The organism is Streptomyces sp. ISL-100, assembly GCF_018614615.1.
Classification (GTDB): Bacteria; Actinomycetota; Actinomycetes; order Streptomycetales; family Streptomycetaceae; genus Streptomyces.
Map to the genome: position 1 here is coordinate 1 of NZ_JAGGOK010000029.1, position 218,637 is coordinate 218,637.

181 protein-coding genes, 7 pseudogenes and 1 riboswitch are annotated in these 218,637 nt (G+C 69.9%); of the genes and pseudogenes, 118 read left to right on the forward strand and 70 right to left on the reverse strand.

The annotated features are described in order from the left end of the window. Positions 1-158: 158 nt before the first annotated feature. The 6 genes from J7E89_RS42350 to J7E89_RS12675 all read right to left on the reverse strand — a co-directional run bounded on the left by J7E89_RS42350 (position 159) and on the right by J7E89_RS12675 (position 5,617). Positions 159-266 (reverse strand): putative leader peptide, encoded by a 108-nt coding sequence (locus J7E89_RS42350; protein ID WP_374196812.1) that lies wholly within the window; start codon positions 264-266, stop codon positions 159-161. An 11-nt stretch (positions 267-277) separates the two neighbouring features. Then, the gene (locus J7E89_RS12655; protein ID WP_214972831.1) at positions 278-2,008 is read right to left on the reverse strand and encodes an FAD-dependent monooxygenase; all 1,731 of its coding nucleotides are present in this window, start codon (positions 2,006-2,008) and stop codon (positions 278-280) included. Positions 2,009-2,151: 143 nt separating this feature from the next. Beyond that, positions 2,152-3,126 carry an amino acid ABC transporter permease gene (locus J7E89_RS12660; RefSeq protein WP_214972832.1) on the reverse strand — a complete coding sequence of 325 codons (975 nt, stop codon included), beginning with the start codon at positions 3,124-3,126 and terminating at the stop codon, positions 2,152-2,154. Then, on the reverse strand, positions 3,123-3,770 hold the full coding sequence (locus J7E89_RS12665) for an amino acid ABC transporter permease (protein ID WP_093798687.1): 648 nt from the start codon (positions 3,768-3,770) through the stop codon (positions 3,123-3,125). Before J7E89_RS12665 ends, J7E89_RS12660 begins: the two co-directional genes overlap by 4 nt. Before the next feature lie 109 nt (positions 3,771-3,879). Beyond that, on the reverse strand, positions 3,880-4,794 hold the full coding sequence (locus J7E89_RS12670; protein ID WP_214973135.1) for a glutamate ABC transporter substrate-binding protein: 915 nt from the start codon (positions 4,792-4,794) through the stop codon (positions 3,880-3,882). 37 nt (positions 4,795-4,831) lie between these two features. After that, positions 4,832-5,617, reverse strand: a complete 786-nt coding sequence (locus tag J7E89_RS12675) for an amino acid ABC transporter ATP-binding protein (RefSeq protein ID WP_285439232.1) — start codon at positions 5,615-5,617, stop codon at positions 4,832-4,834. 271 nt (positions 5,618-5,888) lie between these two features. Here J7E89_RS12675 and J7E89_RS12680 point away from each other — a divergent pair, with 271 nt between their 5' ends. Next, positions 5,889-6,596, forward strand: a complete 708-nt coding sequence (locus tag J7E89_RS12680; RefSeq protein WP_214972833.1) for a response regulator transcription factor — start codon at positions 5,889-5,891, stop codon at positions 6,594-6,596. Between the two features lie 6 nt (positions 6,597-6,602). Next, positions 6,603-8,000 carry a HAMP domain-containing sensor histidine kinase gene (locus tag J7E89_RS12685; protein ID WP_214972834.1) on the forward strand — a complete coding sequence of 466 codons (1,398 nt, stop codon included), beginning with the start codon at positions 6,603-6,605 and terminating at the stop codon, positions 7,998-8,000. Here J7E89_RS12685 and J7E89_RS12690 read toward each other — a convergent pair. Beyond that, complete coding sequence (locus J7E89_RS12690) at positions 7,990-8,985, reverse strand: TAXI family TRAP transporter solute-binding subunit (RefSeq protein ID WP_214972835.1); 996 nt, start codon at positions 8,983-8,985, stop codon at positions 7,990-7,992. The genes J7E89_RS12685 and J7E89_RS12690 overlap by 11 nt on opposite strands. A 70-nt stretch (positions 8,986-9,055) precedes the next feature. On the opposite strand from J7E89_RS12690, the gene miaB reads away from it, so the two are divergent. Together miaB and J7E89_RS12700 are read left to right on the forward strand one after the other, a co-directional pair. Continuing rightward, positions 9,056-10,540, forward strand: a complete 1,485-nt coding sequence (gene miaB, locus J7E89_RS12695; RefSeq protein ID WP_214972837.1) for a tRNA (N6-isopentenyl adenosine(37)-C2)-methylthiotransferase MiaB — start codon at positions 9,056-9,058, stop codon at positions 10,538-10,540. Positions 10,541-10,609: 69 nt separating this feature from the next. After that, positions 10,610-11,344 carry a class III extradiol dioxygenase subunit B-like domain-containing protein gene (locus J7E89_RS12700; RefSeq protein ID WP_214972839.1) on the forward strand — a complete coding sequence of 245 codons (735 nt, stop codon included), beginning with the start codon at positions 10,610-10,612 and terminating at the stop codon, positions 11,342-11,344. A gap of 91 nt (positions 11,345-11,435) precedes the next feature. Here J7E89_RS12700 and J7E89_RS12705 read toward each other — a convergent pair whose 3' ends face one another. Together J7E89_RS12705 and J7E89_RS12710 are read right to left on the reverse strand one after the other, a co-directional pair. Continuing rightward, positions 11,436-11,717, reverse strand: a complete 282-nt coding sequence (locus J7E89_RS12705) for an antitoxin (protein WP_214972841.1) — start codon at positions 11,715-11,717, stop codon at positions 11,436-11,438. A gap of 24 nt (positions 11,718-11,741) precedes the next feature. Beyond that, positions 11,742-11,987: a hypothetical protein gene (locus tag J7E89_RS12710; RefSeq protein ID WP_214972843.1), complete on the reverse strand. Its 246-nt coding sequence runs from the start codon at positions 11,985-11,987 to the stop codon at positions 11,742-11,744. 183 nt (positions 11,988-12,170) lie between these two features. On the opposite strand from J7E89_RS12710, the gene miaA reads away from it, so the two are divergent. From miaA to hflX, 6 genes are all read left to right on the forward strand, one after another. Next, positions 12,171-13,109: a tRNA (adenosine(37)-N6)-dimethylallyltransferase MiaA gene (miaA, locus tag J7E89_RS12715; RefSeq protein WP_214972846.1), complete on the forward strand. Its 939-nt coding sequence runs from the start codon at positions 12,171-12,173 to the stop codon at positions 13,107-13,109. A gap of 106 nt (positions 13,110-13,215) precedes the next feature. Then, a complete protein-coding gene (locus J7E89_RS12720; protein ID WP_214973139.1) occupies positions 13,216-13,653 on the forward strand; it encodes a hypothetical protein in 438 nt (145 codons plus the stop codon). Positions 13,654-13,687: 34 nt separating this feature from the next. After that, the gene (gene dapF / locus J7E89_RS12725) at positions 13,688-14,584 is read left to right on the forward strand and encodes a diaminopimelate epimerase (RefSeq protein WP_214972850.1); all 897 of its coding nucleotides are present in this window, start codon (positions 13,688-13,690) and stop codon (positions 14,582-14,584) included. Positions 14,585-14,773: 189 nt separating this feature from the next. Then, positions 14,774-16,894: a bifunctional (p)ppGpp synthetase/guanosine-3',5'-bis(diphosphate) 3'-pyrophosphohydrolase gene (locus tag J7E89_RS12730; protein WP_214972857.1), complete on the forward strand. Its 2,121-nt coding sequence runs from the start codon at positions 14,774-14,776 to the stop codon at positions 16,892-16,894. Positions 16,895-17,019: 125 nt separating this feature from the next. Then, positions 17,020-18,516 (forward strand): M1 family metallopeptidase, encoded by a 1,497-nt coding sequence (locus J7E89_RS12735; RefSeq protein WP_214972859.1) that lies wholly within the window; start codon positions 17,020-17,022, stop codon positions 18,514-18,516. 172 nt (positions 18,517-18,688) lie between these two features. Beyond that, complete coding sequence (gene hflX, locus J7E89_RS12740; protein WP_214972862.1) at positions 18,689-20,188, forward strand: GTPase HflX; 1,500 nt, start codon at positions 18,689-18,691, stop codon at positions 20,186-20,188. 258 nt (positions 20,189-20,446) lie between these two features. Here hflX and J7E89_RS12745 read toward each other — a convergent pair whose 3' ends face one another. Together J7E89_RS12745 and J7E89_RS12750 are read right to left on the reverse strand one after the other, a co-directional pair. Further along, on the reverse strand, positions 20,447-21,625 hold the full coding sequence (locus J7E89_RS12745; protein WP_214972864.1) for a serine protease: 1,179 nt from the start codon (positions 21,623-21,625) through the stop codon (positions 20,447-20,449). An 86-nt stretch (positions 21,626-21,711) separates the two neighbouring features. Further along, on the reverse strand, positions 21,712-22,944 hold the full coding sequence (locus J7E89_RS12750; RefSeq protein WP_214972866.1) for a serine protease: 1,233 nt from the start codon (positions 22,942-22,944) through the stop codon (positions 21,712-21,714). 320 nt (positions 22,945-23,264) lie between these two features. Here J7E89_RS12750 and J7E89_RS12755 point away from each other — a divergent pair, with 320 nt between their 5' ends. The 5 genes from J7E89_RS12755 to J7E89_RS12775 all read left to right on the forward strand — a co-directional run bounded on the left by J7E89_RS12755 (position 23,265) and on the right by J7E89_RS12775 (position 31,312). Next, positions 23,265-24,656 carry a diaminobutyrate--2-oxoglutarate transaminase gene (locus J7E89_RS12755; protein ID WP_214972868.1) on the forward strand — a complete coding sequence of 464 codons (1,392 nt, stop codon included), beginning with the start codon at positions 23,265-23,267 and terminating at the stop codon, positions 24,654-24,656. Between the two features lie 29 nt (positions 24,657-24,685). Further along, a complete protein-coding gene (locus J7E89_RS12760) occupies positions 24,686-26,593 on the forward strand; it encodes an IucA/IucC family siderophore biosynthesis protein (RefSeq protein WP_214972870.1) in 1,908 nt (635 codons plus the stop codon). Between the two features lie 40 nt (positions 26,594-26,633). Next, positions 26,634-27,359 (forward strand): GNAT family N-acetyltransferase, encoded by a 726-nt coding sequence (locus tag J7E89_RS12765; RefSeq protein WP_214972872.1) that lies wholly within the window; start codon positions 26,634-26,636, stop codon positions 27,357-27,359. Between the two features lie 171 nt (positions 27,360-27,530). After that, positions 27,531-29,285 carry an IucA/IucC family siderophore biosynthesis protein gene (locus tag J7E89_RS12770; RefSeq protein ID WP_214973141.1) on the forward strand — a complete coding sequence of 585 codons (1,755 nt, stop codon included), beginning with the start codon at positions 27,531-27,533 and terminating at the stop codon, positions 29,283-29,285. Between the two features lie 56 nt (positions 29,286-29,341). After that, positions 29,342-31,312: an ATP-dependent DNA helicase gene (locus J7E89_RS12775; RefSeq protein ID WP_214972874.1), complete on the forward strand. Its 1,971-nt coding sequence runs from the start codon at positions 29,342-29,344 to the stop codon at positions 31,310-31,312. An 89-nt stretch (positions 31,313-31,401) separates the two neighbouring features. Here the strand turns inward: J7E89_RS12775 and lexA are convergent, their stop codons facing one another. Further along, positions 31,402-32,187 carry a transcriptional repressor LexA gene (gene lexA, locus J7E89_RS12780; RefSeq protein WP_214972876.1) on the reverse strand — a complete coding sequence of 262 codons (786 nt, stop codon included), beginning with the start codon at positions 32,185-32,187 and terminating at the stop codon, positions 31,402-31,404. A gap of 425 nt (positions 32,188-32,612) precedes the next feature. Between lexA and nrdR the strand changes: the two genes are divergently transcribed. Together nrdR and J7E89_RS12790 are read left to right on the forward strand one after the other, a co-directional pair. Then, a complete protein-coding gene (gene nrdR, locus J7E89_RS12785; protein ID WP_028814185.1) occupies positions 32,613-33,131 on the forward strand; it encodes a transcriptional regulator NrdR in 519 nt (172 codons plus the stop codon). Between the two features lie 124 nt (positions 33,132-33,255). Further along, on the forward strand, positions 33,256-36,147 hold the full coding sequence (locus J7E89_RS12790; RefSeq protein WP_214972878.1) for a vitamin B12-dependent ribonucleotide reductase: 2,892 nt from the start codon (positions 33,256-33,258) through the stop codon (positions 36,145-36,147). A gap of 226 nt (positions 36,148-36,373) precedes the next feature. Here the strand turns inward: J7E89_RS12790 and J7E89_RS12795 are convergent, their stop codons facing one another. Then, entirely contained in the window at positions 36,374-36,904 is a 531-nt protein-coding gene (locus tag J7E89_RS12795) for a TerD family protein (protein WP_214972885.1), read from the reverse strand. Positions 36,905-37,145: 241 nt separating this feature from the next. Between J7E89_RS12795 and J7E89_RS12800 the strand changes: the two genes are divergently transcribed. The 5 genes from J7E89_RS12800 (at position 37,146) to J7E89_RS12820 (ending at position 42,435) form a co-directional block, all read left to right on the forward strand. Next, positions 37,146-37,967 (forward strand): arylamine N-acetyltransferase, encoded by an 822-nt coding sequence (locus J7E89_RS12800; protein ID WP_214972886.1) that lies wholly within the window; start codon positions 37,146-37,148, stop codon positions 37,965-37,967. Positions 37,968-38,035: 68 nt separating this feature from the next. Next, on the forward strand, positions 38,036-38,641 hold the full coding sequence (locus J7E89_RS12805; RefSeq protein WP_214972887.1) for a YdbC family protein: 606 nt from the start codon (positions 38,036-38,038) through the stop codon (positions 38,639-38,641). A 164-nt stretch (positions 38,642-38,805) separates the two neighbouring features. After that, positions 38,806-39,480, forward strand: coding sequence for a histidine phosphatase family protein (locus tag J7E89_RS12810; RefSeq protein ID WP_214972888.1), 675 nt, complete (start codon positions 38,806-38,808; stop codon positions 39,478-39,480). Continuing rightward, positions 39,477-40,391 carry an ADP-ribosylglycohydrolase family protein gene (locus J7E89_RS12815; protein ID WP_214972889.1) on the forward strand — a complete coding sequence of 305 codons (915 nt, stop codon included), beginning with the start codon at positions 39,477-39,479 and terminating at the stop codon, positions 40,389-40,391. Before J7E89_RS12810 ends, J7E89_RS12815 begins: the two co-directional genes overlap by 4 nt. A 316-nt stretch (positions 40,392-40,707) precedes the next feature. After that, positions 40,708-42,435, forward strand: coding sequence for a DUF4153 domain-containing protein (locus J7E89_RS12820; RefSeq protein ID WP_214972891.1), 1,728 nt, complete (start codon positions 40,708-40,710; stop codon positions 42,433-42,435). Between the two features lie 86 nt (positions 42,436-42,521). Here J7E89_RS12820 and J7E89_RS12825 read toward each other — a convergent pair. Next, a pseudogene (locus J7E89_RS12825) lies at positions 42,522-44,073 on the reverse strand (MFS transporter). Between the two features lie 121 nt (positions 44,074-44,194). Between J7E89_RS12825 and J7E89_RS12830 the strand changes: the two are divergent. The 3 genes from J7E89_RS12830 to J7E89_RS12840 all read left to right on the forward strand — a co-directional run bounded on the left by J7E89_RS12830 (position 44,195) and on the right by J7E89_RS12840 (position 46,295). Next, positions 44,195-44,824: a TetR/AcrR family transcriptional regulator gene (locus J7E89_RS12830; protein ID WP_214972893.1), complete on the forward strand. Its 630-nt coding sequence runs from the start codon at positions 44,195-44,197 to the stop codon at positions 44,822-44,824. A 61-nt stretch (positions 44,825-44,885) separates the two neighbouring features. Next, positions 44,886-45,596: a ribonuclease HII gene (locus tag J7E89_RS12835; RefSeq protein WP_214972895.1), complete on the forward strand. Its 711-nt coding sequence runs from the start codon at positions 44,886-44,888 to the stop codon at positions 45,594-45,596. A 60-nt stretch (positions 45,597-45,656) separates the two neighbouring features. Further along, positions 45,657-46,295: a hypothetical protein gene (locus J7E89_RS12840; RefSeq protein ID WP_214972897.1), complete on the forward strand. Its 639-nt coding sequence runs from the start codon at positions 45,657-45,659 to the stop codon at positions 46,293-46,295. A gap of 103 nt (positions 46,296-46,398) precedes the next feature. Here the strand turns inward: J7E89_RS12840 and J7E89_RS12845 are convergent, their stop codons facing one another. Both J7E89_RS12845 and J7E89_RS12850 read right to left on the reverse strand, forming a co-directional pair. Further along, the gene (locus tag J7E89_RS12845; protein WP_214972899.1) at positions 46,399-47,028 is read right to left on the reverse strand and encodes a hypothetical protein; all 630 of its coding nucleotides are present in this window, start codon (positions 47,026-47,028) and stop codon (positions 46,399-46,401) included. A gap of 282 nt (positions 47,029-47,310) precedes the next feature. Further along, positions 47,311-49,473, reverse strand: a complete 2,163-nt coding sequence (locus J7E89_RS12850) for a RecQ family ATP-dependent DNA helicase (protein WP_214972901.1) — start codon at positions 49,471-49,473, stop codon at positions 47,311-47,313. 111 nt (positions 49,474-49,584) lie between these two features. Between J7E89_RS12850 and J7E89_RS12855 the strand changes: the two genes are divergently transcribed. The 7 genes from J7E89_RS12855 (at position 49,585) to J7E89_RS12885 (ending at position 59,707) form a co-directional block, all read left to right on the forward strand. Next, complete coding sequence (locus tag J7E89_RS12855; RefSeq protein ID WP_214972903.1) at positions 49,585-50,895, forward strand: DUF4192 domain-containing protein; 1,311 nt, start codon at positions 49,585-49,587, stop codon at positions 50,893-50,895. 108 nt (positions 50,896-51,003) lie between these two features. Then, positions 51,004-53,010 carry a glycogen debranching N-terminal domain-containing protein gene (locus J7E89_RS12860; RefSeq protein ID WP_214972905.1) on the forward strand — a complete coding sequence of 669 codons (2,007 nt, stop codon included), beginning with the start codon at positions 51,004-51,006 and terminating at the stop codon, positions 53,008-53,010. Between the two features lie 99 nt (positions 53,011-53,109). Next, positions 53,110-53,874 carry an NUDIX domain-containing protein gene (locus tag J7E89_RS12865; protein WP_214973143.1) on the forward strand — a complete coding sequence of 255 codons (765 nt, stop codon included), beginning with the start codon at positions 53,110-53,112 and terminating at the stop codon, positions 53,872-53,874. Positions 53,875-53,980: 106 nt separating this feature from the next. Continuing rightward, positions 53,981-55,753, forward strand: a complete 1,773-nt coding sequence (locus J7E89_RS12870; protein ID WP_214972908.1) for an ATP-binding cassette domain-containing protein — start codon at positions 53,981-53,983, stop codon at positions 55,751-55,753. A gap of 160 nt (positions 55,754-55,913) precedes the next feature. Next, positions 55,914-56,801 carry a FadR/GntR family transcriptional regulator gene (locus J7E89_RS12875; RefSeq protein ID WP_214972910.1) on the forward strand — a complete coding sequence of 296 codons (888 nt, stop codon included), beginning with the start codon at positions 55,914-55,916 and terminating at the stop codon, positions 56,799-56,801. 364 nt (positions 56,802-57,165) lie between these two features. Continuing rightward, entirely contained in the window at positions 57,166-58,743 is a 1,578-nt protein-coding gene (locus J7E89_RS12880; protein WP_214972912.1) for an RNA polymerase sigma factor, read from the forward strand. A gap of 133 nt (positions 58,744-58,876) precedes the next feature. Continuing rightward, positions 58,877-59,707, forward strand: a complete 831-nt coding sequence (locus tag J7E89_RS12885) for a serine protease (RefSeq protein WP_214972915.1) — start codon at positions 58,877-58,879, stop codon at positions 59,705-59,707. 116 nt (positions 59,708-59,823) lie between these two features. Here the strand turns inward: J7E89_RS12885 and J7E89_RS12890 are convergent, their stop codons facing one another. After that, entirely contained in the window at positions 59,824-60,054 is a 231-nt protein-coding gene (locus J7E89_RS12890; RefSeq protein ID WP_214972917.1) for a hypothetical protein, read from the reverse strand. A 432-nt stretch (positions 60,055-60,486) separates the two neighbouring features. On the opposite strand from J7E89_RS12890, the gene J7E89_RS12895 reads away from it, so the two are divergent. The 5 genes from J7E89_RS12895 to J7E89_RS12915 all read left to right on the forward strand — a co-directional run bounded on the left by J7E89_RS12895 (position 60,487) and on the right by J7E89_RS12915 (position 66,715). Then, positions 60,487-62,607 carry a type IIA DNA topoisomerase subunit B gene (locus J7E89_RS12895; RefSeq protein ID WP_214972918.1) on the forward strand — a complete coding sequence of 707 codons (2,121 nt, stop codon included), beginning with the start codon at positions 60,487-60,489 and terminating at the stop codon, positions 62,605-62,607. Positions 62,608-62,701: 94 nt separating this feature from the next. After that, entirely contained in the window at positions 62,702-63,871 is a 1,170-nt protein-coding gene (locus tag J7E89_RS12900) for a sensor histidine kinase (protein WP_214972920.1), read from the forward strand. After that, positions 63,868-64,533, forward strand: coding sequence for a response regulator transcription factor (locus tag J7E89_RS12905; RefSeq protein WP_214972922.1), 666 nt, complete (start codon positions 63,868-63,870; stop codon positions 64,531-64,533). Before J7E89_RS12900 ends, J7E89_RS12905 begins: the two co-directional genes overlap by 4 nt. A 113-nt stretch (positions 64,534-64,646) precedes the next feature. Next, positions 64,647-65,126 (forward strand): DUF485 domain-containing protein, encoded by a 480-nt coding sequence (locus J7E89_RS12910; RefSeq protein ID WP_214972924.1) that lies wholly within the window; start codon positions 64,647-64,649, stop codon positions 65,124-65,126. Further along, a complete protein-coding gene (locus J7E89_RS12915) occupies positions 65,123-66,715 on the forward strand; it encodes a cation acetate symporter (protein ID WP_214972925.1) in 1,593 nt (530 codons plus the stop codon). The genes J7E89_RS12910 and J7E89_RS12915 overlap by 4 nt, the downstream gene beginning before the upstream one ends. A 39-nt stretch (positions 66,716-66,754) precedes the next feature. Here J7E89_RS12915 and J7E89_RS12920 read toward each other — a convergent pair whose 3' ends face one another. Further along, positions 66,755-67,435, reverse strand: coding sequence for a response regulator (locus J7E89_RS12920; protein ID WP_214972926.1), 681 nt, complete (start codon positions 67,433-67,435; stop codon positions 66,755-66,757). Next, positions 67,432-69,126 (reverse strand): sensor histidine kinase, encoded by a 1,695-nt coding sequence (locus tag J7E89_RS12925; protein WP_214972927.1) that lies wholly within the window; start codon positions 69,124-69,126, stop codon positions 67,432-67,434. Before J7E89_RS12925 ends, J7E89_RS12920 begins: the two co-directional genes overlap by 4 nt. A gap of 133 nt (positions 69,127-69,259) precedes the next feature. On the opposite strand from J7E89_RS12925, the gene J7E89_RS12930 reads away from it, so the two are divergent. Next, positions 69,260-70,318, forward strand: coding sequence for a GTP-binding protein (locus J7E89_RS12930; protein WP_214972928.1), 1,059 nt, complete (start codon positions 69,260-69,262; stop codon positions 70,316-70,318). A 221-nt stretch (positions 70,319-70,539) separates the two neighbouring features. Here J7E89_RS12930 and J7E89_RS12935 read toward each other — a convergent pair whose 3' ends face one another. Next, positions 70,540-72,993, reverse strand: a complete 2,454-nt coding sequence (locus tag J7E89_RS12935; RefSeq protein ID WP_214972929.1) for a DNA topoisomerase (ATP-hydrolyzing) subunit A — start codon at positions 72,991-72,993, stop codon at positions 70,540-70,542. A gap of 237 nt (positions 72,994-73,230) precedes the next feature. Here J7E89_RS12935 and J7E89_RS12940 point away from each other — a divergent pair, with 237 nt between their 5' ends. The 4 genes from J7E89_RS12940 (at position 73,231) to J7E89_RS12955 (ending at position 78,174) form a co-directional block, all read left to right on the forward strand. After that, positions 73,231-74,619 carry a pitrilysin family protein gene (locus J7E89_RS12940; RefSeq protein WP_214972930.1) on the forward strand — a complete coding sequence of 463 codons (1,389 nt, stop codon included), beginning with the start codon at positions 73,231-73,233 and terminating at the stop codon, positions 74,617-74,619. A gap of 20 nt (positions 74,620-74,639) precedes the next feature. Further along, positions 74,640-76,007, forward strand: coding sequence for a pitrilysin family protein (locus J7E89_RS12945; protein ID WP_214973145.1), 1,368 nt, complete (start codon positions 74,640-74,642; stop codon positions 76,005-76,007). A 225-nt stretch (positions 76,008-76,232) separates the two neighbouring features. Next, a riboswitch (cyclic di-AMP (ydaO/yuaA leader) is annotated at positions 76,233-76,400 on the forward strand. 12 nt (positions 76,401-76,412) lie between these two features. Further along, positions 76,413-77,276: a cell envelope integrity protein TolA gene (tolA, locus tag J7E89_RS12950; RefSeq protein ID WP_214972937.1), complete on the forward strand. Its 864-nt coding sequence runs from the start codon at positions 76,413-76,415 to the stop codon at positions 77,274-77,276. Between the two features lie 178 nt (positions 77,277-77,454). Beyond that, positions 77,455-78,174 (forward strand): GntR family transcriptional regulator, encoded by a 720-nt coding sequence (locus J7E89_RS12955; protein ID WP_214972939.1) that lies wholly within the window; start codon positions 77,455-77,457, stop codon positions 78,172-78,174. A 153-nt stretch (positions 78,175-78,327) separates the two neighbouring features. On the opposite strand, the gene J7E89_RS12960 is transcribed toward J7E89_RS12955, so the two are convergent. Next, positions 78,328-78,609 (reverse strand): HPr family phosphocarrier protein, encoded by a 282-nt coding sequence (locus tag J7E89_RS12960; RefSeq protein WP_069930388.1) that lies wholly within the window; start codon positions 78,607-78,609, stop codon positions 78,328-78,330. Positions 78,610-78,766: 157 nt separating this feature from the next. Between J7E89_RS12960 and J7E89_RS12965 the strand changes: the two genes are divergently transcribed. From J7E89_RS12965 to J7E89_RS12980, 4 genes are read left to right on the forward strand one after another with little or no spacing between them, the layout of a single operon-like run. Next, complete coding sequence (locus J7E89_RS12965) at positions 78,767-81,667, forward strand: bifunctional GNAT family N-acetyltransferase/acetate--CoA ligase family protein (RefSeq protein WP_214972942.1); 2,901 nt, start codon at positions 78,767-78,769, stop codon at positions 81,665-81,667. 60 nt (positions 81,668-81,727) lie between these two features. After that, complete coding sequence (locus tag J7E89_RS12970) at positions 81,728-82,315, forward strand: DUF5998 family protein (protein WP_214972944.1); 588 nt, start codon at positions 81,728-81,730, stop codon at positions 82,313-82,315. Continuing rightward, positions 82,315-83,502: an alkaline phosphatase family protein gene (locus tag J7E89_RS12975; RefSeq protein WP_214972947.1), complete on the forward strand. Its 1,188-nt coding sequence runs from the start codon at positions 82,315-82,317 to the stop codon at positions 83,500-83,502. Before J7E89_RS12970 ends, J7E89_RS12975 begins: the two co-directional genes overlap by 1 nt. Before the next feature lie 55 nt (positions 83,503-83,557). After that, positions 83,558-84,244 (forward strand): thymidine kinase, encoded by a 687-nt coding sequence (locus tag J7E89_RS12980; protein ID WP_214972949.1) that lies wholly within the window; start codon positions 83,558-83,560, stop codon positions 84,242-84,244. Here the strand turns inward: J7E89_RS12980 and J7E89_RS12985 are convergent. Beyond that, a complete protein-coding gene (locus tag J7E89_RS12985) occupies positions 84,222-85,034 on the reverse strand; it encodes a VOC family protein (protein ID WP_214972951.1) in 813 nt (270 codons plus the stop codon). The genes J7E89_RS12980 and J7E89_RS12985 overlap by 23 nt on opposite strands. A 265-nt stretch (positions 85,035-85,299) precedes the next feature. On the opposite strand from J7E89_RS12985, the gene J7E89_RS12990 reads away from it, so the two are divergent. Further along, the gene (locus J7E89_RS12990; protein ID WP_214972953.1) at positions 85,300-86,127 is read left to right on the forward strand and encodes a sulfurtransferase; all 828 of its coding nucleotides are present in this window, start codon (positions 85,300-85,302) and stop codon (positions 86,125-86,127) included. A gap of 119 nt (positions 86,128-86,246) precedes the next feature. On the opposite strand, the gene sepH is transcribed toward J7E89_RS12990, so the two are convergent. The 3 genes from sepH to J7E89_RS13005 all read right to left on the reverse strand — a co-directional run bounded on the left by sepH (position 86,247) and on the right by J7E89_RS13005 (position 90,288). Further along, on the reverse strand, positions 86,247-87,302 hold the full coding sequence (gene sepH, locus J7E89_RS12995; protein WP_214972955.1) for a septation protein SepH: 1,056 nt from the start codon (positions 87,300-87,302) through the stop codon (positions 86,247-86,249). A 441-nt stretch (positions 87,303-87,743) separates the two neighbouring features. Next, positions 87,744-89,081 carry a D-arabinono-1,4-lactone oxidase gene (locus J7E89_RS13000; RefSeq protein ID WP_214972956.1) on the reverse strand — a complete coding sequence of 446 codons (1,338 nt, stop codon included), beginning with the start codon at positions 89,079-89,081 and terminating at the stop codon, positions 87,744-87,746. Further along, positions 89,032-90,288, reverse strand: coding sequence for an MFS transporter (locus tag J7E89_RS13005; RefSeq protein WP_214972957.1), 1,257 nt, complete (start codon positions 90,286-90,288; stop codon positions 89,032-89,034). Before J7E89_RS13005 ends, J7E89_RS13000 begins: the two co-directional genes overlap by 50 nt. A 108-nt stretch (positions 90,289-90,396) precedes the next feature. Between J7E89_RS13005 and J7E89_RS13010 the strand changes: the two genes are divergently transcribed. Both J7E89_RS13010 and J7E89_RS13015 read left to right on the forward strand, forming a co-directional pair. Beyond that, positions 90,397-91,527, forward strand: a complete 1,131-nt coding sequence (locus J7E89_RS13010; RefSeq protein WP_214972958.1) for a ferrochelatase — start codon at positions 90,397-90,399, stop codon at positions 91,525-91,527. Between the two features lie 24 nt (positions 91,528-91,551). Next, positions 91,552-92,352 carry an inositol monophosphatase family protein gene (locus tag J7E89_RS13015; RefSeq protein ID WP_214972963.1) on the forward strand — a complete coding sequence of 267 codons (801 nt, stop codon included), beginning with the start codon at positions 91,552-91,554 and terminating at the stop codon, positions 92,350-92,352. Positions 92,353-92,526: 174 nt separating this feature from the next. On the opposite strand, the gene J7E89_RS13020 is transcribed toward J7E89_RS13015, so the two are convergent. After that, the gene (locus J7E89_RS13020) at positions 92,527-92,700 is read right to left on the reverse strand and encodes a hypothetical protein (RefSeq protein ID WP_214972965.1); all 174 of its coding nucleotides are present in this window, start codon (positions 92,698-92,700) and stop codon (positions 92,527-92,529) included. Between the two features lie 301 nt (positions 92,701-93,001). Here J7E89_RS13020 and J7E89_RS13025 point away from each other — a divergent pair, with 301 nt between their 5' ends. From J7E89_RS13025 to J7E89_RS13040, 4 genes are all read left to right on the forward strand, one after another. Further along, positions 93,002-93,655, forward strand: coding sequence for a response regulator transcription factor (locus J7E89_RS13025; protein WP_028814147.1), 654 nt, complete (start codon positions 93,002-93,004; stop codon positions 93,653-93,655). 6 nt (positions 93,656-93,661) lie between these two features. Further along, a complete protein-coding gene (locus tag J7E89_RS13030; RefSeq protein ID WP_214972967.1) occupies positions 93,662-94,891 on the forward strand; it encodes a HAMP domain-containing sensor histidine kinase in 1,230 nt (409 codons plus the stop codon). Between the two features lie 393 nt (positions 94,892-95,284). Continuing rightward, entirely contained in the window at positions 95,285-95,581 is a 297-nt protein-coding gene (locus J7E89_RS13035) for a DUF4193 domain-containing protein (protein WP_028814145.1), read from the forward strand. 12 nt (positions 95,582-95,593) lie between these two features. Beyond that, the gene (locus J7E89_RS13040; RefSeq protein WP_214972969.1) at positions 95,594-96,466 is read left to right on the forward strand and encodes a hypothetical protein; all 873 of its coding nucleotides are present in this window, start codon (positions 95,594-95,596) and stop codon (positions 96,464-96,466) included. Here J7E89_RS13040 and J7E89_RS13045 read toward each other — a convergent pair. After that, a complete protein-coding gene (locus tag J7E89_RS13045) occupies positions 96,463-96,921 on the reverse strand; it encodes a DUF3093 domain-containing protein (RefSeq protein ID WP_214972971.1) in 459 nt (152 codons plus the stop codon). The genes J7E89_RS13040 and J7E89_RS13045 overlap by 4 nt on opposite strands. A 124-nt stretch (positions 96,922-97,045) precedes the next feature. Here J7E89_RS13045 and J7E89_RS13050 point away from each other — a divergent pair, with 124 nt between their 5' ends. From J7E89_RS13050 to J7E89_RS13085, 8 genes are all read left to right on the forward strand, one after another. Beyond that, positions 97,046-97,588: a PaaI family thioesterase gene (locus tag J7E89_RS13050; RefSeq protein ID WP_214973147.1), complete on the forward strand. Its 543-nt coding sequence runs from the start codon at positions 97,046-97,048 to the stop codon at positions 97,586-97,588. Further along, complete coding sequence (dut, locus tag J7E89_RS13055) at positions 97,585-98,100, forward strand: dUTP diphosphatase (protein ID WP_214972973.1); 516 nt, start codon at positions 97,585-97,587, stop codon at positions 98,098-98,100. Before J7E89_RS13050 ends, dut begins: the two co-directional genes overlap by 4 nt. 1 nt (position 98,101) lies before the next feature. Continuing rightward, complete coding sequence (locus J7E89_RS13060; protein ID WP_214972975.1) at positions 98,102-98,875, forward strand: DUF3710 domain-containing protein; 774 nt, start codon at positions 98,102-98,104, stop codon at positions 98,873-98,875. A gap of 201 nt (positions 98,876-99,076) precedes the next feature. Further along, positions 99,077-99,811, forward strand: coding sequence for an ABC transporter ATP-binding protein (locus tag J7E89_RS13065; RefSeq protein ID WP_214972977.1), 735 nt, complete (start codon positions 99,077-99,079; stop codon positions 99,809-99,811). A 103-nt stretch (positions 99,812-99,914) separates the two neighbouring features. Next, a complete protein-coding gene (locus tag J7E89_RS13070; protein ID WP_214972979.1) occupies positions 99,915-102,470 on the forward strand; it encodes a sensor histidine kinase KdpD in 2,556 nt (851 codons plus the stop codon). A gap of 49 nt (positions 102,471-102,519) precedes the next feature. After that, positions 102,520-103,206 carry a response regulator gene (locus J7E89_RS13075; protein ID WP_214972981.1) on the forward strand — a complete coding sequence of 229 codons (687 nt, stop codon included), beginning with the start codon at positions 102,520-102,522 and terminating at the stop codon, positions 103,204-103,206. A gap of 73 nt (positions 103,207-103,279) precedes the next feature. Then, complete coding sequence (locus J7E89_RS13080) at positions 103,280-103,678, forward strand: OB-fold nucleic acid binding domain-containing protein (RefSeq protein WP_214972983.1); 399 nt, start codon at positions 103,280-103,282, stop codon at positions 103,676-103,678. Positions 103,679-103,681: 3 nt separating this feature from the next. Beyond that, positions 103,682-104,470 (forward strand): DUF3159 domain-containing protein, encoded by a 789-nt coding sequence (locus J7E89_RS13085; RefSeq protein ID WP_374196813.1) that lies wholly within the window; start codon positions 103,682-103,684, stop codon positions 104,468-104,470. A 76-nt stretch (positions 104,471-104,546) separates the two neighbouring features. On the opposite strand, the gene J7E89_RS13090 is transcribed toward J7E89_RS13085, so the two are convergent. Then, positions 104,547-105,224, reverse strand: coding sequence for a TrkA family potassium uptake protein (locus tag J7E89_RS13090; RefSeq protein ID WP_214972985.1), 678 nt, complete (start codon positions 105,222-105,224; stop codon positions 104,547-104,549). Continuing rightward, positions 105,221-105,892, reverse strand: a complete 672-nt coding sequence (locus J7E89_RS13095) for a TrkA family potassium uptake protein (protein WP_214972987.1) — start codon at positions 105,890-105,892, stop codon at positions 105,221-105,223. Before J7E89_RS13095 ends, J7E89_RS13090 begins: the two co-directional genes overlap by 4 nt. A 311-nt stretch (positions 105,893-106,203) precedes the next feature. On the opposite strand from J7E89_RS13095, the gene J7E89_RS13100 reads away from it, so the two are divergent. The 3 genes from J7E89_RS13100 to J7E89_RS13110 all read left to right on the forward strand — a co-directional run bounded on the left by J7E89_RS13100 (position 106,204) and on the right by J7E89_RS13110 (position 110,580). Further along, positions 106,204-108,255 carry an APC family permease gene (locus J7E89_RS13100; RefSeq protein ID WP_214972989.1) on the forward strand — a complete coding sequence of 684 codons (2,052 nt, stop codon included), beginning with the start codon at positions 106,204-106,206 and terminating at the stop codon, positions 108,253-108,255. A gap of 102 nt (positions 108,256-108,357) precedes the next feature. Further along, positions 108,358-109,698: a class I SAM-dependent RNA methyltransferase gene (locus J7E89_RS13105; RefSeq protein ID WP_214972991.1), complete on the forward strand. Its 1,341-nt coding sequence runs from the start codon at positions 108,358-108,360 to the stop codon at positions 109,696-109,698. Positions 109,699-109,899: 201 nt separating this feature from the next. Beyond that, positions 109,900-110,580: a hypothetical protein gene (locus J7E89_RS13110; RefSeq protein ID WP_214972992.1), complete on the forward strand. Its 681-nt coding sequence runs from the start codon at positions 109,900-109,902 to the stop codon at positions 110,578-110,580. On the opposite strand, the gene J7E89_RS13115 is transcribed toward J7E89_RS13110, so the two are convergent. Genes J7E89_RS13115 through J7E89_RS13130 form a run of 4 tightly spaced genes read right to left on the reverse strand, consistent with a single transcriptional unit; the run spans position 110,577 to position 115,333 of the window. Next, positions 110,577-112,136 carry an FAD-dependent oxidoreductase gene (locus J7E89_RS13115; RefSeq protein WP_214972993.1) on the reverse strand — a complete coding sequence of 520 codons (1,560 nt, stop codon included), beginning with the start codon at positions 112,134-112,136 and terminating at the stop codon, positions 110,577-110,579. The genes J7E89_RS13110 and J7E89_RS13115 overlap by 4 nt on opposite strands. After that, positions 112,126-112,386 (reverse strand): acyl carrier protein, encoded by a 261-nt coding sequence (locus tag J7E89_RS13120; protein ID WP_214972994.1) that lies wholly within the window; start codon positions 112,384-112,386, stop codon positions 112,126-112,128. The genes J7E89_RS13115 and J7E89_RS13120 overlap by 11 nt, the downstream gene beginning before the upstream one ends. Further along, entirely contained in the window at positions 112,383-114,266 is a 1,884-nt protein-coding gene (locus J7E89_RS13125; RefSeq protein ID WP_214972995.1) for an HAD family hydrolase, read from the reverse strand. The genes J7E89_RS13120 and J7E89_RS13125 overlap by 4 nt, the downstream gene beginning before the upstream one ends. After that, entirely contained in the window at positions 114,263-115,333 is a 1,071-nt protein-coding gene (locus J7E89_RS13130) for a 3-oxoacyl-ACP synthase III family protein (RefSeq protein WP_214972998.1), read from the reverse strand. Before J7E89_RS13130 ends, J7E89_RS13125 begins: the two co-directional genes overlap by 4 nt. A 282-nt stretch (positions 115,334-115,615) precedes the next feature. Here J7E89_RS13130 and J7E89_RS13135 point away from each other — a divergent pair, with 282 nt between their 5' ends. The 11 genes and pseudogenes from J7E89_RS13135 (at position 115,616) to J7E89_RS13180 (ending at position 127,545) form a co-directional block, all read left to right on the forward strand. Further along, entirely contained in the window at positions 115,616-116,995 is a 1,380-nt protein-coding gene (locus J7E89_RS13135; protein ID WP_214973000.1) for a hypothetical protein, read from the forward strand. Beyond that, complete coding sequence (locus J7E89_RS40805; protein ID WP_251060473.1) at positions 116,995-118,803, forward strand: SidA/IucD/PvdA family monooxygenase; 1,809 nt, start codon at positions 116,995-116,997, stop codon at positions 118,801-118,803. Before J7E89_RS13135 ends, J7E89_RS40805 begins: the two co-directional genes overlap by 1 nt. Before the next feature lie 20 nt (positions 118,804-118,823). Beyond that, positions 118,824-118,988, forward strand: a complete 165-nt coding sequence (locus tag J7E89_RS42050) for a hypothetical protein (RefSeq protein WP_308315453.1) — start codon at positions 118,824-118,826, stop codon at positions 118,986-118,988. Beyond that, on the forward strand, positions 118,948-119,241 hold the full coding sequence (locus tag J7E89_RS13145) for a cupin domain-containing protein (protein WP_308315454.1): 294 nt from the start codon (positions 118,948-118,950) through the stop codon (positions 119,239-119,241). The genes J7E89_RS42050 and J7E89_RS13145 overlap by 41 nt, the downstream gene beginning before the upstream one ends. After that, complete coding sequence (locus tag J7E89_RS13150) at positions 119,238-120,836, forward strand: class I tRNA ligase family protein (RefSeq protein ID WP_214973002.1); 1,599 nt, start codon at positions 119,238-119,240, stop codon at positions 120,834-120,836. Before J7E89_RS13145 ends, J7E89_RS13150 begins: the two co-directional genes overlap by 4 nt. A gap of 38 nt (positions 120,837-120,874) precedes the next feature. After that, positions 120,875-122,191, forward strand: coding sequence for an MFS transporter (locus J7E89_RS13155; RefSeq protein ID WP_214973004.1), 1,317 nt, complete (start codon positions 120,875-120,877; stop codon positions 122,189-122,191). 86 nt (positions 122,192-122,277) lie between these two features. Further along, positions 122,278-123,009, forward strand: a pseudogene (locus J7E89_RS40810) (acetyl-CoA carboxylase biotin carboxylase subunit family protein); the annotation flags it as partial. Positions 123,010-123,552: 543 nt separating this feature from the next. Next, positions 123,553-124,413: a dimethylargininase gene (ddaH, locus tag J7E89_RS13165; RefSeq protein WP_214973006.1), complete on the forward strand. Its 861-nt coding sequence runs from the start codon at positions 123,553-123,555 to the stop codon at positions 124,411-124,413. Positions 124,414-124,417: 4 nt separating this feature from the next. Continuing rightward, positions 124,418-124,792, forward strand: a complete 375-nt coding sequence (locus J7E89_RS13170) for a hypothetical protein (protein ID WP_308315455.1) — start codon at positions 124,418-124,420, stop codon at positions 124,790-124,792. A 112-nt stretch (positions 124,793-124,904) separates the two neighbouring features. Then, the gene (locus J7E89_RS13175) at positions 124,905-126,605 is read left to right on the forward strand and encodes an ABC transporter substrate-binding protein (RefSeq protein WP_308315456.1); all 1,701 of its coding nucleotides are present in this window, start codon (positions 124,905-124,907) and stop codon (positions 126,603-126,605) included. Positions 126,606-126,813: 208 nt separating this feature from the next. Continuing rightward, positions 126,814-127,545: a DUF2470 domain-containing protein gene (locus J7E89_RS13180; protein WP_214973007.1), complete on the forward strand. Its 732-nt coding sequence runs from the start codon at positions 126,814-126,816 to the stop codon at positions 127,543-127,545. A 117-nt stretch (positions 127,546-127,662) separates the two neighbouring features. Here the strand turns inward: J7E89_RS13180 and J7E89_RS13185 are convergent, their stop codons facing one another. Further along, entirely contained in the window at positions 127,663-128,316 is a 654-nt protein-coding gene (locus tag J7E89_RS13185; protein ID WP_214973008.1) for a hypothetical protein, read from the reverse strand. Between the two features lie 225 nt (positions 128,317-128,541). Continuing rightward, a complete protein-coding gene (locus J7E89_RS13190; protein WP_214973009.1) occupies positions 128,542-129,489 on the reverse strand; it encodes a methionyl-tRNA formyltransferase in 948 nt (315 codons plus the stop codon). Between the two features lie 247 nt (positions 129,490-129,736). Here J7E89_RS13190 and J7E89_RS13195 point away from each other — a divergent pair, with 247 nt between their 5' ends. The 4 genes from J7E89_RS13195 to J7E89_RS13210 all read left to right on the forward strand — a co-directional run bounded on the left by J7E89_RS13195 (position 129,737) and on the right by J7E89_RS13210 (position 148,099). Then, positions 129,737-131,089, forward strand: a complete 1,353-nt coding sequence (locus J7E89_RS13195) for a lysine N(6)-hydroxylase/L-ornithine N(5)-oxygenase family protein (RefSeq protein WP_214973010.1) — start codon at positions 129,737-129,739, stop codon at positions 131,087-131,089. 110 nt (positions 131,090-131,199) lie between these two features. Beyond that, positions 131,200-132,237 carry an iron-siderophore ABC transporter substrate-binding protein gene (locus tag J7E89_RS13200; protein ID WP_214973012.1) on the forward strand — a complete coding sequence of 346 codons (1,038 nt, stop codon included), beginning with the start codon at positions 131,200-131,202 and terminating at the stop codon, positions 132,235-132,237. A gap of 113 nt (positions 132,238-132,350) precedes the next feature. Continuing rightward, positions 132,351-147,893, forward strand: coding sequence for a non-ribosomal peptide synthetase (locus J7E89_RS13205; protein WP_214973016.1), 15,543 nt, complete (start codon positions 132,351-132,353; stop codon positions 147,891-147,893). Further along, positions 147,890-148,099, forward strand: coding sequence for an MbtH family protein (locus tag J7E89_RS13210; protein WP_214973018.1), 210 nt, complete (start codon positions 147,890-147,892; stop codon positions 148,097-148,099). Before J7E89_RS13205 ends, J7E89_RS13210 begins: the two co-directional genes overlap by 4 nt. A 439-nt stretch (positions 148,100-148,538) precedes the next feature. On the opposite strand, the gene J7E89_RS13215 is transcribed toward J7E89_RS13210, so the two are convergent. Together J7E89_RS13215 and J7E89_RS13220 are read right to left on the reverse strand one after the other, a co-directional pair. After that, positions 148,539-150,347 (reverse strand): ABC transporter ATP-binding protein, encoded by a 1,809-nt coding sequence (locus tag J7E89_RS13215; RefSeq protein WP_214973020.1) that lies wholly within the window; start codon positions 150,345-150,347, stop codon positions 148,539-148,541. 56 nt (positions 150,348-150,403) lie between these two features. Next, positions 150,404-152,101, reverse strand: a complete 1,698-nt coding sequence (locus J7E89_RS13220; protein WP_214973026.1) for an ABC transporter ATP-binding protein — start codon at positions 152,099-152,101, stop codon at positions 150,404-150,406. Between the two features lie 274 nt (positions 152,102-152,375). Here J7E89_RS13220 and J7E89_RS13225 point away from each other — a divergent pair, with 274 nt between their 5' ends. The 6 genes from J7E89_RS13225 (at position 152,376) to J7E89_RS13250 (ending at position 158,163) form a co-directional block, all read left to right on the forward strand. After that, the gene (locus J7E89_RS13225; RefSeq protein WP_308315457.1) at positions 152,376-153,395 is read left to right on the forward strand and encodes an iron chelate uptake ABC transporter family permease subunit; all 1,020 of its coding nucleotides are present in this window, start codon (positions 152,376-152,378) and stop codon (positions 153,393-153,395) included. Beyond that, a complete protein-coding gene (locus J7E89_RS13230; RefSeq protein WP_214973028.1) occupies positions 153,392-154,513 on the forward strand; it encodes an iron chelate uptake ABC transporter family permease subunit in 1,122 nt (373 codons plus the stop codon). Before J7E89_RS13225 ends, J7E89_RS13230 begins: the two co-directional genes overlap by 4 nt. After that, positions 154,510-155,355, forward strand: a complete 846-nt coding sequence (locus tag J7E89_RS13235) for an ABC transporter ATP-binding protein (protein ID WP_214973030.1) — start codon at positions 154,510-154,512, stop codon at positions 155,353-155,355. Before J7E89_RS13230 ends, J7E89_RS13235 begins: the two co-directional genes overlap by 4 nt. A 14-nt stretch (positions 155,356-155,369) precedes the next feature. Further along, positions 155,370-156,947 (forward strand): amidohydrolase, encoded by a 1,578-nt coding sequence (locus tag J7E89_RS13240; RefSeq protein WP_214973032.1) that lies wholly within the window; start codon positions 155,370-155,372, stop codon positions 156,945-156,947. Next, on the forward strand, positions 156,944-157,177 hold the full coding sequence (locus J7E89_RS13245; protein ID WP_214973034.1) for a hypothetical protein: 234 nt from the start codon (positions 156,944-156,946) through the stop codon (positions 157,175-157,177). The genes J7E89_RS13240 and J7E89_RS13245 overlap by 4 nt, the downstream gene beginning before the upstream one ends. A 461-nt stretch (positions 157,178-157,638) precedes the next feature. After that, the gene (locus J7E89_RS13250) at positions 157,639-158,163 is read left to right on the forward strand and encodes a GNAT family N-acetyltransferase (protein ID WP_214973036.1); all 525 of its coding nucleotides are present in this window, start codon (positions 157,639-157,641) and stop codon (positions 158,161-158,163) included. Positions 158,164-158,261: 98 nt separating this feature from the next. Here J7E89_RS13250 and J7E89_RS13255 read toward each other — a convergent pair whose 3' ends face one another. The 7 genes and pseudogenes from J7E89_RS13255 to J7E89_RS13280 form a co-directional block, all read right to left on the reverse strand. Continuing rightward, positions 158,262-159,446, reverse strand: a complete 1,185-nt coding sequence (locus tag J7E89_RS13255; protein ID WP_214973038.1) for an acetylornithine transaminase — start codon at positions 159,444-159,446, stop codon at positions 158,262-158,264. Then, positions 159,443-160,297: an acetylglutamate kinase gene (gene argB, locus J7E89_RS13260; RefSeq protein WP_214973041.1), complete on the reverse strand. Its 855-nt coding sequence runs from the start codon at positions 160,295-160,297 to the stop codon at positions 159,443-159,445. The genes J7E89_RS13255 and argB overlap by 4 nt, the downstream gene beginning before the upstream one ends. Then, positions 160,294-161,448, reverse strand: coding sequence for a bifunctional glutamate N-acetyltransferase/amino-acid acetyltransferase ArgJ (gene argJ / locus J7E89_RS13265; RefSeq protein WP_214973043.1), 1,155 nt, complete (start codon positions 161,446-161,448; stop codon positions 160,294-160,296). Before argJ ends, argB begins: the two co-directional genes overlap by 4 nt. Continuing rightward, positions 161,445-162,479: an N-acetyl-gamma-glutamyl-phosphate reductase gene (gene argC / locus J7E89_RS13270; protein WP_214973045.1), complete on the reverse strand. Its 1,035-nt coding sequence runs from the start codon at positions 162,477-162,479 to the stop codon at positions 161,445-161,447. The genes argJ and argC overlap by 4 nt, the downstream gene beginning before the upstream one ends. A 34-nt stretch (positions 162,480-162,513) precedes the next feature. Next, complete coding sequence (locus J7E89_RS13275; RefSeq protein ID WP_214973047.1) at positions 162,514-163,170, reverse strand: isochorismatase family protein; 657 nt, start codon at positions 163,168-163,170, stop codon at positions 162,514-162,516. Between the two features lie 216 nt (positions 163,171-163,386). Further along, positions 163,387-163,631, reverse strand: a pseudogene (locus J7E89_RS40815) (siderophore-interacting protein); the annotation flags it as partial. A 71-nt stretch (positions 163,632-163,702) separates the two neighbouring features. Beyond that, the gene (locus J7E89_RS13280) at positions 163,703-164,110 is read right to left on the reverse strand and encodes a cold-shock protein (RefSeq protein ID WP_214973049.1); all 408 of its coding nucleotides are present in this window, start codon (positions 164,108-164,110) and stop codon (positions 163,703-163,705) included. Between the two features lie 195 nt (positions 164,111-164,305). On the opposite strand from J7E89_RS13280, the gene J7E89_RS13285 reads away from it, so the two are divergent. Continuing rightward, positions 164,306-164,581 carry a DUF1269 domain-containing protein gene (locus tag J7E89_RS13285; protein ID WP_308315458.1) on the forward strand — a complete coding sequence of 92 codons (276 nt, stop codon included), beginning with the start codon at positions 164,306-164,308 and terminating at the stop codon, positions 164,579-164,581. A 32-nt stretch (positions 164,582-164,613) separates the two neighbouring features. Here the strand turns inward: J7E89_RS13285 and J7E89_RS13290 are convergent, their stop codons facing one another. From J7E89_RS13290 to J7E89_RS13310, 5 genes and pseudogenes are all read right to left on the reverse strand, one after another. Continuing rightward, positions 164,614-164,814: a 4-oxalocrotonate tautomerase family protein gene (locus tag J7E89_RS13290; protein WP_214973052.1), complete on the reverse strand. Its 201-nt coding sequence runs from the start codon at positions 164,812-164,814 to the stop codon at positions 164,614-164,616. A gap of 18 nt (positions 164,815-164,832) precedes the next feature. After that, positions 164,833-165,378, reverse strand: a complete 546-nt coding sequence (locus J7E89_RS13295; RefSeq protein ID WP_374196814.1) for a hypothetical protein — start codon at positions 165,376-165,378, stop codon at positions 164,833-164,835. Positions 165,379-165,535: 157 nt separating this feature from the next. After that, positions 165,536-165,997, reverse strand: a pseudogene (locus J7E89_RS13300) (3-phenylpropionate dioxygenase); the annotation flags it as partial. Beyond that, positions 165,975-166,487, reverse strand: coding sequence for a flavin reductase family protein (locus J7E89_RS13305; RefSeq protein ID WP_374196815.1), 513 nt, complete (start codon positions 166,485-166,487; stop codon positions 165,975-165,977). The gene J7E89_RS13305 and the pseudogene J7E89_RS13300, both read right to left, overlap by 23 nt. A 187-nt stretch (positions 166,488-166,674) precedes the next feature. Then, entirely contained in the window at positions 166,675-167,532 is an 858-nt protein-coding gene (locus J7E89_RS13310) for a metallophosphoesterase (protein WP_308315459.1), read from the reverse strand. A gap of 248 nt (positions 167,533-167,780) precedes the next feature. Here J7E89_RS13310 and J7E89_RS13315 point away from each other — a divergent pair, with 248 nt between their 5' ends. The 4 genes from J7E89_RS13315 to J7E89_RS13330 all read left to right on the forward strand — a co-directional run bounded on the left by J7E89_RS13315 (position 167,781) and on the right by J7E89_RS13330 (position 170,401). Further along, complete coding sequence (locus J7E89_RS13315) at positions 167,781-168,167, forward strand: cell division protein SepF (RefSeq protein ID WP_214973053.1); 387 nt, start codon at positions 167,781-167,783, stop codon at positions 168,165-168,167. A gap of 55 nt (positions 168,168-168,222) precedes the next feature. Next, a complete protein-coding gene (locus tag J7E89_RS13320; RefSeq protein WP_214973054.1) occupies positions 168,223-169,392 on the forward strand; it encodes an AAA family ATPase in 1,170 nt (389 codons plus the stop codon). Further along, on the forward strand, positions 169,385-169,735 hold the full coding sequence (locus J7E89_RS13325; protein ID WP_214973055.1) for a nucleotide pyrophosphohydrolase: 351 nt from the start codon (positions 169,385-169,387) through the stop codon (positions 169,733-169,735). The genes J7E89_RS13320 and J7E89_RS13325 overlap by 8 nt, the downstream gene beginning before the upstream one ends. A 138-nt stretch (positions 169,736-169,873) precedes the next feature. Then, positions 169,874-170,401, forward strand: a complete 528-nt coding sequence (locus tag J7E89_RS13330; protein WP_214973060.1) for a DUF6099 family protein — start codon at positions 169,874-169,876, stop codon at positions 170,399-170,401. 5 nt (positions 170,402-170,406) lie between these two features. Here the strand turns inward: J7E89_RS13330 and J7E89_RS13335 are convergent, their stop codons facing one another. Continuing rightward, a complete protein-coding gene (locus J7E89_RS13335) occupies positions 170,407-170,634 on the reverse strand; it encodes a hypothetical protein (RefSeq protein ID WP_214973062.1) in 228 nt (75 codons plus the stop codon). Positions 170,635-170,882: 248 nt separating this feature from the next. On the opposite strand from J7E89_RS13335, the gene J7E89_RS13340 reads away from it, so the two are divergent. The 3 genes and pseudogenes from J7E89_RS13340 to J7E89_RS40820 form a co-directional block, all read left to right on the forward strand. Further along, positions 170,883-171,806 carry an LLM class F420-dependent oxidoreductase gene (locus tag J7E89_RS13340; protein ID WP_214973064.1) on the forward strand — a complete coding sequence of 308 codons (924 nt, stop codon included), beginning with the start codon at positions 170,883-170,885 and terminating at the stop codon, positions 171,804-171,806. A 50-nt stretch (positions 171,807-171,856) separates the two neighbouring features. Then, positions 171,857-172,774 (forward strand): homocysteine S-methyltransferase, encoded by a 918-nt coding sequence (gene mmuM / locus J7E89_RS13345; protein WP_214973066.1) that lies wholly within the window; start codon positions 171,857-171,859, stop codon positions 172,772-172,774. Between the two features lie 660 nt (positions 172,775-173,434). Further along, a pseudogene (locus J7E89_RS40820) lies at positions 173,435-173,530 on the forward strand (site-specific integrase); the annotation flags it as partial. A gap of 58 nt (positions 173,531-173,588) precedes the next feature. Here J7E89_RS40820 and J7E89_RS13350 read toward each other — a convergent pair. The 3 genes from J7E89_RS13350 to J7E89_RS13360 all read right to left on the reverse strand — a co-directional run bounded on the left by J7E89_RS13350 (position 173,589) and on the right by J7E89_RS13360 (position 174,912). Further along, positions 173,589-173,903, reverse strand: coding sequence for a DUF427 domain-containing protein (locus J7E89_RS13350; RefSeq protein ID WP_214973068.1), 315 nt, complete (start codon positions 173,901-173,903; stop codon positions 173,589-173,591). Between the two features lie 320 nt (positions 173,904-174,223). Then, complete coding sequence (locus tag J7E89_RS13355) at positions 174,224-174,523, reverse strand: hypothetical protein (protein ID WP_214973069.1); 300 nt, start codon at positions 174,521-174,523, stop codon at positions 174,224-174,226. Beyond that, positions 174,523-174,912 (reverse strand): helix-turn-helix transcriptional regulator, encoded by a 390-nt coding sequence (locus tag J7E89_RS13360; protein ID WP_214973071.1) that lies wholly within the window; start codon positions 174,910-174,912, stop codon positions 174,523-174,525. Before J7E89_RS13360 ends, J7E89_RS13355 begins: the two co-directional genes overlap by 1 nt. A gap of 122 nt (positions 174,913-175,034) precedes the next feature. Here J7E89_RS13360 and merA point away from each other — a divergent pair, with 122 nt between their 5' ends. The 4 genes from merA (at position 175,035) to J7E89_RS13380 (ending at position 178,305) form a co-directional block, all read left to right on the forward strand. Continuing rightward, positions 175,035-176,459: a mercury(II) reductase gene (merA, locus tag J7E89_RS13365; RefSeq protein WP_214973073.1), complete on the forward strand. Its 1,425-nt coding sequence runs from the start codon at positions 175,035-175,037 to the stop codon at positions 176,457-176,459. Between the two features lie 24 nt (positions 176,460-176,483). Further along, a complete protein-coding gene (locus tag J7E89_RS13370; protein WP_251060475.1) occupies positions 176,484-176,927 on the forward strand; it encodes a MerR family transcriptional regulator in 444 nt (147 codons plus the stop codon). 69 nt (positions 176,928-176,996) lie between these two features. Beyond that, positions 176,997-177,638 (forward strand): organomercurial lyase MerB, encoded by a 642-nt coding sequence (gene merB / locus J7E89_RS13375; RefSeq protein ID WP_214973075.1) that lies wholly within the window; start codon positions 176,997-176,999, stop codon positions 177,636-177,638. 382 nt (positions 177,639-178,020) lie between these two features. Further along, positions 178,021-178,305: a hypothetical protein gene (locus J7E89_RS13380; RefSeq protein WP_214973077.1), complete on the forward strand. Its 285-nt coding sequence runs from the start codon at positions 178,021-178,023 to the stop codon at positions 178,303-178,305. 121 nt (positions 178,306-178,426) lie between these two features. Here the strand turns inward: J7E89_RS13380 and J7E89_RS13385 are convergent, their stop codons facing one another. The 10 genes from J7E89_RS13385 to J7E89_RS13430 form a co-directional block, all read right to left on the reverse strand. Next, complete coding sequence (locus tag J7E89_RS13385; RefSeq protein ID WP_308315460.1) at positions 178,427-179,224, reverse strand: Crp/Fnr family transcriptional regulator; 798 nt, start codon at positions 179,222-179,224, stop codon at positions 178,427-178,429. A gap of 107 nt (positions 179,225-179,331) precedes the next feature. After that, the gene (locus J7E89_RS13390) at positions 179,332-179,799 is read right to left on the reverse strand and encodes a hypothetical protein (RefSeq protein WP_214973081.1); all 468 of its coding nucleotides are present in this window, start codon (positions 179,797-179,799) and stop codon (positions 179,332-179,334) included. Positions 179,800-180,213: 414 nt separating this feature from the next. Beyond that, the gene (locus J7E89_RS13395) at positions 180,214-181,383 is read right to left on the reverse strand and encodes an FAD-dependent oxidoreductase (RefSeq protein ID WP_214973084.1); all 1,170 of its coding nucleotides are present in this window, start codon (positions 181,381-181,383) and stop codon (positions 180,214-180,216) included. A 34-nt stretch (positions 181,384-181,417) separates the two neighbouring features. Further along, positions 181,418-183,094: a radical SAM protein gene (locus tag J7E89_RS13400; RefSeq protein ID WP_214973088.1), complete on the reverse strand. Its 1,677-nt coding sequence runs from the start codon at positions 183,092-183,094 to the stop codon at positions 181,418-181,420. Between the two features lie 29 nt (positions 183,095-183,123). Beyond that, a complete protein-coding gene (locus J7E89_RS13405) occupies positions 183,124-183,846 on the reverse strand; it encodes a TIGR04283 family arsenosugar biosynthesis glycosyltransferase (RefSeq protein WP_214973089.1) in 723 nt (240 codons plus the stop codon). After that, positions 183,843-184,508, reverse strand: coding sequence for a TIGR04282 family arsenosugar biosynthesis glycosyltransferase (locus J7E89_RS13410; RefSeq protein WP_214973090.1), 666 nt, complete (start codon positions 184,506-184,508; stop codon positions 183,843-183,845). Before J7E89_RS13410 ends, J7E89_RS13405 begins: the two co-directional genes overlap by 4 nt. Beyond that, on the reverse strand, positions 184,505-185,293 hold the full coding sequence (locus J7E89_RS13415) for an MTAP family purine nucleoside phosphorylase (protein WP_214973092.1): 789 nt from the start codon (positions 185,291-185,293) through the stop codon (positions 184,505-184,507). The genes J7E89_RS13410 and J7E89_RS13415 overlap by 4 nt, the downstream gene beginning before the upstream one ends. A 3-nt stretch (positions 185,294-185,296) precedes the next feature. Further along, positions 185,297-186,721, reverse strand: a complete 1,425-nt coding sequence (locus J7E89_RS13420) for a radical SAM domain-containing protein (protein ID WP_214973094.1) — start codon at positions 186,719-186,721, stop codon at positions 185,297-185,299. A gap of 35 nt (positions 186,722-186,756) precedes the next feature. Continuing rightward, positions 186,757-187,215, reverse strand: a complete 459-nt coding sequence (locus J7E89_RS13425) for a MauE/DoxX family redox-associated membrane protein (protein WP_214973096.1) — start codon at positions 187,213-187,215, stop codon at positions 186,757-186,759. Then, on the reverse strand, positions 187,212-188,630 hold the full coding sequence (locus J7E89_RS13430; protein ID WP_251060476.1) for an NAD(P)/FAD-dependent oxidoreductase: 1,419 nt from the start codon (positions 188,628-188,630) through the stop codon (positions 187,212-187,214). The genes J7E89_RS13425 and J7E89_RS13430 overlap by 4 nt, the downstream gene beginning before the upstream one ends. Before the next feature lie 230 nt (positions 188,631-188,860). Here J7E89_RS13430 and J7E89_RS13435 point away from each other — a divergent pair, with 230 nt between their 5' ends. Then, positions 188,861-189,919 (forward strand): methyltransferase domain-containing protein, encoded by a 1,059-nt coding sequence (locus J7E89_RS13435; protein ID WP_214973099.1) that lies wholly within the window; start codon positions 188,861-188,863, stop codon positions 189,917-189,919. Positions 189,920-190,208: 289 nt separating this feature from the next. Here J7E89_RS13435 and J7E89_RS13440 read toward each other — a convergent pair whose 3' ends face one another. Continuing rightward, complete coding sequence (locus tag J7E89_RS13440) at positions 190,209-190,454, reverse strand: hypothetical protein (RefSeq protein WP_214973101.1); 246 nt, start codon at positions 190,452-190,454, stop codon at positions 190,209-190,211. 193 nt (positions 190,455-190,647) lie between these two features. Here J7E89_RS13440 and J7E89_RS13445 point away from each other — a divergent pair, with 193 nt between their 5' ends. Further along, complete coding sequence (locus J7E89_RS13445; RefSeq protein ID WP_251060508.1) at positions 190,648-192,675, forward strand: transposase; 2,028 nt, start codon at positions 190,648-190,650, stop codon at positions 192,673-192,675. Positions 192,676-192,781: 106 nt separating this feature from the next. On the opposite strand, the gene J7E89_RS13450 is transcribed toward J7E89_RS13445, so the two are convergent. Then, the gene (locus J7E89_RS13450; RefSeq protein ID WP_214973103.1) at positions 192,782-193,084 is read right to left on the reverse strand and encodes an anti-sigma factor; all 303 of its coding nucleotides are present in this window, start codon (positions 193,082-193,084) and stop codon (positions 192,782-192,784) included. Positions 193,085-193,187: 103 nt separating this feature from the next. On the opposite strand from J7E89_RS13450, the gene J7E89_RS13455 reads away from it, so the two are divergent. From J7E89_RS13455 to J7E89_RS13475, 5 genes are all read left to right on the forward strand, one after another. After that, on the forward strand, positions 193,188-193,949 hold the full coding sequence (locus J7E89_RS13455; RefSeq protein WP_214973105.1) for a class I SAM-dependent methyltransferase: 762 nt from the start codon (positions 193,188-193,190) through the stop codon (positions 193,947-193,949). Between the two features lie 178 nt (positions 193,950-194,127). Then, positions 194,128-194,685 (forward strand): RNA polymerase sigma factor, encoded by a 558-nt coding sequence (locus J7E89_RS13460; protein WP_214900706.1) that lies wholly within the window; start codon positions 194,128-194,130, stop codon positions 194,683-194,685. A 50-nt stretch (positions 194,686-194,735) separates the two neighbouring features. Continuing rightward, on the forward strand, positions 194,736-195,005 hold the full coding sequence (locus tag J7E89_RS13465) for an anti-sigma factor (protein WP_251060477.1): 270 nt from the start codon (positions 194,736-194,738) through the stop codon (positions 195,003-195,005). 729 nt (positions 195,006-195,734) lie between these two features. After that, complete coding sequence (locus tag J7E89_RS40830; protein ID WP_308315461.1) at positions 195,735-195,947, forward strand: hypothetical protein; 213 nt, start codon at positions 195,735-195,737, stop codon at positions 195,945-195,947. Between the two features lie 586 nt (positions 195,948-196,533). Further along, positions 196,534-197,736, forward strand: a complete 1,203-nt coding sequence (locus J7E89_RS13475) for an acyltransferase family protein (protein WP_214973171.1) — start codon at positions 196,534-196,536, stop codon at positions 197,734-197,736. A gap of 408 nt (positions 197,737-198,144) precedes the next feature. Here J7E89_RS13475 and J7E89_RS13480 read toward each other — a convergent pair whose 3' ends face one another. Beyond that, entirely contained in the window at positions 198,145-198,546 is a 402-nt protein-coding gene (locus J7E89_RS13480) for a MerR family transcriptional regulator (RefSeq protein ID WP_214973108.1), read from the reverse strand. A gap of 400 nt (positions 198,547-198,946) precedes the next feature. Here J7E89_RS13480 and J7E89_RS13485 point away from each other — a divergent pair, with 400 nt between their 5' ends. Then, entirely contained in the window at positions 198,947-200,449 is a 1,503-nt protein-coding gene (locus tag J7E89_RS13485; protein ID WP_214973110.1) for a SulP family inorganic anion transporter, read from the forward strand. 220 nt (positions 200,450-200,669) lie between these two features. Here J7E89_RS13485 and J7E89_RS13490 read toward each other — a convergent pair whose 3' ends face one another. Then, positions 200,670-202,712, reverse strand: coding sequence for a glycosyltransferase family 2 protein (locus J7E89_RS13490; protein WP_214973112.1), 2,043 nt, complete (start codon positions 202,710-202,712; stop codon positions 200,670-200,672). Between the two features lie 689 nt (positions 202,713-203,401). Between J7E89_RS13490 and J7E89_RS13495 the strand changes: the two genes are divergently transcribed. Beyond that, positions 203,402-203,974 (forward strand): haloacid dehalogenase type II, encoded by a 573-nt coding sequence (locus tag J7E89_RS13495; protein ID WP_251060478.1) that lies wholly within the window; start codon positions 203,402-203,404, stop codon positions 203,972-203,974. 50 nt (positions 203,975-204,024) lie between these two features. Here J7E89_RS13495 and J7E89_RS42355 read toward each other — a convergent pair. Continuing rightward, positions 204,025-206,551 (reverse strand): annotated as a pseudogene (locus J7E89_RS42355) (heavy metal translocating P-type ATPase). Between the two features lie 461 nt (positions 206,552-207,012). On the opposite strand from J7E89_RS42355, the gene J7E89_RS13505 reads away from it, so the two are divergent. From J7E89_RS13505 to J7E89_RS13515, 3 genes are read left to right on the forward strand one after another with little or no spacing between them, the layout of a single operon-like run. Continuing rightward, positions 207,013-207,492, forward strand: coding sequence for a DUF6789 family protein (locus J7E89_RS13505; RefSeq protein WP_214900710.1), 480 nt, complete (start codon positions 207,013-207,015; stop codon positions 207,490-207,492). Between the two features lie 42 nt (positions 207,493-207,534). Continuing rightward, positions 207,535-208,353 (forward strand): glucose 1-dehydrogenase, encoded by an 819-nt coding sequence (locus J7E89_RS13510; RefSeq protein WP_214973114.1) that lies wholly within the window; start codon positions 207,535-207,537, stop codon positions 208,351-208,353. Between the two features lie 2 nt (positions 208,354-208,355). After that, positions 208,356-210,206, forward strand: a complete 1,851-nt coding sequence (locus J7E89_RS13515) for a glycoside hydrolase family 15 protein (protein WP_214973115.1) — start codon at positions 208,356-208,358, stop codon at positions 210,204-210,206. Positions 210,207-210,241: 35 nt separating this feature from the next. On the opposite strand, the gene J7E89_RS13520 is transcribed toward J7E89_RS13515, so the two are convergent. Continuing rightward, positions 210,242-210,784: a hypothetical protein gene (locus tag J7E89_RS13520; protein WP_214973118.1), complete on the reverse strand. Its 543-nt coding sequence runs from the start codon at positions 210,782-210,784 to the stop codon at positions 210,242-210,244. 397 nt (positions 210,785-211,181) lie between these two features. Here J7E89_RS13520 and J7E89_RS13525 point away from each other — a divergent pair, with 397 nt between their 5' ends. Together J7E89_RS13525 and J7E89_RS13530 are read left to right on the forward strand one after the other, a co-directional pair. Then, positions 211,182-212,207 carry a DUF3179 domain-containing protein gene (locus J7E89_RS13525; RefSeq protein WP_214973119.1) on the forward strand — a complete coding sequence of 342 codons (1,026 nt, stop codon included), beginning with the start codon at positions 211,182-211,184 and terminating at the stop codon, positions 212,205-212,207. After that, positions 212,204-212,959: a hypothetical protein gene (locus J7E89_RS13530; protein ID WP_214973172.1), complete on the forward strand. Its 756-nt coding sequence runs from the start codon at positions 212,204-212,206 to the stop codon at positions 212,957-212,959. The genes J7E89_RS13525 and J7E89_RS13530 overlap by 4 nt, the downstream gene beginning before the upstream one ends. Before the next feature lie 147 nt (positions 212,960-213,106). Here J7E89_RS13530 and J7E89_RS42360 read toward each other — a convergent pair. Beyond that, positions 213,107-213,259 (reverse strand): annotated as a pseudogene (locus J7E89_RS42360) (DUF1707 domain-containing protein); the annotation flags it as partial. A 188-nt stretch (positions 213,260-213,447) separates the two neighbouring features. Between J7E89_RS42360 and J7E89_RS13540 the strand changes: the two are divergent. The 7 genes from J7E89_RS13540 to J7E89_RS13570 all read left to right on the forward strand — a co-directional run bounded on the left by J7E89_RS13540 (position 213,448) and on the right by J7E89_RS13570 (position 218,484). Next, positions 213,448-214,812, forward strand: coding sequence for an NAD(P)/FAD-dependent oxidoreductase (locus tag J7E89_RS13540; protein ID WP_214973121.1), 1,365 nt, complete (start codon positions 213,448-213,450; stop codon positions 214,810-214,812). A 439-nt stretch (positions 214,813-215,251) separates the two neighbouring features. Next, positions 215,252-215,893, forward strand: a complete 642-nt coding sequence (locus tag J7E89_RS13545) for a hypothetical protein (protein ID WP_214973123.1) — start codon at positions 215,252-215,254, stop codon at positions 215,891-215,893. Positions 215,894-216,008: 115 nt separating this feature from the next. Continuing rightward, positions 216,009-216,731 carry a deiodinase-like protein gene (locus J7E89_RS13550; protein WP_214973125.1) on the forward strand — a complete coding sequence of 241 codons (723 nt, stop codon included), beginning with the start codon at positions 216,009-216,011 and terminating at the stop codon, positions 216,729-216,731. Between the two features lie 79 nt (positions 216,732-216,810). Continuing rightward, entirely contained in the window at positions 216,811-217,038 is a 228-nt protein-coding gene (locus J7E89_RS13555) for a hypothetical protein (protein WP_214973127.1), read from the forward strand. Positions 217,039-217,175: 137 nt separating this feature from the next. Next, complete coding sequence (locus tag J7E89_RS13560) at positions 217,176-217,532, forward strand: DsrE family protein (protein WP_214973129.1); 357 nt, start codon at positions 217,176-217,178, stop codon at positions 217,530-217,532. A 172-nt stretch (positions 217,533-217,704) separates the two neighbouring features. Beyond that, complete coding sequence (locus tag J7E89_RS13565) at positions 217,705-217,923, forward strand: hypothetical protein (RefSeq protein WP_214973131.1); 219 nt, start codon at positions 217,705-217,707, stop codon at positions 217,921-217,923. A 252-nt stretch (positions 217,924-218,175) separates the two neighbouring features. Then, positions 218,176-218,484, forward strand: coding sequence for a cupin domain-containing protein (locus J7E89_RS13570; protein ID WP_214973133.1), 309 nt, complete (start codon positions 218,176-218,178; stop codon positions 218,482-218,484). Positions 218,485-218,637 lie beyond the last annotated feature (153 nt).

The window sequence follows — 218,637 nt, forward strand, 5'->3', positions numbered from 1 at the left end:
GGGAGAGGGAGAGGGAGAGGGCACAGCGTTCCCGGGAACGCTTTCGGGCGCGCCGGAGGAACGTACGGAAAGAGGCACAGGGGACCGTCCTGGAGAAGTTCGCGAGAACGCGCGGCCGGAAACACAGCACGGCACAGCGCGAGGAGAAGAAGGGCGAATCAGCAGGACGGGCGACACACGCAGCCCGCATAGCGGACGAGGTCCATATGGACCCTCCGCCACAGGCGCACGTTGGTGTCGGTCACGCTCCGGAGTACACCACGCACGCCCGCGGCGGTCAATTGATGTCCGCTGTCCGGTCAGTACGGTCCGTACGGTCGGTCTCGTCCTTCTGGTCGGTCCCCGCGGAACGCGCGGACTTTTCCGTACGGTCGTCTTCCCCGGAACGCTGCGGACCCGGCCCGGCCTGCGCCGACTCCGGCGGGCCCCCGCGCGCCGCGTCCGCGGCCGCGTACAGCTCGGCGGGACGCACCCCGTGGAACGCCGCGACCAGATGCCCGTCGGGCCGCACCAGCAGCACGGTGTGCGCCGACGCCCCCGGGTAGCCCTCCGTAACCAGCAGCTCGGCGCGCACCGGCAGCGCCGTGACGGCCGCGGCCAGCCGCGGCATCACCCCCGCCGTCATCCAGTGCCGCCGGTCCCACACGCCCGTACCCGGCGCGACCAGCATCACCAGCTGCCGTCCGCGCCCCAGCCGGTCCCGCAGCCGCACCGTCGTGCCGTCGGGCGCCGTCGCCCGCACGTCCGCAACCGGCGCACCCAGGGGCGTACCGACCAGCGTCTGCGCCTCGGCGGGCTCCGGCGCGAGCGGAGAGCGGGTGTACTCGGGCGGCGCCCCCAGCGCCCCGCGCCCCAGATGCCCGTCGGTGAGCAGCGTGTCGTGCCCGCGCGTGGTCCCGGGCAGGTACGTCCGCAGTCCGCTGCCCCGCAGTATCGGCAGCGCCTGGTCGGCGGCGCGCAGCCGCGAGGCCACCGCCGTACGCCGCTCGGCCTGGTAGCTGTCCAGCAGCGTCTCCGACGCCCCCAGGTGCCAGGCCTGCGCCAGCTTCCAGGCCAGGTTGTCGATGTCCCGCAGGCCTTCGTCGAGGCCCTGCGTCCCGAGCGCCCCGAGCAGGTGGGCGGCGTCCCCGGCGAGGAACGCCCGTCCCACCCGCCACTTGCGGGCCAGCCGGTGGTGGAGTGTGTACACGCCGGTGTCGATCAGCTCGTACGGAGGTGTCTCACCGCACCAGCCGGCCAGCGTGTCCCGCACGCGCGCCACCAGCGCGTCGGGCGTGACGAGTTCGCCGCGCGGCGGCAGCAGCCAGTCGAGCCGCCACGCACCGTCCCGCAGCGGCCGCGCGGTCACTTCCTGCCCGCCCGTCCGCCACGGCGGCATGCGGTGCAGCAACGCTTCGCCGTCCCACGGCAGTTCCGTACGCAGCGCGGCGACGGCATGCCTTTCGACCGCCGTACGCCCAGGGAAGCGGACGTCGAGGAGCTTGCGCACCGTCGACCTCGCCCCGTCGCAGCCGACCAGGAAGCTGCCGCGCCACCAGGTGGCCCCGGGCTCGCGCGTGTGCGCGGTGACGCCGGTGCCGTCCTGCTCGATGGTGTCGAGACGCCCGTGCGGCACGGTCCGCACGAGTTCGTGCGCCGCGGCGGCGTCCCGCAGCCCGCGCGTCAGCTCGTGCTGCGGCAGATGCACAGGAGACAGCGAGGGCAGGCCGGGAAGCTCGGGCAGCTCGGGAAGGTCGCCTTCGTCGCCGAATTCGATCTGCCTGACGTCCTGATTGCGCCGCATCAAACGCCATCCGGACCAACGCGTTCCGTGGTCACGGACAGTGGCGCAGCCCAGCCGCTCGACCAGCTCGGCGGTATCCGGCCGCAGGACGGCCGTACGGGCCGTGCGGGGCTCGTCCTTGCCCGGCCCCTCATCGAGTACGACAGAGGGCACTCCCTGGCCCGCGAGAGCCAGGGAAAGGGCAAGTCCGACCGGACCGGCCCCAACGACGATCACCGGGTCCACGGCGCGTCCCCTCCAGTCCGTACGGACATGTGGGAAGTGGCAGGTGGAACCCGGTGCACGATCACAGAACGTATGCAACCCACTGCGGGTGCTTGCGTCAAGTGACAGCGGCAGCGGCGTGGTGGCCGCTGCCTCACATTTCGTCAGTTCTTCTTGGCAGCAGGCCCGTCGGTTCCGTCGGTCCCTTCGGTCCCGCCTTCCACGTGCGGTCCGAGCGGTCCGCCGCCCGCGTCGAGCACTCCGGGAGCCTCCAGCGGTTCGGCGGCCGCGGCCGGCACGATGCCGGTCTTGGCCCGGCGGCCGCGCTTCTCGATCCAGGTGGCCAGCGACGAGAGCGCCAGACACATGGTGACGTAGATGGCACCGACGACGATGACGACGGGGACATACGGATTGTCGTCATTGACGATGATGTTGTTGGCCATCGTCCGGGCCGCGTACAGCAGCTCCGCGTACGTGATGATGTAGCCGAGCGAGGTGTCCTTGAGGGTCACGACCAGCTGGCTGATGATCGTCGGCAGCATGGAGCGGACGGCCTGCGGGAGCAGCAGCATCGTCATGACCTGCGACTTGCGCAGACCCAGCGCGTACGCCGCTTCCACCTGCCCCTTGGGCACGGCGTTGACACCCGCCCTGAGCACCTCAGCCTGGACGCACGCGTTGTAGACGGTCAGTCCGATGACCAGTGCCCAGTACGCCGAGCTCTCGCCGATGAAGCCGAGGTTCTCCTTGTACGAGAGGAACAGGACCCACATGGCGTAGATCGTGATCAGCAGCGGTACGGCCCGGAACAGCTCGATGAACCCCGCGGCCAGCGCGCTCACCGGACGGTGCTCGGAGAGCCGTGCCACGGCCAGCACCACACCCAGGACCAGCGACAGCACTGCCGCCACCACGAAGACCTGGAGGGTGGACAGGATGCCGTCGCGGATGCTCGCACGGACGCCGGCGTTGTTGAAGATGTTCCACATCTCGGGCGCGAAGTAACCGCGGTCCGCGAGCCGGTAGACCGAGAAACCGATCAGACCGAGGACCAGCAGTGAACCGACCACGCTGTAGATGCGGTTGCGTACCCGGGCGTTGGGACCCGGGGCGTCGTACAGGACGCTCGAACTCATCGTGCGACCTCCAGGCGCCGCTCGAGCAGCCGGAAGAGACCGCTGATGGTGAAGGTGATGACCAGGTAGGCGAGAGCCACCCAGAGGAAGATCGGTGCGATCGCGAAGCCCTTGTCGCTCAGCAGCTTCTGCACGCCGAAGAGCTCGGTGACACTGAACGCTCCCGCGATCGCCGAGTTCTTGGTGAGCGCGATGAAGATGCTGCTCAGCGGCGGGATCACGGTGCGGGTGGCCTGGGGAAGGACGATCATGCGGAGCGTCTGCGAGAAGGTCATGCCCAGCGAGCGGGCGGCCTCGGCCTGGCCGAGCGGCACCGTACTGACACCGGATCTGACGGCCTCACAGACGAACGCGGACGTGTAGAAGCCGAGCGCCAGCAGGGCCTTCGTCCACGGGTTCATGCCGGTGCCGAAGACGGCGGGCACCACGAACCAGGCGACGAGGAACAGCAGCGTCAGCGGTGTGTTGCGGAAGAGTGTGACCCAGGCGGTGCCGAAGAACCGCAGGGGCGGTACGGGAGAGACACGGAAACCGGCCATTACGACGCCCAGCACCATCGCGAGCAGCGCACTGGCGGCGGTCAGCAGCACGGTTCCTATGAAACCGTCACGGAACTCCGGCAAGTGGTCGAGCAATACATTCACGGGGAAGTCCTCGTGGGCGGCAGCAGCGGACGGGCAGGGGACACCGCGCCCCGTACGCTCCCCTCAAGCGCGTACGGGGCCCGGAAAGTCACCACCGAATACGGCGGTATCAGTAGCGCTCGAGCGCCGGCGGCTCGGTGAACGCGGAGCCGGACAGGCCGAGCGTCGCGTCGTACGCCTTCTTGTAGTCGCCGTTCTTGATGTGCGCCTCGAGGGCCTTGGTGACCGCCTCGCGCAGCACCTTGTCGTCCTTGCTCATGCCGATGCCGTACGGCTCCTTGGTGAACGGCTTGCCGACCACCTTGAGCTTCGTCGGACGCTGGGCGGCGTAGCCCTTGAGGATCGCGTCGTCGGTCGTGACCGCGTCGACCTCGTTGTTGATGAGCTGCTGCACGCACTCGGAGTACTTCGAGAGCTCGACGGTCTTCGCGCCGTACTTCGGCTTCTTGATCTCCTGCAGCGGCGTGGAGCCGACGATCGAGCACACCTTCTTGCCCTTGAGGGAGTCGGGCCCGGTGATAGCGCTCTCGTCCTTGCGGACCAGGAGGTCGGCGCCCGCCTCGAAGTAGGGACCGGCGAAGCCGACCTGCTTCTTGCGCTCGTCGTTCATCGTGTACGTACCGACGTAGAGGTCGACGTCACCCTTCGAGATGGTCGTCTCACGGACACCCGAGTCGACCGTCTTGAAGGTGATCTGGTCGGCCGAGAAGCCGAGGTCGGCGGCGACCATCTTGGCGATCTCGATGTCGAAGCCGGAGCGCTTGCCGTCGGTGTCCTCGAAGCCGAGGTACGGCTGGTCGTTCTTGGCGCCGAAGACGATCTTGCCCGCCTGCTGGGCCCTCTTCAGGGTCGGCGAGTCGAGCTTGACGTCCTTCGCGACCGTGTACGTCGGAAGCTTGGGGGCTTCCTTGCCACCGGTCGGGTCCTTCGGCTTGTCACCCGCGGTACCGGACTCGCCGCCACAGGCGGTCGCGGTCAGGGCGAGCACAGCAATGGCAACGGCGGCCGTCTTGCGGAGCTTCATCGTGAACATCCCTTATGTCGTAGGTCGTCGTTGGTCGTCAGTGGTGAAGGATCTTCGACAGGAAGTCCTTGGCCCGGTCGCTGCGCGGGTTGCTGAAGAACTGGTCGGGCGTGGCCTCTTCGACGATCTTGCCGTCCGCCATGAAGACGACGCGATTGGCGGCCGAGCGCGCGAAGCCCATCTCGTGGGTGACGACCACCATCGTCATGCCGTCGCGCGCCAGCTGCTGCATGGCTTCCAGCACCTCGTTGATCATCTCGGGGTCGAGCGCCGAAGTGGGCTCGTCGAAGAGCATGACCTTGGGGTCCATCGCCAACGCACGCGCGATCGCGACACGTTGCTGCTGGCCACCGGAGAGCTGTGCCGGGTACTTGTCCGCCTGCGAGCCGACGCCCACCCGGTCGAGCAGCTCCCGCGCCTTCTTCTCGGCCGCGGCCTTGTCCGCCTTGCGGACCTTGATCTGGCCCAGCGTGACGTTCTCCAGCACCGTCTTGTGTGCGAAGAGGTTGAACGACTGGAAGACCATGCCGACGTCGGCACGCAGCCGCGCGAGCTCCTTGCCCTCCTGGGGCAGCGGCTTGCCGTCGATGGCTATCGCGCCGGAGTCGATCGTCTCCAGGCGGTTGATGGTGCGGCACAGCGTGGACTTTCCGGACCCGGAGGGTCCGATGACGACCACGACCTCGCCACGGGCGATGGTCAGATCGATGTCCTGGAGCACATGCAGCGCGCCGAAGTGCTTGTTGACGTTGCTCAGCACGACCAGGTCGTCGGCTGCGGGGGCAGCGTCATCGGCGGCCTTGGTCACTGAAACTCCGCTCATCGGCTTCTTGCTCCGTCCTCCTCGGTTGGGGAGGACCCTAGTCAGCCGCTACGACCAGCGTCATCACATCTGAGCGGAAATTGAGCATAACGATCCGGCTGCAACCGGACACACCGCGTGAACAGGACCCTGCCCGAGGATACCGGCTCCATAACGGAACATGCCCGTAACGGGAAGGGTCTTGACTGGAACGTGACGCATCGGCCTTTATGCCATGAGGCATATTGCGCGAGACCTGTTCACGAACATTTCACCGGTGGGGGAGGGTGCCATGAGACTGCTGCTCGTCGAGGACGACGATCACGTCGCGGCGGCCCTCTCCGCCATCCTCGTCCGCCACGGCTTCCAGGTCGTCCACGCCCGCAGCGGCGAGGAGGCGATCCAGGCGCTCCTGCCGGCCGGCAAAGAGCCCTTCGGCTGCGTGCTGCTCGACCTCGGGCTGCCCGACCAGGACGGCTACGAGGTGTGCGGCAAGATCCGCAAGCGCAGCGACACCCCGGTGATCATGGTGACGGCGCGGGCCGACGTCCGCTCGCGCATTCACGGCCTCAACCTCGGCGCCGACGACTACGTGGTCAAGCCGTACGACACCGGTGAACTGCTCGCCCGTATCCACGCAGTCAGCCGGCGCAAGGGCGCGGGCGATGCTCCGGCGCCCGGCGACGACACCGCGCTGCGCCTCGGCGGCGTACGCATCGAACTGCCCACGCGCCGCGTCAGCGTCGCCGGCAGCGAAGTGCAGCTCACCCGCAAGGAGTTCGACCTGCTCGCACTCCTCGCGCAGCGACCCGGAGTCGTCTTCCGCCGGGAACAGATCATCAGCGAGGTCTGGCGTACGAGCTGGGAGGGCACTGGCCGCACTCTGGAAGTACATGTGGCCTCCCTGCGCTCCAAGCTGCGGATGCCCGCGCTCATCGAGACCGTGCGCGGCGTCGGCTACCGGCTCGTCGCCCCGGCCGCGTCAGTACAGGGCCCGTAACCCCACGTGCGCACCCGCCTCCTCCCGCTGCTCATCGTCCTGCTCGCGGGCATCCTGCTCGCGCTGGGCCTGCCCCTCGCGTTGAGCGTGGCCGCCGCGCAGCAGCAGCGCGTGGTCGTCGACCGGATCGACGACACGGCGCGCTTCGCGGCGCTCGCCCAGTTCGTCACCGAACGCATGGAGAGCGGCCAGGACGAGCGCCGCCGCACACTGGAGACCGAACTCGCGAGCTACAGCGAGGTGTACGGGATCAAGGCGGGTGTCTTCTACCGCGACAAGTTCCCCATGGCGAGCGCACCCGAGAACTGGGCCGTTCCCGAGAGCGGCGAGGGACGGGACGCCTTCGTGGAAGCGCTCGGCAAGCGCCGCAGCCACGATCCCGCTCAGGTGTGGCCCTGGCAGGAAGGGCGTCTTGTCGTCGCCTCACCGGTCGTGCGGGACGGAGACGTCGTCGCGGTCGTGGTCACCGATTCGCCGACCGGGCAGATGCGTTCGCGGATCCTGCACGGCTGGCTGCTGATCGCGGCGGGTGAGGTCGCGGCGATGCTGGTGGCGGTGGGCGCCGCGTTCCGGCTGACCGGGTGGGTGCTCAGGCCCGTACGCATCCTGGACGCGGCCACCCACGACATAGCTACGGGGCTGATGAACTCGCGGGTCGCGGTGGCCGGCGGCCCACCCGAACTCAGGCGTCTCGCCCGCTCCTTCAACGAGATGGCGGACAACGTCGAGGAAGTGCTGGAGCAGCAGCGCGCCTTCGTCGCCGACGCCTCCCACCAGCTGCGCAACCCCCTGGCCGCCCTTCTCCTGCGGATCGAACTCCTTTCCCTCGAACTGCCCGAGGGCAACGAGGAGATCGCCTCCGTCCGCACGGAGGGCAAGCGTCTCGCCCAGGTCCTGGACAGCCTCCTGGGACTGGCGCTCGCCGAGCAGGCCCCCGCCCACCTCCAGATCGTCGACATCGGCGAGCTGGTCACCGAGCGGGTCGCCGCCTGGCGCCCCCTGGCGGACGACAAGGGCGTACACCTCACCCGCGAAGGCCCGGCGGCCGTCACCGCCTGGGGAGACCCTGTGACGCTCTCCAGCGCCCTGGACGCGGTGATCGACAACGCTCTGAAGTTCACACCGGGCGGTGAGGACGTCGCGGTCACGGTCGAACCGAACGGCGAGTCCTGCACCATCACCGTCGCCGACGGCGGCCCCGGCCTGACCGACGACGAACTGGACCGCGTCGGCGACCGCTTCTGGCGCAGCAACCGCCACCAGAACGTCACCGGCTCGGGCCTCGGCCTGTCCATCTCGCGGGCCCTGCTGCTCGCGGGCGGCGGGACCCTCTCGTACGCCCGCAACGAACCCCACGGGCTGCGCGTGACCGTGAAGGTCCCGCGCACATCGCCTACGGCTTGACCGACCGGTAGTAGCGCTGGGCGCCTTCGTGCAGCTCCAGCGGATCCGTGTAGATGGCGGTCCGCAGATCCACCAGCTGGGCCGCGTGCACCTCTCTGCCGATGCTGTCCCGGCTCCCTATGACCGTACGGGTGAGCCCCTCGGTCAGCCGCGCGTCCGCGGCGTCCGTGGTCACCAGCAGGTTGGCGACCGCCACCGTCGAAACCGCCTCCCCGTTCTGCGCCTGCGGGTACGCGTCGGCCGGCATCACGGCGGACCGGTAGTGGCGGGCGGGGCCGGCCTCCGCGTGCAGCTCGTCGACCAGATCACCCAGGGGTACGAGCCGGATGTCGAAGCGCTCCGACAGATTCCTGACCGCGGTGGTCGGCAGGCCACCGGACCAGAAGAAGGCATCGATCGTGCCCTTCTTCAGACGCCCCGGCATGGTGTCGATGCCGATGGACACCGGAGTGATGTCCAGCTCGGGATCCAGCCCCGCGGCCTTGAGTAGCCGGTTCGAGATCAGCCGTACGCCGGAGCCGTCCTGCCCCACGGCGACCCGCTTGTTCCGCAGATCGGCCGCGGAGCGCACCTTGGAACGCTTCGGAACGACGAGCTGCACATAGTCGTCGTAAAGCCGCGCACAGGCGCGCAGCCGGTTCATTCCCGGGAGGCCGTCCTGCCGGTACTGCGCCACGGCGTCCGCGGTGGCGATGGTGAAATCCGCCTGCCCGTTCACCAGCCGCGCGAGGTTCTGCCGCGAGCCCTCACTGGTCCGCAGCTCCATGCCCACGTCCGGGAGGTCGCGGGCGACCTCCTTGTCCAGGAGCTCGCCGTAGCGCTGGTAGACGCCGGTCGTCACGCCTGTACTGAAGGTGATCTTTCCGCGCGGTGCGGACTCCCCGATCGGCAGGAGCCACCACGTCAGCAGTCCGGACACCACGAGTGCGGCGACGGACCCCAGGAGGGCGCGGCGGCGGCTGATGCGGGGGAGGGCGTTGAGCATGCGCGCGATCCTGCCAGTTCACTCCCCTCGACGACCAGGGGGTGCCCGGCCCCGTACTCTGGTGTACGAGATGAGCGAGAAGACATACGAGGTGCGCACTTACGGGTGCCAGATGAACGTCCACGACTCCGAGCGGCTTTCGGGCCTCCTGGAGGGCGCGGGATACGTGCGGGCGCCGGAGGGTGCCGACGGTGACGCCGATGTCGTCGTCTTCAACACCTGCGCGGTGCGGGAGAACGCCGACAACAAGCTGTACGGCAACCTGGGCAGGCTCGCCCCGATGAAGACGAAGCGGCCCGGGATGCAGATCGCCGTGGGCGGCTGCCTCGCGCAGAAGGACCGCGACACCATCGTCAAGAAGGCCCCCTGGGTCGACGTGGTCTTCGGTACGCACAACATCGGCAAGCTGCCCGTGCTGCTGGAGCGCGCCCGCGTCCAGGAAGAGGCGCAGGTAGAGATCGCCGAGTCGCTGGAGGCGTTCCCCTCCACACTGCCGACGCGTCGCGAGAGCGCGTACGCCGCCTGGGTGTCCATCTCCGTCGGGTGCAACAACACCTGCACGTTCTGCATCGTCCCGGCCCTGCGCGGCAAGGAGAAGGACCGCAGGACCGGCGACATCCTCGCCGAGATCGAGGCCCTGGTCGCCGAGGGCGTCTCCGAGATCACCCTGCTCGGCCAGAACGTCAACGCGTACGGCTCGGACATCGGTGACCGCGAGGCGTTCTCCAAGCTGCTGCGCGCCTGCGGGAAGATCGAGGGCCTGGAGCGCGTCCGGTTCACCTCGCCGCACCCGCGCGACTTCACGGACGACGTGATCGCCGCGATGGCCGAGACGCCGAACGTCATGCCGCAGCTGCACATGCCGCTCCAGTCCGGCTCGGACACGGTGCTCAAGGCGATGCGCCGCTCGTACCGGCAGGACCGCTTCCTCGGCATCATCGAGAAGGTGCGAGCCGCCATGCCGCACGCCGCCATCTCCACCGACATCATCGTGGGCTTCCCCGGCGAGACCGAGGAAGACTTCCTGCAGACCATGCACACGGTCCGCGAGGCGCGCTTCGCGCAGGCCTTCACCTTCCAGTACTCCAAGCGTCCCGGGACGCCGGCCGCCACTATGGAGGACCAGATCCCCAAGGAGGTCGTCCAGGAGCGCTACATGCGCCTGGTCGCCCTTCAGGAGGAGATCTCCTGGGAGGAGAACAAGAAGCAGGTGGGCAGGACCGTGGAGGTCATGGTCGCCGAGGGCGAGGGCCGCAAGGACGGCGCCACGCACCGCCTCTCCGGGCGCGCCCCCGACAACCGCCTCGTCCACTTCTCGAAGCCGGACGAGGACGTACGCCCCGGGGACGTGGTGACGGTTGAGATCACCTACGCAGCGCCGCACCACCTGCTGGCCGAGGGGCCCGCGAAGGCGGTACGCCGCACGCGCGCGGGCGACGCCTGGGAGAGGCGCACGGCCGAGCCGCAGCAGGGCGCGGGCGTTCTGCTGGGGCTGCCGAAGGTCGGCGTACCGGAGCCGCTGCCGGCGGCCACCGGCGGCTGCTCCGTCCAGTAGCCGCAGTCCAGTAACCGCAGCCCAGTAACCGCAGCGACCGGATTCCGCCGTCGTACTAGGCTGCCGGGCATGCTTGTCGCCGCTGCCGTATGCCCCTGTCCGCCCCTGCTGGTCCCCGAGGTCGCCTCCGGTGCCGCACCGGAACTCGACGCCGCACGGACGGCTTGTGCGGACGCTCTGGGGGTGCTCGCCGCGTCCCGCCCCGACCTGCTCGTCGTGGTCGGCCCCGCGGGACAGGACGGCACCGAAACGCACCCCCAGGGGGCCACCGGAAGCTTCAAGGGCTTCGGAGTGGATTTCGGAGTGTTCCTTGGAACGACGGAAACGGCGAACGAGAGCTTCCCGGGAAGCGCCGCAGACCGTCAGCTTCCGCCGTCGCTCGCCGTGGGCGCCTGGCTGCTCTCCCGCACGCAGTGGGCCGACGCCCCGGTGGAGGGGCTCGGAGTCGGGGAACGGCTGGCCGGCGCTGTGTGCGTACAGGAGGGCCGGAAACTCGCCGCACGGGCGGAGCGCGTCGCCCTCCTCGTGCTCGGCGACGGCAGCGCCTGCCGGACGCTCAAGGCGCCCGGCTATCTGGACGAACGGGCCGAGGGATTCGACGCGGCGGCGGCGCGTGCGCTGGGAGCGGCCGACACGGCCGCTCTGACGGCCCTGGACGATCACCTGGCGCACGAACTCAAGGCGGCGGGCCGGGCGCCCTGGCAGGTCCTGGCGGGCGCCGCGGAGGGCGCCGGTCTCGCCGGACAGCTGCTGTACGAGGATGCCCCCTACGGCGTCGGATACTTCGTCGCCGTCTGGTCCTGAGGGGCACCGGAAAGCACGGGGACGGCCGTGGAGCGATGTCTGCTCCACGGCCGTCCACCGTTGCTCTTGCTGTCGTTCAGGAGGCCACTTGTCAGCCGGCCGGAGGGGGAGGAGGCGGCGGCGTGGTGCCAGTGCCGGGGCCCCCGGTTCCGCCCGTCCCGTCGTCCTTGTGCGCGATGCGGTCCAGGGCGTGCTTGGCCTTGCCCGTGCCCGACTCGATCTGACTGCTGTACTTGCCCTTGGTCTTGCTGTCGACCGCCTTGGCGGCCTTGCTCAGACCTTGCTCGATCTTGCCCTCGTGCTGCTGGGCGAGCTCCGAGACCTTGTCCTTCGCGGGAGCAAGCTTGGCCTTCAACGAATCCAGGAAGCCCATGGATCACCTTCGCTCTTCAGGGGACTACTTACGGGCGTTCTCTCCAGCCTCACTGTCCGCTGCTTCGTCCGCGGACTGCTGCTTGGGGATCTCTACGTTGTCCCCCGCGTCGGCCTCGGAAACCTCGGCGCCCTTTTCGGCCCCGGCTTCCTCGGCTTCCGTCACGGCTGCCTCCGGAGAGTCGGCCTTCGGAGTGGCGGCCTGTGCCTCCTCGGTTGACGCCTCAACGGCATCCTTGGACTTGCGGCGAAACCATGCAAAAACGCCCATATCTGCTCCATACCTTACTCGTGTGGGCGAAATCCCGCGCCCGACCGGAGCGTCTCATTGCGTCGCCCGGGGGCACCGGTCCGTAAACCGGCGGTCGGAACCTCGCAACAGGCAACGAACCCGGGCGCGTGCCGTCACGTAACTCGTTCGGGGAGGGGGCGTGGGGTTTGCGAGACTGTGCGAGTGAGAACTGCAGCTCCCGCACCGCGGGTCATCGCCGTTGTCGGCCCCACGGCAGCCGGAAAGTCCGATCTGGGCGTCGCCCTCGCCCAGCATTTCGGCGGGGAAGTCGTCAACGCCGACTCCATGCAGCTCTACCGGGGGATGGACATCGGCACCGCCAAACTGACGCCCGCGGAACGCGTGGGCATCCCGCACCACCTCCTCGACATATGGGACGTCACCGAGGCGGCGAGCGTCGCCGAGTACCAGAAGCTCGCCCGCGCGGAGATCGACCGGCTGCTCGCCGACGGCCGCACGCCCGTCCTCGTCGGCGGCTCCGGACTGTACGTACGGGGCGCCATCGACGCCCTCGAATTCCCCGGCACCGACCCGGCGGTACGGGCACGCCTGGAGGAGGAGCTGGAGCTGCGCGGCCCGGGTGTGCTCCACGCGCGGCTCGCCGCCGCCGACCCCGACGCGGGGCGCGCGATCCTGCCGAGCAACGGCCGGCGCATCGTCCGGGCGCTCGAAGTGATTGAAATCACCGGGAAGCCTTTCACGGCCAACCTGCCCGGCCCCGACTCGATCTACGACACGGTCCAGATCGGCGTCGACGTGGCCCGCCCCGAGCTCGACGAGCGCATCGCCCTGCGCGTCGACCGCATGTGGGAAGCGGGCCTCGTGGACGAGGTACGCACCCTGGAAGCGCAGGGTCTGCGGGAGGGGCGTACGGCGGCGCGCGCTCTGGGCTACCAGCAGGTACTGGCCGCGCTGGCGGGGGAATGCGCCGAGGAAGAGGCGCGCGCCGAGACCGTACGCGCCACCAAGCGTTTCGCCCGCCGCCAGGACTCCTGGTTCCGCCGGGACCCCAGGGTCCACTGGCTGAGCGGCGCGGCGCAGGACCGCGCGGAACTCCCGCATCGAGCGCTGGCGTTGGTCGAACGAGCGGTTACAGCCTGATCACGTGATGGCATCGGGACGCTCCGCCCGTCATCCGGGTGCCCGGGCCCGTGCCATCATCAAGCTTCGATCGACCAGTGAGTCCAAGTTGGGAGGGCGCGTGGCGATGGAAGCCGGCCCTCGCGACACAGCACAGGACGAACCGGACCGTTTGAGCCCTGACGGGCCCGACGACCAGGACGGGGCGCCCGGGACCGGGACGGGCCCCGAGGTCGAGGTCGAGCTGCGCCCGCAGCGGCGCCTGCGGATCTGGCAGCTCGCGCCGATCGTGGGACTCGCCGCCATGGGGTCCCTGATGTTCGCCTTCCCCCTCGCCTTCGAGTTCGGCGACGGCGGAGCGGTCGTCGCCATGCTGGGACTGCTCATCAGCTGCTGCGCCGCGGGCTGGGGCATGATGGCCGCCCGCCGTGTGGGGCACACCTGGCCGGGCCTGCCGTCCAGGGAGTCGGGCAAGCGTCCGGACTGGCGGCTGATCGCGCTGTACGTCGTCGTGGGCAGTGGCCTTGTCGCGCTGGCGGTCTGGCGCGTGGCCCGCCTCCGCTGACCGGGTGTCGTACCCGACCCGTACGATTGACGCCGTGAGCACCGCGCCGATCGCCTTCCTCAAGGGCCACGGGACCGAGAACGACTTCGTGATCGTCCCGGACCCGGGCAACACCATCGACCTGCCCTCTTCCCTCGTCGCGAAACTGTGCGACCGCAGGGCCGGAATCGGCGGCGACGGTCTGCTGCATGTCGTACGGTCCGCCGAGCACCCCGACGCCCGGCCGATGGCGGAGGCGGCCGAGTGGTTCATGGACTACCGCAACGCCGACGGCTCGATCGCCGAGATGTGCGGCAACGGCGTCCGCGTCTTCGCCCGCTACCTCCAGCGCGCGGGCCTGGTCGGCGAGGGTGACCTGGCCGTTGCCACCCGCGGCGGCGTCAAGCAGGTGCACATCGCCAAGGCGCAGGCCGGCGGTGAGTTCGGTGGGCTCGGCGACATCACCGTCTCGATGGGCCGTGCGGTCCTCCCCGATGGCGACGTCACGGTCTCTGTCGGGGCCCGCGAATGGCCGGCCCGCAATGTGAACATGGGCAACCCGCACGCCGTCGCCTTCGTCGACGACCTGGACCACGCCGGCGATCTGTTCACCGCCCCGCCCTTCAGCCCCGCCTCCGCCTACCCGCAGGGTGTCAACGTCGAATTCGTCGTCGACCGCGGCCCGCGCCACGTCGAGATGCGCGTGCACGAGCGCGGCTCGGGCGAGACCCGCTCCTGCGGTACGGGCGCGTGCGCCGTGGCCGTCGCCGCAGCCCGCAGGGACGGCGCCGATCCCGCCGTCACCGGTGAGCCCGTGACGTACACCGTGGACCTCCCCGGCGGGCGCCTGGTGATCACCGAGCAGCCCGACGGGGCCGTCGAAATGACCGGGCCCGCCGTGATCGTCGCCGAGGGCACCATCGATCCGGAGTGGATCACTCCGGCCGAGTAGCGCTGCTCTCCCGCGGCCCCCACGACCAGCAGGAAACGGGCATCGCATAGAGCTTCGCTCGAATGGGTGATCCGGTTCACGCTGAGCGGGAGCGTGACTGCGGGGCGTGGTGGGCTCGGTAGCATCAAGCACCGGCCGGGGACGTGGGTCCACCCGTCCACCGCCGGTCGACGCTGCCGGAGGTGCCCCATGAGTGCAGAGGCCGCCAACCCAGGTGCCACCAGTCGCAGGCGTGGCCGCACCAGGCTGGATCTCCGCAGAATCGGCCGTGTCGCACTGCTCGGCCCCACCTCGCGCGACCGGCTGCCCGACGCGATCGGCCACGTCGCGGACGCCCACCGCGCCCACCATCCCGACGCGGACCTCACCATCCTGCGCCGGGCGTACGTACTGGCCGAGTCGTCGCACCGCGGGCAGATGCGCAAGAGCGGCGAGCCGTACATCACGCACCCGCTGGCCGTGACGCTGATCCTCGCCGAACTCGGCGCCGAGACCACCACGTTGACCGCGGCCCTCCTGCACGACACCGTCGAGGACACCGATGTGACGCTCGACCAGGTGCGCTCGGAGTTCGGCGAGGAGGTGTGCTTCCTCGTCGACGGTGTGACGAAACTGGAGAAGGTCGACTACGGCGCCGCGGCCGAGCCCGAGACCTTCCGCAAGATGCTCGTCGCCACCGGCAACGACGTCCGGGTCATGTCGATCAAACTCGCCGACCGGCTGCACAACATGCGCACCCTCACCGTGATGCGCCCCGAGAAGCAGGCCCGGATCGCCAGGGTCACCCGCGACGTCCTGATCCCGCTCGCCGAACGGCTCGGCGTACAGGCCCTCAAGAGCGAGCTGGAGGACCTGGTCTTCGCGATCCTCCACCCGCAGGAGTACGAGCACACGCGCGCCCTCATCGCGGCGGACGCGACGGCGGGCGACCCGCTGAACGTCATCGCGGAGGAGGTCAGGAAGGTGCTGCGGGAAGCCGGTCTGGCCGCCGAAGTACTCGTCAGGCCCCGGCACTTCGTCTCCGTACACCGGGTCAGGCTGAAACGCGGCGAGCTGCGCGGCACGGACTTCGGACGGCTTCTGGTACTGGTCGCGGAGGACGCCGACTGCTACGGCGTACTGGGCGAACTGCACACCTGCTTCACGCCGGTGATCTCCGAGTTCAAGGACTTCATCGCGGCGCCCAAATTCAACCTGTACCAGTCACTGCACACCGCCGTCGCGAGCCCGGACGGTGAGGTGGCCGAAATCCTCATCCGTACGCACCGGATGCACAAGGTGGCGGAGGCGGGAGTCGTCGCACTCGGCAACCCGTACACGCCGACCGACGGGACGGAACCCGCCGTCGAGGGAGAGCGCGCCGACCCCACGAGGCCGGGCTGGCTCTCCCGGCTGCTGGAGTGGCAGGAGGCCACGCCCGACCCGGACACCTTCTGGACGTCGCTGCGCGCGGACCTCGCGGAGGACCGCGAGATCACCGTGTTCCGCTCGGACGGCGCCGTGCTGGGGCTGCCGGCCGGTGCGAGCTGCGTGGACGCGGCGTACGCGCAGTACGGCGAGGCGGCGCACCGCTGCATCGGCGCGCGGGTCAACGGCCGGCTGGCGACGCTCAGCACGGTGCTCAGCGACGGCGACACGGTGCAACTGCTTCTCGCCCACGACATCGGCTCGGGGCCCTCGCCCGAGTGGCTCGACCACGCCCGTACGCCCGCCGCACGGATCGCCATCAGCGGCTGGCTCTCCGCCCATCCGCAGGACGAGGCAGCCGCCCAGGGAGGAGCCGGCCGGCCGCCGGAGCCCAGGCCCGGGGGAGGGGCAGCCGCTCCGGCACCCGGCATCGACCCGCTGGTGCGCCGGGTCGCCGAGAACGCCGTCGTGGATCTGCCGGACGCGACCGTACGATTCGCGGGCTGCTGTACGCCCGTACCGCCCGACGCCGTCACGGGCTTCGCGGTGCGCGGCGGCGTCGTCACCGTGCACCGCGAGGAGTGCCCGGCGGTGGGCCGGATGCAGGCGCGCGGGCGGGAGCCCGTGGGCGTGCGCTGGCTGGCCACGGGCGACTGCCGGGTCACCCTCGTCGCCGAGTCCTTCGGCCGCCCGCGACTCCTCGCCGACCTCACCGAGGCCATCGCCACCGCGGGCGCGGCGGTCGTCTCGGCCACCGTGGAACCGCCGAGCGAGCAGCGCGTGCGGCACACGTACACGCTCCAGCTCCCCGACGCCGCGCTGCTTCCCGCGCTGATGCGCGCGATGCGCGAGGTGCCGGGTGTGTACGACGTGAGCCGCGCCCAGCATCCCGCCGGGGCCTGAGCGAGCCGGCGACCGGCCGAACCACCGCCTGACCGAACCACCGCTTGATCGAACGCAGCGCTCTTTCGAGTGGGAGCGTCGCGTGCCGTCACGGCGGCCGCGGCGGGCGCTGATAGCGGTAGATCATGCTGCTCACCTCCCGGCGCCTGAGTGCCGCCCTGCTGGCCGCCGCATCGGCCACCCTCGTCGCCGCGACCTTGCCCGCCCCCGCACCACCCGTGGCGCTCGGCATCGGCGATCCGCTCTTCCCGCACCTGGGTAACCCTGGATACGACGTTCGCGCGTACGACATCTCCTTCACGTACGGCGGAAGCAACAGCAAGCCCCTGGACGCCGTCACGAAGATCGACGCGGTGGCCACGGAGCAGCTCGACCGGGTCAACCTCGACTTCTCGCACGGCACCGTCGCGTCGGTCGAGGTGAACGGCGAGCGGGCGGCGTTCGCGACGGCGGGGGAGGACCTGATCGTCACGCCCGAGGAGCCGGTCTACGAGGGATGGCCGCTGCGGATCACCGTCTGGCACAAGAGCCATCCCAGCCCCAAGGAGGGCGCGGACGGCGGCTGGGTGCGTACGCGCGACGGTCTCGCCATGGCCAACCAGGCCGACGCGGCGCACCGGGTGTTCCCGTGCAACGACCATCCCGCGGACAAGGCGTTCTTCACGTTCCGTGTCACCGCTCCGAAGGGCATGACGGCAGTCACCAACGGCCTGCCCGTGGGAAAGGCCGAAAGGGTGGCGGGCGGTGCCACCTGGACGTACCGGACCAGCCATCCCATGGCGACCGAACTCGCGCAGGTCTCTGTCGGCCGGTCGACCGTCGTGCACAGGAGCGGGCCGAACGGTCTTCCCGTACGCGATGTCGTGCCCACCGCCTACCGCGCGCAGCTCGAACCGTGGCTGAAGAAGACACCGGGGCAGCTCGAGTGGATGGAGCGGCAGGTCGGCCGCTATCCCCTGGAGACGTACGGGCTGCTCGTCGCCGACGTGGACACGGGCTTCGAGCTGGAGACGCAGACGCTGTCGCTCTTCGAACGGTCGCTGTTCAGCCGCTCCGACCTGCCTGCCTGGTACGTCGAATCGATCATGGTGCACGAACTGGCGCACCAGTGGTTCGGCGACAGCGTCTCGCCGCGCTCCTGGTCCGACCTGTGGCTCAACGAAGGGCACGCCACCTGGTACGAGGCGCGGTACGCCGAGGACCACGCGAAGCAGCCGCTGGTGGACAGGATGCGCCGGGCATACGCACAGTCGGACACGTGGCGGGCGCAGGGCGGACCGCCCGCCGCTCCCCGGGGCCCCGCCCCGGGGAAGAAGATCAGCCTCTTCAGGCCGGTCGTCTACGACGGCAGCGGACTGGTGCTGTACGCGCTGCGCAAGGAGATCGGGAAGGACGCGTTCGAGCGGCTGCAGCGGCGGTGGGTCAGCGACCACCGGGACTCCACGGCGACGACCGGCGACTTCACGCGGCTCGCGTCGGAGATCTCGGGCCGGGATCTGTCCGGCTTCTTCAAGGAGTGGCTGTACGGGAAGAAGACGCCGGCCATGCCGGGGCACCCGGACTGGCGGAGTAAGGCGGCCGGTAAGCCGGAAGGCAAGGCTGCGGCCAAGGGCGCCAGGTAGAGGCGCCAGGAAGCGGGCATAAACCGGAGTGACGGCCCGGGGCGCACCGTGCCACTATCAACGGGTCGGCGGCGCTGCCGGGACGGGGGACCTCCGGACACTTCGGGAATCTTCCGGTCACGTCACGCGTTGTGACTGACGTAACCGACTTTTCTATCGACGTAAGGATCCAATGACCTCCTCTTCTTCCGCTTCCAAGGACGCACAGAGCTTCACGGAGAACGTGACCGAGAGCCTTCGGGCCGATGCCCTGATGGAAGAGGACGTCGCCTGGAGCTACGAAGTCGACGGGGAGCGGGACGGCGACCAGTTCGAGCGCTCCGACCGTGCGGCGCTGCGACGCGTGGCCGGCCTCTCCACCGAGCTCGAAGACGTAACCGAAGTCGAGTACCGGCAGCTGCGCCTGGAGCGTGTGGTGCTGGTCGGTGTCTGGACCTCCGGCACCGTGCTCGACGCGGAGAACTCGCTGGCGGAGCTGGCGGCACTCGCGGAGACCGCGGGCGCCCTCGTGCTCGACGGCGTCATCCAGCGTCGCGACAAGCCGGACCCGGCCACGTACATCGGCTCGGGCAAGGCGATCGAGCTCCGCGACATCGTGCTCGAGACCGGGGCCGACACCGTCGTCTGCGACGGTGAGCTCAGCCCCGGCCAGCTCATCCACCTCGAAGACGTCGTCAAGGTCAAGGTGGTAGACCGCACCGCCCTGATCCTGGACATCTTCGCCCAGCACGCCAAGTCCCGTGAGGGCAAGGCCCAGGTCGCGCTCGCGCAGATGCAGTACATGTTGCCGCGACTGCGCGGCTGGGGTCAGTCGCTGTCCCGGCAGATGGGTGGCGCCGGTTCCGGTGGGGGCGGCGGTATGGCTACCCGTGGTCCCGGTGAGACCAAGATCGAGACCGACCGGCGTCGGATCCGCGAGAAGATGGCGAAGATGCGCCGGGAGATCGCGGAGATGAAGACCGGCCGCGACATCAAGCGCCAGGAGCGCAAGCGCAACCAGGTGCCTTCGGTCGCGATCGCCGGATACACCAACGCCGGTAAGTCCTCGCTGCTCAATCGCCTCACCGGCGCGGGCGTGCTGGTGGAGAACGCACTGTTCGCCACCCTCGACCCGACCGTGCGCCGCGCGGAGACGCCGAGCGGACGGGTCTACACGCTCGCCGACACTGTCGGATTCGTCCGGCACCTGCCGCACCACCTCGTCGAGGCGTTCCGCTCCACGATGGAGGAGGTCGGCGAGTCCGACCTGATCCTGCACGTGGTGGACGGTTCGCACCCGGCGCCGGAGGAGCAGCTGGCGGCCGTACGCGAAGTGATCCGCGACGTCGGCGCGCTGAACGTGCGCGAGATCGTGGTGATCAACAAGGCGGACGCGGCAGACCCGGTCGTACTGCAGCGGCTGCTGCGGATCGAGCGCCACGCGATCGCCGTGTCGGCCCGTACGGGCGCGGGCATGGCGGAGCTGCTGGCGCTCATCGACGCGGAGCTGCCCCGGCCCGCGGTCGAGATCGAGGCTCTCGTGCCGTACACGCACGGCGGGCTGGTCTCGCGGGCACACGCCGAGGGCGAGGTTGTCTCCGAGGAGCACACCGGGGAAGGCACGCTGATCAAGGTGCGGGTGCACGAGGAGCTGGCGTCGGACCTGGCGCCGTACGTCCCGGCGACTCGCTAGTACGGAAGCAATACCGAAAGGCCCGCCCCCTCACGACTTCCGTTCTAGTGGTCGTCGCAACACCCCTGCCCAGGGGATGCGATGGACTTCAAGATCCGGGAGATCCGGACGGCTCAGGGGCCGAAGAAGCTGCTGCGTGAGCGGGAGACATACTTCCGGCTCATGCAGCAGGGCTTCAGCAACAACCAGGCGTGCCGGATCGTCGCGATGAGGGGGCGGGCCTTCGGGCTGTGCGGCGCCGTGTGGGCTGTGCGCCGGCTACTTGCTGCCGTACTTCTCGCTCATCGTCGTGAAGATCTGCTGAGCGCCCTGGTCCAGGCGCGGGCCCGCCAGCCAGCCCGAAGTCACCGGCCCGATCGAGGTGTTGGAGACGAGCGCCAACTTGCCGTCCGGCTGCGTGGCGAACCAGCCGCCGCCGGAGGAACCGCCGGTCATGGTGCAGCCGATGCGGTGCATCGTGGGCGTACCGGGGCTGATCGACAGGCGCGTCGGACGGTCCACGCACTTGTGCATGATCAGGCCGTTGTACGGGGGCGCGGCCGGGTAGCCCCAGGCGCCCATCGCGCCGATGTTCTCGTTCTCGGAGGCGTCGAAGCTGATCGGCAGGGCGTTGCCCACGGTCTCCTCGAGCGACTTGCCGCCGTTCTCGGGCTTCACGTGCATGATGGCGTAGTCGTACGGAGCTCCCGCGCCGCCCGTCGGGCCGCCGTCCCGGATCCACTCGCCCGAGGTCGAGACCCAGTCGGCCCAGTAGACGCCGTACGGAGAGATCTCCCGCTGCTGTGCGTTGTCCAGCGCGGCTGCCGACTTGCCCAGGTCGTTGTAGGCGGGAACGAAGGCGATGTTGCGGTACCAGCCGCCGGCCTGACCCGCGTGCACACAATGGCCGTCGGTCCACACCAGGTTGGACTTGCCGGGGTTCCGCGGGTCCTTGACGACGGTTGCCGAGCAGACCATCGAGCCTTCGGGGGAGTCGAAGAAGACCTTGCCGACGGGGGCCGCGTGGTCGTGGTACGGGGTCTTTTCCCGCTCGGCCTCGACCGGACGCGGCTCAGGGTCGGACACGCCCTGACCACCGGATGTGCCGGCAGTGGCCATCGTCTTGGCCGGGGCCTTCGCCGCCTTCATCCGTTCGGGCTTCCACAGGCCCTCGATGACCGGATTGACGTAGTCCTCGGCCTCGCGCAGCCAGTCCTTCCTGTCCCAGTTCTTCCAGCCGCCGTCCTTCCACTTGCCGATGTCGACTCCGTGCTCCTTGAGCTTGTCGGCGAGGTCGGCGGGAAGGGCGGCTTCCGCGCCGCCGGCGGGTGCGGACGCGCTGGGCCCGTCGGCCGCCTTGCCGGCGGCTTCTTCCTCGCCGGGGCCGCACGCGGTGGCCGTCAGAGCGAGAGCCGCCGCGATCGTGGTGGCGGCGAGCAACGGACGTATGGAGCGCATGGAAACGATTCCCCCTGTAGTTCAGGCCAAGGGCCCCCGGCACACCTGCCGAGGGCCCCTGAACAGCATTCACATATCGACTGGACCTACTGGTTGGCGAACTTTCCGCTCACCGAGTCGAAGATTCCCTTGGCTTCCGTGCCCAGGCGCGGACCGGCCAGCCAGCCGGCCGTCACCGGGCCGATCGAGGTGTTGGAGACCAGCGCGGGCTTGCCGTCCTGGCCGAGGGCCGTCCAGCCGCCACCGGAGGAACCACCCGTCATGGTGCAGCCGATGCGGTACATCGTCGGGTCACCGGCCTTGATGGACAGGCGTCCCGGCTTGTCGGCGCACTGGTACTGCTTCTGGCCGTCGAAGGGCGGGGCGGCCGGGTAGCCGGTCGCCGTCATGCTCGGGATCTCGGGTGCGGCCGGTGCGTTGAACTCCACCGGAAGGGCCGAACCGACCGTCTCCTCAAGAGACTTGCCGTTGCCCTTGCCCTTCTCCGGGGTGACGTGCAGCACCGCGTAGTCGTACGGAGCGCCTTCGCCGCCGGTCGGGCCGCCCTGGGCGATCCACTGCTCGGACGTCTGCGCCCAGTCGCCCCACCACACGCCGTGCGGCATGATTTCCTTCTCGTTCTTCGGCGCGCCGTCGAGCTCCTTGGCCGACTTGCCGGTGTCGTTGTACGACGGGACGAAGGCGATGTTGCGGTACCAGCCGCCCTTCTTGCCGGCGTGCACACAGTGGCCGGCCGTCCACACCATGTTGGACTTGCCGGAGTGCGCCGGGTCCTTGATGACGGTCGCGGAGCAGACCATCGAACCCTGGGGCCCGTCGAAGAAGAGCTTCCCGGCTTCGGGAGTGCTCGTCGTGTACGGGGTCTTCACGGGCTGTGCCTGGACGGGAGCGGGCGTCGGGTCGGTGACACCCTCGTCACCGGAAATGTCGTTGTCCACCGGCTTGTCGGGCTGCTCCGCGTCCCGCATCCGGTCCGGGTCCCAGAGGTCCTCGATGATCGGGTTGATGTAGTCCTCGGCCTCGCGGAGCCAGTCGTCCCTGCTCCAGTCCTTCCAGGCGCCGTCCTTCCACTTGTCCAGATCGACGCCGTGCTCCTTGAGCCGGTCCTTCAGGTCTTCGGGGATGACGATCTTGCCGTCGGCGGCCTGGCTGGTGGTGGCACTCGGCTCGCCGCCCGCGTTGTCCTCCTCGCTCGGACCGCAGCCTGTCGCGGTCAGGGCGAGGACGGCGGCAAGGCCGACAGCGGCGAATACAGGGGAGGTTCGGCGACGCGCGCTCCTCCCGCCACGTGTTGCGATGGTCGGGCGAATGGGTCGCATGCTTGATCCCCCTGGGACTTCGACATCTTCTTCAGCGAACTCTGCGAACTCCGCGAACTCTTGTGAACGATGCGCACATCGCGCACCCCGACGGCGGAGCTCCGGGCCGGAGTGCGGTCCCCACTATGCCGGTGCGGATGGGGACGGCGCGCGGCAGGGCCTCGGTTCCCCGAACGTAAGGATCTTCTTATTGCCCGTGATCCTCCGGCGCCACCGTCGTTGGTACGTACGGGGGACGCAGGGTCGGCGTTCAGCCCTAATGGGCACGCACTTGGAGACAACTGCGCGACGGAAGCTTCACTGCGGGAGGACCAACAGACGTGGCCGTGACCGAACCTGCCGCTGCGGTGCTGACCGCCGCGCACGAAGGGATCCTGCGGCGCCAGTCGCTGCGCGAGTCTTCCGCCCGAACGTACGCGCGGTCGCTGCCCATCGTTCCCGTACGCGCGCGGGGGCTGACGATCGAGGGAGCCGACGGGCGCCGCTACCTCGACTGCCTCTCGGGGGCGGGGACCCTGGCTCTCGGACACAACCACCCCGTGGTCCTGGAGGCCATCAAGAAGGTTCTCGACTCCGGCGCCCCGCTCCATGTGCTGGACCTCGCGACGCCCGTGAAGGACGCGTTCATCACCGAGCTCTTCGCTACGCTGCCACGCGGGCTCGCCGACAACGCGCGGGTGCAGTTCTGCGGTCCGGCGGGTACGGACGCGGTCGAGGCCGCGCTCAAGCTCGTACGCACGGCCACCGGGCGCAGCGGACTGCTGTCCTTCACCGGGGCGTACCACGGCATGACGGCGGGCGCCCTCGACGCATCGGGCGGTGCGCAGGACGTACGGGTGACGCGCCTGCCCTATCCGTACGACTACCGCTGCCCCTTCGGAGTGGGCGGCGAACGCGGCGCCGAACTCTCCGCCCGCTGGACCGAGAACCTCCTCGACGACCCCAAGAGCGGGGTGGCGGTCCCGGCCGGGATGATCCTCGAACCCGTGCAGGGGGAGGGTGGCGTCATCCCCGCGCCGGACGACTGGATGCGGCGGATGCGCCGGATCACGGCGGACCGCTCCATCCCGCTCATCGCGGACGAGGTGCAGACCGGAGTCGGCAGGACCGGCACCTTCTGGGCGGTCGAGCACAGTGGCGTCGTGCCCGATGTGATGGTCCTGTCCAAGGCCATCGGCGGCAGCCTCCCGCTCGCCGTCGTGGTCTACCGGGCGGACCTCGACGCCTGGGAGCCGGGCGCCCACGCCGGTACGTTCCGCGGCAACCAGCTCGCCATGGCGGCGGGCGCGGCCACCCTGGCGTACGTACGCGAGAACCGGCTCGCCGAGCGTGCCGGCGTGCTCGGCGCACGCATGATGGGCCAGTTGCAGGGACTGGCCGCCGACCACCCCTGCATCGGGAACGTACGCGGCCGGGGGCTGATGATCGGCGTCGAGCTCGTCGACCCCGATGCCGATCCGGACGGGCACGGCCGTACGTCCACGGGCGCTCCCCCGGCGGCGCGCGCTCTGGCCGCCGCCGTCCAGCAGGAGTGTCTGGAGCGCGGACTCATCGTCGAGCTCGGCGGGCGTCACTCCGGCGTCGTACGTCTGCTGCCTCCTCTCACCCTCACCGATGAACAGGCCTCGGCGGTCCTCGACCGTCTGGCCGACGCCCTGTCGGCCGCCGAGCGCTCTTCGTACCACCAGCCACAGACCGGGCTGTCGAACTGACCCCGGACCTCGTCCCAAGGAAGACCCCCGTGAACTCCACTCCCGCACCCGATGCGTCCGAGGCCGAAGACCGTCCCGCCGTCCACGAGCGACGACAGGGCGGTACGCACGGCCGTCTCGTGGTCGACGAGGCCAAGGTGCCCCGGCAGAAGGGCAGCGCCCACGGGGAGCCGCGCACGCCGGGGCCAGGCGCACGCCCGCAGGCATCGGGCACGGCCGCGGACCTTCTCGACCACCCCGACCCGCATACTGCGGCGGAGGCAGCAGCCGTCGAAAACCTGCTGCGCTGCTGGGTCCGGGAGAACGACCTCACCCGTCCCCTGGGCCCCACCCTGCGCATCCCGCTCGACGCCAGCGGCACCGCGCTGCTCGTCCCCGTCCGCTACTGGTCATCCACCGGATGGCACCGCTTCGGCATGCCGGCGCTGGAAGGCGGACCGCAGGGCGCCCCTTCCGCCGACGCCGTCACAGTCGCCGCCCTCCTCGGCCGCGAGGCCGGGCAGCGCGAAGGCGCGGACCTGGTCGGCCGGGTCGCCGACTCGGTGCGGCGCACCGCCGCGTTCATCGCCGAGCGGCGCCGGCACCCCGGCCCCGCGGCAGAGGCGGACCTGTTCCTCAGCGCGGAACAGTCCCTTCTCCTCGGGCATCCCCTGCACCCCACGCCCAAGAGCCGAGAGGGTCTCTCCGAGGCCGAAGCGCACCTGTACTCACCCGAGTTGCACGGCTCCTTTCCGCTGCAGTGGATGGCTGTAGACCGGTCCGTACTGGCCGAGGACTCGGCCTGGACCGAACGCGGCCGCGCCGTCTCCGTCGAGCAGCTCGTCGTCCGGCTGGCCGACGGCCTCCCGGTGCCCGACCACACGGTGCCCTTGCCCCTCCACCCGTGGCAGGCCCGCGAGCTGACGCACCGGCCTGCCGTCGCTGCGCTCCTGGAGCAAGGTCTCCTCCACGACCTCGGCCCGCACGGCGCCCCGTGGCACCCCACCTCCTCCGTCCGCACCGTGCACCGCCCCGGTTCGCCCGCCATGCTCAAGCTCTCGCTCGGCGTACGCATCACCAACTCCCGTCGTGAAAACCTCCGCAAGGAACTCCACCGCGGCGTCGAAGTCCACCGGCTGCTGCGCGGCGGGCTGGCCGAGGAGTGGCAGTCCGCCCACCCCGGCTTCGACGTCATCCGCGACCCGGCGTGGCTCGCCGTCGACACGACCGACGGCGAACCGATCCCCGGCCTCGACGCCCTGCTGCGCCACAACCCGTTCGGTCCCGGCGACGACGCCGTCTGCATCGCGGGACTCACCGCCCCGCGCCCCTGGCCGGGCCGCACCGGCATGCACTCCCGAATCGCCGAAGTCGTCGCCCGGCTCGCCGCCCGGACCGGCCGGCCCACCGGAGCCGTCGCCGCCGAGTGGTTCCTGCGCTACCTCGACCACGTCGTACGCCCGGTGCTCTGGCTGGACGGCACGGCAGGGGTCGCGCTGGAGGCCCATCAGCAGAACACCCTGGTCCTCCTCGACCCCGACGGCTGGCCCGTCGGCGGCCGCTACCGCGACAACCAGGGCTACTACTTCCGCGAATCCCACCGCGCCGAACTCGAACGCCGCCTTCCCGGCATCGGCGCCACCAGCGACACTTTCGTTCCCGACGACGTCACCGACGAACGCTTCGCCTACTACCTCGGCATCAACAACGTCTTCGGCCTGATCGGGGCGTTCGGTGCCCAGCGGCTGGCCGACGAGCGTGTCCTGATCGCCGCCTTCCGCCAGTTCCTCGCGAAGAACAGCGCCCTCGGCTCTTCGCTCCCCACCCAGCTCCTGGAGAGCCGCAGCCTCCGCTGCAAGGCCAACCTGCTCACCCGGCTGCACGGCCTCGACGAGCTCGAAGGCCCGGTCGACACCCAGTCCGTCTACGTCACCATCGCCAACCCCCTTCGCACCTGAAGGAACATGTCCCACCCGAACTGCTGAGAGGAGCGTCGCCGTGCCTCCCGCCGATGCGAGCACCGACGCAGGAACCAACTCCGCTCCCCGCGCCGGATCCAGCACCGAGGACACCCTCGACCTGCGGCTCACTGAAGAGCTCATCGCGCTCTTCGGCGACGACGGCCCGGTGACCGGCCCCCGGGCCGCCGGCGACGACCTCCTCGACACCCCCGCCGACTGGGGTCCCGTCACCACCTCCGGCGGCGTCTTCCAGCTCGTTCCCGTACGCATCGAGCGGGACCTGCCGCTCATCAGCAGGTGGATGAACGATCCGGCTGTCGCCGCCTTCTGGGAACTGGCGGGTCCGCAAGAGGTCACTGCCGCCCACCTGCGCACCCAGGTCGACGGCGACGGCCGCAGCGCACCCTGCCTCGGCGTACTGGCCGGCGTACCCATGAGCTACTGGGAGATCTACCGCGCCGACCTCGACCCACTGGCCCGCCACTACCCGGCCCGCCCTCACGACACCGGCATCCACCTCCTCGTCGGCGGCGTGGCCGACCGCGGCCGCGGCCTCGGCACCACCCTCCTGCGAGCCGTCGCCGACCTCGTACTCGACAGGCGTCCCCTTTGCGCACGCGTCGTCGCCGAACCGGACCTGCGCAACACCCCCTCCGTCTCGGCCTTCCTCCGGGCCGGCTTCCGCTTCTCTGCCGAACTCGACCTCCCCGACAAGCGAGCCGCGCTCATGGTCCGCGACCGCGCCCTGCGAAACCTGCTGTGAACAACCCGCTACTTCTCATACACCGCTCGACCCGAATGGGTTCCACCCCGAGGAGTCCCCGTGCCGAAGCCCGCCGTCGCCCATGACTTCGAGGACCCGCTCCCGTTGCCGGTTCCGCCCGGACTGAAACCGGGCACCTGGGAGCCGGCAGCCCGCCGCCTCCTCGCCAAGATGCTCGGCGAGTTCGCGTACGAGGAGATCATCGAGCCCGTCCCGCCGCCCGCCGGCGACCGTCACACCCTCCCGCTCGACGACGGCGGCACACTCTCCTTCCGGGCGGTTCGCGGCGCCTACGGCAGCTGGCGCGTGAACCCGGAAACGATCGAACTGCACGAGCGCGACTCCCAAGCCGACGCGGACGCCGGCGCCGGTGACGACGCCCCGGCCGAAGGCCGCCCCTTCGGCGACCCCCTCCGGTTCCTGGTCCTCGCCCGCCGCCTCCTCGCCCTCGACGGCGCCACCCTCGGCCACCTCATCCGCGAGCTGAGCGCCACCCTGGCCGCCGACGCCCGCCTCGACCACACCGCCGTGTCCGCGGCGCACCTCGCCGACCTCGGGTACGCGGAGCTCGAAGGGCACCAGACCGGCCACCCCTGGCTCGTCCTCAACAAGGGCCGCCTCGGCTTCTCCGCCACCGACACCGCCCGCTGGGCCCCCGAAGCCCGTACACCGGCCAGGCTTCCCTGGATCGCGGTCAGCACCGAGCTCGCGGGCTACCGCGGAGTCTCCTTACTGGCCACGCCCGATCGCCTCTACGCACGCGAACTCGATGTCGCCACCCGCGAGTCGTTCGCCGCCGCACTCCTCGCCCGCGGTCTGGACCCCGAGCGTTACCTCTATCTGCCCGTGCACCCCTGGCAGTGGAATGAAGTGGTTCTGCCGCTCTTCGCCCCCGCCGTCGCCCAGGGCGCCATCGTGCCGCTCCCCACCGACGGCGACGTACGGCTGCCGCAGCAGTCCATCCGTACGTTCCTCAATACGAGCCGTCCCGACCGGCACACGGTGAAGCTGCCGCTCGCCGTCCTGAACACGCTCGTATGGCGAGGACTACCCACCGAGCGCACCCTGGCGGCGCCCGCCGTCACCGCCTGGGTGCACGGACTGCGGGACGCCGACCCCTTCCTGCGTGACGAGTGCGGGGTGATCCTCCTCGGCGAGGTCGCGTCCGTCGCGGTCGAACACCCCCTTTACGACGGCCTCCCGGAGGTCCCGTACCAGTACAGAGAGCTCCTGGGGGCCATCTGGCGCGAGCCGCTCACGGGCAGGCTGGCCCCCGGAGAGCGCGCCCGCACGCTGGCATCCCTCCTGCACACGGACTCCGAAGGACGGGCCTTCACAGCGGAACTCGTCGCCCGCTCCGGCCTCGCGCCCGCCGTATGGCTGCGACGGCTCTTCACCGCGCTGCTGCCTCCGCTGCTGCACTTCCTGTACCGCTTCGGCACCGTCTTCTCCCCGCACGGCGAGAACGCCATCGTTGTCTTCGACGACCACGACATCCCGGTCCGTCTCGCGATCAAGGACTTCGTCGACGACGTGAACGTGAGCGCACAGAGGCTCCCCGAGCACGACTCCATGCCCGACGACGTGCGCGAGGTCCTGCTGACCGAGCCTCCAGCCTTTCTCACGCAGTTCATCCATTCCGGCCTGTTCGTCGGTGTGTTCCGCTATCTGGCGCCCCTTTGCGAAGATCAACTGGGCGTCCCCGAGAATGAGTTCTGGTCACTCGTACGGGCTGAAATCCTGCGGCACCAGGCCCGCTTCCCGGAGCTCAAGGACCGGTACGAGATCTTCGACCTGCTCACCCCGCGGATCGAGCGCCTGTGCCTGAACCGCAATCGTCTGCACCTCGACGGCTATCGCGACCGCCCCAGCCGCCCGCACGCCGCGGTGCACGGCACCGTCCCCAACCCTCTCCACCTGTCCTGATGCGCTCGCCTGGTGTGACCCGGGTTGTCAGTGGTGCCCCGTAGGCTGGACGGGCTATGACGAAGCCCTCACTCCCCGAGCTCCTCCATGCCGCCGTCACCGCCGTCGGCGGCACGGAGCGGCCCGGCCAGGTCGCCATGACCGAGGCCGTGGCCGGAGCCATCGACGACAATGCCCACCTGCTCGTCCAGGCCGGCACCGGCACCGGAAAGTCACTCGGCTATCTGGTGCCGGCCCTGGCCCACGGCGAGCGCGTCGTCGTGGCGACGGCGACCCTGGCCCTGCAGCGCCAGCTCGTGGAGCGTGATCTTCCGCGTACGGTCGAGGCGCTGCATCCGCTGCTGCGCCGGCGCCCCGAGTTCGCCATGCTCAAGGGGCGGTCGAACTATCTCTGCCTGCACCGGCTCCACGAGGGCGTACCGCAGGAAGAGGAGGACGGCCTTTTTGACCAGTTCGAGGCTGCCGCTCCGACCAGCAAGCTCGGCAAGGATCTGCTGCGCATGCGCGACTGGGCGGACGAGACGGAGACGGGCGACCGCGACGATCTCACCCCCGGTGTCTCCGACCGCGCCTGGGGCCAGGTCTCCGTCTCCTCGCGCGAGTGTCTGGGCGCGTCGAAGTGCGCGTACGGAGCGGAGTGCTTCGCCGAGGCGGCCCGCGAGCGGGCGAAGCTCGCCGATGTCGTCGTGACCAACCACGCCCTCCTCGCCATCGACGCCATCGAGGGCGCCCCCGTGCTCCCGCAGCACGAGGTCCTGATCGTCGACGAGGCCCATGAGCTGGTCTCACGGGTGACCGGTGTCGCGACCGGTGAGCTCAGCCCCGGGCAGGTGAACCGGGCCGTCCGCCGGGCAGCCAAGCTGGTCAACGAGAAGGTTGCCGACGCTCTCCAGACAGCCGCGGAGTCCTTCGAGCGGCTGATGGAGCTCGCACTTCCCGGGCGGCTCGAAGAGATCCCGGAGGATCTCGGGTACGCCATCATGGCGCTGCGTGACGCCGCCCGTAACGTCATCTCGGCCATCGGCTCGACCCGCGACAAGTCCGTCCAGGACGAGGATGCGGTGCGCAAGCAGGCACTCGCGGCGGTCGAAAGCATCCACGGTGTCGCGGAGCGGATCGCCAACGGTTCCGAGTACGACGTCGTCTGGTGCGAGCGGCACGACCGTTACGGGGCCTCCCTGCGCGTCGCCCCGCTCTCCGTATCGGGGCTGCTGCGCGAGAAGCTGTTCAGCGAGCGTTCCGTCGTCCTGACGTCTGCCACGCTCAAGCTGGGCGGGGACTTCAACGGCGTGGGGTCCTCGCTCGGGCTGTCGCCGGAGGGCACGACGGGGGACGACGTCCCCGTCTGGAAGGGCCTGGACGTCGGCTCGCCCTTCGACTACCCGAAGCAGGGAATTCTGTACGTCGCCCGGCAGCTCGCCACGCCGGGCCGCCAGGGTTCGCGCGGCGACATGATGGACGAACTCGCCGAACTGGTCGAGGCTGCCGGAGGCCGCACGCTGGGGCTTTTCTCCTCCATGCGGGCGGCGAAAGAGGCGGCCGAGGAACTGCGCGGCAGGCTCGACATGCCGATCCTGCTCCAGGGCGAGGAAACGCTTGGTGAGCTGATCAAGTCATTCGCGGCGGACCCGAAGACGTGTCTCTTCGGCACGCTCTCGCTCTGGCAGGGCGTCGATGTGCCCGGGCCGAGCTGCCAGCTCGTCGTCATGGACCGGATTCCCTTCCCCCGGCCCGACGACCCGCTGATGAGCGCCCGGCAGAAGGCGGTCGAGGAGGCCGGCGGCAACGGCTTCATGGCCGTCGCAGCCACGCATGCGGCGCTCTTGATGGCTCAGGGCGCGGGACGGCTCGTACGGGCCATGGGGGACCGCGGTGTCGTCGCCGTACTCGACCCGAGGCTGGCCAATGCCCGCTACGGCAGCTACCTGCGGGCGTCCCTGCCGGACTTCTGGTACACCACGGACCGTAATCAGGTACGCCGCTCCCTCGCCGCGATCAATGCCAAGGCGGAGGCCGACGGAGAGTAGGGCCGCTCAGCCGCGAGAAGCAGCGAGCCCCTGGAACCGGCGCAGTGGGTTCCAGGGGCTCGGTCTTTGGCTGGCGGGCCCGACGGGGGTCACACCCGCCGCAGCACCGCCACGACCTTGCCGAGGATCGTCGCCTCGTCGCCGGGGATCGGCTGGTAGGCGGCGTTGTGCGGGAGCAGCCATACGTGGCCGTCCTCGCGCTTGAACCGCTTCACCGTGGCCTCACCGTCGAGCATCGCGGCCACGATGTCGCCGTTCTCGGCGACCGGCTGGCGGCGTACCGTCACCCAGTCGCCGTCACAGATCGCCGCCTCGATCATCGAGTCACCGACGACCTTGAGGACGAAGAGCTCGCCATCGCCCACGAGCTGCCGGGGGAGCGGAAAGACGTCCTCGACCGACTCCTCGGCGAGGATGGGTCCGCCGGCCGCGATCCGGCCGACGAGCGGGACGTACGACGCGGCAGGCTTGCCGGCCGTGTCGGTGGGCTGGCTGCTCGGCTGGTCCGAGCCCCGCACCTCGTACGCCCGGGGACGGTGCGGGTCACGGCGCAGGAAGCCCTTGCGCTCGAGGGCCATCAGCTGATGGGCCACGGAAGAGGTGCTGGAGAGGCCCACCGCCTGACCGATCTCGCGCATGGACGGCGGGTATCCTCGCCGTTGCACCGAGTCCCTGATGACCTCGATGACTCGTCGCTGCCGATCAGTGAGGCCGGAACTGTCCGCCCGGATTCCTGGAGGTCGGCCGGGCAGCGAACGCGAGGGCTTGGGGCCCTCAGGATTTGTGGCTGCTTCATTCATGGCATGCACCGGCTCGAGTCGGCTCTGGGATCGGTCCTGGGCAGTGATAGTTGCACTGTCAGCGGTGGTGGTCACGTCGGCCCCTCTCGAGATTGTCTCTCTCCCTGGCTGGACAACGGTAGTTGCTTTCGAAAGGTTGCGCCAAACACACGTTCGAGTGAAAAACCGCAGAATGCCTTTCTCGAACGCGCAGTGAGGTGTATGAGGGGCCGTTTTGAGCCGAATGGCAATTCGGGCCATTACGGTAACCTTCGCGGCTGAGCCGAGGGGTGGCGGGGGTGTCGTCAGCGTGTCGCCGCACGGCCGGCGCCGCGACACGCGCGGAGAGTTAAAAGCGCCCAGACCCAAGATCTAGTGGTCACATGGCCGCGGCCACCCACATGTGGGTCCCCAGTGCCATCAGGAGCCCCACGATCCCCTATGCTTGGGGCTGCTTCGGAGGGCCCCAGGTGGGGTCGGCCGAGGCTATTCAGTCGTGCTGTGAGGGAGGGTTGGGATCCATGCACTGCCCCTTCTGCAGGCACCCCGACAGTCGCGTCGTCGACAGTCGCACCACCGACGACGGAACGTCGATCCGCAGGCGCCGTCAGTGCCCCGACTGCTCCCGCCGTTTCACCACGGTGGAGACCGCCTCACTGATGGTGATCAAGCGCAGCGGAGTCACCGAGCCCTTCAGCCGTACCAAGGTCATCTCCGGCGTGCGCAAGGCATGCCAGGGGCGACCGGTCACCGAGGACGCCCTCGCCAAGCTCGGCCAGCGGGTCGAAGAGGCGCTGCGCTCCACCGGAAGCGCCGAGCTGACCACCCACGACGTGGGGCTGGCCATACTCGGCCCGTTGCGGGAACTCGATCTTGTCGCGTACCTGCGCTTCGCATCCGTGTACCGGGCGTTCGATTCGCTCGAAGACTTTGAGGCCGCCATCGCGGAGCTCCGCGAAGAGCGGCCGCCCGCAAGTGATTGTGGCTGCGGTCCCGGCGTGACCCCTGAGGTCCCTGCGCCCGCCGCTGCCGCCGACTGACCGACCGGCGGAAAAGCAGACCTGCTCCGGCCGCTTTTTGCGGCGTCCGGAACATCAGACACACAGCGTGCCCCGGGAAGAACTGGGCACGTCAGAGCGTTTTTGTACGTATATGGGAGGCGGCATGACAGAGACGGCGAGCGGCCCGGCACGAGGTTCCCGTACCAAGGGATCCAAGACCGGCAAGGGCCTGCGCATCGAGCGCATCCACACCACGCCCGGCGTGCATCCGTACGACGAGGTGGTCTGGGAGCGTCGTGACGTCGTCATGACCAACTGGCGCGACGGCTCGGTGAATTTCGAGCAGCGTGGCGTCGAGTTCCCCGACTTCTGGTCGGTGAACGCGGTCAACATCGTCACCAGCAAGTACTTCCGGGGGGCCGTCGGCACACCTCAGCGCGAGACCGGTCTGCGCCAGCTGATCGACCGGATCGTGAAGACGTACCGGAAGGCCGGCGAGGACTACAACTACTTCGCCTCTCCCGCTGACGCCGAGATCTTCGAGCACGAGCTGGCGTACGCCCTCCTGCACCAGATCTTCAGCTTCAACTCGCCGGTCTGGTTCAACGTCGGCACGCCCCAGCCTCAGCAGGTCTCCGCCTGCTTCATCCTGGCCGTCGACGACTCCATGGAGTCGATCCTCGACTGGTACAAGGAAGAGGGCATGATCTTCAAGGGCGGCTCCGGCGCCGGCCTGAACCTCTCCCGTATCCGCTCCTCCAAGGAGCTCCTCTCCTCCGGCGGCAACGCCTCCGGTCCGGTCTCCTTCATGCGCGGCGCCGACGCCTCCGCAGGAACGATCAAGTCGGGCGGCGCCACGCGCCGCGCGGCCAAGATGGTCGTTCTCGACGTCGATCACCCCGACATCGAGGACTTCATCGAGACCAAGGTCAAGGAAGAGGAGAAGATCCGCGCGCTGCGTGACGCGGGCTTCGACATGGACCTGGGCGGCGACGACATCGCTTCCGTCCAGTACCAGAACGCCAACAACTCGGTCCGCGTGAACGACGAGTTCATGAAGGCGGTCGAAACCGGCGGCAAGTTCGGCCTACGCGCCCGTATGACGGGTGAGGTCATCGAGGAGGTCGACGCCAAGTCGCTCTTCCGCAAGATGGCCGAGGCCGCCTGGGCCTGCGCCGACCCCGGCATTCAGTACGACGACACCATCAACAACTGGCACACCTGCCCCGAGTCCGGCCGGATCACCGCGTCGAACCCGTGCAGCGAGTACATGCACCTGGACAACACCTCGTGCAACCTGGCCTCGCTGAACCTGATGAAGTTCCTCAAGGACGACGGCAAGGGCAACCAGTCGTTCGAGTCCGAGCGCTTCGCCAAGGTCGTCGAGCTGGTCATCACCGCGATGGACATCTCCATCTGCTTCGCGGACTTCCCGACGCAGAAGATCGGTGAGAACACCCGCGCCTTCCGCCAGCTGGGCATCGGTTACGCCAACCTCGGCGCCCTGCTCATGGCGACCGGTCACGCGTACGACAGCGAGGGCGGCCGCTCGCTGGCCGGCGCCATCACCTCGCTGATGACGGGTACGTCGTACAAGCACTCGGCCGAGCTGGCCGCGGTCGTCGGTCCGTACGACGGCTACGCCCGCAACGCCGAGCCGCACAAGCGCGTCATGAAGCAGCACTCCGACGCCAACGCCACCGCCCCGCGCGTGGACGACCTGGATTCGCCGATCTGGGCGGCTGCCACGGAGTCCTGGCAGGACGTGCTCCGCCTCGGCGAGAAGAACGGCTTCCGCAACGCGCAGGCCTCGGTCATCGCGCCCACCGGCACCATCGGTCTCGCGATGTCCTGCGACACGACCGGCCTTGAGCCCGACCTCGCGCTGGTCAAGTTCAAGAAGCTCGTCGGCGGCGGCTCGATGCAGATCGTCAATGGCACGGTGCCGCAGGCGCTGCGTCGTATGGGCTACCAGGAGGAGCAGATCGAGGCGATCGTCGCCCACATCGCCGACCACGGCAATGTGATCGACGCCCCCGGTCTGAAGCAGGAGCACTACGAGGTCTTCGACTGCGCGATGGGCGAGCGTTCCATCTCCGCGATGGGCCACGTCCGCATGATGGCGGCCATCCAGCCGTGGATCTCCGGCGCGCTGTCCAAGACGGTGAACCTGCCGGAGACGGCCACCGTCGAGGACGTCGAAGAGGTCTACTTCGAGGCGTGGAAGATGGGCGTCAAGGCGCTCGCGATCTACCGCGACAACTGCAAGGTCGGCCAGCCTCTCTCTGCCAAGAAGAAGGACGTCAAGGCCCAGGTCACGGCGAAGACCGAGGAAACGATCCGCGCCGCGGTCGAGAAGGTCGTCGAGTACCGCCCGGTGCGCAAGCGCCTTCCCAAGGGCCGCCCGGGGATCACCACCTCCTTCACGGTGGGTGGGGCCGAGGGGTACATGACCGCCAATTCCTACCCGGACGACGGTCTCGGTGAGGTCTTCCTGAAGATGTCCAAGCAGGGCTCGACCCTCGCGGGCATGATGGACGCCTTCTCGATCGCCGTTTCGGTCGGTCTGCAGTACGGCGTTCCGCTGGAGACGTACGTTTCGAAGTTCACGAACATGCGCTTCGAGCCGGCCGGCATGACGGACGACCCGGACGTGCGGATGGCGCAGTCGATCGTCGACTACATCTTCCGCCGCCTGGCGCTGGACTTCCTGCCCTTCGAGACCCGTTCGGCGCTGGGTATCCACTCCGCCGAGGAGCGTCAGCGTCACCTGGAGACCGGTTCGTACGAGCCGTCGATGGATGACGACGACGTCGACGTCGAGGGCCTGGCCCAGTCCGCTCCGCGCCAGATGGAGACGCTGAAGCCGGTCCCCGCCCCCAAGGTGGAATCCGTGCCGGAGCAGAAGCAGGTGCACACCTCGGCGGAGCTCGTCGAGATGCAGCTGGGCATCAGCGCGGATGCGCCGCTGTGCTTCTCCTGCGGTACGAAGATGCAGCGTGCGGGCAGCTGCTACATCTGCGAGGGCTGCGGCTCGACCAGCGGTTGCAGCTGATACCGGGCGGAACTGCGTTGGACGCGACATCCGACGTAGCCCGCACAGGTAGCTGACCAGCAGCTCACGAAGGGGACCGGCCGAAGGCCGGTCCCCTTCGTCGTGCCCGTACACGGGCCGAAACAATGCCCGCATAGCCGGATTCAGCGAGGTGACCTGGGTCCCGCTGCAGGTGTCCGACGCCGGCGTGCTCGCTGCCCTCGGCGTTCCGGGGCGGGCACGGCGGTCAGGTCAGGTTGCTTCCCATCGATCCGGCGAAGGAATTCGGGTCGGTGTCGAATCCCCGGACCACGGCGCGGAATTGCCAGCCTCCCGAGCCGTCTCGCGTGAACTCCGCGATGGTGGCGGCGGTCGAGGCGGATACGCCGGCGAAGTCGTTCTCCGCGAGCACGGTGTAGCCCTCACGGATACGGAAGCCCGTATTCACTATTTCGCCGAACGTTGTCCTTCCATCGCGCTGCTGGATGGCTACACCCACCACCACCCGGGCGTACGCGGGTGCCAGCCGGTTGAGCTCCAGGGTCATGACCTCGTCGAAGCCGAAGCCCTGGCCGTCTCGGCTGTCCCTGTTGAGGGTGATGGTGCCGTCCGGCGAGCGGCTGTCGAAGTGCACGACGTACGCCGGGCTGCCGTACGGGGCGTCGGCGGCGTACGTCGCGGCGATGATGTCGAGGTCATGGGCCGGTTTGCCCAGGGGGCTGGGGTCCCACCTGAGCGTCACTTCGACCTTGCCCACCCCTTTGTTGAGACTGCCCACCGGTCTTCCCCTCCCTTGGAACCCGGCCGGCTGTCGCCGGCGCGAGCTGTGCGAATCTGCACCTGGACCCAGGCTAGCCCCGACCACTGACAACTCGGGTGTCACTCAGCCCTGTTCGCCCCTGTTCCCCTGTGCACGCCGGTGAAAGGCGATTGATGTGCGGCGCGGTCACGCTGATCATTGTGAGGGGCAGGGGTCCATCGGGGCCGCTGAATTCCTGACGGGGCGGGGGCGCGGCATCATGACGTGGAGCGGCGAAGAGGTCGATCTCGACGCGTACTTGGTACGCATTGGGTACGAGGGGGATGTGTCGCCGACCATCGGCACACTGCGGGCGCTGCACCGGGCGCATGTGGCGTCGATTCCGTTCGAGAATCTGGACGTCGCGCTCGGCCGGCCGGTGCGGCTGGATCCCAAGAGCGTCCAGGCGAAGCTGGCCGGGCCGCCGCGCGGGGGCTACTGCTACGAACAGAACTCGCTGTTCGCCGCCGTGCTGGAACGCCTGGGCTTTCGGGTGGCGGGGCGCGGGGCCAGGAACCGCACGCGAGGCGCGGCGCTGCCTCCGGTCACGCACGCCATGCTGGTCGTGGAAGTGGACGGCGAACAGTGGCTGGCGGACACGGGGTTCGGTGATCAGGGCCCCCTGGAACCCGTGCCGCTGCGGGACGGCGCTGTCGTCGAGCAGGGCGGCTGGACGTTCGGGATATGCGTCGAGGACGAGGGGGTGCACGTACTGCGGTCACTCCGGCCGGAAGGCTGGGTGGATCTCTACGCTTTCGCGCCGCAGACACTCTTTCCGTCCGACTTCACTGTCATGAACCACTACAGCTCGTCCCATCCGCTGTCGAAGTTCGTCGAGCAGGTCGTCGTGCAGCGCACCGGACCGGGGGAGCGGCACGCGCTCGTACGGGACGAGCTGACGACCGTGCGCACGGACGGTTCGACCAGCCGGCGGCGAGTGGCCACGGAGCATCTCGGGCTTGTGCTGGCAGAGCTGTTCGGCATTGAACCGGGCGCCGATGATGTTGCACAACTGGGCGCCCTGACAGGGGAATCGCTCTGAGCCGCATCGTTGGGGTGAAGCGCGCCCGAGCGTAACCGGGTGCACGTTCGTGGCCGTACGATGGCGCGGTGCTGGTCAAGTGGATTCGCTGCACAGTGATCGACCGTCGGGGTTTCGAGCGGGGGCAGCGGAAGTGGGCGGGGCTGCTGGGGGAACCGGGTTTCCGGGGGCAGGGCGGCGGCTGGAGCCGCGAGCGGCCGGGGGTGGCGCACATCTTCTCCTTCTGGGAGAGCCGCGCCTTCTACGACTCGTTCATGGCGCGCTCGCACGACCGGCTCGCGGCCGGCCAGTCGGGTACGTACAAGAACATCCAAGTCGGGCTCTTCGACTACCGGTTCGACGTCAAGACAGGCTTCGAACCGCGGTTCACCGACGCCGATGTGGTGCGTGTCGCGCACTGCAAGGTGCATGAGGGCCGGGTCGAGCATTTCTCGCTGATGCAGGAGAAGGTCTGGAATCCGGCGATGGCCGGGTCGCCGGGGATGCTGCGGGGCCTGTTCGGTGAGGCGCCCGGCAATGAGTTCCTGGTGCTGTCGATGTGGCATTCCGCCGCCGAGCACGGCAAGTACCGCGCCGAGCGGGTGGAGCGTCTGTCGCTGCGCGCGCAGACCGATGCCGATGTGGCGGAACTGGCGGGCGCGGTCGTTCAGCTGGACCCCTCCTGGACGGTGTGATCCGGCCGTACGCGCGGTCCTGTACGCACGGGTCCCGGCTGCGGCGGCGTACGCGGCCGGGCGGCCGCTCGCTGCGCCGGCGTTTCGCCGGCCGGATACGCTGGATGGAGGCTGGGCGGCCGCCCGGCTGAGCCGCATCCGATCTCACGTTCTAGGGTTTCGGCATGGCACGACCGCGGCGCATCGTCCTCGTTCGGCACGGGGAGTCGGAGGGCAATGTCAACGACTCGGTGTACGAACGTGAGCCCGACCACGCGCTCAGGCTCACCGAAGCCGGTCTGCGGCAGGCCCGGGAAACAGGCGCGCGGCTGCGCGAGCTCTTCGGCGACGAGCGGGTCAGCGCCTACGTCTCGCCGTACCGCCGCACGCACGAGACATTCGAGGCGTTCGGGCTCGATCCGGAGCGGGTACGGGTGCGGGAGGAGCCACGGCTGCGCGAGCAGGACTGGGGAAACTGGCAGGACAGGGACGACGTACGGCTGCAGAAGGCGTACCGGGACGCGTACGGGCACTTTTTCTATCGCTTCGCGCAGGGCGAGTCCGGGGCCGATGTGTACGACCGGGTCGGGGCCTTCCTGGAGAGCCTGTACCGGAGCTTCGAGGCGCCCGACCACCCGCCGAACGTACTGCTCGTCACTCACGGTCTGACCATGCGGCTGTTCTGCATGCGCTGGTTTCACTGGACGGTGGCGGATTTCGAGTCGCTCTGCAATCCGGGCAACGGTGAAACGCGGTCGCTGCTGCTGGGGAAAGACGGGCGCTACACCCTTGACCTGCCGTTCGAACGCCGACGGACTCCCGGGCCGTACGGCTGTCCGGATAGAGTGGCGGAGCGATGACCGCTGACTCCTCCACCGTCCGGCGCTTCGAACGCGCCCTGGCCAGCCTGCGTGGGCTGTCCCTGGGAGACGCCCTGGGCTCCCAGTTCTTTGTGCCCGTGAACTATCCGCTGCTCAAAAGGCGCGAGCTGCCGCCCGCTCCCTGGCAGTGGACCGACGACACCGAGATGGCCTGCTCGGTCCTGGCAGTGCTCGCCGAGCACGGCCGTATCGACCAGGACGCGCTCGCCCGTTCCTTCTCCGTGCACCACGACTTCGACCGTGGTTACGGCCCCGCCGTCAACCGGATGCTCCGGCTGATCAGGGAGGGCGGCGACTGGCGAGAGCTCGCCGCCGCGCTCTTCAACGGCCAGGGCTCCTGGGGCAACGGCGCGGCGATGCGCATCGCGCCGCTCGGCGCCTGGTACGCGGACGACCCCGAGCAGGCCACCCACCAGGCCGAGATCTCGGCGTACGTCACGCATCAGCACCGTGAGGCCGTGGTCGGCGCCATGGCCGTCGCGGCCGCCGCCGCGCTCGCCGCCGATCCGGCCGGGTCGCCGACGCCGACCGCGCTGCTGGACGGCGTGATCGCGCTGGTGCCGCGCAGCGCCGTGGGCGCCGGGCTCCGCCGCGCCCGCGACATGCTGGACTACGGCGACGCCGGGACAGTGGCCGCGGTGCTGGGCTGTGGACGGCGTACGAGTGCGCACGACACCGTGCCGTTCGCCCTCTGGTCGGCCGCGCGGGCGCTCGGCGACTTCGAGCAGGGCTTCTGGGTCACCGCGCAGGTGGGCGGCGACGTGGACACGACCTGCGCCATCTTCGGTGGAGTCGTCGCGGCGGGGAAGGCCGGTGCGCCGCCGGCGGCCTGGCTGGAGCGGACGGAAGAGCTGCCTGGATGGACTCCGGCTCAGGTGCCGCTCAGGTGATCTGACGCCAGCCGGTGCCGGGCGTTGGCTGCCGGGTTACGGGTTTGGCTGCTGGGTTACGGGGACTGGTGGCTGCGTTGCGCGGGCCGCCTCCCGGTGCCGGCCGCGCTCGTGGCGTCGGCCGATCGCCGGACTCGGCGGTTCCGGGACTGTCACGGTCCTGCCACAGCCCGCTTCTGGCGGCGCCGGGCGTGTGCGCCAGGGCTAGTCTGACGGGCCACGCCGCCCTGTTGATCATGTCGGGCGCGCGCCGACGAGACACCGGGCTCCGGCCACGGCACCCTGCCGTCCACCCGCCCGGTCGGGAGGGGGTCCCGTGTCCGATACGCCGTCTACACCAGCAACACCGTCCGCGTCAGCCACACCGTCCACGCCAGTCACACCGTCCGCGTCATCCGCGCCGCCCGCAGAAGCGGGTACCGGCAACAGTGGCCAGCAGCAGTCCCCGGCGACGCTGTCGTACCGGGAGCAGCACAGCAGGGCGACGCAGCCTCAGCGCCACCAGCCCTGGCCGCCGCCACCGCCCGGCCGGCGGCCGCCTGCCGGCCCGCCGAAGTGGCTGACCGACGTACGGCCCGAACCGCCGGCCAAGATCCGTCCCGCCACTTTCGTGGCGGCCCTGGCCACCGCCCTCCTGAGCGCCCTGCTGCTCGGCGAGGGGCTGGGCCTGAACCTGCTGGTCGTAGCGGTCCCGGCCTCGCTTGCCGCGTACTTTGCCGCTCAGGCGGCAGGCCGCCGCCTCCGCCCCTGGACGCTCGTCTGGGCAGTCGGCGGCCTGGCCCTGCTGGCCATTCCGGCGCTGCGCGACGCGGGCTGGCCGACGTTTCTCGCCGGCGTCTCCGCGCTGGCGCTCGGCTCGCTCGCGCTGCACGGCAACCGCACGTGGGCAGGCGTCTTCGTCGGCTCCCTGGGCATCCTCGGTTCCATCGGCTCCGGTACAGCGTGGGCCTTTCGCGGTCTGCGCGAGCGGGCGGAGGTGTCCCGGGGCCGCTGGGCGCCCATGGTGCGTACGACCCTTGTCGCCGTCGTACTGCTGGTCGTCTTCGGCGCGCTCTTCGCCTCCGCGGACGCCGCCTTCGCCGATCTGCTCGGCGGCCTCACGCCCGAGGTCTCCGTCGCCGACGGCCCCTGGCGGACATTCCTCTTCGCGCTCGGCCTGCTGGGCGCTCTCGCCGCCGCTCGTACCGCCGCCGCGCCGATGCGCTGGGACCGCCTTGAGATACGTCCGGGGCGGGCCCGCGGCCGAGCGGAATGGGCACTTCCGCTGGTCGTGCTCAATCTCCTCTTCGCCGCATTCATCGCGGTCCAGCTCGCCGTCCTGTTCGGCGGTTACGACAAGGTGCTCAGCGAGACCGGACTGACGTACGCCCACTACGCGCGGCAGGGCTTCTGGCAGCTGCTCTGGGCCACCCTGCTGGTCCTCCTGGTCATCGCCCTCGCCCTGCGCTGGGCCCCGCGCGGCGCGGAGCGCGACCGCGGCCTGGTCCGCTCGGTGCTCGGCACCCTGTGCGTTCTCACGCTCGTCGTCGTCGCGTCCGCACTGCGCCGCATGGATCTGTACGTCGACGCGTACGGCCTGACGCGGCTGCGCGTCTCGGTGGCGGCGGTCGAGCTCTGGCTGGGCCTCGTGATCGTACTGATCATGGCGGCCGGGGTCCTGGGATCCCGCTGGCTGCCCCGCGCGGTCGCGGTGAGCGCGGCGGCGGCGGTGCTGGCCTTCGGCCTGATGTCGCCGGACGGGCTGGTCGCGGAGCAGAACGTGGCGCGCTACCGCTCAACCGAGAAGCTCGACGTGCACTACTTCCAGGACCTGTCGGCCGACGCCGTACCGGCATTGGACACACTGCCGGAACCGCAGCGTTCCTGCGCGCTGGTGGGCATCGCGGAACGGCTGGATGACCGGAACGAGCCCTGGTACGCGACGAGTCTCGGCGTGGCGAGGGCGCGCGAGATCCTTGAAGAGCGTCCCTTGGACGTAGACCAGACCGAGTGCCGGAGGCTCGGCACGTACGGCGACGGGCGTGGGCTCTACGACGAGTACTGACCGGCCGTTCGAGGTCACAGCCAGGGGCGGAGCCGGACTGCGGCTTCGCCCCTGGCCGGTTTCGGCTCGCGCCGGCTGTGTCCGCCTCAGGCCGCCCCGGGGCCCGCCGCGCCCGCGGCCCCGCTCAGTGCCTCCAGGTCGCTCTTGCGTACCCGGATGACGAACAGCGCGATGACGACGGCGAGCGCGACCAGGCCGACGCCCGCCCAGAACGCCGTCGAAATACCTTCGGCGAGGACGTGGTGGCGCCAGGGGGCCGGGAGTTCGTGCGATGTGGCGAAAGCTTCCTGCTGCGCCGGTGTCGCCTCCTTGAGGAACGACGGCAGCTGCCGCGCGGCCTCGTCGCGGCTGGCGGTGCCGAAGACGGTCATAAGAATGGACAGTCCCAGGGAACCTCCCACCATCTGTGTGGCGTTGAGCAGACTGGAGGCCGCCCCCGACTCGTGCTGCGCCACACCGGACACCGCCGTGAGTGTCGCCGTGACGAAGACCAGACCCATGCCGAAACCGAAGAGCAGCATCGGGCCGAGCACGCCGCCCAGGTACGAACTGGCCGGATCGATCGCGGTCAGCCAGGCCATGCCCGATCCGCTGAAGACCGCGCCCGCCACCAGGAACGGCTTAGGACCGAGTACCGGGAGCAGCTTCGAGGAGAGACCTGCCGCGACCACGATCATCACGGTCACCGGCAGGAACGCCAGACCGGCGGAGATGGGGCTGTAACCGAGCACGTTCTGCACGAAGAGGACGATGAAGAAGAACATGCCGAACATCGCCGCGGCGAGGCTCATCATGATCGCGTACGTACCGGACCGGTTGCGGTCGGCGAACATCCGCAGCGGTGTGATCGGATCCGGTGCCCGTCGTTCGTTGAGTACGAACGCGATCAGCAGGACGACAGCCACGCCGAACGAGCCAAGGGTCAGGCTGTCGCGCCACCCGTCGTCGGCGGCGCGTATGAATCCGTACACCAGGGACGCCATACCGACGGTCGAGGTGAGCGCGCCGGTCAGGTCGAAGCGGCCCGGATGCCGGTCCGACTCGTTGATGAACACCGGGGACAGGACGGCGATCAGGATGCCGATAGGGAGGTTGACGTAGAACACCCAGCGCCAGTCGAGCCATGAGCATGCCGCCCGCCAGCAGGCCGATCGCCGCGCCACTGGCCGAGACGGCCGCGAAGATGCCGAAGGCCCGGTTGCGCTCGGGGCCTTCGGGGAACGTCGTGGTGATCAGCGCGAGCGCCGTGGGCGAGGCGATGGCGCCGCCCACGCCCTGGAGTGCCCGCGCGGCGAGGATCTGCCAGGGCTCCTGCGCGATGCCGCAGAGCAGCGAGGCGAAGGTGAAGAGCAGGACGCCGAAGACGAAAACCCGCCTGCGGCCGAGAATGTCGCCCGCCCGTCCGCCGAGCAGCAACAGGCCGCCGAAGGTGAGGGTGTAGGCGTTGACCACCCAGGACAGGTCTGTCGTGCTGAAGGAGAGGGCGGTCTGGATGTGCGGGAGCGCGATATTCACAATCGTGGTGTCGAGGACCACCATGAGTTGAAGAGCCGCGATGACGGTGAGGGCGATCCCCGGACGCCCCTGCCGACGGGCTGCGCCCGGATTGTGCGGTGCAGCTAACTGAGAGGTAGTCACTATGGTTCCCCCACAAGTGAATTAGTGAACGGGTGCGTTCACTGTCATGTCAACGGTAGGGATTCCCCCTCAGTGAACGCAAGCGTTCACTAGAGCCCTTGTCCCCAACGGAGAGAAAAGAATGGCTACTTCGCGCTGGACCGCCGCTGCCGGCCAGGTTCGGCCGGTCTCGCTGCGCCGCCGCGGGCTCGTGCTGGAGCGGGCGATTCTCGAATCCGCGCTGGAGCAGTTGAGTACGGTCGGCTGGAACGCGCTCACCATGGAGGGCGTCGCGGCCGGCGCGCAGACCGGGAAAGCCGCCGTATACCGCCGCTGGCCGTCCAAGGAGGACCTCGTCGCGGACGCCCTGCGGGCCGGGCTGCCGGATCTCGACGAGGCGCCGGACCGGGGCAGTATCCGCGAGGATCTTTATCATCTCTGTCGGCAGGTGCGCGGAGCGATGTATTCCAAGCCCGGCTTCGCACTGCGCTCGGTGCTTTACGAATGCGACAGCGGGGTGGCCGAGCGGTTCCACGGAGTGATCGTGCAGCAGGTGATCGAGCCCTCGACCCGGCTCTTCCGTGAGGTCGTACGCCGGGGAATGGAGCGGGGCGACGTCCGCACCGACGCCACCAGCGAGCTGGTCTTCGACGTGATCCCGGGCCTGATGATGTACCGCTCAAAGGTGTGCGGAAGCGAATGGACGGATGAGGAGATCGCCGAAATGATCGACGGGATCATGGTGCCGCTGCTGCGTCCGGTGGCCGGCTGAACGCAGGGGGTGGGCCCGGGGTGTCGTCGGCGGCCCTCGGCGGCGTAACCTGGCAGGCGCCATGCCGTACGAACCACCCACCCACACCGTCGAGCGCTCACTGCGCGCCACCACCGGTGCCAAGATCATCGCTGGTGTCGACGAAGTCGGGCGCGGCGCTTGGGCCGGACCCGTCACTGTGTGCGCGGCCGTCACCGGTCTGCGCCGTCCGCCCGACGGGCTCACCGACTCCAAACTGATCAGTCCGAAGCGCCGCAGCGAGCTGGCCGCTGTCCTGGAGGGGTGGGTCACCTCGTACGCCCTCGGACACTCCTCGCACGAGGAGATCGACGAGCTCGGGATGACCGCCGCGCTGCGGCTCGCCGCCGTACGCGCCCTGGAGGCGCTGCCGGTGCGGCCGGACGCGGTGATCCTCGACGGGAAGCACGACTATCTCGGGCTGCCGTGGAAGGTCCGTACCGTGATCAAGGGCGACCAGTCCTGCATCGCGGTCGCGGCCGCCTCGGTGATCGCCAAAGTGCGGCGGGACGCGATGATGGCCGAACTGGAGAAGGAGTCCGAGGAGTTGGCCGCGTACGCTTTCTCGGCCAACGCGGGCTATCCCTCGCCCGTTCACAAGGCGGCGCTGGCGGAGCGGGGGCCCTCCCCGTACCACCGGCTTTCGTGGATCTATCTCGACGCGCTGCCCCAGTGGGCGCACCTCAAGAAGACCCGGATCTCGGCGGAGGCCGCAGCTCTGGAAAACGGGGGCCAACTCGGCTTCGATTTCTGATCGCACGCATGTACCCACCCGCTGCTGCGTTCAGCGGTGGCATTTGATAGAAATCCACTCATGCCTCTCTCCCCCGAGGAGCCTCAGATTCACGAGAGCGCCCAGGGTCCCCGCGTCACTCCGGCCACCGGCCGACCCGCGTCGACCCCCCGTCCCGTACCTGGTCCGCGCACCGTGGCCACGCCGCGTCCCGGACGTCCCGTCCCCGGCCCCGGCCCGGTCAGGCCCGCGCCCGCGGCGCAGCGGTCGCACACGCCTGGTGGCCGGTCCCCGTCCCCGCGGCAGGGGAATCGTTCCGCGCCGCCGCAGACCCAGCTGATCCCCGCTCCGACGGGCGGCGCGCTCGACGCCGCCGACGAGGCGGTCGACGTACTGCTCGACTCGGGTCGCGCGCCGGGCGACATCCTGGTGCTCACCACCGGTGAGCAGCACCCCTGGGCCGCCCACGAGCTGTCCTTCGGCGAAGCCGCCTACTGGGCCCAGCACGATGCCCGTGACGACGTCTTCTACGCGGCCGCCGCCGTCGCGGAGCGGGCTGCCGCCCGGCCCGTGGTCGTCGTCGCGGTCAACGGCGAAGCCGGCGAGGGGGACGACGCGCTGAACCGTGCGCTGGAACTCGCCAAGGCACGTGCGGGCGTACTGCTGATCGTGTGCGGAGACCCGCAGCGGGTCAACGCCGTGCTCGGCGCGGGCGTCTGAGCCGTACGCCTTCGTACGCCCCGCGCTCTTCTCGCCGGCTGAGGCGCGCGCGATAGGTGAGGGAAGTTCGGTACGTGAGGGACGCGCTGGCCGGCGGACCGCTTCAGCGGGCAGCCGCCCGCCGCAGCGCGTCCGCCGCCCCGCCACCCGTGCGTGGCGGGGGAGGCTCGGCCTCGGCCTCGGCTTCCGCCAGGCCAAAAGGGCTTGATCCGGTGCTCGGGCGACGGCCGCCACGTCCCTCACCCAGCACCTGCCAACCGCCGTGCGTGAGCGTGATGTACGCGCCGCAGCGCAGCCCGTGCAACGTGCAGGCGTCCCGCAGGCCCCACATCCACGCCCCGTCCTCCTCCGTCCAGCGCTCGTCGCCGTCGCGGCAGTAGAGCAGCACGGCGGTCCGTACGGGCGTGCGGCGGCGCAGGTCGTGCGGGATGACGCGGCGCAGATGCGCGAGCAAGGCGTTGCGGAATTCCCAGCCGTCGGCCGGGACGGATCGCCGGGCGAACGAGGCGCTGGCGGTGAGCCGTTCCTCGGTGTCGAGGACGGCGACGACAGCCGTGGCGGGCTCCGGATGATGCCGCGCGTGCAGTCCGCTGACGACTTCACGCGGATTGCGCAGCAGCGGTATACCGGCGGCTGCCCACTCGGACGGTTCGAGCGTGCGCCCCAGACGGCTGGCGGAGTCGGCGGACGTGGGGTTCAACGAGCCGGCGGACGGAGCGAATCCGAAGGTCACGGTCCTCCCTTCGCATACGCGCCCACAATGCGGGCAGGGTCGGTTGGGGCGCACCGCGGCACAGCCCTTCCGGTCCGCAGGCGGGCCGTGCGGGGAGCGGTCCAATTCTCGCTGCCCTGTGGGGTATGCGGCAACGAGCAATTGGCCCGGCCGACTGAATTCTGCTGGTATGACGGGGATATCCCTGCCCAGTCCGGCCGCCTGCGATGCTTCCCGTCACGCTCCCGTCACGTCTGAACGGCGAGGACCAGCGGAAACACATCGTCCCCTGTGGCCCGGACGTCAGCCCTGCACCGCGAGCACAAGCGGAAGCACTGCCTGGGCACCGGCCTGGCGCAGCAGCCGCGCTGCCACCGCCAACGTCCAGCCCGTTTCCATGAAGTCGTCCACCAGGAGCACCGGGCCGTCGGCGCCGGCCAGTGCCGAAGCCAGCTCAGGCGGCAGTGTGAAGGCGCCCTCCAGTGCGCGCAGCCGCTGTGCGCTGTTACTGCGATGCGGGGGAGTGACCTCGGCCGCCGCCGTGTACTGGAGCGAGCCGAGCATAGGCATCCGGCCGATTTCGGCGATCCTGGCGCCGAGGGTGTGGATCAGCTCTGGCCTGGTGCGCGAGGCGAGCGTGACCACCCCGACGGGGCGGGCGGGGGCGTCCGGATCGCCCGATGCCCAACCACCCGGGCCCTTCGCCCAGTCGGCGAGCACACCCACCACCGCCTGAGCCACCGCCTCCGGCACCGGTCCGTCGGCAGCACTCGGCGACAGCATCGGGCGCAGCCGGTTGCCCCAGCCGATGTCCGACAGCCGCCCCAACGCCCTTCCGGGCAGCGCCTGTTCGCCGACCGGGATACGGCCCTTGCGGTCTATGCCGACCGCGGCGAGTCCGGTGGGCCACATTCGGCGCGGTTCCACTTCGACGCCCGCGCGGCCCAGTTCGCCGCGCGCCGTATCCAGCGCCTGCGGAGACAGATCGGCGGTGAACCGGGGCTGCGCGCAGTTGTCGCAGCGGCCGCAGGGCGACGCGCCTTCGTCGTCCAGCTGGCGTTGCAGGAACTCCATCCGGCAGCCGGTCGTCGTGGCGTAGTCACGCATGGCCTGCTGCTCGGCCGCCCGCTGCCGGGCCACCCAGGCGTACCGTTCGGCGTCGTACGTCCAGGGCCGGCCCGTGGCGGTCCAGCCGCCCTTCACCCGCCGGACCGCGCCGTCCACGTCGAGGACCTTGAGCATCATCTCCAGGCGGGAGCGGCGCAGCTCCACCAGCGGTTCCAGGGCGGGCAGCGACAGCGGCTTCTGCGCGCGAGCGAGCACATCGAGGGTGCGCCGCACCAGCTCTTCGGGCGGGAACGCGACCGAGGCGAAGTACTGCCAGATCGCTTCGTCCTCCTTGCCCGGCAGCAGCAGGACCTCCGCGTGGTCCACGGCGCGGCCCGCGCGCCCCACCTGCTGGTAATAGGCGATCGGGGAGGAGGGCGAGCCGAGGTGGACGACGAAGCCCAGGTCCGGTTTGTCGAAGCCCATGCCGAGTGCGGAGGTGGCGACCAGAGCCTTGACCCGGTTGGCGAGCAGATCCTCTTCGGCCTGCTGCCGCTCGGCGTTCTCCGTCTTCCCGGTGTACGAGGCGACGGTGTGTCCGCGCTGGCGGAGGAAGGCGGTGATCTCCTCGGCGGCGGCCACGGTCAGGGTGTAGATGATCCCGGAGCCGGGGAGCTCCTTGAGGTGGTCCGCGAGCCAGGCCAGCCGGTGCGCGGCGTCGGGCAGGCGCAGCACGCTGAGGCTGAGACTCTCCCGGTTGAGCGGCCCCCGCAGCACCAGGGCGTCGGAGCCACCGCCGGTGCCCAGCTGCTCCGCGACATCGGCGGTGACCCGCGCGTTGGCCGTGGCCGTGGTGGCGAGGACCGGCACGTCGGGCGGCAGGTCGGCGAGCATGGTGCGCAGCCGCCGGTAGTCGGGCCGGAAATCGTGCCCCCAGTCCGAGATGCAGTGGGCCTCGTCGACCACCAGCAGGCCGGTGGCGGCGGACAGCTTGGGCAGCACCTCGTCACGGAAATCGGGATTGTTGAGCCGCTCGGGGCTGACCAGCAGCACATCCACCTCGCCCGCGGCGACCTCGGCCTGGACCGTGTCCCACTCCTCCGTATTGGACGAGTTGATCGTCCGGGCGTGGATGCCGGCGCGGGCCGCGGCTTCGACCTGGTTGCGCATGAGCGCGAGGAGCGGTGAGACGATCACGGTGGGGCCGGCGCCGCGCTCGCGCAGCAGGGCGGTGGCCACGAAGTACACCGCGGACTTGCCCCAGCCGGTCCGCTGCACGACCAGCGCCCTGCGCTTGTCGGCGACGAGAGCCTCGATCGCCAGCCATTGGTCCTCGCGCAGCCGGGCGGTGCCCGTGGCGTCGCCGACGAGGCGGGCGAGTACGGAATCGGCTGAGGACCTGAGGTCTGCGTTGGTCATGACCCCATGCAACCTGATGACTCGGACATTGTGCGAATGCGGCCTCCAGCCTGTGGATAAAGTTATCCACAGGGTTGGCGGAGTCGGCGGTGTCTGCGGGACCGTCGAGCCATGAACAAGCACCACGAACCCACAGGCCCCTCCGCCGGCGACCAGATCACCCTGCGCGGCCCCGCCGAACTCGCCGACGCCCTCCCGTACCTCATGGGCTTCCATCCGACCGACAGCGTGGTGATGGTCGCGCTGCACGGCCGCCGCGGCCGGTTCGGCGGGCGGCTCAGGCTGGGTATCCCGCGCTCGCCGAGGGAATGGCCGTTCGTCTCCGACCAGCTCGCCGACTGCCTGGTGACCGGCAGTGAGCGCCGCGGAGGACGCCCCGAAGGCATCGTCGTCTTCCTCTGCCAGGACCCGGCCGAAGGAGAGTCGGGCAAGCAGGTGATGGAGCGGCTGCGTCCCTTCGCGCAACGGCTGCGCACCGCGTGCGGCGCGCTCGACGTCCCCGTGTTCGAAGCATTGTGCATTTCCGAAGGGAGGTACTGGTCGTACTGCTGCCCCGACGAGCGCTGCTGCCCAGCCGAGGGCAACGTACTGGCTCTGCCCGGCACCTCGGTGATGGCCGCGGCCGCCGCCTACGCCGGTATCCAAGTGCGCGGCACCCTGCGGGAGATGGAGGCCAGGCTGGCGCCGCCCCCGCAGCGGCCGGCCGACCAGGAGCAGGTACGGGCACTCGACGCGGCGGGACTGGCGCTGGTGCCCCGGATCCTCGCGGGCGCCGAGCGTGAGCAGGTCGGGGCGCAGACGCTCGCTCTGGCGCGCCGGCTGATGAAGCGCCTCGGTGAGAACAGGCCGGGCTCGGCAAGCTGGCCCGACGCGGACGCCGGAGACGACGCACTCATCGCCCACGACGAGGCCGCCGCCGTCATCTTCGGACTTCAGGACCGGGAGACCAGGGACCGGGCCGCGGAGTGGATGGAAGGCCCCGACGCCGAACCCGCACTGCGGCTGTGGCGGGCGCTCGCCCGTCGGTGCGCCGGAGCGTACGAAACCCATGCCGCCGCCCCGCTCACGCTCGCCGGGTGGGTCGCCTGGTCGACCGGGGACGAGCCGGGGGCGAGGGTCGCGCTCAGCCGCGCCCTGCGGTCCGACCCCGAGTACACCTTCGCGCAGCTCCTGCACCAGGCGTGCAACGAGGGCATCGATCCCGAATCGCTGCGGCACTGCCTCCGCCAGGAACGCCAGGAACGCTCGGAGCGCAAGCGGCCCCACCCACGTGCCGTACGCACCCGGCCCGCCACGCGCTCCGTACGGCCGCAGGCAGCCGCCAAACAGGGCGCCAAGAGCGCCAAGGTGCGGCCCGCACCGGACGCCGCGCGAGGCCGCACGCGCCGACGCGACGGACAGCGGGGGAGGAGCGGGCGATGACGGCCGTGACCAGGGCGCCGATTCGGACGTTCACACGGGTGGCGGTAGCGCGAACGCCCCGCGCCGCCCCGACCGGGGCGGCCATCATGAGCGCAGAGGAGGCACCGCATGACCCTCACCGCCCCGTCCCCCGCCGCCGCGGGGCGGCCGCCCGGGGGAGGCCCCCGGCCTCCCGGTGAGCTGCCCTCGGTGCATGCCCTGCTGATCTGCGCGGACCTGCCGGGGCTCGCACTCTCCGCGGAACACGGGCAACTCACCGGGCACGGGCTGGAGGGTTTCTACCAATCGGGGCGCCGGCTGCTCTCCCGCTGCCACTTGCGGGTCGCGGGGCGTGAACCGGTCGCCGTGCAGGGCAGGCTGGTCTCGGCCGGCCGCGCCCGGTTCCTGGGTGTGGTGCGTACCCCGGCCGGTGCGGGCCCGGACCCCGAGATCGCCGTGGAGCGGCTGCGGCACGCCGAGGGCACGGAACGGATCATCCTGCGCAGCTCGGCGCGCCGCCCCCTTCGGCTCCGCGTGGAGATCGGACTCGGCACCGATCTCGCGGACCTCGGAGCCGTCGCGGCGGGCCGCCAGGGGCGCGAACTGCCCGCCAGCGTGCACGCCTCGGGCATGCGCTGGTCGGCGGGGGGCGCCCAGTCCGTGGTGAGCGCCGATCCGCCTCCCCAGGACGCGATCGCCTCCGCAGGTCTGCTGCGCTGGGAGTTCGAGTTGCTGCCCGGCGCCTCGCGCACCATCGAGCTGCGGATCCGTACGGACCGTGGTGCCCGGCCACTCGCGAAGGCCGGGACGGCGCCACTCTTCGAGGCGACGGCGGAAGGAGATGACCCGAGGGTGGGGGAGCTGCTGCGGACCAGCCTCGACGATCTGCGGGCCCTGCTGATGCGCGACCCCCACAATCCGGCGGACGTGTATCTGGCCGCGGGAGTGCCCTGGCGCTGCGGGCTCGCGCCCGCCGAGGCGTTGTGGGCCGCGCGTATGACGCTGCCGCTCGGCACCCGGCTCGCCGTGTCCACGCTGCGCGCCGTTGCCCGTACGCAGCTGACGGGGCGGGGGCCCGACCAGGGGCGGCTCCCGGGCCCGCTCAGGGACGCGGGACCGCATCTGCCGCCCAGCTGTACGGGGGTGGAGGCGACGCTGGCCTTCCCCGTGGTTCTGGCGGAGGCGCGGCGATGGGGGCTGGCGGAGCAGGACCTGGACGAGCTGTTGCCCGTGGCCGAACGCTGTCTGCTCTGGCTGCGCAGAGCCGCGGACGACGACGGTTGTCTGCCGGAACGGGGACCCGACGGTCCCCGGCGCAGCGAGACCCAGGCCCACGCCCACCGCGCGGCGGTGCTCGGCGCGGATCTGCTGGCCGAGTGCGGCAGGCCTGGCGCCGAAGGATGGCGCGAATGGGCGGGCATGCTGCGCCGTACGTTCCGGGAGGGCTTTTGGATCGACGACCGCTCGGGCGGGCGGCCGGCGGCGGCAAGCATTGCCGGGGCACGGCTCGTCCCGCACCTCGGCGGCGCCGCCGCGCACCTCCTGGACACCGGCCTGCTCGGCGCGGGACGGCAGGCGCCGGGCCTGCTCGACAAGGTGCAGACCGAGCAGGTGGCGAGGCTGCTGGGCGGTCCCGCGATGGACTCGGGCTGGGGACTGCGCAGCCTCGGCGCCAAGGAGAGCGGCCACAACCCCTTCGGCCACCGCGGCGGCGCGGTGCGCGTGCACGAAACGGCCGTCGCCGTCGCGGGACTCGCGGCGGCAGGGTACGAGCGGGAGGCGACCGCTCTGCTGCGGGGTGTCCTCGACGCGGCGGGAGCGTTCGGCGACCGGCTGCCGGAGATGTACGCCGGAGAACAGCGCACCGCGGACAGTCTTCCGGTGCCGCATCCGGCCGCGTGCCGGCCCGCGGCGGTGGCCGCCGCTGCCGGGGTTCACTTGCTCACCACGCTGGCGGGCATCCGCCCGGACGCCCCCGCGGGCACGGTCGCGCTGTTCCCCGTGCGCAGCGCGCCGCTCGGCGCCGTGCAGTTCTCCGGACTGCGCGTGGCGGGGGAACCCTTCGCCGTACGCATCAGCAGGCTCGGCCTCGGCATGATCGAGGAAGCCGCCGGCGCACTCCAGTTGGGGGTCTGAACCATGGATGTCGACGAGTGGCGCGAAGAGGTCGCCGCGGACGGCGGCTTCCGCGACGAGAAGACTGTTTATCGTCAGGCAGACGACTATGATCGCGGCATGTCGCCCTACGACCCATCGGCCTTTCCTCCCTTCGCCGTCACCGTGGATCTGGTCGTGCTCACCGTGCGCCGTCACGCGCTCTGCGCGCTGGTCGTACGTCGCGGCGAGCAGCCTTACCAGGGCCGGTGGGCGCTGCCGGGCGGCTTCGTGCGGGCCGAGGAGGATCTCGGGGCGGCGGCGGCTCGCGAACTGGCCGAGGAAACCGGGCTGTGCGCGCACGAACCCGGCACCCCATCGATCGGGAACGGGGCGCACCTCGAACAGCTCGCCACGTACGGAGACCCGAAACGCGATCCCCGTATGCGGGTGGTGAGTGTGGCCTATCTGGTGCTCGCGCCGGACCTTCCCGCCCCGCGGGCCGGCGGCGACGCGCACAGCGCGCGCTGGGCGCCGGTGGAGGCCCTGCTCACCCAGGAGGGTGGCTACGCCCGCGAGGACGAGAGTCCGGCCCCGCTGGCCTTCGACCATGCCCAGATCCTCGCGGACGGCGTGGAGCGCGCCCGCTCCAAGATCGAATACTCGTCCCTCGCCACCGCGTTCTGCCCTCCGGAGTTCACCGTCGGGGAGCTGCGCCGGGTGTACGAAGCCGTCTGGGGAGTCGCGCTCGACCCCCGCAACTTCCACCGCAAGGTCACGGGGACCCCGGGTTTCCTCGTCCCCTCGGGCGGGACGACGACCCGGCAGGGCGGCCGGCCCGCGCAGTTGTTCCGGGCCGGCGGGGCGACGCTGCTCAATCCGCCCATGCTGCGCCCCGAGGTCTGACACCTGCATCCGTAGGCCTTCGCTGCGCCAAAAATCGGATATGTCGCGTTATCGTGCTGTGATACCGCCCTGCCGCTGAGCGGTCTCCCCTCACACGAGAGAAGCGATGCTCCAGGCCATCGGACTCACCAGCGCCCCCCGCCGGGACCTCCCGCCCGCCGTCGACGACCTCACCTTCGAGGCCCGGCCGGGGCAGGTCACGGCCCTCCTCGGTGCCGCCGGATCCGGCAAGACCACGGTGCTCAGGCTGATGCTCGACCTCGCGCCCGGCCGCGGCGTCACGTACTTCCGCGGCCGCCCCCTGTACCGGATCGCTCACCCCGCCCGCGAGGTCGGGGCGCTCCTTGGCGATGTCCCGGGCCACCCCGCGCGTACCGCCCGCGGCCAGTTGCGCATGCTCTGCGCCGCGGTCGGCGTGCCGGCCGCCCGCGCGAACGACATGCTCGACCTCGTCGGCCTGGCCGCCCTCGCCGACGAGCGCCTCAGCATGCTCTCCCTCGGCATGGACCGCCGACTCGGCCTCGCCTCCGCCCTGTTGGGAGACCCGCACACGCTCCTCCTCGACGAGCCGGCCAAGGGCCTGTCGCCGCGCGAGAACTGCTGGCTGTACGGGCTGCTGCGCGGCCACGCCGCCCAGGGCGGCACCGTGCTCTACACCACCGACGACGCCAAGGAGGCTGCCCGTACAGCCGACCGGGTCGTCACCATCGAGGGCGGCCGCCTCGTCGCGGACCAGGACGCCACCGAGTTCGCCAGAACAAGGCTCCGCCCCCGCGTCGCGGTCAGGACACCGCACGCCGCCCGTCTCGGCGCGCTGGTCACCCGGGAGGCGCGCGCCGCCCGGCGTTCCGTCGAGGTCGTCACCGAGGGCGGCACCCGCCTCTCCGTCTACGGCAGCGACTGCGCGCAGATCGGCGAGACCGCCTTCCGGCACGGAATCCCGGTCCACCGGCTCGCCGAAGAGACCGGCGACACCGGACCGGGTCCCGCGCAAGGGCAAGACCCCGCGCGGGAACAGCAACCCGCGGCCGCCGAGGCGCCGGTCAAAGCGCCGACGGAGCCCCTGCAGTCCCTGCAGTCCCTGCCGTCGCTGCCCCGCCGCCCGTCCCGCAGCCCGCTCCGCCCCCTGCGCTACGAACTGCACCGCCTCCTCGGTACGCGAACGACACTCCTCATCGCCACCGCCGTCCTGGCCGCCTCCGTGACCATCTCCGTATTGCTGGCCCGCACCGGCAGCACCCCCCTGCCGGCCCTGCTCGCCGCCTGGCCGGACATCCTGCCCCTGCCGCCCGCCGCGTTCGGCGCCGGACTGCTCGGAGCGATCTCCTTCGGCGAGGAGTTCCGGTACCCCGCCCTCGCGGCCGCCCGAGGCACGGTTCCCCGCCGCGTCGGACTGCTCCTCGCCAAACTGGGCGTCTCCGCGGCCGCCGCGCTGCTGCTGGGCTTCCTCGTCGCGGTGGCCGACGCCCAGGCCCTGAGACTGGTGTACGGCGAAGACTTGACGCACGTCCCCGACAAATGGCTCTCCATGGCGGTCAGTTGGTCCGGTCTGACCGTGGGCTGTGCCTGGGCAGGGCTGCTGGGCGCCGGGGTCTTCCGTGCCACGGCCGCCGGTGTGGCCGCCGTACTCGCCGTACCGGTCCTGGTGGCGCCGGTCGCGCAGCAGATGGTCGTGGCCCCGTCCGCACGGTCGGTGGCCGGACTCCCGGGCAGGCTGCGCGAGGTGGCGTGGCTGCAATGGCCGTACGAGATCGATCCGTGGCTGGTGGCTGCGATGAGGGTCGCGGCTCAACCGGTCGGTGCGGCCCTGGCGTTGTCACTGTGTGCCCTGCTCTGTGCGTATCTGTTCACCGGCCTTCGCCGCAGGACCTATAGGTGACCGGCTCGCGCTGTGAAGGCCTTCAGCCGCTCACAACTCCCCTGAGAACGCCCGTTTCTTTCCGATAAGTCGTCAATTGCAGGGCGGGCGCCGATCACCCTTTCGTGTGCTTTTCACCAAAGACCTCAAGGGTCATGGGAGTCGCGCCGACAAAAGATCCGTGAGTACCCTTGCGCACACCATGATGACCGCCGCCCGCCCCGCCGACTCCGGCCTCGCCGGGCCGGGCGAACTCGACCGCTACCCCTACGCAGAGGCGCCGGGCGCCGATCGCGTCGGCGTACCCTCCTGGGACGGGGCCGACGCGGACCTGGGCCGGATGGGCCGCCGCTCTGCGGGCAGCCGGGGCCGCGGGCTGCACGGCCAACTCGTCCAGCAGCTCGGCCAGATGATCGTCTCCGGCGACCTCGGCGCCGACCGTCCGCTCGTCCCCGAGGAGATCGGCCAGCGCTTCGAGGTCTCCCGTACCGTCGTACGCGAATCGCTGCGCGTACTGGAGGCGAAGGGACTGGTCAGCGCCCGCCCCAACGTCGGCACGCGGGTCCGCCCCGTCAGTGACTGGAATCTGCTCGACCCCGACATCATCGAATGGCGGGCCTTCGGCCCGCAGCGCGACGACCAGCGTCGCGAACTCGGCGAACTGCGGTGGATGATCGAGCCGCTCGCCGCCCGCCTCGCCGCCGGCCACGGACGCGAGGACCTCCAGCAGCGGCTCGGCGACATGGTCGAGATCATGGGCCACGCCCTCACTCAGGGTGACTCCCTGACGTACTCCCGCGCCGACGCCGAGTTCCACTCGCTGCTCATCCAGCTCGCGGGCAACCGCATGCTCGAACACCTCTCCGGCATCGTCTCCGCCGCCCTCCAGGTGTCCGGCGGCTCTCTCACCGGCTGTGACCGCCCCACCGAGGCCGCGCTCGTGCACCACTCCCGTACCGTCGACGCGCTCGCCGCGGGAGACGCCATGGCCGCCGAGACCGCCATGCGCCAACTGCTCACCGTTCACCCGGAAGTGGAGCGTGTGGTGCCGGCGCCGCGCGAGCACTGACCGCGGACCACGGCCAGGGTGTGCGCCTTGCGGCCCGGCTGCGCTGACGAACGAACCTCGTGTCGCCGGATCCCATGGGGTCCGGCGACACGGTTGTGAGCTGATGTCGAGCCGATGTCCCTTCTGTTCCTCCTCATTTCGTACGGGGTGTGACTCGGGCCACGCAGATTGGGCGTAACACTCCGCGGAACTGTGCGATGACCTAAGAGGTGACAGCCGAAGAGGGAATGCAGCCGTCGAACGTGGCGCTGTAACCAGTCCGAGGTTCAACCTGCGCCGTCGGTTCATCCCCACCCGATGTCGTCGGTCGTGGCCCACTCAGGGCGAGGCCGGAAGCCGTTTCCATCGTTCCGAGAGGTTGTTCGTGTCGGCCAGCACATCCCGTACGCTCCCGCCGGAGATCGCCGAGTCCGAGTCTGTGATGGCGCTTATCGAGCGGGGAAAGGCTGCTGGGCAGATCGCGGGCGATGACGTACGCCAGGCATTCTTGGCCGACCAGATTCCGGCGGCCCAGTGGAAGAACGTTCTGCGCAGCCTCAACCAGATCCTCGAGGAAGAGGGTGTGACGCTGATGGTCACTGCCGCGGAGTCGCCCAAGCGCCCCCGCAAGAGCGTCGCAGCGAAGAGCCCGGCCAAGCGCACCGCCACCAAGGCCGTCGCGGCCGACGCGGACCGGTCGGCCCCCGCCAGGACGGTCGCGGCCACCGTCGCTGCGGCATCGGAATCCGTGGACGCCGTGGCCGACGACGATGCCGTGGCGACCGTCGCCTCCGAGCCGGTGAAGAAGGCCGCGGCCAAGAAGACGGCCGCGAAGAAGACCGCTGCGAAGAAGACCTCCGCCAAGAAGACGGCAGCCAGGAAGACCTCCGCCAAGAAGGACTCGGACGAGGCCGGCGACGGCGAGGACTCCGCCGAGGAGACCTCGGCCAAGCCGGGCACCGACGAAGAGGAAGAGGGCGGCGAGGCCAAGGGCTTCGTTCTCTCCGACGACGACGAGGACGACGCTCCCGCGCAGCAGGTCGCTGTCGCCGGCGCCACCGCCGACCCTGTCAAGGACTACCTCAAGCAGATCGGCAAGGTTCCCCTCCTCAACGCCGAGCAGGAGGTGGAGCTCGCCAAGCGCATCGAGGCGGGCCTGTTCGCCGAGGACAAGCTGGCCAGCAGCGACAAGCTCGCGCCGAAGCTCAAGCGCGAACTGGAGATCATCGCCGAGGACGGCCGCCGCGCCAAGAACCACCTCCTGGAGGCCAACCTCCGTCTCGTGGTCTCGCTGGCCAAGCGCTACACCGGCCGCGGCATGCTCTTCCTGGACCTCATCCAGGAGGGGAACCTCGGTCTGATCCGCGCGGTCGAGAAGTTCGACTACACCAAGGGCTACAAGTTCTCGACGTACGCCACCTGGTGGATCCGGCAGGCGATCACCCGCGCGATGGCCGATCAGGCCCGCACCATCCGTATCCCGGTGCACATGGTCGAGGTCATCAACAAGCTGGCCCGCGTCCAGCGCCAGATGCTCCAGGACCTGGGCCGCGAGCCCACCCCGGAGGAGCTCGCCAAGGAACTCGACATGACCCCCGAGAAGGTCATCGAGGTCCAGAAGTACGGCCGCGAGCCCATCTCGCTGCACACCCCGCTCGGCGAGGACGGCGACAGCGAGTTCGGTGACCTCATCGAGGACTCCGAGGCGGTCGTCCCGGCCGACGCGGTCTCCTTCACGCTCCTCCAGGAGCAGCTGCACTCGGTGCTGGACACCCTGTCCGAGCGCGAGGCCGGTGTCGTGTCCATGCGATTCGGCCTCACCGACGGCCAGCCGAAGACGCTGGACGAGATCGGCAAGGTCTACGGCGTGACGCGTGAGCGCATCCGTCAGATCGAGTCGAAGACGATGTCGAAGCTGCGCCACCCGTCGCGCTCGCAGGTGCTGCGGGACTACCTCGACTAGGTCGTACGTTCCTTCACCGCCGGGCCCGGAGTCTCGTACGTGAGACTCCGGGCCTCCGGTTTTTCGCGGGTGCGGCGCGCAGGGGTCCGGCCGAGGCTGGGGGTGCCATCGCAGGACCGAGCCAGGAGGCCGTATGCGTCGCTCTTTTGCCGGATCGCTGACAGGGGCGCTGGCCCTGACGGCCGTGGCCCTTGCGGCGCCACAGGCTTCGGGTGGTACCACCGTCCCGGACGGTGTGGTGATAGGGGGCAAGCCGGTAGAGATCGCGCAGGCGCCCTGGGTGGTGGCCCTCGCCAGCCGTGACCGGTTCGGGGGTACGCGGTCGGGGCAATTCTGCGGGGGCGTGCAGGTGGCGCCGGACAGGGTGCTGACGGCGGCGCACTGCGTGACCAAGGAGGTGCTCGGCGTACCTGTGAGGCAGGTGCTCGACCTGGAGGTCATCGCGGGCCGCAGCGAGCTGAAGGGGTCGGGTGGCCGCGAGATCGCGGTGAGCGGCGTCCTGCTCAATCCGGGTTACGACCCCGGGACGAATGCCGGGGACTTCGCGCTGCTCACGCTGGCGAGCCCGCTTCCCGCGGATCACGCCATCAAGGCGGCGGGGCCGGGGCACGCCGCGTACAAGGCAGGCACGGCCGCGGTCGTCTACGGCTGGGGCGATACGACGGGCGGCGGGGTGTACGCGGACGACCTGCGGGCCGCACCGGTGAAGGTGCTGCCCGAGAGCGCCTGCGAGAAGGCTTACCCCGGGCACGCCGACGGAACGTACAGCGCTGCCACGATGCTGTGCGCGGCAGACGGGAACGGGGGCCACGACGCCTGCCAGGGGGACAGCGGCGGACCGCTGGTGGCCGACGGCCGGCTGATCGGGCTCGTCTCCTGGGGGAGTGGCTGCGGTCGGGCGGAGAGCCCCGGAGTGTACGCACGCCTCGCGGCGGCCCCTGAATCGTGGGCCGAAAGAAGCTGATTACGCTTGCAGCGTACGAGAACGGGCGGCCTTCCCCGGACCAGCCGGGGAGACCGCCCGTCAACCGGTTCAGTAACCGGCCAGTGGCTCGTCGTGATCGCGAGGGGTCGGCGTTCTCAGCGGTCCTCGGCTTCCGGGGACGGCGGCACGGGGGTCAGCCGGTCGGTCTCGTCCTGTATTTCAGCGGCGATCTTCTTGAGTTCCGGCTCGAACTTACGTCCGTGGTGGGCGCAAAAGAGCAGTTCGCCGCCGCTGGCCAGGACAACGCGCAGGTAGGCCTGGGCGCCGCAGCGGTCGCATCGGTCAGCGGCCGTCAGGGGGCTCGCGGGGGTCAGAACAGTAGTCACGTCGCCTCTTCTCTAGCTCGACGAGCTGTCGTACCAGGGTCAACATCCAACCAGGCCGAAAACGTTCCCGCTCGTGGCTTTTCCTTGAAAAATCTTCCGAGGTGGCTGTCTGCTGCCGGTTAGCGGCGAAGGAGCCGTATTGCGTCGCTCTACGGGTTCGCGTCGATTATTGGGTAATTGTCCTCCCGGCTGGCTTGCCGGTTGTTGATGAGGACGTGCCCGGAGCCTAAATGGTTCATGCCTAGAAGGGAACGTGATGTCCACGTCACCCCATCGAGGGATCGAACGTGCATACGACTCTGGACTAGCATGAGTTTTCCTGAGGGTGGCGTTACATCGGCTCTACCAGGCCTCGGTACCCTCTGACCGGCGACCCACGCCGGGCCCGTACCCCATCGGGACACATTTGAAATTCAGCGAGGAGCGAACCGCGTGACCGCCGAGACGTCCGTGCCGTCCACTGCGCTTCTGACCGGTGCAGACCGTGACGGCTCCAACTACACCGCGCGGCACCTCCTCGTACTCGAGGGGCTGGAGGCAGTCCGCAAGCGCCCTGGCATGTACATCGGGTCCACCGACAGCCGTGGCCTCATGCACTGCCTGTGGGAGATCATCGACAACTCCGTCGACGAAGCCCTCGGCGGCTACTGCGACCACATCGAAGTCATCCTCCACGAGGACGGCTCGGTCGAGGTCCAGGACAACGGCCGCGGCATCCCGGTGGACGTCGAGCCCAAGACGGGCCTGTCCGGCGTCGAGGTCGTGATGACCAAGCTGCACGCCGGCGGCAAGTTCGGCGGCGGTTCCTATGCGGCCTCCGGCGGCCTGCACGGTGTCGGTGCCTCCGTCGTCAACGCTCTCTCCGCCCGTCTGGACGTCGAGGTCGACCGCAACAGCGCCACGCACGCCATCAGTTTCCGGCGCGGTGTCCCCGGCATGTTCATCGAGTCCGGCCCCGACTCCCCCTTCGACCCGGCGAACGGACTGCGCAAGGGCAAGCGGGTCCCCAAGACGCGCACCGGCACGCGCGTGCGCTACTGGGCCGACCACCAGATCTTCCTCAAGGACGCCAAGCTCAATCTGGACACGCTGTACCAGCGCGCCCGCCAGACGGCCTTCCTCGTACCCGGCCTGACCATCGTCGTACGCGACGAGCGCGCCATAGAGGGCGAGGGCAAGACCGAAGAGGTCTTCCGCTTCGACGGCGGCATCAGCGAGTTCTGCGAATACCTCGCGCAGGACAAGGCCATCTGCGACGTTCTGCGGCTGACCGGACAGGGCACCTTCAAGGAGACCGTGCCGGTCCTCGACGACCGCGGCCACATGACCGCCACCGAGGTCACCCGTGAGCTGGGCGTCGACATCGCACTGCGCTGGGGGACGGGGTACGACACCACCGTCCGGTCCTTCGTCAACATCATCGCCACCCCCAAGGGCGGCACCCACATCTCCGGCTTCGAGCGCGCCCTCACCAAGACCGTCAACGAGGCGCTGCGCTCGGCCAAGCTGCTGCGCGTGGCCGAGGACGACGTCGTCAAGGACGACGCCATGGAGGGCCTCACCGCGGTCGTCACGGTGCGACTGGCGGAGCCGCAGTTCGAGGGCCAGACAAAGGAGATCCTCGGTACGTCGGCGGCCGCGCGGATCGTCGGCAATGTCGTCGCCAAGGAGCTCAAGGCCTTCCTGACCTCCCCCAAGCGCGACGCCAAGCAGCAGGCGCGCTCCGTCATGGAGAAGGTCGTCGCCGCCGCGCGGACGCGCATCGCGGCCCGCCAGCACAAGGAGGCGCAGCGCCGCAAGACCGCGCTGGAGTCCTCCTCGCTGCCGGCGAAGCTCGCCGACTGCCGCAGCGACGACGTGGAGCGCAGCGAGCTCTTCATCGTCGAGGGAGACTCGGCGCTCGGTACGGCCAAGCTCGCCCGGAACTCCGAATTCCAGGCGCTGCTGCCCATCCGGGGCAAGATCCTCAACGTCCAGAAGTCGTCCGTCTCGGACATGCTCAAGAACGCCGAGTGCGGCGCCATCATCCAGGTCATAGGAGCGGGGTCCGGGCGGACCTTCGACATCGACGCCGCTCGCTACGGCAAGATCGTGCTGCTCGTCGACGCCGATGTCGACGGCGCGCACATCCGCTGCCTGCTGCTGACGCTCTTCCAGCGCTACATGCGGCCGATGGTCGAGGCGGGACGCGTCTTCGCCGCCGTACCGCCGCTGCACCGGATCGAGCTCATCCAGCCCAAGAAGGGCCAGGACAAGTACGTCTACACGTACTCGGACAGCGAGCTGCGGCAGAAGCTGCTGGAGTACCAGCGCAAGAACGTGCGCTTCAAGGACTCCATCCAGCGCTACAAGGGCCTCGGCGAGATGGACGCGGACCAGCTGGCGGAGACCACGATGGACCCGCGTCACCGCACACTGCGCCGGATCAACATCGGTGACCTGGAGTCCTCCGAGCAGGTCTTCGACCTGCTGATGGGCAACGAGGTCGCGCCCCGCAAGGAGTTCATCACCAGCTCGGCGGCCACCCTGGACCGCTCGCGCATCGACGCCTGAGTCCCGGCGGATCGCGCAGTCCACCTGTGGGTGGAGCGCACAGCTCCACCCACGAGCCGATCCCGCGTGGGAGCCCGGTCCGTAGGGTCGTTCCATGACATCGCAGGGGAACGGTGGCTGGACCGCGTGGCCTTCAGCGGAGGCCCTGTCGCGGCTCGGTGTGCCGCGGGTGCGCATGGTCATCGACGGCGTCGTCTGGGCGTCGATGATCACCTGGGTCCTGTGGACGGCGTACGGCTCGGGGGTCTTCCGGGGCGCCGCCGCCGTGGTCCCGGTGGCCGGGGTCGGGCTGTGCGTCGTCGCCGCCCACGCCTATGAACGGCTCACGAGGCTCAACCGGCTGCTGCCGGCGGTGGGGGCGCTCGGCGTGGTGGCCCTGGTTGGGGCCGGCTCGTACGCCGCGGGGGCGCTGAGCCCGGCCTCCATCCTGTGGATCATGTGCGCCGTACAGGCCATGGCGCGGCTGCCGCTCGCCGCCGCCCTGCCCGTGTCCACGGCCGTCCTGGCAGCGCACGCCGTAAACGACGACGGGGGCGCGGAGCCGGCCTTCCTGGGGATCGGGATCATGATCATCGGCTACGCGCTGCGCCTCGACGCACAGGCCCGCGGCGCCGGGTTCCGGCTGCTGGCGCAGGAGCGGGCCGCCCGTACGGCGGAGGCCGAGTCCGCGGCCCTGGCTGAGCGCGCCCGTATCGCGCGCGAGATCCACGACGTTCTGGCCCACAGTCTCTCCGCGCAGATGGTGCACCTGGAGGCCGCGCGGATCCAGATCGAGCAGGGCGCGGACCGGGCGCAGATCCTGGAGCGGGTGGCGGCGCGCGGCATGGCACGTGAGGGGCTCGCGGAGACCCGCCAGGCGCTCTCCGCGCTGCGCGGTGAGGTGGTGGCCGTGGAGTCCTTCCTGCGGGAACTGGTGGCGCCTTCAGGGGGCGCGACGCTCGAAGTGTCCGGGGAGCGCAGGCCGCTGTCCGCCGAGGCGTCGCAGACGGTGCGGCGGGTGGCGCAGGAGGCGTTGACGAACGTACGCAAGCACGCTCCGGGGGCGACGGTTCGTATCCTGCTCGTGTACGGGGAGGGGGAAGTGGCTTTGGACGTACGGGACTCGGGCGCGGCCGGCGCCGTGGGCCATGCCGGCGAACTTACGGCCTCCGGCTGCGGCTACGGCCTGCTGGGGATGCGGGAACGGGCCGAACTGCTCGGCGGCAGCCTGGAGGCGGGGCCGGACGGTAAGGGATACGCGGTGCTGCTGCGGGTGCCGGCATGACCGCGAGAGTCGTCGTGGCCGACGACCAGGCGATGGTGCGCGAGGGCATCGTGCTGATCCTCGGCCTGTTGCCCGGCATCGAGGTGGTCGGCGCGGCGAAGGACGGCGACGAAGCGGTCGCACTCGTCGCCGCGCACGCGCCCGACGTCGTCCTGATGGACCTGCGGATGCCGCGCTGCGACGGTGTGGAGGCGACTCTCCGTATCCGCTCCGCCCATCCCGCGACCCAGGTGGTGGTGCTCACGACGTACGCGGACGACGACTCGCTCTTCGCGGCGCTGCGGGCCGGGGCGCGCGGTTATCTCACCAAGGACGCGGGCGGCGAGGAGATCGCACGTGCCGTCGCCGATGTTGTGTCGGGCCGGGCGGGGCTCGCGCCCGCGGTCCAACTGCGCCTCCTGGAGCAGGTCACCGCCCCCGTCACGAGCGCGCCGGCCGAGCTGCCCGACGGTCTCACCCGGCGCGAGGCCGAGGTGCTGTCGCTCGTCGCGGAGGGGCTCTCCAACGCCGAGATCGCCCGCACGCTGCACATCGGCACGGCCACTGTAAAGACCCACATCAACAACCTCTTCGCCAAGGCGGGCGTGCGCGACCGGGCGCAAGCGGTGCGGTACGCCTACCGGCACGGGCTCGCACAGCCACCCGGGACATCCGTCACCTAGTCACCCAGTCACCTGAAGGGGTGAAGTAAGGGGATTGAAGAGGCCCGGATCTTCCCACTCTGCCCATCCTTGGGCACGCGGACAATTTGTCCGCGGACAAGGAGAGTTGTCCGGTGGAGAAGCACGACGGGCGCGAGGCCGCGGCGGCGGTGCGGTTCGACGATCCCTGGTACGACGCCCTCGCCTCCGGCTGGGGCGAGCTGGACGGTACGGGCGCCCCCGCGCCGGTCACACCGCCGGCGCCCGAGGGCCCCGGGTCCGGCCACAGCGCGGCCGAGATCTATCTGGAGGTGCAGCGCAGCGCCGCCTTCCAGGAAGTGCGCAGCCGCTACCGGCGGTTCGTCGTTCCCGCGACGCTCGCCTTCTTCACGTGGTACGTCGTCTACGTCGTCGCGGCGACCACCGCGCACGACCTGATGGCCCGCCCCGTCGCGGGTGCGGTGAACGTCGCGATGGTCGCCGGACTCGGCCAGTTCCTCACCACCTTCCTGCTGACTTGGGCGTACGCACGACACGCGCGGCTGCGCAGGGACCGCGCGGCGCTCGATCTCCGCTGGGACACGCAGGAACTGACCCGGGGGATCAAGCGATGAGCAGCGACCACCAGACGCTCGCGCTAGTGCTGTTCTGCGCGTTCGTCGCGGCGACACTGGCCATCACGACCTGGGTGAGCCGCAACCGGCACGGCTCGGCGGAGGAGTTCTACGCGGGGGGACGGCTGTTCTCGCCCATGGAGAACGGTTTCGCCATCGCGGGCGACTACATGTCCGCCGCGTCCTTCCTCGGCATCTCGGGGCTGATCGCGCTCTTCGGCTACGACGGCATGCTCTACTCCGTCGGCTTCCTCGTGGCGTGGCTCGTCGTCCTGCTGCTTGTCGCCGAACTCGTCCGCAACTGCGGCCGGTTCACACTCGCCGATGTCGTCGCCGCCCGGATGAGGGAGCGACCTGTCCGTATCGCGGTGGGAACTTCTTCGGTCACCGTGTCCGTTCTCTATCTGGTGGCGCAGATGGTGGGGGCGGGCAGCCTGGTCGCGCTGCTGCTGGGCGGGAGCAGCGAGGCCGCGCGCTCCTGGACGGTCATCGGCGTGGGTGCGCTGATGGTGATCTATGTATCGCTGGGAGGGATGCGGGCCACTACCTGGATTCAGATCGTCAAAGCAGTGCTGCTGATGGCCGGTACGGTCGCGCTCACCGTGCTCGTCCTGGTGCGCTTCCACGGCGACTTCAACCAGCTGCTGCTCTCGGCCGCGGAGCGCAGCGGTCACGGCAGGGACTTCCTGTCGCCCGGCCTCCGGTACGGCGGGGACTGGACGGCCCGCTTCGACTTCATCAGCCTCGGTCTCGCACTCGTCCTCGGCACGGCCGGTCTGCCGCACATCCTGTCCCGCTTCTACACCGTGCCGACCGCACGCGCCGCCCGCCGCTCGGTCGTCTGGTCCGTCGGCCTCATCGGCAGCTTCTACCTGATGACGATCGTGCTCGGCTTCGGTGCGGCGGCTGTGGTCGGATCCGACGAGGTACGGGCGTCCAACGCGGCGGGGAACACGGCGGTTCCGCTGCTCGCGCTCGACCTGGGCGGCGGCGCCGGCTCCACAGGAGGAACGGTTCTCTTCGCCGTCGTCGCGGCCATCGCCTTCGCCACCATCCTCGCGGTCGTGGCCGGCATCACGCTGGCTTCCTCCGCCTCCGTGGCCCACGATCTCTACGCCTCGCTGAAGCGGCGCCGCGCCAAGCAGCACAGTGAGGTCGCGGTCGCCCGTATCGCGGCGGCGGGCATCGGAGCCGTGGCCATCGCCCTGGGCCTGCTCGCCCGCGACCTGAATGTCGCCTTCCTCGTCGGCCTGGCCTTCGCGGTCGCCGCGTCCGCCAATCTGCCGGCGCTGCTCTACTCGCTGTTCTGGCGGAACTTCACCACTCGCGGCGCGGTCTGGTCGGTGTACGGCGGCCTGATCCCGGCCGTGCTGCTCGTGTTGCTCTCGCCGGTCGTCTCCGGCAGCCCCGAAGCGCTGTTCCCCGGCGTTGACTTCCAGCTCTTTCCGCTGCAGAACCCGGGCCTATTCTCGATCCCGCTGGGCTTCCTCGCGGGCTGGGCCGGGACCGTGCTGTCGCCCGAACCGCCGGACGAGGCCAAACACGCGGAGACAGAGGTGCGTTCGCTCACGGGCGCGGGCGCGGTCTGAGGCCCGGGGCCGTCCCGGCCCCGGACGCGCCGCACGCGCTCAGCGGCCGCTTGCCGTCCACGCGTACCGGTGCTCCGGGCGGCCCGTCTCGCCGTACTTGAGGCTGAGCCGTACCCGCCCCGACCGTTCCAGCAGCTTCAGATAACGCTGCGCGGTCTGTCGGCTCATGCCCGCCCGCTCCGCGATCTCCTGAGCGGACAGTGGTCCTCCGGCGGCCAGCAGCACCTGCCGGACCATGGCTGCTGTGGTGGGCGAGTGTCCCTTGGGGAGGTCGGCGGAGCCGGTCACGGAGAGCGCTCCGAAGATGCGGTCCACCTCGGCCTGTTCCGCCTCGCCGCCGCCGTCGAGGGTCCGGCGCAGCGCGGCGTACGCCTCGAGCTTTGTGCGCAGCCCGGCGAAGTTGAAGGGCTTCACCAGGTACTGGAGGGCTCCCTGGCGCATCGCCGCCTGGACGGTCCCGATGTCGCGCGCCGCCGTCACCATGATCACGTCGGTCTGGAGACCGAGGGCGCGCAGCTCCTGGACGAGCGCGAGTCCGTTCCGGTCCGGCAGATAGTGGTCCAGGAGCACCAGGTCGACGTGGACGGCCTGGAGCTGCGCCAGCGCGTCGGCGGCACAGTGGGCCAGGCCGGCGACGCGGAAGCCGGCGACCTTGGTTACGTACGCCGCGTTGATTTCCGCGACGCGGACGTCGTCGTCCACCACCAGTACGTCGATCATCGCGTCTCTCCCGCCGTGTCGAACGCCGCCGCCGTGGTCAGTTCCTCGTCGCTCGGCCCGGCGTCCGTCAGCCCGGCGTCCGTCAGAGCCTCCGGCAGTACGACGGTGAATTCGGCTCCGCCCCGCGCCCCCTCGCCGACCCGGGCGGTGCCGCCCTGCCGCTCCGCGAGCCTGCGCACCATCGCGAGGCCCAGGCCGCGCTTCCCGTGGGCCGGGAGTTCCTTGGTCGACCACCCCTCCGTGAAGATCAGCTCGCGTTGTTCGGCCGGGACACCGGGCCCGCTGTCGGTCACCCGCAGTACGGCCGTACGCTCGCGAGCCCGCAGCTCGACCTCGATCACAGCGTCCGCGGACCCGGCCGAGGCGTCCAGCGCGTTGTCCACCAGATTGCCGACGACGGTGACCAGACCGCGCGGGTCCACCAGCCGGTCGGGCAGCAGCGTCGCGTCGGAGAGCCGGAGCGCGACCCCGCGCTCGGCGGCGACCGTGGCCTTCCCTACCAGCAGCGCCGCCAGCATCGGGTCGTGGATCTTCTCGGTGATCTGCTCGGCGGTGGCGCGGTGCACCCCCGCGACCTCCGTCACGAACTCCACCGCCTCCTCGTGCATGCCCAGCTCCAGCAGGCCGAGGAGCGTATGCATCCGGTTGGCGTGCTCGTGGTCCTGGGCGCGAAGGGCGTCGATCAGACCGCGCGTCGAGTCCAGCTCGCGGCCGAGCCGCTCCAGCTCGGTACGATCGCGCAGGGTCGCCACGGCGCCGCCGTCGTCCGTAGGCATCCGGTTGGTGACGAGCACGCGCTGCCCTCGCACGGTCAGCAGGTCGTCGCCGGTCACCCGACCCGCGAGCACATCCGCGGTACGCCCTTCCCCCAGCACTTCGTCGAGCGGCTGCCCCGTGGCCTCCGGGCCGAGGCCGAGCAGCCGCTGGGCCTCGTCGTTCATCAGCCGGATGCGGCCGGCGGCGTCGAGGGCGACGACGCCTTCCCGGATGCCGTGCAGCATGGCCTCGCGCTCGGCCAGCAGCGCGGAGATGTCGGAGAACGCCAGGTCATGGGTCTGCCGCTGGAGTCTTCGGGAGATGAGATACGCCGCCACCGCGCCGACGGCGAGTGCGCCGCCCGCGTACGCCAGCAGCCCGGGGATCGCCGCCAGCAGCCGGGCGCGGACGCTGTCGTACTCGATGCCGACCGACACCGCGCCGACGATCTCGCCGCCGGCGTCGCGCAGCGGGACCTTGCCGCGGGCGGAGCGGCCGAGCGTACCCTCGTCGATTTCCATGACCTCGCGGCCTGCGAGCGCCTCGCTGGGGTCGGTGGAGACGACCTTGCCGATCTGGCGGGGGTCGGTGTGGGACCAGCGGACGCCGCGCTCGTTCATGACCACGACGTACTCGGCGCCGGTGGAGCGCCTGATGCGGTCCGCCTCGGCCTGAACGGGCCCTTCCACGGTGGGCCGGGAGCCGGTCACCGCGCCGGCGAGCTGCGGCTGGGCAGCGGTGGTCTGCGCGATCGCGAGCGCGCGCCGCATCGCTTCGTCGTCCAGCTGAGCGCTGAGCGGGGCGAGGAAGAGGCCGGTGGCGAGCACGGTGACGCCGGTGGCGATGGCCAGCTGCATCAGGAGGACCTGCGAGAAGACGCGCTGGGGCCAGCCCAGACGCAGTCGTCTGCCGGAGGAGGTCGGTGGGGCGCTCATGTCTACGAACGGTAAAGCGCCGGGCACACCTTTCCGAAATTCCGTGGGCGTCCGGGGCCGTCCGAGGCGCGGCCAGGGCGCCAATATCCTGGGGCGGCCTGTTCCGGCGCTACGAGAAAGGCCCCTGGTCAGCATGAAGCAGATCCCGGTCATCGTCCTCGCGGGCTTCCTGGGTTCCGGCAAGACGACCTTGCTCAACCACCTGCTCGCGCAGAGCCGGGGTACCAGGATCGGTGCGATCGTCAACGACTTCGGGGCCATCGAGATCGACGCGATGGCCGTTGCCGGGCAGCTCGGGGACTCCACCGTTTCGCTGGGCAACGGGTGTCTGTGCTGCGCCGTAGACGTGAGTGAGCTCGACGAGTACCTGGAGAAGCTGACCCGGCCCGCCGCACGTCTCGACGTGATCGTCATCGAGGCGAGCGGGCTCGCCGAGCCGCAGGAGCTGGTCCGGATGATCCTGGCCAGCGAGAACGAGCGGATTGTGTACGGGGGGCTGGCCGAGGTCGTCGATGCCGTCGAGTTCGAGGCGACGCGGGAGCGTCATCCCGAGCTGGACCGGCATCTCGCCGTCGCCGACCTCGTCGTGCTGAACAAGACGGACCGGGTGGGGGAGGAGCAGCTCGGGCGGGTCCTGGACACGGTTGGGGAGCTGAGCGGCGGCACCGCCGTGGTCCATGCGTCGTACGGGCGGATCGATCCGGAGCTGCTCTTCGACCCGGCGGTGCGGCCGGACGGCGAGGAGAAGGTGCGGCAGTTGTCGTTCGACGACCTGCGGAGCGAGGAGGAAGCGCACGACTGCCACGGCGATCATCTGCATGCGGCGTACGAGAGTGTCTCCTTCACCTCCGACGTGCCGATGAACCCGCGGCGGCTCATGGACTTCCTCGACACCCGGCCGGAGGGGCTCTACCGGATCAAGGGGTACGTCGACTTCGGTACGGCCGACTCGCGCAACCGGTACGGGGTGCATGCGGTGGGCCGGTTCCTGCGCTTCTACCCCGAGCCCTGGGGGCGCGACGAGCCGAGGATCACGCAGCTCGTGCTGATCGGCTCCGGGACGGACGACGAAGCGCTCGGCAAGGAACTCGCGGGCTGCCGGGCGGAGGGGGTGCGGGGTGCGGGTGCCGCTGCCGCTGCCGATGAGCACAGCATGTGGGGAGTGCTGCGGTACGTGCAGGGCGAGAGCTGAGAGCGGAGGGTTTTTCTTCCCCACCCCACCCCGCCCCTTCCCGAAGTCCTCAATCGCCGGACGGGCTGGAACGAAGCAGGGGCGCCTTGGCCGCCGGGGGCCGGGCGTGGGCAAGCGCGTGCTCGGCTGTCGGGCGTGCTCGGGCAAGCAGGGTGGGGTTTTGGGTGCCGGGCGGGCTTGGGGGGTCGGCCCGCCCGGCGGTTGAGGCTAGCGGCGGCTTGTTACACCGGGCCTGCCAGGGCCGCGACCGGCGTTTTCAGTGGGGTGCCTGAGCCGTCGCGGCGCGGGTCCTGTTCCGGCAGTTCCACCGGGGCGCCGTTCCCGGCTGCCGCTCGGGCCGGAGCCGTGCCGGCCCAGGCCAGGATGAGGATGTCCTCGCCCTTGAGGAACCGCTGGCAGCGCACGCCGCCAGTGGCCCGGCCCTTGCGCGGGTACTGGTCGAACGGCGTCAGCTTCGCCGACGTCTCCGTGTCGCCGAGCAGCGTGCCGGCCGTGCCGGCCACCGTGAAGACCACGGCGTCCGCCGCCGGGTCCACCGCGGTGAAGGAGATCACCTTGGCGCCCTCGGCGAGCTTGATGCCCGCCATACCGCCCGCGGCCCGGCCCTGCGGCCTGACCTGTCCCGCCGGGTAGCGCAGCAGCTGGGCGTCGTCCGTGATGAAGACCAGGTCCTCCTCGCCGGTGCGCAGCTCGGCTCCGCCGACGATCCGGTCACCGTCCTTGAGGGTGATGACCTCCAGTTCATCCTTGTTGGACGGATAGTCCGGGACCACTCGCTTGACCACGCCCTGCTCGGTTCCGAGCGCGAGCCCCGGCGAGGACTCGTCGAGGGTAGTGAGGCAGACCAGCGTCTCGTCCGGCTCCAGGGTCAGGAACTCCGTGACCGGCGCCCCGCCCGAGAGGTTGGGCGCGGAGGCTGTGTCCGGCAGCTGGGGCAGGTCGATGACCGCGAGGCGCAGCAGGCGGCCGGACGACGTCACCGCGCCCACGTCGCCACGCGCCGTCGCCGGCACGGCCGAGACGATCACGTCGTGCTTGGTGCGCCGGGCGTCGTCCAGGGCGAGGGGCTCACCGTTCGCGGTACGAGCCAGCAGCCCGGTCGAGGACAGGAGGACCCGGCACGGGTCGTCCGCGACCTCCAGCGGTACCGCGGCGACCGGCGAACTGCCGGACTCCAGCAGCACGGTGCGCCGGTCGGTGCCGAACTTCTTCGCGACCGCGGCCAGTTCGGTCGAGACCAGCTTGCGCAGCTCGGTGTCCGACTCCAGGATCCCGGTCAGCTCGTCGATCTCGCCGGTGAGCCTGTCGCGCTCGGCCTCCAGCTCGATCTTGTCGAACTTGGTGAGCCGGCGCAGCGGCGTGTCCAGGATGTACTGCGTCTGGATCTCGCTCAGCGAGAAGTGCTCGATCAGCCGCTCCTTGGCCTGCGCCGAGTTGTCGCTGGAGCGGATGAGGCGGATGACCTCGTCGATGTCGAGCAGCGCGACGAGCAGGCCGAGCACCAGGTGCAGCCGGTCGCGCCGCTTGGTGCGGCGGAACTCGCTGCGACGGCGTACGACCTCGAAGCGGTGATCGAGATAGACCTCCAGCAGCTCCTTGAGGCCCAGTGTCAACGGCTGACCGTCCACCAGTGCCACGTTGTTGATGCCGAAGGTCTCCTCCATCGGCGTCAGCTTGTAGAGCTGCTCAAGAACGGCCTCGGGGACGAAGCCGTTCTTGATCTCGATGACCAGACGCAGGCCGTGCGAGCGGTCCGTGAGGTCCTTGACGTCCGCGATGCCCTGGAGCTTCTTCGACGAGACCAGGTCCTTGATCTTCGCGATCACCTTCTCCGGGCCGACCGTGAAGGGCAGTTCGGTGATCACCAGGCCCTTGCGGCGCGCCGTCACGTTCTCCACGGTGGCCGTCGAGCGGATCTTGAAGGTGCCGCGGCCGTTCTCGTACGCGTCCTTGATCCCGCCGAGGCCGACGATCCGGCCGCCGGTCGGCAGGTCCGGGCCGGGCACGAAACGCATCAGCGTCTCAAGATCCGCCCCGGGGTGCTTGATCAAGTGCCGCGCGGCGGCGACGACCTCGCCCAGGTTGTGCGGCGGCATGTTCGTCGCCATGCCGACGGCGATCCCGGACGCGCCGTTGACCAGCAGGTTCGGATACGCCGCGGGAAGTGCGACCGGCTCCCGCTCCTGCCCGTCGTAGTTGGGGTTGAAGTCGACCGTGTCCTCGTCGATCGATTCCGTCATCAGCGACGTGGCGTCGGCCATCCGGCACTCGGTGTACCGCATGGCGGCCGGCGGGTCGTCGTTGCCCAGCGAGCCGAAGTTGCCGTGCCCGTCGACCAGCGGCAGGCGCATCGAGAAGGGCTGAGCCATCCGCACGAGGGCGTCGTAGATCGACGCGTCGCCGTGCGGGTGCAGCTTTCCCATCACTTCGCCGACGACACGGGCGCACTTCACATAGCCGCGGTCGGGCCGCAGCCCCATCTCGTTCATCTGGTAGACGATGCGTCGGTGCACCGGCTTCATGCCGTCGCGGGCGTCGGGCAGCGCTCGCGAGTAGATCACCGAGTACGCGTACTCGAGGAAGGAGCCCTGCATTTCGTCGACGACGTCGACATCGAGGATCTTCTCCTCGAACGCATCGTCCGGCGGCGGGGTCTTCGTGCTGCGGCGGGCCATCGCGGCTGCGGCTCCTTCGCGGTTCTGTCGGGGTGAGTTCTTGGGTCTGATGCCGACCATTGTGGACCGGCCCACTGACAACGCCGACCTCGACCCGTCCGTAGCGCCTACTCGGCGCCCGGGCGGTGCCTGCTCGTGCGTTCCCCGAGGGCGTACACCGGCCGGGAACTTCGCCAGGTGTCAGTGCGCTTGCATACAGTGGCAGGACTTCTTCATATCGCGATCGAAGGGACGTACATGCCCATGGGTCACACGGCCACAGCGCAGGCCGGTTCCGGCGGCCTGACAGCGACCGAGCACCGGCTGGCCAATGGCCTGCGCGTGGTGCTCTCCGAGGACCACCTGACCCCGGTCGCCGCGGTCTGCCTCTGGTACGACGTGGGTTCGCGCCACGAAGTCAAGGGGCGCACCGGTCTGGCTCACCTCTTCGAGCACCTGATGTTCCAGGGCTCGGCGCAGGTCAAGGGCAATGGTCACTTCGAGCTGGTGCAGGGTGCGGGCGGTTCGCTCAACGGCACGACCAGCTTCGAGCGCACCAATTACTTCGAGACGATGCCCGCCCACCAGGTGGAGCTGGCTCTGTGGCTGGAAGCCGACCGGATGGGCTCGCTGCTCGCCGCGCTCGACGAAGAGTCCATGGAGAACCAGCGCGACGTCGTCAAGAACGAACGCCGCCAGCGGTACGACAACGTTCCGTATGGCACCGCGTTCGAGAAGCTGACCGCCCTCTCGTACCCGGAGGGCCACCCGTACCACCACACGCCGATCGGCTCGATGGCCGACCTGGACGCCGCGACCCTCGAAGACGCGCGCGCCTTCTTCCGTACGTACTACGCGCCCAACAACGCGGTGCTCTCGGTCGTCGGCGACATCGACCCGGTGCAGACGCTCGCCTGGATCGAGAAGTACTTCGGCTCCATCCCGCACCACGACGGCAAGCAGCCGCCGCGTGACGGCACGCTCCCCGAGATCATCGGCAAGGAGATCCGCGAGGAGATCCGCGAAGAGGTCCCGGCCCGCGCGCTGATGGCCGCCTACCGGCTCCCGCACGACGGCACCCGCGAGTCCGACGCCGCCGACCTGGCCCTCACCGTCCTCGGCGGCGGCGAGTCCTCCCGGCTGCACAACCGCCTGGTCCGCCGCGACCGGACGGCTGTCGCCGCCGGCTTCGGACTGCTGCGCCTCTCCGGCGCCCCCTCGCTCGGCTGGCTCGACGTGAAGACGTCGGCCGGCGTCGAGGTGCCCGACATCGAGCGCGCCGTCGACGAGGAGCTGGCCCGTTTCGCCGCCGAGGGCCCCACGCCCGAGGAGATGGAGCGCGCGCAGGCCCAGTTGGAGCGCGAGTGGCTCGACCGGCTCGGTACGGTCGCGGGCCGCGCCGACGAACTGTGCCGGTACGCCGTCCTGTTCGGCGACCCGCAGCTCGCCCTGACCGCCGTCAAGCGCGTCCTGGACATCACGGCGGAGGAGGTCCAGGCGGTCGCCAAGGCCAGGCTCCGCCCGGACAACCGCGCGGTCCTGGTGTACGAGCCCACACATGCCGAGGACGCAGCCGCCGCCGCAGCCACCGACGAGACCGCAGCCGCCGCCGGCGAGACCGGAACGCAGGAAGGGGCGGACAAGTGACCGACACCGCAGCCGTCAGCATGAAGTTCCACCCGCAGCCGCAGGGGGGCACCCCCACGCCGTGGGCCTTCCCCGCCCCCGAGCGCGGCGCCCTGCCCAACGGCCTGACCGTGCTGCGCTGCCACCGCCCCGGTCAGCAGGTCGTGGCCGTCGAGGTCTTCCTCGCCGCCCCCCTGGAGGCCGAGCCGACGGGCCTGGACGGCGTGGCCACGATCATGGCGCGGGCCTTCTCCGAGGGCACCGACAAGCACTCCGCCGAGGAGTTCGCCGCCGAGCTGGAGCGCTGCGGCGCCACGCTCGACGCGTACGCCGACCATCCGGGCGTCCGGGTCTCCCTGGAGGTCCCCGTCTCGCGGCTGCCCAAGGCTCTCGGCCTGCTCGCCGACGCGCTGCGGGCGCCCGGCTTCACGGACAGCGAGATCGAGCGCCTGGTGGCCAACCGGCTCGACGAGATCCCGCACGAGACGGCCAACCCGTCCCGCCGCGCGGCCAAGCAGCTCTCCAAGGAGCTGTTCCCGGCGACCTCGCGCATGTCGCGGCCGCGCCAGGGCACCGAGGAGACGGTGGAGCGTATCGACTCCGCCGCCGTGAAGAGCTTCTACGCGGCGCACGTGCGTCCCGCGACCGCCACCGCGGTGGTCGTCGGCGACCTCGAAGGCACCGACCTGGACGCGATCCTCGCCGACACCCTGGGCGCGTGGAAGGGTGACACCGCCGAACCCCGTCCCGTGCCGCCGGTGACGGCCGACGACACGGGCCGTGTGGTCATTGTCGACCGGCCCGGCGCGGTCCAGACGCAGCTGCTCATCGGCCGGATCGGCCCCGACCGGCACGACCGTGTCTGGCCGGCCCAGGTCCTCGGCACGTACTGCCTGGGCGGCACGCTCACCTCCCGCCTGGACCGCGTCCTGCGCGAGGAGAAGGGCTACACGTACGGCGTGCGCGCCTTCGGCCAGGTGCTGCGCTCCGCGGCCGACGGTACGGGCGCGGCGATGCTGGCGATCAGCGGCTCGGTGGACACGGAGTCCACCGGACCGGCGGTCGAAGACCTCTGGAAGGTGCTGCGCACCCTCGCGGCCGAGGGCCTCACCGACGCCGAGCGCGACGTCGCCGTACAGAACCTGGTGGGCGTCGCGCCGCTCAAGTACGAGACGGCCGCGGCCGTCGCCGGCACGCTCGCCGACCAGGTCGAGCAGCACCTGCCGGACGACTTCCAGGCCCAGCTGTACGCCCGCCTCGCCGAGACAGGCACCGTGGAGGCCACCGCGGCGGTCGTCAGCGCCTTCCCCGGGGACCGCCTGGTCACGATCCTCGTCGGGGACGCGTCGCAGATCGAGGAGCCCGTCAGGGCGCTCGGCATCGGCGACGTGAAGGTGGTCGCAGGCTGACGCGTGGTCGCCGACTGACCGCGTTACACCCCAAAGCGGGAGATTGAGGGACCCCGGCGGCCGAAAGGCTGCCGGGGTCATTCCTGTATGTCCGTTTTGTTGTGGAGGTTGCCTGTCTGACCTGTGGGGTGCGTTACAAAACGCCGTGTCTGTTTGGTGATTAAAAGATGTCCCGCTTAGCGTCTCTCCGGCTGTCCGTCAGCAGTGAGCCGCATCCGCGGCACCGGGCAGCCATCGCCGAGTCCCCGTCAGGCGCGAGCCTGGGGAGCCGGGGACCCAATCAGTCCCTGGGGTGAATCGGACGTCCTGTGTGCGTACGTACGCAGGGGTCCGTTGGAGACCTACCTGCTCCGAACCCGTCAGCTAACCCGGTAGGCGAGAAGGAAGGAAAGGATCAGCCACTCCATGGCGTTCACCCGTGCCACCGGGAAGCACCGTCGTCCGAGCCGCCTGACGCGCAGAAGCGCGAACATGGCGGGCGTCGCCGCCCTCGCGACGACCGGCGTCATCGGAGGCCTGGCCTCTCCGGCCCTCGCCGCCGAATCCGCCCTCGCCGTCGAGGACACCGGCCTCACCCAGGCCATCGTCATCGGCGACTCCCTCGCCGACCAGATCGCCGCTCAGGCCGAGAAGCAGCAGCAGGCCGCCGACAAGGCGGAGGCCGAGCGTAAGGCAGAGGCCGCGCGCAAGGCCGAAGCCAAGCGCAAGGCGGAAGCCAAGGCCAAGGCCGAGGCGGAGGCGCGGGCCAAGAAGGAGCGCGCCGCCCGCGAGGCCAAGGAGCGCGCCGCCCGCGAGGCCAAGGAGCGCGCCGCCCGCGAGGCCAAGGAGCGCGCCGCCCGCGAGGCGGAGCGCAAGCGCCTCAACGGCTACACCCTCCCGGTCGCCGGCTCTTTCGTGACCACCGGCTACAAGACCGGCGGCAACCTCTGGTCCTCCGGCAGCCACTCCGGCGTCGACTTCCGCGCCGCGTCCGGCAGTTCCGTCGTCTCCGTCGGTGCGGGCACCGTCGTCGAGGCCGGCTGGGGCGGGGCGTACGGCAACAACATCGTCATTCGCATGAACGACGGCACGTACACGCAGTACGGCCACCTGTCGTCCCTCGGCGTCTCCGTCGGCCAGAGCGTCGCCTCCGGCCAGCAGATAGGCCTCTCGGGCTCGACCGGCAACTCGACCGGCCCGCACCTGCACTTCGAGGCCCGTACGTCGCCCGACTACGGCTCGGACATGGACCCGGTCGCGTACCTGCGCGCGCACGGCGTGAACGTCTGACGGCTCGGCCGCCCGTTCGTCGTCCAGAAGGCCCCGGCTTCCCGCCGGGGCCTTCCGCATGTCCAAAAGCCGTCCATGGATTCCCACCCCCCGTCGGAAATTGAGGAATGCTGCAATAGAGTCACCGAACAAGCGTCGATCGACCGCGTCTCGCGGGGATTAAGGCGGAGGTTCGGTCATGCGCATTCCCGCGCAGTCGGTATGCACGGCAATCCGTGACGACATCGTTTCCGGTGTCTTCGCGCGGGGCAGCCGGCTCACCGAAGAGCTGCTGGCGCGCCGTTACGGTGTCTCCCGCGTCCCGGTGCGCGAGGCTCTGCGCACGCTGGAGTCGGAGGGGTTCGTCACCACCCGGCGGCACGCGGGCGCCTGCGTGGCCGAGCCCACCGAGCAGGAGGCCGCCGACCTCCTGGAGGTCCGGACACTGCTCGAGCCGCTGAGTGCGGCCCGCGCCGCCCAGCGGCGCACCGAGGCCCACCTCAAGGTGCTGCGCGGCCTGGTCAGGCTCGGCCAGGAGCGGGCCCGCCGGGGCGAGGGCGAGGATCTGCGCTCCCTGGGCACCTGGTTTCACGAGACGCTCGCCCAGGCGTCCGGCAGCCCCGGCCTCACGGCGCTGCTCACCCAGCTCAGGCACAAGATCGCCTGGATGTACGCCGTCGAGCGGCACGCCCGCCCCGCCGAGGCGTGGGCCGAACACGCCGCGATCGTCGACGCCGTGGCGCGCGGCGACGCGGAGCGGGCCCGGTCGCTGACGGCCCTGCACGCCGAACGGGCCTTGGCCGCACACCGGTTGCGGCGCCCCGGCCCGGAGCGCGAACGAGAGCGCGAACGAGAGCGCGGGCAAGGACGCGTGAGGACTTCGCAACATGCCGTAAACACCGTGAGTGGCTGCCATTAACAGCCGCGCCGTATACAAAGAGGGTGAATTGGCGGGGCCTTGTTTCCGCTGCCTGCATTTCGCGGTGCACTGCCCCGCATAAAGCAAAGGAGCCGTGGCAACCCGAATTCGGGTTGCCACGGCTCCTTCGTGAGAATTCGCCCGACCGAGTGGTCAGACGGTCTCGGGAAGCTCGTCCAGGCCCTCGGAAACCAGCTTCGCCAGGCGGTCGAGAGCGGCGTCGGAGCCGTCGGCCTCGGAAGCGAGCACGATCTCTTCGCCACCCTGCGCGCCCAGGCCGAGCACCGCGAGCATGGAGGCGGCGTTGACCGGGTTGCCGTCGGCCTTGGCGATCGTCACGGGCACACCCGAGGCGGTCGCGGCGCGAACGAAGATGGAGGCGGGCCGGGCATGCAGGCCTTCGGCCCAGCCGACGGTGACACGGCGCTCAACCATGGTGTTGCCCTTCATGTTCTAACGGTTGTCTAGACCAGTCTCTCACGGTGCGCGGGGCGGCCGTGCCCTCGGGCCTGTGCCGCCCCGCGCCGAAGTCCCAGTCTGCCGCCTCAGCCTGCCTCGCCCCGAGCGGCCCCGCGACCCGTAGGCTTTCGTCATGCAGCCCCCGCTGGAGCAGGCCCCGCCGGATCGAAACGGGCACCACGCGTACCCGGCTCACTGGGAAGCCGACGTGGTGCTGCGTGACGGAGGTACGGCGCGGATCCGGCCCATCACCGCCGATGACGCCGAGCGCCTGGTCAGCTTCTACGAGCAGGTGTCGGACGAGTCGAAGTACTACCGCTTCTTCGCGCCGTACCCGCGCCTCTCCGCCAAGGACGTCCACCGCTTCACCCACCACGACTATGTGGACCGGGTGGGTCTGGCCGCCACGGTGAGCGGTGAGTTCATCGCCACCGTCCGGTTCGACCGCATCAACGCGCAGGGGCGCCCCTCTTCCGGCCCTGACGCCGACCTGGCCGAGGTCGCCTTCCTGGTCCAGGACGCGCACCAGGGGCGCGGTGTCGCCTCCGCCCTGCTCGAACACATCGGTGCGGTCGCGCGGGAGCGCGGCATCCGGCGCTTCGTGGCGGAAGTACTGCCCGCCAACACCAAGATGATCAAGGTCTTCACGGACGCGGGCTACACCCAGAAGCGCAGCTTCGAGGACGGCGTCGTCCACCTCGAATTCGACCTGGAACCGACCGACCGCTCCGTCGCCGTCCAGCGTGCCCGCGAGCACCGCGCCGAGTCCCGCTCCGTGCAGCGCCTGCTCGGACCCGGCTCGGTCGCGGTCGTCGGGGCGGGGCGCGCGCCGGGCGGTGTGGGGCGTACGGTCCTGCGCAATCTGCTCGCCGCCGGATTCACCGGTCGTACGTACGCCGTGAACCGGGCCTTCCCCGAGGACCTCACCGAGCTGGACGGCGTGCCCGCGCACCGCTCCGTCGCCGGGATCGGCGAGGCCGTCGACCTCGCGGTCGTGGCCGTACCGGCGGAACGGGTGCCGGAGGTGGTCGCGGACTGCGGCGAGAACGGCGTCCAGGGCCTGGTGGTCCTGTCCGCCGGGTACGCCGAGAGCGGGGCCGAGGGGCGGGCGCGGCAGCGGGAACTGGTGCGGCAGGCGCGCTCGTACGGCATGCGCATCATCGGCCCGAACGCCTTCGGGGTCATCAACACGTCGGAGGCCGTTCGCCTCAACGCCTCGCTCGCGCCGGAGCCGCCGGCGCGGGGGCGCATCGGGCTGTTCACGCAGTCGGGCGCGATCGGGATCGCGCTGCTGTCGGGGCTGTACCGGCGGGGCGCGGGCCTTTCGTCGTTCATCTCGGCCGGCAACCGGGCGGACGTGTCGGGCAACGACTTCCTCCAGTACTGGTACGACGATCCGGACACCGATGTCGTCCTCCTCTACCTGGAGTCGATCGGCAACCCGCGCAAGTTCTCGCGCCTCGCCCGGCGCACGGCGGCGGAGAAGCCGGTCGTCGTGGTGAAGGGCGCGCGCCACAGCGGGAGTACGCCGCCGGGGCACGCGGTGCCCGCCACGCGCATCCCCGACGCGACGGTGTCCGCGCTGCTGCGGCAGGCCGGGGTCATCCGCGTCGACACGGTGACGGAACTCGTCGACGCGGGGCTGTTGCTGGCGGGCCAGCCGCTGCCGTCCGGGCCGCGGGTCGCGATCCTGGGCAACTCGGAGTCACTCGGCCTCCTGACGTACGACGCCTGCCTGGCGGAAGGCCTTCGCCCGCTCCCGCCGCTCGACCTCACGACGGCCGCGACTCCGGCGGACTTCCGCGCGGCGCTGGACGAGGCGCTGGCCGGCGGGGCGTGCGACGCGGTCGTGGTGACGGCGATCCCGTGGGTCGGCGAGGGGGGAGTGACGGAATCCGGCGACGGAGAGGTGCTGGCGGCGGCGCTGCGGGAGGCGGCGGCCTCGGGGCCGGCGAAGCCGGTGGCGGTGGTGCACGTGGAGATGGGCGCGCTGGCGGACGCGCTCGCCGCGGCGACGAGCACGGCCCCCGTCCAGAACCGGGGCCCCGCCCCGGACCCCGGTCCTCAAACGCCGGACGGGCTGGATGTTGCCCCGAGGATGCCCGCCGGGCCGGGAAATCGGGCCCAGGGGCTCGCCCCCGGTTCCGGGAACCGCATCCCCGCCTACCCCGCCGCCGAGCGCGCCGTCCGCGCACTCGCCGAGGCCGTCAAGTACGCGCAGTGGCGGCGCCAGGCCGCCGAGCCCGGGCGGGTACCCGAGTACGACGACATCGACGAGGCAGGGGCCGCGGACCAGATCCACGCACTGCTGGGCGCGGGCGGGCGCGCGGGCGGCACCGGCCCCCGCTCCATGCCCCTGACCGGCGACGCCGCCCGCGAGCTCCTCGGGCGGTACGGCATCGACGTACGGCCGACCCTGCCCGCGCCCCGCCCCGACGACGCCGTCGCGGCGGCCGTCCGGCTCGGTTACCCCGTCGCGCTCAAGACCACCGCCCCGCACCTGCGCCACCGCCCCGACCTCGGCGCCGTACGCCTCGATCTTGCCGACGAGACGGAACTTCGCAGGGCCTACGAGGAGTTGACCGGAGCCCTCGGCAAGCCGGAAGAGCTTCACCTCGTCGTCCAGGCCATGGCCCCCCGCGGCGTCGACACCGTCGTCAAGGCGTCCATCGATGCCGCGGCCGGCGCCGTCCTGTCCTTCGGGCTCGCCGGAGCAGCCTCCGAGCTGCTCGGGGACATCGCGCACCGGCTGGTCCCGGCCACCGACCGGGACGTCGCCGAGCTCATCAGGTCGATCCGGACCGCCCCCCTCCTCTTCGGCTGGCGCGGCTCGGACCCGGTCGACACCGCCGCACTCGAAGAGCTCCTGCTGCGCGTGTCACGGCTCGTCGACGATCACCCGGAAGTGGTCGGTGTCGCCCTGGAGCCCGTGGTCGTCGCCCCGCACGGCCTGTCCGTCCTCGGCGCGACCGTACGTCTCGCGCCCGCGCCCGCCCGCGACGACCTCGGCCCCCGCCGCCTCCCCAGCTACTGACCCGGGCAGTCATCCACAGGCCCGGCATCGAGGCCCCCGGAGCCCCGTAGGATGGAGGGCATGGCGAAGACCGGTACGACGACCCAGGGGCTGCGCGCGGCGATCGAGCGCAGCGGCTACTACCCGGCCCTCGTGGCCGAAGCGGTGGAGGCCGCTGTCGGCGGCGAGCCGGTCTCTTCATACCTGGTGCACCAGGAGACGACCTTCGACTCCAACGAGGTCCGGCGGCATGTCACGGTCCTCGTCCTGACCGGCAACCGCTTCATCGTCAGCCACACCGACGAGCAGGCCGCCGACACCACCTCCCCGGCGCCGTACGCCACCACCTCCACCGAGTCGGTCAAGCTCGACCGGATCTCGTCCGTCGTGGTCAGCCGCGTCGTCGCCAACCCGGAGAAGTACGTGCCGGGCACCCTGCCCCGCGAGGTCGTCCTGACCATCGGCTGGGGCGCCGTATCCCGTATCGACCTGGAGCCCGCCGCCTGCGGCGACCCCAACTGCGAGGCGGACCACGGCTACACCGGCAACAGCACCGCGGACGACCTGAGCCTGCGCGTCAGCGAGGCCGGCGACGGTCCGGACACCGTGCGCCAGACGCTCGCGTTCGCGCAGGCGCTCTCCGAAGCGACCGCCGCGGCCGACCGCTGATGGCACTGCCCGCCTGGTCCGACCCGGTTCCGCTCGCCCTGGACACCGCGCCCGTGCCCGAATACGGCAGCGGTTCGCTCGCCGACCTCCTGCCGACCCTCGCGGCAGGCATGGACGTACCGGGGATGACCGCGACGATCCCCGAGCTGACGCCCGCCGACCGGAACTGCGTGTTCCTCATAGACGGTCTCGGCTGGGAGCAGATCAAGGCGCACCCGGAAGAGGCCCCGTACCTCTACTCCCTCCTCGGCAGCTCGCGCGGCGGCACCGGCCGCCCGCTCACGGCCGGGTTCCCCGCGACCACCGCGACCTCGCTCGCCTCGGTCGGCACCGGCATGCCGCCGGGCGCCCACGGCTTGCCCGGTTACACCGTCCGGGATCCCGACACCGGCTCGCTGATGAACCAGCTGCGCTGGAAGCCGTGGACCGACCCGCACGTCTGGCAGCCGTACCCCACGGTCTTCCAGCTCGCGGACGCCGCGGGCGTGCAGACCGCGCAGGTGTCCTCCCCGGACTTCCAGCACACCCCGCTCACCAAGATCGCGCTGAGCGGCGGCACGTTCCGCGGCAAGCTGACCGGCGAGGACCGCATGGACCTCGCCGCCGAGCAACTGGCGGCGGGCGACCGGTCGCTGGTCTACACGTATTACAGCGAGGTCGACGGCAAGGGCCACCGCTTCGGCATGGACTCCGACGCCTGGCGCGGCCAGCTGATGTACGTCGACCGGCTCGCCCAGCGCCTGGCCGAGCAGCTGCCGCCGCGCGCCGCCCTGTACATCACCGCCGACCACGGCATGATCGACATCCCCTTCGACGAGGAGTCGCGCATCGACTTCGACGAGGACTGGGAGCTGAGCGCCGGCGTCGCCCTGCTGGGCGGCGAGGGACGGGCCCGTCATGTGTACGCCGTCCCGGGCGCCGAGAACGACGTGCTCACCGTCTGGCGCGAGGTGCTCGGCGAGCAGTTCTGGGTGGCGAGCCGGGACGAGGCGATCGCGGCCGGCTGGTTCGGCCCGGTGATCGACGAGCGGGTTTACGGACGCATCGGTGACGTCGTCGCCGCGTCCCACGACGACGTCGTGGTCATCGCGTCGCGCCGTGAGCCGCACGAGTCCGCGATGGTGGGCATGCACGGTTCCATGACGGCCGCCGAGCAGCTCGTCCCGCTCATCGAAGTCCGCTCGTAACCTCCGCCGCACGCGCGCCCCGCCCCGAACAGACCCGAAAGGCCCTCAACCCCTCATGCCCGAGCTGGTGTTCTTCTCCGGAACGATGGACTGCGGAAAGAGCACCCTCGCTCTTCAGATCGAGCACAACCGGTCCACACGCGGCCTCCAGGGCATGATCTTCACGCGCGACGACCGGGCCGGCGAGGGCAAGCTCTCCTCCCGCCTCGGCCTGGTCACCGACGCCGTCGAGGCCGCCGAGGGCTTCGACTTCTACGCGTACCTCGTCGCCCATCTCTCCCAGGGCAACCGCGCCGACTACGTGATCGTGGACGAGGCGCAGTTCCTCGCCGGCGAGCAGATAGACCAGCTCGCCCGCGTCGTCGACGACCTCGACCTCGACGTCTTCGCCTTCGGCATCACCACCGACTTCCGCTCCAAGCTCTTCCCGGGATCGCAGCGCCTGGTCGAACTCGCGGACCGGGTGGAGGTGCTCCAGGTCGAGGCGCTGTGCTGGTGCGGCGCGCGTGCCACGCACAATGCCCGCACGATAGGCGGCGAGATGGTCGTCGAGGGCGCCCAGGTCGTCGTCGGTGACGTCAACCAGTCGCCGGACGAGGTCGGTTACGAGGTGCTGTGCCGCCGTCACCACAGGCGCCGGATGACGGCCGCGGCCGCGCACGCCGGGGCCCTGTCGCCCGACGTGCTGCCCGTCGACCCGTTCTCCCTCGCCGACCCCGTCAGCCGGTCGGCGGCGTCGTAGCAGCCGTTGTAGCCGTCGTTACGATTGTGAACACCGCGCCCTCAGGATCCGATACGGTCGCCACCCGGCCGGCGGCCGCGTCGTGGGGCGGCTCCAGCACGTGCCCGCCGAGCTCCGTCACCAGTCGGGCCCACTCGTCGGTGTCCTCGACTTCGAAGTACGTCATCCAGTGCGCGCCCCTGTCGCGCGGCAGGGCCTGTCCCACGCCGCGCACGGAGGCCACCGGCCGGCCTTCGAGGAGCAGCGTCAGATGGCCGAAATCGGCCGGTGCCCCCGCTGCCCCCGCTTCCACGTCGTAGCCGAATACCGCCTCGTAGAACTTGCCGACCGTCGACGTCTCGCGTGTCAGCAACTCGTTCCAGACCGGGGTGCCATGGGTGCCGGCCAGCGCGGTGCCGAGGTGGGCCGAGGCCTGCCAGATGCCGAAGACCGCGCCCGCCGGGTCCGAGCCGATCGCCATCCGGCCGGCGTCCGCCGCATCGAGCGGCCCGACGCCGACGGTGCCGCCGTGGCTCCTGATCGACTCGGCCGTGACATCGGCGTCTTCGGTGGCGAGGTACGGCGTCCAGGCGATCGGCAGATGCCGGTCGGGCGGCAGTTGTCCGATGCCCGCGATCTCCTTGCCGTCGAGCATCGCCCGTACGTACGGGCCGAGCTGCTGCGGGCCCGGCCGGAACTCCCAGCCGAACAGCGCTCGGTAGAACTCCTGGGTGGTGGCCAGGCCGTGCACCATCAGGCTCACCCAGCAGGGCGCACCGGGCGTCGGCCGCCGGGTCGCTGCCTCGGTCATCGTCACTCTCTCCTCGGACCATCGTGGTGGTGGTCGTGCGGGAACGGGCGCCCCCGTCATGAAGCCGTGAATCCGTGAAGCTGTGGAGGGGCGCGCCCGTGCAGATGCTTGCACCACCTGTCGTGCCGCGCGTCCCGGCCGCGCCGCTTTCTGTGAGTTCCCGCAGGAGAATGCCCGATTTGGCATTTCCCGCCCGTTTCGGTGCCATGGCCGTACGGTGTCGGTCGGTGTCGGCCGTACTGCGGGCTGCGCGAGGATGGCACTTATGAATGCCACCATCACCGCAGCCGAACTCGCCGGCGAGCTCACCGGAGACCGGCCGCCGGTCCTCCTGGACGTCCGCTACCAGATGGGCGGGCCGCACGGCCGCGCCGCGTACGAGGCCGGTCACATTCCAGGAGCGGTCTTCGTCGACCTTGAAGCGGAACTCGCCGGTCCGCCGGGCTCCGGCGGCCGCCACCCGCTCCCCGACGTCGAGGCCTTCGGCGCCGTCATGCGCCGCGCCGGCGTCCGTCACGACACCCCGGTCGTCGTGTACGACGGCGGGCAGGGCTGGGCCGCGGCGCGCGCCTGGTGGATGCTGCGCTGGACGGGCCACCCCGGCGTAAGGGTCCTGGACGGCGGTCTCGCGGTGTGGGAGGGCCCGGTCGAGTCCGAGGTACCGGCCCCGGCTACCGGCGATTTCCAGCCAGTTCCCGGCGCCGTACCGCTCATTAACGCCGACGGCGCCGCCGAGCTGGCCCGCACGGGTCTGCTGCTCGACGCGCGGGCGGGGGAGCGGTACCGGGGCGAGGTGGAGCCGATCGACCGGGTCGCCGGCCACATCCCGGGCGCGGTCTCCGCCCCCACCATGGAGAACGTCGGTCCCGACGGCCGCCTGCTCCCCGCGCCGGAGCTGGCCGCCCGCTTCAAGTCGCTCGGCGCCGAGGAAGCCCCGGCGGTCGGCGTCTACTGCGGCTCGGGTGTCTCCGCGGCCCAGCAGGTGCTGGCGCTGGAGGTCGCGGGCATCCCGGCGGCGCTGTACGTGGGGTCGTGGTCCGAGTGGTCGGCCGACGAGTCCCGTCCCGTGGCGACCGGAGCCGACCCCCGGTAACTCGGCGGGCCGTAACCCGGGCTGAAATCCGGACTGAAATCCGGGCCGTGACTCAGGCCGTAACTCCGCATGCCGAGGGGCCCGTACGCGGTCCGTACGGGCCCCTCGGCTCAAGGCGTCTAGTCCTGCTTCTTACGGCGCGTACCGAACACGATCTCGTCCCAGCTCGGTACTGCCGCCCGCCGCCCGGGGCGGACCCCGTCGGCCTCGGCCTGGCGGTCCGTCGTACCGGTGAGCCGGTCGCGGTGACCGGCGACGGCGCGCGGCATGAGCACATCGGCGTACGCCGAACCGGCTCCCGAGGCGGCGGATGCCGCGGGCTCCTCGGCCTCCGGCTCCTGCGCGGCGTCGGGCTCGGTCGTCGGCGGCTCCGGCGGCGGCGCGGGACGCTCGGGCACCACCATGTCGCCGCGGAAGCTCGGTACCGCCTCCAGCAGGCTGGTCAGCGAATCCCGCTCCTCCTCAGCATCGGGCGCCGGCGCGGTCGGCCGGTCCATCTGCCGGTCGAGCGCGCGGTCCAGCGGCCGGTCGCGGGGCAGCCGGGCGATCCGCGGTACGAACGGGAAGCTCGGCTCGGGCGCTGCCGCCATCGCCGTGTCGTCCGTCTCGCCGATCAGCGCGCGCGCCTCGTCGTCCACGGCCTGTACGAGCCGCCGGGGCGGGTCGTACGTCCAGCTCGCGGAGTGGGGCTCGCCCGCCACGCGGTAGACCAGCAGCACTTCCCACGTACCGTCGTCGCGCCGCCAGGAGTCCCACAGGACCGTTTCCTTGTCGGCGCCGCGCAGCAGCAGCCGCTCCTGCACCGCCTCACCGAGCTGCGGTCCGGTCCCGGTGTTCTCACCGGGGCGGCGTACGGGCGTCTTCCTGGCGCGCTCGGCCATGAAGGCGCGTTCGGCGAGCACGGGTCCTTCGAACCGGCGGACGCGGTCCACCGGGATGCCGGCGTGCTGTGCGACCTCTTCAGCAGAGGCACCGGCGCGTATACGCGCCTGGATGTCACGAGGACGGAGGTGGCTCTCCACCTCGATCTCGATCTGGCCGAGACGGGCGCGGTCGTTGCGCACCGCGGCACGCAGCCGCTCATCGATTGGAAGCGTGTACTCCGTGCTGTCAGCAGCCTTCAGCACCAGTCGTGTGCCGTCATTCGAGACGGCCACGACACGCAGTTCGGGCATGGGAACCTCCCGGGTGGTGCCTGCCGACGTCACGTGCGTCGCTGCTTCCGCTAGTCGAGTGTGGCCTGCCCGGGTGCAGCCTGCCACAACCTTGCCCAGTTGCCCGGCGTGTCGGGCATCAGCCCGGGATTGCCGTTATGGCACGGTTACCATTTCGCCACTCACCGTGACCGTTTCGTCACTGTCAGCGGCGGGCGTCCGCGATGAAGGCCGGACCCAGGGCTCGTCACAGTACTCCATTCGGGCCATGGGGGTGGACCGGCGCGCCACCGAAGTTCTCCTGGGGTACGGGAGTTGAGCCGTCGGTTTGCCGCCGAGTGCCCTCTGTAGTGGTCTGCTTCACGGAATCGCCCGAAACGGAACTATCTACTTCTCCCAAATGTCCCTTCATGTTGCAGGGTTGAACAGATGGGCCAGATGGGTGAGATGGACGAGATGGTCTTAGTCGCCCAGGACTCGGCGCAGGTAGTCGTTGGCGAAGAGCCGCTGCGGGTCCAGCCGGTCGCGCAGCGCCGTGAACTCCGCGAAGCGCGGGTAGGCCCCGGCCAGATACTCCGCGTCGCGGGTGTGCACCTTGCCCCAGTGCGGCCGCCCGCCGTGCGCGGTCATGATCCGCTCCACCGCGGTGAAGTACGCCTGGTACGGCGTCCCCCGGTAAAGGTGCACCGCGATGTACGCCGTGTCTCTCCCCGACGCCGTGGAGAGCGTGATGTCGTCCGCCGGAGCCGTGCGTACCTCCACCGGGAAGCTGACCCGCAGCGGCGAGCGCTCGATCAGCGCCTTCACCTCGCGCAGCGCCTCTACCGCCGACGCGCGCGGAACGGCGTACTCCATTTCCATGAAGCGCACCCGGCGCGGGCTTGTGAAGACCTTGTAGGGGATGTCCGTGTATGTACGGGCGGACAGCGCGCGGCTGGAGATCTTGGCGATCGCGGGGACGGCCGAGGGAAACGCCCGGCCCACCGAACAGGCCACCTGGAAGACACCGTTGGAGAGCAGCTCGTCCTCGACCCAGGAGCTGATCCTGCCGGGCGGGGCCGAGGGGCCCGCGCTGCGGTTGTTGCGCTTGGTGTTGCAGTTGCCGGTGTGCGGGAACCAGTAGAACTCGAAGTGCTCGTTCTCCGCGTGCAGCGCGTCGAAGTCCGCCGTCACCCGGTCGAATGTCATCGGCTCTTCACGGGCCGTCAGCAGGAAGACCGGCTCCACGGCGAAGGTGACCGCCGTGATGACGCCCAGCGCGCCCAGCCCCACCCTCGCCGCCGCGAAGACGGCTCTTTCTTCGGCGGTCCCCTTTTCCGAGCAGGTAAGCAGCGACCCGTCCGCCAGGACCAGTTCCATGGCGCGGATCTGCGCGGCCGTCGAAGCCGAGTCCCGGCCCGTGCCGTGCGTACCCGTGCTGGTCGCGCCGGCCACCGTCTGCTCCATGATGTCGCCCATGTTGGTGAGCGACAGGCCTTCCCTCGCCAGGGCCACGTTCAGGCGCTTGAGCGGAGTGCCGGCCTCCACGGTCACGGTCCCGGCCACGCGGTCGATGTCGCGGATGCCGGTCAGCAGGTCGGGGCGTATCAGCACACCGTCGGTCGCGGCGGCCGCCGTGAACGAGTGGCCCGTGCCGACCGGCTTCACCTTCAGGCCGTCCTCCGCGGCCCTGCGCACGGCCTCCGCGAGCTCCGCGGCCGAGGCCGGGGTCACTTCCCGCGCCGGACGGGCGGTGACGTTCCCCGCCCAGTTACGCCACGTGCTCGCCGTCCTGGACGCCGTCCTTGATGTGCTCGCCATCTGTGCCGTGCCCTCCCCGTGTCGGCGCCGGCGTCCGCAGCCGGCGATACCCCAGGAACGCCACCAGAGCCGCGAGCGCTCCCGCCGCGACGGGCACCGCGTACCCCGCGTCCGCCCCCGCCGCGTCGACCACCCAGCCTGCGGCCGAGGAACCGAGAGCGACTCCGACGGCGAGCCCGGTTCCTGTCCAGGTCATGCCCTCGGTCAGTTTGGTGCGCGGTACGTGCTGCTCGATGAGAGCCATTGTGGTCACCATCGTCGGTGCGATGGAAAGGCCCGCGACAAAGAGCGCCACGGCCAGCAACGGCAGGTTCCCGGCCAGTAGGAGGGGGATCATACTCACGGCCATCGCGCAGACGCCCACCAGCCACCTGGTGGACGCCCGGCCCTTGAGATGCAGCAGCCCGAAGACGGCTCCCGCTAGGCAGGAACCGAGCGCGTACACGGCCAGGACGAGGCTGGCGGCGGCCTTGTGGCCCTGTTCCTCGGCGAACGCCACCGTCACGACGTCGATAGACCCGAAGATCGCACCGACGGCCACGAAGGTGGCCACCAGCACCTGCAGCCCGCGGGAGGCCAGCGCGGAGCCGCCGGTGTGCTCGTCGCGCGGGTGCGGGACGGGCTCGGTGGCGCGCTGGGAGGTCAGCCAGAAGACGCCGATGGCCAGGAAGACGGCGGCGAGCAGCGGACCGGCCTCGGGGAACCACGCGGTCGACAGCCCGATGGCGATGATCGGTCCGAAGATGAAGCAGACCTCGTCGGCGATCGACTCCCAGGAGTACGCCGTGTGCAGCTCGCGCGGGGAGCCGCGGTAGATCTCCGCCCAGCGGGCCCTGACCATCGAGCCGACGCTCGGTACGCAGCCGGCACCCGCCGCGAAGACGAACAGCGTCCAGTCGGGCGCGCCCTGCTGGGCGCAGATCAGCAGCCCCGCGACGGCCGCGACCGCGACCAGGGTGGCGGGGCGCAGGATGCGGCGCTGCCCGTACCGGTCGACGTACCGCGATATCTGGGGACCCATCACGGCGGCCGCCATGGCGAGGGTGGCGGAGAGGGCGCCCGCGAGCCCGTACCGGCCGGTGAGCTCGGAAATCATGGTGACGATGCCGATGCCCATCATGGAAATCGGTATGCGGCCGAAGAAGCCGGCGACGGAGAACGCCTTGGTGCCTGGGGCGGCGAAGATCGCGCGGTACGGGCTGGGCAACGGGGCGCTCCGGTAAGGCGTACAGATGGGACTTGCATCTTACGGCTGCCGGGGGTGTGCCGCACGGCGGTTTCACCGGCGCCGCGCGCGAGTGGCAGGATCGTTCCCATGCCCGATCAGCGCGATCCCGCCCCTTACGACGCCCTGCTGCTTCTCTCCTTCGGCGGCCCCGAAGGCCCGGACGACGTGGTCCCCTTCCTGGAGAACGTCACCCGCGGCCGCGGCATCCCCAAGGAGCGGCTCAAGGAGGTGGGGCAGCACTACTTCCTGTTCGGCGGTGTCAGCCCGATCAACGAGCAGAACCGCGCGCTCATCGACGCCCTGCGCAAGGACTTTGCCGAGCACGGTCTGGACGGCCTGCCGGTCTACTGGGGCAACCGCAACTGGGCGCCGTACCTCGTCGACACCCTGCGCGAGATGGCCGCGGACGGCCGCCGCCGGATCGCCGTACTCACCACGAGTGCGTACGCCTCCTACTCCGGCTGCCGCCAGTACCGCGAGAACCTCGCCGAGGCGCTCGCGACGCTGGAGGCCGAGGGGATCGAGCCGCCGCGCGTCGACAAGCTGCGGCACTCCTTCAACCACCCGGGTTTCGTACGCCCGATGGTCGACGGGGTCGTCAAGTCCCTGGCGGAGCTGGACGAGGACGTACGGGCGGGGGCGCATCTCGCCTTCACGACGCATTCCATCCCCACGGCGGCGGCGGACACGTCCGGGCCGGTGGAGGGGCACGGGGACGGTGGTGCGTACGTCGCCGAGCATCTGGACGTCGCCCGGGTGATCGCCGAGGCGGTGCGCGAGGAGACCGGCGTCGCGCACCCCTGGCAGCTCGTCTACCAGTCGCGCAGCGGGGCGCCGCACATTCCGTGGCTGGAGCCGGACATCTGCGACCACCTGGAGGAGCGGCACGCGGCCGGCGTGCCGGCGGTGGTGATGGTTCCGATCGGGTTCGTCTCGGACCACATGGAGGTGCTGTACGACCTCGACACCGAGGCCACCGCCAAGGCCGCCGAACTCGGCCTGCCGGTGCGGCGGTCCGCGACCGTCGGCGCCGATCCGCGCTTCGCCGCCGCCGTGCGCGAGCTGCTGCTGGAGCGGGCGGCCGCCGAGCGGGGGCTGCCGGCGGAGCGGTGCGCTCTGGGGGCACTGGGCCCCAGCCACGACCTCTGCCCGGTCGGGTGCTGCCCGGCCCGGGCGCCCAAACCCGCAGCCGCGGGCGCCGACAGTCCGTACGCCTGACCTTCGCCATTCGCTAGGAGAGCCGTGACTGATCCCCTCTTGTCCGAGCTGCTCGAACTCGCCCTGGAGGCCGCGCGGCGGGCCGGTGCGCTGCTGCGGGACGGGCGGCCTGCCGATCTTGGTGTGGCCGCCACCAAGTCGAGTCCCATCGATGTCGTGACCGAGATGGACATCGCCGCGGAGAAGCTGATCACCGGCTTCCTTGCCGAACACCGGCCCGATGACGGGGTCCTGGGCGAGGAGGGGGCGAGCAGCGAGGGCACGAGTGGGGTGCGGTGGGTGATCGACCCGCTCGACGGCACGGTCAATTACCTGTACGGGCTGCCGACTTGGGCGGTGTCCATCGCGGCCGAGTGGGGCGGCGAGACGGTGGTGGGGGTCGTGGAGGCGCCGATGCGGCGTGAGACGTACCAGGCGGTGCGGGGTGGCGGGGCGTACGCCAACGGCTCCGCGCTGCGGGTGCGGGCCGCGCCGGCGCTCGATCAGGCGCTGGTTTCCACCGGCTTCAATTACGTCGCCGCTGTGCGGAGCCATCAGGCGGATGTCGTGCAGCGGCTGATTCCGAGGCTGCGGGACATTCGGCGGAGTGGGTCTGCGGCCATTGATCTGAGCGATGTGGCTGCGGGGCGGCTGGACGGGTACTACGAGCGGGGGCTCAGGCCGTGGGATCTGGCTGCGGGGGATTTGATCGCGCGGGAGGCGGGGGCGATTACGGGTGGGCGGCCCGGCCGGCGTCCGTCCGGTGAGCTGACGATCGCCGCGTCGCCGGGCGTGTTCGAGCCGCTGCAGGCGCTGCTGGAGGACTTTGGGGCCTGGCACGACTAGGGCGCGTGCCCCCGGCCGAGCTGGCGGGATTGCCGTCGCGCGGCAAAAACAAGCACGTCCGGCGATGGAGGACCGGGGTCCGGGGCGGAGCCCCGGTGGGACACGCAAAGGCCCCGGCGCCTTCCCCGGCGCCGGGGCCCTGCTAGCACTCCGTACGGTCGACCGGCAGGGAGGTCACGCGCTCGCGGCGGTTACCTTGACGCCGTGTTCCGCGGCGAGGCGGTGCAGGTCCTCCAGCTCCGCCTGCTCCACCTCCGCCAGGAAGTCGTCGCCCGTTTCGCGAGCCATCGTGAGGTCGGATTCCGTGGCCTTTATGCGCTGCAGCAGGCCTGCGGTGAAAGCGTCCATGGGTTGCGCCCCCTCGTCATGGGTCGGTGGCACGGGGGTGTGCCGAGGGTGGGTGGTTCGATCACGTGGCGTGCCGAATACAGGGCGTGATCGCGGGGTGTGAAGTCGTCCTCCCCACACCCCGCCTCAGGAAAACCTCAACTCGCCCAGGAATCATGGAAATCCCCTCCCATGTCAGCCCTCCGGCCCCTTCCCGGCGTATCGCCTTACCGCCGGTTTATGGCCGAAAGGGGCAGGATGGCTGCACACAGCCAACGGGAGACACCTGCCCGCATGGGCAAATCAACGGAAGGACTGCGACGTGCGCGTACTCGTCGTCGAGGACGAGCAGCTGCTCGCCGATGCGGTGGCCACCGGACTGCGCCGGGAGGCCATGGCCGTCGACGTCGTGTATGACGGCGCGGCCGCCCTGGAACGTATCGGGGTCAACGACTACGACGTCGTCGTGCTCGACCGTGACCTCCCGCTCGTCCACGGGGACGACGTCTGCCGGAAGATCGTCGAGCTGGGCATGCCCACCCGCGTCCTGATGCTCACCGCTTCCGGTGACGTCAGCGACCGCGTGGAGGGGCTGGAGATCGGCGCCGATGACTATCTGCCCAAGCCGTTCGCCTTCAGTGAGCTGACCGCGCGGGTACGGGCCCTCGGGCGGCGTACGACCGTCGCGCTGCCGCCCGTTCTGGAGCGCTCCGGCATCAAGCTCGACCCGAACCGCCGCGAGGTCTTCCGCGACGGCCAGGAGATCCAGCTGGCACCGAAGGAGTTCGCGGTGCTGGAGGTGCTGATGCGCAGCGAAGGTGCCGTCGTGTCCGCCGAGCAGTTGCTCGAAAAGGCCTGGGACGAGAACACCGACCCGTTCACGAACGTGGTGCGCGTCACCGTCATGACGCTGCGCCGCAAGCTCGGCGAGCCGCCGGTCATCGTCACGGTGCCCGGCTCCGGCTACCGGATCTGACGCGCGATGGCCACCCCGGCGCCACCCCTGGCGCCACCGAAACCGACCTGGGACCCGAGGGAGCAGGAACCGTCGTTCCCCTGGTTGCGCCCGACCATCCGGATACGGCTCACGCTGCTGTACGGCGGCATGTTCCTGATCGCCGGCATTCTGCTGCTCTCGATCATTTACCTGCTCGCCGCCCAGGCTCTGGCGGTGGGCAGTGACCTGCCGTTCAAGATCGTGAGCGGCCAGGTCAGGAGCACGGTGTGCGACCTGCCCGACGAAGCCACGCCGGACCAGTTCAACGCCGCCATGAATGCCTGCGTCAACCACCAGCGCCAGCAGGCGCTCGACGAGCTGCTCAGCCGTTCGCTGCTCGCCCTGCTCGGCCTCAGCATCATCGCCTTCGCCTTCGGATACGCGATGGCGGGACGCGTTCTGTCGCCGCTCGGCAGGATCACGCGTACGGCCCGCAGGGTGGCCGGCACGGACCTGACCCGGCGGATCGAGCTGGACGGCCCTGACGACGAGCTGAAGGAGCTTGCCGACACCTTCGACGAGATGCTCGACCGCCTGGAGCGGGCGTTCACCGCCCAGCAGCGGTTCGTGGGCAACGCGTCGCACGAGCTGCGCACACCGCTGGCGATCAACAGGACGCTGCTGGAGGTGCATCTGTCGGACCCCGGGGCGCCCCCGGAGCTTCAGCAGCTCGGCAAGACGCTGCTTGCCACCAACGAGCGCAGCGAGCAGCTCGTGGAGGGTCTGCTGCTGCTCGCCCGCAGCGAGAACCAGATCGTCGAGCGCAAGCCGGTGGACCTGGCCGAGGTCGCCTCCCGCGCCATCGATCAGGCGCACAGGGAAGCGGCGGCGAAGGGCGTGGTGATCCGCGGCAAGCGCGAGCCCGCCGTCGTACAGGGCAATGGCGTACTGCTGGAGCGGATCGCGCTTAACCTGGTGCAGAACGCCGTGCGCTACAACGTCCCCGAGGACGGGTGGGTCGACGTCACCACCGAGATTCAGCACGGCCAGGCACTTCTGGTGGTTTCGAACACGGGTCCAGTGGTTCCCGCATACGAGATTGACAACATCTTCGAGCCGTTCAGGCGCCTTCGTACGGAGCGCACGGGCAGTGACAAGGGCGTGGGTCTCGGCCTCTCCATCGCCCGCAGCGTCGCGCGGGCCCACGGAGGCCGTATCATCGCGGAGCCCCGCGAGGGCGGTGGCCTCGTGATGCGTGTGACGCTCCCGATCTGAGACGTTTCGCGCAGCCACGCGGCTGTTCGCTTTAAGCGGAATTTTCTGGACCCGGCGCTGACCGGTCTGTGTGCGATCGATCACAGACTCGAATTTCCGGCCATCCACTCTCCGTGATCGCGAACTTCCCAGGAAAACCGGGAAAAGTCCGGGTTTCCTGGGGGTGAGATAACGGGAAGTACACGGGGTGGCGCTCGTGAAGTGCGACATTCGGACCGTGTACGGTCCCGATCGCCATCCAAACCGATCACCCCTGAGGGGATCGGTTGGGTGTCGATTGAGTAACAGACCTTGATGTGAGGCAAAATCTCCGCCTCAGGTCGGGCACAAGTCCGGCCTCTCACGCGTTACGTGCGCTGAGACACCGCAACTACCCAGAGGGGGAGAGCGACAGTGGCAACGGATTACGACACCCCACGCAAGACCGATGACGACGTCGATTCGGACAGCCTTGAAGAGCTCAAGGCACGTCGGAGCGACAAGACGGCATCGGCCGTTGACGTGGATGAATTCGAGGCGGCGGAAGGGCTTGAACTGCCCGGCGCCGACCTCTCCAACGAAGAGCTCGCCGTACGTGTCCTGCCCAAGCAGGCCGACGAGTTCACCTGCATGAGCTGCTTCCTCGTGCACCACCGCAGCCAGCTGGCCAGGGAGAAGAACGGTCAGCCGATCTGCCGCGACTGCGACTAGGTCGGGCCGGCCGTGGCAGGCGCGACACCGTCCAGGAGGAAGCGCTTCCGGCGGAAGGACTCCCCGGAGGCGCCGTACGGCGTGAGCGCGGCCGTCGGCGCACGTGACGACGAGCGGGGCCTGCCGGCCTCGCTCGAAACGGCGGAAGGGCCCCCGGCACGGGCCCGGCGCCTGGCGGCTGTCAGGCAGGGCGTACGGAAGGGCGGCGAGAGCGCTAGAGCCGGTATCGGCTATCTCGCCGACCGGGTCATCGAGACCGCGCCGCGCGTTCCCGTACGTGACCTGCCGACCCTGCGCAAGCAGTTCCCGGGCCTCGGCCCGGAGCAGATCGCCGACAAACTGGTGGCGGGTGCGGCCAACGGCACCTCCACCGTGGGGGCGGGCATCGGCGCGGCGGCCATGCTGCCCGTACCCCCCGCCATGCCGGCCGAGCTGGCTGCCGAGATCACCGGCGTCGCCGCGATCGAGCTGAAGCTCATCGCGGAGCTGCACGAGGTCTACGGCATGCGGCCGCCCGGCGGGCTGGCCCAGCGCAGCACCGCCTACCTCACGTCCTGGACCCAGGAGCGGGGCATCGACGTGAGCAAACCGGCGACGTACAACACGGCGCTCGGCACTCAGATGAAGCGCCAGCTGCGGCAGCAGATCATGAAACGCATGGTCCGCAATCTGCCGAACCTCATCCCGTTCATGGTCGGGGCCGCCGTCGGAGCCGTGATGAACCGGCGTGACACCAGACGGCTCGCCGACCGGATCCGCAACGACCTGCGCAAGAACCAGGTCCCCTGGGACGCGCTGCCCGAGCTGCCTCCCCTTGAGAAACCCGAAAAGCCCGAGCAGTCTCAGTTCGAGCCGAAGCCCGGCCGCAAGGAACTGGGTCCCTAGCCGGCCCGTACGGCCGCGAGAGCCGCGGCCAGGCCCTCGGGATCACGTGTCGAGAGGTAGAGGTACGGCGTCGGGTCGGCCGGGTCGGTGACCTCCACGCGCAGCGCCCCCGGAATGTAGCTGCGCAGCAGCATGTGGGCGCGTGTATCGGCCTTGTACGACCGCCAGGCGCGGGCCTCTTCGGCGTCCAGCACCTCGGCCTCGCCGAGCGCGGAGACGGGGATACGGGCGTCGCCGGCGATCAGCGCGTCCCCGACCACCCGGATCCGCTGGGAACCGTACGAACTCACCCCGGCCGCGGCGAGCGCGCCCGCGCCGATCAGGCCGCCCAGCATCGGCAGGGCGCCCAGGGGCATCAGCATCAACCCGCCCGCGACACCGAGAAGTCCGGCGATGATCCACCAGGAACGGGGGGCGGTCAGACGTTCTGCGTACTGCGGGGCGGAAGGCTGCATGAAACCAAGCTTGGCACGGCGCGACCTGCGCGTACCCGCGCGGGTAAGGTCTGCGCCTGTGAGTACTGAGAACTCCCGGGAGACGGCCCCCGGGTCCGCGGCCCTCAAGCCCCCGGCCGACGCCATAGCCCCGGTCAGGCACCCCGACGCACCCCCGCCCGGAGAGCTGCTCGGTGCGCACTACGAGCACTGCTTCGGCTGCGGCGGGGGCCAGCCCCACGGGCTGCACCTCCAGGCACGCGCCGGCGACGGCGTGCGCGTCTCGGCCGAGTTCACGGTCAAGCCCGCCCACCAGGGCGCTCCCGGCCTCGCGCACGGCGGCGTACTGGCCACGGCACTCGACGAGACACTCGGCTCGCTGAACTGGCTGCTGCGGGTCATCGCGGTGACCGGCCGGCTGGAGACCGATTTCGTACGTCCCGTGCCGGTGGACACCGTGCTGCACCTCGACGCCGAGGTGACCGCGGTGCACGGCCGCAAGATCTACTCCACGGCGACCGGCCGGATCGGCGGCCCCGACGGGCCCGTGGCCGTCCGCGCCGACGCCCTCTTCATCGAAGTCAAGGTCGACCACTTCATCGAGAACGGACGCCCGGAGGAGATCCGGGCGGCGATGGCCGACCCCGATCAGGTCAGGCGCACCCGCGCCTTCGAGGTGAACCCGTGACCCGTAACCCTGTCGACGTGCTGATCCGCCGGATCGACCCCGACGTACCGCTCCCTTCGTACGGACATCCGGGCGACGCCGGAGTCGACCTGGTGACCACCGAAGCCGCCGAACTCGCCCCGGGTGAGCGCGCGGTGCTCCCGACCGGGGTGTCTGTCGCGCTGCCTGACGGGTACGCGGCCTTCGTGCACCCGCGATCCGGTCTCGCCGCCCGCTGTGGAGTCGCCCTCGTGAATGCCCCGGGGACGGTGGATGCCGGGTACCGTGGGGAAATCAAGGTGATCGTGGTCAATCTCGACCCGCGCGAAAGCGTGCGGTTCGAGCGCTTCGACCGGATTGCCCAACTGGTCGTCCAGCAGGTCGAGAAGGTGCGCTTCCACGAGGTCGCGGAGCTTCCCGGCTCGGCGCGGGCCGAGGGGGGCTTCGGTTCCACCGGCGGTCATGCCGCCGTGGACGGCCGGGCGGGTGGGAATCGATACGCATCGGTCGTATCCGACCGGGAAGGACAGTGACGTGTTCGGACGTCGCAAGAAGAGCGAATCCGCCGACGAAGTAGTGGCGGGCGAGGCCGAGCAGGTCGTCGACGACGTCGAGCCTGACGAGGCCGCGGACGGCGACGGGTCGGTACGCAGGGTGAACCTGCCGCCGGCACCCCGCCCGGACGGTCCGTGGGACGTGTCCGAGGTGATGGAGCCCGGCGAGGGCCGGGTCGACCTGGGCGGAATGTTCGTGCCCGGAGTCGAGGGCATGGAACTGCGGGTGGAGGTGGCGGGCGACGCGATCGTCGCGGCGACCGTCGTACTGCGCGACAGCGCCGTACAGCTCCAGGCCTTCGCGGCGCCCAAGAAGGAAGGCATCTGGGGCGAGGTCCGTGAGGAGATCGCGTCGGGCATCACCCAGCAGGGCGGTGTCATCGACGAGATCGAGGGCCCGCTGGGCTGGGAGCTGCGGGCCCAGGTGCCCGTACAGCTGCCGGATGGTACGGGTGGCGTGCAGATGGTGCGCTTCGTCGGCGTCGATGGGCCGCGCTGGTTCCTGCGCGGAGTGATCTCCGGTCAGGGCGCGGTGCAGCCGGAGGCCGCGGGGGTGCTGGAGCACGTCTTCAAGGACACCGTGGTCGTACGGGGCGAGGGGCCGATGGCGCCGCGTGACCCGATCGTGCTGAAGCTGCCGAACGATGCGCAGATGGTGCCCGAGGGCGTCCAGCAGGAGGAGCAGGAAGGCTCGCGCTTCTCCGGCGGGATGGGACAGCTGCAGCGTGGTCCGGAGACCACTGAGGTGCGCTGACCCAGAGCTGACTTGAATGAGTGAACCGACGTGGCCGGTGGGCCGTACTCCCCGAGACGGGAGTGCGGCCCATCGGCTTCTGGTCCGACTTCGTGCGCGGCACCGTACGGCGGCTGCCTCGGCCAAGGCCCGACCGTTGCGGGGCCGGGCGCGCGGTGACCATACTGGCGCCCGGCCGAACGACCGTACGGGGGAGCACGTATGAGCGAGAGCACCACTGGCAGCACCGGCACGGCCGTCGCCGAGAACGCCGGTGGCCGGCCCATGGTCGAGGTGACGGATCTGCACCGCTCCTACGGCACCGGAGCGGCCGCCGTCCACGCGCTGCGCGGCGTCTCCTTCAACGTGCCGCGCGGTGAGCTCATCGCACTCAAGGGCCGGTCGGGCTCCGGCAAGACGACCCTGCTCAACCTGGTCGGCGGCCTGGACACCGCCGACGAAGGCCGCATCGTGGTCGACGGCACCGAACTGGCGGGCCTCGGCGAGAACGGCCTGCTCGAACTGCGCCGCGACCGCATCGGCTTCATCTTCCAGTCCTTCGGCCTGATCCCGATCCTCACCGCTGCCGAGAACGTCGGCGTACCGATGCGGCTGCGCAAGACCGACCCCAAGGTGCGCGAGGAGCGCGTCGAGCTGCTGCTCGGTCTCGTCGGCCTCGCCGACCAGGCCGCCCAGCGCCCCGGTGAGCTCTCCGGCGGCCAGCAGCAGCGTGTCGCCATCGCCCGCGCGCTCGCCAACAAGCCGGCGCTGCTGATCGCGGACGAGCCCACCGGCCAGCTCGACGCGGAGACCGGCCTCGCCGTGATGGAGCTGCTGCGCGCGGTCGTACGGAGCGAAGGCGTGACGGCACTGGTCGCCACGCACGACGCGCAGCTGCTGGACCTTGCCGACCGGGTCCTGGAACTCGGCGACGGTCATCTCATAGAGCACGTCTGAAGGGCGCTGCGACGGCGTCGGCGGGCGTCAGAGTTGCGTCAATACGCACCTGAAGTCGGCCCCCGCGTCCGTTTTGCCTGGAGACAGCACAGACAATGGGGCCATGGGACGCGGCAAGCTTCGGATATACCTGGGTGCGGCGCCCGGTGTCGGCAAGACGTACGCCATGCTCTCCGAGGCCCACCGGCGCGTGGAACGCGGCACCGACTGCGTCGTCGCCTTCGTCGAGCACCACGACAGGCCGCGCACCGAAGTCATGCTGCGGGGACTTGAGCAGGTCCCGCGCCGCGAGATCGAATACCGCGGCTCCGTCTTCGCCGAGATGGACGTCGATACCACCCTCGAACGCCGTCCCGCCGTCGCCCTGGTCGACGAACTCGCCCACACCAACGTCCCGGGATCGCGCAACGCCAAGCGCTGGCAGGACGTCGAAGAGCTGCTCCAGGCAGGCATCGACGTCATCTCGACCGTCAACATCCAGCACCTTGAGTCACTCGGCGACGTCGTCGAGTCGATAACCGGCGTACGACAGCGCGAGACCGTGCCGGACGAGGTCGTACGGCGCGCCGACCAGATCGAGCTCGTCGACATGTCGCCCCAGGCCCTGCGCCGCCGTATGGCCCACGGCAACATATACAAGCCGGACAAGCTCGACGCCGCGCTGTCCCACTACTTCCGGCCGGGCAACCTCACCGCGCTGCGCGAGCTGGCGCTGCTGTGGGTCGCGGACCGCGTCGACGAATACCTCCAGCAGTACCGCGGCGAGCACAACATCCGCTCCACCTGGCAGGCCCGCGAGCGCATCGTCGTGGGCCTCACCGGCGGACCCGAGGGCCGTACGCTCATCCGCCGCGCCTCGCGCATGGCGGCCAAGGGCTCCGGCAGCGAGATCCTCGCCGTCTACATCGCCCGCAGCGACGGCCTGACCTCGGCCTCGCCCAAGGAACTCGCCGTACAGCGCACTCTCGTCGAGGACCTCGGCGGAACCTTTCACCACGTCATAGGCGACGACGTGCCCTCCGCGCTGCTGGAGTTCGCGCGCGGCGTCAACGCCACCCAGATCGTGCTCGGCTCAAGCCGCCGCCGGGCGTGGCAGTACATCTTCGGCCCCGGCGTCGGCGCCACCGTGGCCCGCGACTCCGGGCCCGACCTGGACGTACACATCGTCACGCACGACCACGTGGCCAAGGGCCGCGGCCTGCCCGTCGCCCGCGGCACCCGCCTGAGCCGCGCCCGGATCGTCTCCGGCTGGCTGGTCGGTGTCGCGGCGCCCGCGCTCCTCTCCCTGCTGCTCACCAGCCTGGAGGACGGTCCCGGGCTCGCCAACGACGTCCTGCTCTTCCTCTTCCTCACCGTGGGCGCGGCCCTGCTCGGCGGGCTGCTGCCCGCGCTCGCCTCGGCTGCCGTCGGCTCGCTCCTGCTGAACTACTACTTCACGCCGCCCACCCACACCCTCACGGTCAACGACCCCGAGAACCTCGTCGCCATCGTGATCTTCTTCGCGGTGGCCGTGTCGGTCGCCTCCGTCGTCGACCTGGCGGCCCGCCGCACCCACCAGGCCGCCCGGCTGCGCGCCGAGTCCGAGATCCTCTCCTTCCTCGCGGGCAGCGTCCTGCGCGGCGAGACGACCCTGGACGCCCTCCTGGAGCGGGTCCGCGAGACCTTCGCCATGGAGTCGGTGGCGCTGCTGGAGCGCGCGAGCGACGTCGACCCCTGGACCTGCGCCGGCAGCGTCGGCCCCAGGCCGCTCAGCCGGCCCGAGGACGCCGACGTGGACATGCCCGTCGGCGACCACATGGCGCTCGCGCTCTCCGGCCGCGTGCTGCCCGCCGAGGACCGCCGGGTGCTCGGCGCCTTCGCCGCCCAGGCAGCCGTCGTACTGGACAGGCAGCGCCTGGTGGGGGAGGCGGAGGGCGCGCGCAAGCTCGCCGAGGGCAACCGCATCCGCACCGCACTGCTCGCCGCCGTCAGCCACGATCTGCGTACGCCGCTGGCCGCCATCAAGGCCGCCGTATCCTCTCTGCGCTCCGACGACGTGGCCTGGTCGGACGCCGACGAGGCCGAACTGCTCGCGGCCATCGAGGACGGCGCCGACCGCCTCGACCACCTCGTCGGGAACCTGCTCGACATGTCCCGGCTGCAGACCGGCACCGTCACCCCGCTCATCCGCGAGACCGACCTCGACGAGGTGGTCCCGATGGCGCTGGTGGGCGTACCCGCGGAGAGTGTCGGGCTCGACATCCCCGAGACCCTGCCGATGGTGGCCGTCGACCGCGGGCTGCTGGAGCGCGCCGTCGCCAACATCGTCGAGAACGCCGTCAAGTACAGCCCCGGCGACACTCCCGTCTCCGTCGCCGCCAGCGCGCTCGGCGACCGCGTCGAGCTGCGCGTCGCGGACCGCGGGCCCGGCGTCCCGGACGACGAGAAGGACCGGATATTCGAACCGTTCCAGCGCTACGGCGACGCCCCGCGCGGCGCCGGAGTGGGCCTCGGCCTCGCCGTCGCCCGCGGCTTCGTCGAATCCATGGGCGGCACCCTGACCGCCGAGGACACGCCCGGGGGCGGCATGACGATGGTTCTCACCCTCAAGGTGGTCCCCGGCCATGCGCCGGTACGCCCGGATCCTGCCGCCCCGGTCACCTCGTGGCTCCCTTCATGAGGACGCCCGTCATTTCCTTCCGTACGTCCCGTAGAAAGGCAGGCACTCCATGACCCGGGTGCTCGTGGTCGACGACGAGCCGCAGATCGTACGCGCCCTCGTGATCAATCTGAAGGCGCGCAAGTACGAGGTGGACGCGGCCCCCGACGGCGCGACCGCGCTCCAGCTCGCCGCCGCCCGCCACCCCGACGTGGTCGTCCTGGACCTCGGCCTGCCCGACATGGACGGCGTGGAGGTGATCAAGGGGCTGCGCGGCTGGACCCGCGTGCCGATCCTGGTGCTCTCCGCCCGCCACACCTCCGACGAGAAGGTCGAGGCGCTCGACGCCGGGGCCGACGACTACGTCACCAAGCCCTTCGGCATGGACGAGCTGCTGGCCAGGCTCCGCGCGGCGGTCCGCAGGGCCGAGCCGGCCGGCGCCGCCGAGGACGACGTGCTCGTCGACGCGGGCGGCGACTTCACCGTCGACCTGGCCGCCAAGAAGGTGCACCGCGAGGGGAGGGACGTACGGCTGACGCCCACCGAGTGGCACCTCCTGGAGGTGCTCGTACGGAACACGGGCCGCCTGGTCAGCCAGAAGCAGCTCCTCCAGGAGGTCTGGGGCCCTTCGTACGGCACCGAGACCAACTACCTGCGGGTCTACATGGCGCAGCTGCGGCGCAAGCTGGAGGCGGACCCCTCGCACCCCAGGCACTTCGTGACCGAACCCGGGATGGGATACCGCTTCGAGCGGTAGCGGTGGTGGTGGCGCCGGCGGTGGTCAGGTCCGGGGTGATCCAGGCGGGCCCGCTCCCCGGTACGCTTCGTGTATGAGTGCCGTACCACGTTCGGAGAAGCCTGCCGGCCGGTTCCGCCGGATGCTCGACCGGCTGTCCACCTCGCAGGAGGACCTGCATTCCGCGGAGCTGCAGGAGGACGCGCAGGCCGCGGGGTGCTCACGCATCTGCGACTGCGACGACCGCCAGGTGGTGAAGGTGACTGGTACCTTGCGCACGGTCACCCTGCGTCCGCGGGCCGGTGTGCCCGCCCTGGAGGCGGAGCTGTTCGACGGCACCGCACCCCTGGACGTGGTGTGGCTGGGCCGCCGTTCCATCGTGGGCATAGAACCGGGCCGCAGGCTGATCGCCTCGGGCCGGATCTCCATGAGCCACGGCCGCCGGGTGCTTTTCAATCCCAAATACGAGCTCCGACCGCTCGGACAGGAGTAGCCGGTGACGTCTCTCGACAAGCCGACCGCGACGGATCACGACAGCAGCGAAGAACGGCCCGAAGCCGGGGAAGCCGAAATCGGGGCCGCCCAGGACGCGAAGGCCGTCACCGAGGCGGCCCTCTTCGAGGCCTTCGGCGGCCTCAGGGGCATGGTGGAGACCGTCCTGCCCGGTCTGCTGTTCGTGACCATCTTCACGATCAAGAAGGACCTGCACGTCTCCGCCATCGCCGCCCTCGCGGTGTCCTTGCTGCTCGTCGCCGTACGGCTGATTCGCCGGGACACCGTCAAGCACGCCTTCAGCGGCGTCTTCGGAGTCGCCTTCGGTGTCGTCTTCGCGATGATGACCGGCAACGCCAAGGACTTCTATCTGCCGGGCATGATCTACACCCTGGGTCTCGCCCTCGCGTACATCGTGACCACGCTCGCGGGCGTTCCGCTGATCGGTCTGATCCTCGGCCCGATCTTCAAGGAGAACCTCTCCTGGCGGACACGGAACCCGGGACGCAAGAAGGCGTACGCCAAGGCCAGCTGGGCCTGGGGCCTGATCCTGCTCGCCAAGTGCGCGATCCTCTTCCCGCTGTACTGGTGGGCCGACACCGCCCAGCTCGGCTGGGTCCTTGTCACGCTGAAGATCCCGCCGTTCCTGCTCGCGGTCTATCTGACGTGGGTCTTCCTGGCGAAGGCTCCGCCGCCCATCGACGTGTTCGCGGAGATGGAGGCGCAGGAGAAGGCCGAGAAGGAGCGCAAGGCGGCCGCCGCTGCCGCCGCTGCGGCGCAGCGCGAGGCCTGATGTCCCGTACGCATGTGAGTGGGGCCCGGAAGCGTCATGGTTCCGGGCCCCACTTGCGCAGCCGTACGTACCGCCGTCAGCTCGCCGCGTCTTCCCTGCGGACCGACAGCAGGTCCTCCAGCTGCTCCTCGCGCGCCTGAGCGGCCACGAACAGCAGCTCGTCGCCCGCCTCCAGGGTCTCCTCCTGGCCGGGAGTGAGCACGCGCGAACCGCGGATGATCGTGACCAGCGAGGTGTCCTCGGGCCATGCCACATCGCTGACCTGCGTGCCGGCCAGCGCCGACTCCGGCGGAAGCGTCAGCTCGACGAGGTTGGCGTCGCCGTGGCTGAAGCGGAGCAGCCGTACGAGATCGCCCACGCTCACCGCCTCCTCGACCAGCGCCGACATCAGACGCGGTGTGGAGACCGCGACATCGACGCCCCAGGCCTCTGTGAACAGCCACTCGTTCTTGGGGTTGTTGACGCGGGCGACGACCCGCGGCACGCCGTACTCGGTCTTCGCGAGCAGCGAGACGACCAGGTTGACCTTGTCGTCACCGGTCGCCGCGATCACCACGTTGCAGCGCTGGAGCGCCGCCTCGTCGAGCGAGGTGATCTCGCAGGCGTCGGCCAGCAGCCACTCGGCGAGCGGCACGCGCTCCACCGAGATGGCGGTCGGCGCCTTGTCGATGAGAAGGACCTCGTGTCCGTTCTCCAGCAGCTCGCCCGCGATGGAACGTCCCACCGCGCCGGCGCCGGCAATAGCGACCCTCATGCGTGACCGCCTTCCTCGGGACCCTGCGCGCAGGCCGCCTCGACCTTCGCGATCTCGTCCGTACGCATCATCACGTGGATGAGGTCGCCCTCCTGGAGCACCGTCTGGGAAGTCGGCAGTACGGCCTCGCCCAGCCGGGTGAGGAAGGCGACGCGTACGCCCGTCTCCTCCTGAAGCTGGCTGATCTTGTGGCCGATCCAGGCGGGAGAGGTGTGCACCTCGGCGAGCTGCACACCGCCGCTCGGGTCGCGCCACAGCGGCTCGGCCCCGGAGGGCAGCAGCCGGCGCATCATCTGGTCGGCGGTCCAGCGGACCGTGGCGACGGTCGGGATGCCCAGACGCTGGTAGACCTCGGCGCGGCGCGGGTCGTAGATACGGGCCGCGACGTTCTCGATGGCGAACATCTCGCGGGCCACCCGGGCCGCGATGATGTTCGAGTTGTCGCCGCTGCTCACCGCCGCGAACGCGCCGGCGTCCTCGATGCCCGCCTCGCGGAGGGTGTCCTGGTCGAAGCCGACCCCGGTGACCCTGCGGCCACCGAAACCGGACCCCAGGCGGCGGAAGGCCGTGGGGTCCTGGTCGATGACCGCGACCGTATGCCCCTGTTGCTCAAGGTTCTGCGCGAGAGCGGCTCCCACGCGCCCGCAGCCCATGATGACGACGTGCATCGTCCCGTTACCCCGCACTCCTGGTCGCCCCGCTGACCCGCACAAACACCCTGCTCACATCTTCCTTCTCGGCTCACCGGGGGAGGCGCGGGCACCAGTGCCCGGTACTGCCTCGCCCCTGTCTTCGTCCACCGTAGCGGCAACGCCGAACGCGCCATCGATCACCTCAGGCATCTCCGGGTTCATTCAGGGGTGCGCGAGGTGGTTCGCGGGTGGTTCACGTGGCGGACTTGTGGCGGACCGGGAAGTTTCCGCAGCCAAGAGGGGTGGTGGGTGGGCGGTGTCCTTTTCGAACGCTTACGATCCTCTGCGTGTCCAAACTGACCGACGTGCCCAAACGGATCCTGATCGGCCGGGCGCTGCGCAGCGACAAGCTGGGAGAAACTCTCCTCCCTAAGCGCATCGCACTTCCCGTCTTCGCCTCCGACCCGCTCTCGTCCGTGGCGTACGCACCCGGAGAAGTGCTCCTGGTGCTCTCCATCGCGGGCGTGTCGGCGTACCACTTCAGCCCGTGGATCGCGGTCGCTGTCGTGGTGCTGATGTTCACCGTGGTGGCCTCGTACCGCCAGAACGTGCGCGCGTACCCGAGCGGAGGCGGCGACTACGAGGTCGCCAACACCAACCTCGGTCCCAAGGCGGGCCTGACCGTCGCCAGCGCCCTGCTCGTCGACTACGTCCTCACGGTCGCCGTCTCGATCTCGTCGGGCGTGGAGAACCTCGGTTCGGCGATCCCCTTCGTCGTCGAGAACAAGGTGACGTGCGCCATCGGCATCATCGTGCTGCTGACGCTCATGAACCTGCGCGGTGTGCGGGAGTCGGGCAAGCTCTTCGCGATCCCGACGTACGTCTTCGTGGCGGGCGTCTTCATCATGATCGCCTGGGGCGCCTACCGCGGAATCGTCGCGGGCGAGACCATGCACGCCCCGACCTCCGACTTCGAGATCAAGGCCGAGCACCAGGGCCTGGCGGGCTTCGCCCTCGTCTTCCTGCTGCTGCGGGCCTTCTCCTCCGGCTGTGCGGCGCTCACGGGCGTCGAGGCGATCAGCAACGGTGTGCCCGCCTTCCGCAAGCCCAAGAGCAAGAACGCCGCGACGACGCTGGCCCTGATGGGCGGACTGGCCGTCACGATGTTCTGCGGCATCATCGGTCTCGCCATGGCCACCGACGTGAAGATGGCCGAGAACCCGGAGCACGACCTGCTCCACAACGGCACCGCCGTCGGCGCGGACTACGTCCAGGACCCGGTGATCTCGCAGGTCGCGGCCGCCGTCTTCGGTGACGGTACGTTCTTCTTCGTGCTGCTCGCGGCGGCCACCGCGCTCGTTCTGTTCCTGGCCGCGAACACGGCGTACAACGGCTTCCCGCTGCTCGGCTCGATCCTCGCGCAGGACCGCTACCTGCCGCGCCAGCTGCACACCCGCGGCGACCGCCTCGCCTTCTCCAACGGCATCGTGCTGCTGGCGGGCGCGGCCATCCTGCTCGTGTGGATCTACGGCGCCGACTCGACCCGGCTCATCCAGCTGTACATCGTCGGCGTCTTCGTCTCCTTCACGCTCAGCCAGATCGGCATGGTGCGGCACTGGAACCGCCACCTGCGGACGGAGAAGGACAAGGCCAAGCGCGGCCGCATGGTCCGCTCGCGGGCGATCAACACCTTCGGCGCGTTCTTCACGGGCCTGGTGCTCGTCGTCGTACTGGCCACGAAGTTCACGCACGGCGCCTGGGTAGCGCTGCTCGGCATGGTGATCTTCTACGGGACGATGACCGCGATCCGTAAGCACTACGACCGCGTCTCCGAGGAGATCGCGGCCGACGAGGGTCCGTCCGACGACAGCGTCCGGCCGTCCCGGGTCCACTCCATCGTCCTGGTCTCCAAGGTCCACAAACCGACGCTGCGGGCGCTCGCCTTCGCGAAGCTGACGCGCTCGGACAAGCTGGAGGCGCTCAGCATCAGCGTCGACCAGGCGGAGACGAAGGCGCTCAAGGAGGAGTGGGAGCGGCGCGGGATCAATGTGCCGCTGAAGATCCTCGATTCGCCGTACCGCGAGATCACGCGGCCGATCATCGATTACGTGAAGGGGCTGCGGCGGGAGAGCCCGCGGGACGCGATCAGCGTCTACATCCCGGAGTACGTGGTGGGCCACTGGTACGAGCACCTCCTCCACAACCAGAGCGCGCTGCGGCTCAAGGGCCGGCTGCTGTTCACGCCGGGTGTGATGGTGACCTCGGTGCCGTACCAGCTCCAGTCCTCGGAGCTCGCGAAGGAGCGGGCGAAGAAGCGCCAGGAGTGGAACGCGCCCGGTGCGGTGCGGCGCGGTCCGGTGGACGACCGCCGCCCGAAGGAGCCGACCGGCAAGCGCTGACGTCTCTCCCGACTTCGCTGTGGTGAACGGCCGGACGACACCCACGTAGACTGGTGGGCTGAAGTCCGGCCGTACCCCTTTGATCTCTGGAGCCACCCCGTCATGCAGTCAGAATCCAAGGAAACGGCCGACAACTCTCTGGTCGGTACCGAGTACGAGGTCGAGGTCGGCCCCGTCGCCCACGGCGGCCACTGCATCGCCCGTACCGACGAGGGCCGGGTGCTGTTCGTACGGCACGCGCTTCCCGGCGAGAAGATCCGCGCCCGCGTGACGGACGGCGGGGAGACCTCGCGCTACCTGCGCGCCGACGCCATCGAGGTCATAGACGCGTCGAAGGACCGCATCGAGGCGCCGTGCCCGTACGCCGGTCCCGGCATGTGCGGTGGCTGCGACTGGCAGCACGCCAAGCCGGGCGCGCAGCGGCGCCTGAAGGGCGAGGTCATCGCCGAGCAGCTCATGCGCCTCGCCGGCCTCACGCCGGAGGAGGCGGGCTGGGACGGCACCGTCATGCCGGCTCCGGGCGACAAGCTGCCCCAGGGCGAGGTGCCCGCGTGGCGCACGCGCGTGCAGTACGCCGTCGACCCCGACGGCCGGGCCGGACTGCGCAAGCACCGCTCGCACGACGTACAGCCGATCGACCACTGCCTGATCGCCGCGCCGGGCGTCAGCGAGCTCGGCATCGAGAAGCAGGACTGGCCCCAGATGGCGTCGGTCGAGGCGATCGCGGCCACCGGCTCGAACGACCGCCAGGTGGTCCTCACCCCGCGACCGGGCGGCCGCCTGCCCCTCGTCGAACTCGACAAGCCGGTCTCTGTCCTCCGCGTGGAGGAGAAGGACGGCGGAGTGCACCGGGTGCACGGCCGCGCCTTCGTGCGCGAGCGGGCGGACGGGCGTACGTACCGCGTCGGCATGGGCGGCTTCTGGCAGGTCCACCCGCAGGGCCCGGACCTCCTGATCAAGGCCGTCATGCAGGGCCTGATGCCGAGGAAGGGCGAGTCGGCGCTCGACCTGTACTGCGGCGTGGGCCTGTTCGCGGGTGCGATCGCCGAGCGCATCGGCGACAAGGGCGCGGTGCTCGGCATCGAGACCTCGAAGCGCGCCGTCGAGGACGCCAGGCACAACCTCCAGGACATGGAGTACGTACGCATCGAGCAGGGCAAGGTCGAGCAGGTACTGCCGCGCACGGGCATCACCGAGACCGACCTGATCGTCCTCGACCCGCCGCGCGCGGGCGCGGGCAAGCAGACGGTGAAGCACCTGGCCTCCCTGGGCGCCCGCCGCATCGCGTACGTGGCCTGCGACCCGGCGGCGCTGGCGCGGGACCTGGCGTACTTCGCGGACAACGGATACAAGGTGCGCACGCTGCGGGCGTTCGACCTGTTTCCGATGACGCATCACGTGGAGTGCGTGGCGATTCTGGAGCCGACGAAGAAGGACGCCTGACCTGCGGCTCTATTCGATGTGCAGCGAGTCCGGCCCTGGTGCACGCGTGAAAATGATCATTGGGTCCTGGCGGTCAAGTGGTCTCGGTCTGGCTTGATTTCGCCGATACTCTTCCCTCATTAGGATGTCGACCGGCTCACGCGTCGACATGGGGGGAATATGTCAATGATTGCCACAGAAAGACCGAATGGCACCTCTGTTGTGGCAGGAGAGCTCCCTGCCCTCACCACTCTGAACTCAGCCTCGGAAATCAACGCCTACATCGAGAACCTGGCCGAAGCCGCTACCACGGAGATCGTGTCCGCGCAGCCCGGGTGGACGCGGTCGCCGGAGGCGCTGGACCAGGCCAGGGCCAAGACCGGGGAGTGTCTGGCTCGTGGTGTGCGGATACGGACCATCTATCAGCACGCGGCCCGGTTCAACGAGCCGATGAAGGAGTACGTCCGCTGCGTCACCGAACTCGGCGGTGAGTTCCGGACCGTCGCCGACTCGCACTTCGACCGGATGGTGATCATCGATCGCAAGGTCGCGGTCATCTCCACGTCCGGCGACCACGCCTCGGCCAGCGCCGTCACCGACCCCGGCGTCGTCGGCTTCCTCCTGGACCTCTACGAGCGGGCCTGGTCGCACGGCAAAATGTTCAACCTGACCGGGCCGCGGGCCGCCTCCAGCGAGGTGGTGCCCGAGATCCGGTCAAGGATCAGGAACCTGCTCATGGCCGGCCACAGCGGCGCCTACATCGCGCGACGCGTCGGGTTGCGCAAGCGTGCCTACGACAATCACGTGGCCGCCATCAAGGCCGAACTGGGTGCGACGAACCTGGTTCAGCTGGGAGTCCTCCTCGCCCAGGACACCCAGCTGAACGGAAAGGGCGTCAGCTAGGAGAGGGCGGTGGGCTGGACGGAGCCGTCCAGCAAGTCGGCCGCCGCCAACCGGCTGACGAAGAGTGCTGTCTTCGCGGCTCCGCCGCTGCCACCGGCGAAGGTGTACAGCGCGGTGCCGGGCTCCACCTGCCGCAGCACGGCGCCCGGTTGCTCGTAGTAGCAGTCCAGCGCCGGCACGGTCCTTGCCCCGACGGCGAGCCCGCGCGCGGTGCCCGAGCCCGGCAGCCGCTGCTCCGCCACTGACCGCAGGGCCTCGGTGAAGCGATCGCGTACCTCGGTGGCGGCGGGGTCGATGTCCCACAGATCCGTGGGAACGCCGATCATGCCGCCACCGGGCGCCGGCCGCCCGTAGAGGCCGGAGGTCTCGTCCATGAGGACCCCCAGCCCGGCCGGCCAGCCGGTACACCAGGTGTACTGGATCTGTTTGGTCCGGTAGCCGTCGGCGCTGAGTCCGCTGCGGGCGAGCAGCGTCGGCGTCCAAGGTCCGGTCGCCAGCACCACCGCGTCGTACCGGACCTCAGGGCCGTCGTTCGCGGGCCGCACCGTCAGTGCGGTAGCGACCGAGGCGACCTCCCGCCGCAGCACCCGGACCCGATCGGCGGGCAGATGTGTCAGAACGCCGTCGCGCAGCCGGTCGGGGAAGAGGTAACCGGCATGCGTTTCGACGATGCCCCAGCTGCCCTCCGGCAGCCCGCCGAGGGAGTACCGGCGGGACAGGTCGGTCCTGTCCACCAGCTCCACGTGACCCGGCAGCAAGTCCTCCACCGCGGCCAGGGCCGCGGTCGTGTCCGCCGCGGCGGGCTGCACCACCACCGAACCGACCTCGTGATACCCGGACCAGTCGCACAGGGTGGGGCTGGAGCGCAGCTCGGCGAGACTGCGGGCGGCAAGCACGCTGTCCGCCGCTGTTCCGGCGTACGCCCGGACCATTCCGCCGGAATGGCTGGTGGCGTCCGTGTCGCGCTCCCGGTGGCCGCCGACCCACAGGTCGACCTGGCAGTCGGCTTCCGGCGTGGTGGCCAGCCGCCAGGCGAGCAGCGTCCCCAGCAGACCGCCGCCCACCACAGCGATACGCATTAGCCCCCCCTTTCCGGCCGGTGCCGTGCGGGTGAAGTCCATGATCCAGTTGAGCTCCCAGGTGGCGCCGCCGTCCGCCGAGAACGACTGCTGCCAGCGGGCGGAATCCGGGCCGCAGTCCGACCACACGAACCGCACCCGCACCGGGGTGCCCTCGTGCTCGTCCTCGCCCTCGAACCGGCCGACTCCGTCGGTGAACCGGCCGACCACGGGCGGGAAGAGCTTGCCTTCCGCGCTGGTCGCCCAGTTCAGCGACCACTCGTCGTGCTCCGAGTCGTACAGCCGCAGTGTCAGGCCGTACAGGTCCGCCGTGGGGTAGTGGATCTCCTCGATGTTGGCCCCGCCGCCGAACAGCGGCCGGATGACCGCCTTGGAGCCGAACTCCTCCCAGTCGTCGGCGCCCGCCAGGCGGGTCTTGAGCCGGCGGTTGGCGACGGTCCACTCGCCGTGCAGGAAGTGGAAGTCGTCAGCGGCCATCGCGCACGCTCTTGACCAGTGCGACGAGGTCGCCGATCGTGCGCTGGGAGTGCAGCGCACGCAGGTCGATCTCGATGCCGAACGAACCCTCCAGGGCGACCAGCGCCTCCAGGGTGGTGAGGCTGTCCCAGTTGTACGTACCGAGCAGCGGCTCTTCGCGCAGTTGCCCGGGCGTAGTGGAAAGCACTCCGCTGATGATCTCTACGACCTGGACGGACGTCTCGTCGGTCAGGTCCGCGGTGGTGGTCATCCGTTGCCTTCTTCCTTGTTTGCCACGAGGTCGGTGAAAGTGATCCATGCGGGTGCCGTGCGCGGCAGCTCGGCGAGCTCACGCGCGTATGCGCGGCTGCCGTCGCCCTCCTGCGCCGCCGGGAGCAGGCCCGCTCTCTCCCAGGTGTCGGCGGCCACCGCGTTCTTCGCCGACGGCACGAACGAGGCAGTCACCCGCTCGGCGCCGGCCGCGGCGGCCTGCTGGAACAGCCAGTCGGATATGGCCAGTTCGACGCCCCGGCCCAGGACCCGGCAGCTCAGCACCAGGTTCAGCACCCGCCACTCGCGGGCGCCGCACTCGACCCAGGCCGCACCGACGATGCCTTCGTCGCCGAACCGGTCGGACACCGAGAACGAGGCGACCAGGTGGTCCTGACCGTCGCGCATCGCGGCCGTGGCGACCTCGTCGTAGCGGATGCCCGTGAGGTTGAACTGATTGGTCCGCGCCGCGAGTTGCGCGATCCGGCCGGTGGTGTAAGCGGTGGCGGGGGCCGCCGTCAGCCGGATGTCCAGCGCCGCGAGGTAGTCGTCGGAGGAGCTGAACGCGCCCTTGTACTCGCTGCGCAGCGCCCGCGACCGGTACATACCGGGGCGCTGCTGGTCGGCCTCGGTCAGTTCCAGGACGTCGAACCAGCCGTGACGCAGCAGGCTTTCAGCCAGGTGGGCCGGGTCACCGTCGGCTGCCACGACCGCCACCTCGGGCAGCTCGGCGTGCACATGTTCACGCTCGTACGGGGAATCGTCCATGAAGACGAAGGACTCGATTCCCAGGCCCAGTGAGCCGGCCGCCCGGCGCAGGTTCTCCGCCTTCGCGTCCCAGTTGGCGGCGAGTACGGAGAACGACTCGGGCCGCAGCTTCATCTCGGGGTGGCCGGTGATCGCCTCGTCCACCAGGTCCGCGTCGTTCTTGCTGGCCAGGACCAGGACCACGCCCTGGTCGCGCAGGCCCGCCGCGGCCTGCTGAAGCGCGCTGTACGCCTTGCCCGGGTAGAGTCCGCCGAGCTGCAGGCCGTGCGCGCCGACCTCGCCGAGGACCCCGCCCCACAGTGTGTTGTCGGCGTCCAGGGCCAGTACTTTGCGCGAAAGCCCGGCCCGCGCCTGGAGCACCCTGCGGGTCTCCTGGGCGAGCAGCAGCAGGGCGGCGTCGGTGTACGGCATGTCCGCGAAGGCGTGCAGCCGGTTGTCCCGGGCGCGGGTCGGCTGGAGGGCCAGCAGGCCCGCCAAGTCCAGGGCGACCAGCTGCGGGTCCTCGGCGGCCAGCCCCAGCAGGCCGGCATTGAGCCGGTGCCAGGCCTGGGCCAGGACGGCCCGGTCACGAACCGAGATGAACGCGTCCCGGACCGTGCGTGACAGCGGAACGGTGTGGACGACCAGGGTGGCCGCGGTCCCGCCGGCCGCCGTGCCGAGCAGCCCGCGCAGGTCGGCCGTCCGGGCCTCGATGTGCGCGACGACGTCCTTGACGGCCATGCGCTGCGGGGCCGGAGGCAGGAAGAACTCCTCCGACAGCAGGCACAGCACTCCGTCGGGGTCGTGCTCGCCCCGGAAGGAGCCCAGCGTCAGCTCCATCTCGAAGCGGCCGTACTCGCCGGTCTCGATCGTGGGACCCAGCCCGGCGCCCACGAGGGTGGCGCGCAGGAGGTCGGGCAGGGCACCGAGTGTGCCGGTGCCCAGCACCGCGAGCCGCACCGGGCGCAGACCCGGCGCGTCGGAGTCGAGGGGCTTGAGGGCGGAGCCGAGCCGGCGCAGCAGCGCCGGGTCGTCCAGCGCGGCGATAGCGAGCCGCGTGGCGGGCTCCGGCGCCCGGCCCTCGGCGACCGCGCTCCGGACGGCGGCCGTCAGATGCGTGGAATCCATGGTCATGTGGTCCTTGAGGGTCCTGAGAGGGGGTCGACGTGCGGAAGGGGTACGGGGCAGATCCGGACGAGGGTGCAGTACCAGCGCATGCCGATGGCGATGCCGCACAGTGCGACCAGGTCGCCCTTCTTCAGTTCGCCGCGCTCGAGGTGTTCGCCGAGTGAGACCAGCTGGTCGGCGGCGCCCATGTGGCCATGCACGGCCGCCAGTTCGGCATTGGTGCGCTCCACCGGGATCCCCAGAGCGTCGGCCATCTCCCGCATGGACGCCTGGCCGTCGTTGATGTAGATCACCCGCGCCAGGTCGGCGCGATCCACCCCGGCCTTCCGGCAGGCGTCGTCGACCACGTCGACGACCCGCTGCTCCAGATCGTGCACGAAGGCCATCAGCCGCTTGGGGTCGCGGTCGAAGTGGGTCTGCACGCGCAGCAGGCCGCTCGGAGCGGTCAGGCTGTTCCAGCTCAGCGGCGGCAGCGGGGAGACGCTGCCGCCGTACTCGCTGCGGAAGAAGTCACACAGGTCCGGGTCGGTGGTCTGCGACGTTGCCAGCCACCGGTTGTCCTCGTAACCGCGCTTGAGAATGACGGCGACCGCGGCATCGCTGTGCACGGAATTGTTCACGGTCATGCGGTTGCGATGGAATTCACTGGTGCGGTTGACCGCGACAAAGAGCACATTGTCCAGCTCGGGCTGAATGGCAAGCTGGCCCGCGATGATTCCCAGGCCGGTCACGCCCGAGGCGCATCCCTCATTGAGTAGCAGCGTCTGCACGAGCGGGGTCCGCAGTTCGCGGGCCAGGGCGGCGGAAGAGTCCCAGTGCGGGTACTCGGGGTGGTCGGAAGTGGCGTACACGACGAGGCCGAGCTCGTCGGCGGCCATGCCGGCCCGCTTGAGCGCGTCCTCGGCGGCCTGTGTGGCCAGTTCGACCGCGTGCACGTCCTTCGGCGCCCGGTGGAAGGTGGTGTATCCCCACCCGATGATCCGCTCCGGGTCCGGTACGAAGTCGGCCGCCACGTCGGCAACGACCTGCGTCTCACCGAAAGCGTAGCCGAATTCGGCTATTCCGAAATCCATTTGAGGTCTCCTGCTCAGGGGCACATGCCGTCGCAGCGAGTCTGGGCAATGTGCCGGGCCCGGCACAACCGCGCCGATGGTGCAAGTTGTTGTGGTGCACCTTTATGCAGGATGAGAAGTGCGGCTGATCGCGGCAACCGGCCGGCGGGCGGGAAAAGTTGCAGCTTTGGGGAAGGGCGGGAGGCCCCTAGTCTCGGGTGGATCCCCCGGATCCCCATATTTTCCTTCCGAATTCGTCCGTGATTCCCCGACGGATCCCGGCATTACGAGAGGTTCTATTCCATGGACCGCGTGTCCCTGACGAAGGAGTACCTGGCCGAGGTCGCCGCAAGCGGCGCCACCGCGGCCGAACTCGTGGGCTCACAGCCCGAGTCCAAGCTCCTGAACGGGCTGTACCAGGGCCGGTATCTCTCCCGCCCGCTGTTCCTCGGCCACCAGGAGCAGACTCGGCTCGCCGCCGACCTGGAGAACATGCGGACCGCTCTGGTCAGCCTCCCCGACCGGCTCTTCGGCGGTGACCTGGCCGCCTTCGCCCGCGCCGTGGGCATGACCGACCTGCAGGTCTCCGCCATCCTGCGCAGCCGCGGCGCCTCCGTCACCCGCCAGGCCCGCGCCGACATGTACGCCGACGCGACCGGCATGCGGCTGCTGGAATTCAACATGGGCAGCACCCTCGGCGGCATGGACAACGCCGACATGTGCCGGGCCCTGCTCGACCACCCGGTGCTGGCCGACTACGCGGAGCGCCGCGGTCTCACCTACGTGGACACCATGCGCGAGCAGGTCAACAACATGTTCGTGGAGTCCGGCTTCGAGCCCGGCTCCCGCCCGGTGGTCGCGCTGACCGACTGGCCGAGCAGCTTCGAGAACCTGGCCCCGTACATGGAGCAGTTCTGCGAGCGCTGGCAGGCCATGGGCCTGGATGCCCACCCCTGCCACATCGGGCAGCTGGACGTCCGCGACGGCGCGGTCTGGCTCGGCGCGCGCCGCGTCGACATCATCTCCCGCATGTTCCTCATCGAGGACCTGTTGGAGTCCGGCGAGGCGCCGAGCCTGATGGATCCGGTCCTGGACGCCGCCCACCGCGGAGAGGTGAAGATCTTCACTCCGATGGACTCGGAGCTGTTCGCCAGCAAGGGCGCCCTCGCGATGCTCTCCGACGAGGCCAACCGCGGCCTGTTCACCGAGGCGGAACTGGCCAGCCTGGACCGGATTCTCCCGTGGACCCGGATGGTCCGCCGCGGCGAGGTCACCCTGGAGGACGGCGAGCGAGTCGACCTGGTCGAGTACGCCCTCGCCCACCAGGAGGACCTGGCGCTCAAGCCGACTCTGCTGCACGGCGGCCACGGCGTTCTGCTCGGCTGGTCGGACGATGTGTCCCCCGAGCTGTGGCGCGAGCAGCTCACCGGCGCGCTCGACGGCCCGTACGTCATCCAGCGCAGGGTGGTTCCCGAGCCCGAGCTGTTCCCCGACGCCGAGGGGCAGCTCCGTCAATGGACCGTCGCCTGGGGTGTGTTCACCGTGGTCAACGGCTATGGCGGCGCGATGGCGCGGGCCACCACCGTCGAGTCCGGCGAGGGCGTGGTGAACGTCGCCAACGGTGCGCACGCCGGTGCCGTCCTGCACGAGGCCGCCCCGGCAGCGGCCGCCGTGGAGGAGTGATGCACTCCGCGTCACAGCCGGCGGCATCCGGCGCGGCCGACGCGGTCCTGGGTCCGGTACTGAGCGCTCTCGCGGTGATCCTGGTGGTGGCGTTCCTCTGCGGCCGGCTGGCCGAACGCCGGCGCCAGCCCGCTGTGATGGGGGAGATCGTGGCGGGGGTGGCACTCGGGCCGAGCCTGCTCGGGCTGCTTCCCGGCGATCCGGTGCAGCTGCTGTTCCCGGCGGAGGCGCGCCCCTACCTCCAGGTCCTGGCACAGGTGGGGCTGGTCCTGTTCATGTTCGGGGTCGGCCACCGCTTCGACGTGGCGCATCTGCGGGGTACGGGCCGTCAGGTCGCCGCGGTCTCCCTCGGCTCGGTTGTGCTGCCCTTCGTTCTCGGCGGCGGCACGGCTGTCGCGCTGTACGCGTGGAGCCGGCCCGTGGCGGCCGACGGGCGGTCGCCGGGGCTGCTGGCCTTCGCGCTCTTCCTGGGCACCGCCATGTCCATCACAGCCTTCCCGGTGCTGGCCCGGATCATCGCGGACCGCGGTCTGTACCGGGACAAGGTGGGCGCCATGTCACTGGCCTGCGCGGCTCTCCAGGACCTCGTCGCCTGGTGCGTGCTGGCCCTGGTCGTGGTGGTGGCGGGCGCCGGGGACGCGTGGTCGCTCGCAAGGATGATGGGCTGGTCGGCGCTGCTGCTGGTGGCCCTGGTGTACGTCGTACGGCCCGCGCTGCGACTGCTGCTGGCATCCGGCCGGCGCTGGGGCGGCAACAGTGGGATGGGGCAGGCGGTACTGGTGGCCGGGGCGCTCCTGAGCGCCTGGGCCACTCACGAGGTGGGCCTGCACGCCGTGTTCGGGGCCTTCGCCTTCGGCGCGGTCGTACCGAAAGCCGACGCGCTGCGGGGCGAGGCCGGCGCGGTCACCGGCTGGCGCGTCCACCTCACCGACGGCACTGCCCTGACCTGCCGGGACCTGGTCGTCGGCGCGGGCCGTGACGCCCACGTCCCCGAGGTCTTCCAGGGCCTGCCGAAGGACCGGGTCATCCACAGCACCCGCTTCACCGAGGGGCTCGCCACCCTCGGCGAACAGCGCACCCGCCGGATCGCGGTCATCGGCGCCGCGCAGAGCGCCGCGGAGATGCTGTGGACCTCGCACCAGAGCTTCCCGGACGCCGAGTGCACCATGATCATGCGGTCGATCGGGCTGAACTCGTACGAGAGCAGCAAGTTCACCAACGAGATCTTCTACTCGTCGTTCGTGGACGAGTTCTACGCCGCCTCCGCCCCCGCCCGCGAGCAGCTGCTGCGTGAAATGCACCGCACCAACTACGCGGGCCTGGCCCCCGGGATGCTGGACACGCTCTACCGGCAGACCTATGTGGAGAAGCTGACCGGCGACGAGCGCCTGCGCCTGATCACCATGACCGATGTGACCGCCGCCGCGCTCGACGGGAACGACGTTGTCCTGACCCTCTCCAACCGCCGTACCGGCGAGGTGTCCGAGCACCGTTGCGACACCGTGATGCTCGGCACCGGGTTCGAGCCCGGCATGCCGTGGCTGGTCCGCGAGTTGAGCCGGTCCGCCGGGCTCAAGGGCACCGAGGACATCGCCGTGGACCGCAACTACCGGCTCGTGCTGCCCGACGGCAGCACGGGCACCTGCCACCTCCAAGGCGTCAACGAGGCCACCCACGGCATCGCCGACTCGCTGCTGAGCGTGCTCGCCGCGCGGGCCGGCGACATCGTCACCGACCTGCTGGCCGTGCGCGCGGAGCGCTCCGCCGACCGCCCCGACGCAGAAATCCCCGCCGCCCAGGTCGCCTGACCCGAGGAGAACACGCACACATGAAGACCATGGAGATCCACCCGCTCGACCGCGCCGGCCTCAAGTCCGACAACGGCCTCGCCGCTCAGCGGCTGATGCCCTGGCCGCTGCTGAACGCCCCCTTCGAGGGCTCGTGGTGCGGTCGTGCGCCCGGGTGCCGAGTCCGGGGCCCACGCCCACCATGAGTACGAGATCTGGATCGCGGTCAGCGGCTTCGCCGAACTCCTCGTGGACGGCGAGTACATCCCGTTCACCAAGGGCGACATCGTCCACTTCGTACCCGGCCAGAGGCACCAGGTGCTGAACCGGGGCGACGAGGACTTCGAGATGTACGCCGTGTGGTGGGACGCCGACCTGGCCCGGGCGTTCGGTGAGCGTCACACCCGCACCGGGGTCGGGCAGGCCGCACAGGCCGAGGCGACTGGAGCTGCCGGATGAGCACCGGCACCGGACGCCCGGTCATCCTGATCGCCGCCACCCCCACCCCCAACGGCGACCTGCACGTCGGCCATCTGGCCGGTCCCTACCTCTCCGCCGACATCTACGCCCGCCGTCAGCGTGCCCTGGGTCGCCAGGTCACGCTGACCACCTGTACCGACGACAGCCAGAGCTATGTCGTCGCCAGCGCACGCCGCAACGGCACCACCCCCGCGGAGCTGGTCGCCGGCGCCACCTCCGCCATCGAGAAGTCGCTGTACGCGATGGGCATCTCGATGGACGGCCTGCCGCCCATCGACGACAACTACCGGGCCACCGTCCTGGAGTTCGTGCAGCGCCTTCACGACGACGGCCGGCTCCGGCTGCGTACCGTACAGCTGCCCTACGCCGAAACCACCGGACAGTTCCTGTACGACGGCCTGGTCGGCGGCGAATGCCCCGTCTGTCTGGTGCCCAGCAGCGCGGGCGCCTGCGAGGGCTGCGGACACCCCAACAACTTCACCGACCTGCTCCGCCCGTACAACGTCCTCAACCCCGACGAGCCGGTCAGCCACCGCGAGTGCGTCATCTGGGTGCTGCCCGCCGAGGAGTACCGCGCAAGCATCGAGGAGCACTTCGACCGCGTCAGCCCGCTGTGGCGGCCTCCCGCCGCACAGCTCGTCCGGGAGATCATGGCCCGCCCCCTGCCCGACATCCCCATCACGGTGCCGGGGGAGTGGGGCATCGAGGCCCCGTTCGCCGAAACACCCGGCCAGATCCTCTACCCGTGGATCGAGGCCATGCCCGCCTCCATGTACGCCACGTGGTGGGCGGCAGGGCAGCAGGGGGACCGGCGCGAGGAGACCGACGCGCACTGGCGCGCCGACACCGGAGCCGAACTCGTCTATTTCCACGGCTTCGACAACGTCTTCCACTGGGGCCTGCTGGACCTGGTGATGCTGCTTGCGCACGGCGACCGCTACATCACCCCGGCGAGCAACGTGTGCAACCAGTTCTACGAGCTCGACCACGCCAAGTTCTCCACTTCACGCCGGCACCTCATCAACAGCACCGAGCTGCTGCGGGACGCCCCGCGCGACGTGGCCCGCTTCTTCCTCGCGCTCACCGCACCCGAGTACCAGCGCACCAACTTCGACGCGCGGAACTTCCGGGCCCTGGTCGACGAGCGGCTCACCACCCCGTGGAACCGGCTCGCGGTCGCCCTGGACACGCTGACCGCCGCTGCCGGCCGTGCCGCTGCGGAAACGCCGCTGGAGACCAGCCCCGAGGGCCGCCGCCGCGCGGCCGCCGTCGCCGAACGGTTCACTGTGGCGTACGCGCTGCCCACGTTCAGCCCGGCCATGGCCGCGGACATCGTGGTGCAGCAGGTGGCCCGGCTGCTGATGGTGGCCGAGGCCGCCGTCGCCGGGGCCGACGAGGAAGGTGCGTACGCCGGACTCGGCGACCTGCTGGCGCAGGTCGCGGCCGTCCTCACCGGCGGCGCGCCGATTCTCGTCGACGCCGCCGACCAAGCGCGCGACCAGGGCCTCGCCCTGGACCCGGCGGCCGCGCCCCCGGAGACGATCGCCGCCTTCGCCCTGCCCCGCCTGGACTGAGCCCAGCCCCCCTCCGCATCCGGAATGAGAAACTGCAGATGACCACCATGCTTGCCGGCGCCCCGCCGCACGGGGCCCGGCCCGCCGCGTACCGAAGGACCGAGCGGCTGTTGCTGCCCGCGGTCTTCGTCACCAACCTCGGCAACAACATCCAGCTCATCGCCTCCTCCCTGCTGATCTACAAGGACTTGGGAACCACCCTGTCCGTCGGCTGGGTGTACGTCCTGGTGGCCCTGCCCCAGGTGCTGCTGTCCGTCCTCTTCGGCCGCTGGGCCGACCGCTTCGACCGTCGCACCCTGTGCGTCGTGACCGACATTCTCAGCACGCTCACCGCGGCCTTCCTGCCGCTGTGGCTCCTGTTCGGCGGCGACGGCAGCAGCGCCGCGTACGGGGTGAACCTCGTGCTCGCCGTCCTGTCGGCCCTCTTCATGCCGGCCAGCCTCGCCCTGGTGAAGGAGCGGGTGCCGGAGGAGCGGCTCGGCAACTTCAACGCCAACTACGAATTCGCCTTCCAGGGCGGCACGATGCTCTCCGGCGTGCTCGGCGGCTTCGCCGTCCAGTTCTTCGGCGCCACCCCGCTGTTCCTCTTCAACGCCCTGACGTTCGCCGCCTCCGCGCTGCTGCTCTTCTCCCTGGGCCGCAAGCCGGCGGCCACCGCCACGGCCGGGGCCGCCGCGGAGAGAGAGCCCACCGACGGGAGCTCGACCGGGAGCGCCGAGCCGGCGACCGAAACCGTGCCCGAGCCCGCCACCCCGGCCGCCCCCGCCGGCCCGGTGCTCCGCCTCGGCTTGCTCTTCAGTGTCGGCAGCGTCATCGTCACCGTCGCCAACACCCTGCTGCTGGTCGTGGTCATCGACCGGTTCCACAAGGGCGCCGCCACCCTCGGCATCGCCGACGCGCTCGCCTGCACCGGCATGCTGGCCGGGATCGCCCTCTACAAGCGGATCAAGGACCGGGTCGACTACCGGCTGCTGATCCTGGCCGGCTACGGCATCTGCGCGGGCCTTGCCTTCATCCAGCCGTACGCCCTGGCAACGCTGTTGCCAGGCGTCTTCCTCGCGGGCATGACGTTCGTCTTCGGCCGGCTGCCCTCCCGCACCGAACTGATGCGCAACGTCGCCGACGAGCGCAGCGGCCGGGTCTTCGGCGCGGCCAACGGCTTCGGCCTCGCCCTCAGCCTCGTTCTGACCCTGGTCGTGGCCTACGTCTGCGACCGCTTCGGGATCATCCAGGGCTACGCCACCCTCGCGGCCTTCGGCACCCTCGCGACCGTGGTGTGCGTCGGCAGCCTGTACGTCCGCCCCCACTCCCTCCGGTCGACGACCGGCGCAGTAGCGAAGGGTTCCACGTCGTGAAGCTCCTGACCATCGAGACCCGCCAGTACCTGACGTACTACCACTCCCGCTATCAGCAGGTCGAAGCCCTCGGCCACGAGCTGTACGTGCTCAACGGCGAGGGCACCGAGGACTTCTGGCCCGCGGACCGCTACCGGCTGGCCGGGTCCAAGCACATCGACGACATGATCGAGAAGGCACGCGCGTGGCACGCGGGGGAGCACTTCGACGGGGTCATCACCTTCTCGGAGTCGGCCGTCATCGCCGTCGCCGCCGTCGCCGAGGCCCTGGGACTTCCCTCCATCGGTGTCGAGGCCGCGGTCAACTGCCGCAACAAGTACCTGATGCGCCAAGCCCACGCACGGCACGGCGTCCCGCACCCGGGTTTCCGGCTCGCCGACAGCCTTCAGACGGCGCTCGATGCCGCGGAGGAGTTCGGGTACCCGCTCATCCTCAAGCCCACGATGGGCGCCGGCAGCAACTTCGTCTTCCGCATCGACGACGGCGACGAGCTCGCACTGCGCTACCAGCAGGCCGCCGACGGCATCCGCGAGATGTTCTGGGCGGTCTCCGAGGCCGACGGCATCGACCTCGGCCCGCAGGGCCTGATCGTCGAATCCTTCCTGGACGGCCGTGAGTTCCTGATCGAGGCCGTGGCGTGGGACGACGAGGTCTACCTCGGTTCCGTTGTGGACCGGATCACCAACGAGGGCGAGACGTTCGACGACGACGTCCACCACGTCCCCAGCTCTCTCGGCCCGGAGGAACTCGCCGGAATTCACCGGGTGGTCAAGGCCGCGGCCCACGCCCAAGGCCTGCGCCGCAGCGTCATGCACGCCGAGGTCCGCTTCCACCAGGGAAAGCCGTACATCCTGGAGATCGCCGCCCGCGTCGGCGGTGGCGGCCTCGACGCCATCGCCCGGATCACCGCCGACCACGACCCGATCCGCGCTGTCGCCGACATCGGCGCCGGCCGTCTCCCGCAGGTCCGTCACTACCGGCCCACCGGCACACACATCACCGCCATGTGCCTGCTCAGCGAGGCAGGCGTGGTCCGTCACGTGGACGTGCCGGCCGATGTCAGCGAGGACGAGCGGGTCTTCCTGCTCAAGATCACGGCACGCGCCGGCGACATCATCCGCCGCCCCCCCGGACGGCAACACCATCCTCGGCTTCCTCGGCACCACCGGAGACTCCCTCGACTCCGCCCACACGGCGATGACCGAGCTCGCCTCCAAGATCACCGTCACTTTCGAGGACTGACAGCCCCACCACAACGCCGGCGGCCGAAACCCGCCGCCGCTTCCGGGACCCGGTGCGCCACCACACCCGGCCCGCCCGGCCCGGAAACCCCGACCACACCCCAGAAGGGTCAACACCGCATGTCTTCCACTGCGCAGGACCTCCTGACCAGCTCCCCGGCACCCCGCACCTCGCGCACCCGCCGTTACCTGATGTGCCGCCCCACCCACTTCGACGTCACCTACTCGATCAACCCGTGGATGCGTCCGGAGAAGCCCACCACCACCGACCTCGCGGTCACCCAGTGGGAGGAGCTGCGCGGCATCCTCACCGGCCTCGGTCACGACGTGCGGCTGATCGACCCCATCCCGGGCCTGCCCGACATGGTCTTCGCCGCCAACGGCGCCACCGTCGTCGACGGCACCGTGCTCTCCGCGAAGTTCCGTTACGAGCAGCGCAGCGCCGAGGGCCCGGCGTACCGGGACTGGCTCGCCGAGCGCGGCTACACCGTGCACGATGCCCAGCACGTCAACGAGGGCGAGGGTGACTTCCTCTTCACCGGCACGCGGCTGCTGGCGGGCACCGGCTTCCGCACCGTGGTGCAGTCCCACGTGGAGGCCGAGGACGTGTTCGGCCGCGAGGTCCTCGGCCTGACTCTGGTCGATCCGCGCTTCTACCACTTGGACACCGCACTCGCCGTCCTCGACGACGACGAGATCATGTACTACCCGGCGGCCTTCTCCGAAAGCAGCCGGCGGCGGCTCGAGGAGCTTTACCCCGACGCCGTCATCGCCACCGACCACGACGCCGAGGTCTTCGGCCTCAACGCGGTCTCCGACGGCAGGCACGTGGTGATGGCCGCTCAGGCCACCGAGCTCGCCGACAAGCTGCGCGAGCGCGGCTTCGAGCCGATCGGCGTCGAGCTGTCCGAGCTCCTCAAGTCCGGCGGCAGCGCCAAGTGCTGCACCCTGGAGCTGCGCGACCGTACGGACGAGCGGTGAGCACGTGCTGATCGACTACGACGGCCGGCGCTTCGGCCCGCTCAGCGACGACCGTGGGGAGGCCGCCCGGGTGGCGGTCTACCAGCAGCGCGGTGACCTGCTGTGGGGCCGCTTCGCCGGCGGAGACGCCCGCCGGGGCACGCTCGTCGGAAGCGTCGAGCCCGACGGATGTCTGAGCTTCGTCTACGGAGTCGTCCTGACCGACGGCCGGATCGTCTCCGGCCGTTGCACCAGCGTCCCCACCCTTCTCGACGACGGACGGGTCCGGCTCACCGAGACCTGGGAACGGTACGGCGAACACGCCGCGAGCGGCACGTCGTACCTGGAAGAACTCCTCCCCGACCCGTCCCTTCCCCCGACCGGAGACACCACCGCATGACCACGACCACCGCAATGACGACCACTGCCGAGACGGCACCGGCCCCCCTCCCCGGCACTCCGAAGAAGGGCGGCGTGGTCACCTGGGCCTGCGCGCCCGGCTTTCGCCCGCGGTGATCTTTCCGTTCACCCCCGCCGAGCGCATGGGCACCCGCAACATCCTGGAATTCCAGGCCCTGATGTACCGCACGCTCTACTACTTCGGCGCCGACGGCACCCCCGACGTCAACTACGACCTCAGCATCGGCGAATGGCCCCGCTGGTCGGACGACGGCCTCACGGTCCATGTGAAGGTCAAGCCGTGGAAGTGGTCCAACCACGAGACCCTCTGCGCCGACAACGTCCTCTTCTGGGTCAACCTGATGGCTGTCAAGGGCGAGCGCTACGGCGAGTACGTGCCGGGGTTCTTCCCCGACAACCTCACCGACTACGGCAAGTCCGCCGAGGACGAGGTGTACTTCACCTTCGACAAGGTGTACTCCAAGCAGTGGGTGCTCAAAAACCAGCTCAGCACCATCACCCCGCTCCCCAGGGCCTGGGACCGCACCGCGTCCGGACCGGCCAACGCCTCGGGCGGCCTCGACGACGTCGAAGCCGTGTACGACTACCTGATGGCGGAGCAGGGCGACATCTGCGACGAGGGCAACGCGCACCGCACTCACTGGGCCGACAGCCCCGTCTGGAGTGTGGTCAGCGGCCCGTGGAAGCTCAAGAGCTACACCATGGAAGGCATCGTCACCTTCGTACCGAACGAGCACTACTCGGGCCCCAACAAGCCCTACCTGGAAGAGTTCCGGCAGATCCCCACCATGTCGGACGAGGAGCAGTACGAGCTGCTGCGTACGGACCCTGACGCGGTCCAGGTCGGCTACCTGCCGCTCAGCTTCGCCGCCGACGGCACCGACGACCCCACCACGGGCGGCCCGAACCCGCTGGACGAGCACTACGAGCTGGTGCCGCAGACCGCGTACTGCATCCGGTACATGTCGCTCAACTTCAACAACCCGACGGTCACCGGCAAGCTCTTCGCCCAGACCTACCTGCGCCAGGCGCTCCAGAGCACCCTCGACCAGGACGGCGCGGTCAAGGACATCTACCAGGGCTACGCCTACCGCCAGAACGGCCCGGTGCCGCGCTACCCGGACACCGGTGTGGAGTCCCGCCGGCTGAGCGAGGGCGGCTGGCCGCTCCCCTTCGACCCGGACCGCGCCAAGCGGCTCCTGGCGGAGAACGGCTGGGACACCAGCGTCTTCCCGGCGGTCTGTGTCCGCCCGGGCACGGGACCCGGCGAGGCAGGCGAGGGCATTCCGGCCGGCCACCGGCTGAGCATCCTGATCCGTTACGTCGAGGGCCGCCCCGCCCTGACACAGCTGATGCGCCGGTACAAGGAGGACGCCGCCAAGGCGGGCATCGAGCTCCGCCTGGAGGAGGTGTACGGATCCGTCCTGGTCGCCGAGGACGCCCCGTGCGTCCCGGGCCCGGACTCGCCGTGCCTGTGGGAGATCTGCTGCTGGAACGGCGGCTGGGTGTACCACCACCCCAGCGGCGAGATCCTCTTCAAGACGAACGCCGGTGGCAACTTCGGGCACTACACGGACGCCCGCGCCGACGAACTCATCGAACGCACGGTCGCCACGGACGACCTCCAGGCCCTGTACGACTACCAGGACTACATCGCGGAACAGGTCCCGGTCATCTTCACCCCGAACTTCCCGATCCGTCTCTTCGAGGTCTCGAAGAAGCTGGGAGGCTTCGGACCGGTCAACCCCTTTGGCATGATCAGCCCCGAAAACTGGTACTACAAGGAGGATTAGCGAATCCGCGGTTCTCCGCTACGGCCCTGCCTCTCTGGTGTTCGCAGAGCAGGTGGGGCCGCCTTCATGTGCGGTCGGTTCATCCGCTGCCACCGGCGCGACAGTCCTACGCGCCCTTGCTCAGGCATCGGCTTCGGTGGGGCTGGACAGTGAGATCCATCCGGCGTTAACTTAGGCAAGCCTAACTTAACCTGGAGGGGTGGCTCGGATGGATGTTACGGACGCGTGCGCGGCCCAGCCGACCAACGGCGAGCGAGTACGCACGGTGGTGGCCGCCGCGGGATCGCTGATGGTCGTCACGGACGGACGCTCCTGCGAGTTGGCGGGCCTGCACACCCTGGACGACAGGGGGCGGCTGCTGCTGCGGGTACCGGACGATTGCGCCCTGGCCGCCGAGGTGGCCCTCGCGCCACGCGGGATTGTGGCCGCAGTGCTGAAGTTCACCGACATCGCACCAACCGCGGTACGCGACCGAGTGCGCGCCCGCGTAACGCTCACTGGCTGGTTCGCTCCGGTCGATGGGAACTCCCAGGAGCCCGGCGTCGAACTGCGTCTGGACTTTGCGCACGCCGAACTTGAAACAGCGGGAGGGACGGTGACCGTCGGCCTCGACGAACTCACCCTGGCCCGCGCCGATCCCCTGGCCGTTTATGAGGCCGACATGCTCACCCACCTTGTCGACGGTCACAGCGACGTCGTGGCCCTGCTCACTCGACTCGTGGACCCGCGGCTCGTGCAGGGAGTGCGGCGCGTACTCCCGGTGTCACTCGACCGGTACGGGATGACGCTGCGGCTCGAACACACCAACGCGCACCATGACGTGCGGCTGCCCTTCCCGGCTCCGCTGAGCGATGCCGCAGAGGCCGGCGGCCGGATCCAGGCACTGCTCGCGGCCGCACGCGCGTGCTGCCGTCGGCACGGGGCGCCGAGCCGACCGTGATTACGTCGCGGCCTGGAGGGCCGAAGCGACTGCCGTGATGCGAATGGAGTGGAAGCGGCCGGGGGGTCTGGCTGTACTGGCAAGCCGGCCCCGGGGGGATTCACTGACGGCCGCCTCTCAACTGGCCACCCATCCCGGGTTCGGCACCTGGTCGAGGTGACTCAACCGGACCGGGAAAGCCGACGCCATACGGCTCCAGCCGTGGCCGCCGAAGTGGACCGAGCACCACGAACCGTCGACGAAGCCGATCTCGTGGTCACCGCCCGCCACGTCGCTTCGGTCGCGGATCCAGGTCACGTTGCGAAGATCCGTGGCCCACCCGGCCTCGGCCGCACCGAGCCCGCCGGTGATGGAGCGCGCGTGGGACACGTACGCGAGCTGCAGGCGGCGGTCGGTGACTTGCAACATCACGGCGGTGCTGTTCTTGGTCCGAGGCAGTACGGCGCGGGCCAGGTGGCCGGCCATGCTGTTCCAGCCGCCGTGGAACGGCTTGCCCGGCTTCTTCGCCTCACGCCAGAAGACTGCTTCGAAGAACGCCTCGAACGGGTTCCAGGTGATGGCATAAAGTCTCGCGGCCACGTTCACGGGGAGCATCAACCAGCTCCCGAGCGTGCGGCGCTCGGATCGCAGAGCGCGCGGGCGGCGGTAATAGCCGGGCCGCGGCGCCCTGTCGGCCAGTGAGACCCCGTGCTCACCACGCAGCACCTCGCCCGCCGGTACCAACGCTCTCGCCCGCTCGACCGTCTGCCGGTTCCGGTCCGTAGTGCTCACCCGAAATCGTCCCTCTCTGTCCTGGCCGCGGCGCCGATCACATCCTTGATCATGCCAGGCTTGGCTCGAGGCTCTCGCTCTCGCGCTCGATCGACTGCGCCGTCGGCGAAAGTCGCCGCCGCGCGGATCGGGCGATCCGCGCGGCGGCGACGACCGGTCGGCCCCGGGGCCATGGCGGGGCGCCGGCAGTGCAGTTGGCCGTGGGAGCCTGCACATTCCTTGAGGTCAAGGGCGACTGGTGAGGTATCCGCCCATCGAGGTGAAGTAGTCCGTCGCGGGCATTTCCTCGCCGTCCTCCGTGCGCACGCGCTTGATCGCCAGGCCGTGGTTGCGGCCGGTGCGGGCGTCGGCTCCGGCGACGATCACCACTCCGTCGCCCTCGCGGTAGAAGATGCGGCCAGGGGTGCCGCCGTAGCGGCCTTCGGACACGACCGCCGCCACGATTTCGAGGCGCTTGCCCTTGTGGTGGGTGAACGCGCTGGGATACGGGGCCGACTGGGCGCGCACGAGGCGTTCGAGGTCCTCGGCCGGCCAGTTCCAGTCCATGCGGATGTCCTCGGCGGACCGCTTGTGGAAGAAGCTTGCCTGCGACCGGTCCTGCTTGGTGAATTCGGTCTCGCCGGCAGCGATGCGGCCGAGCGCGCCGACCGTGACCGGGGCAATGAGGTCGACGGTCTTGTGGAACAGATCTGTGGCCGTGTCAGTCGGTTCGACCGACACCGCGCGCTGCACCACGATGTCGCCGGCGTCGAGCTCGCCGTCCATCATGTGCGCGGTGACGCCCACTTCGCGCTCGCCGTTGATCAGGGCCCAGATCAGGGGGGAGAAGCCCGCGTACTTGGGCAGCAGCGAGTCGTGGACGTTCAGCGTGCCGTGGCGGGGGAGGTCGAAGATGCGCGGCGGAATCCACGTCCGCCAGTTGTTCGCCACGATGATGTCCGGGGCGGCCTCCTTGAGGGCCAGGAACAGCTCCTCGTCGTCCGGCCGGTTGCGGATCAGTACGGGCACACCGTGTTCCTCGGCGAGGTCGGCGACCGAGTCGCTCCAGATCTTCTCGTACGCGTGCTCGCTCTTGGGGTGGGTCACGACCATCACCACGTCGTGCTCGGAATCCAGGAGAGCTTGCAGGGTGCGGTGCCCCCAGGTCTGATAACCGAACATGACGACCCGCATGGGGTTCCTCCTCAGAGCAGTAATGGACGAACGCAAGTAAAGCAAGCCTTACCTAAGGATGCAACGGCGCATGATTTTGGGCTGTGTTTGCCTCCATGACCCGCCACTTGTCCGATTTGCCCCGTCGACATGTTCGCCAGATCAGGTTAGCTTTACCTAAGTTCCGCTCGGCCCGCTGCTCAGTCGGCGTGCCCTGTTTCGTTTACCCAACGCCTGACAAGCGGCTGCCCCGCACGATGGGAGTGACATGTCACAGGCTCTTCCTGACGACGCACCACCGATCCACGACCTCATAGGAATCGGCTTCGGGCCGTCCAATGTGGCCATGGCGATAGCGCTCAGCGAGCACAACGCACGCGTCGGCAGGCAGGAGGCGGTCACTGCTCACTTCTTCGAGCGTCAACCGGCCTTCGGCTGGCACCGCGGCATGCTCATCGACGACGCGACCATGCAGGTCTCCTTCCTCAAGGACCTGGTGACGCTGCGAAACCCGTCGAGTGAGTACAGCTTCCTGTGCTACCTCCAGAGCAAGGGGCGGCTGGTCGACTTCGTCAACGGCAAGAGCCTCTTCCCGCTGCGGGTGGAGTTCCACGAGTACTTCGAGTGGGCCGCGGCCCAGGTCGACGACATGGTGTCGTACGGGCACGAGGTCGTCGCGGTGCGGCCCGTCGTACGCGACGGAGTGGTGGAGTACGTCGATGTGACGGCCCGTTCGGGGTCGGAGGTGGTGGTCCACCGGGCCCGTAACCTCGTGATCGGCACGGGTCTGCGGCCGCAGATGCCCGAGGGCGTCGACCGTACGGACCGGATCTGGCACAACTCCGACCTGCTGGCGCGGGTGGACGGTCTGGACGACGCCAAGCCGTCCCGCTTCATCGTGGTCGGAGCCGGCCAGAGCGCCGCCGAGAACGTGGCCTTCCTGCACCGCCGCTTCCCCGAGGCCGAGGTGTGCGCCGTCTTCGCCCGTTACGGTTACAGCCCGGCGGACGACAGCAGCTTCGCGAACCGCATCTTCGACCCGGCAGCCGTCGACGATTACTTCACGGCCCCCGACGAGATCAAGCGCAAGCTGATGAACTACCACGGCAACACCAACTACGCCGTGGTGGACATCGACCTGATCGACGACCTGTACCGCCAGGCGTACCAGGAGAAGGTTCTGGGCACCGAGCGTCTGCGGTTCCTCAACGTGTCCCGGATCACGGACGTCGTCGAGACCCCGGACAAGGTCCGCACGACGGTCGAGTCGCTGGTCACCGGAGAGAAGACTCCGCTGGACGCCGATGTGGTGGTCTACGCCACCGGCTACCGGTCCGCCGACGCCCTCGGGCTCCTCGGCGAGATCGGCGAGCAGTGCCACCGTGACGACGAGGGACGTGTCCGCGTCGAGCGTGACTACCGCGTCGCCACCGACCCCGAACTGCGGTGCGGTATCTACCTGCAGGGCGGCACCGAGCACACGCACGGCATCACGTCGTCCCTGCTGTCGAACACCGCGATCCGGGTCGGCGAGATCCTTGAGTCGATCGTGGACCGGAGCCAGGAGCCCACCGCCGGCCCGCTCCGCAACGCCGCCGACGAGATCAGCACGCCCCTCTAGAGACACCGTCTCTTCCGAACTCCCCCACAAACGCGCCTTGCCCGGTGGCCGTCTCCCGCCGGTGGGCGTGGCACTCGCACCGTGAATAAGACCCCGTGAAAGGAAGCACCGTGTCCACTGGTACACGCCCCGCGCTGACGAGGATCGTCAGAAACGTCCCCCGCGTGGCAGTCGCCGCTGTCGCCGCGTTCGCCCTGACCGCCTGTGGGGGCGGGGCCGACAAGCCGGAGTCCAAGTCGTCCGGGGAGACGGGCGCGAAGTCCGCTGCTTTCCCGGTCACGGTGGAGCACAAGTACGGCAGTACGTCGATCGAGACGGAGCCGAAGAAGGTCGTCACCCTCGGTCTGTCGGACCAGGACGCCGTCCTGGCGCTCGGTGTGAAGCCGGTTGGTTCGGTGGACTGGTTCAAGGAGAAGCCGTACGGCAAGTGGCCGTGGGCCAAGGAGCTGTGGGGTTCCACGAAGCCGCAGATCGTGGGTGAGCGCGACGAGTACAACATGGAGAAGATCGCGGCCCTCAAGCCGGACCTGATCGTCGCTCAGTACTCGGGCATGAAGAAGGAGCAGTACGAAACGCTCTCCAAGATCGCCAAGGTGGTCGCCCAGCCCAAGGGCCACGAGGACTACCAGGCGCCGTGGCAGGTCATGACCAAGCAGATCGGCAAGGCGCTCGGCAAGGACGCCGAGACCGAGAAGCTGATCGCCGGCATCGACACGCGCTTCAAGGCCGTCCGCGACAAGCACCCCGAGTGGAAGGGCAAGACGGTCACTGTCGGCGAGCCCTACGAGCCGGGCAAGTTCTCCGCGTTCTCGCCCAAGGACCCGAAGGTCATCTTCCTGAGCGAGATGGGCTTCACCACCTCCGAGGCGTACCGCAAGGCGCTGGGCAAGGAGAACATCGCGGACCTCAGCTCGGAGCGCCTCGACGTCATGGAGGCCGACCGCACGGTGTGGCTGGGCACCCCTGAGACGGAGAAGGCCATGAAGGCCGACCCGCTCTACAAGAAGACCAAGGTCCACCAGGAGAAGCGGGACCTGTTCCTGCCGTACGACAGCCCGGACATCGGTGCCGCGCTGTCCTTCAACACCGTGCTGAGCATCCCGTACGCCGTCGACCAGGTCGTGCCGATGCTCGAGGCCATCAAGTAGGACCAATAGTCGCGCCTGTCCGGTAGTCGTCCCTACCGGGCAGGCGTGGCGCGCGCGCACGCGATCCCGTAACGACTCTTCATGACGCACAACCAGGGAAAGGCCCTTCGACGATGTTTGACGCCGAGTCGGACCGGACATCCGCTGCCGGGATACCCGTCACCGGTGGGCAATCCGGCATCTGGCTTGCCCAGCAGATCGAGCCGGACAGCTCGGCCTACAACGTCTCGTTCCTCCTGGACCTGCGCGGCGACGTCGACCTTGCCCGCCTGACCGTCTCCGTGCGGCAGGCGGTCGAAGAGGCCCAGTGCCTGCACGTGCGGGTGAGCCCCGAGGGTGCGGAGCCGCGCCAGATGCCCACGCGGTTCGCCGTCGAAGTTCCCACTGTCGACCTGCGGGACGAGCCGGATCCCGAAGGCGCTGCCGCCGAGTGGACCGAAGCCGACCGGGACCGGCCCGCCGGCCTCGAGCACGGTCCGCTGTTCGCCCATGCCCTGCTCCGGCTCGCCGACGACCGCGTCCTCTGGTACCAGCGCTACCACCACATCGTCGTCGACGGCACAGGCATCGCGCTGATCACCCACCGTGCCGGTGAGCTCTACACCTGCGGTGAGGCGGCCGATGACACCGACTGGGCGCTGTCCCGGCTGGTGGACTCCGACCGGGCCTACCGGGAGTCGGAGCAGTACCGGGCGGACCGCGCGTACTGGCTGAGCCGGCTTGCCGACCGGCCGGAGCCCGTACGCCTCGTCGAGCGCGCGTCGGCGCCGATGACGCGGCGCCTGCGGCGCACGGCGGAGCTGTCACCGCAGGACACAGCCCGGCTGCGGCTCACCGCGGCAGGCGCGGGTGTCCGCCTTTCCCGGCTGCTGGTGGCGGCCGTGGCCGCCTACCTGCACCGGGTCACCGGCGAGCAGGACCTCGTGCTCGGCCTGCCGGTGACGACCCGGCGGGACGCCGAGTCGAGGGATGTCCCCGGCATGGTGTCCAACGTCCTCCCGCTGCGTGTCGCAGTCCATGGGGGCATGACCGGCTCCGAGCTCGTGGAGACGGTACGACGCTCGATCGCCGAGACGGTCGAGCACGGCGGCTACCGTGCCGAGGACCTGGCGAGGGACCTGGGGCTGGTAGACGGCGTACCGGAACTCGTCGGCCCCACGGTCAACATCCTGCCCGGCGGCGAAGGACTGCGCTTCGGCGACCACAAGGCCGACCTCAAGCCCGTATGGCTCGGCCCGGTCAGCGACCTGGCGGTCACCGTCGACGAGTCCCGGGCGGGCAAGAGCATCCGTATCCACTTCGACGCGGACGAGGCGGTGTGCGACCAGCGGACTTTGAACGACCATGAGCGCCGTTTCCTCATGCTGCTGGACGCCCTCGTCGAGGGGATGGACCGCCCCATCGGTCACATCGAGCTGACCTCCGGTGCGGAGCGTGCGCAGCTCCTCGACGCGTTCGGAGCCGCGCCGTGCGAGGTCCCCGAACTGTCCTGGCCCGCCGCGTTCGAGCGGCAGGTGCGCCGCTCGCCGGACGCCGTCGCGCTCGTGTGCGAGGACCAGGAGCTGTCTTACGCCGAGCTCAACGCCGCAGCGAACCGGCTGGCCCGCCTGCTGATCGCGCGCGGCGTGCGCGACGAGGACGTCGTCGCCGTGGCCGTGCCGCGCTCGCCCGAGCTGGTGGTCTCCCTGCTGGCGGTGATGAAGGCGGGGGCGGCGTACCTGCCGCTGGACGCCGACCACCCCCAGGACCGGATCGCCTACATGCTGTCCGACGCCGGCGCGCGGACCGTCGTCACCACGCGCGAGCTGGCCGGTGCACTGCCCACCGCGCCGGGCGTCGGCCAGGTACTGCTCGACGACCCGTCCGTGGCCGCCGAGTCCGCCGCGCTGGACGGTTCGGACCCCGGCCTGGCGATCACGCTGGACCAGGCCGCGTACGTCATCTACACCTCGGGCTCCACCGGCCGCCCCAAGGGCGTCGTCGTCTCGCACGACGGCGTCGGCAGCCTCATCGCCACCGCCACCGAGCGGATCGGCATCGACGCGGACAGCCGCGTCGTACAGTTCGCCTCGGTCGGCTTCGACGTGACGGTCTGGGACTTGATCATGTCGCTGTGCGTCGGCGGCCGGATCATCATCGTCCCCACCGAGCGCCGGGTCGCCGGGCCTGCCCTGACCGACTACATCGGGGAGCACCGGGCCACGCACATGATCCTGCCGCCGTCGCTGGTGTCGGCGCTGCCGCAGGACTGTCAGCTGCCCGACGGGGCGGTCCTCGTGGTGGGCACCGAGTCGGTGCCGAGCGAGCTGATCGCCCGCTGGGGCGGGCGGCTGCGCGTCGTTGTCGCCTACGGACTGACCGAGGCCACGGTCAACTCCACGCTGTGGCTCGCCGAGCCCAACTGGCAGGGGCCCGCGCCGATCGGCGTACCCGACCCCAACACCCGTGCCTACGTCCTCGATTCAGCACTTCGTCCGGTTCCTGTGGGAGTCGAGGGTGAGTTGTACGTCGGTGGACGTGGTCTGGCCCGCGGTTACCTGGGCCGGCACGGTCTGACCTCGGAGCGGTTCGTCGCCGACCCGTTCGGGCCGTCGGGTGCGCGGATGTACCGCACCGGCGACCGGGTGCGCTGGAGCGCCGACGGCAACCTGGAGTTCCTCGGCCGGGCGGACGGTCAGCTCAAGATCCGCGGTCACCGGATCGAGCCGGGCGAGATCGAGAGCGCGTTCATGGCGTGCCCGGGCATCGCCCAGGCCGCCGTCCTCGTACGTGAGGACCACCGGGGAGTGAAGCGCCTCGTCGCCTATCTGGTCGCGGGCGGCGGAGTGGACTCCGACGCTACCGTGGCGGCGGCGCGGGTACAGGTGGCGGAGGCGCTGCCGGACTACATGGTGCCGTCGGCACTCGTCGTACTGGACGGGCCTCTTCCGCTGACGCCCAACGGAAAGCTCGACACCCGGGCGCTGCCCGAGCCGCAGTGGACGGCGATGACCGGTGACGCCGAGCCGACGACGGCGGCCGAGGCGGCTCTGGCCAAGCTGTTCGCCGAGCTCCTCGACCTTCCGTCGGTGGGCGTCCACGACAGCTTCTTCGAACTCGGCGGCGACAGCATCGTCGCCATCCAGCTCGTCACCCGCGCCCGTACGGAGGGGCTGACGATCAGCCCGCGCGACGTGTTCCGACTCCGCACGGTGGCGGCGCTCGCGCGCGTCACTGACTGTGCGGACGCGCCGTCGAGTGAATCCGGAGCGGTGGTCGCACCCTTCTCCCTGGTTCCGCTGACCGACGCCGAGCGTGCCGAGTTCGATTCCGCCGTCCCGGATCTCCTCGATGTCGTACCGGCCACTCCGCTGCAGGAGGGCTTCTTCTTCCACGCCGCTGTCGACGAGGGCGGGTCGGACGGCTATGCCGTCCAGGACACCCTCGAACTCGCCGGTGACGTGGACGCCGAGGCGCTGCGTGCGGCCACGCAGCGGCTGCTCGACCGCCATCCGCTGCTGCGCGCCGCCTTCCGGCAGCGCACGGACGGCTCGATCGTGCAGCTCATCGGGGAACGGGTGGAGCTGCCGTGGCGCTTCGCCGATCTGTCGGGACGTGACGTGGCGGAGCAGTCCACGGCCGCCGACGAGATCACGGCGCAGGAGCGGGCCGAGGGGTTCGACCTCGGGGCACCGCCGCTGATGCGTGCCGCTCTGATCCGGCTCGGCGAGCAGCGGTCCCTGCTGGTGCTGACCATGCATCACATCGTCGTGGACGGCTGGTCCGTCTCGCTCATCATGCGTGAACTGCTGGACGGCTACCGCCCCGGCGCCGCGGCCGAAAGGTCGGTGCCGGTCGAGCCCGTCGCGACCTACAGGTCGTACGCCGGGTGGCTCGCCGGCCGCGACCGGGAGCCGGCGCTGAGCGCGTGGCGCGAGGCGATGGCGGGGCTCGACGCTCCGGCCAGGCTGCCCGTACGCGCCGGGGAGCCGAGTCCTTCGGAGACGGGCTCCGAGACGGGCAAGGTCACCCTTGAGCTGTCCGCGGAGACCACGACAGCGCTCATGGCGCGGGCCCGGCAGCTCGGGCTGACCCTGAGCACCGTCGTGCAGGGCGGGTTCGGTCTGGTGCTCGGTGATGTGACCGGCTCCCACGATCTGGTCTTCGGGAGCACCGTCTCCGGCAGGCAAGCAGCCGTCGAGGGCGTCGAAGCACTGGTCGGTCTGCTGATCAACACTGTGCCTGCCCGGCTGCGGTGGCGTCCCAAGCAGCCGCTCGCCGAGGTCCTGGCCGGATTCCAGGACGATCAGGCCGAGCTGCTGGACCACCAGCACCTCGGACTCGCCGACATCCAGCGAGCCGTCGGCCGGGGCGAACTGTTCGACGCGCTGGTCGTGGTGGAGAACCTGCCCGACGCGGGCGAGCCGACCGATCCGGCGGGGCAGGTCCGTATCGTCGGATCGCACATCCGCGACGCGGTGCACTATCCGCTGGCGCTCACCGTGCTCCCCGGCGAGCGACTTGAGCTGCGGCTCGAACACGATCCCTCCCGGCTGGACGCCGCTGCTGCCGAGCGGTTCGCCACCCGCCTGCGGGCGCTGTTCGACCAGGTGATCGCCGACCCCGGGCTCCCGGTCGCGCAGCTGACCACGCAGACGGCCGAAGAACGGCGGAGCACGCTCGACCGCCTCACCGGGCGGGATCACGCTCTGCCCGTCGGCACGGTGCACGGAGCGTTCGCCGAGCAGGTCCGTCGTACCCCTGACGCGACCGCTCTGATCCAGGACGGCGAGCGGACGACCTATGCCGAGCTGGAGGAGCGGGCCGAGGCGCTGGCGCAGCGGCTGCTCGCCCATGGCGTGGGCCCCGAGTCCATCGTGGCTGTGGCTGTGCCCCGGTCGGCCAACACCCTCGTCGCGCTGCTCGGTGTGCTCAAGGCGGGTGCGGCCTACCTGCCGGTCGACGTCGACTACCCGGCCGACCGGGTTCGTTACATGCTCGCCGACTCCGGGGCACGAACGGTCGTCGCCACCGAGGAGTCCTGGGCGCGGCTGCCCGAACTGGCAGACGTGACACGGGTCCTCCTCGGCGAGGGACACAGCACGGAGGCTGTCCCGGCCGTACCCGTCCATCCGGACAGCGCCGCGTATCTGATGTACACCTCGGGGTCGACCGGCCGGCCCAAGGGCGTCGTGGTGACGCACCGAGCGGTCGTCGGCCAGCTGGCCTGGACGGCCGAGCAGTTCGGATTTGGCCCCGGCGAGCGGGTGCTGCACCAGTACTCGACCAGCTTCGACCCGTCGGTGCAGGAGATCTTCGCCCCGCTGCTGACCGGTGGGACCGTCGTGATCGCCAGGCCGGACGGACACCGCGATCCGGCGTATCTCGCCGAGCTGATCCGCGACGAGCGGGTCACCAACGTCGATCTGGTGCCTTCGCTGTACGGCGCGCTGCTCGCCGAGGAAGAAGCCGGACAGTGGTGGGCGAGTCTGCGCAGGGCGTTCAGCGGGGGAGAGGCACTGCCCGTTCCGCTCGCGCGGCGCTGGCGGGAGCGCACCGGCGTGCCGCTCTTCAACGTCTACGGGCCGACCGAGGCCGTCATCCAGGTCACCAGCTGGGAGGCGGGCTCCGAACCGGCTGAAGCGGGCACCGTACCCATCGGGCGTCCGGTGTGGAACACCCGGCTCTACGTGCTCGACCGGTACCTCCGCCCCGTTGCCGAGGGGGAGTCCGGCGAGCTCTACATCGCGGGCGCGCAGTTGGCCCGTGGTTACCACGGACGCACCGCGCTGAGCGCGGAGCGCTTCGTCGCCGACCCGTACGGCGGGCCCGGAGAGCGGATGTACCGCACCGGAGACATGGTCCAGTTCAGTGGAGACGGTGTGCTCACCTACCTCGGGCGCACCGACCACCAAGTCAAGATCAGGGGAAACCGGGTGGAACTCGGTGAAATCGAAGCGCGGCTGCGCGATGAGCCTGCCGTCGGCGATGTGGTCGTCGTGGCCCGCGACGACGACCGTGGAGTCAAGCAGCTGGTGGCCTACCTGGTCCCCGCTGCCGGAGCGGCCCTGGATGTCGCAGCTGTACGGAGCACGTTGAGCGGTTCGCTTCCGGCGCCCATGGTGCCCAGCCACTTCGTGGAGCTCGACGCGCTGCCGTTGACGCCGGGCGGGAAGATCGACCACAAGGCGCTGCCCGCCCCCGAGGTCAGGAGCAGGCGGCAGGGACGTACGGCCCGTGAGGGCCGCGAGCGGCAGCTCTGCGCGATCTTCGCCGACGTGCTCGGGATCGACGAGGTCGACGCGGACGAGGACTTCTTCGTGCTCGGCGGCGACAGCATTCTGTCCATGTCGGTCTCCAGCCGCGCCCGCAAGGCCGGCCTGTCGATCAGCCCCCGTGACGTGTTCGAGCACCGCACGCCGGCCGCGCTGGCGGCCACCGTCGTCGCCGCCGAGGACGCCGTACCCGCGGTCGTCGCCGACTCCGACGGCGTGGGCGACGTCCCGCTGCTGCCCATCGTCCACCAGCTCCGTGAGGACGGTGGAACGGTCAGCCGCTTCAACCTGTCCATGCTGCTGCAGGCGCCCGCCGCCGCCGCCGCTGACGCCGTGGCGCTGGCGCGGGTCCTGCAAGCGGTCCTGGACCACCACGACGGTCTGCGGCTCACGCTCTCCCGGATGGATCTCGGCCCGGCGATTCCCGCGCTGTGGTCGGCTCAGACGCTTGCCGTGGGTTCGGTGGACGCGACCGGGCTGCTGCGGCGTGTCGATGTACGCGACCTCGACGACGCCGGACTCCGTACGCTGATCGCCGAGGAGTCCGACGGTGCGGCGTCCCGGCTCGATCCTGACAGCGGCGTCATGCTGCAGGCGGTCTGGTTCGACGCCGGCGGCGAGCGGCCGGGCCGACTGCTGCTCGTCGTTCACCACCTGGCGATCGACGGCGTGTCCTGGCGCGTGCTGCTCGGTGACCTCGCCGCCGCGTGGGACGCCGTCGCGCGGGGTGAGCGTCCTGTTCTGGAGCCGGTGCCCACGTCGCTGCGGCGCTTCGCACGGGACGTCGCCGAGCAGGCGACCTCACCGCAGCGGCAGGCCGAACTGCCCTACTGGGCGAAGACCCTGGCGCACGGAGCCGAACTGGTCGCCGGTGCCACCCGTACCGGAACGGCCGGTTCGGCGCGGGAACACGTCGTGTCCCTTTCCGCCGAGGACACCCAGGCGCTGCTGACGGCGGTGCCCGCCACGGCCGGAGCCGATGTCACCGAGGTGCTGCTCACCGCACTGCGGATCGCCGTGTCGCGATGGCGCGGCGCGCGGGACGCCGGGCTGGACGGCGACCTGCTGGTGGATCTCGAACGGCACGGACGCGACGGAACCGACATGGACCTGTCGCGCACCGTGGGCTGGTTCACCGGCCTGCATCCCGTACGGCTCCCCGCCGCCGACGGCGCCCTCGACGTACTCAAGCTCGTCAAGGAGTCCGTGCGGTCGGCGCCGGACTCCGGCGCGGGCTACGGCATGCTGCGCTACCTCAACCCGCAACTCGCCCCGGTCTTCGCCCAGCTGTCCAGCGCCCAGGTGCTGTTCAACTACTTCGGCCGTCTCCCCGCCGAGCAGACGCACGACTGGGCACCCGCGGTCGAGTCCGACGCCCTGTCCGTGGAACCCGACGCCGACCTGGCCATGCCGTACCCGCTCCAGGTCAACGCGGTGTGCGCCGATACCCCGCACGGCCCCGAGTTGCGCGCCACCTGGACCTGGCCGGCGGGCGACGCGCTGAACGAGGAGGACGTACAGGCGCTCGGCCGTGAGTGGGCGGCGGCATTGCGTGAACTCATCGCGCAGGCGACGCAGTCCGGCCCGCAGGGGCGGGCTCTCACGCCGTCCGACGTGCCGCTGGTCCAGCTCGATCAGGCCGAAATCGACCTGATCGAGCGCGTCAGCCCGGTGCCCGTCGCCGACATCTGGCCGCTTTCACCGCTGCAGGAAGGCATCCACTTCCACGCCAGCTACGACACGTCCGCACTGGACGTCTACACCGCGCAGGACAACTTCGACTTCGACCACCGCCTCGACGCCGAGCGGCTCCGCGCCGCCTGCGCGACGCTGCTGCGCAGGCACCCGAGCCTGCGCGCCGGCATCACCAGTGACGGCCTGCCCCGGCCCGTGCAGTTCGTCTGCTCCGCGGCCGAGCTGCCCGTGCCGCTCACCGAGGTGGATCTGACCGGCCTCAGCGAGCAGCAGCGGCAGGAACGCCTCGACGAGATCGCCGAGGCCGGCCGCCGGGAGCGGTTCGACCTGGCCGCGCCCCCGCTGTTCCGGCTCAAGCTGATCCGGCTCACCGAGAACACCGACCGTCTGATGCTCAGCCACCACCTGGTGGCCTGGGACGGCTGGTCGCAGTCCGTGTTCCTCGACGAACTGCTCGACCTCTACGCCGCGGCGGGCGACGACGCCGCGTTGTCCGTACCCGGCAGCTACCGCGACTACCTGAGCTGGCTCGCCGAGCAGGACTTCGACGCGGCCCGTGAGACGTGGAGCCACGCCCTGGCGGGACTCGACGAGCCCACGCTCGTCGCGCGGAATCGAGGGGACGAGCCGACAATCCCGCGGCGTCGTACCTTCGAACTGTCCCCGGAACTCAGTGACCGCCTGCGGGCATCCGCCCGTGAGCACGGACTGACGATCAACGCGGTGTTGTCCGCCGCGTGGGCGCTCGTACTGTCCGCGACGGTGGGCCGCCACGATGTGGTGTTCGGCGCCACGGTCGCCGGACGGCCGGCGGACGTGTCCGGAGTCGACACGGCGATCGGCATGTTCCTCAACACGGTGCCCCTGCGGGTCACGCTCGACCCCGACGAGCCGGTCGCGGACCTCCTGCGCCGCATGCAGTCCGAGCGGGTCGCGCTGATGGACCACGAGTACCTCGGCCTGGCCGAGCTACAGCGGGCGGGCGGCCACACCACCCTCTTCGACACCCTGTACGTACTCCAGAACTTCGCCGACGAAGGCGCGTTCAAGCAACTCACCGAGCGGCACGGCATCACCGGCGTGGGCAGCGTGGACGCCACCCACTACCCCATGACCCTGATCGTCAACCCGGCCGAGATCGTCCAGGCGAAGCTGGAGTACCGCCCCGACCTGGTCGACGACGAGCAGGCCGTGGCCACGCTGGAGCGCTTCGGCACCTTCGTGGAACGGCTGATCGGCGATCTGTCGGCGCGCGTCGGCGCCCTGGACCTGCTGCTGCCCGGCGAGCGCGCCGAGCTGCTCGCCGAGTGGGCGTCCAGCGTCAACCCGGTGCCCAACGAGACCGTCGCCGACATGCTCGCGGCCCAGGTCGCCCGCACCCCGGACGCGGTGGCGCTGGTGTTCGGCGAGCGCGCACTCACGTACGCGGAGCTGGACGCGCAGATCAACCGGCTCGCCCGGCTGCTGCTCGCCCGTGGCGCGGGACCGGAGAAGGTCGTCGCCCTCGCCCTGCCGCGTTCCATCGAGATGGTCGTGGCACTGTTCGCGGTGCTGCGCACCGGCGCCGCCTACCTGCCGCTCGACCTCGACCACCCCGCCGACCGGCTGCGCCTGATGGTCGAGGACACCGGGCCCCTGTGCCTGCTGTCCACGACGGCGGTCGCACCGACGCTGCGCGGCGAGACGGGAGCCGTCGCCCCCGAACTCCTGCTGGACGACCCGTCCGTGGCCGCTGAACTCGCCGGCCTCCCGTCCGGGGAGGTCACCGACGCCGAGCGGCCCGCGTTCGCGCACGGTGTGGAGGACCGGCTGGAGTACCCCGCCTACGTCATCTACACCTCCGGCTCGACCGGCAAGCCGAAGGGCGTCGTCACCCCGTACCGCGGTCTGACGAACATGCAGCTCAACCACCAGAAGGAGATCTTCGACCCGGCCATCGCCTCGGCGGGCGGCCGACGGCTGCGCATCGCGCACACCGTCTCCTTCGCCTTCGACATGTCCTGGGAGGAGCTGCTCTGGCTCGTCGAGGGACATGAGGTGCACGTCTGCGACGAGGAGCTGCGCCGTGACGCCGAAGCCCTCGTGGCGTACTGCGACGAGCACCGCGTCGACGTGGTCAATGTGACGCCGACGTACGCCCAGCTGCTGATCGAGGAGGGCCTGCTCGACCACGACGAGAGCGCCGGCAAGCACCGGCCGGCACTTGTGCTGCTCGGCGGTGAGGCCGTGTCCGACACGGTGTGGACGCGACTGCGCCGCACCGAGGGCACGTACGGCTACAACCTGTACGGGCCGACCGAGTACACGATCAACACGCTCGGCGGGTCCACCACCGACAGCCCGACCCCCACGGTCGGCATGCCCATCCGCAACACCCGGGGCTACGTGCTCGACGCGATGCTGCGCCCGGTCCCGCCGGGCTGCCCCGGCGAGCTGTACATCGCCGGCACCGGCCTCGCCCGCGGCTACCACGACCGGCCCGGCCTGACGGCGGAGCGGTTCGTCGCCGACCCGTTCGGGGCTCCCGGCGAGCGGATGTACCGTACGGGCGACCTCGTCCGGCAGCGCCCGGACGGCCTCATCGACTTCCTCGGCCGTACGGACGACCAGGTCAAGATCCGGGGATACCGGATCGAACTGGGCGAGATCTCCTCCGTCCTGGCCGCCCACCCCGATGTCGCGCACGCCGCGGTCGTCGTGGCGGAAGCCGCCGGGACGAAGCGCCTGGTCGGCTACGTCGTACCCGAGGCAGGTGCGGCACAGGATGACGCGCTGCTCCAGAAGCTGCGCGAGCACCTGAAGGCCGGCCTGCCCGACTACATGGTCCCGGCAGCGCTGGTGGCCGTGGAGACGCTGCCGCTGACCGTCAACGGAAAGCTCGACGTCAAGGCCCTGCCCGCACCGGACTTCGCCGGGCCCAGTACCAGCCGCCCGCCCCGGTCGCCGCAGGAGGAGACGCTCTGCGCGCTCTTCGCCGAAGTGCTCGGACTCGCCGCGGGCAGCGTGGGAATCGACAGCAACTTCTTCGACCTGGGCGGCCACTCGCTCCTGGCCACCCGCCTGATCAGCCGCGCGCGTACCGCGCTGAAGGCAGAGCTGGCGATCCGGGACCTCTTCGAGGCGCCGACCGTCGCGGAGCTGGTGGAGCGCGGAGGCGGCTCGCACGCCGCCGACCGCCCGGCGCTGACGGCCGGCGAGCGGCCCGCCGAGCTGCCGCTGTCCCACGCCCAGCAGCGGCTGTGGGTCATCCAGCAGATCGAGTGCACCTCGGCCGCGTACAACTTCCCGTTGGTCATGCGGCTGCGCGGCGCCCTCGACGTGGACGCGTGGCGGGCGGCGCTGGCCGATGTGACGGCACGTCATGAGGCGCTGCGTACGTTGTTCGGCGAGCGCGACGGCCAGGCGTTCCAGCGCGTGCTGCTTGTCGAGCAGGCGCACCCGGTGGTGGAGTGTGTCCGCGCCGGTGAGGACGAGGTGAGCGGCATCGTCGACGCCGCTATCAACCGCCCGTTCGATCTAGCCGCGGAACTGCCGCTGCGGGCGACCATCATCGAGGTCGCGCCGGATGACCACGTAGTCGTCCTGCTGCTGCACCACATCACCACCGACGAGTGGTCGGACCGGCCCTTCCTGCGCGACCTGGCCAGCGCCTACGCCGCCCGCCGGTCCGGCTCGGCGCCCGAGTGGGAGCCGCTGCCCGTTCAGTACGCCGACTACGCGCTGTGGCAGCAGCGGCTGCTCGGTGACCCGGCCGACGCGCAGAGCCTGGCCGCCCGGCAGCTGGAGTACTGGCGTACGACGCTGGAGGGTGCCCCGGAGGAGATCGAGCTGCCGGCCGACCGGCTGCGGCCCGCACGGCCGGCGTTCACCGGAGCCGAGCTCGACATCGACTTCGACACCCCGGCATACCAGGGGCTGAAGCGGCTGTCCCGGGAGAGCGGCGCCAGCATGTTCATGGTGGTGCACGCGGCCGTCGCCGCGCTGCTCCACCGGATGGGCGCCGGTACGGACATCGCCCTCGGCTCGCCCATCGCCGGGCGGAGTGACGAGGCGCTCGACGAACTGGTCGGCTTCTTCGTGAACACGCTCGTTCTGCGGACCGACCTCAGCGGTGACCCGAGCTTCACCGAACTGCTGGCGCGGGTCCGTGACACCGACCTGGCCGCGTTCTCCCACGCGGACGTGCCGTTCGAGTCCGTCGTCGAGAAGCTCAACCCGACGCGCTCGCTCGCCCGCAACCCGCTGTTCCAGGTGATGGTCGGCTACCACAACCGCACCGGCGACGAGCTGGAACTGCCCGGGCTCGGTGTGGAGTACGTGCCGTTCCGGATCAAGTCGGCCAAGTTCGACCTCGTGTTCAGCTTCACCGAGCAGGTCGGAGCCGACGGGGACGACGGCGCGCTCAGCTGCCGCCTGGAGTTCGCCACCGAGCTGTTCGACCAGGAGACCGCCGAGCGGCTCGGCGACCGCCTGCGGCAGCTGGTCTCGGCGCTGGTCGCCGAACCGGAGGCCCCGGTCTCCCGGGCGGATGTACTCGCCGCCGACGAACGGCAGCTGGTTCTGGAGGGCTTCAACGCCACCGAGCGGGTGGTCGACGAGTCCTCGCTGCCGGCCCTGTTCGCCCAGCGGCTCGCCGAGCGGCCCGACGCGGTCGCCGTCGTAGAGCGGTCCAGGTCGGTGAGCTACGCCCAGCTGGACGCACGGTCCAACCGGATCGCACGCCTGCTGGCCGCACGCGGTGTGGGCGCCGAGAGCGTGGTCGGCGTGGCCGTGCCCCGCTCGGTCGACATGGTCGCGACGGTGCTCGCCGCCCTCAAGCTCGGTGCCGCGTTCCTGCCGCTCGACCTGGTCCACCCGGCCGACCGGCTCACGTACATGATCGAGGACTCGGGGGCCGCCCTCGTGGTCGGCACCGAGCCGGTGGCCGGGAAGATCCCCGAAGTGGCGGGCGCACCTGTGGTGCTGCTCGACGCTCCGGAAGTCACGGCCGAACTCGACCGGCTGCCCGAGTCGGAGGTGGCCGGCCTGCCGGTGAGCCTGGACCAGGCCGCCTACGTGATCTACACCTCCGGTTCGACCGGCCGGCCCAAGGGCGTCGTCGTCCCGCACGACGGCATCTCCAGCCTGGTGGCCACCGCGGTCGACCGGATGGGTCTGGAACGCGACAGCAGGGTGCTGCAGTTCGCGTCGATCGGCTTCGACGTCTTCGCCTTCGAACTGTCGATGGCGCTGTGCCACGGCGGCCGCCTCGTGCTCATATCCGACGAGGCCCGCGTCGCCGGACCTGCGCTGACCGACTTCCTGGCGGACCAGCGGATCACCCACATGATCCTTCCGCCCTCCCTGGTGTCGGCGCTGCCGGCGGGATGCGAGCTGCCCGAAGGATCGACCATCCTGGTCGGCACGGAGACCGTGCCGCCGGACCTGTTCGAGCGCTTCGGCGCCACGGCCAACCTGATCTGCGCGTACGGCCTGACCGAGGCGACGGTGAACTCCACGCTCTGGCCCGCACGCGAGGCCGGCGGACGGGCCACCGGGCGCGTGCCGATCGGCCGGCCGGACCCCAACACGGTCTGCTACGTACTGGACGCCAACCTGTGCCCGGTCCCGCCGGGTGTGGTGGGGGAGCTGTACGTGGCCGGTCGCGGACTTGCCCGCGGTTACCTCGGCAAGTCCGCGCTGACCTCCGAGCGGTTCGTCGCCGACCCGTTCGGCCCGCCCGGCACCCGGATGTACCGCACCGGTGACCGCGCCCGCTGGCGCAGGGACGGCAACATCGACTTCCTCGGCCGGGTCGACACTCAGGTGAAGATCCGCGGATTCCGCATCGAACTGGGCGAGATCGAGGCGGCGCTCGCCGACCACCCGGCGGTCAGCCAGGCCGCCGTGGTGCCCGACCGCGAGGGCGACATCGTGCGGCTGGTGGGCTACGCGGTCCCGGAGCGCGGGGATCTCGACATTGACCCGCAGGCGCTGCGTACGCACGTCGCCGGGCTGCTGCCCGAGTACATGGTGCCCGCCCTCGTGGTGCCGCTGGACGGTCCGCTGCCGCTGACCCCCAACGGCAAGCTGGACCGGAAGGCGCTGCCCGCGCCTGACTGGTCCGGTATGACCGGTGACGCTCGCCCGGCCACCGAGACGCAGGCCCGCCTGGCTGAACTGTTCGGCGAGATCCTGAATCTGGAAGACGTCGGTATCCACGACAACTTCTTCGCGCTGGGCGGCCATTCGATGGCCTCGATGCGGCTGCTCGGCCGGATCCGCTCCGAATTCGGGGTCGAGCTGAGCATCCGGGACGTCTTCGACGCGCTGACGGTCGCCGGAATCGCCGCCAAGCTCGACGGAGCGTCCGCCGCCCGGCCGCCGCTCCGCCCGGTCGAGCACCGCGCGGGGGGTGCTCCGCTGCCGGTCGCCCCCGTACAGCGGTGGCAGTGGTCGTCGTACCGACGGCACGCCGGCTTTGACCACGCACTCGTGCTGCGCTCGCCCGGAGGGCTGGACGCCGACGCGCTGTCGGCCGCACTGGGAGATGTGGTGGCACGGCACGAGCCGCTGCGCACGGTCTTCACCGAGCGGGACGGATCGGTGTACAAGCAGGTCGCGCAGTCCCCGGTCCTGGAGCGGGAGGAGTGCGCCGATCTCGACGCACGGCTCGCCGAACTGGCCGCGCAGGCGCCTGAGCTGTCGCTGGAACCGCCCCTGCGGGCCCGGCTGCTCACGGCTGGGGACGGCACCCAGGCGGTGCTGCTGACCATGCACTACCTCGCGGTGGACGAGTGGTCAGTGGTGCCTCTCTTCCGTGACCTCACCACGGCGTACGAGGATCGGACGCACGGCCGGGAGCCCGGGTGGGAGCCCCTGCCGGTCACGTACGCCGACTACACCCACTGGGCGCACGAGGTGCTCGGCGATCTCGCCGACCCCGACAGCCTGGGCGGGCGGCAACTCGCGTACTGGCAGCAGACGCTGAAGGACCTGCCGCAGGAGCTGGCGCTGCCGACGGACCGGCCGCGTCCCGCCGCACCCGGCCTTCTCGGCCACGGCGGCGACTACGTCGGATTCGTCCTCGACGAGCAGCTCCACGCCGACGTGGACAAGCTGGCCCGGGCGACCGGCACCAGCCTGTTCATGGTCCTGCACTCGGCGCTGTCGGCGCTGCTCACCGCCCACGGTGCGGGCACCGACCTGCCCATCGGCACCATGGTCGCCGGCCGTACCGACGACCAGTTGGCCGACCTGGTCGGCTGCTTCTTCAACACCGTGGTGCTGCGCACCGACACCGCGGGCGACCCGACCTTCGCGGAGCTGCTGACCCGGGTGCGGGAGACGACGCTCGGCGCGCTGGACCGGCAGGACGTTCCGTTCGACGAGGTCGTACGCGCTACGGGCCTGCCCCCGGAGGGACCGCAGGTCATGGTGATCCACCATGAGCAGGCGGACCTCGGGGAGTTGGAGGGCGGCATGGGCTCGTTCCACGCCGTGCCCACCGGATCGGTGCAGGCGGAGCTGACGCTCAGCTTCTACGAGCCGCGCGGCGACGGGCCGGTGCACTGCGAGTTGATATACGCGACCGAGTTGCTCGGCAGGGCCAAGGCGGGGCAGCTCGCCGACGAACTTCAGGTGCTGCTGCGGAACGTGGCAGCCGACCCGGAACAGCCGCTCTCTGAGCTGTTCACCGTAATGTCCATGAGGAGTGAGAACGCATGACCACCAACCCGTTCGAGGACCCGCAGGGCCGCTTCCTGGTCCTGACCAATGACGAGAACCAGCACTCGATGTGGCCGTCCTTCGCCGAAGTTCCGGCGGGGTGGCGGACCGTCTTCGGCGAGGACACGCGGGAGGCGTGCCTCGCGTACGTGGAGGCGAACTGGACCGATCTGCGGCCCGCCGGCCTGGTCGCGCAGCAGGGCTGACCGACGCTGCTGAAACCAAGTCGCCGCCCGTGGAGAGGGACTTCCTCACCGCGGGCGGCGACGCGCGTTTCACTGCCGCCCGGCGGGCGGAGGCGCCTGCGGCGAGCCTTTCCCCACCCCGCCCCTTCCCGCTGTGTCATTTTGCGGCTCCGCCGCGTGGTGGGGGCAAGTCCCCAGGCCCCCGGGACGCCCTTCGGGCGTGTCCTCAAACGCCGGACGGGCTGGATTCGGCCGCACCATCAAGCCCCTCCGGCGTTTGAGGAGCGGGGCCTGGGGGCGGAGCCCCGGCAACTTCAGCCCGTCCGGCGTTTGAGGACCGGGGTCTGGGGCGGCGCCCCAGTTCGGGAAGGGGCGGGGTGGGGAAAGGCCCGCACGCAGGCGCCGATGCGTAAGGCCCGCTGGGATACCCGGCGGGCCTTACGCAAACCTGCTGCGGCGCTCAGGCCTCCGCAGCCACCTGACGCACCGTGTCCACCGGCTGTCGCCGCGTGTCGGACCACGCCGCCCAGAGCGCCGCATAGCGCCCACCCGCCGCCACCAACTCCTCGTGCGTACCCGTCTCGACGACCCTGCCCTGGTCGAGGACGACGACGCGGTCCGCGGTCGCGGCCTGAGGCAGCCGGTGGGCCACCATCAGGCCCGTACGTCCTTCCAGCGCCTGAAGCGCAGCCGTCTCCAGGACGCGGGCGCCCGCGCTGCCGGCGTCCGCGGTGGCCTCGTCCAGGATCGCGACCGGCGGGTCGGCGAGGACGAGGCGGGCCAGGGCCAGATGCTGGGCCTGGGTCACCGTCAGCCGGTGCCCGCCCTCGCCCACCACCGTGTCGAGCCCGTCGGGCAGCGCCTCCACCCAGGCCAGCGCACTGACCTTGGCGAGCGCGGTGCGCAGCTCCTCGTCGGTGGACTCCGGCCGGGCGAGCCTCAGGTCCTCGGACAGCGGCCCGGCGAACACATGGACTTCCTGACTGATCAGCGTCACCGCCCGCCGCATGCCGGCGGGTCCGAGCTCCTGGGTGTCGACACCGCCAAGGGTGATGACGCCGTCGGACGGCTCGTGGATGCCGGCGATCAGCTTCGCCAGGGTGGTCTTTCCGGCCCCGCTCGCGCCGACCAGCGCCACCCGCTCGCCGCTGCGCACCTCCAGGTCGACCTCGCGCAGTACGGGGTGCTCGGACACGTACGCGTGGCTGAGCGCGGAGACCTTGACGGAACCGTCCACCGGCACGGAGGGCCGGTCCGGCTCCCGCTCCGCGGGCAGATTCGACACGCCGACCAGTCGCGCCAGGCTGGCGCCGGCGGACTGCGCCTCGTCGATGAGGAAGAGCGCGGCGTTCACGGGATTGAACAGGCTGTGGAAGTACAGCGCCGCCGCGGTAGCCGTGCCGATACTCACGGAACCATTGCCGACCAGGATGAATCCGGTGACCAGGACCGATGTCAGACCGACGAACTCGGCGAGGTTGAGCCGTGAGAAGAACCCGGAAACGAGCCGGATGGCGCGCAGCGCGAGGCTGACGGATTCCTGCGACCGCTGTTCCAGCAGCTCCGCGTGCCTGTCGTTCAGCCGGAACGCGCGTACGGTCCGGACGCCGCCGAAGCTGTCGAGAAGCTGGTGCTGCAGGGCGCCGGTGGCGACCCTGTGCTGGGCGTACAGCGGTGTGGCGCGCGGCATGTACCACCGCACGGTGAGGACATGGATCGGCATGGCCACCAGGACGGCGGGAAGGAAGCGCCAGTCCAGCACGGTGAGGCCGACGAGCGTCAGAGCGATGGTCAGGAGGGCCCCGGCGAACTCGGGCAGCGCCTGGCGTACCGCCTTGGCTATCCGGGTCACATCGCCGGTCACCCGGGAGGTCAGATCGCCCGAGCCGGCCTGTTCCACGCGTTCGAGCGGAAGTCGCAGCGCCCGCTCGATGAACCGCTCGCGCAGGCTCGCGAGAACGGTCTCGCCGAGCCGGGCGACAAGGGAGGTGCCGATCGCGGTCGCGACGCCCCGGGCCACCGCCACCGCGAGGAGGAGGACCATCGGCACCGTCAGCGCCCCGGCGCCCCGGTGCTCGACGACCAGGTCGACGATGCGACCGAGCAGCGGGGCGGTCAGCAGACCGATGCCCGTTCCGATGACCAGCACGCTCACCGCGGACACGGTCAGCAACCTGTGACGGCGCAGCAACGTGCCGACGACGGCGAGTGTTTGGGCGCCGGTGGCGATCGGCAGGAGTTCGCGATCCGGCGCGCTGGTTCCGCTCATCGTCCGTCCTTCGTCGTTCACGGCATCGTCGTTCGCGCGTTCTGTGTTGACGGACGTCACGTCAGTACCACCGAGCGGTACGCCGCGTCTGTGGCGACAAGCTCCGGATGGCGGCCGTCCGCGGTCACGGCGCCGTCGTCGAGCACCACCACGCGATCGGTCACGGCGAGCAGAGCGGGGCTGGTGGTGACCAGGATCGTGGTGCGGCCACGGCGCAGTTCCCTCAGGCGGGCGGCGATCCGGGATTCGGTGACCGTGTCGACGGCGGTGGTCGGGTCGTGGACGACCAGCACCGGGTGATCCGCGGCAAGCGCCCGCGCCAGCGCGACCCGCTGGCGCTGCCCGCCGGACAGCGACCGTCCGCGCTCGGTGAGCATGGTGTCGACGCCCTGGGGCAGGGCACGTGCGACGTCGTCCGCCGCCGAGGCCGTCAGCGCCGGCTCAACGTCCGCCGTACCGCTGACCGTTCCGGCCCGTACGTTGTCGAGCAGGCTGCTCTCGAACAGGGCCGCGTCGTGATGCGCGACCAGGATCGCCCGGCGTACGCCGTCGGGGTCGAGCCCGGCCAGAGATACGCCGTCGAGCTCGATCGTCCCTTCGGCGGGGTCGATTTCCCTGCCCAGGCACAGCAGCAGGTCGGTCGCCGCAGCCGGGTCCTTGGTGACGATGCCGACCAGACTGCCGGGGCCGATGTCGAGGTCGACCCCGCGCAGCGCGCCGTGCGTGACGCCGCGCAGGTGGAGCCGTCCGGCGACCTGAGCGGGCGGCGCGGCGGATCCCGCTGTCACCGCGGGGGCCGATGCCAGTACCTCGGCGATCCGGTCGGCGGACGCGCGGCCCTGGGCGAATTCGCCGTTGACGTAGGTGAGGAGCTGGAACGGCCCCAGCAGGAACTGTGCGAGTCCGACCGCCGCCACCAGGTCGCCGACGCTGATCGCGCCGCGCATCGCGAGATGCGCGCCGACCAGTCCGATGACGGCGATGAAGATCCCGGTCAGGGCCAGGATCGCGCCATCGTGCCAGGCGCGGCTGCGGGCGGCCCGCAGCGCGGCCGCCAGCGAGTCCTGACTGGTTCGCCGGTACCGGGACACCGCGGCCCGTTCGGCGCCGATGCCCTTGAGTACGCGCAGTCCCGCGACCAGGTCGGCGGCGACGCCGGAGGCGTGCGCGGCGCGCTCCTGCTCGACCTCACTGCGCTGTTCGAGGGGTTGGCTGATGCGGTGACCGAGCCACAGCAGGGGCGGGATGCCGAGGAGTACGAGCAGCCCGAGCGGCACTGAGATCCGGAGCAGTACCACCGCGCTGATGACCAGTCCGGCGACCGCCGATATCCCGTAGGGCAGTGCGGCCGCGACGGCGCCCACCCGGCCGGCGTCGCCGGTGGCGATGGAGGTCAGCTCGCCCGGGAGCCGGCCCGCGTCCGCGCCGCCGCTCGGGTTGAGCACCCTGGCGCCGAGATCGAGCCGCAGCCGGTGCGCGGCCCGTTCGCCCGCCCCGTCGGTGATCCGCGCAGAGGTGCGGTAGCACGTGGACAGTACGAAGAAGAGCGCGGCGAGTACCAGCAGCCAGCGCAGCAGGGCGCCGGAGGAGCCGGTCGCCACGGCTTCGTCGATGATCAGGCCGATGACGACGGGAACCATCGCCTCGCAACCCTGGTGGGCCATGCCGAGGAGCGATGCCCCGGCGACGTGGCGACGCTGGCCCCTGATCGCCCTCCGGAGGACATGGCCCCCCGTCGGTCCTCCATCGAGCATGCGGTACCTCCGCGAAGACGGTCGGATAGTTAGGTAAGGCTACTCTAATGAGCGTTTGGGCCAAGGGTTCGCGTCGGCCCCGCCTCCGCGCTGTACTGGCGGGATATACCTGCTCGTTGACCGTGCAGAGCGGTTCGGTTAGGCTCACCTAAGTCACTGTTTGTTGTGCGTACGTGACATCTCTTCGCGTGATGCGCACTCTGCCGCCGGGGGGTAGTACTTGTTGTCGGTCGAGGCGCAGGCGGCATCCGGGAGCGTTGCCGACGGTCCACCCGTGCCCCCGAATCGCCGGGCCGCAGCGACGGCACTGCGCGGCCTGGGACTGCTCGTGGCACTCGGCGCGCTGATCCTGATCGCCCTGCTCGGTGTGTGGCTGGGCACCAAAGACATCCCGTTCACCTCGACGTGGAACGTGCTGTGGCACAACGACGGGTCGGACACCGCGGTCATCATCCACGACTACCGGATACCCCGGACCCTGCTCGGCCTCCTGGTGGGCATGGCGCTGGGACTCTCGGGCGCTCTGATGCAGGCACTGACCCGCAATCCGCTGGCCGACCCCGGTCTGCTCGGGGTGAGCCTGGGTGCCTCGACCGGCGTGGTCGTGGCCATCGCGTTCCTCGGCGTGGGATCGGCCCTCGGCTATGTGTGGTTCGCCTTCCTCGGCGCGGCTCTCGCATCCGTCGTGGTCTACCTGCTCGGCTCGTCCGGCCGGACACTGGCGACCCCCGACCGGCTGGTTGTCGCGGGTGCGGCGGTCACAGCCGTGCTGTTCGCCTTCAACTCGGCCGTACTGCTGCTCAATCCGCGGGCATTCGACCAGTTCCGGTTCTGGACGGTGGGTGCGCTCGCCGGCCGGAACTTCGACATCGTGTACGTCGTCCTGCCCTTCGTCGTGTTGGGCCTCGTGATCGCCCTCGGGCTCGCCCCCTCCCTGAACGCGCTCGCCATGGGCGACCAGTTGGGACGCGCTCTCGGCGTCAACGTCGGCCGTACCCGCGTACTCGGCGTCGTCGCGGTGATGCTGCTGTGCGGCGCCGCCACCGCCGCGGCGGGGCCGATCAGCTTCGTCGGTCTCGCGGTGCCGCACGTGGCCCGCCTCCTGGTCGGCCCCGACCAGCGGTGGGTGCTGGCGTACTCGATGCTGCTCGCACCGATCCTGCTGATCGGCGCGGACATCGTCGGCCGCGTGCTGGGTGCTCCCGGAGAGCTCCAAGTCGGCATCATCACCGCGTTTCTCGGTGCACCGCTGTTCATCGCGCTGTGCCGCCGTCGAAAGCTGGCCATGCTGTGAGCACTGTCCGGGAGGCCGAGCCCTCCGCCACCGACGCGACCCGTGCGACCAAATCCGCGGACGCCCCGAACCCCCGTGTGGTCAGCGGCCGGGTCATCCGTACGCGGAACGGGGGTCTGTCTCTGCGAGTTCAGGGACGCGCAGTCGCTGTGACGGTGGTGCTGCTGGTCGCGCTCACGACGGTCATGGGGATCGCCCTCACCACCGGGGACTTCGAGCTGTCGATCGCGGAGGCGCTTCAGGCCCTCGCCGGCAAGGGCTCCGGAGGCGCGGACTTCATCGTCAACACCCTGCGCATGCCACGGCTGCTCACCGCGCTGTGTGTCGGAGCGGCGCTGGCGGTCAGCGGGGCGATCCTGCAGAGCCTGACCGGCAACTCGCTCGGCAGCCCGGACATCATCGGCTTCACGAGCGGGTCGGCGACCGGAGCACTGGTGGTCATCGTCGTGCTCCACGGAAGCATGACCGAGATCGCGTTCGGGGCACTGATCGGCGGGCTGGCCACGGCCGCCGCGATGTACCTGCTGGTCTTCAGCGGCGGCCTGCAGGGATTTCGGCTCGTCGTCATCGGGATCGGCGTGAGCGCCCTGCTGCTCGCCGTCAACTCCTACCTCATCACCCGGGCGAGCTGGCAGGAGGCGCTGGAGGCCCAGGCGTGGCTGATCGGCAGTCTCGGCAACAGGGGCTGGGACCACGCGCTCGCGATCGTCATCGCCGTCGTGATCCTGCTTCCGCTCGCCTTCTTCCTCGCCCGCAGGCTGTCCATGGTGGAAATGGGCGACGACACGGCGAAGGCACTCGGCGTCGACGTGGCGCGCAGCCGGCTTCTCCTGCTCGGCATCAGCGTCGCGCTGGCCGCGTTCGCCACCGCGGTGACCGGTCCCATCTGGTTCGTCGCGCTGGCGGCCCCGCAGCTCGCCCGGAGGCTGACCCGGTCGTCCGGCCCCGCACTCGTCCCGGCCGCCCTGATGGGCGCCGTACTGCTGGCCGGGAGCGATCTCGCGGTGCAGCGGATCTTCTCACCCGCTCTCCTCCCGGTGGGTACGGCGACCGGCACCATCGGTGGGTTGTATCTCATCTGGCTGCTGGTCACAGAATCGCGAAAGAGCCGCGCATGACAGGAACGATGTCCCCGACGGCCCGGCTGCGAGCCGAGGACCTGACCCTCTCCTACGATCAGCGCACCGTCGCCACCTCCCTCGGCGTCGTCATACCCGACCACTCATTCACAGTGATCGTCGGTCCGAACGCCTGCGGCAAGTCGACCCTGCTCAAGGCGTTGGCCCGCATGCTCAGGCCCAAGGCGGGAGAGGTCTATCTCGACGGGGCCGCCATCTCGTCGTACCGCTCCCGCGAAGTCGCGCGCCGGCTCGGCCTGCTCCCGCAGTCGTCGACCGCGCCGGGCGGCATCACGGTGGGAGACCTGGTGGCCCGCGGCCGTTATCCGCACCAGCGGATGCTCAAGCAGTGGTCCGCCGAGGACGAGTCCGCCGTGACGGAGGCGATGCGGCAGACCGGCGTACTGGAACTCGCCGACCGGCCGGTCGACGACCTCTCCGGCGGTCAGCGGCAACGCGTGTGGCTGTCCATGGTGCTGGCGCAGCAGACGTCCATCCTGCTGCTGGACGAACCGACCACCTTCCTCGACATCGCGCACCAGGTCGAGGTGCTGAACCTGTGCGCCGATCTGCATGAGCGCAAGGGCCACACCATCGTCGCGGTGCTGCACGACCTCAACCAGGCATGCCGCTATGCCACCCACCTCGTGGTGATGCGGGCCGGCGGCACGGTCGCCGCCGAAGGCGACCCGGCGACGGTCATGACCGCCGAGCTGATCGAGGACGTGTTCGGCCTGCCCTGCCGGATCATCGACGATCCCGAAACCGGAACTCCGCTCATGGTTCCGACGGCCCGCAAGCGCCCTGCCATGGCAGGCGACGCCCTGGCGGAAACCCCTTAGGGACGGGACTGCCCATGCTCTGTACGAGGCTGACGAACGCCCACATCATCACCATGGACCCGGACCACCCCGTCGCCCACGACCTGGGCATCTGGCGCGGCCGGATCGTGGGCCTGGACGACGCGGTGACCTCACTGCCCGCCCGCGAGGTGATCGACCTCCAGGGCGCCACCGTGCTGCCCGGGTTCATCGACAGCCACGTTCACCTGGCATGGACGGGGCTGAAGGCGACCACCCCGAGCGTCGCACCCTGCGAGCGGATCGAGGACGTGCTCGCGGTCGTGGAAGAGGCCGTCTCCCGGAAGACTTCCCCCGGCGCCTGGGTAGACATCGCCGGGTACGACCAGAGGGCCCTCGGACGCCATCTGACCGCTGCCGAACTCGACCAGGTCAGCCATGGGCGCAAGGTGTTCCTGATGCACGACTCCGGACACGCCTGCGTGGTCAACAGCGCCGTCCTGGACCAGCTGCCCGCTCATGTCCGCCACGAGGACGGCTACCTCGCCGAGAGCGCCATGGGCGCCGCACGGAAACTTCGACCGCCCTACTCCCAGGACGAGTTGGCGGACGCGATCGCCCACGCCGGGCGCATCTGTCTCTCGGAGGGCGTGACGGCCTGCGCCGAGGCGGGCATCGGTGGCGCCCTGTTCGGCCACAGCCCGGTCGAGCTGGCCGCCTATCAGCTGGTGCGGGAGCAGGGCCGCCTGCCCCTGCGGGTGCAGCTCATGGTCGCCGCGGACACGCTGCGTCCGGTCGTCTCGCATGCAGGCGATGGCATACCCCGGGCCCTCGACCTCGGCCTGCGCACCGGGTTCGGCGACGACTGGCTCTCCGTGGGCGCGCTCAAGATCTGGACCGACGGCGGCATGATGGCCCGTACCGCCGCACTGAGCAGCCCGTACCACGGCATGGAACACGCCGGGGAGCTCCAGGACGATCCCGAACTCCTCGCGGACACCATCGTCGACGGCCATCTCGCCGGCTGGCAGCTCGCCGTCCACGCCATCGGCGACCGCGCCGCCGACGTCGCCCTGGACGCCCTGGAGCGGGCACAGAACATCCGGCCACGCCCGGACGCGAGGCACCGCATCGAACACGCGGGCCTGATCAGACCCGACCAGCTCGCCCGCTTCGCGCGACTCGGCGCGATCGCGGTGGTCCAGCCGAACTTCCTGCGCTACTTCGGCGACGACTACGCGTCGATCATGGGCGAGGACAGGGCGCCCTGGCTGTACCGGGGCAAGGGGTTCCTGGACCACGGCATCACGCTGGTGGGCAGCTCCGACCGTCCCGTCACGGACGGATCGCCGCTGCGGGCCATTCAGTTCATGGTCGAGCGCGCCTCCGCGTCGGGCCGGGTCATCGGCCCGGACGAGGGCATCACGGTCGACGAGGCCCTGCGCTCGTACACCGTCGGTGGAGCCTTCGCCTGCCACTGGGACGACAGCGCCGGCAGCCTCAGCCCCGGCAAACGCGCCGATCTGGTCGTCCTGGGAGACCATCCCCGGCGAGTCAGCACCTCACGCATTGGTGACATCGAAGTGGTCGCGACGTTCGTCGACGGCCGTAAGAGCGAAAAGGCGGCGCCATGAGTACGAAGGTGGAAAGCATCGAGCGGTACGCGTACCTGTGGCAGGCGTCCTCGTACCCGCATCAGTGGGTCATCTGGAACACCGCTGCGGAGACCATGGTCTTCGACACGCAGATCAACTGCCCGGTGGACATCGACGGGGAAGCGACCCTGCGCGAGGTCCTGCGCAGAATGCGCGAGGCCGGCGTACCGGAGAGCTACGACTATCCGGGCCGCCCCTGCGCCGCGTAGGGACGCCCGTCCTCTTTGGTGTGGGTACGGATCCGCCGCCGTGGCGGCGCGGGGCGGGGCCGCGCCTGTGGTCCGTGCGCGCGAGCGAGTACGCGCAGCGAGCCGCTGCCGAGGAGTGTTGCCCGACGGCGACGAACGGGCGCGGACCCGGGCCGTCGTACGGGAAACCGGCCGCGACCGGTACCGCGTCGCACACGTGGTGCTGCGACGCCTGCTCGGCGCGTATCTGGCGCGGGGCCGGCCGCCGTCGAGCTCGTCCGCGAGCCGTGCCCCGGTGGCGGCGGCGTTGATGTTCACGCTCCCTCGGGCTACGCGGCAGCCTGCGCCGTCGAGGGAGGGTAGGCGTACACGTTTTGGCGAAGAGCTTAGGTGAGGCTACCCTTACTTCATCTGGTGTCCCAGGATGCTGCGGTGGCCGAGCTGCCCTCCGTGCACGGGTGGGACCGAAGGAAGGGAAACCCTTGATTACGGCCGCCCCGCGCCTCGGCACACTGTCGTCACGCACCATCCTGCCCGCCCCGCTCCCTGTACGATCCGCGCTTCGCGGAGATGCCGCAGGCCTTGCGGCTCTGTCCCGGCCGTTCGTACGCTCGGGCGCGCTGCGTGAGCGTTCCCTCTCCCTCTACGCCTCGGACGCGACCGATTTCCTGGTCGTGGAGACCCGCGACGGCACCCTCGACGGCTGTCTGGGGATGCGAGTTCACCCCGCCGATCCGGCCGTCGGCCGCGGGCCCACGGGCGTCCTCTACAACTTCTGCGTCGCGCCGCGCAGGCAGGGCTGCGGACTGGGGGGTCAGCTCCTGCGTGCGGCGCTCGCCAAAGCGTCGGCCCATTCGCTGGACGCCCTCTTCACCGCGACGACCGGTGGTGGCGACCTCTTCCTCCGGTACGGCTTCGCGCCCGCCTCTGCGGGTCTCGCGCCGGCGGCCTGGGCGAACTCCTTGGACCCTCGCCGCAATTCGCACGTCCTCGCCCGCATGCTCTGACAGCGGGGCCGGCCCGGAAGTCGTCCTGGCGGCAAGTCCCCAGCCCCACGTACGACTTCGGGACCAGCCCCTGGCTGCGACGCCGTGTGGCCGCCGGCTCAGGCGTCGAGGATGCCCGGCAGCGCCGCGATCAGCTCATCCACCTGCGTCGCGCGGACCGTCAGCGCCGGAGCCAGCCGCACCGTCGTGGGGCCGGTGGCGTTGACGAGGAAGCCGGCGTCCTGCGCCGCCTTCTGTACGCGCGGTGCGACCGGTTCGGTGAGAACGACCCCGAGCAGCAGTCCCGTACCCCGGACATGGCTCACCCGGAGGTGCCGCAGCCCCTCGACGCCGCACCGCAGCCGCTCACCCACCCGCGCGACATGGCCGAGGAGCCCCTCGCGCTCGATGGTCTCCAGTACGGCGATCCCGGCGGCGCAAGCCACCGGATTGCCGCCGAAGGTCGAGCCGTGCTGGCCCGGCGTCAGCAGGTCGGCCGCCGGGCCGAACGCCACCGTGGCGCCGATCGGCAGGCCACCGCCCAGCCCCTTCGCCAGAGTCACCACATCGGGGTCCGCGCCCTCCACCGCCTGATGGGCGAACCAGCGACCGGTGCGACCGATCCCGGTCTGGACCTCGTCGAGCACCAGCAGCGTGCCGGTGGCCCGGGTGATCTCACGGGCCGCCCGCAGATATCCCTCGGGTGCCGGGAGCACGCCGGCCTCACCCTGTACCGGTTCGATGAAGACCGCCGCCGTCTCCTCCGTGACCGCCGCCCGCAGCGCCGTCACATCACCGAACGGCACATGGGACACCTCCCCCGGCAGCGGCAGGAACGGTTCGCGTTTCGCGGGTTGTCCGGTGAGGGCGAGCGCCCCCATGGTGCGGCCGTGGAATCCCCCCCGGGTCGCGACCAGACGCGGCCGCCCCGTCCGACGGGCGATCTTGAACGCCGCTTCGACCGCTTCCGTCCCGGAGTTCGCGAAGAACACCCGTCCCGGCCTTCCCATCAGCCGCAGCAGCCGTTCGGCAAGCGCGACCGCAGGCTCGGAGACGTACAGGTTCGAGACGTGACCCAGCGTGGCGGCCTGGTCGCTCACCGCCGACACCACGGCAGGGTGGGCGTGCCCCAGCGTGTTCACGGCGATCCCGCCGGTGAAGTCGAGGTACGCGCGCCCGGACTCGTCCCACACCGTGCTGCCCTCGCCCCTGACCAGAGCCAGGGGCGGCGTACCGTAGTTGTCCATCATCACGGCACGCCAGCGATCCGTGAGGACCGGGCGGCCCCTTGTCCCGGCGGTCATGCGGCGCCCTCCTCGTCCGGAACCACGGTGGTGCCGAAGTGGTCGCCGCCGCCGAACACTCCCCGCAGCAGCGAGTGCGGCACCCGGCCGTCCAGCACGTGTGCCATGGGTACGCCCGCCCAGGCGGCCCGCAGGCACCCTTCCATCTTGGGGAGCATCCCGCCCGCCAGCTCCGGCAGCAGTTTCTCCAGCTCACTCGCCGTCAGGCGGTCGATCACCTCGGTGTCGTGCGGCCAGTTCGCGTACAGCCCCTCGACGTCGGTGAGCATCACCAGCTTCTCCGCGTCGAGGGCCACCGCCATGGCCGCCGCCGCGAGATCGGCGTTGACGTTGTAGACCTGTCCGTCGGCGCCCCGCGCCACGGGGGAGACCACCGGGATACGGCCCTGCTCCAGCAGGGCCCGCACGGTGTCCGGGTTCACGTCGACGATGTCACCGACCAGGCCGATGTCCACCGGCTCGCCGTCGACCCAGGCCGGTCGCTGCACGGCCGTCATGGTGTGCGCGTCCTCGCCCGACATCCCCACCGCGAACGGCCCGTGGCTGTTGATGAGTCCGACCAGCTCCCGCTGGACCTGACCCGTCAGCACCATCCGGACCACGTTCATGATGTCCGGAGTGGTCACCCTCAGCCCCGCCTCGAAGCGGACCTCCAGGTCGAGCCGGTCGAGCAACGCGCTGATCTGCGGCCCGCCGCCGTGTACGACGACAGGGCGCAGCCCCGCGTGCCACAGCTCCACCACGTCCTGGGCGAACGTCCGCTTCAGTTCCTCGTCCACCATGGCGTTGCCGCCGAACTTGATCACGACCGCGCGGCCCTGGAACTCCTCCAGCGAGGGGTGGGCGCTCATGAGCTGTACGCGCTGTTCTCGTGGATGTACTCGGCGGTGAGGTCATTGGTCCAGATCACCGCCGACTCGTCACCGGAGCGCAGATCGATCGTGATCGTGATCTGACGCCCCGACAGGTCGACCTTGTCGCGGGACTCGCCCGCCGCACCGTCCCGGCACACCCGGACGCCGTTGATGGCCACATCGAGGCGGTCGGGGTCGAACACGGCCGACGTCGTACCGATCGCCGACAGCACCCGGCCCCAGTTCGGGTCCTCCCCGTGCAGCGCGCACTTGAGCAGATTGTTCCTGGCCACGGACTTGCCCACCGTTACGGCGTCCCCCTCCGACGCCGCGCCGACGACCTCCACCTCGATCTCCTTCGAGGCACCTTCCGCGTCCGCGACCAACTGCCGTGCCAGGTCCAGACAGACCGTGTGCACGGTCTCGGCGAAGGAGTCAGGGTCCGGCGCGACTGTGGAAGCGCCCGACGCGAGGAGCAGCACCGTGTCGTTGGTGGACATGCAGCCGTCCGAGTCCACCCGGTCGAAGGTGGTCCGTACGGCCTCCCGCAGCGCGGAATCGAGAACCGCCGGTGTCACGTCGGCGTCCGTCGTGAGCACCACCAGCATGGTGGCGAGCCCGGGCGCGAGCATGCCCGCGCCCTTCGCCATACCGCCCACCGTCCAGCCCCCCGGTCCGGAGACCACCGCCGTCTTGTGCACCGAATCCGTCGTCTTGATCGCGACGGCCGCCTCCACGCCGCGCTCGGGCGACAGCCGCTCGGCGGCAGCGTCGATTCCGGCCGTGACCCTGTCCATCGGCAGCGGGACGCCGATGAGTCCGGTGGAACACACCGCGATCTCCTGCGGACTCACCCCCACGGCGCGCGCCGTGTGCTCGGCCATCACCCGCGCGTCCACCGCACCCGCGGGCCCCGTACACGCGTTGGCGCCCCCGGAGTTGAGGACGACCCCGGATATCCGGCCGTCGGTCAGCACCCGCTGGGACCAGCGGACCGGAGCGGCCTGGACCCGGTTGGAGGTGAATACTCCGGCAGCCGCGCGCGACGGGCCGCGGTTCACCACCAGAGCCAGGTCGGGATCACCGGACTCCTTGATCCCGGCGGCCACACCGCTCGCGAGGAATCCCTGTGCAGCGGTTACGGTCACGGAGCCACTCCATTCGTGGGCAGGCCCAGCCCTTCCGGCAGGCCGAGGGCGACATTCATGCTCTGCACCGCGCCACCGGCGGTGCCCTTCGTCAGGTTGTCGATCGCGCTCAGGGAGATCAGGCGACCGGTCTGCTCGTCCACCGCCACCTGCACCTGCGTGGTGTTGGAGCCGAGTACGGCGGCGGTCGACGGCCACTGTCCGGACGGCAGCAGCCGGACGAACGGCTCGTCGGCGTAGGCGGCTTCGTACGCCGCACGGACTTCGCGGGGTCCGGCTCCGGCCTCCGGGCGCAGGCGCGCCGAGCAGGTGGCGAGGATGCCCCGGGGCATCGGAGCCAGCGTCGGCGTGAACGACACGGCCACTCGCTCGCCCGCCACCCGCGACAGGTTCTGCGTCAGCTCCGGCGTGTGCCGGTGGCCGCCTCCGACGCCGTACGGGCTCATCGAGCCCATCACTTCGGAGCCGAGCATATGAGGCTTGGCAGCCCGGCCCGCTCCGGAGGCTCCGCTCGCCGCGACGATCACTGCCTCCGGTTCCACCAGGCCCGCGGCGAAGGCCGGGTACAGCGCCAGGGTCACCGCTGTCGGATAGCAGCCGGGTACGGCCACCCGGGTCGCGCCTTTCAGCTCTTCTCGTACTCCTGGGAGTTCGGGCAGTCCGTAGGGCCAGGTGCCGGCATGAGCCGAGCCGTAGAACCGCTCCCAGTCGACGGGGTCGCGAAGCCGGAAGTCCGCGCCGCAGTCGACGATCAGCGTTTCGGCATCCAGCTGCTCCGCGAGCGCGGCCGACTGGCCGTGCGGCAGAGCCAGGAACACCACGTCATGGCCGCTGAGCGACGCGGCCGAGGTCTCCACGAGCACCCGGTCGGCGAGAGCGGCCAGGTGGGGCTGTACCTCCCCGAGCGTGCGGCCCGCGCTGCTGTGCGCGGCGACCACGCCGATCTCCACGCCGGGATGGGACACCAGCAGGCGCAGGATCTCCCCTCCGGCGTAGCCACTCGCTCCGGCCACCGCGACCCGTACCGTCATGTTGTTCGTCTTTCTTCGTGCTTCTGGTTGACCGTCATGCACCGCGCGTCGCCCTGCCGATCAGAAGGTCGCGCAGCAGTCCGTCGGTGGTGGACACGACTCCGCTGCGCGCGGCCCACCGCAGTGCCATGGCGTGTTCCTCGGCCGAGAAGTCGGCCACCGCGTCAGCGACGACGAAGGGCTGGATGTCGTTCATGAAGGCGTCCGCCGCCGTCAGCAGGACGCCGAGATGTGCGTACACGCCACAGATGATCAGCTGGTCGCGGCCCGTGGAGCGCAGCAGCCTGCCGAGATGGCTGCGGAGAAAGGCGTTGTGGCGCACGTTGGCGAGCAGATGCTCGCCGGGCCGGGGGGTGAGCGCCGGGACGATCGCGGCCGCGTCGGGCTCATGGCCGATACCGGGCCCCCAGATGTCGGCCAGCAGTCCGCGCTGACCGGGGGGCTGGCCGGCCGGTTCGGCGCTGAATACGACCGGCATGCCGAGCGTGCCGGCGAGTTCGCGCAGGGCGGCGATGTTGTCGACGAGTTCCACCACGGGGGAGCGACCTGCCGGAAACGTCCGGACGAAGTGGTTCTGCATGTCATGGACCAACAGCGCGGCCCGTGCCGGATCGATCGTCCAGGGAACGCAGGACGGAGGGATCGCGGCGCGGTCGGGCATGGGGTAGGAGCCGATGGCCGGCAAGCCCATGGGCTTTCTCCTCCCTGATGACGTGTCCGCCCAGTCGGGCCACGGGCGCGGTTCGCTACCCGATGTCGGGAGACTTAGCTTAGCCTAACCTAAGCGTTGATGGGGCGGGCCTGGAGCTACCCGCCCGGCAAGCCGCGCGCCGGCTGACCCCGCGCGTGCAACCCCTTCTTGGGTACGTCGCCGTACCGTCTCGATCAGCTGGGCGCCGTTGTCGCGCGGCGGGGCGCGGGGCACGGCGAAGCCGGCGCCCTGGATGGTCGCCTCGATCCTGTCGCCCGGCCGCCCAGCGCGCGCCCGGTCGCCGACGCGACCTTTGTGCAGAGCGAACTCCATGCTGAATGTCCCGGTGGCGGGATTCGGGTCCACCAGCGTGCAGGCGCGTCGAACCAGAGCCGCACCCACATCGCGGGGTGCGGCTCGGTCGCACGGAACATGCCGCCGTCAGTAAGGCGGATTCCGCGGTCTCCTCCCCGGGGCGACGCTTGGGTCAGGTCAGACTGAGCCAAGTCCAAAAGGTTGCCCCGATGCTCCGTCAGCCCTCGATCCAGCCGTGGCCCTTCGCGAACTTCACCATGCCCGCGCGCACGGCGAGGATCTGCTCGCCGGTGAGCGAGGGTGCGGTCCGCAACAGCACCTCGGTCATCTCCTTGAGGCACTCGTCCGCGCTGAGCACATCGCACATCGCGTCGGTATCGGCCGCCGACACCACGGGCGGCGTCAGCGGCTCGCCATCGGCTCCCCGGGCGAGCCGGACGCCGGACGCCTTGGGGCCGCGGTCGCCCTCATCGAGCTCGAACTCGACGGCCAGGCCCGAGCGTACGATCGCCTCGGGGATCAGCATGTCGTTCGCGTGCAGGAACACATCCTCGCCACCGCCCTCCGGAGCGATGAACCCGTACCCCCGTGCACCGTCGAAACGCACCACACGACCGGTAACCACCACAACAACCCCCAACCAGAACGGGCCCTTGCCCGAAAACCTGGATCAGAGCGTAGCCGGTCGGCGACGCGGTAGCCCGGCGGGTGCTCAGTGCTTGATCGCCTTCAGGAAATGCCGGTCACAGCCAACCGGAATACGTTGGCAGTCCAGTTCATCGCGTCTCTGCCCGGAGGTTGTCGTGGCCACTCTTACGGTGTGGAAGTTCGATTCGCCGGACGCCGCAGCCGATGTCGAGGAAACGCTGCCGCCGGAGCCCTCGGTGGCAAATTCACCGACATCGGTATCGACGACGACTTCATCAAGGAGGTCAAGCAGAAGGTGACCCCGGGAACGTCCGCCCTCTTCCTGATGACCATGGGCGCCAACACCGAACGGGTCAGCGAAGCCCTTCCCGGCCACACCGCGGAACTGCTCCACAGCAACCTCGACGCGGAGACCGAGAGGAAGCTGCGTGAGGTCTTCTCCGAGTAGTGACGCCTCGCCGGCCGGTGGCCTATGCCGGTTCACTCGCTCGAATCATCACGCTCGCTCACCAGCTGTCCGCCCGTCGCCCAGTCCTGAGCGTCGAACTCCTGGAGGGTCACCCAGACCCGCCCAGGATCCTTCCCGAGGGCCCTTGCGTACGCCTCGGTGAGTTCGCGTACGAGCGCACGCTTCTGCTCGGCACTGCACCGCCCGATGTGCTTGACCTCGATGAAAGGCATGACGGAATCCTCGACTCCTCAATACCGCTGGGCCTTGGCGATCCTGGGCGTCAGTACCGGTTCGACAGGCTTCCGGCTGATGGCCAGCGGCTGGACCTTCTCACCGGGGTCGAGATCCTGCGCGCCGACGATCCTGCTCTCCACCACCTTGCCGGAGGGGTCGGTGAAGTCGACCTGGACGGCGTACGACGCCTGCTCGTCGGTGCGGTTGGTGATGTTGACGACGACGGCGAGAACGCCGCCGGTCTGAGCCCTCGGTTTTCCGGTCAGCGAGACGTCCGCTCTCGCATTGCCACCGCCCCGCACCTTCTTGAGCTCGGCGGCGGCCGCCTGGTTGGCACGGCCCGCCTCAGCCGAGACCGATGCCTCGAAGGCGGAGGCGGCAGCCGACGCGGACGAAGCCGCCGCGGACGCCGAGGCGCGGGCCGAGGCTTCCGCAGAGGCCAGAGCGGACGGCGGCGTACCCGTGAAGGAGGACGTGTCGGGCGGTGTCGGTCGCGGGCTGAACGGCGTACTGCTACCGCCGTCCCCGTCATCGGTACTGCACGAAGCGAGGGTGGCCACGCCTGACGCCGCGGTGACCAGAACCGGCCGTGGCCAGCCGTCGCCTGCTCGACCGGCCCTTCGTGCATGCGGCCATGGGGCTTGTCCTCCAGCGAGTACCGATTCCTGGGCAATCACTATGTACCATATGCCGGATTGAAGGTATGCGTGCATTACCTCACGACTGGGCTTCGGCCGCGGCCCGGTACAGCCGGCGCAGCCGCACCACGCCGAGGTCGTGCTGGTAGAGGTTCTCCTGCTGGTCGGCCGCCGCGGGCATGGCCTCCAGCATGACGGGGTCCTGCTCCAGGACGTCCTAGTGCCGCTTCTCGATCAGCGTCTTGTACAGGAAGCGCCACGAGTCGCGCTGCCAGTCCTCGAACTTGCGGTAGCGCCAGAAGAAGACACCGGTGTTGTGCGCGTCGACCGGGCAGACCATGCCGACGATGCCGAACGGGCCGCCGGGGCCCGCGGAGGGCGGGTACGGGATGGACAGGTCCACCCAGGCCGCACCCTTACGGCTCAGCTCCACCCAGTCGAAGTTGACGCCCCGCTGGTCGGTCTTCTCGAAGAAGTAGCCGCGGTCCGTCTCGCGGATGCGGAACTTGGCCGTGGTGTCACCGTCGAACATGGTCAGGCTCCCCAGTCGGTGCATCTCGGCGCGGAAGGCCCCAGGCGCACCGCGAGACGCAGATCATCATCGAGGCGTTCGCGGTGTGCTCGGCCTCGCTGAGCAGGAAGTCGCGGTGGTCGGGGGCGCCTTCGAGCATCCGGGTCTCGCACCCGGCGGCCTCCGCGGCTTCGAGGATCGAGGTGCCGGCGCCGACGTCGGGTGTCACCCCGGACGCGCGGCACTCGACCTCGAACCCCTCGTCGTCTCCCGTACGCTCCACCACCGGGGCCACCGGGGCGGCGAATCGCTCCAGCCGCAGCCGCAGCCGCAGCCGCAGCCGTTCCGCCGGGCAGCGCTGCTCGACGGCGGTCAGCAGCGGCTCGGGGCCCCACGAGTATGCGAGCGTGCCCTCGGGAAGGTCGGCGAGCGCGGCATCCAGGTCGATGTGCCCGTGCTCGTCCTGAGGTGCGACGGTGATGTCGCCGCCCAGCGCGGCGAGTTCCCCGGTGAACGCCATCGTGCCGAGGGTGCGGCCGCCGTACACCAACCGTCACGTGGCGCCGCGGCGGGACGCCTCCCTGGCCATGGCGAGCAGGGGAGTTATGCCGATACCGCCCGCGACGAACACATAGGATGCGCCCGGCTCAGCAGTGTAGACCGAGGCTTCCGCCGAGCCGTTGACGGTTCCGGCACCCGCCCTCTCGCTACCTCGGGTCCGGCGCCGCGGCCGGCAGGATCCGGCGGGGCGGCACGGTGCGCCGGTGGCCGGGCCTGCGCCACTCGCGCGGGTAGCCGACCGAGACCTCTTCGAAGGGGACCCCGTCGTAAACGGTCGAGCGGGGGATGTGCAGATGTCCGTACACCATCGCCGCGACATTGAACCGCCGGTGCCAGTCGGCGGTCCGTTCCGTACCGCACCACAGGGCGAATTCGGGGTGGTGCAGCACGTCCATCGGCTCACGTACCAGCGGATAGTGGTTGACCAGCACGACGGGGGTCGCCGGATCCAGCGCGGCCAGCCGCACCTCGGTCTCCTTCACCCTGCTCTCGCACCACGCCTGCCGGCTCTCGTACGGATCGGGGTGCAGCAGAAACTCGTCCGTGCACACCACGCCCTTGTCGTACGCGGCCGCCAGAGCCTCCTCCCTGCTGAGCCCGGGGCCGGTGCGGAAGGAGTAGTCGTACAGGAGGAACAGCGGGGCCACGGTCACCGGCCCCTGTGGGCCGGGCCAGACCGGATACGTGTCCTCGGGCGTGACGACCCCCAGGCCTCGGCAGAGCTCCACCAGATGCTGGTAGCGCTCGACGCCGCGCAGCTGGAGCGGGTCCTCGCGCGGCGTCCACAGCTCGTGGTTGCCGGGAGCCCAGATGACCTTGGCGAAGTTCGAGGCGAGGGTGCGCAGCGCCCAGTCGATGTCGTACGACTTCTCACCGATGTCTCCCGCCACCAGGAGCCAGTCGTCGTCGGACTCCGGACGGAGGTCGGCGACGATCTTGCGGTTCTCCTTGTAGGCGATGTGGAGGTCGCTGATGGCCAAGAGACTTCCGGGCGCGTGTGCCACCTGCTCTTCCTCTCTTCTCGGCGTCTTACGTCGTACGCCTTGCGTCTTTGCGTCTTTGCGGAAGGTGCAACCCCCGGCGCACACTAGCTTGTTCCTTTTGTGTGCGCGGCGCGGCTCGAAGGGGGTCCCGCGTACACGACGGTCATCGTCATTCCGCGCACCATCCCGCCCGTGTCGCTGTTGGGCCGAACGGGTGAGGCACGGGAGGATGGCCGGATGCAGACACAGCACGTGAGCGGGGTGGTCCGGTGAGCAGGTACGACGTCACCGATGAACAGTGGGCCGGGCTCGCTCAAGTCGTGCCACTGCGCAGCAGGAACGAGTGGCCTTCCAGAGTCGATCACCGCGCGTTGCCGGAGGAGGAAGCCGTTGAGCAGCGGCGGATGATCGTGCTGCGCGTGCAGGTGTTCTCCGACGCGCGCGAGGTCGCGGAGTACCTGATCGCGCAGGTACCGGTACTCCTGGACCTGACCGCGGCCGACACCGATGTGGCCAAACGCATCCTTGACTTCAGCAGCGGTGTGGTCTTCGGGCTCGGCAGCGGCATGCACCGGGTCGACCGGAACGTCTTCCTGTTGTCGCCGGCCGGCATGGAGGTCGAGGGCGCCGAGGCGGCCGCGGTCCCTCAATCGTAGGAAGGTCCTTCAGGCGTAACGGTTCGTCAGCCGAGGCGGTGCATACCGTCCGGCCATGACTGTGCTTTCGCCGGGGACGCGCCCCGGACCTCCGGCCGACGACCGTGGCGTCCCCACGGTCACCGAACTGCGGCTCTCGGCCTTCAGATCGCACCGCGGCGCGGTCTTCCCGCTCGGCCCGGTGACCCTGTTCGCTGGAGCCAGTGGCAGCGGCAAGTCGAGCGTCCTGGAGGTGTACGACGCGCTGGCCCGGCTCGGCGGCGGCGCCGAGCTGGGCGCGGTGTTCCGGGACCCGGCGGGGTGCGTGCCGGAGCGGGCGGGGCCCGACGCCGAGGGGCGGCGGGGGTTCCGGATCGGCTGCACCGTCGAGGGGCCCGCCGGGCCCGTACGCCTCGATCTCGCCGTACAGGCCGAACCCGAACTGCGCATCGTCGGCGAGCGGCTGACCTGCGAGGGGCAGACGCTGCTGGCAACTGCCCTGCGCGATCCGGGGCGCAGCACCGTCCAGGCGGCCTGGTACACGGCCGGTACCGCGCCGGTGACGCGGGCGCCACTGCCCGACGATCTGCTGGGTACGGCGCTGCTGCCGCTGCGGGTGGCGGGCAAGACGGCGGGGCAGCTGCGGGTACTGGCGGCCGCTGAGCAGGTGGTTCTCGCGCTGCGTTCGGTGTTCGCGTGCGATCCGCAGCCCTCGCGCATGCGGGAGCCGGTGGCACTGGGCGACGCCCGGCTGCTGCGCGGCTGCGGCAACCTCGCGGAGGTGCTGCGGCGTACACACCACCAGTGCGCGAAGCGTCATGCGCGGCTGGCGGCGATGGTGCGGTCGGGGTGCGCGGGCCCGGTGGAGGCGCTGACCGTGGAGGAGCTCGCGGACGGGAGGGTACGGGCAATGGTGGGCCGGGGCGGTCCTTGGGCCACGCCGGTCGGGCGGCTCGGGGACGGCGAGCTGAGGTATCTGGCGCTCGCGCTGGTGCTGCTGACCGGTCCGGGGGTGCTGGCCATGGACACCGTCGCCGAAGTGCCCGCGGCGATGCAGGCGCTGACGGTCCTCGCGGACGGCTTCGACCGGTCCCTGGACGAGCGGCAGACGCGGGAACTTGTGGCGCTGGCAGCATCGGTCTGCGCCGAGGGGCACATCCGGCTCGTGGGAACGGTCACGGACGCCTCCGCGTCGTACGCGCGCGGGGTGGACGGCGTGGCGGTGGTAGACCTGGGCCGTGACTGAACTTGATGTAGCGGCACTGCAACGGCGGCTGGCGGAATTCGCTGCGGCCCGGGGGTGGGAGCCGTACCACACGCCGAAGAACCTGGCCGTGGCGCTGAGCGTGGAGGCGTCCGAACTGGTGGAGATCTTCCAGTGGCTGACGCCCGAGGAGTCGGCGCGGGTGATGGAGGACCCGCGGTCCGCGCACCGGGTGGCGGACGAGGTCGCTGACGTCTTCGCGTACCTGCTGCAGTTCAGTGAGGTGCTCGGGATTGATGTGCTGGCGGCTCTGGCGGCCAAGATCGACCGGAACGAGCTGCGCTTTCCGGTGCCGGAAAGCAAGGATCGTCACTCTTCGGAGTGATGGAATTATCCAAAATCGCTTTTCTGTCCACAGATTTCGCCATAGCCCTGGCTTTCCGGGCCCCAGACCCTCACTCTGGGTAGTGGGTAGGAGACGGTACGCGAAAGACGCGGGCCATGGTATGGACGGGGGCGGCGCATGGACGCGGTGAGGCTCATCGGGCAGAGCCGGCACGCACTCGCGCAGAGCCGGGCGGCACGGGACATCCTGGCGGAGGCCTGGCAGGCGCAGGCGCTGACCCAGGCGATCGGCGGACAGCTGGTGCTGACCGGTCCGGCGGAGCTGAGAGGTGAGGCGCGCGGGCTCAGCGAGACAGGCGGGCGGGGCTGCGGGGTGCTCGACATCCCGGCGCTGTGGGCGGGCGGGGCGGACGACGCCGGGGGAGCGCCCCCGGACGCCCGGCCGCGTGCCGCGCAGCTGTCCCAAGTGGCGGACGCGCGAGCGGCGTTGATCGGGTTGAGCGGACTTCTCGGGGAGGTGGGAATCGCGCTCGTCGGGGTCGCGTGCGCCACCGACGAAGAGGGTCTCTACTGGCAGTGCATCGAGGGCATCGACGCCGCCGACGAGTCGAGCGACCGCGTGCGCGGGATATTACGCCGGCTCACGGTGCGGGAGCAGGACAGACGTCGCAGCGCTGCTCGCGACTCGGCGGCGGAGCCGTCATGACGCCGTCAGCCGCCGGTGCCACCGCTCGCGGCGGTCGGCGGGCGATCGCCGGTGGACTGGATGTCGGTGCTGGGCTGGACCTCGGTGCCGGCCTGGACGTCGGTGCCGGCCTGGAGGTCGGCGTCGAGCTGCGAGAGGTCGGCGTTCAGCGCCGCCATCAGTTCCTCCATCTGCTGGAGCAGGCCTTTTGGCTGCTGGGGTACGGCCTGTTCTGGCGCGGCTTCCTGGGACATGGCGGACTCCTCGGCCCTGGCCTTCCCCGCGGGGGAGGGCGGTGCCGCGTACGACGCGCCGGCAGCGGCCGCCGGCGCGCGGGCCGGGCGGTCCGGCTCCGCCCGAGCCAACGATCTTTCCGGGCGCCGGTCACTGGCGAGGCCGTGCGCGGGCCGCCCGGCCGGTGGAAGTTCACTCGACAGGGCAGAGCCGCGGGGCGGGTGCGGGTGGTGGGGTTGACGGCAGTCCAGCGGTGCAGGATGGAGGTATGGATCTTCGAATCTTCACTGAGCCCCAGCAAGGGGCGACCTACGACACCCTGCTCACCGTCGCCAAGGCCGCCGAGGACCTGGGCTTCGACGCCTTCTACCGCTCGGACCACTATCTGCGGATGGGGTCGGGCGACGGCCTGCCCGGGCCGACCGACGCCTGGATCACGCTGGCCGGGCTCGCCCGCGAGACCAGGCGGATCCGGCTGGGCACGCTGATGACCGCGGGCACCTTCCGGCTGCCGGGCGTGCTGGCCATCCAGGTCGCGCAGGTCGACCAGATGTCGGGCGGCCGGGTGGAACTGGGCCTGGGGGCGGGCTGGTTCGAGGAGGAGCACCGGGCGTACGGGATCCCGTTCCCGAAGGAGAAGTTCGGCCGGCTGGAGGAGCAGCTGGCCATCGTCACCGGGCTGTGGGCGACGGAGACCGGCAAGACGTTCAGCTACGACGGGACGTACTACCAGTTGACGGACTCACCGGCGCTGCCCAAGCCCGCGCAGGCCAAGGTGCCGGTGCTGGTCGGCGGGCACGGCGCGACCCGCACGCCGCGGCTGGCCGCACGGTACGCCGACGAGTTCAACATCCCGTTCGCCTCGCTGGAGGACAGCGAGCGGCAGTTCGGGCGGGTCAGGGCGGCGGCGGAGAAGGCCGGGCGCAAGGCGGACGACCTGGTGTACTCCAACGCGCTGGTGGCGTGCGTGGGTAAGGACGACGCGGAGGTGGCCCGCCGGGCGGCGGCCATCGGTCGGGAGGTGGAGGAGCTCAAGGCGAACGGGCTGGCGGGCTCACCGGCCGAGGTGGTCGACAAGATCGGCCAGTACGCCGCGATCGGCGCGTCGCGGGTCTATCTCCAGATCCTGGACCTGGACGATCTCGAACACCTGGAGCTGATCTCCTCGCAGGTCCAGTCGCAGCTGAGCTGAGGAGTGGCCTGAGGAGTGTCTGACGAGTAAACGAGTAAAGGAGTCTTGCCGTGAAGCCAGTCCGTCCGCTTGCCGCCGCACTCGGAGCCGGGGCCCGGGGGCCCGTTGTCCTTGACGGCGGTCTGTCCAACCAACTGGAGGCGCAGGGCTGCGACCTGTCCGACGCGCTCTGGTCGGCGCGGCTGCTCGCCGACGGGCCGCAACAGATCGCGGCGGCGCACGCGGCGTATGTGCGGGCGGGCGCACAGGTGCTGATCACCGCCAGTTACCAGGCGACGTTCGAGGGCTTCGCGCGGCGGGGGCTCGGCCCGGGCAAGGCCGCGGAGCTGCTGGCGGGCAGCGTCGAACTGGCGCGTGCGGCGGGGGAGACCGTGGACCGGGAGGTCTGGGTGGCGGCCTCGGTCGGGCCGTACGGGGCGATGCTCGCCGACGGCAGCGAGTACCGGGGACGGTACGGGCTCTCGGTGCGCGAGCTGGAGCACTTCCACCGGCCGCGCGTCGAAGCGCTCGTGGCGGCGGCGCCCGATGTGCTGGCGCTGGAGACGGTGCCGGACACCGACGAGGCCGAGGCGCTGCTGCGGGCCGTCGAGGGGTCCGGGACGCCGGTCTGGCTCTCGTACAGCATCGCGGGCGGACGGACCCGGGCCGGCCAGCCGCTGGACGCCGCCTTCGCGCTCGCGGCGGGGAACGATCAGGTGATCGCGGTGGGGATCAACTGCTGCGAGCCGCGTGACGCGGACGCGGCGGTGGAGGTCGCGGCCTCGGTGACCGGGAAACCGGTCGTCGTGTACCCGAACAGTGGTGAGCGGTGGGACGCGGAGGGGAGGCGGTGGAGTGGCGGGGGCACGTACGACCCGGCGCGGGTGCGCGAGTGGCGGGCGTCCGGGGCCCGGCTGGTGGGCGGCTGCTGCCGGGTCGGGCCCGCGGAGATCGCGGAGCTGGCCCGGCTGGCCGGACCGGATGCTTGAGCCACCGGTCGCTTAATCCCCTGGTCAGGGATGGGCCGGGCCGACGATACTCGGGCATGTGTTCCTGACGTACAGGCCGACTCGTCCGCTGCCCTGACTTGTCCCAGGTCAGGGCGGGTTTTTTAGTGCGGACATTTTGGCGGGGTCGAAACCGGGTCGTTTTGGCCGGGAAACCGTCGCGCGAATCGGTCTCTCGCAGCACTGCCATATCGGGACATTCTCCCTTATGGAGCTGCGCTCTCCGCCCCTGCCGCTGTCCAGTCACCTCGGGCTATGCACTTTCGTATCGTACGAAGTATCCGGAGAGGGTTGAGTGTTGCCCCTTGGGGCTCGCGACGCGCTCCGGTATGTCCGGGTTGTGATCAGGGGTCGGCTCGCGGAAGCCGAAGATCAGGCTGTCCCTGAGTGCTGGGAAGGGACCTCGTTGTCGCTGGACGGTCAATCGGCGATCGACACGCTCGTCGAAGACACCACTCAATGTGATAGCGGTCCGGCCTGACGCCCCCAGCTCATCCCACCATCGTGCCTGTTTCGTGCAACCCCGAGACGGCTGAGGGCCAGCCCTCACCCGGTTCAAGCCCCGACAAGGACGGTTTTCACAGCGAATCATTGGACACGTGGCGCCCGGCGGTGCCGACCTGCTGCCGGACACGAGACTCAGACACCGGGCTCGCCAGCCTGTCGTACGGACAGGCCCGCGCCCTGTTGGACGAGCACACCGCCATCGGCGGACTTGGCACGGGCTGGGACCTCCACGGTACAGAGCCCGTATCGCCGCCCGCTCCATGGGCCATCACGGCGTCCAGCATGGCGCTCAGAGGTGCTGCGATGGCTTCTTCTCGCGGGTGCCTTCGATGGTGACGCCGTTCCAGAAGGCGACGTGGTTCTTGATGCGCCGGGCGAGCGGGCTCGGATGTGGGTAGTACCAGGCGGCGTCGGGGTTCACCTGACCGTTCACGGTGAGGGTGTAGTAACGAGCGATCCCCTTCCACAGGCACAGCGACTTGGTCGAACTCTCGGTGAAACACTCACGCTTGAGCGACTCGGGCGGAAAGTAGTCGTTGCCCTCCACCCGCTTCGTCCGTGAGGTTTCAGCGATAACGACGCCGTTCCAGATCGCGCGCATCATGGCTCTCTCATCTCCTCCACTCGGGTGTAGGAAACCCGGTAAGCCGGTCCTGGGCTTCCATCCGTAGCAGGGAGCGTGGAGGGAAACCTCGTCCTCCTACCGAGCACGGCGCCGGCCAAGGCGGCCGAGCCAGTGAAGAACAGACCGTCACGATCCAGCGCGGGGACGTCGACTTCGAGCCGAAGCTTGCCGTGCTGGTCACCGTCGTACGGAAGATCGGTGTCGAGGCCGACGGAGAACGCGATGCGAGGCCGCGCAGGCTGCATGGGTCTGGAGCGATGTGGAGGTGGCGTGGCGGCGGACCCTGATCTCGAACTACTTCAACTCCTACGCCCGTACCGACCTGGACGTTCTCCCGACTCATTGTCTGCAAGGCCGAGCGGGGGCGGGCAGCAGTCCCTGCGACTCGTGCGACGACGGTGGACGAGTACGGCGATTCCAGCGGCTACCACAGCGGCGGCCGCCGCGATCAGCCACGGGCTGCCCAGTACGCCGCCAATAGCGCCGAGCGCGCCCCCGGCCAACAGCACCGGTACGGCACAGCAGACCACCATCATCAACCCCACTCCGACGGCGGCCAGTACGCCGGTCGGCCGGGACGGCTTGCTGTTACCGGTCATCAGCTGTCGCCTCCTTCGGCCGATGCAGGTTCGATGCGGGGGCAGCAGTTCAGGGCGGCGGCATTGTCGGCGGCCAGGGCGCGGGCGAGCACGACGAGATCCGCGACGCGTGGGTCACCGACGGAGTAGAGCAGTCTGCGGCCGTCACGGCGGGCGGTCACATAGCCGCAGTCGGCCAGGCAGGACAGGTGGACCGACACCCTGGGCTGGGAGATCCCGGCGTGGGCGACGCACTCGGCTGTGGTGCGCTCGCCGCCGAGGATGAACTCCAGCAGCTTGAGGCGGGTGGGGTCGGACAGCGCGCGGAAGAACGTCGCCACCGTGTCCGTGTGCGTGCAGGCGCCTGCCGGGGCGGCGGCCTGCGGAGTCGAGGTGGTGCGCTGAAGCATGCGAGGGGTCTCCACAACTTGAACTATTCGCCTAGACGAATACTATGCCAGTAGTGACGTATTCGGAAGAGCGAATAGCTGCGGGAGCTTGTGCGGCCCGGCACTGGGAGGCAGGCAGCACCATGACAGATACAGACCCCGGCTTCGACCTGGCGATCATTGGTTCCGGTTCGGCCGCGTTCGCCGCGGCCATCGCCGCGATCGGCAAGGGTAAGCGCGTGGTGATGGTCGAGCGCGGCACCACGGGCGGCACCTGCGTGAATGTCGGCTGCGTGCCGTCCAAGGCGCTGCTCGCCGCCGCCGAGGCACGTCACACGGCCCAGGCCGCAGGGCGTTTTCCCGGTCTGACGGCCAGGGACGTTCCGGTCGGCTTCCCCGCTCTGATCGGCGGAAAGGACGCGCTGGTCGAGGAAATGCGCATGCACAAGTACGCCGGTCTCGCGGACGAGTACGGGTGGCAGATCACCCGCGGGAGCGCCGCCTTCGGTGGGGACGCCGACCGCCCAGTCCTGAACATCACGCTCGAGGACGGCGGTGAGGCGCACATCGTGGCCACGCACTATCTGATCGCTACGGGCGCCGAACAGTGGGCACCGCCCGTGCCCGGTCTGGAACAGGCCGGGCACCTGACCTCCACCGGTGCCATGGAACTCGATCAACTACCCGCATCAATGATCATCGTCGGCGGCAACGCGGTCGGCCTGGAGCAGGCCCAGCTCTTCTCCCGGCTCGGCACACGGGTCACGGTCGTCGAGGCGCTGGACCGGCTCGCCCCGTTCGAGGAGCTGGAGGTCTCCGCCGCGATCGAGGAGGTCTTCGCCGACGAGGGCATCGCGGTCCACACCGCCACAACCCTGACCGCCGTCCGGCGCGACAAGGCCGGCTACACCCTCTCCACCACAGCCGAGGAGCTGCGGGCCGAGCATCTGCTGATGGCCACCGGCCGTCGCCCCGCCACCACCGGACTGAATCTGGAGCGGGTCGGGGTGAAGACCGGTGCGCTGGGCGAGGTGGTCGTGGACGAACAGTCGCGCACCACGCATCCGAGGATCTGGGCCGCCGGGGACGTCACCGGTCAAGCCCAGTTCGTCTATGTCGCCGCGGCTCAGGGCTCGCTCGTCGCCGACAACGCCTTCGACGGTGCCCAGCGGTCCCTGGACTACGCGGCGCTGCCACGGATCACCTTCACCAGCCCCGCCCTCGCCTCGGTCGGCATGACCGACGCCCAGGCAGCCGATGCCGGCATCCGCTGCAACTGCCGTACGCTGCCGCTCGCGCACGTACCCAGGGCGCTGGTCAACCGGGACACCCGCGGCCTGGTCAAGATCGTCGCCGAGGCCGGCACCGGCCGCATGCTCGGTGTGCACGCCGTCGCCGAGGGCGCCGGAGATCTGATCACCGCCGCCACGTACGCGATCAGCGCGGGGATGACTGTCGACCAGCTCGCACGCACCTGGGCCCCGTACCTGACCATGGCCGAGGCCCTCAAACTCGCCGCCCAGACCTACACCCAAGACGTGGACAAGCTGTCCTGCTGCGCCGGGTGAACCAGCGAAAGGGGGAACGAACCCATGGACACGAACCGGGCCCGTCCGATGACAGTCGGAGAGCTGTCCCGCCGGACCGGGGTGCCGGTCAAGACCCTGCGCGAGTACACCGATCTCGGACTGATCTACACCCTCGGCCGCAGCCCGGCGAACTACCGGCTGTTCGACGCCGACGCCCTGTGGTGCGTGCGGTTCATCGGCGAGCTGCGGGGCCTTGGACTGACCGTGGCCGAGATCCGCGAGCTGACCACCGCATATCTCGACGACACCGGCCCGCCGACCGGGCCCCGTATGACGGAGCTGCTGCACCGCTCGCGCGAGAGGCTGGAGCAGCGCATCGCGGAGCAGCAGCGCACGCTGCGTCGGATCGAGGAGTTCGAAGCCGAGCACCGCGCGGACTTGGGGTGCGAGGGTGACACCGAGTTCTGCTGGGCCGGTAATCCACGGGGATGCGCCACGAGGGCTTGACCCTCACCCCGGGGGCAGACCCTACGGTCACGCGTATCGGACCAACCCACTCCTGGAGGGAAGATCCCCGTGGACACCGACATCCAGCAGTTCGCCACCCGCTTCAACGACTCGCTCAGCGCCGCCCCCGGCGCGCACTTCTGGCTGCTGCGTCCCCTGTTGACCCTTCTCGCGGCCGGTGAGCCGGTCACCGTGGACCAGCTCGCCACCGCGGCCGGCCGCGGTGGCGAAGAGGTCCGCCAGACGCTCGCCACCATGTCAGACACCGAGTACGACAGCGACGGCCGCATCATCGGCTACGGCATCACCTTCAACCCCACACCGCACAGGTACGAGACCGGCGACCGCACCTTCTACACCTGGTGCGCGCTCGACACCCTCGCCCTCCCCGCCTTCCTCGGCAAGACCGCTCACGTGACCTCCCCTTGCCACGGCACCGGAGAGCCGGTTCGCCTCACCGTGGCACCGGACGAGGTCACGAGCGTCGAACCGGCTACTGCCGTCGTCTCGCTCGTCACCCCGGACGCACCGACGTCGATCCGTAGCTCGTTCTGCAATCAGAGCCACTTCTTCGCCGGCCCGGACGCCGCGAGGGACTGGCTCGCAGAGCACCCCGGCGCCAGGATCCTGCCCGTCGCCGACGCCTACGAAGTCGGGCAATCCGTCGTCGAGCAGATCGTCACCGCTGACACTCCGTCCGGGTGTTGCTGAAGCAGTAGCGGACCGATCCTTGGCCTGGGCATACGCCGGCTCGCTCAGCGGGGAGTCCAGATCAAATCCAGCACGTGCCCGCTGGGCGGCCCAGCCTCCAGCAGCCACGCACCAGAGGTGCTGTCCTGGCTTACGGCACAGCCCAGCACCGTCTCGGTGATGCCGGGGCGGGGCTGGGTTGCAAAGTGGCGAGGGACTCCGGCCGGCTGCCCTGCCCGCTGCTTGTGACCGGTGGCCACATGGGCTCCGTCCTGCATCCGGCTCCGCATGCGAGGTCGCCGGCCGCCCATACGCCCTGCTCCCTAAGGCTCTCCCAACGCCAGCGAAAGTGACCAGGCGTAAAATTCACGTGTAACTGCGGGGAGGCGTCATGCGGCACAGAATGCGTATCGGGCCGTTCCAGATCGGCTTCGGTCGCCGTCCGGTGTCCCCGATGGACAGCTCACTCAGCCGCGAACGTTTCACCATCGACGTCGCAGAGGGTTTGATGGGCGTCGGGGTTCCGTTCAGGCGGGGTTGCAGCGCCCTCGGGTTCCGCGTGGTGGTCACCGACACGGAAACCGGGCGGCGCCAGTACGTCTCCGAGAACTACACCCACGACCTCGCGTATGCCGACGGCGAAAAATACGTCACCAAATTGATCACTGGAGTGAAGAGAGTGAAGTAGAGACAGACACCTGATCCCGCCATGCCCTACCCTCCGCCCCTCCGCGAAGCGCCCCGCACCGGTGCAGCACCGCGAACTGCTCGCGGAGCGCGTGAGCGCCCTTGTACTTGTGCGGCGGCCACTAGCCGGCCTCGTCGCGCAGCCGGTCCGGTTCCAGAACGGTGATACGGCCCCGGCCCAGCCGCAGTACGCCCCGGTCGGCCAGCTCGCGCAGCACCTTGGTGACCGTTTCGCGGGACGTGCCGGCCAGGGCGGCGACCTGCTCGTGGGTGAGCGCGACCTGGGGATGTCCGGCCAGCGGGCGCAGCGGCCGGGCCGGTGGGGCCGCGGGGATGAGGGTGAGCAGAGTGGAGGCGACGCGTTGGGCGACGGACTTGAAGACCGTGTCGGACAGCCGCTGTTCGAGGTCGGCGAGGCGGCTGCCGAGGATCGCGGTGATCCGGGCGGCGATCCTCGGGTCCGAGAGCAGAAGCCTGTGTACGTCGTCGCGGCTCATCACGCAGACGGTGGCGTCATCGAGGGCCTCGGCGTAGTTGCCGTACATGCGCTGCCCGAGCAGGACCATCTCACCGAAGATCGTTCCGGGGTTGATGATGGCCGTGGTCAGGGCGCGGCCCTCGGCGGATACCCGGAAGACGCGGATTCGGCCGCGTTTGAGGATGAACAGCACCTCGCACGGCTGGGGCGGGGAGAACAGCATCTCGCCCACGGTGTAGGTCCTCATCGGTGCGGCATCCGCGATGGCCGCCATCTCAGGCTCACTCAGGTCACAGAAGATGTCGACCTCGGACAGGCACCAGGTCCGGTCGGTGTCTTCACGGCTTTCGATCACGCGGGTGGTCTCCTCGCGTCGTCCCGGCGCCCAGGGCGGGGGCGCGGCGCCCCACACCGGGTCGGCCAGGGCATCGGCACCTTCCACTAGACAGGAAGGTACGGGTCCGCGCGAGGGGGTGCCGGGACCACCCGCAGCAGCACCCGCAGGGCGGGCCGCCCCCGAAGGGGAGGGGGACGGCCGTTCGGTGTTGGTCATGACGAGGTGTCGTCGCGGTGCATGACCCGGTGGACACAGGCGTACGCCAGGCCCAGCAGCAGGCCGTAAACGAGATGTCCGGCGAAGCTCTTCCAGGCCATCTCGTTGACCTCGAAGACCGGCATGCCGAGCTTGGCGGGCATCAGCCACAGCGCGCCCAGCACCCACCAGAGGGCGCCGTAGGCCAGACCGAGTACGGCGGCCGGGAGGAAGCGTGCGGCGCGGTGCCCGGCCAGCAGGGCGAACGTGATGCCGATGAACGCGGAGATCGCCAGGTGGACCACCCAGGCGACGCCGATGGAGCTGGAGTCCACCAGCATCGCGACCATCGGCATCATGTCCCAGACCTGCATCATGATGCCGAAGGCAACACCGCCGACCAGCCCACCCGCCGCACCGAACATGGCATGCGCGGGGATGGCGGCGACAGCACGGTGCTGTGATGAGGCGTGTGCAGTGGTCATGATCGTGTGCCCTTCGTTGCGGTGACTGTGCTGCCGACGCTAGGAGCGATGCAGGCGGCATGTATGTGAGGGCGCTTACGTACGGGCCGGTAGATCACGGGAGTTCGACGGGGCTGGTACACCGCGCGAAGACGCGCGAAGACACGCTCGTGACGGACGGAAGCGGAGCCCGCCCAGGAGCCGGCCCTTGGACGCCTTACGCACGCTCCATCAGTTCCCTGCCGCGCGGCCGAAGTAGGCCGTGGAGAGGACCAGCTCGCACCGCTCTGCGGGCAGGCAGGCCAGGGTCGGCCGGCTGGCTGGCCGGGCGGCATCGAGAGGCCTCCGCTGACCCGAGCATGTGGCCACTGAGCGGAACCGGCTACAGGCCGCGGGCCTCCCCATCGAGTCGTACCGGTTGGGCGGGAGCTCATCTCACACGGACACGGCAGGGGCCAACGCGTCGAAGACTTCGTCGACCTGTTCGTATCCGGCGCGCAGCAGGAAGGTGTTGAGGCGGCCGTAGGACTTGGCGCCGAGGATGAAGAAGTGCGGTTCGGGGTTGCGCAAGGCGTCGATGCCGACGGTGGGCTGGGCGAGGCAGTCGCCGCCCGCGGAGCCGAGCAGGGCGGCGGAGAGGTTCATGGGGGCGGCCGTGGCGTAGCACTCGTGGACCTGTAGCTGACGGTAGAGGGAGGCGTCGCCGACGTACCCGGTGAGCGCCACGATGTGGTCGCAGACGATCTCGCGGGGGCCCTGGGAGGTGCCGAGGGTGACACGCACCCGGTCGCCGTCGGAGTGCAGGGATTGGACATGGGCGCCGGTGTGGACGGTGACGCGGTCGCTGACGCCGTCGGCGAACGCCTGGGAGATTTCGACGAGCTGCTGGCGGCCGGGCAGGGTGTCGTCTCGTACGGCTCCCCAGTCGGGAGCCGGGCTGCGCACGATCCACTCGACGCGGGTGCCGGGAAGTGCAGCGAGGTCGCGGGCGGTGGTCTGGGCGGATTTGCCGGCGCCGAGGAGCAGGATGGTGCCCGCCCAGCGGTCCGGATCACGGACAGGCGGGAGAGTGCGGGTGATGCGGTGGTCGAGGGCCCGTTCGCCGGGGGCGGGGATGCCGCCGGCGCCCAGGGTGTTGGGAACGGCGTAGGTACCGGTGCAGTCGAGGACGAGGTCTGCTTCGGCCGTTTCCTCACCGTCGGGCGTGTCGAGGAGGAGGGTGAAGGGTGCCGCGGCGCGGACGTCGGTGCCGATCTGCTCGTGTTTGAGCAGGCCGGTGCGGGCGATGGCAGCGACCCTGGTACGCAGCCGGATGCGGCCTTCGAGGGCGGGCAGTGCGGCGACGGGGTCGAGGAGGCGGGCCGCCAGTTCGGCTCCGGTGGGGCAATCGTCGCCGGTCGGGGCGTGCGGCAGGTGCGTGCGCATCCGGTGCGAGACGTTGAGGTCCCACGCGGTGAACAGGCGGACATGGCCCCAGGCGCGTACGTGGGCGGCGACGGTGTCCGCAGCCTCGTAGACGGTGAACGGCCATCCGGCGTCGGCGCAGGCGAGCGCGGCGTCGAGGCCGACCGGTCCGGCGCCGAGGATCGCGACGTGTCGCTGCATGATGAACTCCCTTTCACACGCGTACGGGTACAGGTCAGATGGCGCAGTGGACGGGGCGGGGCAGGCTGCCGTCGGTGAGGCGGGCGGCGAAGAACCGCTCGGTCACCAGCTGTTTGCCCATGGCCAGCGGGGTCCCTGCGGGGGCGAGATGCAGGTCGGGGCTGGTGGCCAGATCGGCGCCGGCGGGGTGCCAGTGCAGGCCGTCGGCGGTAACGGTCAGCTCCGGGATGCTGGAGTCCTCGCCGATCTCCACTCCGGTTTCGGAGAAGCCGCGGCGCAGTAGCGGGCGCACGGCGAAGTGGTCGGCCGGCAGGCCGAGTCCGGCGAGCAGGTCGGCGACCGCGGGGACCTCGTGGGTGTTCTCAGGCGTCTCGGTGAGGGCGACGCGCGGGGGCAGGCCGAGGTCGATCAGGTGACGGATGCCGTCCATGGTGCGCTGCCAGGAGCCGGAACCGCGGTGCAGGTCGTGGGTGGCGGCGGTGGCGCCGTCCAGGGAGGTCTGGACGGTGAGTTTGCGGCCGGCCAGGTCCGCGAGCCCGGTGGCACGGCGGCCGCGCAGCAGCATCGCGTTGGTCATGACGGCGGTGGGCAGCTGGGCGGAGGCGTGGTCGAGGAGTTCGACGATGTCGGGGTGGAGGAAGGGCTCGCCGCCGGTGACGTACAGCTCGGTGAACCCGGCCTGCACGGCTTCGTCGACGAGAGCGCGGAAGGCGTCGGCGGGCAGGGTGCGAGCCGCCGCCTTCGGGGAGGAGGCGACCGCGCAGTAGTCGCAGGCCAGGTTGCAGTGGAAGTTGGTGTAGAGCCAAAGGCGGGACGGGAAGTACGGGGTGCCGAACAGTGGGACCACCGGCCGGTCACCCTCCAGGGCTTGCAACGTGGCTTCTCCCCAGCCGTCGTCGGCGGGACGGAACCCGGACGGCAGGGTGGAACGGTAGAGGTGGTAGCGGCCCCGTGAACGCTCACGCGGGGGCAGGATCTCCAGGCAGGTGGTCCACCAGCCGATCTCGATGGTCTCGACGAACACTTCGGGGAGCCCGGCGGCGCGCATGGAGCGGGCTTGCGCCTGCCAGTCGTACGCGAGCGGAATCAGCTCCGCCTTGGGGTACCCGTCGCCGAGGTCGATGAGGGCGTACCAGACGTTCCGGCGGCCGTCGTTGGCAGGCTTGCCGAGTACGCCGACGTTGACTGCGAGCCTCTCCCCGATGTGCCGCTGCCAGGGCAGGCCGCTGTGGGTGCACAGCACCACGTCCGCGCCGGACGCCTCGGCGCGCAGCCGGTGCTGCCCCTCCGGCAGCGACTCCCACCAGAAGTCGTTCAGCGCCAGCGTCGACCCGTGGACCATGTGGACGTCCACGCCGTCGATGCTCTCCCTGTGCTCAGTGGGCAGTTGGCCCATCCAGGCGGCGAAGTCACGGCTGGTGGTGGCGAGGGTGTGGTCGTAGATGAGCTGGGCGTACTCGTTGTCCTTGGGGTCGCGGTAGCCGCAGCCGCAGTCGGTGTCGCCGCGGGCGATCGCCACGTCGTAATTGCCCGCGATGCACTCGACGCCGTTGTCGGCCAGGATCGGCCACAGGGCATCCACGTCGGCGCCGAAGCCACCGAGATCGCCCAGGCAGAACAGGCGCTCGGCTCCTCTGGCGCGGGCGTCGTCGACGAAGGCTTGCAGGGCGTACGGATTGCCGTAGGGGCCTCCGCATACTGCGATACGCATAGGGGGTGTCTCTCTCCAAGATCGAACGGTCACGTACGGGCATCGCGCGCTGTACGTCCGCAGCGGGCCGGCCGGGGCCCTGCGGCGTAGCGGGTGCGGATGGTCTCGGGGTCGACGCCCGCGAAGTACAGCAGCTTCAGGTACTGCATGAAGGCGATCATGCGCCAGGTGCCGTGCTCGGTGAACCGGCGCGACGAGGCCGTCGAGGTAGCGGTCAACAGGCACAGCCGTCCGCGCCGGTGCAGACGCCGGGACATTTCCAGGTCCTCCATGATGGCCAGGTCCGGGAAGCCGCCGAGTTCGTCGAAGACAGTGCGGCGGACGAACATGGCCTGGTCGCCGAAGATGTGGTGCAGGCGGCGGGCCCGGGCATTCGACGTCCACGCCAGGTAGTTAAGTCCGGGCGTGCGGCGGTCGAAGCGGATGGTGAGGCCGCCGCCCACCACGTTCGGGTCAATGAGGCAGGTGCGGATCTGGCCGAGGGCCGCCGGGGCGATGGCGGTGTCGGCGTGGACGAACCACAGGACGTCGCCGCCGGCGTGCCGTGCTCCCTCGTTCATCTGACGTGCGCGGCCACGTGCGCTGTGCACCACGGGGGCGTACGGGGTGGCGAGTTCGACGGTGGCGTCGGTGGAGCCGCCGTCGACGACGATCAGCTCGCAGTCGGGAAAGTCGCGGCACAAGCGGCTCAGCGCGGTCTGGACGGTGGCTTGTTCGTTCAGGACGGGGACGATGATCGACACCTGGCTCATACCGCCTCCGTGGGCTGGAGCAGGGCGGCGATCCGGTACGGCATCACCGGGTCCGCGAGGAGCGCGGCAGCGTCCTCGGGAGTGTCCAGGTCCCGCAACGGGCGGAGCAGTTCCACACTCAGTCCCTCCTCGGCGGCGACTGCGCAGGTAGCGGCCAGGACCTTGTCCGTACTCCACAGGGCCGCATCGATACCGAACAGCCCGGCGTGCGGGTGGCGCATGCCGATCAGGTAGTAGCCGCCGTCCAGCGCCGGGCCGAGCACAACCTCCTTGTGCTCCAGTGAGGAGAGGGCGACGGTCAGGTGGTCGCGGGTCAGAGTCGGCGCGTCGGTGCCGATGACCAGCAGCGGCCCCGCACCGTCGGCGAACGCCTCCACCACCGCAGAGGTGAGCCGCTGTCCGAGGTTCTCGCCACGCTGCACCACCAGGCGGACGCCGGGAAGGATAACGTCGCCTGGGCTTTCCTCGCCCACTCCTGGCGCGTACGCCAAATAGGTGCGCAGTCCGTGCGACGACGTCATCTCCAGGGTGTGCCGGATCAGTTCGGCCTGGAGGACGGCACAGCCGTCTGGGCCGAGCAGCGGGTGCAGCCGGGTCTTGACCGTGCCCGCCCGGGGTGCTTTCGCCATGACCAGCACCGAGGGTGTACGCCGCGTACTCATGCGCCGAACCGGTAGACGGTGCCGACCGGTGCCACGAGTTCCAGGCCCGGCAGGGCATGGGCGGCCAGCGCAGCGAAGATGTCCTTGCTCGCAGCCATCCGGGCCAACAATGCTTCGACCGGCTCGGGTTGCGGTGCGACGCCGTTGGCGTAGTCGGTGACAAAGCCGACCAGGGCCATCGGCAGCTCGGCCTCACCGGCCAGCACTACCTCCGGGCCTGCCGTCTGGCTGACCGCGGTGACGCCCGCGGCGGCCAGCGCGGCGATCTCGGGGCGGCTGTTGAAGCGGGGGCCGTCCACATACCCGTACACCCCGCTCGTGACAACAGGCGTGCCGGTGTGTGCGGCAGCCGCGATCAGGGCCCGGCGCAGCGGCTCGCTGAACGGCCGGTCGAAGATCCAGTGGCCGCGGCCGGCGGCGCCGGGAGACTCGTACCACGTGCAGGCAGAGCCGTCGGGGAGCCGGTTGGCGGGGAAGTACAGGTCGTCAAAGACCACCAGGGAACCGGGCTCGGCGGCAGGGTCGACGGCGCCGCACACGGTGAGGGACACCAGTGCGTCGACCTTGCAGGCGAGCAGGGCGGCGAGGTTCGCCCGGTGATCCACCTGGTGCGACAGCCGGTGATGGCCGGTACCGTGCCGGGACAGGTGCACCAACTCAGCGTCATCCAGGTGGCCTTCGGTGACGGTGGCCTCGCCGTACTCGGTCTTGATCGTTCGCTGGGCCGCGTTCTCCAGTTGGGGCCAGTCGTAGCTGCCGGAACCGGTGATGACACCGATGCGCATGGGTCACTTCTCCTGTGTGGCGGGACGGCGGACGGACGTACGGACCTCGACGAGCGGGAGCAGCCTGCGCAGCTGGGCGTTCTCGGCCGGGTCGAGAACGGCGTGCTGCACACAGGCGGGCACCAGGGTGCCGTCCTGGGGGTGGGCCATGGCGTAGTGGCAGGCGGCCAGGCGCTCCTGGGTTTCGCGCAGCTTCGGGTCCTGGGCCTGCTCGCCGCGCTGCATCATCTCCCAGGCGGGCTCGACGACTTCTGCGTCCATGAACTGATGCATCACAAAGGTGACCGGGCGGACGCGGAAGCGGTGGCGCAGCAGCCGCAGCACACCGACCCGGCCGGCCGTGCGGGCCAGCCACCGCAGCGCGATCACAACGGTGGACGGGTGACGGGCGACGACGCGGGCCAGCTTCGCGGCGAGCAACGCGGGCGGGGTGCCGGTGAAGCTGACCTTGCCGAAGTGGCGGAAGAAGCCGTCGCGCACGGCCAGATCGCGCGGGTCGTCCTCTTCGAGGAACGGGTACCAGCGTTTCCCGACGTAGAAGCCGTACGCGGTGCGGTTGCAGCGCACGTCACCGTTCTCGAAGACGTGATAGCCGAGCGTGCGGCCGGCGCCGCGCCCGATCTCCGCCCACACCGCATCCGGGGTGGCCTCGCGGTACTGCTCCTTCCAGCGCCGCTCATCGCCGAGAAAGGCGGCGGGCTGGAAGGAGAACATGCCATAGCCCATCCCCTGGCAGTCGCGGATGACGTCAGCGATCTCGTCGAGGTTGCCGGGGGTGACGGTCATGTTGTGGGCGAGGAAGTACCGCACCCTGTGCTCGCGCTGCAGCTTTGCGAACATGTCGGCGAACCGCTGGCGGTAGGGGTTCAGCGCCTTCTCATTGGGCGGGCGTTCGATGCCGCGCCTGCCGTACATGAACTTGTCGAAGTGCGCGGCGAACGACAGCCGCGTGAGGCGCCGCTTGCTGTTGTCGCCGAGGGCCAGCTGCTCCAGGTAGGCGTAGTCGAAGTCGCCGTGGGTGAAGCTCATCGGCTCCCGGCCGTGCTGGCGCATGATCTCCAGGGTGGCGGCGTGGTCGTCGGGCGGGAGCAGACTCACCTCGCCGCCGATGAGCTGGGCGTGGGCGCGCGGGCCGCGCAGTGTGCGCAGCAGACGCATCTGGGCGGCTACTTGCTCCTGGGTGTGGGGGCCGTCGACGCGTACCTGGTTGGCGTCCTTCGAGTGGTAGCAGGGCGTGCACTTCAGGTTGCACTTGGGGAAGACGCCGTGGGTGCCTTCGCAGCCGACGCCGTGCTGCCCGATGATCTGGCCCGGCGTCTTGACGACGTCAGGCAGTTCGGCCCACCGGCGTTCCATCGCCGCGACGAACTCCGGGTCGTAGGGCCGGGTGGCATGTTCGACAGCCCGCAGCCGCGCCATGATTCCCATCGGGTAGATCTCCGTTCTCGGTATCGGACGAGTGATCACGGCGCGGTCGTCCCGAGTGTCTGCCGGTCGGGTGTCGGGTCCGCCGGGGCGTGCGGCCTTCGGCGCGCGGCGCGCAGCAGCAGCCACGCGTACAGCAGCATCAGGGCGTCCTCCACGAGGACGAACCAGCGCAGCGGCTGAGCGAGAAAGGTGCCGAAGCAGCCGCAGTTGGCGATCGTCAGCCCCCGCGCGTACGCCTGGACGGCAAGCAGCGCCCACACCAGCGAGAGGGCCGTGTACATCCACACGGGGACGACCGCCTTGGAACGGGGCCGGGCCAGGAACCACACCCCGACCGCAGCCTCGGCCGCGATCAGCATCACCGCCAGAGCGGTGGAGGCGGCGCCGCTGGTCAGCCCGTAGGCGGTGAAGATGGACGGCATGGCGGCGAAGGAGGCGAGCTGGCCGAGCGCCATCGCGGTCAGCAGCGCGCCCAGGACAAGTCGCAGGATCATGACCGCACCTTCCTGCGCAGGCCCAGCAGGGCGCCGGTGATCCGGCGGTGCGCGGCGAGCCGGTCGTAGACGTCGCTCAGCGCGGCGTGCCAGGGTCCGTCGGTGTAACTGGGGTAGGGGTGCACGGTCTTGGCGTACTGCGAGGGCGTCCAGCCCAGCCGTACCGCCGTGGCCAGGTGCGCGATCGTCTCCCCGGCGCGCGGGGCGACCACCGTCGCGCCGAGGATCCGCCCCCGTCCGTCCAGCACCAGGCAGGTGAAGCCGTCGGTACGGCCCTCGGCAACGGCCCGGTCCACCCGGTCGTGGTCCAGGGTGAGCGTGCGGGTTCCTTCGGCGGATGTCACACCGACGCGGGCGACCTCGGGGTCGGTGTACGTCACCGAGGGCACCGCGTCGTAGTCGATACGACGCCGCACCCCGAGCAGCGCGTCCGTGACGGCGGACGCGCCCTGCATTCCGCCAAGGTGGGTGAACGCCGACTTGCCGGTGACATCCCCGGCCGCGTAAATGCGCGGGTTGCTCGTCCGCAGCCGGTCGTCGGTCCTGACCTGGCCGCGCTCGTCCGTCTCCACCCCGGCTGGCTCCAGACCGAGGCCGCCGGTGTTGGCGCGGCGGCCGGTGGTGGTCAGGAGCCGGTCGTACAGGATCGGCCTGCCCGGCCCGTACACGGCGCCGTCGTCGACCTTCTCGGCCCGATAGCCGGTGAGGACTGTGATCCCCTCGGCCTCCAGTCGCTCGCGGACCAGGGCGGAGGCACGGGGCTCCTCGCGCGGCAGCAACCGGCCTGCGGCTTCCACGAGGGTAACTGTGGAGCCGAGGCGGGCGAAGGCTTGCCCAAGCTCGCAGCCGATCGGCCCGCCGCCCAGCACCACCAGCCGCTCCGGCAGTTCGGTCAGGCTCCACACGGTGTCGCTGGTCAGCGGGTCAGCTTCGGCCAAGCCGGGCACGGGCACCAGGGCGGGGGCCGATCCGGTGGCGATCAGCGCGTACCGGAAGGCCACCTCCCTGTCACCGGCGACCCGCAGTGCCCGCGGTCCCGTGAAGACGGCATCCCCATGGGCCACCTCGACGCCGAAGTCGTGCAGCGCCTCGGCCGAGTCGTGCGGCTCGATCACCCCGATCGCCTGTTTGACATGCTTCATGGCCGCCGCCAGGTCGGCGGGCCCATCAGGGGCCTGAAGCCCGTAGCGCCCCACCTTGCGTGCGGCCTGCACGTGGGCCGCCACATGCAGCAGTGCCTTGCTGGGCACGCACCCGGTCCACAGGCAGTCACCGCCCAGCCGGTCCCGTTCGACCAGCAGCGTGCGAGCGCCGAGGCGGCCGGCGGTGCGGGCTGCGGTCAGTCCGGCACTTCCGCCACCGATCACCACCAGGTCGTACGTCTCCTCGCCGCGCGGGGGATGCCCCATGCTCATCGGCCGCCTCACTCGCCTCTCGTCATCGTTGCGGCAAGGGAACCCGTTCGGGTGGCTCCCGCCTTCCCTCCGGGTACGACTCATTCGATACGGCACACGGCACCGCGTCGGGCACATCACCGTGCCCGGCGTGTCCGCCTCGGGGGAATGCCGGCCGCCCCTCGGTGGGTTCCCGGCGCACGGCGGCACCCGCCCGCTCACACTTATCGCCTTCGTCCCAGGGGAGAAACATGGCGACCGATGTATCCACCGGCTTCGTGACGGACGCAGTCAAGGACTACTACGGCAAGCTGCTGTCGTCCTCTCAGGACCTGAAGACCTCGGCCTGCTGCACCGCCGAGGCGCCGCCGCCCCACATCGCCGACGCACTCACCCGCGTACACGAGGAGGTCAAGGACCGCTTCTACGGCTGCGGTTCCCCGATCCCCGCCGCGCTCGACGGCATCACCGTCCTCGATCTGGGCTGCGGCAGCGGGCGTGACGCGTATGTCCTCTCCCAGCTCGTCGGCCCCAAGGGCAGGATCATCGGCGTCGACATGACCGAGGAGCAGCTGGCCGTGGCCCGCCGCCGGCAGGACTGGCACGCGGAGCGGTTCGGGTGGGCCAATACGGAGTTCCATCAGGGCTACATCGAGGACCTGGCCGGCGCCGGTATCGCGGACGACTCGATCGACCTGGTCGTCTCCAACTGCGTACTGAACCTCTCTCCGGACAAGCCGCGCGTGTTCCGGGAGATCTTCCGGGTGCTCAAGCCCGGTGGCGAGCTGTACTTCTCCGACGTCTTCGCCGACCGCCGGCTGCCCGCCACGCTCATGGGCGACGCAGAGCTGGTCGGCGAATGCCTCGCCGGCGCGCTGTACACCGAGGACTTCCGGCGCCTGATGGCGGACTCCGGCTGCGCGGACGCCCGTACGGTCGCCGCCTCACCCATCACGCTGAGCAGCCCGGACATCGAGCGGAAGATCGGCTTCGCGTCCTTCACCTCGCGCACCGTCCGTGCGTTCAACGTGCCGCTGGAGGACCGCTGCGAGGACTACGGGCAGGTCGCCGTCTATCGCGGCGTCCTCCCCGAACACCCGCACGCCTTCGACCTCGATGACCACCACCGCCTGCACACCGGCAAGCCCATGCTGGTCTGCGGCAACACCGCCGACATGCTCAGCCGCACCCGTTATGCTCCGCACTTCACCGTGACCGGCGACAGGACGACGCACTTCGGCCTGTTCCCCTGCGCACCGGCCGACGCCGCAGCCACCAGCGGCACAGAGACATGGTCCGGCTGCTGCTGACCGCATGCCGGGCCCGGCATGCTCACCTCTCCGCCGAGAAGACCACCGACCCCTACGGCCCCAGTAACCGGGGACAGCCGGCCGAACCCTGTTCACGTGGGCGGATTATCGAGCTGGGCAGCCATCTCGTCGCGGCCGCTGCGCAATCCGGCCGCCGCTGTGCGGCCGACCTCGGTGAGTGAGACCAGCGTGGCGCGCCGGTCGGTGGGGTGCGGTTCGCGGGCGACGCAGCCGTCGGCCTGGAGGGCGTCCAGCAGACCGGTGACGTTGCGCGGGCGGCCGGCAGTCCCTACCCCGTGCCAGGGCTGTCCTCATCCCGGTCGCCGCCGGCACCAGGCAGCGGCACGTTGGAACTGCAGCCGTCCGGATCGGCCGCTCCACGACTGCGCATGACGTGACACCGCATGGCGTGGACGGTGGCCATCAGCACGAGCATCGCGCCCATGGTCACCAGCCATGCGTGGCGCAGCACACCGCCGACCACGATCAGACCGGCGCCGACGGCGATCAGCGGACCTGCACAGCGCAGCAGCATCAAGGCTCACCGGTTTCCTTATGTATCCGTGGTGAGGCGGAGTGTCTGGCGGGTTCGGCTGTTGCGCGTGATCGTTTCTTCTGCCTGCCGCATATCCCGTACGTGGATTCGTGGATCGAATGCGTGACTTTCCTGCGATGGGTGTCGTTGATCGGATGACAGCACAGGGTGGGCGGTGAAGGGGGTGGCGGTGATGGTCCGGTCGGCGGGGGCAGGGGGCCGCAGGCTGCCGCTGGTCGAGGGCGAGACTGCCCGTACCGCATGCGCACGCGCCTTGCTGCGCGGCGGCGTGGACGAGAAGACCGGCGAAGTCCTGTCCCCGGCCGCCTTGGCGGAGCGTGTGGGCTGGTGCGCCGAGTTGGTGTCGGGCATGGTATCCGCGCTGACCGCCGAGCACTGGAACGCCGTCGACGTGGACCGGCTGGCGTCCGGGGAGGACGCCGGGGGCCGGAAGCTGCCGTCGAACGCGTGGATGGCACTGCGCCGCCTGGGCTGGACGACCACTGCGCCCGAGGGCGTCAAGGTCAACGACCGGATTGTGCGGATGGCTCAGGAACAGGCCGGGCGCTCCCTGCGGTCGGCGAAGTGGCGCGCCGATGTGACCGCCGGGGTACTGGCCGTGTGGCCGGCAGATCCGGCCAAGCGCACGCCCGCCGAGTGGGATCAGGTCCGCGAGGCTGTGCCCGGGGGCCGTTTCCTGCCGTCGAGTGTGATCAAGTCCCGCACCCGTCAAGCGGTCGCCTTCGCCCGCAGGCACGGGCGGCTTCCGGCTGATGTGTTCGAGATGGAGCCCGCGCCCCGCGTGGCGCGGATGCTGCTGCTGTCCGCGTGCGACGGGCAGCAGGCCACCGTCGAACGCACCGACGAGCCAGGCCGGGCGCTGCTTCGGCTGCAACTGCCGACCCGTCCCGACCCGCGCACGTACGCGGACTGGACGTGGGTGGCCTGCCCGATCTCGCTGCCGCCGACGATCCCGACCGGCGCGGTCCTGCACCTGCCCACCCTGCGTGTGTCCGGTGGCCGGGTGCGCGCCGATCTCGCCTACACCCACGCCGTCCCCAAGACCGCCCGCACCGGGCACACGATTGCGCTCGGCGTGGACTGGGGCCTCAACACGCTGCTGTCCGCAGGTGCCGCCCGGCTCCACGATGACGGCCGTATCACCGCCCTCGGGCACGGCGCCCAGTTCCGGGCTTCCGGAGTGCTGGCCAAACAGCACCGACTCCGGCGGCTGTCCGAGCGCCTCCACGCCAAGGCCGACCACTACCAGCGACTCATCGACGGCCACGCACCCGATCCGGCCCTGGCCGACAAGCACGCGGTCCTGGTGGAAGAGATCCGCCGAGTGTCCGCCCGCCGCTCGAACCTCAACGACGCTCTCGCCTGGGCTGCCGCCCGCTGGGCCGTCGATCAGGCCATCGCCGCCGGGGCGAGCGTCATCTACCTCGAAGACCTGCGGTCGATGGAAGCCAAAGGCATGGGCCGCACGCACAACACCCGCATGTCCCAGACCGTGCGCGGGCAGATCGCCGACCGCATGCGCCACCTGGCCGCCGAGACCGGCATCGCCGTCGTCACCGTCCCGGCCCACAACACCTCCAAGCACTGCCCCCAGTGCCTCACCCCGCTCAGGCACCGCAAAGCCCCCAACCGCCCCACTGTCGCGGGCTGGAAGTGGGCCATCTGCCCCGACCGTTACGGCTGCGGCTGGCAGGGCGACCGCGACCACGGGGCGTGGCGGCGTATCGCCGCACGCGGCCTGACCCACCAGACCAAGACCGTCACCGACCGCGCCACCGGTGCCATGGTGATCCGCTCGGTGGTGGAGAAGCTCGAAGCCCGAGCGGTCATCAGGCCAGCACCGAAGACCAGCCGGGACCGGTCCAAGACCGGACCTACCCGGCGACACACAGCACGCCCCGCGCCCAGGCGACGCAGGGCACCCTCCCCCGCCGGCCCCTCGGGCCCGGCGGGCAAGCGTCCGGAGGGACACGCACCAACGGACCGGACCCGGCTGCCCCGCGCAGCCCACCGGCACCAGAGCATGACGACGATCAGCACACCCTCCCCCAGACTCCGTCCGGGGGGACCCCCATCCGGCCGACACCGGCCACGAGGAACAGCACTGGGCGCGGGCTTCCACCTGCACGCTCACACCACTCCTCCACGATGGGCAGAACCGGCGCCAGACACTACGTCTGACACGGGATCGCTTAGCTGATTAGAGACGCTCCATCAACCGCCGCTGCCAGAGGGCTTCCCTGCCTCAAGGGGCTCGAGGATCGGATGGACATCATGTCCTCCTCTGCGAACACGGGCTCGACGGTTCACGGGTCGGCACGGGGCGGCGAGGTGAGCCGCTGGGCGAAGCGACGCATACGGACGGAGGCCAGCGAGGCGGGCGTACGCCGAGGGCTGCCCCGCAGCGAGGCCTTGATCAGCCGCAGCGTCTGCAGAGAGCCGCTGCACGCCCAGCAGCAAGCGACGTGCGCGGCCACCCGCATCCGGTGCACACCGCTGAGCTCCCCGTCCGCGTAGGCCTCCACAGCACCGCGCAGCCGCACATGCCGTACCTTCTCCCGGCACTCAGCCCACAACTGACGTGGCCCGGGGATGCGCTGCCTTTTCATGCACCGGGAACCCGGGACTCGACTCGACGCATTCCATGGAATGGCCGTGGCGAGACCCTAGGGTTCCCGGCAACCGCCCGCCGATTCAGGAGGAGCCGCCGAGTTGGACGAGAAAGAGTGGCGCCGCTATCTCTCCGCCTACCACGACGATCGTCCCGGCATCACCGAACGGTTCTTCGAGCGGGCCGATACCTCTCCGCACGCCTGGCTGGCCGAGCCCCTGCGCGGGGCACCCGGCCCCGTGCTGGACCTGGCCTGCGGCACCGCACCCATGCGGCCGCTGCTCCCGGACGCCGACTGGGTGGGTGTCGACTCCTCGTCGGGGGAACTTGCCGCAGCCGCCCGGGCGGGCCGCGGTCCGCTCGTGCGCGCAAGCGCCGACGCCCTGCCCCTGACCTCTGGAAGTGTCGGCGCGGTCTGCGCGTCGATGTGCCTGCCGGTGCTCACTCCGCTGCCACGGGTGCTGGGCGAGATTACGCGGGTGCTACGACCCGGCGGCCTGCTCGCTGCCCTCGTCCCGGCCCGCCTCGGGTTCGACCCAGCCGGGCTGTTGGGCTGGACCCGGGTCATGCGCACGCTCGCCGCGGTGCATCAGCCCTGGCCCAACCCTCAGGCGCGGGACTCTGTTGCCAAGGTGCTGCGGCCGGCCAGATTCAGGGTGCGGTCCGACGAGCGCCGGGTCTTCACTCTCGTACTGGAGACGTCCGAGGACGTGGCCGTCCTGGTCGATGGTCTCTATCTGCCCGGCCTCGCCCCCGAACGCGCGGATGCCGCCAAGCGGGCGCTCGCCCATTGGGTACGCGGCGGAAAGACGCTGCCACTGCCGCTGCGCCGTGTCCTCGCGACTACCCGGGGACAGGAATGATCCCCGTACGGTCGTCTGCGTCTGCGGATCCCGGCCTGCCGCGCGCCCGCTCTCGACCACTGGCCGGTGATTGGCAGCGGCCGTTTCGGGTGCGCTGGCGGCGCGTGGCCCCACGCGTTACACCGGGGGATGGAATATACCCGTCCCGACGAGGGGTTTCTGCTGTGTGGAAGACGAAGTGACAGCGCCGCCAGACCCGGCGGACCCTCGGGGCAAGGCGTTCGCTGCCTACGTGCTGCCCGAGGTGGAGGTGCTGCTGCGCGTGGCGATGACGCTGACCGCGCAGCCCGCCGACGCCGAAGACCTGGTGCAGGACACCCTGCTGCGCGCGTACCGGGCCATCGACCGCTTCGACGGGAAACACCCGCGCGCCTGGCTGCTGACGATCATGCGGCGGGCCGAGATCAACCGGCACCGCCGCCGCCGTCCGCATCTTCTGGACGACCCGGACACCGACCTGGACCGGCTCAGCTCCACGGGCGCCAGCGGGTCGGCGGAAGAAGTTGTGGTGGGTGAAGCGTTCGACGAGGTGGTCGACGAGGCCCTGTGCGCGCTTCCGGACAAGCACCGGCAGGTGGTGCAGCTGGTGGACATCGACGGCCTCACCTACGCGGAGGCCGCCCACCTGCTGGACGTTCCGGAAGGCACCGTGATGAGCCGGCTGCACCGCGCGCGCAAACGGATAAGGGCCCAACTGGCCACGGCCGGGCTGGCACCGAAACGAGGTGTGATGTGAAAAGGCGCCCATGGTGGCGACGTTCAGCGGCCGAGCGCAGGATGAACTGCATGCAGGTCGCCCGCCTGCTGCAGTCCTACCTCGACGGCGAGACGGACGAGGTCACCGCACGCCGGGTCGCGGCGCATCTGAAGGACTGCCGTCGGTGCGGCCTTGAGGTGTCGGTCTACCGGGAGATCCACAACACGCTGGCCCGCCGGGTAGAACCGGACGCCGGGGCCGTGGAGCGGCTGCAAGCATTCGGTGAATCGCTCATGAGCGACCCGGCGGCCGGGAACGACGAGGGGGAAGATAACGCGCCACCCCCGGCGGGCGCCTGAGAAGGCCCTGGGGCAGGGAACCTGGTGACTCGGGCACCTTGCATGCACGGTCATCCGGAAGGCCGTCGACATCGGGCACCGCGCTGTACGACGAGGCAACCGCATACCCTCACCTCATGGGAGGAACCGGCGAAACGGGTCTCGGCAGGTGACGAAAGTCGCCCGCAGAGGCCCGTTTTGCGTTGCCCGGCTCAGCTGAGGTCTCGGCAGGGGCCTGCGGGTCAGTACGTACGCGGCAGGGCCCTCCCCGTGGCATCAGTCACCGGGAGGGCCCTGCTGTTTTGTTGATCTTCCGGCGGTTGGAGAAGGTCCGGGCTTGTCAGCCGGCCGGGGCCAGGTACCCGGTGGGAGTCCAGGTGCCGAGTGGCTTGGTTTTACGTCTGTGGTGTGTGCGCCTGCGGGGGCGCTCACCGTTGAGGGCGAGCGTCTCCACCCAGTTTTTGATCTTCCGGCGGTTGGCGTGGGCGAGCTGGAAGACGAGCAGGACGGTCTGGGCAGCGATGCCTCGGATACGGCGGGAGCCTGAGGCTTCGATGGATTCCGCGAGGGCGTTCTTCGCGTAGCCGTTGTAGCCCTCGACGCTGTTGCGGAGGCGGAAGTAGACCTTCTGCCATTGCTCGTCGCCGTACTCCAGGGCCTGCCAGTGCTTGGCACCGGCTTCGGGGGCCAGGGTGAGGCTGCGCTGAGCAATTCAGGCGTGGCATCGCCCAGTTGGGCGAAGCGGGTGTTGTGCAGGTCTTGGTGTCCGAGGTGCGCGGTGACCAGGTGCCGGTGTCGGCCGTCGTGGGGCCGATGCAGTTCGATGTCGTCTCCGCGTGCATGGACGGCGAGTTCACCGCCCCCGTACGGCTGGAGATGCTGCCGTACCACCTGGCCCGAAGCACCGACGCGGCCGGTGCGGAGGCACTCAACCGCTCCCGGCTCTCCAGGGCGAGGCTCTGACCAGGGTCCGCGACAAGGCCCAGCTCGCCCACTTCCCGGACCGCTGGCAGGTCAACTCCTTCGAACGTGAATTCCCTGACGCCCTTCTTGCCCCTCTCCTCGCCGCACACGAGTAAGCCCCGACCTGGGACGCCTCTTTCTGGACCCGGGTGGAGCCGCCTGGACGAGGCGTGGCAGCTTGTCCGTCAGTAGCCGCACAACTTCACCTTGTGGCAGGGTTGCGAGGTGCGGTTCGGCGGCCAGGAGGCTCGGTCTGTCGTCTCGGGCCTCCCGGGATCGGTCGCCCCCCGGGCATTGCGGTACTGCGGCTCCGCGACCATGCGCTGCGTAAAGCGCAAGTAAAGTGCCTGGTAGGGTCCATGTCGTGAGGGCCGTCACTCCCTCGCCGAGCATCGGTGAGGCGTTTCCTCAAGCGCCCGTTCCTACTGTCTGGGCCCTCCGCGACCATCGCATCTAAACGGCTTGCGAAGCGAAATCTACTGAAGCATCCCTACTGTTACGCGAAAGTAGAGATTTCTTGAACGACGTGCCTCAGTCCGACGGATTCGGTCTCAAACTCGGCAAGGCTGCGGTCGGCGGCCCGGCGGTGGCGGAGTCGGCGCTCCGGCGCAACGAGCCCCAAGCGGACGTGTCGTCCTCGGCCGCCGTGGCCGTACAGCAGCCGCCGCAGCCGCGAAGAGGGCAGCCGGCTGCGGCCGGTAAACGGGATGCGTTCTTCGACAACGCGAAGTACCTGCTGATCGTGCTGGTGGCCGTGGCGCACTCCTGGGAGGCGCTGGAGGGCAGCCGCGCCACCAAGGCCCTCTACATCTTCATCTACACGTTCCACATGCCGGCCTTCATCGTCATCTCCGGTTATCTCTCGCGCAGTTTCGCCGCCCGTCCCCACCAGATCAAACGTCTGGTGACCGGCATCGCCGTGCCATACGTCGTCTTCGAGGTGGCGTACTCGCTGTTCAAGCGGTACGTCGATGACGCACCCGATCACGCGATCAGCCTGCTGGACCCGTTCTTTCTCACCTGGTTCCTGGCCGCGCTGTTCATCTGGCGGCTGACGACTCCGGTGTGGCGCCTTCTGCGCCACCCGATGCCGGTAGTGCTCGGCCTCGCCGCGCTCGGGTCGGTCACCCCTGACGTGGGCGCCGACCTCAACCTTCAGCGGGTGTTGCAGTTCCTGCCGTTCTTTGTGCTGGGGCTGTGCCTCAAGCCCGAGCACTTGCAGATCGTGCGGCGCCGTGAGGTCCGGTTGCTGGCCGTGCCGCTCTTCGTCGGTGCCTTGCTGTTCGCGTACTGGGCCGCGACCCGGATGAAGACCAGCTGGTTCTTCCGTACCAACAGCGCCCAGGAGCTCGACGGCCCGTGGTGGCTCGGCCCGGTCATGATCTTCGCGCTCTTCGGCTGTTCCCTGCTGCTGACGGCCGCTTTCTTGTCCTGGGTGCCTCGTCGGCACATGTGGTTCACGGTTCTCGGCGCGGGAACGATCTGCGGCTATCTGCTCCACGGATTCGTGATCAAGGGAGCCAAGTACGTAGGGATCTTCGACACGTACACATGGCTGAGCGACCCCCTCGGCAAGGTCGCCGTCTCGCTGATGGCCGCGGTCGCCGTCACCCTGATGTGCACCCCGCCGGTGCGCCGGATCCTCCGGAGCGTGACCGAACCGGAGATGGCTTGGGCCTTCCGTCAGGACGTGTCCGGGCGGACCGCCATCTGTCCTCCAGCCGGCTCCCCGGGGCGGTCACGAAGCGCCAGAGTTGCAGGCGATCGCCGCCCGTCCACCCTCACGTAGGGCAACGGTATGCGGCTCGCTGTAGGCCGGCTGGTCCGTAAAGGCATGCGAAAAAAGGGCGGTTGTGCGTGCGGATCACGGGCGGCTTGGCCCACTACTCTACTGTTTCGTTGCAGTAGTGCTGCTCGCCGACCATGCGGTGCCGACTCGCTGACGCGCACGCACAACACGGAGTGCACCGACCAGCGCGGCAAACCCGAGCGGGTGCGCACCTACCGGGCGGATGCGCTGACGGCGGCCTTTCCGCGCGGCCCCGCCGACGGCGGCACGTACAGCTGGATTCAGCAGCCGAGCGACGGCACCCGGTGGTGTTACTGAAGCAGCCCTACGCCTTGGTGAGGCAGGAGGCTGTCCGGGCGCAGCGCAGAGCGTCGCCCGGAAGCGAGCACTCGCCTGTCGTGCACGTCGTCACCTCCGTGCCCCCAGCCTCCGGCGGAGCGTGCTGGCGAAGTCCTCGGCTGCCATCAGCTGCGCGCGCAGCGTCTCGCAGCGGGCGTCAGCGACCCTGCGGTAGGTGTCCAGGCGCTCGCGCAGCCGGTCCCGCTCTTCGCCCGTCGGAGGGTCGTCGACCGCGGCGATGCGGTCGGTGATCTCCAGCAGGTCGCGCATCTCCTCCAGGGAGAAGTCCAGCGGCTTCATCCTGCGGATCACCATCAGGCGATCGACGTCGGCCTCGGTGTAGAGGCGGAAGCCGCCCTTGCTGCGCGCGGAGGGGATGACGAGGCCGACTTCCTCGTAGTGCCGGATCGTGCGCAGCGACAAGCCCGTCCGCTCGGCCACCTCGCCGATCTGCATCTGCCGCTCAGTCATTCTCCGTGCCTTCACCTTCTGCGTTCCGCCGGACTACGAACACTTGAAGTGCGCCAGCATACGTGTCTGGAATCACACGGTCCGAGGGCCTGTTTACCTGCATTTCACAAGCCACAACTCGCACTCTGCCCTCACGTCAGAGTAGACTCTTTGGTGAGGGCGCCCGCGCTGTGCAGGTGCGGCAAGGGCAGCCCCGCCAGAGGGGGCCCTGATCGGGCCCGTCTCCACCCGCAGACTTCCGGGCAATGATGCCCGATCGGCAGCCACAGCGGCTGCTCTTCCATCCGGCAGGGCCCCCATCGAGGCCGGGCCGCCGGGGATTCCGCCCCTCGGTGTGGAGTCGAGTACGACGCGTGGGCATCCAGCGGATGGGTGTGTGCGCCCGAACAGGAACGGTTGCATGTCTTCACCGCTGTCCGTAGTTCCCAAGCTGCGCATGTCAAAGCCCGACTGGCTCGCCTCCCCGAAGGTCTTCCGCACCGAGGTGCTGGCCGGCCTCGTGGTCGCCCTGGCTCTGATCCCCGAGGCGATCTCCTTCTCGATCATCGCCGGGGTCGACCCGGCCGTCGGTCTGTTCGCGTCCTTCACCATGGCCGTGGTGATCTCGATCGTGGGCGGTCGCAAGGCCATGATCTCCGCCGCGACCGGCGCGATTGCCTTGGTCATCGCCCCGCTCAACCACGAGTACGGGCTCGGGTACCTGATCGCCGCGGTCATCCTTGGCGGCATTATCCAGATTGTTCTCGGGGCCCTGGGTGTCGCCAAGCTGATGCGCTTCGTACCGCGCAGCGTCATGGTGGGCTTCGTCAACGCCCTCGCCATCCTGATCTTCATGGCCCAGGTGCCCGAGATGCGGGACGTGCCGTGGGCTGTCTACCCGCTGATCGCCGGCGGCCTCGCGCTCATGATCTTCTTCCCCAAGGTCACCACCGTCATCCCGGCCCCCCTGGTCTCCATCGTCATCCTGACCGTGATCACTGTTGCCGCCGGCATCGCGGTGCCGAACGTCGGTGACAAGGGCGATCTGCCCTCGTCCCTGCCGGTTCCGGGCCTGCCGGACGTGCCGTTCACGATGGACGCGCTGACCACCATCGCCCCGTACGCCCTCGCTTTCGCGCTGGTCGGGCTCATGGAGTCGCTGATGACCGCCAAGCTCGTCGACGACATCACCGACACGCACTCCAACAAGACCCGCGAGTCCATCGGTCAGGGCATCGCCAACATCGTCACCGGCTTTTTCGGCGGCATGGGCGGCTGCGCCATGATCGGCCAGACCATGATCAACGTGAAGACGTCCGGCGCCCGAACCCGGCTCTCCACGTTCCTCGCCGGTGTCTTCCTGATGGTTCTGGTCGTCGTGTTCGGGCCGGTCGTCTCGACCATCCCGATGGCGGCGCTGGTCGCGGTGATGATCCTGGTTTCCATGGCGACCTTCGACTGGCACTCGATCCAGCCCAAGACGCTCAAGCGCATGCCGGTCGGCGAGACCACCGTCATGGTGGTCACTGTCGCCGCTGTGGTCGCCACTCACAACCTCGCCATCGGCGTCGTTCTCGGCTCGATCACCGCCATGGTCATCTTCGCCAAGCGCGTCGCGCACCTGGCCGAGGTCTCAGGTGTGGTCGACCCGGACGGCAAGCAGGTTGTCTACGCGGTCACCGGCGAGCTCTTCTTCGCCTCCTCCAACGACCTGGTCTACCAGTTCAACTACAAGGACGACCCGGACGACGTCGTCATCGACCTCACCGACGCCCACATCTGGGACGCCTCCTCGGTGGCAGCCCTGGACGCCATAGAGACCAAGTACGCCCAGCGTGGCAAGAAGGTCACCATCGTCGGCCTGAACGAGCCCAGCGCCGAGATGCACGACAAACTCGCCGGCCGGCTCACCGCCGGGCACTGAGCACCGACCGCCCTTGTGCGCCGTCCATAGATGGCGGACAAGGGCGGTTCTCTGTGCGCGGGCCGGCGACGACTCGCGCCTTGATCATTTGCCCCCGGCCGGGTATGTATCGCTGTCGCTGCGTACAACTCCGAACTGCCAGTGGTCAGGTGGCTCACCTGGGTGGACGGGGCCGGCTCCCTCCCAGGTCTCCGGAAAGCTGCCTGCCCCAGAAGGCGTCCTACCGGTTGTGATCCCCGGAAAGGCGTTTCGCTGATCTCCGGGCTACCGCCGCCAGACGGCGGCGCAACGCGCCGCGCAGCCGAAGCCGGTCTACCTGCAGGGCGAGCTGCCCGTCGTGCGCCTCCGGCTTCACGTATCTCATCAGGTCTCGATGCACTGGCGGCAGGGGCGTCGTGGCCGGGACCTCGATCGACCAGGCTCTGGTGTCTCGTCCGCTGACCGCAAGCCGGACGGCCATCCGCCACGTGCCGTGTGCGAGCCCAGCCACGGGAATGGAGACGGCGAAACCTGTGGCGGTCGGAACACTGGATCCCAGGAATTCGACGCTTTCGCCGTCCTGATTCTCCAGTCGTACGCCGAGCGCGGAAGCAGGGAACGCTGCGAGCGTCCAGTCTCCCCGGACGTGCAGTTCGTCTGCCGGCATCCACGTGACTTCGGTCTTGAGGAGCCGGCGGGGCACGCGGTGCTTGTTTTCACCGACATCGACGGTCAAGTTGCCGTACGGCTGGGTGTAGTACAGGGCCGCTGCGAAGATGCCGTCAGCACCTGCGACGACATGAACTTTTGGCTTGGTGCTGACTGCGGGCAGCCGTTGATGACCGATGCGGAATTCTTTGCAGACCCCTGCGGCATCGAGAGCGAGGAGGACGTCCCAGAGCCCCTTCCGCAGGCGCCCACCGTCGGCAACTGAAGCAAGATCGACGGTCACAGTGAAGCCTCCAGGAGGCGCAGCCTGCTGCCCACTCTCGGCTATGTTGTCAGGAGGGGCAGTGGCCACAGCCTCAGCCGGGACTCGGTATTCGACCCCCGAGTTCCGCTCACGCAGCACGAGTTCCGTGCTGTAGGGCACGGCGAGGACGTCCTGCAGAAAGGCGTGACCGGTCAGGGTCATCCGGCTGTCCTCCAGGCTCACTGAATCGAGCCGATGACGGACCGAAAGGTCCCGCGTAACGTCATACACATGGTCGGGAATGTCCAGCACGCCATCCCGGAAATGTGGCAGCCGGGCATACGCGCGCCCGCTCTCCACGAGGATGTCGGGGTGCTTGCCTGCGGAACGGATACCGAGCCCGAGCCGCTCCATGGCGACCAGCTCATCAAGATGGCCCCGCAGGATCAGCTCGCACCGCAACCGCGTAATCGCGTTGACTCGATCCCGGAGAGAGCCGGGGTAGGAGCGCGTCAGCAGCTCCCGCAGCTCGTGGAATCCTGACTCCTGAACCTGCCGGTCGCTCTCCTCGGCCAGATGGATCAGGGCGTGGTGCAAGTCGATGGTCAGATGCCGGTTCATCAACGTGTCACGGTCAGGGCCCGCAGGCACGTTCTCCTCGACCAGATCGACCATCATCCCAAGCGTCCGGATGCGCTGCTCCGCACCCCGCGTGGTCACAGTGATGTTCTGACCGTCGTCGCGCTTGACGATGAACAAGCACTCGTAGTCGGCCACGACCGAGATGCCGTCGGCGCGCAGATAGGCGAGGGCTGTGAAGAGCTGGTCCTCGCAGACCTTGTAGCCGACGGGGAAACGCAGCTTGTGCCGCTCGACGAGCTCCCGGCGAATCAACTTGAGCGGGTTGAGAGCCCAGTACACCCGCGAATTGAAGACGTCGGTACGCGGCTGATTACGGGCGAACATCGACGCCGGCGCGCCACGTCCGTTGACCCCGACCATCTTGCCGAGCACCACATCGGTGCCGTTGGCCTCGGCCATCTGGAACATGCGCTCCAGTGCTTCCTCGCCGAGATAGTCGTCAGCGTCCAGGAAGAAGACGTACCGTCCACGCGCCTGATCCAGACCCGCGTTGCGTGGAGCGGAAGGGCCCCCGGAGTTCTCTTGGTGGAACACCTGGAACAAACCCGGGTAGAGCTCGGCGAACCGCTCAAGTTCCTTACCTGTGCCGTCCGTCGAGCCGTCATTGACCGCGATGACCTCCAGCCGGTCGCGGCCGATGCTCTGCCCGACCACTGAAGTCAGGGTCTCAGTCAGGTACGGCATCGCATTGTATGCACCGATAATCACTGAAATATCGGGTGTAGGCATGAACGTGTATCCATTCCGTCTAGCCAAATGGTTCGCCGCAGGGCGCGACTGATCGCGGGATGGACCCCCCGAGCCGGACGGGGCACGCGAACGCGGGCCAGCCAGCCGCCGAGTAAATATACTCTAACGAGAGAGCAAGGTCGGTAAAGTTTCCTATGATCAGAATCTGCTGGTCAGAGCCGTGGACAGGCGGCGGCTAGCCACGTACGTCCTTGCTACAACCCTCACGTCTCTGGAGAGTGCTACCGCCTGTGCCGAACTGGTCGTAGTCCGCTTCACGGGCCTCCTTCTGAAGGGCACCGGCTGGACGGCCGTGCGGTTGCGCATGAAGGCGCTGCTCTGATCTCTGAGCCCGCCGCGTGCGGGGGACGCGCACTGTACGGGCCGAGGAGTGGTGTCCTCGGATCTGCCGGGGAACGAGGTCGCCACGCCTCAAGGCGATGCGGTGCCACCTGTAACCTTCGATCCGCGGGGCTGGTGGGAAATGATCTAAGGTCCGCGGGAAACCGGTAGCTGTGGTGGCGGCATCGCCCCTGATCAGCGCGTTTCGTCGGTTGCCCCATGGAGGAGACAATGCCGAGCCGGAACGCTCAGGTGCTCGTTTTCGACGTCAACGAGACACTCAGCGACATGAGTCCGCTACGGACACGCTTCGAAGAGATCGGCGCTCCCCCACACCTTCTCCGCCTATGGTTCGCCGGCTGCGCGACGGCTTCGCACTCACCGCTGCCGGAGCCTATGCGGACTTCTCGGTCGTTGCCCAGGATGGAATCCGGGCGCTGTTGCCCAGAGTCCCGGGATGGTCGGGAGACGTCGAGCAAGCGGCACGTCATGTGCTGGCCGGGTTCACCGAGCTTGAGGTGCACCCCGATGTCCCGGACGGCGTGCGGACTCTTCACGAGGCGGGATTCCGCCTGGTGACCATGACCAACGGCCGCGCCGCGCTCGCCGAGCGGCTCCTCTCCCGAGCCGGACTACTGCACTGCTTCGAAGCGCAGCTGGACGTGAGCGGGCCGCAGTGCTGGAAGCCCGCACGCGCCGCCTACCAGTACGCCGTGGAGCACACCGGGGTGCGGCCGGATCAGGCCGTACTCGTCGCCGTCCACCCGTGGGACATCGACGGCGCGCAGCGCGCGGGACTGGGCGGCGCATGGTTGCGGCGCGGCGCATCGGCCTATCCCGAGGCCATGCTGTCTCCCACGTACACGGCTGAGGACCTGCGTGACCTTGCAGCAGCACTCGCACAGGGCGCTGCCCGCTGAGGCGCGCGATCAGCCCGTACCTGCGAGTCCTCGGTGACCAATCCCGCCCGTCACGAAGCAGGCATCCCGACGGAGGGTTTTCCCTCCGCAGACCGCAGTGCGACCGAGGGAAGTGACCGAGCGGCGACTGCGCGGAGGCGGTTGGCGTTGCCAACGACGGACAGGGACGACAAAGCCATCGCTGCGGCGGCGATGATCGGGCTCAGAAGCCATCCGGTAAAGGGGTACAGGACGCCCGCGGCCAGCGGGATGCCGACGGAGTTGTAGAAGAAGGCCAGGAATAGGTTCTGGCGGATGTTTCTCAGGGTGGCCCGGCTGAGGGTTACCGCGGTGACCACGCCGCTCAGGGCACCGGAGACAAGGGTGATGTCGGCCGCCTCGATGGCCACGTCGGTCCCCGTGCCGATGGCGAAGCCCACGTCCGCCTGAGCCAGTGCCGGGGCATCGTTGATGCCGTCCCCCACCATGCCGACGCGTCCGCCCTGATTCTGCAGGCGGCGGATCTCGTCGGCCTTGTGCTCCGGCAGCACCTCGGCCAGGACCGTCCGGATCCCCACCTCCGCAGCGATGGCCTCGGCGGTACGCCGGTTGTCACCGGTGATCATGATGATCTCCAGGCCGAGACGTTTCAGTTCGGCGACGGCAGTGGGCGAGTCCTCCTTGAGGGTGTCGGCAACCGCGATCACGCCGAGCAGCCGCCCGTCCACCGCCGCGAATACCGCGGTCTTGCCCTCGGCGGCCAGCCGCTCCGCCTCCCCCTGAAGCGGTTCCGTATCGATACCGGCCTCGGTGAGCAGACTGGGCTTCCCCGCCGGCACACGGCGGCCGTCGACGGTGCCCGTGACGCCCTGGCCGGTGACCGAGTCGAAGTCGGTCACCTCAGCCAGGCGGATGTTCCGGTCGGCCGCGCCGCGGACGATGGCCTGGCCGAGGGGGTGCTCGGAGGCGTGCTCGACGGAGGCGACCAGGCGAAGAGCCTCCTCCTCGGCGAAACCGTCCGCCGGGACGACGTCGGTCAGTGCGGGCTCGCCCTTGGTGATCGTCCCGGTCTTGTCCAGCACGATCGTGTCGAGCCGGTGAGCCGTCTCCAGCGACTCGGCGGAGCGGATGAGGACGCCGGCCTCTGCGCCCTTGCCGGTGCCCACCATGATGGACAGCGGCGTTGCGAGGCCGAGCGCACAGGGGCAGGCGATGATCAGCACCGCCACGGCGGCGACCAGTCCCAGTATCAGGGCCGGCGAAGGCCCTATGACGAACCACACGGCGAACGAGGTGATGGCGATGAAGACGACGGTGGGTACGAAGTAGCCGGCGACGAGGTCCGCGATCCGCTGAATGGGCGCTTTGGACGCCTGTGCTTGCTGGACCAGCCGGATGATCTGGGCAAGCAGCGTGTCCGCGCCCACCCTGGTCGCCTCCAGACGGAAGACGCCGGTCTGATTGATGGTCGCTCCCACGACGTCGTCGCCAGGACCCTTGGTCACCGGCATCGACTCCCCGGTCACCATGGACTCATCCACGGTGGAGCGGCCGTCGATGACCCGGCCGTCGACGGGCACCTTCTCGCCGGGGCGCACTACGACGGCATCGCCCTGCGCGACCTCATCGACCGGCACCCTCCACCTCCGCGTCGTCCCGCACCACCCGGGCAGTCTTGGCCTGCAGGTTCAGCAGCTCGCGCATCGCCTGTCCGGTGCCCGCCTTTGCCTTCGCCTCGACCAGACGGCCAAGGAGAATCAAGGTGAGGATGACGCCGACGGCCTCGTAGTAGACATCGCGCACTTCTGCGGGCAGCAGGCCGGGCACCACCGTGACCAGGAGGCTGTAGCCGTACGCCGCGGAGGTCCCCAGGGTAATCAGCGCGTTCATTTCGGCAGAGCGGTGCCTCAAGGCCAGCCACCCCGTCCGGTGGATCGGCCAGCCCGTGTAGAACATCACCGGCGTGATGAGCGCGAACTGCACCCAGTGGTTGAGGAGTACGTCCGGCACAGCAACGGCGAAGAGCTCGTGCAGCATGACCACCACGACCACCGGAGCGGACAGAATCGCCCCGAGAATCACCCGCCGCGACAGATCAGCGATCTCCGCGCGCCGCGCAGCGGCCTCACCGTCCTCCGCCCCGGCACCGCCAGGTACAGCGGTTTCGGCCGGCTGTTCCTCCTCGCCGGCGGCCGGTTCCCTGGTGGTTGCCCTCCCGTCGTCGGTGGGCTCGACGATGAGCGTGCCGTGCACCATGTTCATCCCGCAGGCGAAGCCGAACCGGCCCGCCTTGTGGGGGACAAACTCTGCGGTGGCCTTGCCGAACGCCGGCAACGACTTGGCCAGAGCGAAGTCGGGGAAGAGCACGCGGGACGTACACTCGCCGCTCTCCCGCCGGTCGAAGATCAGACGCACGGGGATTCCCTGGCGTACGCGGATCAGATTCGGTGAGTACCCGCCCTTCACCGTGATCCCGATCTCTTGGACACCACCTTGGAGTTCGGCCACCCGCGTCTTCTTGGGCCCCAGGAAGAACCAGGCAAGCAGCGCGATCAGCCCGGCGGCTCCGATGAGAACCCCAAAGTCGGTTGCGCTCATGGCACTCCTTCCGGGCTGACCCGCCGCCCTGTACATCTGCCTTCCTCGACCGCGGCCGTCAAGTCTTGATCCGAAGGGTGACGGTTTACGACGACGTCACCATCAGGTACCCGTCCCCAGCGTGGGAACTCCCGCCGCCGAACGCATGACCACCCCGCGGTACGAGCCTAGAACCGTGCCCCAGGGGCAGGGTCAAGCGAAGCGACACGGACAAGCGGGCCGTGGTGCTCGTGCCGGACTGCGGCAACCAGAGGAATCAATCGGCGGGCAGCCACCGAGCAGGAGCAAAAGCTCCTTCGCAAGGACCGCACATCGTGGTCCGCTGCTGCCGGGCCCCGCACCGGGCGTGCTGCCAAGAATGTCGACGACTGCGCTGGTCGGGGAAGTCAGCGCCGCCCACACCGGGTTCCCACCGTGCGGGGTGTGATATCCCCGCCCCCTGGACGAGAGGGCTGAGGGCAATGGAGTTTGCAGTTGGCCCGGCGCTGCTGGCCGGTTTGGTGGGCACCGTCGCCATGACGGCCGCGATGATGATGGGCCGTGCCATGGGAATGACGTCCATGGATATCGCGCTCATCACCGGCGGAATGATGACCGGAGACGAACGCCGCGCACGCACAGTGGGCATGGTGATCCACTTTGTCGTCATGGGCACCGTGGTCTTCGGCTTGATCTACGCCGCCGTCTTCCACTGGACCGGCTCGGCCAGCTGGCTCGCCGGCCTGGTGGTCGGCTTGATCCACGGCCTGGCGGTAGGCGTGATCGCGATGCCCATGATGGGCGAGGTCCACCCGCGGATGCGCGGCTCCGGCGACGGCTTCCGGCTGGGCGCTCCCGGGTTCATGGGGATCGGATACGGCAAGGGCACACCGATGGGCCTGCTCGTGGGTCACCTGATCTACGGCGTGGTGGTCGCCCTGGTCTACGCCGCCCTTGTGTAAATGGGCTCACGTACTCGCCGCTGGAATGACTGGGAGACCGCTGTGAGCAGCACCCCCGCGGCTGACGTGTTCGCGATGGAGCCACCTGAGGCACGGCTGCTGGACGGCCGTAAAGCCCTGGTGACCGGTGCTGACTCCGGGATCGGGCAGTCAATCGCCTATCAGCTTGCCGCCCACGGCGCCGCCGTGGCGATCAACCACCTGGGGGACTCAAAGGTCGCCGACGCGATGGCCCAGAAGATCCAGAATGCCGGTGGCAAGGCGATCACCGTACCCATGGATGTCACGCAGGAGGAGCAGGTGCGGCGCGCGTTCGCCCTAACGGCCGACGCGTTCGACGGCCTCGACCTTCTGGTCAACAACGCTGGCGTCGAACGCCCGTTCCGACTCGTAGACATGGAGCTGGAGTGGTGGCAGAAGGTCATCGACGTCAACCTCACCGGCACGTTCTTGTGCTCTCGGGAGGCGGTACGGATCATGCTGGAGCGGGGTTCACGCGGCACGATCGTGAACATCACCAGCGTCCACGAGACGATCCCCTGGGCGGAGTACTCCCACTACTGCGCGTCCAAGGGTGGACAACGGATGTTCGCCCAGAGCATCGCGCGCGAACTCGCCCCGTACGGCATCCGGGTGGTGTCCGTGGCGCCCGGGGCGATCGAGACCCCGATCAACCAGGACGTCGTCGCCGACCCACAGCGGCGCAAGGCGGTCCAGGATGAGATCCCGCTGGGGCGGTGGGGCAACGTCTCGGATGTCGCGGGCGTGGTGGCGTTCCTCGCCTCCGAGCGGGCGGACTACATCGTCGGCTCGACGGTGTTCGTCGATGGCGGCATGACGCTCTCCCCAAGGTTCGACTAGCCATGTCCACTCGAATCGCCGATTACGGAATGCTCGCCGACGGCAGCTCCGCCGCCCTGGTCGACCGGCGTGGTTCCATCGACTGGATGTGCCTCCCGCGCTTCGACAGCCCGGCGCTGTTCGCGCGCCTGCTCGACCCTGAAGCCGGTCACTGGTCGATCACCCCGACAGGGCGGTTCGACGTGCGACGCCGCTACCTGCCGGGCACCCTCGTCATCGAAACCACGTTCACCACCGCCACCGGCGCAGCGCGTCTGCGCGACGCGCTCGCCGTCGCCGAAGGCCAGCGAGGCCACCATCTGGGCCTGCGGCCACCACACGAGCTGCTGCGCGAGATCGAGGGGCTGCTCGGCGAGGTCGAGTTCGACATCGACCTGGTGCCCCGCCCCGAGTACGGGCTGGTACGTCCGCTGCTGCGCCTCACCGACGGCGGGGCACGTACGTTCGGCGGCCCCAACCAGATCGCCGTGCGCTCCCCCGTCCCGCTGGAGGCGGGCGAAGCCTGTGCCCGCGCCAGGCTACGAGTGGCAGCCGGTCAGCGACTCGGCTTCTCCCTCGTGTGGGCACCCCCCGAAGTAGCCCCACCCGAGCCGACCGCTCCCGAGCGGGTGACGGCACGGATCACGGACACCGTCGAAGCGTGGCGGTCCTGGGAAGCCGAGCATGACATTTACCAGGGCCCGCACCACGACCTGGTGCTGCTGTCCTCCCGGGTGCTCAAGGGGCTGACGTACCGCCCGACCGGCGCCATCGTCGCCGCACCGACGACCTCCCTGCCGGAGACGGTGGGAGGGATGCGCAACTGGGACTACCGCTACGCCTGGATCCGCGACGCCAGCCTGACCCTGGAGGCGCTCTACCACGGCTCGTGCCCCGACGAGGCGGTTGACTTCGTCTCCTTCATGACCAGTTCCGCAGGCGGAAGCGCCGGAGCGGAATCGTCGCTGCAGTGCATGTACGGCGTCGGCGGCGAGCACGACCTGACCGAGCGCGTACTTCCCCATCTTCGCGGATGGCGGGACTCCCGCCCGGTAAGGGCCGGCAACGCCGCATGGGCGCAAAGCCAGCTCGACCTCTACGGCGAACTGCTGAACGCTCTGCACCTGTACAGGGAACAGCTCGGACAGCTGCACCCGGAAATCCAGCGTTTCGCCGCAGAGCTGGCAGACACTGCGGCGCGCCGCTGGACGGAACCGGACGCCGGCATGTGGGAGATGCGTGGCGAACCGCGCCATCACCTGTCGTCGAAGGTGTTGTGCTGGGTGGCGCTCGACCGCGCGGTGAAGCTCGCCCCACGCCTGGGCCGGCACGCGCGTACCGAATCCTGGTCTTCAGAACGGGACCGGATCCGCGCGGCGGTGCTCGAACGGGGCTGGAGCGACCGCCGACAGGCCTATGCCCAGGCGTTCGACTCCGACGAGCTCGACGCCGCCGCCCTGCTCATGCCGCTGTACGGATTCCTGCCGGCCAACGATGAGCGCATGTACGCGACGATCGAGGCGATCGCCCGGGAGCTGACCGAGGACGGGATGGTGTTGCGCTACCGGACAACCGGGGATCCAAGCGTCGATGGACTCACCGGCAAGGAGGGCGCCTTCGCGCTCTGCTCGTTCTGGCTCGCCTCCGCCCTCGCTCAAGCCGGTCACCCCGATCGCGCGAAGGCCCTCTTCGACCGCGTCGCCGGCTTTGCCAACGACCTGGGGCTACTCGCCGAGGAAATCGATCCGCGCAGCGGTGAACTGTTCGGCAACTTCCCGCAGGCCTTCAGTCACATCGGACTGATCAACGCGGCCGCCGCCATCGACCAGGCCTATGGCGCACCGCCCCACCCCAACAGCAGCCGGTCACAATGAGCACGCCAATCAAGCCGCTGCCCGTCAGGACCGGGTCAGTAGCCGCCACCGTCTTCACCTGTTCCCTTACCTTCGACCTTGTTGCCGTCCGCATTGAGCACGTACCACTCGGCGCCGAACTGGTCGAGTTCCTGTCCGTTCGTGTCGCCGGGCTTCTTGTCGCCTTGGTAGTAGTACAGCGGGTGGCCGTTGTAGGTGACTCCTGTGCTGCCGTCGTCCCGGGGGCTCGTGCCGATCAGGTCCGGCTTGACGCCTTGGGCCGTCTTTGGTTTGCCGGAGGTGGTCAGAGGCGGCCAGGCCTGCGCGCATGCGCCGGAGCAGGTTGACTTCTCCGACTTGTCGGCCTCGAACAGATAGAGAGTCCGGCCCTTCCCGTCGACCAGGATCCGGCCGAGCTTGCTGGAGCGCGCAGCCACAGTGGCTGCACCTCCGGGGCTTGCGGTACCGGCACTCGTTGGCGTGGTCGGGACGAAGGCGGGCGGGACCGGTTCCTCGTCGTCATCACCGCATCCGCTGCAGACAGCGGCGATCAGCGCAACGGTGATCGCCGCTGTTCTCGCCTTGGAGGTGTGCTTCATCGTGGGCTCCTGCGGCCGGGATCGCCCTGTCCGGGCCGGACGGGGGCGGGTGCGTAGCCGAGTGCCTCCTCGGCCACCTTCCTCCACTACGGAGCAGCCCGAATGACGTGGCAATTCGTGTGACCCGTCCGGCGTACAGAAGCTGGCGCGCCGGGCTGGGGCCCGGTGGTGGCGTTCGAGCTGCTGTTACCCGGCCGTTCCTCGTAGCCGCACACCACCGCTGCAGCGACCTGCTCACTTCCCTGGAGTACCAACGGTTCTTGGTGTGCGTACGGCAGCGCAACCAGAGCGCGGATGCGTGCCTTCCAAGAACAGAGGGTCCAGGGGAAGAGTGGACGCGGGTCGGCGGGTTCCCTGAACATCACTCGTATCCGGGCGTGGTCAGGGGTGATGTCCGGTGAACGGCCAGCAGCGTCCCAAGCGCAACCGTCGGCAGGTCCTCAAAGGGGCCGGGGTAATCGGGGGGCTCATCGGCCTGCTCCTGGGCGGAGGTTTTGTCGGCTGGCAGGCCATCTCCGACCGCCCCGCCGACTCGCCCCCGGCTGTGCAGCCCGGTCAGGATCCATCGCTGGAGACACTGGCCGGCGCCGCGGTCTCCGGCGGTCCGGGCAAGGACGGGATCCCCTCCGTCGACCGGCCGAAGTTCGTCCCGGCACGGGACGCGGACTTCCTCAAGGACGACGAGCCGGTGTTCGGGCTGGAGTACCGCGGCGAGTTCCGGGCGTACCCCCAGCAGGTGCTGGTGTGGCACGAGATCGTCAACGACACCGTGGCCGGAGAGCCGCTGGCGGTCACGTATTGCCCGCTCACCGGCACGGTGATCGGGTTCTCAAGCCCGCCCGGCATGCCTGAGTTGACGTTCGGCACCACCGGCAAACTCGTCAATTCCAACCTGCTGATGTACGACCGGCAGACCGGCTCTGAGTGGCCGCAGTTGCTCGGCACCGCCATCAGCGGACCGCTCAAAGGGCAGCGGCTGGACACCGTCCCCCTGGTGTGGAGCACCTGGAAGGACTGGCGGACCGCGCATCCCGACACCCGCGTGCTGTCCACCGACACCGGCGCCCTGCGCAACTACGGCAGCGATCCGTACGGCTCCTACCCGCGACAGAGCGGTTACTACGTCGAAGGAGGCACGCTCTTCCCGGTGCTGACCATGAACGACCGCCTACCGGACAAGGACGTCGTGATCGGCGTACGGGCCGGTGAGCAGCGGCTTGCGATCCACAAGGACCTCGTCCGCAAGGCGAAGACCGTGCAGGCCACAGTGGGAGGTACGAAGGTGGTCGCGCGATGGGACGACCAGCTCGACACCGCTCGGGTCTTCCAGCGCGTCGGCGACCAGTGGAAGCCGGCCGACTTCCTCGACTCCATGTGGTTCGCGTGGTACGCGTTCTACCCGAACACCCAGGTGCGGCAATGAACAGGGCGCTGGCGGCCGTCGCCAGGGTCGGCGACGCCTGGGACGCCACAGTGACCGCCACCGTGGTAACTCCCCGCCGCGTGCTCGCCGCCCTTGCCGTCCGTCGCCACCGGCGGGTCGGGCTGGTCGCGGCCGCTGTGGTGCTGCTCGCGTACCTGGCGTCCATCGGTGATCTGGTGGTGTCGTCCTCGGGCCGGTTCACGGGCGTCCCGGTGTTCCAGACCGCTTGGGAGCAGCTGTTCCAAGCCCGGGCTCCGTACCTGTTCGAGCCGGTGCTCGCGGTGCATCCCACTCAGCACGTGGCGGTGTTCCTCAGCCCGCTCAACCTGCTGCTCGGCGCGATCGTGGCCGCGCTGGTGGGGTCCAATGTCGCGGTCGCCGGGCTCGCGGCCCGGCAGGCGGCCTCCTGCCGACGGACCCGGTACGCGCGGCTGCTCGCCGTGTTCCCGGCGTTCCTGCTGGGATTCGCCTGCTGCGTACCGACCTTCCTGCTCGTCCTCGGCAGCGGCACCGCCGCGGCGCTCCTGCCGGTGCTGATCCCGCTGCGCCCGGTCTTCTATCCGCTCACGCTTCTGCTGCTGATCGGAACTCTGGTGTGGGGCGCGTCCCGGCTCAGCAAGCGCCCGGCGACGGACAAGAGCGCGGGAAGGAACGCCGCCCACTCGGACAGTGATCTTGCGAACCACGATCCGCAGCAGGACGGGACGCCATCCGGACACGGTAGCTCGCCCCAGCGACGCCCCAGCCCGTAATCGGCGTCCTCCAGGAGGCGGCAGCCAGCAGAACACCGCGCGTCTGAGAGCCCTGACCAGCCAGTCGGCTATGCGGTCACGTACCGAGGCGAGACGCGTGGCAGCCGGCGGCTCGATTCCGGTCGTATGACCGGTCAGGTCCGCCAGGAGCGGGCGCAGCTCGTCTTGCGTACGGGCTTGCAGGGCCTGGCGGCGCCGCTGCTCGCATTCGGCATGATCCAACAGGCCGTCGGCATGCGCTGCCTTCAGGCGTTCGATGGCTTGTGCACGTTCTGCGTGACCAACAGGCAGGGACGACATTCCAGGCCTCCTTTTTTACGGTAGACCGTTTGTGCCTTTGCCGTGCCCGCGCTGGTCCGCAGAACTGCGGGGCCCGCCCCCGGGCAGCGCCGCCGCGCGGGGGACCAAGGAGGGAAGGCGCGGGACCGCCGTCCGGGTTCCGGGTATACGCCGGGAAACCCGGACGCACCACCAGCAAGGAGACAGACATGGCGCAGCAGACCGATGCCATTGTGATCGGGATGGGCGTGGGCGGCGAGCACGTCGCCGAGCGCCTGGCCGAGGAGGGACTGGACGTCGTCGGGGTCGAGGCGGAGCTGGTCGGCGGGGAGTGCCCGTACTGGGCCTGCATCCCGAGCAAGATGATGATCCGCGGCGGGAACCTGCTCGCCGAGGCCCGCCGCATCCCCGGCATGGCCGGGCAGGCACACGTCAGCCCTGACTTCGGACCGGTCGCCTCCCGGATCCGCGACGAGGCGACCGACGACTGGAATGACCAGGTGGCCGTGGACCGGTTCACCGGAAAGGGCGGGCACTTCGTCCGAGGGCGGGCGCGACTGGTCGGCGCCGGCCGGGTGGCGGTCGACGGACAGACGTTCAGCGCCCGGCGCGGGGTCGTGATCGCCACCGGCAGCCGCCCGCAGATCCCCCCGGTGCCGGGCCTGGACCAGGTGCCGTACTGGACCAACCGTGACGCCATCGCCGCCAAGGAAAGCCCGCAGTCGCTGATCGTGCTCGGCGGAGGAGCTGTGGGCCTCGAGCTCGCCCAGGCCTTCGCACGCTTCGGCACTGCCGTCACAATCGTCGAGGCGACGGAACGGCTGCTGCCCGTCGAGGAGCCCGAGACCAGCAGCCTGCTCACCGATGTCCTGGGCGCCGAGGGCATCACCGTACGTACCGGGGCACAGGCCACCCACATGCGCCATGACGGCGACACCTTCGGCCTCACGCTCGACGGCCGCGAGGAGCTGACCGCCGAGCGGCTCCTGGTGGCCACCGGGCGCCGCGCCAACCTGGCGGGGCTCGGGCTGGAGACGGTCGGCCTCGACCCGGACTCCCGCGCCCTACAGGTGGACGAGCAGCTGCGTGCCGGTCCCGGCCTGTGGGGTGTCGGAGATGTCACCGGGCGAGGGGCGTTCACGCATGTGGCGATGTACCAGGCCGAGATCGCCGTCCGCGCCATCCTCGGCGAATCAGGCCCGGACGCGGACTACCGCGCCCTGCCCCGGGTCACCTTCACCGACCCCGAGGTCGGTTCCGTAGGGATGACCGAGGCCCAGGCGCGGGAGAAGGGCCTGCAAGTACGCACCGGCACCGCACAGGTGCCGTCCTCGGCGCGCGGCTGGATCCACAAGACGGGCAACGAGGGCCTGATCAAACTCGTCGAGGACACCGACCGCGGGGTCCTGGTCGGCGCCACCTCCGTCGGCCCCATGGGCGGCGAGGTGCTCTACGGACTCGTTGTGGCGGTCCAGGCCGAAGTCCCGGTCGACCGGCTGCGGCACATGATGTACGCCTACCCCACCTTCCACCGGACCGTGGAAGACGCCCTCGCGGGGCTGCGCCGAAGCTGACCCGCAGGGGCACCACGGAGACCATGCGGGCTCCAACCCAGTGGTACGAACGGTCGCAGGGAAACCAACGGGCGCAGCATAAGCACGGCGGAGCAAAAGATGGGCCTTCCGCAGCCCTGCGGACCAGATCAAGGACCCCGGCCTTGCGCGGTCAGGCATCCATCCACGAGCCAGCGGCATGGGTTGTGCGCGCAGGTGGCGCAGGTGGCGCAAGAAAGCATGGGCGCATCAGAAGGGTCCCGCGGGGAACCCGGTTGTCTGCGACGGCATTCAGTGGACAGCCTGGCTGCGTGCCATGGGAAGAAAAAATACCCGGACCGGAATGGGCGCAGCGCCTGACCGGGTTCCCGGGATACGGCATCCCTTGGAGGTGGCTCCCGTACAACGGGCTTCACCGTGCGGGCGTCCACCCTCCCTCTCAGAGAGAAGGTGAGTCAGCATGGCGCTCCTGAAAGAGCGGCCCCATGCGCCGCACATGCACATGCACATGCCCCACATGCCTCATGTGATCAGCGAGCCCGAACTCCGTCCCCTCGACCTGGGCGGCCTGCTCGCGCGCGGGGCGGCTGCCGGGTTCTTCGCCGGTATGGGATTCCTGCTGGCGAACATGTGGTTCGCCGTGAGCCAGGGCATGCCGGGGATCTCCCCGTTGTATGTCATGTCCACCGTCTTCCACGCCTCGGACGTACCGGTTGCGAACCCCACCGAAGCGATACTCGGCCTGACGGTCCACATCGCACTCTCGCTGGGCTTCGGCATGGGCTTCGCGCTACTCCTCGTCCCGCTGCTGCGCAAGGTACCCGCCCTGGTGATCGGTGCTCTCGCCTACGGACTGGCCCTGTATGTGCTCAACTTCCAGATCCTCGGTAGGACCGTCTTCGAGTTCTTCACCAACCCTCAGGGGCCGGATCAGCTCTTCGAAGCACTCGTTCACCCGCTGATCTTCGGGCTGCTGCTGGTGCCGTTCTTCCTTGGACGGCCGTTCGAAAGGACGCGGCGAGCCGAGCCGCAACCCACCGCGACTGCGACCGGCGGCACAACTCCTGGCACGTCGAACCGGCCAGGACCCATGGAGCCGTAATGCTCCCCGTACAGGTGGATTCCATCTCGGTACGGCGGCGTTGCCCCGGTAGAGCCGAAGGGCCATGCAGCCGGCCAGGGCGCAAGCTCCTGCACCCGGAAGGAACCCGGAGACGATGACGTACCGATACCCGCATTTCCATACCCGACTGGTGGTCGAAGACATGCGGTTCCACGCAGGACCGCAGCCAGGCGAAGAGATGCCGGATTTCGACCTCCCCACGGTGGACGGTGGCCGAGTCGCCAAGTCCGACTTCGTGGGCCGCACTCCCTTGCTGCTGACCATGGGGTCGGTGACCTGCCCGATGACCGCGGCCGCCGACCCTGCCCTCAAGCGGCTCCACGCCGAATTCGGTGACCGCGTGGCGTTCGTGACGCTCTACGTACGCGAAGCCCATCCCGGTGACCGATACCCCCAGCCGGACCGGCTCGATCGCGAAATGGACCACGCACGCGACCTCAAGGCCCGCGACGAGCTTCTGTGGCCCGTCGCTGTCGACGACCTCGACGGGACGCTCCACCGCATGCTCGACCCCAAGCCGAACGCCGCCTACTTGATGGGCAGAGACGGCCGGGTCGGTTTCCGGGTCCTTTGGTCCGACGACCGCGAGCCGATCCTGCGCGCGGCCCTTGAGAATGTGCTGTCCGGCCGCTCTCCGGCGGGCGAACACCAAGGTCGCGTAGTGCCGATGCTTCGCGGCGTCGCCGAGATGGACCGCATGCTGACACTCTCCGGACCCACGGCCCGGCGCGACGTCCGCAAGGCCGCGCCTCCCATGTATGCCATGGCACGAGTGATGGGACTGATGAAGCACCGCCGCGAGGACGTGACCACGTAGCACGACCACAGCGCACGTCTATGCCTTCAGGTTTCCGACTGACCAGCGCCGGCAGCACCTTGGTACTCACCGGGATGGGGTGCACCGCCGACGGCATCGGGAGCACCCGTGGGTCGCGCTGGCGGCCGCAGGAAAGGACGTCGCGGATGCGGGCATGTCGGTTGTGCTGTTCGTCGAGCAGCTGATGAAGCACCGCCGGGTCTGCTCCTGGTGCACCCTGGCCGCGGCCTGCCATCTCGCCGCTGTGCCGCTCCTCCTTACGGAAGCACAAGCCGCGTTGTCCACGATCCAGTGGCGGAGGAAGTGACCACCCCGGCACCGTCGCCCTCGACGTCATTACCCGCCAAGGTGATGACGGCAGGTCAGCTCTCTCAAGGCTGACGCGCGTCAGTGAAGGCGGGCTCTCAGAACCCTTAGCGACTGAACAGCAAAGGATGGTGCGTAATGAGCAAGGTGGCCCTCATCGTTCTCGCTGACACGGAAACGCATGCCGACTTGGGCCGGTCGTACAACGCCCTCGTCACAGCCAAGGAATGTATGGAAGCAGGTGATGACGTACGGCTCATCTTTGATGGTGCGGGTACGAAGTGGCCGGGTGTCTTCGCCGACCCGAAGCACGATGCCCACCAGGCTTATCAGGCTGTCACCGCGGTTGTGGCGGGGACCTGCAAGTTCTGCGCCCAGCAGTTCGAAGCCGAGGAAAGCGCCCGCCAGGCGGAGGTCCCCATGCTGGACGAGTACGAGGGCCATCCGAGCCTTCGCAGCCTGATCAGCAAGGGGTACCAGGTCCTCACATTCTGAAAAGACCGTCAGGCCTTGTGAAGGCATGACCGCGGCCCTTGCCAGACGCGGCTCGAAGTCCAGCGGCCAGCCGATTACGGGGACTCCCCGCAGATACCCGGGCTCATGAGCGGCCGACGCCGACGTGTCGGCGCGGTGTCTTGGAGAGCGAGAGGTTAGGAAGGGCTCTGTCATGACCGAACAAAAGCGCGGTCCGGAAGACATCCCCACCGTTGAGCGCATGGCAACGCTCGCGGCGGCCAAGGGGAGCGCCATCAAGCACAAGCTCCTCGGGGAGGAGCAAACGGAACGAGGCCGGCAGTGGCTTCGTTCGCTTTCAGCGACAGCGTTTGTCGCTGGGTTTCAGCAGCGGTTGGCGATCACCGGGCTCGCGGATGTTCATGGGAAATGACGGCACTGCGGTGTCAGAAGACCTGAAGGGGCTGATGGCCTCCCGGGGACCTGGATCGGCTCACCGCCTCGGGGCTCAAGCAAGACTCTGAGGACCGCCCTCCCGGCGCGGAGCTGTCAGAGTTGCGCCTGGAGGATCACCGGTGTGTCTCCTTGTGTGGAGGCACCCGCGCAAGGAGCCTGATGTCCACGAAAAGGCCCTGGACAGCCTGGGTAGCCATCGGCTAGACGGCGTCAGGAGTGTCCGCTCACCATGGAGGCAACGTTGGCGCAAGATCCGGTACAGGTAGCACCGAACTTGTACAAGGTTTTGTTCGAGAACGACCGAGTGCGGCTGCTTGAGGTGCGCCAGAAGCCGGGCGACGAATCGGCGATGCACGGGCATCCGGATTGCCTCATCTACTGCTTGAGCGAGGGGAAAGTGACATTCAGTTCGCCCTCGGGTGAATCCCAAGAAGTCGAGCTACGCACCGGCGACACCATCTGGCAGGAGTCTCAAGAACATGCTGCAAAGAACACCGGTGCGACCGACGTTGTCGGGCTCGTCTTCGAGCTGAAGTGAGTTTGTGTCAAGCGTGGCTTCATACGGAACGGCCCGCCGCCCATGAGGGCGGCGGGCCGTGTGGCGGTCCCGGCAGAGGTCAGCCGGACTCGGCGTGTTCTTCCGGCACTCCAGCGGGTCCGGGGGCTTGCCGGAGGACGACCAGGCCGTGAC

What these genes read in the sequence shown, in the direction of transcription:
- J7E89_RS12660 (WP_214972832.1), bottom strand. Translation starts at nt 3,126, where the DNA reads ATGAGTTCGAGCGTCCTGTACGACGCCCCGGGTCCCAACGCCCGGGTA.
- J7E89_RS12670 (WP_214973135.1), bottom strand. Translation starts at nt 4,794, where the DNA reads ATGAAGCTCCGCAAGACGGCCGCCGTTGCCATTGCTGTGCTCGCCCTG.
- J7E89_RS12675 (WP_285439232.1), bottom strand. Translation starts at nt 5,617, where the DNA reads ATGAGCGGAGTTTCAGTGACCAAGGCCGCCGATGACGCTGCCCCCGCA.
- J7E89_RS12680 (WP_214972833.1), top strand. Translation starts at nt 5,889, where the DNA reads ATGAGACTGCTGCTCGTCGAGGACGACGATCACGTCGCGGCGGCCCTC.
- J7E89_RS12690 (WP_214972835.1), bottom strand. Translation starts at nt 8,985, where the DNA reads ATGCTCAACGCCCTCCCCCGCATCAGCCGCCGCCGCGCCCTCCTGGGG.
- miaB (WP_214972837.1), top strand. Translation starts at nt 9,056, where the DNA reads ATGAGCGAGAAGACATACGAGGTGCGCACTTACGGGTGCCAGATGAAC.
- J7E89_RS12700 (WP_214972839.1), top strand. Translation starts at nt 10,610, where the DNA reads ATGCTTGTCGCCGCTGCCGTATGCCCCTGTCCGCCCCTGCTGGTCCCC.
- J7E89_RS12705 (WP_214972841.1), bottom strand. Translation starts at nt 11,717, where the DNA reads ATGGGCTTCCTGGATTCGTTGAAGGCCAAGCTTGCTCCCGCGAAGGAC.
- J7E89_RS12710 (WP_214972843.1), bottom strand. Translation starts at nt 11,987, where the DNA reads ATGGGCGTTTTTGCATGGTTTCGCCGCAAGTCCAAGGATGCCGTTGAG.
- J7E89_RS12720 (WP_214973139.1), top strand. Translation starts at nt 13,216, where the DNA reads ATGGAAGCCGGCCCTCGCGACACAGCACAGGACGAACCGGACCGTTTG.
- J7E89_RS12730 (WP_214972857.1), top strand. Translation starts at nt 14,774, where the DNA reads ATGAGTGCAGAGGCCGCCAACCCAGGTGCCACCAGTCGCAGGCGTGGC.
- J7E89_RS12735 (WP_214972859.1), top strand. Translation starts at nt 17,020, where the DNA reads ATGCTGCTCACCTCCCGGCGCCTGAGTGCCGCCCTGCTGGCCGCCGCA.
- hflX (WP_214972862.1), top strand. Translation starts at nt 18,689, where the DNA reads ATGACCTCCTCTTCTTCCGCTTCCAAGGACGCACAGAGCTTCACGGAG.
- J7E89_RS12745 (WP_214972864.1), bottom strand. Translation starts at nt 21,625, where the DNA reads ATGCGCTCCATACGTCCGTTGCTCGCCGCCACCACGATCGCGGCGGCT.
- J7E89_RS12750 (WP_214972866.1), bottom strand. Translation starts at nt 22,944, where the DNA reads ATGCGACCCATTCGCCCGACCATCGCAACACGTGGCGGGAGGAGCGCG.
- J7E89_RS12770 (WP_214973141.1), top strand. Translation starts at nt 27,531, where the DNA reads ATGCTCGGCGAGTTCGCGTACGAGGAGATCATCGAGCCCGTCCCGCCG.
- J7E89_RS12775 (WP_214972874.1), top strand. Translation starts at nt 29,342, where the DNA reads ATGACGAAGCCCTCACTCCCCGAGCTCCTCCATGCCGCCGTCACCGCC.
- nrdR (WP_028814185.1), top strand. Translation starts at nt 32,613, where the DNA reads ATGCACTGCCCCTTCTGCAGGCACCCCGACAGTCGCGTCGTCGACAGT.
- J7E89_RS12790 (WP_214972878.1), top strand. Translation starts at nt 33,256, where the DNA reads ATGACAGAGACGGCGAGCGGCCCGGCACGAGGTTCCCGTACCAAGGGA.
- J7E89_RS12800 (WP_214972886.1), top strand. Translation starts at nt 37,146, where the DNA reads ATGACGTGGAGCGGCGAAGAGGTCGATCTCGACGCGTACTTGGTACGC.
- J7E89_RS12810 (WP_214972888.1), top strand. Translation starts at nt 38,806, where the DNA reads ATGGCACGACCGCGGCGCATCGTCCTCGTTCGGCACGGGGAGTCGGAG.
- J7E89_RS12815 (WP_214972889.1), top strand. Translation starts at nt 39,477, where the DNA reads ATGACCGCTGACTCCTCCACCGTCCGGCGCTTCGAACGCGCCCTGGCC.
- J7E89_RS12830 (WP_214972893.1), top strand. Translation starts at nt 44,195, where the DNA reads ATGGCTACTTCGCGCTGGACCGCCGCTGCCGGCCAGGTTCGGCCGGTC.
- J7E89_RS12835 (WP_214972895.1), top strand. Translation starts at nt 44,886, where the DNA reads ATGCCGTACGAACCACCCACCCACACCGTCGAGCGCTCACTGCGCGCC.
- J7E89_RS12840 (WP_214972897.1), top strand. Translation starts at nt 45,657, where the DNA reads ATGCCTCTCTCCCCCGAGGAGCCTCAGATTCACGAGAGCGCCCAGGGT.
- J7E89_RS12850 (WP_214972901.1), bottom strand. Translation starts at nt 49,473, where the DNA reads ATGACCAACGCAGACCTCAGGTCCTCAGCCGATTCCGTACTCGCCCGC.
- J7E89_RS12855 (WP_214972903.1), top strand. Translation starts at nt 49,585, where the DNA reads ATGAACAAGCACCACGAACCCACAGGCCCCTCCGCCGGCGACCAGATC.
- J7E89_RS12860 (WP_214972905.1), top strand. Translation starts at nt 51,004, where the DNA reads ATGACCCTCACCGCCCCGTCCCCCGCCGCCGCGGGGCGGCCGCCCGGG.
- J7E89_RS12865 (WP_214973143.1), top strand. Translation starts at nt 53,110, where the DNA reads ATGTCGCCCTACGACCCATCGGCCTTTCCTCCCTTCGCCGTCACCGTG.
- J7E89_RS12870 (WP_214972908.1), top strand. Translation starts at nt 53,981, where the DNA reads ATGCTCCAGGCCATCGGACTCACCAGCGCCCCCCGCCGGGACCTCCCG.
- J7E89_RS12885 (WP_214972915.1), top strand. Translation starts at nt 58,877, where the DNA reads ATGCGTCGCTCTTTTGCCGGATCGCTGACAGGGGCGCTGGCCCTGACG.
- J7E89_RS12900 (WP_214972920.1), top strand. Translation starts at nt 62,702, where the DNA reads ATGACATCGCAGGGGAACGGTGGCTGGACCGCGTGGCCTTCAGCGGAG.
- J7E89_RS12905 (WP_214972922.1), top strand. Translation starts at nt 63,868, where the DNA reads ATGACCGCGAGAGTCGTCGTGGCCGACGACCAGGCGATGGTGCGCGAG.
- J7E89_RS12915 (WP_214972925.1), top strand. Translation starts at nt 65,123, where the DNA reads ATGAGCAGCGACCACCAGACGCTCGCGCTAGTGCTGTTCTGCGCGTTC.
- J7E89_RS12920 (WP_214972926.1), bottom strand. Translation starts at nt 67,435, where the DNA reads ATGATCGACGTACTGGTGGTGGACGACGACGTCCGCGTCGCGGAAATC.
- J7E89_RS12925 (WP_214972927.1), bottom strand. Translation starts at nt 69,126, where the DNA reads ATGAGCGCCCCACCGACCTCCTCCGGCAGACGACTGCGTCTGGGCTGG.
- J7E89_RS12930 (WP_214972928.1), top strand. Translation starts at nt 69,260, where the DNA reads ATGAAGCAGATCCCGGTCATCGTCCTCGCGGGCTTCCTGGGTTCCGGC.
- J7E89_RS12935 (WP_214972929.1), bottom strand. Translation starts at nt 72,993, where the DNA reads ATGGCCCGCCGCAGCACGAAGACCCCGCCGCCGGACGATGCGTTCGAG.
- J7E89_RS12940 (WP_214972930.1), top strand. Translation starts at nt 73,231, where the DNA reads ATGCCCATGGGTCACACGGCCACAGCGCAGGCCGGTTCCGGCGGCCTG.
- J7E89_RS12945 (WP_214973145.1), top strand. Translation starts at nt 74,640, where the DNA reads ATGAAGTTCCACCCGCAGCCGCAGGGGGGCACCCCCACGCCGTGGGCC.
- tolA (WP_214972937.1), top strand. Translation starts at nt 76,413, where the DNA reads ATGGCGTTCACCCGTGCCACCGGGAAGCACCGTCGTCCGAGCCGCCTG.
- J7E89_RS12955 (WP_214972939.1), top strand. Translation starts at nt 77,455, where the DNA reads ATGCGCATTCCCGCGCAGTCGGTATGCACGGCAATCCGTGACGACATC.
- J7E89_RS12960 (WP_069930388.1), bottom strand. Translation starts at nt 78,609, where the DNA reads ATGGTTGAGCGCCGTGTCACCGTCGGCTGGGCCGAAGGCCTGCATGCC.
- J7E89_RS12965 (WP_214972942.1), top strand. Translation starts at nt 78,767, where the DNA reads ATGCAGCCCCCGCTGGAGCAGGCCCCGCCGGATCGAAACGGGCACCAC.
- J7E89_RS12970 (WP_214972944.1), top strand. Translation starts at nt 81,728, where the DNA reads ATGGCGAAGACCGGTACGACGACCCAGGGGCTGCGCGCGGCGATCGAG.
- J7E89_RS12975 (WP_214972947.1), top strand. Translation starts at nt 82,315, where the DNA reads ATGGCACTGCCCGCCTGGTCCGACCCGGTTCCGCTCGCCCTGGACACC.
- J7E89_RS12980 (WP_214972949.1), top strand. Translation starts at nt 83,558, where the DNA reads ATGCCCGAGCTGGTGTTCTTCTCCGGAACGATGGACTGCGGAAAGAGC.
- J7E89_RS12985 (WP_214972951.1), bottom strand. Translation starts at nt 85,034, where the DNA reads ATGACCGAGGCAGCGACCCGGCGGCCGACGCCCGGTGCGCCCTGCTGG.
- J7E89_RS12990 (WP_214972953.1), top strand. Translation starts at nt 85,300, where the DNA reads ATGAATGCCACCATCACCGCAGCCGAACTCGCCGGCGAGCTCACCGGA.
- sepH (WP_214972955.1), bottom strand. Translation starts at nt 87,302, where the DNA reads ATGCCCGAACTGCGTGTCGTGGCCGTCTCGAATGACGGCACACGACTG.
- J7E89_RS13000 (WP_214972956.1), bottom strand. Translation starts at nt 89,081, where the DNA reads ATGGCGAGCACATCAAGGACGGCGTCCAGGACGGCGAGCACGTGGCGT.
- J7E89_RS13010 (WP_214972958.1), top strand. Translation starts at nt 90,397, where the DNA reads ATGCCCGATCAGCGCGATCCCGCCCCTTACGACGCCCTGCTGCTTCTC.
- J7E89_RS13020 (WP_214972965.1), bottom strand. Translation starts at nt 92,700, where the DNA reads ATGGACGCTTTCACCGCAGGCCTGCTGCAGCGCATAAAGGCCACGGAA.
- J7E89_RS13030 (WP_214972967.1), top strand. Translation starts at nt 93,662, where the DNA reads ATGGCCACCCCGGCGCCACCCCTGGCGCCACCGAAACCGACCTGGGAC.
- J7E89_RS13045 (WP_214972971.1), bottom strand. Translation starts at nt 96,921, where the DNA reads ATGCAGCCTTCCGCCCCGCAGTACGCAGAACGTCTGACCGCCCCCCGT.
- J7E89_RS13065 (WP_214972977.1), top strand. Translation starts at nt 99,077, where the DNA reads ATGAGCGAGAGCACCACTGGCAGCACCGGCACGGCCGTCGCCGAGAAC.
- J7E89_RS13070 (WP_214972979.1), top strand. Translation starts at nt 99,915, where the DNA reads ATGGGACGCGGCAAGCTTCGGATATACCTGGGTGCGGCGCCCGGTGTC.
- J7E89_RS13075 (WP_214972981.1), top strand. Translation starts at nt 102,520, where the DNA reads ATGACCCGGGTGCTCGTGGTCGACGACGAGCCGCAGATCGTACGCGCC.
- J7E89_RS13080 (WP_214972983.1), top strand. Translation starts at nt 103,280, where the DNA reads ATGAGTGCCGTACCACGTTCGGAGAAGCCTGCCGGCCGGTTCCGCCGG.
- J7E89_RS13090 (WP_214972985.1), bottom strand. Translation starts at nt 105,224, where the DNA reads ATGAGGGTCGCTATTGCCGGCGCCGGCGCGGTGGGACGTTCCATCGCG.
- J7E89_RS13095 (WP_214972987.1), bottom strand. Translation starts at nt 105,892, where the DNA reads ATGCACGTCGTCATCATGGGCTGCGGGCGCGTGGGAGCCGCTCTCGCG.
- J7E89_RS13105 (WP_214972991.1), top strand. Translation starts at nt 108,358, where the DNA reads ATGCAGTCAGAATCCAAGGAAACGGCCGACAACTCTCTGGTCGGTACC.
- J7E89_RS13115 (WP_214972993.1), bottom strand. Translation starts at nt 112,136, where the DNA reads ATGGCCGCTGACGACTTCCACTTCCTGCACGGCGAGTGGACCGTCGCC.
- J7E89_RS13120 (WP_214972994.1), bottom strand. Translation starts at nt 112,386, where the DNA reads ATGACCACCACCGCGGACCTGACCGACGAGACGTCCGTCCAGGTCGTA.
- J7E89_RS13125 (WP_214972995.1), bottom strand. Translation starts at nt 114,266, where the DNA reads ATGACCATGGATTCCACGCATCTGACGGCCGCCGTCCGGAGCGCGGTC.
- J7E89_RS13130 (WP_214972998.1), bottom strand. Translation starts at nt 115,333, where the DNA reads ATGGATTTCGGAATAGCCGAATTCGGCTACGCTTTCGGTGAGACGCAG.
- J7E89_RS13135 (WP_214973000.1), top strand. Translation starts at nt 115,616, where the DNA reads ATGGACCGCGTGTCCCTGACGAAGGAGTACCTGGCCGAGGTCGCCGCA.
- J7E89_RS40805 (WP_251060473.1), top strand. Translation starts at nt 116,995, where the DNA reads ATGCACTCCGCGTCACAGCCGGCGGCATCCGGCGCGGCCGACGCGGTC.
- J7E89_RS42050 (WP_308315453.1), top strand. Translation starts at nt 118,824, where the DNA reads ATGAAGACCATGGAGATCCACCCGCTCGACCGCGCCGGCCTCAAGTCC.
- J7E89_RS13150 (WP_214973002.1), top strand. Translation starts at nt 119,238, where the DNA reads ATGAGCACCGGCACCGGACGCCCGGTCATCCTGATCGCCGCCACCCCC.
- J7E89_RS13155 (WP_214973004.1), top strand. Translation starts at nt 120,875, where the DNA reads ATGACCACCATGCTTGCCGGCGCCCCGCCGCACGGGGCCCGGCCCGCC.
- ddaH (WP_214973006.1), top strand. Translation starts at nt 123,553, where the DNA reads ATGTCTTCCACTGCGCAGGACCTCCTGACCAGCTCCCCGGCACCCCGC.
- J7E89_RS13180 (WP_214973007.1), top strand. Translation starts at nt 126,814, where the DNA reads ATGGATGTTACGGACGCGTGCGCGGCCCAGCCGACCAACGGCGAGCGA.
- J7E89_RS13190 (WP_214973009.1), bottom strand. Translation starts at nt 129,489, where the DNA reads ATGCGGGTCGTCATGTTCGGTTATCAGACCTGGGGGCACCGCACCCTG.
- J7E89_RS13195 (WP_214973010.1), top strand. Translation starts at nt 129,737, where the DNA reads ATGTCACAGGCTCTTCCTGACGACGCACCACCGATCCACGACCTCATA.
- J7E89_RS13205 (WP_214973016.1), top strand. Translation starts at nt 132,351, where the DNA reads ATGTTTGACGCCGAGTCGGACCGGACATCCGCTGCCGGGATACCCGTC.
- J7E89_RS13210 (WP_214973018.1), top strand. Translation starts at nt 147,890, where the DNA reads ATGACCACCAACCCGTTCGAGGACCCGCAGGGCCGCTTCCTGGTCCTG.
- J7E89_RS13215 (WP_214973020.1), bottom strand. Translation starts at nt 150,347, where the DNA reads ATGAGCGGAACCAGCGCGCCGGATCGCGAACTCCTGCCGATCGCCACC.
- J7E89_RS13220 (WP_214973026.1), bottom strand. Translation starts at nt 152,101, where the DNA reads ATGCTCGATGGAGGACCGACGGGGGGCCATGTCCTCCGGAGGGCGATC.
- J7E89_RS13235 (WP_214973030.1), top strand. Translation starts at nt 154,510, where the DNA reads ATGACAGGAACGATGTCCCCGACGGCCCGGCTGCGAGCCGAGGACCTG.
- J7E89_RS13240 (WP_214973032.1), top strand. Translation starts at nt 155,370, where the DNA reads ATGCTCTGTACGAGGCTGACGAACGCCCACATCATCACCATGGACCCG.
- J7E89_RS13245 (WP_214973034.1), top strand. Translation starts at nt 156,944, where the DNA reads ATGAGTACGAAGGTGGAAAGCATCGAGCGGTACGCGTACCTGTGGCAG.
- J7E89_RS13255 (WP_214973038.1), bottom strand. Translation starts at nt 159,446, where the DNA reads ATGACCGCCGGGACAAGGGGCCGCCCGGTCCTCACGGATCGCTGGCGT.
- argB (WP_214973041.1), bottom strand. Translation starts at nt 160,297, where the DNA reads ATGAGCGCCCACCCCTCGCTGGAGGAGTTCCAGGGCCGCGCGGTCGTG.
- argC (WP_214973045.1), bottom strand. Translation starts at nt 162,479, where the DNA reads ATGACGGTACGGGTCGCGGTGGCCGGAGCGAGTGGCTACGCCGGAGGG.
- J7E89_RS13275 (WP_214973047.1), bottom strand. Translation starts at nt 163,170, where the DNA reads ATGGGCTTGCCGGCCATCGGCTCCTACCCCATGCCCGACCGCGCCGCG.
- J7E89_RS13290 (WP_214973052.1), bottom strand. Translation starts at nt 164,814, where the DNA reads ATGCCTTTCATCGAGGTCAAGCACATCGGGCGGTGCAGTGCCGAGCAG.
- J7E89_RS13305 (WP_374196815.1), bottom strand. Translation starts at nt 166,487, where the DNA reads ATGGCGTTCACCGGGGAACTCGCCGCGCTGGGCGGCGACATCACCGTC.
- J7E89_RS13320 (WP_214973054.1), top strand. Translation starts at nt 168,223, where the DNA reads ATGACTGTGCTTTCGCCGGGGACGCGCCCCGGACCTCCGGCCGACGAC.
- J7E89_RS13330 (WP_214973060.1), top strand. Translation starts at nt 169,874, where the DNA reads ATGGACGCGGTGAGGCTCATCGGGCAGAGCCGGCACGCACTCGCGCAG.
- J7E89_RS13335 (WP_214973062.1), bottom strand. Translation starts at nt 170,634, where the DNA reads ATGTCCCAGGAAGCCGCGCCAGAACAGGCCGTACCCCAGCAGCCAAAA.
- J7E89_RS13340 (WP_214973064.1), top strand. Translation starts at nt 170,883, where the DNA reads ATGGATCTTCGAATCTTCACTGAGCCCCAGCAAGGGGCGACCTACGAC.
- J7E89_RS13350 (WP_214973068.1), bottom strand. Translation starts at nt 173,903, where the DNA reads ATGATGCGCGCGATCTGGAACGGCGTCGTTATCGCTGAAACCTCACGG.
- J7E89_RS13355 (WP_214973069.1), bottom strand. Translation starts at nt 174,523, where the DNA reads ATGACCGGTAACAGCAAGCCGTCCCGGCCGACCGGCGTACTGGCCGCC.
- J7E89_RS13360 (WP_214973071.1), bottom strand. Translation starts at nt 174,912, where the DNA reads ATGCTTCAGCGCACCACCTCGACTCCGCAGGCCGCCGCCCCGGCAGGC.
- merA (WP_214973073.1), top strand. Translation starts at nt 175,035, where the DNA reads ATGACAGATACAGACCCCGGCTTCGACCTGGCGATCATTGGTTCCGGT.
- J7E89_RS13370 (WP_251060475.1), top strand. Translation starts at nt 176,484, where the DNA reads ATGGACACGAACCGGGCCCGTCCGATGACAGTCGGAGAGCTGTCCCGC.
- J7E89_RS13380 (WP_214973077.1), top strand. Translation starts at nt 178,021, where the DNA reads ATGCGTATCGGGCCGTTCCAGATCGGCTTCGGTCGCCGTCCGGTGTCC.
- J7E89_RS13390 (WP_214973081.1), bottom strand. Translation starts at nt 179,799, where the DNA reads ATGACCACTGCACACGCCTCATCACAGCACCGTGCTGTCGCCGCCATC.
- J7E89_RS13395 (WP_214973084.1), bottom strand. Translation starts at nt 181,383, where the DNA reads ATGCAGCGACACGTCGCGATCCTCGGCGCCGGACCGGTCGGCCTCGAC.
- J7E89_RS13400 (WP_214973088.1), bottom strand. Translation starts at nt 183,094, where the DNA reads ATGCGTATCGCAGTATGCGGAGGCCCCTACGGCAATCCGTACGCCCTG.
- J7E89_RS13405 (WP_214973089.1), bottom strand. Translation starts at nt 183,846, where the DNA reads ATGAGCCAGGTGTCGATCATCGTCCCCGTCCTGAACGAACAAGCCACC.
- J7E89_RS13410 (WP_214973090.1), bottom strand. Translation starts at nt 184,508, where the DNA reads ATGAGTACGCGGCGTACACCCTCGGTGCTGGTCATGGCGAAAGCACCC.
- J7E89_RS13415 (WP_214973092.1), bottom strand. Translation starts at nt 185,293, where the DNA reads ATGCGCATCGGTGTCATCACCGGTTCCGGCAGCTACGACTGGCCCCAA.
- J7E89_RS13420 (WP_214973094.1), bottom strand. Translation starts at nt 186,721, where the DNA reads ATGGGAATCATGGCGCGGCTGCGGGCTGTCGAACATGCCACCCGGCCC.
- J7E89_RS13425 (WP_214973096.1), bottom strand. Translation starts at nt 187,215, where the DNA reads ATGATCCTGCGACTTGTCCTGGGCGCGCTGCTGACCGCGATGGCGCTC.
- J7E89_RS13430 (WP_251060476.1), bottom strand. Translation starts at nt 188,630, where the DNA reads ATGAGCATGGGGCATCCCCCGCGCGGCGAGGAGACGTACGACCTGGTG.
- J7E89_RS13435 (WP_214973099.1), top strand. Translation starts at nt 188,861, where the DNA reads ATGGCGACCGATGTATCCACCGGCTTCGTGACGGACGCAGTCAAGGAC.
- J7E89_RS13440 (WP_214973101.1), bottom strand. Translation starts at nt 190,454, where the DNA reads ATGCTGCTGCGCTGTGCAGGTCCGCTGATCGCCGTCGGCGCCGGTCTG.
- J7E89_RS13445 (WP_251060508.1), top strand. Translation starts at nt 190,648, where the DNA reads ATGGTCCGGTCGGCGGGGGCAGGGGGCCGCAGGCTGCCGCTGGTCGAG.
- J7E89_RS13450 (WP_214973103.1), bottom strand. Translation starts at nt 193,084, where the DNA reads ATGAAAAGGCAGCGCATCCCCGGGCCACGTCAGTTGTGGGCTGAGTGC.
- J7E89_RS13465 (WP_251060477.1), top strand. Translation starts at nt 194,736, where the DNA reads ATGCAGGTCGCCCGCCTGCTGCAGTCCTACCTCGACGGCGAGACGGAC.
- J7E89_RS13480 (WP_214973108.1), bottom strand. Translation starts at nt 198,546, where the DNA reads ATGACTGAGCGGCAGATGCAGATCGGCGAGGTGGCCGAGCGGACGGGC.
- J7E89_RS13485 (WP_214973110.1), top strand. Translation starts at nt 198,947, where the DNA reads ATGTCTTCACCGCTGTCCGTAGTTCCCAAGCTGCGCATGTCAAAGCCC.
- J7E89_RS13490 (WP_214973112.1), bottom strand. Translation starts at nt 202,712, where the DNA reads ATGCCTACACCCGATATTTCAGTGATTATCGGTGCATACAATGCGATG.
- J7E89_RS13495 (WP_251060478.1), top strand. Translation starts at nt 203,402, where the DNA reads ATGGTTCGCCGGCTGCGCGACGGCTTCGCACTCACCGCTGCCGGAGCC.
- J7E89_RS13505 (WP_214900710.1), top strand. Translation starts at nt 207,013, where the DNA reads ATGGAGTTTGCAGTTGGCCCGGCGCTGCTGGCCGGTTTGGTGGGCACC.
- J7E89_RS13515 (WP_214973115.1), top strand. Translation starts at nt 208,356, where the DNA reads ATGTCCACTCGAATCGCCGATTACGGAATGCTCGCCGACGGCAGCTCC.
- J7E89_RS13520 (WP_214973118.1), bottom strand. Translation starts at nt 210,784, where the DNA reads ATGAAGCACACCTCCAAGGCGAGAACAGCGGCGATCACCGTTGCGCTG.
- J7E89_RS13530 (WP_214973172.1), top strand. Translation starts at nt 212,204, where the DNA reads ATGAACAGGGCGCTGGCGGCCGTCGCCAGGGTCGGCGACGCCTGGGAC.
- J7E89_RS13540 (WP_214973121.1), top strand. Translation starts at nt 213,448, where the DNA reads ATGGCGCAGCAGACCGATGCCATTGTGATCGGGATGGGCGTGGGCGGC.
- J7E89_RS13545 (WP_214973123.1), top strand. Translation starts at nt 215,252, where the DNA reads ATGGCGCTCCTGAAAGAGCGGCCCCATGCGCCGCACATGCACATGCAC.
- J7E89_RS13550 (WP_214973125.1), top strand. Translation starts at nt 216,009, where the DNA reads ATGACGTACCGATACCCGCATTTCCATACCCGACTGGTGGTCGAAGAC.
- J7E89_RS13560 (WP_214973129.1), top strand. Translation starts at nt 217,176, where the DNA reads ATGAGCAAGGTGGCCCTCATCGTTCTCGCTGACACGGAAACGCATGCC.
- J7E89_RS13565 (WP_214973131.1), top strand. Translation starts at nt 217,705, where the DNA reads ATGACCGAACAAAAGCGCGGTCCGGAAGACATCCCCACCGTTGAGCGC.
- J7E89_RS13570 (WP_214973133.1), top strand. Translation starts at nt 218,176, where the DNA reads ATGGAGGCAACGTTGGCGCAAGATCCGGTACAGGTAGCACCGAACTTG.